This is a genomic window from Pseudomonas sp. MS01C9 (assembly GCF_058202755.1).
The window spans coordinates 2,935,112-3,165,797 of sequence record NZ_CM177073.1 but is presented as its reverse complement, the minus strand read 5'-3'; the positions used below and the strand labels follow the sequence as shown (position 1 = coordinate 3,165,797).

Sequence of the window (230,686 nt, the reverse complement as noted above, 5' to 3'; positions counted from 1 at the left end):
CTGAGGGGCCCCGCATGCCCGATGTCCGGATAGGTCAGCAGTTTTCCATGGCGGCCTTCGTGAATCAGCAGGTTGGTTTGCTTCTTCGTCCCAAGCACTTCGAAGGACTCGGGAATCGCGGTCCGTGGAACCCGTATCAGGCGTTTGCTCTGGGTGACGAACCATTTCAGGTTATCGGGATCCTCCACCGACAACAGCGGGCCATGGAAAGGATACTCCAGCAATCGCTTGAGTCCTTCATGCTCGCGCCCCCCCTGAGCGATGCTCCACTCCAGCGTGACACCGGTGATGAACGCCGGCTCCGGCTCTCGCAACGAGACCACCACGCCTTCGAATGTCACGCCACGCAAGCCAGCCCCTTCGACCGTCAGTTCGGCGAACTGCCAGGGCGCCCATACACGTTGCGGGACGGGCAGGGCGTCAGCCTGCAACAATTGCGAGCCTTCGCCAAAGGCCGGCTCCAGGCGTTGCGGATCGATGAACGCCTGGCGATAGACTTCACCATTTGAAACATTGAACAGCCAGGCCGCCTCGCCGTCCGGAGTCGTCCTGAGCAGTCGCAACTCCTTGCCATGCCCCGGGTCGATCAACAGCAATCTGTTGTCGATGTACCAGGCCCCCAGCTTCGCATCCCCCTTGAAGTTGGCCAGGCCGATCAAGGCGAGGGGCCTGCCCGGATAGCGCCGGGCCAACGGGTCCAGTGCCGACCACCAGTACGCGCGGTCCTTGAACCAATGTTCGGTCACACCGCCCAGTTCCTGGCGTCCCTGGTCCGTCAGGTTGTAGAACAGGCCATCGGACATCAGTGCCAGATAGCCGTCCTCGACGGCGATGATATTGTCCAGTTTCTCAGAGCGTAGCCATCGGTTGGACCACTGCCCTTTTCCCTCCACCAGGGTGCGCTGCCTGCGGCACAGCTCCTGCCTGGTCCTGTCGTAGATGACGAACACATCGCTCCCCTGCGCCGGTGTGAGCAGCGTCAGATCGGTGAGGTTCTTGATCGAGTCCGGCCACCCACGGTAATGATTGCGTCTCGGCGAGGGGCGGATGATCAACTGATCGCTGCGGCGAACCCAGGCCATGTCTCGCAACGTCTCGTCGATCTTCCAGCAGACCGAAACAAAGGGGGCCGGCTGCCAGTTGACGGTGGCATAGGTACGGTCAGCGACGTACGGTGTAAAGGGGTAGCCAGCACCCAGTACCTGCGACCAGTCGGCCAGCGTTTCGCTGGCGCTGAACACCGATTCAAGCGTCGGATCGAGATCCCGGGTCACGGAACTCAGCAGCAGTTGCCCATCGTGGACGACATAGACCAGCACCTCGGTGGTCTGGTCCTCGCGGGTGATTTCCTGCGCCACATGCACCACCCCCTGGGCATCCGCCTCGACACTTTTGATGATCGTCTGCCTGTCTTTCGCAGGCCATAGCCAATAACGGTGGCTCAGCAGCCCGGTGACCGCATCGACTTGCCAGACGATCAGGTTCGCCGGTTCGAAAAAGTAGGCGTAGCGGCCCGCCACGGTCCCCAGGATCGCATCCTCGGCACCCGGTACGTCGTCGCGGATATACAGGAAACGATCTTCCCGGGCGTCATACCAGGCCGTGAGATAACGGGGCTCGTCCGGCTTTTCGAACGGAACCAGATAGTGGTGCACAGGCGTGTAGGGCATCACCAGGCGATGCTCGCGGGCCAGGGCCTTGAGGTGCGCCTGCAACACCTGCCGATCCATGCCTGGCGGCACGTCCTGCTCGATGAGGGCCAGCTTGAGCTGCGTCATCTCGACCTGGAACACCTGATTCCCGCTGATGCGCAGCAATATGGCGTGGCGGCGCGTCCCCGTGAAGTTCACCTGGACATCGCCAACGAACATCCTGGTGTAGCGCTCGAGCCGGATATCGTCCTCGCTGGCCCAAGGAGCGTCCAGCACCCAACTGGCCTCCTGCAGGCTCAACGACTCCAGGGTGAGGCTCACGCCAGGATTGAGCGTTACCGCACAGCGTTTGCCGGCGCTGCGGATCTGATAGGCGATCTTCCCGCGCCAGTCCGTGGGGATGGCAGGCACCACCAGTGAACGCTCGTGGTCGTCGAGCAGCACATCGATGACCGTTGGCCGGTAATCCGGGACCAGGCGGTACAGGATGTAGTCGCTGGGAAACGAATAGAACGAAAACAGGAACAGCCAGCCGCCATCGGCTTTCCTCTTCTCCAGGCGCCGTGCCGTGTCGAACCCGGCATCATGGCGCAGGCTGGCGAATGGCAGCGCCTTGTACTCATAGCGATAGCAGGCTTGCGGCGTGCCGGGCAGCATGATGGCCTGTCCGGCGGGCGGTGTGAACATGACCCGACCGGGCAGGCGCAATTCGCTGCGGATGTCGATCGAACGGTCATAGTCGAGATCGAACGTCGGCACACCGAAATGATCCCGCAACGGGTACAACCTGGGACTGTCCAGCTGAAGTTGGCCGCGCGCCAGGTCCAGTGTCCGGACAATCAACGAGGCGTTCGGGAGCCACGCGTTGCCATGGGCGTCAAACCGATAGGGCTGCAGATGCGCCTTTGTCATCTCGTCGAAGAACAGCCCGACCTGCTTGGCTTCTTCGGCAATGGTCGCGAACCCCTGGGCCAACGCCGCCACCCCCACCGCCAACCCGCCCAGGATCACCCCCGCCCCGCCTAGAAAAGCCCCTGCGGTGGCGGAGCCCGCAGCGAGTGCTCCGGCCGACAACACCAGGCCGGCCGAGTCGAACGCCAATTGAGTACCGAACTGGGCACGTGCGACTTCGTTGGTCGCGGTGGCCAACTGATAGATGTCGAACCCGACATTCGCCAGTTGCAGCAGGCCGCCGGTCGCTTCGCTCAAGCCAGACCCCACGGCCGCCTTGACCACGGGAGCGACGGTGCGGGCGATCAGTTTCTCTTCTGCCAGCGCCTGGCGGACCAGCCCGACCAGGCCCGCCACATCGGACACGACGCCATGCACCAATTGCGCGTAATTGACATAGGCGTGCAGCCGGACTGCCAGGGACAGCGGTCGATCAGGCCCTTCATGCGCGGTCAGCGCCATCATCAGCGCCTGGATGGCGAAGCCGGCATTGAGGGTGTGGACACTGCCCACCTCGGCAGGATCGCTGGGCAGGGAAGGCTTGTTGGCCAAGGCCAGGAAGCGTTCCGACAGGTAGCTCTTGATCCGCAGGAGCCGGTGGTCATCCGACGTGACCCGCACCAGGTGCTCGGGCTCTTCAGGATCGATCAGGCTCACCCGGTACGTGCCATCCGACATGATCTCCAGGGTCTCGAACAAAGGCACGAGCCGGGGGGCCAACTGATCCTGCTGACGCAGGCCGGTCGTCACTTGCGCGATCTGTTGTCCCCACCAATGACCATCCAGCGCCAGCAGGCAACTGCCGAGTCGGGGATTGCTCATCAGCGACTGCCCACGGGCAGAGGCCAGCCGCTGTTGGACAGGATGTTGCGCCTGTCCTGGCAAGGCACCGGGATGCAGCAGGTCCGAGACCTTGATCGCACCCGGTAACGCAATTTTCGACACGCGCGTACCGTCCAGTTCAAGCAGATCGAAGGTGGGACGCGTCGCGTCGCCGTAGGCGGCGTAATAGCCGGCCATTCCCTGATCGAGGAAAAACCGCTCCAGCGCTTGCCTGAACCGCGTGGCGTGCTCGAACTCGAAGACACCGAAATTCGGATCGTAGAAATGATAGGTACTGCGCTCGCCTTCGACAGTCCTGGCCACCAGCATGGCGTGGTTGTCGGAGCTGAGCATCAACGTGCTGGTGGTGGTCCTGGCCTGCAACGCCTCCACGACCTGCTTCAGGTCCGAGCGCGCCAGCGCGCTGCCGACGTCACCGACCTGCACCTCACGCAATGCTTCCACCCCTTGCAGGAAGGTCACGCAATCGCTTGCCTCGGGCTCGATGGCTCCCAGGTAGAAGCGCTCGCGCAAGGTGTTGACCGCCGCTTTTCCCGTCGACAAGGCCGCCGCCATGGCCAGGGTCAATGGATAGCAACGTCCGCCCACCCTGTCCCCTTCGCCCTGCAGCAGCAGATCCTGGGGCACAGGCTTGGTCACGTCGGCCTCGAAACCATCCAGTACGACTCCGACACGCTCGGTGACCCGGATACGGAACTCGAGCTGCGCCAGTCGCTGGATCCGGGCCACTTGGCGCCCCCACTGGCGCAATGTCAGCGGCCGCTCCAAGGCGTCTTTCTTCAGGCCCAGGGCAGTGTCCGAATGCAGGAGCGAATATTCGACCGGGTCAGCCAGTCCGGCCAGGAATGCCGGCGCCTGCTGTCGGTACAACGCCTGCTCGATCATGGCGTAGCTGCCCACGGTCCCCCGCTCGCCAAGGTTGTTGGCCAGGTTGTCCAGGTGCGGGCGAAGTGCATCGAAGTTGCGGTTGTCCAGGGACTTCGCGCCGATCAAGGTACCCAACAGCAGGCGTTGCAAGGGGCTCAACTGGACCACGTCGAGATCGCCATCGGCGAGCTGGCCCAGCACTTCGGCAACAGAAAGCCGCTGCGTCTGCGGATCGCCCAACGAGGCAGGCGCCAACAGGCTGGAACCTTGGGCGCGAATTGCCTGGCGCGCATCGAAACTCAGCGGTATGGGCTGGTCGAAGGCCACCACGCCGGTATGGCTGCGCCCCATCATCGCCATGAAAGGCTCGCCCAACTGATCGGCCAGATGCTGCAGCAAGTCGGTGGACAGCACGTGACGCCCTTCAACCACCGGCCAGCCTTCATCGAACTGAAGCGTGCGGTATTTGAGCAGTTCCGCCAGCTCACCGGCGTAACGCGCCTGGAAGAGGCCCTGTTGCCAGCGTTTTTTCTCATTGCCCAGCCATTGCACGACGTCGCTTTCGTTTTCTTTCCAGGAATGGTCCAGTTCTTCCTCGGTGGCCCGGTTCACCGTTGCGACAGCAGGTATGGCGAGCTCGCTACTCCATCCTTCGGCACTTCGAGGGGTGAAATTTGCCTTCTGATAATCCAGCATGGCGGCGCGCATGGCTCCGGGCCCGGTCAGGTAGATGGTCACTTCGCTCTGGGGGCGGATGCCGTCGCTGTAGTAAGTGGCGGCGGCCTGAGCCAGGAAAGAAATCGCCATCTCCTCTTCCGGAGGTAGCTCGTGCAAGTTGCCGAAGATCGCTGTCGCGGCCTGGGAAGCAAGCTGTTCCATGGTGCGGATATCGGTGAAGGCAACGTTTTGCTCATCGGCCAGGTGCGCGGTGGCATCGACGAGTTCATAGTTGAGCCTGAAGCGGTCGATGACGGTCTTGAGCATCGCCGCCCCTGGATGAGCCATCAGGAACGCGTTGCTCATCGAATGCTGCTCGGCTACAGCGCGCAGTTCGTAAGGCCGGGCGAGACGCTGCGCCGGTATGCGAAATACCTGCTTGAGCCCGGGCTTGCTGTCGGCGAAACGCTCGAGGGCCTCACGACTTTGCAATGGGACCTGGTCCTGATAGTCCTTGTATCGGCTGCGTAATGCCTGGCGACCCGGCATCCACTCAGGGTTGCGATCGAGCAACAGTTGCAGCACGCCCAGGCGGGCGTCCGTCTGGAAGGCGCTGATATCCACAGCGCCCAGTTTATCCAGCAAAGGCGGCAGGTTATCGACGTCAGCGTAGAACCCGCCTTCGCCGAAAAGCGCTTCTACACGCACGACATCCGAGCCGGAAGCCAGGTTGCAACGCAGGTTGATCTCCCGCTCGTAGATATCCTGCAACTGCAAGGGGGCCTCGCCCCGGGCAAGATCGCGCAATGCCAGGCTCCCTTCGGCCACTGCCGAAAGGCTGAGCAGGTTGGCCGCCTTCAAGGCCGTCAGCCGAGCCTTGTCCTGGCCATAGGCTCGGACCAGCAGATCGATCCTCGCGTCATCGGCGCTACCGCCGCTTTCCACCACATCCTTGATATGCGCAAACATCTGCTGCTTCAGGACAATCACCCGCTCTTCGTAGCGGTCGCCCAATTCAAATGCATCGGTAATGTCCAATGCACCATTGAGCATGGCATCGGCCTTGGCGGCTTCGACAATGATCCGATTGGTTTCATAAGCCAACAACGCATCGCTGTCATACCAGAGATTAAGTTGATAACCATCGTCGACCATCACCTTTTGCCAGATATTTATATAGTTGCGCTGAATAGCGCCAATGCCGCCTCCCAGCCAGACGAAATGCAACTTTTTCGGAACTTCGAGCGCCGCTGCCCTCAACTGTTCGACGCTGTTTTGCAGACGCGCCTCAAAACTTTCGACGGCAGTGCAGATGTGCGCCAGGTCCATCGACTCGGCAGCGCCGGACGGCGCCGGTTCCGCCGTGCGCCGATGACGTCCGACGCCCTGGAATGCCTTCAACGCCTGCTTGAGCAACCCGAGCGGCTCCAACATCGATGGCGAATCCAGCGAGGCGATACAGCCAAAGTAATAACGCAGCACCGCCTCGTATCGATCAGTGCCTTTATGCGGCATCAATGCCTGTTCAAGATCCTTGAGTTTCAATAAACCCATGAAATCGACGTAACCCTGCGTCGATTTTATTCCGCTCTCACTCATCACCAATAATTCCATTTATTGCATACGAACATGCCGAAGCCGGTTTTCGGCAACAGCAAACTGCACGTGCATCCAGGCACGTGGACATAAACTTTCAGAACGCAGTACGCCCGATAAGGTGGCGCAAAACTAACTCACCACTCTTCGTCGTTCAAACCGAATGAATTACCAAATAAAAACCGAACAGCATGTAACCAGCCAAACTTATCGACAACTTGCTGTTTTACCGACCGCATGCAACCAAGCAGACCTCGGGGTGATGGCAGCCCGAGCGGGCTGCCGAGTTGCATCAAAGAGGCTTTTCGCCGTACCAGCGTGGGGTATATACCCAGTCGCCACCTTCGGCGCGAGGAAAGACACAGGTGGTGGAAGAGCCCACCAGCACCATGGTGCGCATATCCACCTGGTCCGGCGTCAATTGGCCCAGTGTGGTGACCCGCAGCGTCTGGCCCGGGCGCGCGATGTCGCGCCCCAGGACCACCGGCGTCTCAGGGCTGCGATGGTGCGCGACGATTTCCAGCGCTCGTCCCAGTTGCCAGGGCCGCGACCGGGAAATCGGGTTATAGAACGCCAGGGCCAGGTCTGCCTGTGCGGCCAGGTCCAGACGCTTCTCGATGACCGACCAGGGCTTGAGGTTGTCCGACAGCGACATCACGCAGAAATCGTGCCCCAGGGGCGCACCGGCCTGGGCGGCCGTAGCCAGGGAGGCCGAGACGCCCGGCAGGATCTGCAGATCGACGTTGTGCCAGTGGACATCCGGCGACTCATGGAGCGCTTCCAGCACCGCTGCCGCCATGGCGAACACGCCTGGATCGCCGGACGATACCACCACCACGCGTCGGCCCTGGGCGGCCAGCTCGAAGGCATGCCGGGCACGCTGCATTTCTTCACGGTTGTCGGTGCAATGCTGCACCTGATCGGCCCGGAACGGCCCCGCCATCCGCACATAGGTTTCATAGCCCAGCACATCGGTGGCCAGGTCGAGTTCGGCGCGTACCGCCGGCACCATCAACTGCGCCGCTCCAGGCCCCAGGCCGATCACCGCCAGACGCCCCCGGGGACGGCCGATCCGTTGCGGGTCGACGGGGTGCTTGGCCACAGCGATGGCCAGGTCATCGGTGACCCGTAGCGATGCCGGTTGGCCGAGGGACTCGCTCATCCACCGGGCAATATCGTTACCGGCCGGGGCGAAGCGCAGCGGCACCTCCAGTGCCGAGGCCGCCTGATGCAACCCGGGACGCGCCATGTCGGTGTCAGGGGCCAGCAGGCACGCCAGCGATTGCACCGCCAGGCCCTCCTGGCGCAAGGCATCTGCGACGACAGTGGCAACCTCTGACCTGCCTGTCCTTATCGCCACCACCACCTGGCGCGGGTAGATGCGCAACTCGTCAGGCGACGGCGGGGCCGCACTGCAATCGATACGGATCGCCAGGCGCGCCTGAGCGTCCTGGGGCAACTGCGCCTGGTCCAGCCAGGATGCGGCGCCTTCGATGCGCACCGTCTCGCCGGCCAGCAGGTCGGAGACAAAGCGCTTGCCCTGTTCAAGGTCGCCAAGGCGATAGCCGCCCGGCGGATTCAACAGGCAAGTGCCGAAACGCAATTCGCCGCTGGTGGTGATCGCCGCAGCGACCTGCAGGGTATCGGCAATCTCCCGGGCCAGGACATTGACGCCGCCCAGGCCGCCCAGCAGCGGCACCACGGCACTGCCGTCTTCCGCCACTGCCAGCACCGGCGGCTCCGCGCCTTTTTCCAGCAACAGCGGCGCCAGGGTACGGATGACGATGCCGGCCGCGCACAGGGCGATGATCGGCGTGTCTTGTTGATAAAGCTCGCGCAGCGTCGCGCCAAACTCGGTGTAGGAGCGATCCACACCCTCGACCCGCCCGGCCAGACCGTGAATCAACGCGTCGGGATAGCGCTGCTGGATCCGCCGGGCCGTTGCGAGGCTGCCCGGGCCGAGGATGACGATTGCCGCAGTCCTGGACGTCATCCTTGCCACCGCTCGCCCGGCACGATGATCAGCGAGAAGTACGGCGAGGACATCGGCTCGACTTCATCCAGCGGCACGATCTTCTGATTGGCCATGGTAGCCCGCTCGACGTAGAGCGCCCGCCCGTCCAGGCCCAGCTCACCGAGCACCTGGCGGACCTTGGGGAAGTTGCGCCCCAGCTTCATGATCACCGCCGCATCGGCATCGGCCAGGCGGCGCTTGAGTTCCTCATGGGGCAGCACACCGGACAGCACCGACAGGCTCTGGTTGCGATACACCAGCGGCGCTCCCAGTACCGAGGCCCCGCCCAGCATCGAACAGACGCCGGGAATGACTTCGGCCACATAGCGCTCGGCCAGGCGATCGTGCAGGTACATGTAGGAGCCATAGAAGAACGGATCGCCTTCGCAGATCACCGCCACGTCGCGACCGGCATCCAGATGCACCGCCAATTGCTGGGCGGCGGTATCGTAGAAATCGGCGATCACCTGTTCATAGGACAACGGCGCCGGCAGCGCCTCGGTAGTGACCGGGTAGACCAGTGGCAGCAACGTCTGCTCGGCTTGCAGATGGCTTTCGATGATGCCGAAGGCATTGCCTTTCTTGCCCTTGGCAACGAAGTACGCCACCACCGGCGACTCCCGCAGCAGGCGCAGCGCCTTGAGCGTGATCAGTTCAGGATCACCGGGGCCCACGCCGAGGCCGATCAGACGTCCAGGCTGCTGCATCATTCAATCTCCGTGGCGAGGGCGTTGACAGCGGCGGCGGCCATGGCGCTGCCGCCAAGCCGGCCTTGCATGATCACGAACGGCACGCCACGACTGTCGGCCGCCAGCATCGCCTTGGACTCGGCGGCACCGACGAAGCCCACCGGGAATCCCAGGATCAACGCTGGTTTCGGCGCGCCGGCATCGAGCATCTCCAACAGGTAGAACAGCGCGGTCGGCGCGTTGCCGATCACCACGACACTGCCTTCCAGGTGCGGGCGCCACAGCTCCAGGGCCGCTGCCGAACGGGTATTGCCCAGCTCATGGGCCAGTTGCGGCACGCGCTCGTCACGCAATGTGCAGATCACCGGATTGTTGGCAGGCAGCCGGGCCCGGGTCACCCCCTCGGACACCATGCGCGCATCGCAAAGGATCGGCGCACCGGCGGCCAGCGCCTGGCGCCCGGCGGTACCCGCGCCCTCGGAAAACTGCAGGCCATCCACGGCCTCGACCATGCCGCAGGCGTGTATGACCCGCACGGCGAGTTTTTCCAGGTCGGCCGGGATACGCGCCAGGTTCGCCTCGGCGCGAATGATCGCGAAGGAGTTGCGATAGATCTCCTGACCGTCGCGGATGTAATCAAGCATCAAGGGGACTCCGGGGGTGAGCGTCGAGCCAGTGGCCGACCGACTCGATTGTCAGGTTGTGCGCCTGCAACGCGCCGAAACCCGGCAGCGCGGCATCGCGAAGATAGAGGTCGTAACGACCGGGGGCGACCGCCAGCAGGGTGACGGGCGCGATATGGGCCGCCGCGCAGGAACGCGGGCAGCCGGACAAATGGACTTTCAAGGCGCGGCCCTGGCCATGCAGCCGTTCAGCCAATTGCCAGGCATCGGCCTTGGTGTCGGCCAGGGCCTTGCCGCAACCACTGGAGCCGGTGCAGGCGATAAGGTGCGCCAGGGGGCGGGCGAGCGAGCCCACCAGGCCCAGCTCTTCGAGCCGCGCCAGCACTTCGTCCGCGTCCTGGCGGTCGATGTTGGGCAACAACAGGCTTTGCCAGGGGGTCAGGCGCAGGCTGCCATCGCCCTTGTCCCGAGCCAGTTGCGCCGCGCCGCGCAGCATGGCGGCGTCGAGCCGCCCCAAGGGGGGCGCGGCGCCGACGTAGAATCGCTCGTCGTGCTGAGAATGGATGCCGATGTGCAATCCATCCTCGGACGGGAGACGTCGCCAGTCACCGCATGGTTGCAGGGGGACGCGTTGAGCCAATCGAGCGATGAACGCATCCACCGTGATTTGCGCCAGCAGGTGGCGCATGCGCGTCTGGTCCGGGCGGGCCAGGTCGAGAAACAGTTCCAGCACCGCCACCACCAGGGCGTGCCCCTGTCCCAGCGGCACCCTCCCGGCCGGCTTATCCAGTGGCGAGCCGGCCAACCCGAAAGCCAGCCAAGGCTCACCGTCCTGGACCAGGGCTGACAGCCACAGGTCGTGAGGGTGTTCGAGCATCGCCATGGCCTCTGCGCCGTCCAGTTGCACGGCGAACTTGGCCGACAGCTCATGAAAACGTTCATGGGTCTGCAGGGTGAGCAGGATCCGCGCGGCCAGCGGCCGGGTGTCGATCAGCATCTGCCGGTCGATCCCGGCCGACGGGCTGAGCATCAGGTTGCGGACATCGTCACCGGCCGGTTTATGAGGGCCGAGGCCGACGGCCAGCAGTTGGGCGATCAGGGCCTCCTGCTCGAGGCCGATCCCGCGGATCTGCAGGTTGGCACGATTGGTCGCCTCGATGACGCCACCGGCAAACCGCTCGGCCGCCGACGCCACGGCTTCAGCCTGGACTGCCTGGATGGACCCGCCGTCGAGCTTGATCCGACAGATCCCGCCGTCCAGCGCCTGGACGACACGCAGCAACCCCGGACAACCCGAGGGGCGGATGACGCAGGAGGATGGACGTTCGTTCAAGGGAAACCGGTCAATGAGGCACGCCACGGCGGCGAAGGACGGCCATTATGCCTGCTTTGCCGGGGGTCATGAAAAGCTTGCCGGTCGGATTGCGCAACCCCCTTGCCAATCGCGTCCCTCACGGCCTGGCCGACGACCTCGCCAGCGAGTTTCTGCCGAAGGCAGACAAGCCCCCGGAGCGTGGGATCCCGTCGCCTGCCTCGTAGTACTTTTTACCTTTAAAAACAGTGACATGAATTGAAACCAGGACTGGTTTGAACAAGTCGGAAAACACCGCTTTATTCAAAGGGCAGGCGATTACTTCAACCAATCCTCGATAAGGAAATCAGGGATGTCACACGCTCCGAACCACACCTACACCTACACATCGGCGCAGGTCACCGCCGCGTACGAGGAAATCATTGCCACGCTGCTGAGTGGCATCACGGCCGAGGCGGTTCCCAGGATGCTGGTCACTGCCGGAGCGCAAGGCTCGGGCAAAACCTATCTGCTGGAAAAGAACCTCCTGCCCTCCCGGCGCTACGACAACTACGTACGCCTGTACCTGCCCGAGTACCGGGAAAAACATCCGCAGTACCCACAGATGATCAAGCACGGCGCATCGCACGCCTATGAGCATACGGAGGCGTTTGTCCGGGAAGTCAGCACGAAAATCTTCGAGAAGGCCTTCCAGTGCAGGTACAACATCATCATGGAATGCGCCTTCGACAGCATCGACTTCGTTACCTTCCCCCCCATGGCGACAGCCGCCGGGTACCAGTTCGAAACCCACATCGTTGCCTGCAAGAAAGAATTCGCGCACCTGTCGAGCATTCACCGGGCACTCAGGAGCCTGGAAAAAAACGAGATGGAAAGGTTCGTCCCGCTGTCGGCGCTCAATGCCAGCCTGGCTAACGCCCAGGCGACGATCCTCGCTCTCGAGACCGCTGCCAAAGCAGTCGACGGCTCTCGGATGTTCCTCTACGAGCGCGGGCTCGGCCAGCTCCGGGAGCGCTTGCTGCGCGTCCAGAATACCTATACCCGGGGCTCGAACGGGGCCCTGGTCATAGACGGGCCCAAGGTGGCCTACGCAAGTGTCTTTGAAGCCATTGTCAACAATCGACTCCAGCTCATTGGCGATCGCGAGGAAATGGTCAGGCAATGCCACCTGGCGCTCCACGAGGCACGAGTACACGCCGAACACGTGCCCGACGCCGTTTTCAACGACCTATACGCCTATATCCTCAGGTACGTCTGTCGATAAGGCTGGCATCGACTTGTCGCGCGGATCCTGCTTCCACGGGTTTCGGCGCGTTATGATGGCGGCCCGGTTCGCGAACGCAACGGTTCGCCAATCAAACAACCCCATTCGAGGAACAAAGATGACCCCCTGGTTGACCATCGTGGGCATCGGCGAAGACGGCTTCAAAGGCCTGGGCCGCACGGCTCGCCACGCCCTGCTGCAGGCCCCGCGTATCGTCGGCAGTGCCCGTCAGTTGGCGTTGCTGCCGGCTTGCATCCGCAGCGAGCGGGAGCCATGGCCCAGTCCGTTTTCCCTCGAACCGCTGCTGGCACGCCGCGGCGAGCCGGTGTGCGTACTGGCCAGCGGCGATCCGATGTTCTACGGCGTGGGGGCCAGCCTGGCCAAGCAGGTGGCTGCGGAGCAGATGCGGGTCATCCCGGCACCCTCGTCCTGTTCGCTGGCGGCGGCACGCATGGGCTGGCCGTTGCAGGAAGTGCTCACCCTGTCGCTGGTGGCGCGCCCCCTGGCGGCGCTCAACGCCTGTCTGTCCACGGGCGTCAGGCTGGTGCTGCTGAGCAATGACCGTCATAGCCCGGCGGCAGTGGCGGCGCTGCTGCGCGAGCGCGGCTTCGGCCCCAGCCCCATGACCGTGCTGGAGCATCTCGGCGGCCCGGCGGAACGGCGAATCCAGGGCAGCGCGGCCCAGTGGGCCGATCCGGCCGTCGCCGACCTGAACCTGATCGCCATCGAGTGCCGGGCCGACCCCACGGCGTTGCGCCTGTCACGCCTGGCCGGCTTGCCCGATCACGCATTCGAACATGACGGCCAGTTGACCAAGCGCGATGTCCGAGCCATCACCCTGGCCCGCCTCGCCCCGACGCCCGGCGAACTGCTCTGGGACGTTGGCGCCGGCAGCGGATCCATCGGTATCGAATGGATGCGCGCCCATCGAAGCTGCCGCGCCCTGGCCATCGAAGCGGACGAGCAACGCCAGGACCTGATCGAGCGCAATCGCGACGCCCTCGGTGTGCCCGGCCTGCAATTGATCCGTGGGCGAGCCCCAGAGGCGCTGGAGGGGCTGGACGCTCCGGATGCCGTATTCATCGGTGGCGGAGTCACCCGTGAAGGCGTGTTCGAGACCTGCTGGAGCCGGCTCAAGCCCGGCGGACGCCTGGTGGCCAACGCCGTGACCCTGCAAAGCGAGGTGGCGCTCATGGCCTGGCGCGAACGTCATGGCGGCGAGCTGACCCGCATTCATGTCGCCCAGGCCCAGCCACTGGGCGGATTCGACACCTGGCGCCAGGCGCTGCCGATCACGTTGCTGGAATTGGTAAAACCCCTCGATGCGTGACGAAACCGCCGAGCAACCCGCCCCCCTGCGCAGCGGCCTGACCACCGGCAGCTGCGCCACCGCCACCAGCCTCGCGGCGGCGCGCCTGTTGCTGTGCGGCATCAGTGCCGACGCCGTGGAGATCGTCCTGCCCAAGGGCAAGCACGTGCAGATGCGCCTGGAGTTCTGTCGACTGACCGAACTGGGGGCCGAGGCCGGGACGCTCAAGGACGCCGGCGACGATCCGGATGTCACCCACGGGGCGCTGCTGTTTTCCCAGGTCCGACTGATGCCCGAGCCCGGGGTCCGCTTCCTGGCAGGGCGCGGCGTGGGCACCGTGACGCGGCCGGGACTGGTCCTGGAGGTCGGCGAGCCGGCGATCAATCCGGTACCACGAAAGATGATCGGCGATCACCTCGGCCGCCTGGCCGGGGAGACCGGCTACACCGGGGGCTTCGAGGTCACCGTCAACGTCGAGGGCGGCGAGGCCCTGGCGCTGAAGACCATGAACCCACGGCTCGGCATTCTCGGCGGCCTGTCGATCCTGGGCACCAGCGGCATCGTCCGGCCCTTTTCCTGCGCGGCCTATATCGCGTCGATCCACCAGGGCATCGACGTGGCGAAGACCAACGGCTACCTGCACATCGCCGCCTGCACCGGCAACGCCAGTGAGGACACCATGCGCCGGGTCTACGACCTGCCGGAAATCGCCCTGATCGAAATGGGCGACTTCGTTGGCGCCGTACTCAAGCATGTCCGCAAGGTTGCGGTGGAAAAGCTCAGCCTCTGCGGCGGCTTCGGCAAAATCAGCAAGCTCGCCGCCGGGCACATGGACCTGCACAGCCGTCATTCGAGCATCGACCTGCCACAACTGGCGGCATGGGCGGCCGCTGTCGGTGCCGATGAAGCTCTGCAAGATGACATCCGCCATGCCAACACCAGCCAGCAAGCCCTGGCAATGGCCAGCGCCGCCGGCATCGCCCTGGGCGACGCGGTGTGCGGGCACGCCCTGGCCTTCGCCCGGAGCATCGTACCGGCCCAGGTTCAGGTCGAAGTCTTCGCCATCGACCGCCAGGGCGGGATCGTCGGTCATGCCGGAGCCCTGCAATGAATCGAATCCTGTTGTTGGGCGGCGTCACCGAAGCCCTGGCCATCGCCCGTACGCTGGGGCCTGACCATATCTACAGCCTGGCGGGCATCGGCCGTGTTCCCACGGACCTGGCGTGCCAGGTTCGCGTGGGCGGTTACGGCGGCGCGCAAGGGCTGGCGCAATTCATCCGCGAGCACCACGTCGACCTGTTGCTGGATGCCACTCATCCCTACGCCGCCCGGATCAGCCATAACGCCGCCCAGGCGGCCCGCGCCTGTGGCCTCCCCTGCTGGGCCCTGCGCCGTCCGGCATGGCACCCCCTGGCCGGTGACGACTGGCGCGAGGTGGCCGACTGGGACGCGCTGATCCAGGCCCTGCAGCCGTTCCGCCGCCCCTTGTTCACCTTGGGCCGCGAACCGTTGCAGCACCTGCACGAAATTCCCCCCGAACAGTTCTGGACCCTGCGTGCCCTGGACGTTTACCCCGGCAATGAACGCTGCGAAGTCATCGGCGCCCGCGGGCCGTTCAATATCGACGACGAACGCGAACTGTTCGAGCGACGGCGGATCGATGTGCTTATCAGCAAGAACAGCGGTAGTACGGCCACCGAGCCGAAGCTGGAAGTGGCTCGCGAACGCGGGATACCGGTGCTGGTATTGAAGCGCCCCCCATTGCCGGAAGTGGACCGGGAATTCGGGACGCTCGACGAGCTATTGGCAGCGCTGTCCACGTCGCGGGGATCCTGAGATCAAGCGCCATGGATTTTGTCGCCACCACGACAGAACGCTCCCTTGCGAATCTGTTGCTACTGTTAATACGAGCCCTGCGACCCTACACCGCACATGGCTTTTTTACTTCTGCCCCTCGATCAGGCTAAATACCGCCACCTGATCGCCCAACCGAGCGGATTGCCCCATGTCCCGACAACGGCTTGCATTTGCCTGGATCGCCTGCTTCGCAGTGCTGTTCAACATGCTCGCCATGCCGCTTTCCGGGAACGCTTCAGCGACTGCAAACGCGCCGGCCGAGCAACTGCTCTGGGGCAGTTTCTGTTCGTCCAGCGGCACGAAGATGGTGGCGATTTCCCTGGGCAAGTTCGAACAGAATACGCCGCAGAACGACGATCACTCGACGATGCAGCATTGCTGGTGCTGTTCCGGTTCCGCGCCGCTGGTGGCGCTGGCCGGGCAACCTGCGCAATTGTACGTGGATGCGCGACTGGCCCACGCCGGCGCCGTCCCTCCGACGCTCGACAGCCTCACTGCGCGCCAGCAATGGCCAAGTCTCAACCCCCGCGCCTCGCCTCTGGTCTGATTCCTTTCGCACATACCTGCGCCCTGAATCACTTCGGAGAACTGCCATGTTGAACAGACTCATCCTGCTGGCCGCCCTGTTGCTTCCCGTCGGCTTCGCCCTCGCACATCAGTACAAAGCGGGGGAACTGGAGATCGGCCACCCGTGGTCCCAGGAACTGCCACCCAACGCGCCCACCGTGGCTGCGTACTTCGTGCTTCACAACACCGGCAAGAGTGCCGACAGACTGCTCAGCGTCGAATCGCCGATTGCCGCCAAGACCGAGCTCCACGAGCACGTGAAGCAAGACGACCTGATGAAGATGCAGCCGGTGCCCGTGGTGGATATCGCCCCCGGCGCTACCGTCACCTTCGCGCCGATGGCTTATCACGTGATGTTGCTGGAGCTCAAGGACCGCAGCCTTTTGAGCGACGGCAAGCGTTTCCCCATGACACTGCATTTCGAAAAAGCCGGGGATATCACCGTCGACGTCGCGGTGCAGAAAAAAGCCCCCGACGGCAGCAAGCCGTCGATGCACGCACACTGATCGAGCTTGTCCATGGGTAACCCCCGCAGCAGCCCGGCCCGTCCCCGTCGCCAGCCCATGAGCCTGGCACGCGGCAGCTGGATCAGCCTGTTCGCGATGCTGATGATCTTCATCGGTCCACTGATTTCTCAGTCGATGCCGATGGATCGGCCTATGCCTGCGTCCATGAATATGGACATGAGCATGGGCATGATGGGCATGGACACGATGGACATGTCGACGAGTGCCCAAGCCGAGCACGACGCGACAGCCGCCGAGCACTGTGCCCCCCAGAGCCAGCACCATGCGCTGTGGGAAAAGTGCGGCTACTGCAGCCTGTTGTTCAATTGCCCTGCCCTGCCGGGCGGACAATCCTTCGCCGTTTTCGACACGCCAACGGCCAACACCCACACCAGCCCGTCCCCACGCCTGGGCCATGTCCGGCCCTCCTTCTTCCCGGGTGCCCGCACCCGCGCACCGCCCTTCGCCGCGTAAGCCCGACACTTACTTCACCCGGTCGCACAAGACAGCCCCAGGCTGCCCGACCGTGTCGTTTACGTCTGTTCGATGGAATCCTCATGTCCAGGTTTTCTGCCGGCATCGCTTTGGTTCGATGCCTCCCGAACGAGCCACGGGTTCGTTTACGCCCTATGGTCGCCGCGCTGTGCGGCCTGTTGCTGGCCCAACACACGCTGGCCGATGAGCACGATCATCACGAAGGCCAGCTCGAAGAGCTGAGCCCGACGGTCATCACCGCCATCGCCCCCAGTTCACCCCTGACCGTCGTCACCGATCCCAAGGATCCGCGCCAGCCGGTGCCGGCCAGTGACGGCGGCGATTACCTCAAGACCATTCCCGGCTTTGCCCTGGTACGCAACGGCGGCACCAATGGCGATCCGGTGCTGCGGGGCATGTTCGGCTCGCGACTGAATATCCTCACCAACGGCAGCATGCTGCTGGGCGCCTGCCCGGGCCGCATGGATGCGCCGACCTCCTACATTTCGCCGGAAACCTACGACAAGCTCACCGTCATCAAGGGCCCGCAAACGGTGCTCTGGGGCCCTGGCGCATCGGCCGGGACCGTCCTGTTCGAACGCGAGCCGGAGCAGTTCGGCGAACTGGGCACCCGGGTCAACGCCAGTGTGCTGGCCGGCTCCAACGGTCGCTTCGACAAGGTGCTGGATGCCGCCGCCGGCGGCCCACTGGGTTATGTACGGGTGATCGGCAACACGGCCCACTCGGACGATTATCGTGACGGCAACAACGACACCGTGCCATCGCGCTACGACAAGTGGAACGGCGACGTCACCCTTGGCTGGACGCCGGACGCCGACACCCTGCTAGAACTGACCGCGGGCAAGGGCGACGGTGAAGCGCGCTACGCAGGGCGAGGCATGGACGGTTCGCAATTCAAGCGCGAAAGCCTCGGGCTGCGTTTCGAGCGATCGAACATCGGTGACGTGCTGGACAAGGTCGAGGCCCAGGTCTACTACAACTATGCCGACCACGTCATGGACAACTACACCCTGCGCACGCCATCCGGCACCGGGATGATGGCCGGGCCCATGGCTTCCAATGTCGACCGCCGCACCCTGGGCGCACGTATCAAGGCCACCTGGCGCTGGGCCGACGTGCAGTTGATCAGCGGACTGGACGCCCAGACCAACGAGCATCGCCAGCGCAGCGGCATGGGCATCGATACCTACAAGGATCTGCCGTACACCAAGGACGCCGACTTCCACAACTATGGCGTTTTCGGCGAAATGACCTGGTACGTCGCCGACCGCGACCGGCTGGTGAGCGGCGCCCGGCTCGACCGCGCCTCGGCCAAGGACTATCGCCAGAGCATCGGTTCCGGCATGTCGGCCCGCCCCAACCCCACCGCCGACGAGACCCGGGCCGACACCCTGCCCAGCGGTTTTGTCCGCTATGAACATGACTTGGCCGACAGCCCGACCACTCTTTACGCGGGCCTGGGCCACGCCCAACGCTTCCCGGATTACTGGGAGCTATTCTCGCCGAACGCGGGCCCCAGCGGTTCGCTGAATGCCTTCGACTCGATCAAGCCGGAAAAGACCACCCAGCTCGACTTCGGCCTGCAATACAAGAGCGAAACCCTCGAAGCCTGGGCCTCGGGTTATGTCGGGCAGATTCGCGACTACATCCTGTTCGACTACACGCCCGGCATGATGGGGACCACCTCCCGTGCCGAGAACATCGATGCGCGAATCATGGGTGGCGAACTGGGCGCGGCCTACCCGTTGACCGACCACTGGAAGACCGATGCGACCCTGGCCTACGCCTGGGGCAAGAACAGCAGCGATGGCAGCGCCCTGGCGCAGATGCCACCGCTCGATGCCCGCCTCGGGCTGACCTACAGCGAAGACCGCTGGAGCGCCGGCGCCTTGTGGCGTGTGGTGGCGGTGCAGCATCGGGTCGACGAGAACAGGGGCAACGTGGTGGGCAAGGACTATGGCAAGAGCTCGGGCTTCGGCGTGTTCTCGCTCAACGGTGCCTACCGCATCAACAAACACTGGAAGGTCAGCAGCGGCGTCGACAACCTGTTCGGCAAAGCCTATGCCGAACACCTGAACCTGGCCGGCAATGCCGGGTTCGGCTACCCGGCAAGCGACCCGCAGGCCATCAACGAACCGGGGCGCACGCTCTGGACCAAGGTGGACATGAGTTTCTAACCGGCACCGGAGATCCGTCAGCAAGGACACAAACCGTGGGAGCGAGCTTGCTCGCGATGGCGAAGGCACATTCAACATCGATGCAGGCTGAACCATTGCTATCGCGAGCAAGCTCGCTCCCACAGGGTTCGATCCCACCTTGACTGACGGCACAACATAACGACCTATTTGCCCTGCGGAGCGCTTTGCAATGAGCCAACCGAAACCGAATTTCTACAACCTGGCCTGGCGCTGGCATTTTTATGCCGGGCTGTTCGTGGCGCCGTTCATGGTGATGCTGGCCCTGACCGGTATCATCTACCTGTTCAAGCCACAGCTCGACCCATTGATGTACGGCAGCCTGCTGAACGTACCCGCCGGGCATCACACCCTGGCGGCGGACGACCTGCTCAAGCGGGTTCGCCAGGCCTACCCCGAAGGCCAGGTCACCCAATACCTGCCGCCGCCCGACGCCGGGCGCAGCGCGCAATTCGTGGTGATCGAAAAGGGCCGGGAATTGAATGTGTACATCGATCCGTACCATGGCGACGTGCTCGGCGAACAGGATGCGAAGAACAACCTCCAGGCCATGGCCCGGGCCATCCACGGCGAGTTGCTGATCGGCACCATCGGTGACCGGCTGGTGGAAATGGCCGCCGGCTGGGGCGTGGTGCTGGTGGTGTCGGGGCTGTACCTGTGGTGGCCGCGCGGGCAATCGACGGCCGGTGTACTCTGGCCCCGATGGCACGTTCGCGGCCGGCTGTTCTGGCGCGACTTGCATGTCGTCATGGGTTTCTGGGGCGCGGCTTTGCTGCTGGTGATGCTGCTCAGTGGCATGACCTGGACCGGCTTCTGGGGCAAGCAGTACGCCGACCTCTGGAATCGCTTTCCGGCGGCGATGTGGAACGACGTACCCAAGTCCGACGTGGAGGCCCGCAGCCTCAACAACGCTCATCGCCAGACCGTGCCCTGGGCCGTGGAAAACACTCCGATGCCGATGTCCGGCGACCATGCCGAACACATGGGCCATGGCCGCCAGCATGAAGGCCCCGCCGCCCCGACGGTCAGCCTGCAGGCTGTGCAGGACATCGCCAGCGAACGCAACGTGACGCCCGGCTACAGCATCACCCTGCCGAAGACCGCCAGCGGCGTATTCACCATTGCCGTCTTCGCCGACGACCCGCGCAACGACGCCACCCTGCATATCGATCAATACACCGGCAAGGTCCTGGCGGACGTGCGCTGGGAGCAGTACAGCATCGTCGCCCGCGCCACCGAAACCGGCGTAATGCTGCATGAAGGCAAGATGTTCGGCCCGCTGAACCAGATCATCGTGCTGCTGATCTGCCTGATGATTCTGCTCAGTGCCGTCAGCGGTCTGGTGATCTGGTGGAAACGCCGGCCCCAGGGCAAGTTCGGCGTGCCGCCGTTGCGTCACGACTTGCCGACCTGGAAGACCGGGGTGTTCATCATGCTGGCCCTGGCGGTGGTGTTTCCGTTGGTGGGCGCGTCGCTGGTGGTGATCTGGATCGTCGACCGCGTGTTGGTTTCGCGCTGGGCGCCAGGCACCAACAGCGATGCCGTACGCTGAAAAAACGATCAGGGTCGAAACAGGTCCCCACAGGACTCCCGTTGAAGGATGCCGTTGCAGATGTGAAGACTTTTCACCTCGATGACGCTGACCCCTTCGACCTCGTTGGGCGTGCCTCCACCGTAGGCGTTTCTGCACGTCACGGTGATCCGGCATTGCCCGTTGCCCTGAGGCTCGATCATCGCGCGAGGTGGGCGCCCCTCCACGGCGCTCACCGTCGCCTTGCAGCTGGAGCTGATGGGGTTGGCTCCCCATGCCTGCTCGCAGGAAAGCTCGGAAGTAGCAGCAGGGCGGATGAACAGACACCAGAAGGTCAGCACGCCGACAAACACCCGAAACCTGGACATTGTCATGGCTTTCAACCTCGCTTGAGGAGAAGCAGGCCGACCCGCATCCAACAGGCCTTGCGGTCATTCTCGATACCAATGCCGCTTCAGACCACTTCGGTCGCAAGCGACAGCACTCGGGGCAAAACGGCAAGCGCGGAGTCGACGCTGATTCCGCGCTGCCCGACCTCGACGCCTTTCAAAGTCATGGAGCGACCTTGAGCACTCCGTTGATATTTTGCAGCTTGGACAGCGTATCGGGCGTGCCACGGAAGGAGTTTGGCATGCCATTGTGGGTTGGGCCTACCGTGCACCAGGTATGAAGCAAGCACTGCCCGTTGCCTTCATCCTTGATATCGGCCCAGCCGCCCCCTATTCCTTGGCCTTGCGCCCCGCAACTCTGGGCGGCCGAGCTTTTGCGCCACCCCTCGGTGCAGTCATCCGCCAGCGCGATTTGATGAATACCTGCCAGCAATGCTGCCAGGGTAAGTCCATTTATCAATCGGTTCATCGATTCATCCTCATGATGAGTAGTGGAGACTCCAGAGTAAAAGCCAACCGCAACCAGATAAACTGTAATAAATGACAGTGCATTTAACTGATTAGGAATTACCTCGCTCTTTTTTAGACGGCAAAGCTACAACGCAATCACTGCCCCGGTTGCGGGATGAGCTGTCAACCGGAGCCAATCTAATCCTGCGGTTGAAGACGGCGCGTTAACGGAAAGCGGCGTGAACCATTACAATCGCGCCCGCTATTGGAAAAACGCGAACACAACCCTGTGGGATGCGCGCGCCACCATGACTTGAGTAGATGCATGACCTCCCTGTCCCTCACCCATCTCGCCTGGACGCCCCTGGGCCACGGTCACTGCCACCATCAGTTCCAGCTGCGGGACGTCACGCTGCAGGTGGCGGCCGGTGAATTCGTCGGGTTGATCGGGCCCAACGGCAGTGGCAAGACCAGCCTGTTGCGCTGCGCCTATCGTTTCAGCCGACCGGAACATGGCGAGGTGAAGCTGGCCCATTACAACGTCTGGCAACAATCCTCGCGCTGGTGCGCTCAACGCATCGCCGTGGTGCTGCAGGAGTTTCCCGACGCCTTCGGCCTGACGGTGGAGGAAGTAGTCGCCATGGGCCGCACTCCTCATAAAGGCCTGTTCGATGGCGACGATCACGAGGATCGGCGGCTTGTGCGCCAGGCACTGGCATCGGCCGGTCTGGAAGGCTTTGGCGACCATGCATTCGCGACCCTCTCGGGCGGTGAAAAACAACGGGTTATCCTTGCCCGCGCACTGGCCCAGCAGCCACAACTGCTGATCCTCGACGAGCCGACCAACCACCTCGATCCCCGCTATCAGCTGCAACTGCTGCAACTGATCAAGGGCCTCGGCATCGGTACCCTCGCCAGCCTCCATGACCTGAACCTCGCCGCTGCCTTCTGCGACCGGCTGTACGTGATCGACCACGGCCAGATCGTCGCCAGCGGCACGCCGGCAGAAGTCCTGACCGCCGCGCTGCTGCGCGAAGTGTTCGGTATCGAAGCCCTGGTGGACGAACATCCCCTGGCCGGCTACCCACGAATCACCTGGATAACCCAACAATGACCCTGCGTTCCCTGCTGCTTCTGCCCATGCTGCTGTGCAGTGCCCACGCCCTGGCCGAAGCCACCCGCTACCCGCTGACGATCGAAAGCTGCAACCGCCAGGTCGTGTTCGACCAGCCCCCCCGGCACGCCGTCAGCCATGACATCAACATGACCCAGATGATGCTCGCCCTCGGGCTCAAGCCACGCATGGTGGGCTACAGCGGCATCAGTGGCTGGAAGTCGGTGACTCCCGAGATGGCGAAGATCCTCGAAGGCCTGCCGGAGCTGGCGGCCAAGTACCCCTCCGTGGAAACCCTGCTCGATGCCAACGTGGACTTCTTCTTCGCCGGCTGGGACTACGGCATGCGCGTGGGCGGCGACCTGACACCGCAGACCCTGCAACCCCTGGGGGTCAATGTGTATGAGCTGACCGAGTCCTGCGCGTTCGTGATGAAACGTCCGGCGGCGTCCCTGGAAGATACCTATAACGACCTGCGCAACCTCGGCAAGATCTTCGACGTCCAGGATCGCGCCAATGAACTCATCGCCACGATGCAGGCGCAAGTGGCCGAAGTCCGCGAACAGTTGCCCGCCGATCGACCGCGGGTGTTCCTGTATGACAGCGGCGAAGACCGGGCCATGACCTCCGGGCGCCTGGGCATGCCCCAGGCGCTGATCGAGGCGGCGGGCGGACGCAACATTCTCGACGACGTGGAGACCAGCTGGACCCGGGTGAACTGGGAGAACGTGGTGGAGCGCAACCCCCAGGTCATCGTGATCGTCGACTACGGTGAAGTCAGCGCCGAGCAGAAAAAGCAGTTCCTGTTGAGCAATCCGGCCCTGCAGTCGGTGGAGGCGATCAGGCAGCGGCGCTTCATCGTGATCCCTTATGTCCAGGCCACGCCGGGCATCGATAACGTACTGGCGGTGCAAACCCTGGCGAAGGGATTCCACGCCCGATGACCACACGTCGCTATGGCGCGCTGCTGGTGCTGCTCGGCGCGTTGCTGCTGGTGTCATGCGTGGTGTCCCTGGGCTTCGGGCCGGCGCGGGTGCCGGTGGGGGTGGTCTGGGACATCCTGCTGAACAAGGCTTTCGGGGCAGGCCAAGTCCACTGGACACCCGGCCAGGAACACATCGTGTGGCTGATCCGCGTCCCGCGCCTGCTCCTCGGCGCCCTGGTTGGAGCGGGACTGGCGCTGATCGGTGCGGTGCTGCAAGCGGTGACTCGTAACCCACTGGCGGATCCACATCTGTTGGGCGTCACTTCCGGCGCGACCCTGGGCGCGGTGATCGTGGTGCTGCATGTCGGCGAAATCGTCGGCCTGCTGACCCTGCCCCTGGCGGCGTTCATCGGCGCCTTGCTGAGCATGCTGCTGGTGTTGGCGATTGCCAGCCGCCAGGGCCGCCTGGAAAGCGATCGTCTGCTGCTGTGCGGCGTGGCGGTATCCTTCGTGATGATGGCGGTGGCCAATCTGCTGCTGTTTGTCGGTGACCATCGCGCCAGCTCCGCGGTGATGTTCTGGATGCTGGGCGGTCTGGGCCTGGCGCGCTGGGAATTGCTGGCGGTGCCGGCTGCCAGTGTGCTGCTGGGGCTGGTGTTGCTGCTGGGTATGGCTCGCCCGTTGAATGCATTGATGGCCGGCGAGCAGACCGCCGTGACCCTGGGCCTGAATGCGCCGAAAGTGCGAGTATGGATCTTCCTGATCGCCTCGCTGATGACCGGCGTGCTGGTGTCCATCAGTGGCTCGATCGGGTTCGTCGGGCTGATGGTGCCGCACATCGCCCGGCGCCTGGTGGGTGCCGAACATCGACGACTGCTGCCGGCCTGCGTACTGCTGGGCAGCCTGTTCCTGGTGTGGGTGGACGTGGCCGCCCGGACCTTGATCGCACCGGAGGACTTGCCGATCGGTGTGGCCACCGCTGCCATTGGCGGGTTGTTTTTCATCGGCCTGATGCGCCGCCGCTGACTTGTCACCGACTCGCCCTGTGGCGAGGGGATTGAGCGAAACGTCGCACCGCCCCGTCGGGCTGCGCAGAAGTCCCAGGAACCTGCCGTCGCCATCTATCTGGTTGGGCTGCTTTGCAGCCCAGCGGGGATGAATCCCCTCGCCATAGCTGGCTTGTTCCCGGAGGGCACTTGCCCCACTGCGCGCCAATGTGGCGCATCCCTTCGCACCAATACCCATGACGCGTTCGCTGATGGTGCAGAAGTTCTGCTCCCGTCATTGCCAACTCCCTGTTTACGGGTGTTTTTCCGACCGGGCACACCCCTTGCAAAAGCGCCTTCAGCGTCTGCATCTGCCTTCGAAAAAAATTCATAAGTCCACGGAGATCGCACCATGAAGCGTCGTAGCTTGATCAAGGCTTTTACACTCTCGGCCAGCATTGCCGCGATGGGCATGGCCTGGACCGTCCAGGCCGCCGAGACCATCAAGGTCGGCATCCTGCATTCGCTGTCCGGCACCATGGCGATCTCCGAGACGTCCCTCAAGGACATGGCGCTGATGACCATTGACGAGATCAACGCCAAGGGCGGAGTCAACGGTAAGAAGCTTGAAGCGGTGGTCGTGGACCCAGCGTCGAACTGGCCGCTGTTCGCGGAAAAAGGTCGTCAGCTGCTGACCCAGGACAAAGTCGCAGTGGTGTTCGGCTGCTGGACCTCGGTGTCGCGTAAATCCGTACTGCCGGTCTTCGAAGAACTCAACGGCCTGCTGTTCTACCCGGTGCAGTACGAAGGCGAAGAAATGTCGCCGAACGTGTTCTACACCGGCGCGGCGCCGAACCAGCAGGCGATCCCGGCGGTGGAATACCTGATGAGCGAAGAAGGCGGCAGCGCCAAGCGCTACTTCCTGCTGGGCACCGACTATGTCTACCCACGCACCACCAACAAGATCCTGCGCGCATTCCTGCATTCCAAAGGCGTGGCGGACAAGGACATCGAAGAGGTCTACACCCCGTTCGGCCACAGCGACTACCAGACCATCGTCGCCAACATCAAGAAATTCTCGGCCGGTGGCAAGACTGCCGTGATCTCCACGGTCAACGGCGACTCCAACGTGCCGTTCTACAAGGAACTGGCGAACCAGGGCCTCAAGGCCACCGACGTGCCGGTGGTGGCGTTCTCGGTGGGCGAAGAGGAACTGCGCGGCATCGACACCAAACCGTTGATCGGCAACCTCGCCGCTTGGAACTACTTCGAATCCGTGGATAACCCGACGAACAAGAAATTCGTCGAAGCCTGGAAAGCCTACGCCAAGGCCAAGAACCTGCCGGGCGCCGACAAGGCCGTGACCAACGACCCGATGGAGGCCACCTACGTGGGTATCCACATGTGGGCGCAAGCGGTGGAAAAAGCCAAGTCCACCGACGTCGACAAGGTTCGCGAAGCCCTGGCCGGCCAGACCTTCGCGGCACCGTCGGGCTACACGTTGACCATGGACAAGACCAACCACCACCTGCACAAGCCGGTGATGATCGGCGAGATCCAGGCCGACGGCCAGTTCAACGTGGTCTGGCAGACCGAAGGCCCGATCCGTGCCCAACCGTGGAGCCCGTTCATCGCCGGCAACGACAAGAAGCCTGACTATGCGGTGAAGAGCAACTGAGTCCATGGGTGTCGGCCCGGATCCCCGGGCCGATACACAACCCTGTGGGAGCGAGCTTGCTCGCGATAGCGGTGGATCAGCCAGAAGAACAGTGACTGAGACTGCGCTATCGCGAGCAAGCTCGCTCCCACAAAAAGCACTGCGCAAGGCCTAGCATATGCCCACTGCCCTTTACCGCCTCATTCTCGCCCTGGTGCTACTGCTGCCACTGGAGGCCCACGCCGGTGACGCCGAAGACTTCGTCGCCGCCAACCCGACCCAGCAGGCCAGGTTGCTTGAAACCTGGGCCGCGCAACCTGAGCCCGAGCGTGTCGAACTGATCGACGCCTTGCAGCAGGGCCAACTGACCATCGATGGCCAGCCGAAGACCCTGCGCCTGAACAACCGCTTGCGAGGGCTGGTGGAAACCGCCCTGGCCAGCCATCAACTGCTCGCCGCGGATGCCCGCGTACGCCTGGGCGCCGCGCAGCAATTGCAAAAAAGCGCCCGCCCGGCGCAACTGGCATTCCTCGACCGGCAACTGGCCGGCGAACAGGACGAAGATGTGCACGCCGCCCTGAGCCTGGCCCTGGCGAACCTGCAACTGGTGGACAGCAACCCGAGCGTGCGCCTGAACGCCGTCCGGCTGCTGGGTGAAACCGGCGACCCACTGGCTCGCACACGCCTGGAAGGCCTGCTCGAACCCGGCGTCGAAACCGATGCCGGCGTGCGCACCGCCGCCGAAACCAGCCTCGGCCAGGTCAAGCGCAAGCTCCTGGTGGGCGAACTGCTGGGCCAGGCCTTCAGCGGCATGTCCCTGGGTTCGATCCTGCTGCTGGCGGCGCTGGGCCTGGCGATCACCTTCGGCCTGCTGGGTGTGATCAACATGGCCCACGGCGAGATGCTCATGCTGGGGGCCTACTCCACGTATGTCGTGCAGATGCTGTTCCAGCGCTTCGCGCCGGGTGCCATCGAGTTCTATCCGCTGATCGCCCTGCCAGTGGCGTTCTTCATCACCGCCGCCATCGGCATGGCCCTGGAGCGCACGGTGATCCGTCACCTCTACGGGCGCCCGCTGGAAACCCTGCTCGCCACCTGGGGCATCAGCCTGATGCTGATCCAGCTGGTGCGCCTGGTGTTCGGCGCGCAGAACGTCGAGGTCGCCAACCCGGCCTGGCTGTCGGGTGGGATCCAGGTATTGCCGAACCTGGTGCTGCCGTACAACCGTATCGTGATCATCGCCTTCGCGCTGTTCGTGGTGGTGTTGACCTGGCTGTTGCTGAACAAGACCCGCCTGGGCCTGAACGTGCGCGCCGTCACCCAGAACCGCAACATGGCCGCCTGCTGCGGCGTGCCCACCGGTCGCGTGGACATGCTCGCCTTCGGCCTCGGCTCGGGCATTGCCGGGCTCGGTGGCGTGGCCCTGAGCCAGATCGGCAACGTCGGCCCGGACCTGGGCCAGAGCTACATCATCGACTCGTTCCTGGTGGTGGTCCTGGGCGGCGTCGGCCAGTTGGCCGGCAGCGTGTCCGCCGCGTTCGGCCTGGGCATCGCCAACAAGATTCTCGAGCCGCAGATCGGCGCGGTGCTCGGCAAGATCCTGATCCTCGCGCTGATCATTCTGTTCATCCAGAAGCGTCCGCAAGGCCTCTTCGCCCTCAAAGGACGGGTAATCGACTGATGAACCAGCCCCTGATGCTCACGGCCGCGCAAAAGGCCGGTCCCAAAACCACCTTCATCGTTGGCGCGGTGATCCTGGCACTGTTGCTGAGCCTGCCGCTGCTGTCGCTGCTGCCACCGGACAACACACTGCACGTGTCGGCCTATACCCTGACACTGGTGGGCAAGATCCTCTGCTATGCCATCGTCGCCCTGGCGCTGGACCTGGTCTGGGGCTACGCCGGGTTGTTGTCCCTGGGCCACGGCCTGTTCTTCGCCCTGGGCGGCTACGCCATGGGCATGTACCTGATGCGCCAGGCCGCCGGGGATGGCTTGCCGGCCTTCATGACCTTCCTGTCGTGGAGCGAACTGCCCTGGTACTGGACCGGCACCGACAGCTTCCTCTGGGCCCTGTGCCTGGTGGTGCTGGCGCCGGGGCTGCTGGCGCTGGTTTTCGGGTTCTTCGCCTTTCGCTCGCGGATCAAGGGCGTGTATTTCTCGATCATGACCCAGGCCCTGACATTCGCCGGGATGCTGCTGTTCTTTCGCAACGAAACCGGTTTCGGTGGCAACAACGGCTTCACCAATTTCCGCTCGATCCTGGGCTTCGGCATCACCGAACCCGGCACCCGCGCCGTACTGTTCCTGCTCACCGTGCTGTTGCTGGTGGCCAGCCTGTTCATCGGCTGGCGACTGGCCCGCAGCAAGTTCGGCCGGGTACTGACCGCCCTGCGGGACGCGGAAAACCGCCTGATGTTCTGCGGCTACGATCCACGGGGCTTCAAGCTCTTCGTCTGGGTATTGAGCGCCATCCTGTGCGGCCTGGCCGGCGCGCTGTATGTGCCCCAGGTAGGCATCATCAACCCCAGCGAAATGTCGCCGACCAATTCCATCGAGGCCGCCGTGTGGGTGGCACTCGGCGGGCGCGGCACGTTGATCGGCCCCCTGCTGGGCGCCGGCGTGGTCAACGGCATGAAGAGCTGGTTCACCGTGGCCTTCCCGGAATACTGGCTGTTTTTCCTCGGTGCGCTGTTCATCGTCGTGACCCTGTACCTGCCCAGGGGCGTGATCGGCCTGCTGAAGAAAAGGGCTGAACAATGAGAATCACAGCGAGTGTCGAATTCATGCTCGAACCTGCTTTCTTCCCCACGGAGCCCAACAAGGACGCCGGTAGCAGCCGCGACGCCATCGGCCTCGGCCAGGCGGCGGGCGTCGGCCTGAACACCCGCCATGGCACCATCCTGACCCTGGAAGACATCAGCGTCAGCTTCGACGGCTTCAAGGCCCTGAACGACCTGAACCTGTACATCGGCGTCGGCGAGCTGCGCTGCATCATCGGCCCCAACGGCGCGGGCAAGACCACCTTGATGGACGTGATCACCGGCAAGACCCGCCCCAGCCATGGCAAGGCCTGGTTCGGCGAGACCCTGGACCTGACCAGCATGAGCGAGGTGCAGATTGCCCAGGCCGGTATCGGTCGCAAGTTCCAGAAGCCCACGGTATTCGAGGCCCTGAGCGTGTTCGAAAACCTGGAGCTGGCATTGAAGGCCGACAAATCGGTCTGGGCCAGCCTGCGGGCCAGACTGACCGGCGAGCAGCGCGACCGCATCGACGAAGTGCTGGAGACCATCCGCCTCACGCCGTCGGTCAACCGCGCGGCAGGGTTGTTGTCCCACGGGCAGAAGCAGTTCCTGGAGATCGGCATGCTGCTGGTACAGGACCCGCAATTGCTGCTGCTCGACGAGCCGGTGGCGGGCATGACCGACGCCGAAACCGACTTCACCGCCGAACTGTTCAAGACCCTGGCGGGCAAGCATTCGCTGATGGTGGTGGAACACGACATGGGCTTCGTCGGCACCATCGCCGACCACGTCACCGTGCTGCACCAGGGCAGCGTACTGGCCGAAGGGTCACTGGCGCAGGTACAGGACAACGAACGGGTGATCGAGGTGTATCTCGGTCGCTGAGCGGCAAATGCTGCTCCCACAGGGAACTTCAGGAGAATCTGGAACATGCTGCAAGTCGACAAGCTGCACCAGTACTACGGCGGTAGCCACATCCTGCGAGGCCTGTCGTTCGACGCCAAGGTGGGCGAGGTGACCTGCCTGCTGGGGCGCAACGGCGTGGGCAAGACCACGCTGCTCAAATGTCTGATGGGCCTGTTGCCAGCCAGGGAAGGCGCGGTGAATTGGGAAGGCAAGGCCATCACAGCGTTCAAGCCGCACCAGCGGGTCCACGCGGGCATCGCCTATGTGCCCCAGGGCCGGGAAATCTTCGGACGGTTGACCGTGGAAGAAAACCTGCTGATGGGCCTGTCGCGCTTTCCGGGGTCCGAAGCCCGGGAGGTACCGGCGTTCATCTATGAACTGTTCCCGGTGTTGCTGCAGATGAAACAGCGCCGCGGAGGCGACCTCTCCGGTGGGCAGCAACAACAGCTTGCCATCGGCCGGGCCCTGGCCAGTCGCCCGCGGCTGCTGATCCTCGACGAACCCACCGAAGGCATCCAGCCGTCGGTGATCAAGGAAATCGGGGCGGTGATCAAGAAACTGGCGGCCCGGGGTGACATGGCGATTCTGTTGGTGGAGCAGTTCTACGACTTCGCCGCCGAACTGGCCGATCAATACCTGGTGATGTCCCGGGGCGAGATCGTGCAGCAGGGGCGCGGAGAAAATATGGAAGCCGAGGGTGTGCGCGGGCTGGTTACGATCTAGTCTGTAGCGTCCTGACGATAATCAGAAATCATGAATCTACCTGTCTGTTCATTGGCGCCTCCGGCCCTGTTCACTCCCAGCTGGCACGCCGAGCTGGAATTGGGCTACGCCCGATTCGGTGAGTGCACACGCCCGGTACAGCGCCGTCACAAAGGCCCGCTGCGGGTGCAGAAGCACTTGTACGCCGAAGGTCCCGAGGTGTGCCAGCACATCATCGTCCACCCGCCCGGCGGGATTGCCGGCGGTGACCGGCTGGACATCTCGGCCCTCGTCGGCCCTGGCGCCTGGACGCAACTGACCAGCCCGGGCGCGGCCAAGTGGTACCGCGCAGCGGGGCCCGCCTATCAGCAACTGAACCTGAGCGTGGCGGCCGGCGCGACACTGGAATGGTTGCCCCAGGAAACCATCGTCTTCAGCGCGGCCCAGGCCGAACTCAGCACGCGTATCGATCTGCAGGGCGACGCACGCCTGTTCTACTGGGACATGGTCGCCCTCGGCCGACCGGCCAGCGGCGAGCGGTTCGACCTGGGACACTTTCAATCGCGACTGGACATTCGCCGCAACGGCCAGTTGCTGTGGCATGAGCGCCAGCGCATCACGGGCGGTGACGGGCTGCTGGATTCGCCCATCGGGCTGGGTGGCGACCCGGTGTTTGCCACGATGCTGGTGACCGGCGAGATCGACAGCCAGCTGCTGGAGCGATGCCGATCCCTGGGCCAAGCGGTGCGCGGCGACCTGACCCAGCTGCCGGGCCTGGTCGTGGCCCGCTGCCTGGCGAGCGAGGCGCTGCTGGCGCGGGGATGGTTGATTGAATTATGGCGCTTGCTCAGGCCCGCATTGCTCGGAAGAGAGGCCGTACCACCGAGAATCTGGAGCACTTGATCTGCTTTCTGTGGGAGCGAGCTTGCTCGCTCCCACAGGGGGCGTGTTTACAGCGCAAACTATTTATCTGCCCTTATGGATTGCACATGGACCTGACCCCACGCGAAAAAGACAAGCTGCTGATCTTCACCGCCGGCCTCGTCGCCGAACGACGGTTGGCCCGTGGTCTGAAGCTCAACTATCCGGAGGCCATGGCCTACATTTCCGCGGCCCTGCTCGAAGGCGCCCGGGACGGCCAGACGGTGGCTGAACTGATGCACTACGGCACCACCCTGCTGAGCCGCGAGCAAGTGATGGAAGGCATCCCGGAAATGATCCCTGAAATCCAGGTCGAGGCGACGTTTCCCGACGGCACCAAGCTGGTCACCGTCCACCAGCCCATCGCCTGAGGCCACCTCATGACCTACCAGATTCGCGACGCTCGCCCCGCAGACCTGCCGGCCTTGCGCGACATCTACAACGACGCGGTGCTCAACACCACGGCCATCTGGAACGAACAGGCCGTGGACCTGGACAACCGCCAGGCCTGGCTCGACGGCCGGCAGGCCCAGGGATATCCGGTCCTGGTGATCGAAGGCCAAGGGCATGTGCTCGGCTACGCTTCGTTCGGTGACTGGCGTCCCTTCGACGGCTTCCGGCACACCGTGGAGCATTCGGTGTACGTGCGCAGCGACCAACGCGGCCATGGCCTCGGCCCACGGCTGATGGCGGCGCTGATCGAACGTGCCAGGGCCTGCGGCAAGCATGTCATGGTCGCGGCTATCGAAAGCGGCAACGCGGCCTCGATCCGCCTGCATGAGCGGGCCGGGTTCGTCGTCACCGGACAGATGCCCCAGGTGGGCGTCAAGTTCGGTCGCTGGCTCGACCTGACCTTCATGCAGTTGATCCTCAACCCCGGTGCGCCAGCGCCAGCCTTGCACAAGGAGTGAAAAGCCGATGAATCCCGCCCAGTTGCGTCGAGTCCACGCTGAAAGCTTTGCGCATTACCGCCAGGGCCTGATCGACCTGTTGCTCGACGCCGTCGAAAACGGCGCCAGCGTGGGGTTCATGGCCGACCTCGATGCGACCCAGGCCCGCGCCTATTTCGACGAGGTCCAGGCCAGCCTCAACCAGGGCCACCTGCTGCTGTGGGTGGTGGTCAAGGATGAACAGGTCCAGGCCAGTGTCCAGCTTGCCCTGTGCCAGAAGCCCAACGGCCTCAACCGTGCCGAAGTGCAGAAGTTGCTGGTGCGCGGCGATGCCCGGCGCCGGGGCCTGGGCCAGCAATTGATGAGCGCCCTGGAACTCGGCGCTCGCCAGCACAAGCGCGGCCTGTTGTACCTCGACACCGAGGCCGGCTCCGAGGCCGAAGCGTTCTACCGCGCCATGGGCTACACCCGCGTCGGCGAACTGCCCGACTACTGCCAGAGCCCGGACGGCAACTACAGCCCGACCGCCATCTACTACAAGACTTTGGGGCAACCGCAATGATTCCAGGCCAATACCAGGTCCAGCCCGGCGACATCGAACTCAACGCCGGTCGCCGCACCTTGACGCTCACCGTCGCCAACCAGGGCGACCGGCCGATCCAGGTCGGCTCGCACTTTCACTTTTTCGAGACCAACGATGCCTTGAGCTTCGACCGCGCCGCCAGTCGCGGCATGCGCCTGAACATCCCCGCCGGCACCGCCGTGCGCTTCGAGCCGGGTCAGAGCCGGGAAGTGGAGTTGGTGGACCTGGCCGGGCATCGCCGGGTGTTCGGGTTTGCCGGGCGGGTCATGGGCGACCTGTAAGTCATGGGTGCCTGCACCCGCCTCATCGCGAGCAGGCTCGCTCCCACAGGGGAACGCGATCAAATGTGGCAGCGAGCTTGCTCGCGATGAGTGAGCGCAGCGAACGGTTTCAACATCCAATCGAATTCCAAGGCAAGCACATGAAGATTTCGAGACAAGCCTATGCCGACATGTTCGGCCCCACTGTCGGCGACAAGGTCCGCCTGGCCGACACCGAGTTGTGGATCGAAGTGGAGAAAGACTTCACCACCTATGGCGAAGAAGTGAAATTCGGCGGCGGCAAGGTGATCCGCGACGGCATGGGCCAGGGTCAACTGCTGGCCGCCGAAGTGGTCGACACGCTGATCACCAACGCACTGATCATCGACCACTGGGGGATCGTCAAGGCCGATGTGGGCCTCAAGGACGGCCGCATCGCCGCCATCGGCAAGGCCGGCAACCCGGACATCCAGCCCGACGTGACCATCGCCATCGGCGCCAGCACCGAAGTGATCGCCGGCGAGGGCATGATCCTCACGGCCGGCGGCATCGACACCCATATTCACTTCATCTGCCCGCAGCAGATCGAAGAAGCCCTGATGAGCGGCGTCACCACCATGATCGGCGGCGGCACGGGCCCGGCCACCGGAACCAACGCCACCACCTGCACCTCCGGCCCGTGGCATCTGGCGCGCATGCTCCAGGCAGCGGATGCATTCGCGATGAACATCGGCCTGACCGGCAAGGGCAACGCCAGCCTGCCGGAGCCGTTGATCGAGCAGGTCAAGGCCGGGGCCATCGGCCTGAAGCTGCACGAAGACTGGGGCACCACGCCCGCGGCCATCGACAACTGCCTGAGCGTGGCCGACCAATACGATGTGCAGGTGGCGATCCACACCGACACCCTCAACGAGTCGGGCTTCGTGGAAACCACCCTCGCCGCGTTCAAGGGCCGCACCATCCACACCTACCACACCGAAGGTGCCGGTGGCGGGCATGCGCCGGACATCATCAGGGCCTGCGGTTTCCCCAACGTATTACCCAGTTCCACCAACCCGACCCGGCCGTTCACCCGCAATACCATCGACGAACACCTGGACATGTTGATGGTCTGTCATCACCTGGACCCGAGCATCGCCGAGGACGTGGCCTTCGCCGAGAGCCGCATCCGCCGCGAGACCATCGCCGCCGAGGACATTCTCCATGACCTGGGCGCGTTCTCGATGATCAGCTCCGACAGCCAGGCCATGGGCCGCGTCGGCGAAGTCATCACGCGTACCTGGCAGACCGCCGACAAGATGAAGAAGCAACGCGGCGCCCTGCCTGGGGATGGAGAGGGCAACGACAACTTCCGCATCAAGCGCTACATCGCCAAGTACACCATCAATCCGGCGATCACCCATGGCATCAGCCATGAGGTGGGCTCCATCGAAGTGGGCAAGTGGGCCGACCTGGTGCTGTGGCGCCCGGCGTTCTTCGGCGTCAAGCCGACGCTGATCCTCAAGGGCGGCGCGATTGCCGCCAGCCTGATGGGCGACGCCAACGCCTCGATTCCGACGCCACAACCGGTGCACTACCGACCGATGTTCGCAAGCTTTGGCGGCTCGCGTCACGCCACCAGCCTGACCTTCATCAGCCAGGCCGCTGCCGAGGCCGGGTTGCCGGAACAACTGGGGCTGAAGAAAAGAATCGCCGTGGTCAAAGGTTGCCGCGACGTGCAGAAGACCGACCTGATCCACAACGACTACCTGCCGAGCATCGACGTCGATCCACAGACTTACCAGGTCAAGGCCGACGGGGTGTTGCTGTGGTGCGAACCGGCTGAGGTGCTGCCGATGGCGCAGCGCTATTTTCTGTTTTGATGGTCGACTGACACTGGCCGACTACATATTTCGGTAGGGAGCAATTGGGCGATCCGGGGGTGAAGGAATCCAACCTGTGGTGAGGCGGTAGAGTCTGTGGCGAGGGGATTTAGCGAAACGTCGCCCCGCTGGGCTGCGCAGCAGCCCAAGACTCAGCACCTCGGTGTGTCAGGCCGATTGCGTCCAACCCTTCTCTGGGGCTGATGCGCAGCCCAGCGGGGCGGTGCGACGTTTCCCCTCGCCACAGGACCTGCATTTAGCTCAAGGGCTGCGTCACTCCACCAGCCGCCCCAACCGCTGCTTGAGCATGCGGTTTTCGCTGCGCAGTTGCTGCACTTCCTCCAGCAGGTCCAGCGCCAGGGCGACGCCGTCCCATTCCAGTTCCAATTCACGCCGCAACTTGGCGGCGCGGCGCGCCAGGACCAGTTCGTAGTCGGTGAAACGCCAGTCGGATGGGGCCTTGCCGTGGGGTTCGAGAATGCCATGGGCGACGATTTCTATCACATGGACATCCGCCAGCGCGGCGGCCTCGCAGAATTCCTTCAGGTTCAGTTCAATGATCGGGTTGTTCATGGTCTGCTTCTCCCAATGCTCTAACCGTGCAGCAGCGGTGTGATGACCTGGGCCGTCAGAAATTCGCCCGTGGATCGAACGCAGCTTTCTTCGCCAGCTCCGCCCACAATGCCTTGACCGACTCGTCGTTGGCCTTGGGCATCACGGCCTTGAGTTGCACGAACAGGTAACCCCGTTCGCCCGCCTTGTTGCGCAAGCCGTGCCCCTTGGCGCGCATGCGCTGGCCGTTCTGGCTGCCGGCCGGCACTTTGAGGTTGATCTTGCCGGTGAGGGTCGGGACAGCCACTTCGGTGCCCAGGGCCAATTCCCAGGGCGCCAGGGGCAAGGTGATGATCAGGTCCTGGCCTTCGACATCAAACTTGGGGTGCGGGGCGAAGCGAATGGTCAGGTACAGGTCGCCATTGGCGCCGCCACCGATGCCTGGCGCGCCCTGGCCCTTGAGGCGGATGCGCTCGCCGTCGGTCACCCCCAGAGGGATCTTCACGTTTAGGCTCTTGGTGGTGTTGCTCACGTGCTGGCCTGCGGCGTTGTGCTGCGGCACCTGGTAACTGATCTTCTTCGATTCGTTGGACAGGGTCTCTTCTAGGAAGATCGGTAATTCCAGTTCCACGTCCTGCCCCCGACGGCCGGCGCTGCGACCCGATTGCCCGCCACCGAAACCTGATCCGCGATTTCCGAAGATCGAACTGAAGAAGTCCGAGAAGTCCCCGGTGTCCTGGCCGCCAAAACCGCCACGGCTCTGCCAGCCCGGCGGCCCCTGGAACGGTTGACCGTGCTGACCGTAGCGCCGCAGATCATCGTACTCGGCGCGCTTGTCGGCGCTTTTCAGCGCTTCATAGGCCTCGGAGACGTCCTTGAACTTGGTCTCGGCGTCTTTTTCCTTGCTGACATCCGGGTGGTATTTGCGCGCCAGCTTGCGGTAGGCAGCCTTGATCGTGCTGTCGTCAGCCGTCGGCTCGACACCCAGAATCTTGTAGTAGTCTTTGAAGTCCATCGAAGCATCACCATCCGTTATCGACGTCGCACCGCCACGCACAGCATGCCCGGATGAGCGGACAGCGGGTTGACCAACCTCAAGGTTGTGACCGGGCGGCGTATCAGAAGTTTATCGGCAGTCGGTGGCGATTCTTGCGCTCGCCCTGTGACCACCCGTTGATGCATACAAGATTGGGGATAAAACCGGCCCTTTCAAGGCTGGACTGGCGCACAGGCCGTTTTTTCAGCGCACTATGTACATCCTGCGATTCTTTTCATGCCTGCCGGATAGCCGGCCTTCGAATCCGCTGCGTACTGGCATACACTGCGCGGCCGTTTTTTCAACCGGAACCTGGAAGACATGAAAAACGCATCCTCGGCCCGTGCCTGCGGCATCGACTTCGGCACGTCCAACTCCACCGTCGGCTGGCTGCGCCCCGGCATGGAAACGCTGATCGCGCTGGAGGACGACAAGATCACCCTGCCTTCGGTGGTTTTTTTCAATCAGGAGGAGCGCCGCCCGGTCTACGGCCGCCTGGCCCTGTACGAATACCTGGAAGGCTACGAAGGCCGCCTGATGCGCTCGCTCAAGAGCCTGCTGGGTTCCAAGCTGATCAAGCACGATACCAGCGTGCTGGGCACGGCAATGCCATTCAAGGACCTGCTGGGGCTGTACATCGGCCAGTTGAAGAAACGCGCCGAAGCCACTGCCGGCCGCGAGTTCGAAGAAGTCGTGCTGGGACGTCCGGTGTTTTTCGTCGATGACGACGAACTGGCCGACCAGGAAGCGCAAAACACCCTGGCAGACGTGGCCCGAGCCATCGGTTTCAAGGAGGTCTCGTTCCAGTACGAGCCCATTGCGGCGGCGTTCGATTATGAATCGACCATCGAGAGAGAAGAGCTGGTGCTAATCGTCGACATTGGCGGCGGTACCTCGGACTTCTCTCTCGTGCGACTGTCACCGGAGCGCCGCACCCACGACAACCGTCATGCCGACATCCTCGCCACCGGCGGCGTGCACATCGGCGGGACCGACTTCGACAAGCAGCTCTCCCTGGCCGGCCTGATGCCACTGTTCGGCTATGGCAGCCGGATGAAAAGCGGCGCCTACATGCCCACCAGTCACCACATGAACCTGGCGACCTGGCACACCATCAACGCGGTGTATTCGCAGAAGTCCACCCTGGCCCTGGGCAGCATGCGCTACGACATCGAGGACACCGGTGGCATCGACCGGCTGTTCAAGCTGATCGAACAGCGCGCCGGGCATTGGCTGGCAATGGAAGTGGAAGAAACCAAGATCCAGCTGACCCAGGCCGACCATCGGCATGTGGCGCTGGATCGGATCGAGCCGGGCCTGAGCGTGGACCTGAGCCGGGCGCTGTTCGAATCGGCGATCGACGGCCTGCTGGAGCGAGTGCGTGCCAGCGTCACGCAATTGCTCGGTGATGCCAATGTAGACGTGGGGCAGGTGGACACGGTGTTCTTTACCGGTGGCTCCAGCGGCATTCCGGCACTGCGCAACAGCGTCGCCGCGATGCTGCCCCGGGCACGGCATGTGGAGGGCAATATCTTTGGCAGCATCGGCAGCGGGCTGGCGATCGAAGCGATGAAGCGGTACGGAACGCAGGTCTGATCCCAGACCGAGGCGCCTGCATCGCGAGCTTGCTCGCGATGGCGCCAGGCCAGGCACCATCGCTACCGGATCAGACCATCCCCACCTGCTTCAACTCGCTCTTGAGGTAGGCGTAGTAGATCGGTCCCGCCACCACCCCCGGCAGGCCAAAAGCCGCCTCGAATACCAGCATCGCCATGAGCAGTTCCCAGGACTTGGCACTGATCTGCCCGCCAACGATGCGGGCATTGAGGAAGTACTCCAGCTTGTGGATCACGATCAGGTAACCCAGCGCCGCCATCGCCACCCAGATCGACAGGGACAGGCCGACGATGGTGATCAGGGTGTTGGAGATGAGATTGCCGATGACCGGCAACAACCCCAGCAGGAACGTCATCACGATCAGAGTCTTGGTCAGCGGCAGCTTGATCCCGAACAGCGGCAGTACCACCGCCAGGAAGATCCCGGTGAAGAAAGTGTTGAGCAGGGAGATCTTGATCTGGGCGAAGACGATGTTGCGAAACGCCTTGACCAGCAGGTTCAGGCGGTCGAACAGCGCGGCGGCCAGGGGCTTGCGCTTGGTCAGGTCGGGGATGCGCTGCAGGGCGACGATGGCCCCCAGCACCATGCCGATCAGCAGCGTCACGAACATGTGGGCCGCATCCTTGCCCACCAGTTGCAGGTCGCTCAGGTGTTTGCTCATCCAATCGCCGATCGCTACCCGGAACTCGGCGGCGCTGGCCGGCAGGTAGGCATCGATGAACGGTGGCAGTTGCCCGCGGGCGCGGTCGACCACTGCCATGAACTTGTCCAGGGACGCACCGGGATTCTCCGCTTCATGCAGGAGAAAGCTGAAGGCGCCGGCGAAGATCAGAGTCAGTACGCTGACCACCAGCGTGCCCAGCAACGCCACTGCCAGCCAGCGTGCGCGCCGGCCTTCGATCAACCGCTGCAACTGCGGGGTCAACATGTTGACCAGCTCGAACACCAGCAACCCGGCCAGCAGGCTGGGCAACAGGCGCAACGGCAACACCAGCAACAACCCACCAAAAATGATCACCCAACTGATCACCAACAACACATGACGCTGAGAAAACGTTGGCATACAGCCTCAGAACGAAACGGCGTGAAAGGATTGGCAGTCTGCCAGCGATCCACGGGCAGCACTAGGCTCTGTATGAAAAGCCCAGGGATTGTATCGGCCGACCCCAGTCGCAGGTGCAGGTATTTTTTTCCAGGCGCCAGTGGGGCCTGCTCGCGATGAGGCCCCACTGGCCCGGGTTATTTTTTCTTCAGGCAATCGCTCATGAATGCCTTGCGGGCATCGCCCTTTAATGCCTGGGCCGTGGCCGTGGCATTGCAGCTCGTCATACGTTCCTGAGGCGTGACCGGCCCTTCAGGTGGCTTGGTCTTGAGGCAGGCCCCCATGAATTCCCGTCGTGCATCGCCCTTCAGGCCCTGGGCCGTGGCGTCGGCATTGCAGGTGACCATCAGGGTCTGTTGAGAGTTGGCGGCAAAACCTTCGGTACACAGCAGTAAACCGACCACCAGCAAAGGCACACGCAACCGGTTCATGATGCTTCTCCTTGTAGCCGCGCAAGAGGCGGCGGTACAGAGCAGTGTAGACATCCCCGTTACATCCACGGCCTCTCATACCCCGGCCGCCTTCAAGCGCTGGGCATGCTCGACAAACAAGCGGACCGGCTCGGCTCCCCGCCCCACCAACCCCAACGACTGGTTGACGATGTCGAAATGGTCCAATGGATAGTCGTCGCCGATCACCGTACCCAGGTGTGAACTGAATCGCCCGACCATGCCATCGCACTGCCCCGCCTCGCGGACGAAGGTGCGGGCGAACAGCCGGCAGCTGCGGTTCGTGCCATCGAACAGATTGCGCCCCCTGTCGGTCCTGCCTGGCTGCAGGATCCCGGACCAGGAGTAATAACGTACGCCGTCGACCTCTTCCGGCCCCTGCCCGCCCCAGGTGTCAGGCAGGCCCTGTGGATAACGCTCGTTGAACAGCGCCACACCGGCGGTGGTCAGGGATTCATGGGACGCCTGGATATCCACCGGCAGCTTCGGCCCGCGATAGCCGGTCTCCAGCAGGTTCATCAGGGCATCGATCAGCCACAGCAGGGCTTTGAGCAGGCGGCCCTTGGCACGGTCGGATGGGTAATGGATGCGCAGGTAGTCGGCCAGCTCCGAGCCGTGGTTGGGCCCGGCCACCGAGGTGACCGAGGCCACCAGGTCCGGGCGCCTGGCCGCTACGTAACGGGCCGTCAGGGCGCCCTGGCTATGGCCGATCAGGTTGACCTTGCCGGCCCCGGTCTGGCGCAGGATGTCCTGGATCTGCACCAATAGTTGCTCGCCACGCACCTCGGATGAATGCAGCGGCGACACTTTCACCGCCACCACTACCGCCCCTCTTCGACGCAGCGCCGAGACGATCCCATACCAGTACGGATACAGCACCAGGCGAATGAACCCGAGCATTCCCGGAACCAGCACCAACGGATAGCGGGTGGCACATTGTTGCGACATGGGTGGACGTCCTTGTGATCGGAGGGGGGTGCCAGCATCGGCATCGATGATGACCAGTCTATGACACCCCCGTCACTTCAGCCCGCTCACCCCCGCCACGATCAGCCCCACCGAGACCAGCTTGACCAGCGTCAGGCTTTCCCCCAGCAGCACGAATCCCAGCAATACGGTGCCCAGCGAGCCGATAGCCGTCCAGATCGGATACGCCACGCTCACCGGCAGTTCGCGCATTGACAGTGTCAGGAACCAGATTCCGCCGACCGCGGCCACCACCGTGATCAGCGAGGGCCATGGACGGGTGAAGCCTTCGGCGTATTTCATGCCCATGGCGAACGTGACCTCGAAGCCGGCTGCCACCAGCAGATAGACCCAGGCCATCAGAAGGTCCGCGCCAACGCCAGCAGGCGCTGCTCGGCCTCAGCGCAGGACTGGGCAAAGCTGCGCTCGGCCGATTCTTCGCCTTCGGCGGCAACCACGGTCACATCGGTGATGCCGATAAACCCCAGAACCGTGCGCAACAGGGTGTCGGCATGGTTCATCGCCTCCAGCTGTCCGCCGGGACCGAAGCCGAAGTCGCCACGGCTGGTCACGATCAGGGCTTTCTTGCCCAGCACCAGCGGCTCGTAATGCGAGACACCGTTGTCCAGGCTGTGGTTGAAGGTCAGGCCGATCCGCACGATTTGATCGATCCACGCCTTCACCCCGCCCGGCACGCTGAAGTTGTGCATGGGCGCGGAAATCACCAGCCGGTCGTGGGCCCGCAGCTCCGCGACCAGGGTGTCGCTCAATGCCAGGTCCGCCTGCATGGTCAGCGGCCGTGCCTGGGGCTCGGGATAGAAGGCGGCGGCAATGAAGGCTTCGTTGACCGGTGGTATCAAGGTGCGCCCCACTTCACGACGAGTCGTCAGGGCGTCGGGATGGACGGCCTGCCAGGCCGACAGAAAGGTTTCGGCCAGACGCCGGGAATGGGAACGTTCACCACGCGGACTGCCATGCACCACAAGAACACTGCTCATCTGAAGCTCCTTTGATTCATCTACAATGAAAACTGCCTGGAGCCTCAAAATGCGGTCTTTCAAAGCCCCCATGCAAATGAGCGCTTATCAACCTGGATGAATAAATCTCATCCATCCAGCCAATCTGGAGCCTCGATGTTCGCCAACCTGCCCCTCAACGCCCTGCGCGCCTTCGAATCCGCCGCGCGGTTGCTCAGCTTCAAGGCCGCTGCCGAGGAGCTGGCCGTGACGCCCACGGCGATTTCCCATCAGGTCCGCGCCCTGGAAACCTGGCTCGGCGTGCAATTGTTCGAACGCTTGCCACGCCAGGTGCGACTGACCGACGGCGGCCAACGCCTGTTCCACAGCCTGCACGGCGCCCTGCTGGACGTGGCGCAAAGTGTCGATACCTTGCGCCCGCAACGCAGCGGCACCCACCTGACACTCTCCACCACCGCCGCGTTCGCCGCACTCTGGCTGGTGCCGCGACTGGGGCGCTTCTATGCGCGGCATCCGGACATCAAGGTGCGCCTGGACACCCATTGCGAAGTGATCGACCTGCATCAGGACGCCAGCGTCGACCTGGTGGTGCGCTACAGCCTCGATGACTACCCGAACCTGTACGGCTTGTGTCTGTTCGACGAGCGCTTCGGCGTGTATGGCTCGCCCGGGCAAGTAGCCCTCGCGGCCGAGCAGACGCCAACGTTGATCAGCGTGCGCTGGCACAACTCCAAGCTGTACGCCCATGGCTGGGATGCCTGGTGCGCCCAGGCCGGGGAAAACTGGCTCACCCGGCAGCCCTGCATACGCGAATACGACGAGGAGCACTACGCCTTGCAAGCGGCGATCGCCGGGCAAGGCCTGGTGCTGGCAAGCAACATCCTGGTGTCCGAAAGCGTCGCCAGCGGCCTGCTGGTGGGCTACCGCCCGCAGGTCCAGGTCGATGGCGCCGGTTACAGCGCCCTGTGCGTACCGGGTCGCGAACGCCATCCACCGGTGCGTGCGTTCTTCAAATGGCTGGAGGAGGAGGTACGCCTGTCCGGCTCGCAGCACTTGCCGGTCGCTCGGACAGTTTCATAAAACTTTTCCTTTCGCTCATGACTCCCACCATAGGCGTTGTACGAAAAGTCGCCGAGCGGCGACAGGCATCGTTCGTACAACGCCCAGGAATGATCACGCCGACAGAGCGCGACATACAACCGGATCAGCCTCCAGGAGAACGAGATGAGCGACATGCACTTGACCGATGTAACCACCCTGCGCGAGCGGGCGCGCCAAAACGTGCAGAACGGCGCAGTGACCGAGGGCTACAACGCCGATCGACAGGAAGTCGTGCGCCTGCTCAACGAAGCGCTGGCCACCGAGCTGGTGTGCGTGCTGCGCTACAAGCGCCACTACTTCATGGCCACCGGCCTCAAGGCCAGCGTGGCCGCCAGCGAGTTCCTCGAGCACGCGAACCAGGAAGCCGAACACGCCGACAAACTGGCCGAACGCATCGTCCAGCTGGGTGGCGAGCCGGAGTTCAACCCTGACCTGCTGACCCGCAATTCCCACGCCCAGTACGTCGCGGGCAATACGCTCAAGGAAATGGTCTATGAAGACCTGGTGGCCGAGCGCATCGCCATCGACAGCTACCGGGAAATCATCCAGTACATCGGTGAGAAAGACCCAACCACCCGGCGTATTTTCGAGGACATCCTGGCCCAGGAAGAAGAACACGCCGATGACATGGCCGATATTCTGGCCGATCTGTAATCCCGCTGACGTGGACAGGCTCGCTCCCCCGGGCACCGGCCAGATGAAGGGGCGAGCCTGCTCGCGATCCGGGCCCTGAGCCGGCCCATGAGCCCGGCGTTCAACGGGTAGGCTTGACCGTGACCGGTGCCTTGCCGGCCTTCATCTGCTCCAGCAACGGTGCGCACTGGTTAGGTTCGCCGCCGCTGGGCGCCACCAGCGCCAGCAACCCGGCCGCTGGCGCGGCGATCACTCCCAGCGCCACCATGCCGGCTCCGCGCAGCATCAGCGGCACGGCCTTGACGCCCGCCGACGGCTTGGCGAACGGGCCCCGGACATAGAGTGGCGAGCGCAGGGAAATCAGCCGCCAGCCCTTGGACTCCGGCGTGACGGTCAGGTCCAGTTGTTCGGTGGCCATGTTCGCCGTGCCATCGACGTAGATGATCGCGTTTTCGGTGTCGAAGACAAACAGGCGGGTGGTCGCCAGGCCGCTCTTGATGTCGAAATCCGCCGCCGCGCAGTTGATCTTCACCTCCTTGTCGCCAAAGATTTTCCCCACCACGTAGTTGCCGACGTTCAATCCCGCCAACTCCATCAATTCGCGACTGATGGCACCGTCGTTGATGAGCATCTTCAACGTGCCATTGGACGTGCCCAGCAAGGCAGCCACCGAGTTTCCTCGCCCGGCGATATCGGCATCGCCGTTCAGCTCGCCGAAACTGGTTTTCATCGGCTCGAACCCTGGAAACAGTTGCTTGAGCTTGAAACCGCGAGCCGTGAGCCGAGCCCTTCCCTCCAAAGGCTGGGTATGGCCGTTGAGGCGGATCTGCGCGTCGAGCCGACCACCCGCTACCCCGAACCGCAGGGGCTCGAGGCTCAACTGGCCATCGGTGAGCACCAGGTGGGTATAAAGATCGTTGAAGGGCAACTGCTCACTGTGGACGATGCGTTTACCGGTGAACTCCACGTCGGCATCCATTGCGCTCCAACGCTCGGTACGGAACTCCTCCACGGGCAAGACCTTGTCCGAAGGTTGTTTGCTGGCCGCGCCGCGGGCCTTCTGTTCGGTGTTGGAGTCTGCGCCGATCAGGGGGGCCAGGTCGCTGAACAGCAGCTGATCGGACACTAGCGCGCCACTGAGCTTGGGGCGCGGCTCACCGGCAGCATAGGCCAGGTCGCCATGGATATCGCTGTCGCCGATCCTGCCGTTGAACGCCTCATAGCGAAACAACGCACCACCCGGCTCATGGAGCTTGGCAACCAGGTGACCGTCGGTGGCATAAGGCGGCGAATCCGGCAGCGTCACCCCCGTCAGCGGGTAAAGATGGGCCAGGTTGCTGCCGGCCAGTTTCAGGCGCAGGTCCAGGGCACCCAGGTTCTTCGGGTCGGTGAGGGTCCCGGCCAGCTCGATGCGGGTCTCGGCGATCTTCGCCTGGGCCTGCAATGGGAAGGGCTGTGTCGCATCCTGCAGAGCCAGCAGGCCGCCCACCTTGCCGGAACCGCTGAGGCCCTGGCCGTGATATTGCCCATCGACCTTGAAGGCGAATGCGTAGTCCTGGGGCAGTGCCCCCTGGTCACGGGCTTTGCTGGCGGTCTTTTCACCGACGATATCGCTGAACGGGACAGGCTTGCCCAGCAACTCGATCACCAGGTCGAGACGGGTTTTCAATGTCTGGTCGTCCAGGGTGACATGCCCCTTGTCGAAGCCGATGGCCCCAATGTCCACCGTCCAGCTCGACGGCTCGGCGTCCGGGTCTTTCGGATCGAACTGGAACGTCCAGTTCGCACGGCCGTCCGCCAGGCGTTGCAGATTGGTGTTGGGACCGGTCAGGTCGATACGGGGGATCGCCACGCGCCGGGCCAGCAAGGCCAAGGGCGAGATGCGCAGCTCCACGCGCTCGAGCGTGGCCATCTGCGGGCTTTTCGACCAGTCGGGATTGCCCAGGGTCAGGTCCTCGGCCACCACATGAGGCCACGGCACCCACCCTCGCCAGCCACCCTCCTGTTGCTCGCGTTGCCAGAGCACGGCCAGGTTGCCGTTGATGGCGAACGGGCGATGCAACTCTTCGGAAACCTTGGCATTGAGTGCCGGCTTGATCCGGTTCCAGTCGAAAAAGGCGATGACCAGCACCAGCGCCGCCAGCAGCACAACGAGGCTGGCAAAGCTCCAGGCAAGGATTTTTGAAGTGCGCGTCATGCACAAGGCTCCTGATGAAAGACCGGCGCCCGGACCGCGACGCCTGAAAGTCGAACCTGTCGTCGGTTCGTTGATAGTGAGACTGGCGAAACACCCAACAGGTTTAACGCCCAAGGGCGAAAACCTGACCGATCCGCCAGGCATCTGTTACCGCCCCCGCACATTTGCGTGGCACCAGTGAGTACAAAATACCCACCACGGTGCAAAAGCGCACCTCGGAAACCCGCGATCTAGAGCCTCCCGCCCGAACAATCAATTCCGTTGATTATTACCATTGCGTTTATGAACTTTTATATCGACTTATCGAGAGTAGCATTGCCTCCGTACCCACTTTATCGCCCTCCCAAGGAGCAACGATCATGAAACGCCAATTACTGATGAGCCTTTCCCTTTCACTGCTGGCTTCCACTGCTTTTGCACTGCCAGCCTCCGAGCAAGCCACCCCACAGGTCAAGGACAGTCATTCTGTCTACAGCCAGACGGTAGCTGAAGGTGGATCCGACCGCACCCCACTGGGCGAGTCCCTGGCCGAAGGTGGTTCCGACCGTACCCCGCTGGGCGAATCCCTGGCCGAAGGCGGTTCCGACCGTACCCCATTGGGTGAAGCCCTGGCCGAAGGCGGTTCCGACCGTACCCCATTGGGTGAAGCCCTGGCCGAAGGCGGTCGTGACCGGCTGGAAGAGAAAGGCCTGGTCGAAGGTGGCTCTGATCGCACCCCACAAGGCCAGCTTTTCGCAGCAGACGGTGGCGACCGCGTCATCGATCGTCGTGACCAAGTGAGCTGAGCCCATGGTGGCCCGGAAAAAAGCCCGATTCCTTCAATCGGGCTTTTGACTTTCAAGACCCCGTGTTTCCCGCCCCTTTCCTTCTACCGTTCGACGCCGGCAAAGCCGATTTGCTAGAGTGCATCGCTCCCCAGAATCAGAAGCCAGCCCTGCGATGCTGCCCCGTGCCGAACAGAAACAACAGACTCGAAATGCCCTGATGGACGCAGCCCGTCATCTGATGGAGTGTGGCCGTGGGTTCGGCAGCCTGAGCCTGAGGGAAGTCGCCAGGACAGCGGGCATCGTGCCCACCGGCTTCTACCGGCACTTCGATGACATGGACCAACTGGGCCTGGCGCTGGTCAGCGAGGTTGGCCAGACCTTTCGCGAAACCATCCGTCTGGTGCGCCATAACGAGTTCGTCATGGGCGGCATCATCGATGCCTCGGTGCGGATTTTTCTCGATGTCGTGCAAGCCAACCGTTCACAGTTCCTGTTCCTTGCCCGCGAGCAGTACGGCGGCTCCCTGCCCGTACGCCAGGCCATCGCACAACTGCGCGAAGGTATCAGCTCGGACCTGGCCGCCGACCTCGCGCTCATGCCCAAGCTCCAGCATCTGGACCTTGCCGGGCTGAGCGTGATGGCCGATCTCATCGTCAAGAGCGTGTTCGCCACCCTCCCCGATATCATCGACCCTCCCGCCGAAGCCCTGCCTGACCATCTCACCCCCCAGGTGAAGATCACCCAGCAATTGCGCTTCATTTTCATCGGCCTCAAGCACTGGCGCGGACTGGGCAGCACGGAGTGACTGCCGACGGACGCTCTTGAGCGTTCCCTTTGCGGGCACACCCCACTTCACAAAATGGTGCACCCACCAGCATCGCGCACCAAATCAATGCGCCTACCTTCATTCACTTAAGCGCCATCCGCCCATTCCCATTGCTTTTTCCTACACCGGCATCCCTTGGCAAGCCCCTTGCTCTAAACACCGCACCGTTCATTGCTGGAAGCACTCCGATGCTGGTGATTCATCGCAGAATCGACATTCAATCCTGCTGGGATGCAGAGCTGCACCTGACTTTCGACGCCCGCAGCAAAAGCCGCCTGCGCTGTTTCAGTGCCGAGGGTGAAGATGTGGGGTTGTTTTTGGAGCGGGGCCAGCCACCGCTGTACGACGGCGAATGCCTGCAGGCCGAGGACGGTCGTGTCGTGCGGGTGTGCGCTCGTCCCGAACAGTTGCTGCATGTCACCTGCGCCAACGCCTTCGAATTGACCCGGGCGGCTTATCACCTGGGCAACCGTCATGTCGCCCTGCAAGTGGGGGATGGCTGGCTGCGCCTGCTGGACGACTACGTGCTCAAGGCGATGCTCGAACAACTGGGTGCCCGCGCCGAATCCATCGAAGCGCCGTTCCAGCCCGAACATGGCGCCTACGGCGGTGGCCATCATCATTCGCGACACGGCGACGAGGATTTCAATTACGCGCCGCGCCTGCATCAGTTCGGCGTGCGTCCATGAATCCGGCCTGGGCGCTGCTGCGTCTGGCCAGCCCGCAATTGCCGATCGGCGGCTACAGCTATTCCCAGGGCCTGGAAATGGCAGTGGACAACGGCTGGATCAAGCATCCCGATGATGCGCGTCGCTGGATCGGCGATCAATTGCTGCTGAACCTGGCACGCTTCGAGGCCCCCTTGCTACTGGCACACTGCACAGCCGCCGCGGCCGACGATTGGGATGCCCTGCGGCAACACTGTGAAACCCATCGCGCCAGCCGGGAAACCCGCGAGCTGTACCAGGAAAGCCGGCAGATGGGGTATTCGCTGCAACAACTGCTGGGCGGCCTGCCGGAACTCGACGTCGCGGCCCAGGGTTTCTTCGAACAATGCACCGAGCCACACCTGGCACTGGCCTGGGCCCTGGCGGCCCGCGCCTGGCACATCACCCCCCAGGATGCCCTCGCCGCCTGGCTATGGAGCTGGCTGGAAAACCAGCTGGCGGTGCTGATGAAAACCCTGCCCCTGGGCCAGCAAGCGGCCCAGCGCCTGACCAGCGAACTGCTGCCGCTGTTGCAACAGGCCCAGCACAACGCATCGAACATCGACCCCGAGCACTACGGCAGCGCCGCGTTTGGCCTGTCCCTGGCGTGCATGGCCCATGAGCGCCAGTACAGCCGTCTGTTCCGTTCCTAGGAGACCCACATGAATACACAACCTTTGCGCGTCGGTATCGGCGGCCCGGTCGGTTCCGGCAAAACCGCGCTGACCCTGGCCCTGTGCCTGGCCCTGCGCGAACGCTACAACCTGGCAGTGGTCACCAACGACATCTACACCCGCGAAGATGCCGATTTCCTGGTGCGCAACCAGGCCCTGGCGCCGGAGCGAATCATTGGCGTGGAGACCGGCGGTTGCCCCCATACCGCCATCCGCGAGGATGCGTCGATCAACCTGGAAGCGGTGGACCAGCTGAACCGACGCTTCCCCGGGCTGGACCTGATCCTGGTGGAATCCGGCGGCGACAACCTCTCGGCCACCTTCAGCCCGGAGCTGTCGGACCTGACCCTCTATGTGATCGACGTATCGGCTGGCGACAAACTGCCGCGCAAGGGCGGGCCGGGCATCTGCAAATCCGATTTGCTGGTGATCAACAAGATCGACCTGGCACCGCTGGTGGGGGCGTCCCTGGAAATGATGGACAGCGACACCCGGCGGATGCGCAACGGCAAGCCCTTCGTCTTCAGCAACCAGAAAACCGGCCAGGGCCTGGACGAAATCATCGCCTTCATCGAGCGCCAGGGCCTGCTGACAGCCGCCTGACAGCCGGAACCCCCGCCTTTTCCACCATCAACAAGGAAGCTTATCCATGACACTCAAACGCCTCTTCGGCGCCCTGGCCCTGCTGCTGACTCCGGCCCTGGCATTCGCCCACCCCGGCCACGGCGACAATGGCCTGATCGCCGGCCTCGGCCATCCCATCGGCGGGCTCGACCATTTGCTGGCGATGCTGGCGGTCGGTTTGTGGGCTGCGCAACAACAAGGCGCCGCGCGCTGGGCATTGCCATGCACCTTCGCCAGTACGATGCTGCTTGGCGGCCTGCTGGGCTTTGAAGGCCTGGACCTGCCGGCGCTGGAAAGCGGCATCGCCGCCTCGGTGCTCGCCCTGGGCCTGGCCGTGGCACTGGCGGTGCGTCCGCCGCTGGGCCTGGCGGTCGGTGCAACCGCCCTGTTTGCGCTGTTCCATGGCGTCGCCCATGGCTTGGAATTGCCGGACATGTCGACCCCGTGGGCTTATGCGACAGGCTTTGTCGCAGCCACGGCGGCGCTGCATGGTGCAGGTTTCGCGCTGGTGCGGGTGTTGCCTCGGGCAGCGGCGCCGTTGATTCGATTGGCCGGGGCAGCTTCGGCGGCGACTGGGGTTTGGTTGCTGGCGGGCTGATTCTTTAGCGCCTGCCAGGCCGTCATCGCGCGCTTGCTCGCGATGACGGACTTGCAGGCGCCATCTCTCTGGAGTCGGTCACTCTGCTACCATGTCGCGCAATCGCCCCCAGCCGTGACGACCTCCACCGATGCCTGATGCTTCCCGCCCCGCTCCCCAGCCTGAATTGATCGCCCTGTTCGCAACAGTGCGTCAGCATTTTCACGACGTGATCGTGCCGATGTGGCAAGGCCCGGGTTGGAACGCCGAACTGGCACTGCCCTATGAAGCCCTGGATGCCGGACATGCGCCGCTGCCACCCCAGCGCTACCGCGCCATGGCCTGTGCGCGACAGTTGTATGTGTTCTCCAGTCTGATGGGCGAGGTGCCAGGCGCCGCAGAACGTGCCTCTGCACTGTTTCGCTCGTTGCAGCGGCACTTCCACGATGCCGAACACGGCGGCTGGTTCTACAGCATCGACCCGCAAGGCGCGCCGCTGGATTCAACCAAGGACCTCTACACCCACGCCTTCATCCTTTTCGCCTGTGCCCATTACTGGGCCAAGGTTGGCGAGCCGCTGGTGGAGTCGGTACTCAACGCCGCCCTGCAAGTCATCGCCCAGCGCTTCGCCAGCCACGACGGGCTCTATGAGGCCAGCCTCGGGCGCGACTGGTCCGAGCTCGGAACAGGCCCCTTGCAGAACCCCCTGATGCACCTGGCCGAAGCGTTCCTCGCCGTGCTTTCTGTGCGTGACGACGCCACTGTCCGACAGGCATTGCTGGCGTTGTGTGATGGGATGTCCGAGCGTTTCATTGACCCGCAGCAGCGCGTCATGATGGAGAAGCCCCTCGGGGCTGTGGATAACTGGTACGAGCCGGGCCACCAGTTCGAATGGTATTACCTGCTGGCCTCGTCGCCCTTGTTGCGTGGCGGCACGTTGCACACGGCCCTGGAGCACAGCTTCGATCAGAGCGAACGACAGGGCGTGGACATGAAATCCGGGGCGGTGTGCGCCATGCTCGACCCGCAACCGCAAGCGACGCCACGGGACGCGACCCAACGCATCTGGGCCCAGGCCGAATACCTGCGGGCACTCACGTTACGCCCGGGGAACCAGGGGGCTTTGCTGCGTCAGTTGCAAGCGTTGCAGCAACATTTCCTGCATAACAGAGGCTGGAACGAATGCCTGGACGCCGACGGCGTCGTCAGCCGTCGGGACATGCCCTCCACCACGCCGTATCACCTGCTGACCTGCTATCGTGGACTTGCCGAGTACCTGGCATAGCGCCTCTGTGGCGAGGGATCTAGCGAAACGTCGCACCGCTCGCAGGGCTGCGCAGCAGCCCTGAAAAAGATAGATCGCAGGCTCAGGTCTTAGGCTCTGCACGAAATTGCTTTAAACGCAGGTTGGGCAAGGCAAAAACCGGCGAGGAAGCGGAGTTGACTGGCTGTCAATGAGCATTCCGAGCCGGTTTTTAACGCCGCATAACCAAGTTCCAAACAATTTCGTACATAGCCTAGGGGAACTACGCTCAGCTACGGGGATACCCCCTCGCCACAGAATCTCCCGCTACGCCTTGTTTCGCTCGATGGCGAATCCGGCCCAGGTCTGGCTCACCGGCATCAGCTCCAGGCTGTTGATGTTGATGTGCGCCGGGACATTGAGCACCCAGAAGATGGTTTGCGCGATGTCCTGTGGCTGGATCGGCTCGGCGCCGGCGTAAGTCGCGTTGTAACGCTCCTGATCGCCACCGAAGCGCACCAGGGAAAACTCGCTTTCACACAGGCCTGGCTCGATATTACTCACTCGCACACCGGTGCCTTGCAGATCGCAGCGCAGGTTCAGCGAGAACTGTTTGACGAACGCCTTGCTCGCGCCATACACGTGACTGCCCGGGTATGGATAGTTACCGGCGATGGAGCCCAGGTTGATGATCCCCGCGCCACGACCGTGGGCGATCAGGCGCGGCAACAGCAGGCGAGTGCTGTAGATCAGGCCCTTCACATTGGTATCGACCATCGTGTCCCAATCATCGAGGTCGCACTTGGGCGCCGGGTCGACGCCCAGGGCCAGGCCGGCGTTGTTGATCAGCCCTCGCAGGGTGGCGAAGGACGGGGGAAGATTGGCGATGGCTTCCTCCATGGCCTTGCGGTCACGCACATCCAGCACCAGGCCATGCACTTCGGTCTGCTTCGACAATTCGGCACACAGGGCATTGAGGCGCTCTTCACGACGACCGGTCAGCACCAGTTTCCAGCCGGCCTCGGCGAAACGACGGGCACAGGCTTCACCAAAACCGGACGTGGCGCCGGTGATAAACAGGGTGTTGGACATCGTGTTCTCCTTGCTAAGGCCAATGGATGAAATGGGTCCATAGGATGCCCGGCCTGATGAGGAGCGGCAACTGAACGCCGCTCATGTTCTTCCCCGGCGCACTGCTCAAAAAACAACCAATCGGCTACAAGCCTTGCAGGACAAGCGATGCAGCAGATTGCCCGCACCTTATCCACAGGCACGTCCACAGTAATCGGGGGCAAGTACAAACGCTGCAGGCCGCTGTGCATAAGGCTTTGCGGGACATCTGGAAAATTTTTTCCCTTGACCCTGCGACGCAGGTTGTGCACATCAGGTTATCTGCTATAAGCAGGCACAAGGATAGGCGATGGCTCGAAGCCAGCAACGACGGCCCTCAGCGCAGTCTTTCCAGTGTTTAATCACAGAGTTATCCACAGGCTTGCCCACCGATTTTCCGAACGCTTTGCGAGGCTACAAAAGTGTTGACAATAGCCAATGACTCTAAGCAAAAAATCCCTGATCAAAAAACAATCACACGTCTGCAAGCCACGTAAACAAAGGCTTTCAGACAGCTACTCCCACGTTACCCACAGCCAGTTCCACAGCAAACGGGGACAAGTCAAAACCGTGACAAAACAACTGTTTGCGGCGACTTTATGTCGCGGTTTGGCAAGCCTTCAGGATTGTTGTCCACAATTCCCGCCATGGCCCAAAACCCCGTGGGAGCGAGCTTGCTCGCGATAGCGGTCTACCTGTCATTTCTGTATTGAATGTGCCGCCGTCATCGCGAGCAAGGATGGGTGCATTGTGAAGGGATAAAAAAACCGGCGATCACTCGCCGGTTCCTGTTACAGCAACAGCAGCCTCAATGCCCGCCCAGGTAGGCGTTGCGCACTTCCTCGTTGGCGAGCAATTCCTTGCCGGTGCCGGTCATGCGGATTTCGCCGTTGACCATGACATAGGCCCGATCCGACAGCCTCAGCGCGTGGTTGGCGTTCTGCTCCACCAGGAATATGGTCATGCCGGTGGACGCCAGTTCACGCAGGGTGGCGAAGATCTGCTTCACCACGATCGGCGCCAACCCCAGGCTCGGCTCATCGAGCAGCAGCAACTTCGGCCGGCTCATCAACGCCCGGGCAATGGCGAGCATTTGCTGCTCGCCACCGGACATGGTCATGGCCCGCTGGTTGCGCCGCTCCTTGAGCCGGGGAAACAGCTCGAACATGCGCTGCATGTCTTCGCTGGCGAACTTGTCACCGATGGGAATGGTGCCCATCAGCAGGTTTTCCTCGACGGTCATGTCGGGGAATACCCGCCGCCCTTCCGGCGACTGGGCGATGCCGTTGGAGGCGATGTAGTGGGACGACTTGTGCGTGATGTCCACGCCCCGGTAAACGATCTGCCCACTCGCCGCCCGCGGCTGGCCGAAGATCGACATCAGCAGTGTGGACTTGCCGGCGCCGTTGGAGCCGATCAGGCTCACGGTCTCGCCTTCGCCAATGTGCAGCGAGACTTTCTTCAGGGCCTGGATCGGTCCGTAGAAAACGTCCAGCTCCTTGAGCTCGAGGATAGGTCCACTCATACCAGCTCCTCTTCATCGGCACCCAGGTAGGCCGCGATCACTTTCGGATCGTTGCGGATCGCCTCGGGGCTGCCCTCGGCGATGACGTTGCCGTGGTCCAGCACCACGATGTGGTCGGAAATGCTCATTACCATGCCCATGTCGTGTTCGATCAGCACCACGGTCAGATCGTGCTCGTCGCGCAGCAGCCGGATCATCGCGCTCAGCGCTTCGGTTTCCTGAGGGTTGAGGCCGGCGGCCGGTTCGTCCAGGCAGATGATCTTCGGACGGGTACACATGGCCCGGGCGATTTCCAGACGCCGTTGCTGGCCGTAGGAAAGCTCGCCGGCCAGGCGGTTGGCGCAATCCACCAGGTCCACCACTTCCAGCCAGTAGAACGCGTGATCCAGGGCATCGCTTTCCGCCTTGCGGTAGCCCTTGGTATTGAGGACACCAGCCACCAGGCTGCGGTTGACCCACATGTGCTGGGCCACCAACAGGTTTTCCAGCACCGACATTTCCTTGAACAGGCGAATGTTCTGGAAAGTACGGGCCAGGCCGGCACGGTTCACCAGGTGGGTGCCGCCGAACATCTTGTAATACAGCCGGCTGGCGAAGGCTTTCGGCGACACGAAATCGGTAGGACGGAACGGTTCGCCCAGCAGCTTGATGACGTTGGTATGTTCGCCGCGCACATTGAGTTCGATCTTGCCGCCAGAAGCCTTGTAGAAACCGGTCAGGCAGTTGAACACCGTGGTCTTGCCCGCACCGTTGGGGCCGATCAGGGCGAAGATCGAGTTACGCTTGACTTGCAGGCTGACGTCGCTGAGGGCCTTGATCCCACCGAACTGCATCATCAGGTTTTCAACCTGGAGTACGACTTCACTCATGGCGCTACTCCTTTACGCGGCGTCACACCGGTACGACTGATGCGAATCAGGCCACGAGGCCGCCAGATCATCATCAACACCATCAGCACTCCGAACAGCAGCACGCGGTATTCGGAGAAGCTGCGCAGCAGCTCCGGTGCCACAGTGAGCACGAACGCGGCGATCACCACGCCGACGGTCGAGCCCATGCCCCCCAGGACCACGATCGCCAGGATCAGCGCCGACTCGAAGAAGGTGAACGAAGATGGGTTGACGAAGCCCTGGTAGCTGGCGAAGAACACCCCGGCCAGGCCGGCCGTGGAAGCGCCAATGGTGAACGCCGAGAGCTTGACCAGCACGTGGTTCAACCCCATGGAACGACAGGCGATCTCGTCCTCGCGCAGCGCTTCCCAGGCCCGGCCGACCGGCATGCGGGTCAGGCGATGCTTGATGTAGAGCACCAGCAGCACGGTGATGAACAGCACGATGTAGATGAACAGGAATTTCAGGTTGGGGTTGTAGTCGATGCCGAAGAACTCATGGAAGGGCACCCCTCCCTCCTTCGCCCTGCGGCCGAACTCCAGGCCGAGGAAGGTCGGCGACGGGACCGGCATGCCGTTCGGGCCGCCGGTGAAGGACAGCCAGTTGTTCAGCACCAGACGGATGATCTCGCCGAAGCCCAGGGTCACGATGGCCAGGTAGTCACCGTGCATTCGCAACACCGGGAACCCCAATATGCATCCGGCCAACGCCGCCGCGATGGCCGCCAGCGGCAGCACCGTCCAGAAACCCAGCCCCAGGTACTGATAGCCCAGCGCCAGGCCATAGGCGCCGATGGCGTAGAACGCCACGTAGCCCAGGTCGAGCAAGCCGGCCAGGCCGACCACGATGTTCAGTCCCAGTCCCAGCAAGACGTAGATCAACCCGAGGATGACCACGGTAAGCACGTATTTGTTGGCGAAGAACGGGAACACGATGGCGATCACGATCAGCGCGGGGATGATCCAGCGCAGGCGTGACTTGTAGTCCGGCGGCAGCACATGCACGCCGGAACCCGTGGTCTCGAAACCCTGGAGGATCTTCAGCCCCCGGGGGGTCTGCAGGAACAGGCTCAGGGCGAAACGCCCGGCCATCACCACGGCCACCAGCCAGCCGACGCGGGCCGGCTGCAAGTTGAAGCTGTAGCCATCGAGCACCACGCCGACAATCGGCCCGAACACGATCAGCGAGATCAGGCCGGCCAGGATCGCGTCGATGACGCTCTGTTTGATATCAAGCGGTTTATTGGCAGCAGACATACTTATACCTTCGCCACGAGTGGGCGACCCAACAGGCCTTGGGGACGGAAAATCAGAATCAGCACCAGCAGCGAGAAACTGAACACGTCTTTGTAGTCGGAGTTGATCAGACCGGAGAACAGCGACTCGGAGATCCCGAGGATGATGCCGCCGAGCATGGCCCCAGGCAGGGAGCCGATGCCGCCGAGTACCGCCGCAGTGAACGCCTTGATGCCGATGATGAAGCCGGCATAGAAGTCGAACGTGCCGTAGTTCATGGTGATCAGCACGCCGGCCAGGGCCGCCATGGCTGCACCGATGATGAACACGTAGGAAATCACCCGGTCGGTATTGATCCCCAGGATGGAGGCCATCTTGCGGTCTTGCTGGGTGGCGCGGCACATGCGGCCGAGCTTGGTGTACTTGATGATGTAGGTCAGCAAGGCCATCCCGGCGAAAGCCGCCACCAGGATGAAGATCTTGGTGTAGGTGAGCTGGACGAAGCCGGTGCCGATATCCACGCGCATGGCGCCTTCGAGCAGTGTTGGCACGCCCTGTTGGCGGGCGCCCTGGCTGATCTGTGCATAGTTCTGCAGGATCAGCGAAATACCGATGGCACTGATCAACGGTGCCAGCCGGGTGGAGTTGCGCAGGGGTTTGTAGGCGACGCGTTCGATGACCCAGCCGTATACCCCGGTGACCACGATCGTGAACACGAGAGTGCCAAGGATCATTAGCGGGAAGGATTCGATACCGAAGTAAGCCAGCAGAGCCAGACTGATTGCCGCGAGGTAAGCGGAAATCATGTAAACCTCGCCGTGGGCGAAGTTGATCATGCCGATGATGCCATAGACCATTGTGTAGCCGATGGCGATCAGACCATAGACCGACCCGAGGGTCAGGCCGTTGATCAGTTGCTGCAGGAAAATACCATCCATAACGCAATCTCACGCAGTGAGAACCTGCACACCCTTGGGGCGTGCGGTTCTTCTAAGGAAAATACAGATTTACGTCGGAGCGATGTCAGGCGCGACCGGCGAGCGCCTTGGGAACCGGGACGAACCCGTTCCCAAGGAAGCCTGGACGGCCGCTTGAGTCCTTACTTCTGTTTTTCCAACTGGTGATACTTGCCGTTCTTGTCCCACTGGTAGACCACGTAGTCGGAGACTTTCAGGTCGCCCTTGCTGTCCCACTCCTTCTTGCCCATCACGGTCTGGACCGGATTGGCCTTGAGCCACTTGGACGCATCTTCGCCCTTGTTGGACTTGGCACCGTTGAAGCCGGCAGCCAGGGTCTGGACCGAAGCATAGGCGTACAGGGTGTAGCCCTCAGGTTCCGTGCCCTTGGCACGGAACGCATCCACCACGGCCTTGCTGTCCGGCAGCAGGCGCGGGTCGGCACCGAAGGTCATGTAGACGCCGTCGACGTATTGCGCGCCGCCAGCGGTGGTGACCAGTTCGTCGGTCACGATGCCGTCGTCGGACATGAATTTCACGTCCTTGAGGCCTTGTTCGCGCAGTTGGCGAACCAGTGGACCGGCTTCCGGGTGCAGGCCGCCGAAGTAGACTACGTCGGCACCGGCCGAGCGGATCTTGGTAACCACGGCGCTGAAGTCTTTTTCGCCGCGGGTCAGGCCTTCGTACAGCACCGGGGTCACGCCACGCTTGGCCAGCTGGGCCTTGGTGGCATCCGCCAGGCCTTGGCCATAGGTGTCCTTGTCGTGCAGGACAACGACTTTCTTGCCCTTGAGCACGTCGACGATGTAGTCACCGGCCACGATACCCTGCTGGTCGTCACGACCGCACATGCGGAACATCGCGCTCAGGCCCCGCTCGGTGACCTGCGGGTTGGTGGAACCCGGGGTGATGGCGATGACGCCGGCTTCATCGTAGACCTCGGAGGCCGGGATGGTGGACGAAGAGCAGAAGTGACCGACCACGCCGGCGACTTTCTCCTGGTCTACCAGGCGGTTGGCCACGGCCACGGCCTGCTTCGGTTCGCACGCATCGTCACCGGCCACCAGCACGATCTTCTCGCCGTTCACGCCGCCCTTGGCGTTGATCTCGTCCGCCGCTGCCTGAGCCCCTTTCATGTATTGCTCGCCAAATGCGGCGTTGGCGCCAGTCATGGGACCCGCTACGCCGATCTTGATGTCGGCCTGAGCAAACGCAGAAACACCCATCGCAGTAGCGACTGCGAGGGCCAGAAAGCCTTTCTTGTAAAACGTCTGGGACATGAGGTGGTGCTCCAAGGTTTTTTTAGTTGGCACTGCGACTTCACATAGAAGCTCTGAGCAAGGGCCGTGCCATCGGTTTTTTATTCTTCAAAAAGTCGCTGCTTTATTGTTATTTCGACTGTTTCGGGCCCTTTTTCACAGGGCGTGCAACCGTCTAAACCGCACAAGGTGCAACCTTCGATTCAAATGAGTACAACCATCCCTGAGCCATCATTGCAACCAGTGCGCGAAACGACGTGCAACCTGCCTGTAACAACCTGCGTCACCGAACTGCACACTACCGGTGCGCGTTTGCTACAACCCGCACCATAACAGGCTAGACCCTGCGCCGGAAAACGCCGGTCTGTGCAACACTTTTCAACACTCAAATGACGATCCGCAGGCACTGGCCCGCGTGATACAGGGAGAATCCCGCCTCGTACAGGCAACTGCGCAAGCCTGCGCCAGTCACCGGCTGCATGGGTGCGAACGGAATCGGCAGTGCCTTCGCATCGCCGTGGCACAGGTAGTCGGCGAAGGCTTTGCCCACCACCGTACCGGTGGTCACGCCCCGACCGTTGTAACCGGTGACAGCCACGAGGCCGGGCGCCGGCTCGAACAGACGCATCAGGTGGTCAGGCGTGAAGGCTATGCAGCCGGTCCAGGTGCACTCCCACTCCACCGACTTGAGGTAAGGGAAATAATATTGCTGGACCCGGTCGGCCCAGGCCTTGAGAAACCAGGCAGGCTTGCGATTGCCATTACCCAGGCTGCCCAGCAGCAGGCGACCGTCCTTGTCCCGGCGAATACTGCTCAACACCTGGCGGGTATCCCAAGACCCCTGGCCGCCCGGCAATATGCGAGCAGCCGCCTCGTCAGCCAGTGGAACAGAAGCGACCTGGTAGTAATAACCGGGGAAGAAATTGCGCCGCAGCGCAGTCCAGTCGCCCTCGGTGTAGGCGTTGGAGGCGATCACCACCTGCTCGGCCAGGACGCAGCCCTGGGCGGTCTGCACCGACCAGCGCTGGCCCTGGCGTTCCAGGCGTGTCACCGGCGAATGGTCGAACAGCCGGCCGCCCAGGTCCGTGGCGGCCTTGGCCAATCCGCTGGTGTAGGCCATCGGATTGAGTGTGCCGGCGCGGCGGTCGAGCAGTGCCGCGGCGATCCTGGAAGTACCGGTGGCTTGCACACAGGCCTCGCCGGTAAGCAATTGCACCGGGGCGCCACGACGCTTCCATTGCGCCTCGCGACTACGCAGGTCAGCCTCGCCCCGGGCGTTATGGGCCATGTGCAAGGTGCCTTCACGGCGCAATTGGCAATCGATGCCATATTTGTCGACAAGACTGAACACCAGGGCCGGCGCCGCCCCCAGCATGCGGTTGAGCTGGCTGCCCACCGCTTCGCCGAACCCGGCTTCGATATCGTCCGGCGGGATCCACAGGCCGGCATTCACCAGCCCGACGTTGCGCCCCGAACCGCCCTGCCCGGCCCGGTGGGCTTCCAGCACCGCGACGCGCTTGCCCTGCTCCAGCAAATGCACCGCCGCCGACAACCCCGTGAAACCTGCACCGATGACACAGACGTCGGCGTTGATTTCGCCAGTGAGCGAGGGGTGCTCAGGTCTTTGCGGCGTCAGTTTTTCCCATAGACATTCTTCGCGTAACGGCATTGCCAGACTCCGGAAATGAAACCCAACCATCACACTATTCAGTGTGGGAGCGAGCTTGCTCGCGATAGCGATTCCCCAGTCATTCCCCTGTTGAATGTGCCGCCGTCATCGCCAGCAAGCTCGCTCCCACGAGGGACCTTCACGAATCGAAGATCCGGCCCAGGCGACCTCAGTCGAAAGTGATCCCCTGCGCCAGGGGCAACTCCAGCGAGTAGTTCACCGTATTGGTCTGGCGGCGCATATAGGCACGCCAGGCGTCGGAACCGGATTCGCGGCCACCGCCGGTTTCTTTCTCGCCGCCGAAGGCCCCACCGATTTCCGCACCGCTCGGGCCGATGTTGACGTTGGCGATGCCGCAGTCGCTGCCCACGGCCGACATGAACTGCTCGGCTTCACGCACATCGGTGGTGAAAATGCAGGACGACAGGCCCTGGGGCACGGCATTGTTCAGGTGCAGCGCCTCGGCGAAGTCCTTGTAGCCGACCACGTACAGGATCGGCGCGAAGGTCTCGTGGCGAACCACATCGCTCTGTTCCGGCATCTCGACGATGGCCGGGGACACGTAGTAGGCATCCGGGAACTGGTCTTCGAGCTGGCGCTCGCCGCCAAACACCCGGCCTCCCTCGCTCAACGCCTGTTCCAGTGCATCCTGCATGTTGTCGAAGCTTTGCTTGTCGATCAGCGGCCCCACGAGGTTGCCTTCCAGCGGATGGCCGATGCGGACCTTCGAATAGGCGGCCTTGAGGCGGGTGACGATTTCCTCTTTCACCGATTCGTGGGCGATCAGCCGGCGCAGAGTCGTGCACCGCTGGCCGGCGGTGCCGACAGCGCTGAACAGGATCGCACGTACCGCCATGTCCAGGTCGGCGCTCGGGGCGAGGATCATGGCGTTGTTACCGCCCAGTTCCAGGATGCTGCGGGCGAAACGCGCCGCGACTTTTGGCGCCACTTCCCGGCCCATGCGAGTGCTGCCGGTGGCGCTGATCAGCGCCACGCGAGGATCGTCCACCAGTGCTTCACCGGCATCGCGGCCGCCGATGATCACCTGGCTCAGGTAGGGTGGCGCATCGCTGAAGTTCTTCAGCACGCGCTCGAACAGCGCCTGGCAAGCCAGGGCGGTGAGCGGGGTCTTTTCCGAAGGCTTCCAGATCACCGGGTTGCCGCAGACCAGCGCCAGCGTGGTGTTCCAGGCCCAGACGGCCACAGGAAAGTTGAAGGCGCTGATGACGCCGACCACGCCCAGTGGATGCCAGGTCTCGCGCATGTGGTGGCCCGGACGCTCGGAAGCGATGGTCAGGCCATACAACTGCCGGGACAGGCCGACGGCGAAGTCGCAGATGTCGATCATCTCCTGCACTTCGCCCAGGCCTTCCTGGGTGATCTTGCCGGCTTCCCAGGACACCAGTTCGCCGAGATCGGCCTTGTACTCACGCAACAGGTCGCCGAACTGACGCACCAGTTCGCCGCGACGCGGGGCGGGCACCTGGCGCCACAGGTCGAAGGCATGCTGGGCGCGGCTGACCTGCTGCTCGACTTCGGCGGCGCCTTCCCAATTCACGGCGCCGATGCGACTGCCGTCGATGGGCGAATGCACCGCCTGCGTGCCGTTCTGGTACAGGGCCGGGGCGACGCCCAGACGATCGAGCAATGCAGCAACCATGATTAATTCCTCAAGCGAAAGACAAAGGATTGGCAGCCGGATTTCCGACTGAACAGACCTGTAGTTGTAGCTGGCCCGAGACTTGCCAACAAACGACCTTTAAGCGAGATATCATTCCGTTTATTCATGCTGCCCGTCACGGGACATACCGAGCGACAGGAAACAAGGCCTCATCATGCTCAACAAACGCTATTTGCCGTCGATCACGGCGCTGCAGTGCTTCGAAGCAGTGACTCGCCACCTGAGTTTCACCCGGGCCGCCGAAGAACTCCACCTGACCCAGAGCGCCGTCAGCAAACAGGTCGCGCAACTCGAGGAGTTGCTGCAGCACCTGCTGTTTCGCCGCGTGCGCCGCCGCCTGCAACTGACGCCGGCGGGCGACCTGTACCTGGGGGAGGTACGCAAGATCCTTTCCCAGGTGGAGATGTCCACCCATTACCTGCGCTCCTATGGCGGCGATACCGAGGTGCTCAGGGTCTCGGCCCCTCCGACCTTCGGCGCCCGCTGGCTGGTCCCACGGCTCAAGGGCTGGCGCCTGCGGCATCCGAAGATTCATCTGGACGTCTGCAGCGAACAGGAGGCCGATGACCTGCTGCAGGGACGCAGCGACCTGGCATTCTATTTCGGCCAGGGCTCGCGGCCCGGTACCGAATCCCTGCGGCTGTTCGACGAGGAGCTGGTGCCGGTCTGCGCACCGTCCAGCCTTCCGGAGAAACCCTTCACCGACCCGACACAACTGGCGGACCTGGTCTTGCTGCAGAATGCCTCGCGACCCCAGGCCTGGCATGACTGGTTCGACAGCCAGGGCTACCACACCGAACACAGCTACCACGGCCCGCGCTTCGAAACCTTCTATATGTGCATCCGCGCGGCCCAGGTTGGTTGCGGCGTAGCCCTGCTGCCGCGTTTCCTGGTGGAAGAAGAACTGGCCGACGGCAAGCTGGTCATCCCCTGGGAACATGCCATGCCCAGCACCAGCGCCTACTACCTGGCCTACCCCGAACACTCGGCGGAAGTGCCCAAGGTGAAGTATTTCGTGGAATGGATGCTGGAGCAGCTCGGCAATCCGGGTACGCCGCAATAGCCATTGGCTTGCCCCCGTGGCGAGGGGACTTATTCCCGCCGGACTGCGCAGCAGGCCCAATAATTGATGGGGCGCCAGGCGCCCAGCGGGGATAAATTCCCCCGCCACAGTAGAGAGGCCTTTGCCACAGAAAAATCGGTGACCAAAAATCTCTGGCAATACCCACCCAGGTTATGCGCCACTAACCCACTCATCCCAAACCGCTGCCCGCCGCAGTGACCTGTCTGGAGAACCCTATGAGCGAGAGCGTATTTGCCGATCGCATCGTGCAGAACCTGCTCGACACCGACTTCTACAAACTGACGATGATGCAGGCGGTACTGCACAACTACCCCAACGTTGAAGTCGAATGGGAGTTCCGTTGCCGCAACAGTGAAGACCTGCGCCCGTATCTGGCGGAGATCCGCTTCCAGATCGAACGGCTGGCCGAGTTGAGCCTGAGCGCCGACCAGTTGAGTTTCCTGGAGCGCATCAGCTTCCTCAAGCCGGACTTCCTGCGTTTCCTCGGGCTGTTCCGCTTCAATCTGCGCTACGTGCACACCGGCATCGAAAATGGCGAGCTGTTCATCCGCCTGCGTGGGCCGTGGCTGCACGTGATCCTGTTCGAAGTACCGCTGCTGGCCATCGTCAGCGAAGTGCGCAACCGCTATCGCTACCGCGAAATCATCCTGGAACAGGCCCGGGAGCAGTTGTATCGCAAGTTCGACTGGCTGGCCGCCAACGCCAGCGCGGACGAACTGTGCGAACTGCAAGTGGCCGACTTCGGCACCCGTCGACGGTTTTCCTACCGCACCCAGGAAGAAGTGGTGAACGTGCTCAAGCATGATTTCCCCGGGCGCTTCGTCGGCACCAGCAACGTGCACCTGTCCCGGGAGCTGGACATGAAACCCCTGGGCACCATGGCCCACGAGTGGATCATGGCCCACCAGCAACTCGGCCCGCGACTGATCGACAGCCAGATCGCCGCCCTCGATTGCTGGGTCCGCGAATACCGGGGCCTGCTGGGAATCGCGCTGACGGACTGCATCACCATGGACGCGTTCCTGAACGACTTCGATCTGTTCTTCGCCAAGCTGTTCGATGGCCTGCGCCATGACTCGGGCGACCCGGTACTGTGGGCCGAGAAAGCCATCGCCCATTACCACAAGCTCGGTATCGACCCCATGAGCAAGACGCTGGTGTTCTCCGATAGCCTGACATTGCCCAAGTGCCTGGAGATTTTTCGCGCATTGCGTGGTCGCATCAATGTGAGCTTCGGAATTGGCACCAACCTGACCTGTGACATTCCAGGCGTGGAGCCCATGAGCATCGTGCTTAAAATGATCAGCTGTGACGGGCAACCCGTGGCCAAGATTTCAGACGAGCCCGGCAAGACCCACTGCAAGGATCCGAATTTCGTCGCCTACATGCGACACGTTTTCCAAGTACCTGCCGCCCTTTCTGACACATCAAGCAAGGAGTGAATTCATGCAAGCCGTACAGCGTGAGATTGCTGAACAGCTCAAGGTCCAGCCACCGTTCGCCGATGACGCCGCCCTCAAGGCAGAGATCGCCCGGCGAGTGAGCTTCATCCAGGACTGCCTGGTCAATTCCGGGCTCAAGAGCCTCGTACTGGGCATCAGCGGCGGGGTCGACTCGTTGACCGCCGGCTTGCTGGCCCAGCGTGCCGTGCGCGAACTGCGGGAAAAAACCGGTAACGCGGCCTACAAGTTCATTGCCGTGCGCCTGCCGTACGAAACCCAGTTCGATGAGCATGAAGCGCAGGCCTGCGTCGACTTCATCGAGCCTGACGAGCGCCACACCGTCAACATCGGCCCGGCGGTCAAGGCCCTGGCCAAGGAAATCCTGGCGTTCGAAGGCAAGGGGCCCGGCTCGCGGGACTTCGTGCTGGGCAATACCAAGGCGCGGATGCGCATGGTGGCGCAATACACCATCGCCGGCGCCGAGCAAGGCCTGGTGATCGGTACCGACCATGCGGCCGAAGCGGTCATGGGGTTCTTTACCAAGTTCGGTGACGGTGCCTGCGACCTGGCGCCGCTGAGCGGCCTGGTGAAGAATCAGGTCCGGGCGATTGCCCGTGACTTCGGCGCGCCGGAATCGCTGGTGGAAAAGGTCCCCACGGCCGACCTGGAAGACCTCTCCCCGGGCAAGCCCGACGAAGCGGCCCATGGCGTGACCTATGGCGAGATCGACGACTTCCTGCATGGCAAGACGATACGGGAAGAAGCGGCCAGGATCATCTGCGAGACCTATCGCAAGACCGAGCACAAGCGGGTATTGCCCTACGCCCCGTGACAGCCGGGAGCCTGATCTGGCGTCATCGCGAGCAGGCTCGCTCCCCGATTGCCAGGCATAAAAAAAGCGCCCTGCATGGGCGCTTTTTTGTGCCTGAAGGTATTACTTCAGGGTAACGGTGCCTTTCATCATCGAGATGTGGCCCGGGAACGAGCAGAAGAAGCCGTATTTTTCGTCCGCCTTGAGTTTCGAGACATCGAAGGTGACCGAATCGGTCTCGCCACCGCCAATGAGCTTGGTGTGGGCGATGATGCGAGCGTCGCCATCCTTGAGGTAGTTCTTGTCGACACCCGCGCTCAGGCCGTCAGTGGCAATCGGCTGCATGTCGGTATCTTTGCTCAGCACCCAGTTATGGCCCATGACGTTTTTCGGCAATTTACCGGTGTGCTTCAATTCGACGGTGAACGTCTTGCAGCTCTTGTCGATCTCGATGGCCTTGGTGCTGAAGGACATCTGGTCGGTCGAGTCGACGGTGGTCTTGCACTCCGCTGCCATCAGTTGGCTGCTAGCCAGTGTCAACAGGGATACTGCTACAAGTTTGGCAAACATCGTGAATCTCCAAGGCATGGTTAAGAAAAATTCCCTCGTCGGGGAAGACTGCCTGAATTTCAGACAAGTTCCTATGACCTGAGTCAAAAATTGTATACAACTTAAGGCTATCAGCCTGATGGATACAATCAACCGGCCATACGTACTGCACCGCTCTATGATCGGCCTCATCACCTTCGAGGAGCGACCACCATGAATTTCAACAGCCTGATATGCAGCCTGCTCGCCGCGTACGCCTGTGGCGCCAGTGGTACCTACGAAAAACCCCGGCGCGAGATCTAAGCCTTCGCAATCTTCAGCCCAGGCTTTACTCTGGAGCGGTTATCGATTCTGGAGTAAAGCATGTCCTTAGCTTCTGTCTGTATTTTCTGCGGTGCCAGCACCGGTGCCAACCCGGCCTATCGCGAAGCGGCACAGGCCCTGGGCCGAGCCTTGGCGGAACGAAAGCTGACGCTGGTCTATGGTGGCGGCGCCGTCGGCCTGATGGGCATCGTCGCCGATGCGGCCCTGGCGGCGGGTGGTGAAGTCATCGGGATCATCCCGCAAAGCCTCAAGGACAAGGAAATCGGCCACAGTGGCCTGACCCGCCTGGAAGTGGTCGATGGCATGCATGCGCGCAAGGCCCGCATGGCCGAACTCAGCGATGCCTTCATCGCGCTGCCCGGTGGCCTGGGCACGCTGGAAGAACTGTTCGAAGTGTGGACCTGGGGCCAACTCGGCTACCACGGCAAACCGCTGGGGCTGCTGGAAGTGAATGGTTTCTACAGCAAGCTCACCGGCTTTCTCGATCATATCGTCGAGGAAGGCTTCGTCCGCCCCCCTCATCGCGACATGCTGCAAGTCAGCGAGTCGCCACACAACCTGCTCGATGCACTGGCGCAATGGCGGCCCTCGGTGCAGCCAAAATGGGAACAGCAAAAAGCCAGCTAACGGCTCGGTCCCGATACAGGGCAGAATATGTGCCGCTCAACCTCACCTTCGACCCCAGAGGATTGCCCATGGCCAAACCCAATTATTCCTTCGCCAAACGTCAGAGAGACCTGGCCAAGGAGCAGAAGAAAGAGGAAAAGCTCCAGCGCAAGAAAGCTACAGCCGAAGAAGCGGCACTGACCCCGGATACCGAAGGCGACGTGACGGCACAACAGGATGCCGATACACCGAAAGATCAGGTGCCCGACGCCTGATACCCCCCGGGCCCGATGATCCGATCCGGCCCCTCGATTCCGTGTCCCGGGCTGGCAGCCCCACTGCCGGCCCTCACGACGCCAGGGCCTTGATGATCGACTGGCGATAACCCGTCGGCAGATTCGCCGGCAACCGTTGCGGCTCGAACAGGCCGATTTCCTTGTGCTCATGACTGATCGCCGGCACGAAGCCCCCCTGCAACTGGCAGCGGTAAGTGGCGATGAAGACGTGCTTGCCGGGGATGACCTCGAACAGATACGAATCCAGCGGTTCTCCCACGCTCACCTCGACGGCCAGCTCCTCGGCAATTTCCCGCGCCAGGCATTGAGGCGCCGTCTCACCCAGCTCGATGCGTCCACCCGGCAGCTCCCACTCGTCCCGTTCGTTGAGCATCAGCACGACCAGGCCTTCGGGGGATTGCAGTACGCCTTTGATGGATACCGGGAACATGGGCAAACCTCGTCATCCGATTGAACACAACCTGTGGGAGCAAGCTCGCCCCCACAAGGATTTCATGACTCCAGCGGCATCACTGTCACCCGCACCTCGGGATCATGATTGCCACCTCCCAGGATCACCCCGCGCAGCGGTGACACGTCGGAGAAATCCCGGCCCCAGGCCAGGGTGATGTGCTCCAGGGCAGGCAACACGTTGTTGGTCGGGTCGAAATCCACCCAGCCCAGTACCGGGCAGAACACCGAGACCCAGGCATGGGATGCATCGGCACCGATCAGCCGGGGCTGGCCAGGGGGTGGCTGGGTCAGCAGGTAGCCGCTGACGTACCGTGCCGCCAGTCCACGGGAGCGTACGCAGGCCAGCATCAGGTGGGCGAAGTCCTGGCAAACGCCCCGTCGTCGCTCCAGCACCTCCACCAATGGCGTGGCGACCTGGGTGGCCTCGGCATCGAAGGTGAACTCCTGGAAAATCTTTTCCATCAGCGCCCGGATACAGAGCATCAACGGGCGTCCCGGCGGGAAGCAGCTTTCGGAAAACGCCACGAAGCTGCGCTTGAGATGCACATAGGGCGACTCGAAACGATAGCGGCAGGCATCCAGCAACGGCGAAGCCAGCGGCCGACTGCTGTAGGTCAAGGCGCTACAGGTCGATTCCCAGGCAGGAGACCGCTGGAAGTCCGGCTCGGGGCGGGCCAGCACCTCGACGCTCAGCCGGGCGTTGACCAACAGTTCGTCGTGGGGCCGTTCGAACGCCAGGCGGGTCAGCGGGTTGCCGAAGACATCCTGCTCGTCACGCCGGGTCGTCGGCTCCGGGCTGATGGACAGCTGCCGCTCGGTACACACCTGCCAGTCACAGGAACGCGGCCACAGATGGGCCAGTTGCTGGGCCAGGGATACCGGGCTGTCGTAGTGGTAATGGGTGTCATGGAGAATCTGGTAACGAGCGTTCATCAGACGGACACCGTGCGCTGGCTGATATCATCGACGTGGGCGAAATGACGCAAGGCCAGGCGGTCCGAAACCTGGCCACTGGCGTCCGCCACCTCCTGCAACAGATCGGCCAGCCCATCCAGTGCCGCACGCAGGCTGGCCTCGCCGAACAACGGATCTTCGAGACAGCGCAGGTCAAAACGTGACAGGCGCATCACCAGCCCCGGCAACGCGGTGTCCCTGGGAGCGCCGAAGTCATCGTTAAGGCGCTTGAGGGTGCGGGCCACCAGTTTCAGCTGGAAGAGCACCGCGTGGGGGTTCTGTTCATCCAGCAGCAACAGGTCGAGCACCGGAATCAACTGGGCCACCGCCAGATAACGCGAGCGATATGTGATGCTGCTGTTGCCCAGCTCCAGTAGCCACTCCAGCCCGGCCTGGTCGAATACCGCTTCGCCACGCAGGAACGCAGCCAGGCTGCTGCTGAGGAATTGCAGGCGCTCCAGGCGCCGGCCGATCATCAGGAAGCGCCAGCCCTCGTCGCGGGTCATGTCGTCCAGGGCGAAACCGGACAATGCCGCCAGGGACATCACCAGGCGGTTGAGAAAATCCATCAGCTCACCGAAATCCGGCTCCCCGGTCTCCAGCTCCATGGCTTCTCGCTGCAGTTCCACCAAGGCTTGCCAGTTCTCCCGGGACAGCTTGCCGCGCACCTGCGAGGCGGCCCACTGCAGGCGTTGCAGGTTGGAACGCAGGCTGAACGACCAGTCGTCCCCCAGCAGCGCCGTCAGCAGACGCTCGGGCAACTCGCCCTCCTCGGGCAGCAGCATGAGGCTTTCCCCCAGGGCCACGGCCGATTGCAGCGCCTGTGGATCATCGCCGTCGACATAACGTGCCAGCATGATCCGCAGCAGTCGCGCGCTGTCATCGCAGCGCTCGCAATAGCGACCGAACCAGAACAGGTTTTCCACGACCCGGGACGGCAGGTAGGGATCGCGCCGGACCAGATCGTGTACGCCCACTGTTCGCTGGGCCTTCCACTGCTCGCTACCCGGGGCCTGTTCTCCCAGCACCCAGGTGTCCTTGCTGGCGCCGCCCCGCTGCATCGACACCACTTCGGCGTGGGCATCGGCCGCCACGCGTGTCAGGCCGCCCGGCAACACCCGATAACCGTCTGCGCCGGATACCGCGTACACCCGCATGCCGATGGCCCGCGGCTGCAGTTGACCGTCCTCGGCCTGCCATACCGGCGCCTGGGACAGGTGCGCCAGCTCCTGGGCGACATACGCATAGGGTCGCGCCCGGATACGCGCCGCCAACAGGTCGCGCTGCTCGTCGTCCAGGTCGCGGCCGAACACCGGGCTGAAACTCTGGGAAGGAAAGGCCGGCCTGATCAGCAACTGAGGCAGTTTCTCCAGGGCCTGGGCCAGCACTGGCGGCTCGCCGCACCACCAGGTGGCGATGGACGGCAATATGAGCGTCTCGCCGAACAGGAACTCGCAGATCCTCGGCAGGAATCCCAGCAGCCCCGGAGACTCCAGTACGCCGCTGCCCAGGGCATTGGCCACCAGCACCCGGCCCTGGCGCACCGCCTCCAGCAAGCCCGGCACGCCCAGGGCCGAGTCGGTGCGCAGCTCCAGGGGGTCGCAGAAGTCGTCGTCGAGCCGGCGCATGATGGCGTGGACCCGGCGCAACCCGCTAAGCGTCTTGAGGAAGACCGTGGCGTCCCGCACGGTCAGGTCGCCGCCTTCCACCAGCGGATAGCCCAACTGGCGTGCCAGGTAAAGATGTTCGAAGTAGCTCTCATTGAACCGCCCCGGCGTCAACAGCACCACCAGGGGCGGCTCGCCATCGCTGGGGGCCTGGCGCGCGAGGGTTTCCTGCAAGGTGCGGAAGAAGCCGGACAGATGCTGGACCTTGAGGTCGCGATACAGGTCGGGAAAGGCGCGGGACACGATCATGCGGTTTTCCAACGCATAACCGGCCCCGGAGGGCGCCTGTGTCCGATCCGCCGTGACCCACCAGCGACCGTCGGGCGCGCGGGCCAGGTCCACGGCATACAGATGCAGGAAGTTGCCATCCGGCGGCGTGATGCCCTGGCAGGGCCAGAGAAAGTTGTTGTGTCCGAATACCAGCTCCGCCGGCAACAGCCCTTCACTGATCAGCCGCTGCGGCCCGTACAGGTCGGCCAGCACCGCATTGAGCAATCGCGCACGCTGGGCGATACCCGCCGACAGCTGCTTCCATTCCCCGGCGTCGAGCACGTGGGGCAGCAGGTCCAGCTCCCACGGCCGGTCGGCCCCCTTCGGATCCGCATAGACGTTATAGGTGACGCCGTTCTCCTGGATCTGTCGCGCCAGCAAGGCCTGACGCTGGACCAACTGGGCCGGCGTGCTGCGCTGCAACTGATCGAACAGACGCCGCCAATGCGGGCGTACCGCGCCACTATCGTCCAGCAATTCATGATAGGTGCCCGGCGTCAGCGGGTAACGGTCAAGCAGGTCAGGCATGGAAAGCTCGGCAGGACGGCAATGAAAGGTGAGACCAGGCTCTGTTTGAAAAGCCTCGAGACGAAGGTCAGGCAAGGCGAAAACCGGCGAGGAAGCGGAGTTTACTGGAGTAAATGAGCATTCCGAGCAGGTTTTCAACGCAGCATGAACGAGTCTCAAGGCTTCTCAGACAGAGCCTAGCGCAAGCGCATGATGCCCGGATAGAGACAATCTGTCCGGACTGAAACCAGATATGGCGAGCAAGGCTCCTCCCCTCGCCACAGGTCCAGATTACAGGCTTGTCGCCCCCTGGACACGTCGCAGATCGAGGGTGAAAGGAAACTCGTCATCCACGGTCAGGCTGGGTGTCGCAAGTTTCCCCGGTGTGTGTCCGAGACGGAAGAAACGCGCCATTCGCCGACTCTCGGCCTCGTTGGCGTTCACCGGCAGGCTGTCGTAGTTGCGTCCGCCCGGATGAGCCACATGGTACTGGCAACCGCCCACGGAGCGCTGGCCCCAGGTGTCGAGCAAGTCGAAGACCAGTGGCGCATGGACCGGGATGGTGGGTTGCAGGCAACTGGCCGGCTGCCAGGCCCGGAAACGCACCCCGGCGACGAACTCTCCGACCCGGCCGGTGGGTTGCAGCGGTACCGGTACGCCATTGCAGGTCAACACATAACGTTGCGGCGCCATGCCAGTGAGCTTGACCTGCAGGCGCTCCAGGGACGAATCCACGTAGCGTACGGTCCCACCCGCCGAACCTTCTTCCCCCAGCACATGCCAGGGCTCCAGGGCCTGGCGCAGTTGCAACTCGATGCCACCCACCGCATAGTCGCCCACCTTGGGAAAACGGAACTCCAGATGGGCGGCGAACCACTCGGCCCGCAACGGATAACCGGCGGCGTTCAGCTCGACAATCACGTCGGCGAAATCCTGTTCGATAAAGTGCGGCAGCAGGAAGCGATCGTGCAGCTCGGTGCCCCAGCGCGCCAGTTTCGCCGGCGCATAGGGCTCGCGCCAGAACCGCGCCACCAGCGCCCGCAACAGCAGTTGCTGGGCCAGGCTCATGCGGGCATGAGGCGGCATTTCGAACGCACGCAACTCCAACAGACCGAGCCGGCCGGTGGCACCGTCCGGCGAATAAAGCTTGTCGATGCAGAATTCGGCGCGGTGGGTGTTGCCGGTCACGTCGATCAACAGGTTGCGCAACAGCCGGTCGACCAACCATGGCGGGCACTCCTCGCCAGGCGCGGGCATCTGGGCAAACGCGATTTCCAGTTCATACAATGCGTCGTTACGCGCTTCGTCCACCCGCGGCGCCTGGGACGTCGGACCGATGAACAATCCGGAAAACAGGTAGGACAACGATGGGTGGTTATGCCAGTAGCTGATCAGACTGCGCAGCAGGTCAGGACGCCGCAGAAAAGGTGAGTCAGCCGGAGTCGCGCCGCCCAGGACGAAATGATTACCGCCGCCCGTGCCGGTGTGGCGGCCATCGATCATGAATTTTTCGGTCGTCAGCCGCGTCAGCCGTGCCTGCTCGTAGAGAAACTCGGTGCGCTCCACCAACTCATCCCAGCTCGCCGAAGGCTGTACGTTCACCTCGATCACACCTGGGTCGGGCGTGATGCGCAAATGGCTCAGGCGCGGATCACTCGGCGGTTCGTAACCCTCCAACAGCAGCGGGCAATGCAGCTCCTGCGCCGTGGCCTCGATGGCGGCCACCAGTTCCAGGTAATTCTCGACCCGCTCCAATGGCGGCATGAACACATACAACCGCCCTTCCCGCGCCTCGGCACACAGCGCCGTGCGGGTCAGCCAGTCGGCGGACTCGTCGATGGCTGGCGCGTGGTCCTGGTCGATGGCCGGCTCGCCATGCTGGGCCAATCGCTCGGCATCCGGCAGCCCGGGCAGGTCCTGGTTCGGATCGGTGGGATGGATGAACGGATACTCCGCCGCCGTGACCCACGGCTGGGACGCCAGCGGCAGGCGATAGCCCAAGGGCGAGTCCCCCGGCACCAGTCGACAATGTTCGTCGCGCAGGTACCACCGGCCGCTTTGCCATTGATCGCCCTTGGCGGTACGCGCCAATGGCAGGACCTGGCCGATCACCTTGTCCAGGCCCTGGTTGAAGACCTTGCGCAGCCTGGCCCGCTCCAGGGCATCTTCCAGCCGCGCATCCTGGGCCGTGACGTTCGAGGGCAGCGCGCCCTCGCGCCAGAGGTAGTAGAGATTGTCTTCGTAGGCTGGGAACACGAAGCGCGCAGGAATCTTCAGACGTTCGGCAACGCTCTTCAGGAAGCGCCCGGCCAGCTCGCCATCGGCGCCGTAGTCCTGTTGCTCATCCGCGAACAGGGCGGCGTTGCGCCAGATCGGCACCCCGTCACGCCGCCAATAGCAATTGAGCGACCAGCGCGGCAGCGGTTCACCGGGGTACCACTTGCCCTGGCCGAAGTGCACCAGCCCCTGGGGCGCGTAGTGCTTGCGCATGCGCTCGAACAGCTCGGCCGAGAGCCGACGCTTGTCCGGACCGAGCGCTGCGGTATTCCATTCGGCGCCATCCGGATCATCGATGGACACGAATGTCGGCTCGCCGCCCATGGTCAGCCGTACATCGCCCTCCAGCAGGTCGGTATCGATCTGTCGCCCCAGCGCCTGGATCGCCAACCATTGCTCGTCGGTGTAAGGCTTGGTCACCCGCGGCGCTTCCCAGATCCGTTCCACGACCATTTCGTGGCTGAATTCGCATTCACAAGGCTCCACCAGCCCGGTGATGGGCGCCGCCGAGGACGGATCGGGACTGCAAGCCAAGGGGATATGGCCTTCCCCAGCGAACAAACCTGAAGTGGCATCCAGGCCGATCCAGCCGGCGCCGGGCAGGTAAACCTCGCACCAGGCATGCAAATCGGTGAAATCCACCTCCGTGCCGGAGGGTCCGTCGAGGCTTTTCACATCGGCGGTCAACTGGATCAGATAGCCCGAGACGAAACGCGCGGCCAGGCCCAGGTGACGCAACAGCTGCACCAGCAGCCAGGCGGAATCGCGACAGGAACCGGATGCCTGCTCCAGAGTGTGCTCCGGCGTCTGGACACCCGGCTCCATGCGGATCAGGTAATTGATGTCTTCGCTCAGGCGCTGGTTGAGCGCCACCAGGAAATCCACCGTGGGCAACGGCGTGCGTTCGATACTGTCCAGGTAGGCCTGGAACCTGGGGGTCAGCGGCAGCTTTTCCAGGTAAGGCATCAACTCGTGTTTTTCATCGGGCGCGTAGGCAAAAGGAATCTGCTCGGCATAAGGCTCGAGAAAGAAGTCGAACGGATTGAACACCGCCATTTCCGCCAACAGATCGACTTCGATCCGCAGCTCTTGGGTTTTCTGCGCAAACACCAGCCGCGCCAGGTAATTGCCCTGGGGGTCCTGCTGCCAGTTGATGAAGTGCTGGTCGGGCGAGACTTTCAAGGCATACGACAGGATGCGCGTACGGCTATGGGGCGCCGGACGCAGGCGGACAATCTGCGGACCGAGCTCCACGGCGCGGTCGTAGCGGTAGTGCGTGACGTGATGCAAAGCAACATGGATCGACACGGCGGTCTCCTGCGGGCCTGGGCATTATCGAAAGCGGCGCAAGACTTATGCCATGCAGGCAAGCCGGGCACTTCCTTCGTCCACACAGGGCAGTAGAGCACTAAAACCGCGCGGTGCCCGCATTTGTGTGCAAAGGCACGCACATAAACAAGGCGAACAGGCCGCTCGCCTCAGCGTCGCTTGTGAGAAGCCCTGGCTGCCTGGACGATCAGTTCGCGCTGCCGACGGATGTCCACCAGCTTGCCGCGCATCTCACGATGGCGCTTGCTGTTGAGCAGCAACAGTCCCAGCAATGGGAACAGCACGGCGAACAGATAGACTCCCTGATGGGGCCGATAGGCGATCATCGGCAAGACGACGGCCAGACACGCCAGGAAATAACCTGCCACGCCCCAGACGGCCCAGGCCCGCCCGCGCGCGATCATGAGATTGGCCAGCACCAGCACGACCACCAGCGCCAATGCCCCGAGCCCCACATAGTCGCTCCTGACCGAAGGCTCCAAGGCACGCCAGTAAGTGGCTCCGGCCAAGGCAAGCAGGCTGGATCCGGAAAAGCAGCCCAGCAGGATGGTACCCATGAACACCGGGAAATACCGGGCCAGAAAGTCCTTCAGCGAGCCGCCCCCGATCATTCGGTGAACTCCTCGTACAGGCCGACGGCGACGGTTTTCACATGACCGCCGCCGGTGTAACTGCCGATCACGCCCAGGGCGCCACCCAGGGAGTCCTGGATCTGGGTCAGGGTAGCGTGCCGGATTTGGGCCGAAGAATAACGCTTGGGCAAGGCCCCGGCGCGCTGCTGCAACTTGAGCAGCTTGGCGGTCAGGCTCGGGTCCTTGAGCGTCAACAGCTCCCGCGTCAACTTGGACCGCTCCTGGCGGCTCAGCCCCTTGAGCAGCTGGTACCAGCTTTTTCCGGTGTTGGCCGCCTTGTTGGCCTTGAGCAGGCGAACCGTCGTGAGAGCCGACCCGCCGACGCCCACCAGGGAAACCGCATCCAGGATCGGGGATACGATGTTGTACCAATCGGCGTCGTTCATCTCATCGTTGCCAGTAGGATTGGTCAGTTCGTTGGCCACCCGCGCGCCTCCGATGACACACTGGGCAGTACTCGCGGTCGCGGCAGCGGCGCCCAGGGCCACCAGCCAGGCGCTGGCGCCAGCGGTGAAAGGCACGGCAACGCTGCCACTGAACACCACCACCCAACCGATCACGGCGGCGACGCAAGACAAGCCGGCATTGGTCGCTTCAAGGCCAAGCTTCGACTCCCGCGGGCTGCTTTTCACCTGGTCGACGAACTGCTGTGGCGCGATGTATCGCTTTGCCTCACGCAAGATCACGCGCTTGGGCGCGATGCTGCAGATCGGCTTGAATTCCCGCAGGGTCACCACGTTGTAGTCGGCATCGACATACACCACCCCCGCCCCGGCAATATTCGGATCGGCATCGATGGCAGCGAACAGGCGCGGCAGGTTGATCTGGCTTTCGATGCGTTGGCGGGCCATGTACTGGGAGAACGTGAAGTCCATGCCGATGGCCGTTGTAGCGCTGCTCATATGAATCGTCCTTGAGAATCGAAGATGAATCTTTTATCCACACGCAACCCTGTGGCGAGGGATGCCTGCTGGCTGGCATTGGCGGCCGCCACGATAACAAACGGCCACCACCCCCGCTAGAAAGCAAAACGCCAGCACTCAGGCTGGCGTTTGCGATACGACTCCAGGGTCAGCGCGGTACCACGGGCTTGCGGGCCGGTTTCGGTCCCTTGCCCTTGGCGGCGTCCTTGCGCTCCTTGGCGGCCTTCTGGTTGCGGGCGAATGCCTCGGCCTTGGCCTTCTCACGCTTGTCCCACGGATTGCCGCCGTCGCTGGCACGCGGCGGCAGGCCCGTGTGCTGGGTCAGGATCCGGGTGGTTTCCTTGCCCACCTTGTGGCTGCCGGCCGGTGTCGAGTTCTTGCGACGGGCGCTCTGGTAGCTGTCGGTGGCCGGCTGGTGCAACGGGATCAACTGATGCTTGCCCGGCCCGATCAGGTCGGCGCGGCCCATGCGGGTCAACGCCTCGCGCAGCATCGGCCAGCCCTTGGGATCGTGATAACGCAGGAAGGCCTTGTGCAGGCGGCGCTGCTCCTCGCTCTTGACGATGGTCACCGCATCGCTCTTGTAGGTGACCTTGCGCAGCGGGTTCTTGCCCGAGTGGTACATGGCGGTGGCCGTGGCCATCGGCGACGGATAGAAGGCCTGGACCTGGTCGGCGCGGAAGCCGTTGCTCTTGAGCCACAGCGCCAGGTTCATCATGTCTTCGTCGGTGGTGCCCGGATGCGCAGCGATGAAGTACGGGATCAGGTACTGCTCCTTGCCCGCCTCCCGGGTGTATTTCTCGAACATCCGCTTGAATCGGTCATAGGTGCCGATGCCCGGCTTCATCATCTGGTTGAGCGGACCTTCCTCGGTGTGCTCCGGCGCGATCTTCAGGTAACCGCCGACGTGGTGGGTCACCAGCTCCTTGACGTATTCCGGGGATTCGACCGCCAGGTCGTAGCGCAGGCCGGACGCGATCAGGATCTTCTTCACCCCTGGCAATGCCCGGGCGCTGCGATACAGCTGGATCAGCGAAGAATGGTCGGTGTTCAGGTTCGGGCAGATGCCCGGGAACACGCAGGACGGCTTGCGGCACGCGGACTCGATTTCCGGGCTCTTGCAGGCGATGCGATACATGTTCGCGGTGGGTCCGCCGAGGTCGGAAATGACCCCGGTGAAGCCTGGGACCTTGTCGCGGATCTCTTCGATCTCGCGAATGATCGACTCTTCGGAACGGTTCTGGATGATCCGGCCTTCGTGCTCGGTGATCGAGCAGAAGGTGCAGCCGCCGAAGCAGCCACGCATGATGTTCACCGAGAAGCGGATCATTTCGTAGGCAGGGATCTTTTCCTTGCCGTACGCCGGGTGTGGGACACGTGCGTAAGGCATACCAAACACGTAGTCCATTTCCTCGGTGGTCATCGGAATGGGTGGCGGGTTGAACCAGACATCCACATCGCCATGCTTCTGCACCAGCGCGCGGGCGTTGCCCGGGTTGGTTTCCAGATGCAGCACGCGGTTGGCGTGGGCATAGAGCACCGGGTCGTTGCGGACCTTTTCCACCGACGGCAGGCGGATCACGGTTTTGTCGCGGGTCATTTTCGGGCTCGCCAGGATCTGCACGACCTTGGCTTCGCTCGGGTCCTCCACCGGCCCTTTCTCCTGCTCGATGGCGCAGGCGGCGGTGTCCTGGGTGTTCACGTACGGATTGATGATCTTGTCGATCTTGCCCGGACGGTCGATACGCGTGGAATCGACTTCGTACCAGCCTTCGGGTGTGTCGCGGCGAATGAACGCGGTGCCGCGCACATCGGTGATGTCCTCGATCCTGTGGCCATAGGACAGACGCTGGGCGACTTCGACAATGGCTCGCTCTGCGTTGCCGTAGAGCAGGATATCGGCACTGGCGTCGATCAGGATCGAGTTGCGCACCCGGTCCTGCCAGTAATCGTAATGGGCGATGCGGCGCAGGGAGGCCTCGATGCCACCGAGCACGATCGGCACATGCTTGTAGGCTTCCTTGCAGCGCTGGCTGTAGACCAGGCTCGCACGGTCCGGCCGCTTGCCCGCCAGGCCACCGGGGGTATAGGCGTCATCGGAACGGATTTTCTTGTCAGCGGTGTAGCGGTTGATCATCGAGTCCATGTTGCCGGCCGCGACACCGAAAAACAGGTTGGGCTCGCCAAGCTTCATGAAGTCGTCCTTGGACTGCCAGTTCGGCTGGGCAATGATCCCCACGCGAAAGCCTTGGGCTTCCAGCAAACGGCCAATGATCGCCATGCCGAACGAAGGATGGTCGACGTAGGCATCACCGGTCACGATGATAATGTCGCACGAATCCCAGCCGAGCTGATCCATCTCCTCCCTGCTCATGGGCAGGAACGGCGCGGGGCCGAAACATTCGGCCCAGTACTTGGGATAGTCAAATAACGGCTTGGCTGCTTGCATGTCGATGACCGGTATAGAAGATGAAAAATCGCGGGCGCGGAATATAGCACAAAAAATAACCAATTCCGACGGCTATGGTCGGAAATCGGCGGCGCACCTATCGCGAGCAAACTCGCTCCCACAGAGAGGATGCATTCCAGGGTGGGAGCGAGCTTGCTGCGGGCAGCGATCCGACGATGAGGCCGGATCAGACGACGAAGAACTTACTCGTCGTCATCGAAATTGTAGCTGCCCGGCGCGAGGTTCTCGAAACGCGTGTACTTGCCGATGAATGCCAGGCGGACAAAACCGATCGGACCGTTCCGCTGCTTGCCGATGATGATTTCCGCGATGCCCTTGTGTTCCGTCTCGGGGTGATAGACCTCGTCGCGGTATACGAACATGATCACGTCGGCGTCCTGCTCGATCGCTCCGGATTCCCGCAGGTCGGAGTTCACCGGGCGCTTGTTCGGACGCTGTTCCAGGGAGCGGTTCAACTGGGAAAGCGCCACCACCGGACAGTTGAATTCCTTGGCCAGGGCCTTGAGGGAACGGGAGATCTCGGAAATCTCGTTGGTCCGGTTATCGCCACTGGAGCCCGGAATCTGCATCAGCTGCAGGTAGTCGATCATGATCAGGCCGATATCGCCATGCTCGCGCACCAGGCGGCGGGTTCGGGCGCGCATTTCCGAAGGGCTGATACCGGCGGTGTCGTCGATGAACAGCTTGCGGTCGTTGAGCAGGTTGACCGCCGAGGTCAGGCGAGGCCAGTCGTCGTCTTCCAGTTGGCCGGAACGGACCTTGGTCTGGTCGATCCGCCCCAGGGAAGAAAGCATACGCATGATCAGCGACTCACCTGGCATCTCCAGGGAGTAGACCAGGACGACCTTGTCGCTGCGCAGCACGGCGTTTTCCACCAGGTTCATCGCAAAGGTGGTCTTGCCCATGGAAGGACGGCCGGCAACGATGATCAGGTCGGCCGGTTGCAGTCCACTGGTCTTCTCGTCGAGATCGGTATAGCCGGTGGACAGGCCGGTGATCGCGTCGGATGTATTGAACAGGGTATCGATACGATCGATGGCCTTGGTCAGCAGGTCGTTGACACTGACCGGCCCGCCGGTCTTCGGCCGGGCCTCGGCGATCTGGAAGATCTGCCGCTCGGCCTCATCGAGGATTTCCTCAGCCGTACGGCCTTCAGGGTTGAAGGCGCTGTCGGCAATTTCGTTACTGATGCCGATCAACTGGCGCAAGGTCGCCCGCTGGCGGACGATCTGCGCATAAGCCTTGATGTTGGCGACGGACGGCGTGTTTTTCGCCAGCTCGCCCAGGTAACCGAGGCCACCGACCTGGGACGTCTGGCCTTCCTTGTCCAGTTGCTCGGCCAGGGTCACGACGTCGATCGGCATGTTCTGGTCGGCCAGCCTGGCGATCGCGCGGAAAATCAAGCGGTGGTCATGCCGGTAGAAATCGCCATCGGAGACTTGATCGAGCACACGCTCCCAGGCGTTGTTGTCCAGCATCAGGCCACCGAGTACAGCCTGTTCGGCCTCGATGGAATGCGGCGGCACCTTCAGGGCAGCGGTTTGCAGATCATATTGCTCTGGAGCGGTAATTTCGTTCATGGCCACAAGGATTCTGGTGATAGAAGCAGGAGTTGCAGAAAGACAAAGGGCACGACCTGTAAACAGGATCGTGCCCGATGTTACCGGCTCGCACCCGAGGGTGCCAGCCGACAGGTGCTGCTTAGGCTGCTACCACGACAACGCGTACGGTGGCTTCGACTTCGGCGTGCAGGTGCACGGCTACGTCGAATTCGCCTACGTTGCGGATGGTGCCGTTCGGCAGACGAACTTCGCTCTTGGCCACTTCAACGCCGGAGGCGGTCAGTGCGTCAGCGATGTCGTGAGTACCGATCGAACCGAACAGCTTGCCTTCGTCGCCAGCGGTGGCAGTGATGGTCACTTCCAGCTCGGCCAGTTGGGCAGCGCGGCTTTCGGCCGAGGCCTTGCGGTCTGCGGCGGCTTTTTCCAGCTCAGCGCGACGCTCTTCGAACGCGGCCAGGTTGGCAGCGGTCGCAGCGGTGGCTTTGCCAAAAGGCAGCAGGTAGTTACGACCGTAACCGGACTTAACTTTTACTTTGTCGCCCAGGTTGCCCAGGTTGGCGATTTTTTCCAGCAGGATCAGTTCCATTTGGGTATTAACCTCTTAACTTTTAACCTTCACCGTTCGCGTTGTCGGCGTCTTTCGGCGCCATACGACCGCGAAAATCAATCAGGCTGTCGACGATGGCCAGGACCACCAGCAACGGATAGATCAGCTGCATGAACAGCAACAACGTGACGTACAGCCCCACCAGCCAGAACCTGGCCAGTCGCTTCTGCGCCACCAGCCCGTGAATCAGGGCCAGGGCCGCGAACACCAGCGGTACGCTGCACAACGGCGTGAGCATGGCCATCTGCGGACCGAAGTTCGGTCCCAGAAGCATGCCCGCCAGCAGCAACATCGCCAGTCCAAGCGGGAAACGGATGGCGCGAAATTCGCGACCAAAACCACCCGGGTTGTACAACAACGCCTGCCAGTAGCGCCCGATAATCAGGCTCAGCACACTGACGATCTGCAACAAGGCCGCAATCAGGCCGGTCAGGACCGGTGCGATCAGTGACGCGAAACGCGCTTGCTCCTCAGCCGACATCTGCCGGTAGAGATCACCGAGGGCTTCGGGCAGGATTTTTATCAAAGCCTGCGACAGCATCTCGATCTGGGGCGCGAAAGCCACCCCGAGCACCACTGAAAACACCACGCCCAGCGCTATGCTGACCAGCAGCACGCGGTTCCAGGATTCGCTTGCGCGCAACACCAACGCCAGCGCCGAAGACCCCAGCAGCACCATCAGTGCCCGCGGGTCAGCGGTACTCAACCACCAGAGCAAGGCCGGCAGCAGTCCCAGAGCAAGAACGCCAACGGCGTCCCTCAATCCGCGCCGCAGGAGTACGAGACTTCCCGCGGCAGCGCCCAACCAATACAACAACGGCAATGCCGCACATCCAGCCACTACCAGAGTGGCCTGCATACGACCTCGCATGATGAACTCAGCTATGGCGCGCATGCATTCAATCCTTTGCTACGTGTCGACTGCCCGGTCTCAGCGGCCGTGGCTGTCGGTGTAGGCCAGCAGGGCCAGGAAGCGGGCGCGCTTGATAGCGGTGGCCAGCTGACGCTGATAACGAGCTTTGGTACCGGTGATACGGCTTGGAACGATTTTGCCGGTCTCGGATACGTAGGCTTTCAGAGTGTTGAGATCTTTGTAATCGATCTCTTTCACGTCTTCAGCGGTGAAGCGGCAGAATTTACGACGACGGAAGAAACGTGCCATGTGATTGGCTCCTTAGGAAGTCCGTGGATTACTCGTCAGCGTTGTCGCTGTTGTCGCTGTCGCTATCGCTGTCATCGCCTTCGGCGCTGTCAGCATGCTCAGGACGGTCGCGACGCTCACGGCGCTCACTGCGGTTTTCTTCAGCCTTGAGCATCTCGGATTGGCCAGTGATGGCTTCTTCGCGACGGATGACCAGGTTACGGATCACTGCATCGTTGTAGCGGAAGTTGTCTTCCAGCTCGGCCAGGGCCTTGCCGGTGCACTCAACGTTCAGCATCACGTAGTGAGCCTTGTGAACATTGTTGATTGCGTAGGCCAGTTGACGACGGCCCCAGTCTTCCAGACGGTGGATCTTGCCGCCGTCTTCTTCGATCAGCTTGGTGTAACGCTCAACCATGCCGCCGACTTGCTCGCTTTGATCCGGGTGGACCAAAAAGATGATTTCGTAATGACGCATGAATGCTCCTTACGGGTTGTAGCCTGCCGCTTAAAAACGGTCAGACAAGGAGTGAATGACACTTATGGACTTGTGGACGCTAGACACATAAGTGCCTGCCATCACAGCAAGGGGCGCAATTGTAGAGAAGGGTCGAGGGAGGCGCAAGGTAATTGGTGATTATTTGAACAACCGCCAGATTTGCCCAAATACAAAACGCTGTGGGAGCGAGCCTGCTCGATAGCGGCGTGCCCGTCGACTTTTGCGTCCCTGCGACACCGTCATCGCGAGCAAGCTCGCTCCCACATTTGATACGCGTCTGGATCAGGGCTTTTTGGCGACAGCCTTGACGCTCCGCTGGCGCTGGGCCTCGAACAGGCAGACACCGGTGGCGACCGAGACGTTGAGGCTGCTGACGCTACCGGCCATCGGCAGCTTGACCAGGTAATCGCAATGCTCGCGGGTCAAGCGGCGCATGCCCTTGCCCTCGGCGCCCATGATCAGGATCGTCGGACCGGTGAGGTCCTGATCATAGAGGCTGACCTCGGCCTCGCCCGCCGTGCCCACCACCCACAAGCCACGCTGCTGGAGTTTCTCCAGGGTGCGCGCCAGGTTGGTCACGGCCACCAGGGGCATGACCTCCGCCGCACCGCAAGCGACCTTGCGCACCACAGGCGTCAGGGTCGCCGACTTGTCCTTGGGAACAATCACCGCCAGCGCGCCGGCTGCATCCGCCGAGCGCAGGCAGGCGCCGAGGTTGTGAGGGTCGGTCACGCCGTCCAGGACCAGCAGCAGGGGCGAGCCCTCGGTGCGATCGAGCAACTCGTCGAGCATCGCCTCGCCCCAGACCTGGCTCGGGCTCACCTCGGCCACCACGCCCTGGTGCACACCCTCGACCCAGGCATCCATCTCACGACGTTCGGCCTGGCCCACCGCCACACGGTTTTCGCTGGCCAGTTCGATCAAGGTCTGGACCCGCGGGTCGCTACGCCCCTCGGCCAGCCAGATCTGCTTGACCCGCTTGGGATGATGGCGCAGCAGCGCCTCCACGGCATGCAGGCCGTAGATTTTTTCCAACTGACTCATGACTTGGCCTTGGGTTTACGCGCCCCGCCACTCTTGGCCGGGGCCGAGCCCGCTTTTGGCGGACCCTTGCGATGTTTGCTCGGTTTGCTGGCAGCCTTCTCCGGAGCCGACCGTCCAGCCTTGCCGCCTGCCTTGGCCTCTGCCAGCAACGCTTTTTTCATCTCACGGCTTTTGCGCACTTCAGCGTTCTTCGCCGCCGCATCGCTCGGACGATAGGCCTCGACGGCTTTTTCCTTGGCCGCACCGCGCCGACCGGACTTGCTCGGCGCCGGCTCGGCTGGGGCCTTGGTCACAGGCGCAGCGGTTTCGGCACCGCGCTTCTTGCGACCGATCGGCGCGCTGATGGTTTTTTCCGCCATCTCGAAATCGATCTTGCGCTCGTCCAGGTCGACACGCATCACCCGTACTTCAACGGTATCGCCCAGGCGGAAGCTACGACCGGTGCGCTCACCCGCCAGGCGGTGATGGACAGGGTCGAAGTGGTAGTAATCCCCCGGCAGCGCGGTGACATGCACCAGGCCCTCGACGTAGATGTCGGTCAGCTCGACGAACAGGCCGAAACCGGTCACGGCGGTGATCACACCCGGGAACGATTCGCCCACGCGGTCTTTCATGTACTCGCACTTGAGCCAGTTCACCACGTCGCGGGTGGCTTCGTCGGCGCGTCGCTCGCTCATCGAACATTGTTCGCCGAGCTGCTCCAGGGCCGCCTCGTCGTACGGATAAATGCGCGCCTTGGGAATGGTCATCGCGCCGGCCCGCTTGACGTGCGGGGTGTTCATCTTGGAGTGGATCACGCTGCGGATCGCCCGGTGCGTGAGCAGGTCGGGATAACGGCGGATCGGCGAAGTGAAGTGGGTATAGGCTTCGTAATTGAGGCCAAAGTGCCCCTGGTTGTCGGCGCTGTACACCGCCTGGCTCAGCGAGCGCAGCATGACGGTCTGGATGAGATGGAAATCCGGACGATCCTTGATACTGGCCAGCAATGCCTGGTAGTCCTTGGGCGTAGGACCTTCCTTGCCCTTGTGCAGGGACAGGCCCAGCTCGCCGAGGAAGGCGCGCAGTTTTTCCAGGCGCTCCGGCGGAGGACCGTCATGGACCCGATACAGTGCAGGGATTTCGTGCTTCTTCAGGAACTCGGCGGTGGCCACGTTGGCCGCCAGCATGCATTCCTCGATCAGCTTGTGCGCGTCGTTGCGCACGGTCGGACGGATTTCGGCGATCTTGCGCTCGGAGCCGAAGATGATCCGGGTTTCCTGGGTTTCGAAATCAATGGCGCCGCGCACGTGACGGGCCGCCAGCAGCACTTTGTACAATGCATAGAGCTGCTTGAGGTGCGGCAGTACGTCGTTATATTCACCCCGCAGCTTGCGCGCCTCGGCCAGCTTCGGCGTCTCCAGCATCGCGCTGACCTTGTTGTAGGTCAGGCGGGCGTGGGAATGGATCACCGCTTCGTAGAAGCAGTAGTCGGTCATTTCGCCGGTCTTGGAGATGGTCATCTCGCAGACCATGGCCAGGCGATCGACATGAGGGTTGAGCGAGCACAGCCCGTTGGACAACTGCTCGGGCAGCATCGGCACGACACGCTCGGGGAAGTAAACCGAGTTGCCACGCACCTGGGCTTCGGCATCCAGCGCCGAACCGAGCTTCACATAGCTGGAAACGTCGGCGATGGCGACGTAAAGCTTCCAGCCACCGGAGAACAGCCGCAGCTTGCCCGGCCGGGCTTCGCAGTAGACCGCATCGTCGAAGTCCCGTGCGTCCTCGCCATCGATGGTCACGAACGGCAGGTGGCGCAGGTCGATGCGTTTCTCTTTGTCCTTTTCTTCGACTTCCGGCTTGAGCTTGGCCGCTTCCTTCAGCACAGCCTCAGGCCAGACATGAGGAATGTCATAGGTGCGCAGGGCGACATCGATTTCCATGCCCGGCGCCATGTAGTTGCCGACCACTTCCACCACATCCCCCTGCGGCTGGAAGCGAGGGGTTGGCCAGTGGGTGATCTTCACTTCGACGAACTGGCCGATCTTGGCATTGGCGTTGCGGCCCGGGGTGACCAGCACTTCCTGCTGGATCTTGGGATTGTCCGCGACGACGAAGCCGATGCCGCCTTCCTCGAAATAACGGCCGACGATGCTTTCGTGGGCGCGCGATACCACCTCCACAATCACACCCTCACGGCGACCGCGACGGTCCAGGCCGGACACACGAGCCAGGGCCCGGTCGCCGTCGAACACCAGGCGCATCTGGGCCGGGCTCATGAACAGGTCGTCGCTGCCGTCATCGGGAATCAGGAAACCGAAGCCATCGCGATGGCCGGCGATACGTCCCAGGATGAGGTCGAGCTTGTCCACCGGCGCATAGGTGCCACGGCGGGTATAGATCAGTTGGGCGTCGCGCTCCATGGCACGCAGACGGCGGCGCAGGGCTTCGAGCTGGTCTTCGGTGGTCAGACCGAACTCTTCGACCAACTGTTCACGGCTGGCGGGCGAGCCCCTGTCGGCGAGATGCGCCAGGATCAGTTCGCGGCTGGGAATAGGGTTTTCGTATTTTTCCGCTTCACGAGCGGCCTCGGGATCGAGGGATTGCCAATCGGCCATTAGAGAGTTTTCACCTTGTCTATATGCGGTTAGTTTGGCATAGGCGTAATGAAACGGGAAATTTCAAGCATAAGGAGCCCTTTCTGGAATCTTTTGACCCGCCTTTGAAGCCTCGGATCGCACCACTCGTGAAAATTACCGTTTTTTTTCTCGCAGGGGGTTTACAGTTAAAAACACGCTCCGTATAGTGCGCGCCATCGACGACGCACACACGTTGCCGAGACTGCCCAGATGGTGAAATTGGTAGACACGCCAGCTTCAGGTGCTGGTGACCGCAAGGTCGTGGAAGTTCGAGTCTTCTTCTGGGCACCAATTTCAAGCGACAGATCAATGGTCTGCCAGCTTCACAAGAACCCGCGAAAGCGGGTTTTTGCATTTCTCCTCCCCTGAAAAGCCAGTCAGCAATTACTAAAACAAAAACAGGGGTTTACAGATCAAAACGCGCTCCGTATAGTGCGCCACATCAACAGCGGCAACGCTGAAGATGCTGCCCAGATGGTGAAATTGGTAGACACGCCAGCTTCAGGTGCTGGTGACCGCAAGGTCGTGGAAGTTCGAGTCTTCTTCTGGGCACCAATTCAAGCTTCAAGGTTTTGCCTTGAACCTCACAGAAACCCGCGAAAGCGGGTTTTTGCGTTTCTGCCCCCCTTTACTTTCCCGACCACAGCAATCGCAGGCTCGCCCTCATCCGGACAAAGCCGAAAGATCCCCGGACGCAACCCAAGCTCGTGGTCGCGTCCGGACGAATGCCCGGTCAGCCGGATCAGGCCCGGAACTGTCCCAGGCTCGCCTTCAATTGCGCCGCCAGGCTGTCCAGCACCTTACCGCTGGCGGTGGTCTCGACCACAGCCTGGGCCGCCTTCTCGGCCTGGGCATGAATGGTTTCTACCCGCCCGCGAACCGCCTGGGCACCCTGGGCCTGATGAGCTGCCGCCTGGGTCGCCAGGCCGATGGCCGCGTGCACCTGCTCCACAGAGGCCTGCACCGACTGCTGCAGACGAGCACTGTCACGCAATACCAGCAATCCTTCGCTGGCCTGGCGCCCGGCCTGGCCGATTGCAGCCACCGCTTCCCGGGCCCCTTGCTGCAACGCCACGATATGGGCCTGGATATCGCCCGTGGAACTCTGGGTCTTGCTTGCCAGAGCCCGTACCTCATCCGCCACCACCGCAAAGCCGCGCCCGGTCTCCCCGGCCCGCGCAGCCTCGATAGCCGCGTTCAAGGCCAACAGGTTGGTCTGCTCGGCAATACCGTGGATAACCGTCAGCACCACTTCGATCTGCTCGCTCTGCTGGGCCAGCCGCTCGATGACTTTCGCCCCGGTATCCACCTGCCCGGCCAACGCCTCGATCAGGCTGCCTACCTTGGCCGATGTGCGAGTGTTCTCATCGGTGGCCTGGCGAATCTCCACCACCTGCTGCAAGGCCGCCTGCATCGCCTGGCTTTCCGATTGCGCCTCATCAGCCATCTGCGACAAGGCCCGCAGGCTCTCGGCCACTTCATCGCGCTGCATCCCGGCTGCCGCATCGGCACCGGAATTTCGCAAGGTCATCGCACCGATCTCCAGGCCCGTACGCTGGGCCACGTCACCCGCTTCCCGCACGATGGGCTGCAACTTATCCACAAAGCGATTGACAGCCGATGCCATGTCGCCAATTTCATCCTTGCTGTTGATTTGCACGCGCTTGGTCAGGTCCCCCTCACCCGCCGCCAGATCATTCATCGCCGCGATCAGCAGCCTCAGGCGATTGACGACCCGGCGCCCCAGCACCACCGCCAACAACACCAGCACGCCGAGGCCCACCAGCGCCAGGCCCAGGCCAATGCGCCAGCGCAAGGTACTCGCGGCCTCTTGCACGGTGCTGGCAGTATTGGTCTGCATTTGGGTAGCAGTGGCCTGGGCCGACTGCAGCCGGCCACGCATGGCAGTGGCGCTGTCAGCCGCAGCCCCCTTGAGACTGTCCCCCACCAGCTGGTCGCTGCTGGCGATCAACGCCGAGAATCTCTGGTCCAGCGCCTTCAGGTCGCTTTCCACGGATGCGGTGGAGACCCCCATGAGCACTTTGCCGATTTCCACCCCGTTGGGGCTGATGGAAGCCTCGAGGTAATAGACGGAAGGATCGTTTTTCGCCGCATCCAGGACCTTGTCCAGCGCCCGCTCACCCTTGCCCTTCTCCAGCAGCGCTTTGTTGACCGGATTTTCCCGGTTCAAATAACGGGTCAGGTGTTCGCCATTGGCATCGTCATAAATGACGAAGAGCACATTGGGATTGCGCTGGGCCCGGCGAGCGAATTCGGAAAGTGTCGGAATGTCGCTGTCCCACATGGCACGAGGGGCAACGGAGGCCAGGAGTTGCGCCATATCATTGGCCGACTCCCTCAAGTCTTTTTCCAGAGCGCCCCGCAGCTGTGCCTGCTCTTCCTTCAGGCGCGCGGACAAGCCGGCATTCAGGCGCTGGCGCGTACTGGCAGACAGGCTATCCAGGCTGGAGGTCACCTCGCGCCCGGCCTGCTCCAACTCACCGGAAAGTTTCTGGCTATCAGCCCCCAGGCCCGCACTCAGGTCGGCCTCCAGCGCCGTGACTGTGCTCCGGGTCAGCGCCACAGCCACCAGCACCTGCACCAAAAGGGCGATACCAAGCGTAACGAACACAGGCCGCAGCAAACGGCTTTGTAACAGTGAGAGAACGGCCGACACGTGAAATCCCTCTACCAACGCCATTAATTTGATGGCACCGCTGAACGGGCGCCGATAATGGAGATTCATAGCAAGTGTCGTGCCGCACGGCGACCAGGAACGACAAAGGACCCTAATGAGGGTCCTTTGTTTTGTGCATCAATGACTTATCAGCCAAACGGATGACGCAGAACGATGGTTTCGTTGCGGTCCGGCCCCGTCGAAATAATGTCGATCGGCGCGCCGACCAGCTCTTCGAGACGCTTGATGTAGTTGCGGGCCGCCACAGGCAGCTCTTCCAGGGTCTTGGCACCCACGGTGGACTCGGTCCAGCCCGGCATCTGCTCGTACACCGGCTCCAGGCCGATGTAGCTGTCGGCGTCGGTCGGAGCGTCGATGACAGCGCCGTTCTGGTTCTTGTAGCCCACGCAGATGTTGATGGTCTCCAGACCATCCAGCACGTCCAGCTTGGTCAGGCACAAGCCAGAAATGCTGTTGACGTCGATGGCGCGACGCAGGATCACCGCATCGAACCAGCCGCAACGACGGGCACGCCCGGTAGTGGCACCGAACTCATGGCCGCGCTTGGCCAGGAACGCACCGACGTCATCGAACAGTTCGGTCGGGAACGGACCCGAGCCCACGCGCGTGGTGTAGGCCTTGGTGATGCCCAGGATGTAGTCCACGTACATCGGACCGAAACCCGACCCGGTGGCGATGCCGCCGGCGGTGGTGTTGGAGCTGGTCACGTACGGGTAGGTGCCATGGTCGATGTCCAGCAACGAACCCTGGGCGCCTTCGAACATGATGTCCTTGCCGGCACGACGCAACTCATGCAGCTCAGCGGTGACGTCGAGCATCATCGGCTTGAGCAGCTCGGCGTATTCCATGCACTCGTCCAGCGTCTTCTGGAAATCGATGGCAGGTTCTTTGTAGTAGTTGACCAGGACAAAGTTGTGGTAGTCCAGCAACTCACCCAGTTTGGCGGCGAAACGCTCGCGGTGGAACAGATCGCCGATGCGCAGGCCGCGGCGCGCCACCTTGTCTTCGTAGGCAGGGCCGATACCACGACCGGTGGTACCGATCTTCATCTCGCCACGAGCCTTTTCACGGGCCTGGTCCAGCGCAACGTGATAGGACAGGATCAACGGGCAGGACGGGCTGATACGCAGGCGCTCGCGCACCGGTACGCCTTTCTCTTCCAGCTTGACGATTTCCCGCAGCAACGCGTCGGGAGCCACCACGACACCGTTGCCGATCAGGCACTGCACGCCTTCACGCAGCACGCCCGACGGAATCAGGTGCAGGACGGTCTTCTCACCGTCGATCACCAAGGTGTGACCTGCGTTGTGGCCACCCTGATAGCGCACTACGGCGGCAGCATGTTCGGTCAGCAGATCGACGATCTTGCCTTTGCCCTCATCACCCCACTGGGTGCCCAGGACTACGACATTCTTACCCATAACACTTGTCCTCATTCGCGCAAACTTGGTGCCGGCCGCAGCCGGCAGGAAAACTCAAGAAGCCAGCGGCAATACCTGCCAAAGCCCGTTGTGCTGAATCAATTGCCGGTCGCAGTCCGCTTCGCGGGCGGCGGCCAAAGGCTGCCCGGGCAATGCCTGGACGACTCGCTGACCCTCACTGCGCAACTGGCAGACTGCTTGCCAGAGTGCCGCATCCGTACTGTCAGGCATCCAGATACCGCCAGACGGTAACTCGACCTCAGCACGCCCCAGGGTCACCAGGGTTTTCAAATCGGTAGAAAAGCCGGTCGCCGGACGAGCACGACCGAAATCGGCGCCGATGTCATCGTAACGACCGCCCTGGGCGATGGACTGGCCCACGCCCGGTACGAACACCGCGAACACCACGCCGGTGTGGTAGTGATAACCGCGCAACTCACCCAGGTCGAAATACAACGGCAGCTCCGGGAAACGCACCGACAACCGCTCGGCTATTGCCAGCAGGTCGTCCAGGGCCGCCAGCACGGGGGCCGGCGCATTCGCCAGGCGATCCCGGGCCGCAACCAGCACCTCACGACCGCCACACAGGCCCACCAGCGCCCGCAGCATGTCGGACAGATCGCTCGGCAAGCCTTCGGTCAGGCTGACGACCTCGTCGATGGCCTTGCGCTGCAAGGCATCGAACAACTGCTGCTCCACTTCGCCGGACAGGCCGGCGGCGCGGGCCAGGCCGCGATAGATGCCGACATGACCCAGGTCCATGTGGACATCCGGTACGTCAGCCAGTTGCAGCATCGCCAACATCAAGCTGATGACTTCCACGTCGCTGCTGGGGCTGGCGTCGCCATACAACTCGGCACCCAGCTGGATGGGGCTGCGAGAAGAAGACAAGGCACGAGGCTGGGCGTGCAGCACGCTGCCGGCATAGCACAGGCGATTGGGACCTTCCCGGCGCAACGTGTGGGCGTCGATTCGCGCCACTTGCGGCGTGATGTCGGCGCGGAAGCCCATCTGCCGGCCCGACTGCGGGTCGACGACCTTGAAAGTACGCAGGTCCAGGTCCTGGCCCGCGCCGGTCAGCAGGGATTCCAGGTACTCGATATGAGGGGTGACGACAAATTCGTAACCCCAGCTCTGGAACAGATCCAACACCTGCCGACGCGCCACTTCGATACGCGCAGCTTCCGGTGGCAGTACTTCTTCGATGCCATCTGGCAGCAGCCAGCGGTCTACCGTTGCCATTACGCCATTCCCCTATGGTCCGGGCGGCCAGCCTTCGGGCAAGCCTTGAGTGAAGCAGAAAACACCTGTGCCTTTGCACAAACAACGCGCAAGGGCGACGTGACGAAGGGCCAGGAATCGGCCTCGTCCAGCGCTTTCCTCGAAAAACCTGTCGAGTCGTTCAACCCGACGTCTGCAAGCAAAACCACAATCGAACGTGCAGACGCAAAAAAGCCGGGAATTTCCCGGCTGCCGCATCATACACTCGTTTTCCCAAAGGATCACCCCGCCCGACGCTTTAGCCGCCAGGCGGAGTGTTTCAGGTCAACGCTGCATCAAGGCTTGGCCTGTTCCAGGTAGCGGAAAAAGTCGCTGCTCGGATCCAGCACCAGCACATCGGATTTACGCCCGAAGCTTTCACGGTAGGCATGCAGGCTGCGGTAGAACGCGTAGAACTCCTGGTCCTGGCCGTAGGCCTTGGCGTAGATCGCAGCGGCCTGGGCATCGCCATCACCGCGAACCTCTTCCGACTCACGATAAGCCTCGGCCAGCAACACGCGGCGCTGACGATCGGCATCGGCACGGATACCTTCCGCCAGCTCGTTACCCTTGGCGCGATGCTCCCGGGCTTCACGCTCACGCTCGGTGCTCATCCGCTCGAAGACGCTGCGATTGACTTCCTTGGGCAGGTCGATGGCCTTGACCCGGACATCGACCACTTCGATACCCAGCTCTTTTTCCGCCATGGTGTTCAAGGAGCGGGTGATATCGGCCATGAGCGCGTCACGCTCACCGGACACCACCTCATGCAGGGTACGCTTACCGAACTGGTCACGCAGGCCCGACTCCAGGCGGCGGGACAGACGTTCGTCGGCGATCTGCTTGAGACCCGAGGTCGCGGTATAGAAACGCTCGGCGTCCTTCACACGCCACTTGGCATAGGCATCCACCATCACGGCTTTCTTTTCCAGCGTCAGGAAGCGTTGCGTCGGCGCATCGAGCGTCATCAGGCGAGCGTCGAACTTGCGCACCTTGTTGACGTACGGCACCTTCACATGCAGCCCTGGCTGGACATCCGCCTCGACCACGCGACCGAATTGCAGCAATACCGCACGTTCGGTCTGGGACACGATGTAGAAGCAGTTCCAGGCAGCGATCGCCACGACGACGCCGACAATAAGGGCGATCAGCGATTTATTGCTCATCAGCGACTCTCCCTGGTACGTGCTTGCTGTTGCTGCTCCACCGCCGCGCGAGTATTCGCTTCAGTGCTGGCGGGTGCCATGCTGGTCGGCGGCGCACTGGTGGCACGACCGCTCTCGATCATCTTGTCCAGCGGCAGGTACAGCAGATTGCTCTGGCCGTTCTTGTTACCGGTCACGAGGACCTTGCTGGTATTGCTGAAGACTTCCTGCATGGTATCCAGGTAAAGACGCTGACGGGTCACTTCGGGCGCCTTGCGATACTCGGCCACCAGCTTGGTGAAGCGGTCGGCCTCACCCTTGGCGCGGGAGACCACTTCGTCGCGATAACCGTTGGCGTCCTCGATGATGCGCTGGGCCTGGCCACGGGCTTCCGGCACGACGCCGTTGGCGTAGGTTTCGGCCTGGTTTCGCGAGCGCTGCTCGTCTTCACGGGCACGGATCACATCGTCGAAGGCTTCCTGGACTTCACGCGGCGCCGCGGCGCTCTGGACGTTGACCTGAGTGACGGTGATGCCGGTGCGATAGGTATCGAGGAACCGCTGCAGGCGCTCCTTGATCTCGCTGGCCATCAGCTCACGCCCTTCGGTCAGCACCTGATCCATGGCGGTGGAACCCACCACGTGACGCAGGGCACTTTCGGTCGCGTGCTGCAGGCTCACTTCCGGCTGGTCGACGTTCAGCACGAAGTCCTGCAGGTTGGTGATCTTGTACTGCACGGTCAGCGGCACTTCGACGATGTTCTCGTCTTCCGTGAGCATCTGCCCCTGCTTGGTGTAGGCACGCTCACGCGTGACGTTTTCCATGTATTTCTGATCGATCGGCGGGAAATAGATGTTCAGGCCCGGGCCGACAGTCTCGTAGTACTTGCCGAAGCGCAGCACCACGGCCTGCTCCTGCTCGTCCACGACATAGACCGCGCTGTACAGCCAGACGGCGGCGAGCACGACCAGACCGATGCCGAGCAGGCCGAAACCACCGCCCTTGCCCGGACGACCGCCGTCGTCACCGCGTTTCTTACCACCACCGAACAAACCGTTCAGGCTTTCCTGCAGCTTGCGGAAGGCCTCGTCGAGATCCGGCGGTCCCTTGCGGTCGCCGTTGTTACGACGCTTGCCACCCCAGGGATCCTGATTATTCGAGTTGCCACCCGGCTCATTCCAAGCCATAGCGCTCTCCATCTGATAAAGCAAAGACGCACCCACGGCGCGCCGACCAATGCTACAGAATGCCTGACACAGCGTTCTCAGGCTTTTATTGCAAAGTGTGTTGCTCGATGAACTCCATCGGTCGCAGCCCTTCGCGACTGACCAATCGATTCAACTCAGCACGAGGCAGACGCACCGCCAGCAGGCAGGTGCCTTCTTCGTCGTGTTCTTCTTTCTGCACCGCCCCCAGCTCAAAGAACTGGGCACGGAGCCGGGCGAACCGTTGCGGCAGCTTCAGGGTGCCGACGAACAGATCGTTGCCCAGCAACTCCGCCACGGCCTGCTTGAGCAGGTCGAGGCCGGTACCGTCCTGGGCCGACAACCAGACCCGCTGCGGCTTGCCGTCGGCATCGCGCTGGATCTGCGGCTCCACCCCTTCGAGCAAATCGAGTTTGTTGTATACCTCGAGGATCGGCAAGTCCTGGGCCCCGATCTCGCCCAGCACCACCATGACCTGCTCGATCTGCAGCATCCGGTCGGGCTCGGCGGCATCGATCACATGCAGCAGCAGGTCGGAGTTGCTCGACTCTTCGAGCGTAGCCCGGAAAGCCTCGACCAGCTTATGCGGCAAGTGTCGAATGAAACCCACGGTATCGGCCAGCACGATCGGCCCCAGGTCGTCCAGGTCGAGCCGGCGCAGGGTCGGGTCGAGGGTGGCGAACAGCTGGTCGGCGGCGTAGACGTCCGATTGGGTCACGTTATTGAACAGTGTCGACTTGCCGGCGTTGGTATAGCCCACCAGCGAAACCGTCGGGATATCCGCGCGCTTGCGTCCGCGGCGCGACTGCTCGCGCTGGCTGCGGACCTTCTCCAGGCGCCCCTTGATCTGGCGCAGGCGGACCCGCAACAGGCGCCGGTCGGTTTCCAGCTGGGTTTCACCCGGGCCGCGCAGGCCGATACCCCCCTTCTGCCGCTCAAGGTGAGTCCAGCCACGAACCAAACGCGTACTCATGTGCTCGAGCTGGGCCAGTTCGACCTGGAGCTTGCCTTCATGGGTGCGGGCGCGTTGGGCGAAGATATCGAGAATCAGCCCGGTACGGTCGATCACGCGACACTCGAAGACACGTTCGAGGTTACGTTCCTGACTGGGCGTGAGGATGTGATTGAAAATCACCAGATCGACCTGCTCGGCCTTGACCAGGTCGCGCAACTCCTCGACCTTGCCACTGCCGATCAGGAACTTGGCGGTTGGCCGATGACGCGGCACGTTGAAGAACGCGACGGTCTCGGCGCCGGCCGAAAGAGCCAATTCCTGAAACTCCTGCGGATCTTCGCGCGCCTCAGGGTCCTGTCCATCCAAGTGAACGAGAATAGTCCGCTCACCACCACCGTGGCGCTCAAAGAACAAAGGAGACTCCTATCAGGCGTTACCCGGCTCAGCGTCACCGCCATCGGATTCGGTTGCGCTTGGCAGACGAATTGGACGGACCGGCACGACTGTAGAGATAGCGTGTTTGTAGACCATCTGGCTGACGGTGTTTTTCAGAAGGATGACGAACTGGTCGAAAGACTCGATCGTGCCTTGCAGTTTGATCCCGTTGACCAGATAGATGGACACCCCAACTTTCTCTTTACGTAAAGTGTTCAAGTAAGGGTCTTGTAGCGAATGCCCTTTTGACATGTGCCGCACTCCTTTAAGGATCAATAATAAAAATCGGAATCAGATGGCTTGGGCCGTCACACCCCCAAGGATAGACGGCAATTGCAAGGACTCAGTTCAATATGGAGACGGTCCCAAGGTATTTCAAGGCGCGTGGCAGATTGTCGCAATCGAGGCTGTCAAGCCAATGCAGGTCAGTCCAGCTGCGCAACCAGGTGAACTGGCGTTTCGCCAGTTGGCGCGTGGCAATAATCCCACGCTCGCGCATCTCGGCTGACGTCAGCTTGCCGTCCAGGTAGTCCCAGACCTGTCGATAACCCACCGCACGTATAGACGGCAACCCGGCATGCAGGTCACTTCGCTCACGCAGGGCTACGACCTCGTCTATGAATCCCTGTTCCAACATCAATGTGAATCTTTGTTCAATTCGCCGATGCAGCACTTGCCGGTTCGCCGGAGCGATGGCCAGATTCGCGACAGTATAGGGCAATTGTTGCAGTCCCGAAGCGGCTGCTTCAGTACTTTGCGCAGATTGTTGTCGGCGCAGGGCCGTCATGCTCTGGCCACTGACCCGATAAACCTCCAGCGCCCGGCTGAGCCGCTGCGGGTCATTGGGATGGATGCGCGCCGCCGACTCAGGGTCAATGACCGCCAATTGCTCGTGCAGGGCATGCCAGCCAAGGCGCGCGGCTTCTTCTTCGATCTGCGCGCGCACCTCGGGATCGGCCGCCGGCATGTCCGCCAACCCATCGACCAGGGCCTTGTAATACAGCATCGTGCCGCCCACCAGCAGCGGGATGTTGCCCCGCGCAGTGATTTCGGCCATGGCCTGGAGCGCATCACGCCGGAAATCGGCCGCCGAATAAGCCTCGACCGGGTCCAGGATGTCGATCAGGCGGTGGGGAAATTCGGCCAGCAGTTCTTTTGACGGCTTGGCGGTGCCGATGTCCATGCCCCGATAGACCAGGGCCGAATCGACACTGATCAACTCGCAGGGCAGGACCTTGGTCAATTCGATGGCCAGGTCGGTCTTGCCAGCGGCCGTCGGCCCCATCAGGAAAATCGCAGGTGGCAACTGGCTCATCAACGACCGCGCAAAAACAGTTTGTCCAGGTCGTCCAGGCCCAGTTGGGTCCAGGTCGGCCGGCCATGGTTGCATTGGCCGCTGCGCTCGGTGTTCTCCATGTCCCGCAGCAAGCCGTTCATTTCCGGCAAGGCCAGGCGCCGGTTGGCGCGGACCGCGCCATGGCAGGCCATGGTGCCCAGCAGCTCGTTCAGATGCGCCTGGATCCGGTCGCTGGTGCCGTACTCCATCAGATCCGCCAGCACGTCGCTGACCAACCGATTGGCCTCGGCCTGCTTCAGCAGCGCCGGGATCTGCCGGATCGCCAGGGTTTCCGGGCCCAGTCGCTGCAGCTCGAAGCCCAGGCGCTGGAACCAGCCCACATGTTCTTCTGCGCAATCGGCTTCGCGCTGGCTGACAGCCAGTGACTCAGGCACCAGCAGCGGCTGGCCGCTGAGCCCTTCGCTGGCCATGGCGATTTTCAGCCGCTCGTACATGATTCGCTCATGAGCGGCATGCATATCCACCAGGACCAGGCCCTGGGCATTTTCCGCCAGGATATAGATGCCCTTGAGCTGCGCCAGGGCGTAGCCCAGCGGCGGGATATCGCCCTGGCCGTCGGGCAACGCCACTGCGCCGGTTTCAGGCAACGGCTTGAAGAACTCCCGATAGGCCGCCTGGGCCTCGGCCGCCGGCACGCTCGATTGCGGCCGCGGGGTGTATTGATACTGATAGCCGCCTGCGCCGGAACTCGCCGAGGTGTAGCTCGGTTGCGCCTGGGGCTGCTCCAGCAGGGTATTGGCCGCCAGGCGCATTTCGCCCTGGGGTCCGAATTCGCCGGCTTCCAGTCCGGTTGGACGAACCATCCCGGCCACGGTGGCCGGTGCTGCCAACTGGTCTTCCGGACGCACGTCGCCCAAGGCGCGGTGCAAGGTGCCATAGAGGAAATCGTGCACCATGCGCCCGTCGCGGAAGCGCACCTCATGCTTGGTGGGGTGCACGTTGACGTCCACCACTGAAGGGTCGACCTCGAAAAACAGCACGAAGGTCGGATGCCGACCGTTGAACAACACATCGCGATAGGCCTGGCGCACCGCGTGGGCGACCAGCTTGTCCCGTACCGCCCGGCCGTTCACATAGAAATATTGCAGATCCGCCTGGCTGCGGGAGAAGGTTGGCAACCCGACCCAGCCCCACAGGTGCAGGCCATTGCGCTCGACCTCGATGGGCAAGGCCTGTTCCAGGAAACCCGAGCCGCACACCGCCGCCACGCGCCGGGCACGGGCCGCGTCGTCACGGGCCTCGTGCAGACTGAGAATGGTCTTGCCGTTATGGCGCAAGTGGAACGCCACGTCGAACCGCGCCAGGGCCAGGCGCTTGATGACTTCCTGCAGATGATCGAACTCGGTCTTCTCGGCCTTGAGAAACTTGCGCCGTGCCGGCGTATTGAAAAACAGGTCACGCACTTCCACCGACGTGCCCACCGGATGGGCCGCAGGCTGCACACGGGAGGCCATGTCCCGCCCCTCGGTCTCGACCTGCCAGGCCTGTTCGGCGTCGCGGGTGCGGGAGGTCAGCGTCAGGCGCGACACCGAGCTGATGGAGGCCAGCGCTTCGCCACGAAACCCCAGGCTCATGACCCGTTCGAGATCTTCCAGATCGCGGATCTTGCTGGTGGCATGGCGCGCCAGTGCCAGCGGCAGGTCGTCGGCGGGAATACCACCACCGTCGTCACGCACCCGCAGCAGCTTGACGCCACCCTGCTCGACGTCCACATCGATGCGCCGGGCACCGGAGTCCAGGCTGTTCTCCAGCAGTTCCTTGATGACCGACGCCGGGCGCTCGACCACCTCGCCGGCGGCGATCTGGTTCGCCAGCCGAGGACTGAGCAGCTCGATACGGGCGTTGCTGCCGATCACTTCATCGCTCATTGCTTGGACGCCACTTCATTGCCCGGAATGGTCAGGGTCTGGCCGATCTTGAGCTCGTCGCTCTTGAGATTGTTGGCGCTGCGCAAGGTGGCGGGCGACACCTGGTAGCGCACGGCAATCATTGCCAGGGTTTCACCGGGACTGACCCTATGGTCCCGCGGGCCTTGGGCGATCTTGCCGGAGTCACGCAGCCAGGCGATGTAGGTGCCCGGCGGCGGGTTCTGCTGGAAGAACTGGCGTACACCGCTGCTGATGGACCGGGCCAGGGCCTGCTGGTGGCTGGAAGACGTCAGCTTGGAGGCTTCGTTGGCGTTGGAGATGAATCCGGTTTCCACCAGGATCGACGGGATGTCCGGCGACTTGAGCACCATGAAGCCGGCCTGTTCGACACGCTGCTTGTGCAGGGGCGTGACGCGGCCGATATTGCTCAGGACCTTCTGGCCGACATTCAAGCTGGAGGTCAGCGAGGCGGTCATCGACAAATCGAGCAACACACCGGCCAGCATGCGGTCCTTGTCGTCGAGGCTGACGTTGCCGGCACCGCCGATCAGGTCGGAACGGTTTTCGCTGTCGGCCAGCCAGCGGGCAGTCTCGGAGGTGGCGCCCCGGTCGGACAGGGCGAACACCGAGGCCCCGAAGGCCGCGGTCGAAGGTGCCGCGTCGGCATGGATCGAGACGAACAGGTCGGCGCCTTTCTTGCGGGCGATTTCGGTACGACCGCGCAACGGGATGAAATAGTCGCCGGTACGGGTCAGTTCGGCGCGGAAGCCCTTCATGCCGTTGACCTGGCGCTGCAGCTCCCGGGCGATGGACAACACCACGTCTTTTTCGCGCTGCCCACGCGAGCCCGAGGCCCCTGGGTCTTCCCCGCCATGACCGGCATCGATGACCACAATGATGTCGCGCTTGCCGGCCGGAGCCGGTGGCAGCTTGATCGCCGGCTCGGTCGGCGTGACCGGCACCGCCGGCACCGTGGCGACATTGGCAGGAGGCGGCGGCGGTGGCGCGGCGTCGGCCGGGTTGTCGAACAGGTCCACCACCAGGCGGTTGCCGTACTGGGCATTGGGCGCCAGGGTGAAGCTTTTCGGGGTGACGGTTTTTTTCAGGTCGATGACCACCCGCAGGTCGGTCGGCGTACGCTGGGCCGAACGCATGGCGGTAATCGGCGTATTGGCGGTGGGCACGTTCAGCGGCGCGCCCAGGGAGGCGCCGTTGATGTCGATCACCAGGCGGTCCGGGGCCGTGAGGGTGAACACGCTGTGCTGCACCGGCCCCGTCAGGTCGAACACCAGTCGCGTGTTGTCCGGCGCCCGCCACAGGCGAACGCTGTTGACCTTTGTCTCAGCCACAGCATCGACGGCCAGTGCCGTAAGCAACAGTCCTACGACAGCAGCCACCGCGCGAAAGCGCATACCAAACCCCATCATCAAATAGTTTCCAGTGCCAATGCGGCACACCACGACTCGCCGCGCGAGCCTTGCGGCGTCAGTTTCAGCGAACGCCCGCCATTCTGCGCGCCAATGGTAATGGTCAGGTCAGGCTTTGGCAAAAAGCCTGCACCCTTGCAGGGCCATTCGATCAGGCACAAGGCATCGTCTTCGAAATAATCACGGATACCGAGAAACTCCAGCTCTTCCGGATCCACCAGTCGATACAAATCGAAATGAAACGCTCGGATATCACCGATCTCGTAGGGCTCCACCAAGGTGAACGTAGGGCTTTTCACCGCGCCGACATGCCCCAGGCCGCGAATGATGCCGCGGGACAAGGTGGTCTTGCCCGCGCCGAGATCGCCTTCCAGGAAGATCAGGCCGTGGCCTGCGGTGACCTGCGCAATGCGAGCACCGAATTGCGTCATGGCCTGCTCGTCGGCCACGTACAGGGTTACTTCAGACAAGGTGACTGCTCCTCCAGCAACTGACGAATGGCCGGAATCAGGTCGGTCGCCGCCAGCCCCCGGCCCGAGCGCCCGACCTGTGCGCCGGCATTGGCGTGCAACCAGACAGCCAGGCAGGCGGCCTCGAAGCCATCCATGCCCTGGGCGAGCAAGGCGCCGATCACCCCGGCCAATACATCTCCGAGGCCGGCCGTGGCCATGGCCGGATGGCCCTGGCCGCAAACCGCCAGGCGACCGTCCGGGCCGGCAACCAGGCTGCCAGCGCCCTTGAGGATTACCGTGGCGGCGTATTTCCTGCTCAGTGCCCGGGCCGCCGCCGGACGATCGGCCTGCACCTGTGCCGTGGAAATATCCAGGAGCCGGGCCGCTTCACCCGGATGCGGAGTGATCACACAGCCCTCGGGCAAACCGACCGCGCCCGCGCTCAGCAGGTTCAGGGCGTCGGCGTCCCATACCTGCGGCACGGAAACGTTGGCCGCCGCCGACAGCAAACTGCGCCCCCAGGCGGCCTGGCCCAACCCGGGGCCCACCACCAGCACGTCCGCCCGCTCCAGCAGGCCCATCAGCTGGTTCGCCGAATGAGTGCCTTGCACCATGACCTCAGGTAAACGCGTCAGCGCAGCCGATACGTGTTCGCTGCGGGTCGCCATGGAAACCATTCCGGCACCGCAACGCAGGGCGCTTTCGGCACTCATCTGGATCGCACCGCCAAATCCCCGGTCGCCGCCGATCAACAGGACGTGCCCGAACGAGCCTTTGTGGGAAGTGGGCGCGCGAGGCGTCAGACGCGGCAGATTTTTTGGTAAGAGCAATCGTGCAGTGGACGGCGCCGATTCAACGATATCCGCATCGGCGTGCAGGTCATCGAAGACCAGCTCACCGACGCGGTCCGCCGCGTCGCCCGTGAACAGGCCCAGTTTCAGACCAATGAAGGTCACCGTCAGGTCGGCCGCGACCGCCGTGCCCAGGACCCGTCCGGTGTCGCTGCACAGGCCGGAAGGAATATCCACCGCGGCGACCGGCAGCCCGCTGACATTGATCGTGTCGATCGCCCGGATATAGGGTTCGCGCACATCACCGCTCAAGCCCGTGCCAAGCAAGGCATCCAGCAGCACCCCTCGCAATTCGGATTCGTCGTTCCACGTCTCCAGCGGCACCCCCACTGCCACGGCCTCGGCATGGGCAATGGCGGCGTCCCCCTGCAGGCGACGAGGCTCACCCACGGTCAGTACCCGCACCGACCAGCCGGCACGGCGGGCCAGGGTCGCCACCAGGAAACCGTCGCCGGCATTATTGCCATGACCGGTCATCACGGTCAGCTCGCCGGCCTGTGGCCAGCGCCGGACGATCGCCCGCCAGGTGGCACGGGCTGCGCGCTGCATCAATTCGAAGCCGGTGGTCCCCGCCGCGATCAGTTGTGCGTCGAGGGCCCGGACCTGCGCGGCACTGTACAGCGCGTCGGGAAAATCATCTTTAGTGTGCGGCATGCGTCTTCAGGCTCCGATGTCTGGCAGAATTATACGCATCTCAGCTCCGGTTTCTCTTGCCACATGCCTGTCATTCCCACCGACCTCCCCGCCCTCGCCCAATCCATCAAGGACTGGGGCCGCGAGCTGGGCTTCCAGCAAGTCGGCATCAGCGGCCTGGACCTCGCCGAACATGAGCAGCATTTGCAACGCTGGCTCGACGCCGGCTACCACGGCGAAATGGACTATATGGGCGCCCATGGCAGCAAACGTTCCCACCCCGAGGAGCTGGTGCCGGGAACATTGCGCGTGGTGTCCCTGCGCATGGATTACCTGCCGGGCGACACCGAGATGGCCCACAGGCTCGCCCAACCGGAAAAAGCCTACGTCTCGCGCTATGCGTTGGGCCGCGATTACCACAAATTGATCCGTAAACGCGTGCAACAATTAGCCGAAAAAATCCAGGCGGTCATCGGCCCCTTCGGTTATCGCGCTTTTGTCGACAGCGCCCCGGTACTGGAAAAAGCCATTGCCGAACAGGCCGGGCTCGGCTGGATCGGCAAGAACACCCTGGTACTGAACCGCAAGGCCGGCAGTTATTTCTTCCTGAGCGAGCTGTTTGTCGACCTGCCGCTGCCCGTGGACCCGCCCCACGCCACGGAGCACTGCGGCAAATGCACGGCCTGCCTGGATATCTGTCCTACGAAGGCATTCGCAGGGCCCTACCTGCTGGACGCCCGCCGTTGCATTTCCTACCTCACCATTGAACTGAAGAACGCCATCCCCGAAGAACTGCGTCCCTTGATCGGCAATCGAGTGTTCGGCTGCGACGATTGCCAGATCGTCTGCCCTTGGAACCGCTTCGCCCGGCCTACTGGGGAAAGCGATTTCAAACCCCGGCATAACCTGGACAACGCCGGCCTGGCCGAATTGTTCCTGTGGGACGAGGACACCTTCCTCAGGAGCACCGAAGGCTCGCCACTGCGCCGAGCCGGCTACGAACGCTGGCTGCGCAACCTGGCGGTGGGCCTTGGCAATGCCCCTTCGACCATTCCCGTACTGCAGGCCTTGCACGCGCGACGCGACTATCCGTCGGAACTGGTGCGCGAGCATGTGGAATGGGCGCTGCGCCAGCACGCCGAGCGTCAAACCTCGTCGTTATAGACGAACTTGGGCATTTCCCAGTGAAAGCGGATCGCCAGGAGGCGTAGCAGGAAACCACCGAACAACGTGATGAGGATTGCCTGTTCGCTTGGCAGCTGCAGATAGACACAGAGCAGATAACACCACGCCGCGGCAAACGACACGCTGGCATAGAGCTCACGGCGGAAGATCAGGGGAATATCGTTGCAGAATATATCCCGCAGGATGCCGCCGAACACCCCGGTGATCACGCCACTGACCGACGCCACCAGCATGCCATGGCCCATCTCAAGGGCGGTCATGCAACCGATCAGGGTAAACGCCACCAGGCCCACGGCGTCGAGTACCAGGAACATCGAACGCAGGTGACGCATCCAGCGCGCCAGGAACACCGTCAGCATCGCCGCCGCAGTGGTCAGCACCAGGTATTCCGGATGCTTGACCCAGGTGAGGGGATAATGACCGAGCAGCACATCGCGCACCGAGCCGCCCCCCAGCGCGGTGACACAGGCGATCAGCACCACGCCGAACCAGTCCATGCCACGCCGTCCGGCGGACAAGGCGCCGGTCATCGCTTCGGCGGTGATGGCGATCAGATAAAGCATCAGCAACATGTTGGCGGTCCTTGCGGGAAGGCGCGCAGTCTAGCCATTTCAGGCAAGCACCAAAAGAGGGCGGTTGCGCATGTCCAGCGCAGAACCCGTGGCGAGGGGATTTATCCCCTCGTCACAAGAGCGCCGCGCGCTTCAATCAGAACTTGATGAAATGCTTGCGGTAGTGCTGCAGCTCGGCGATGGATTCGCGGATATCGTCCAGCGCCAGGTGGCTGCCGCCCTTCTGGAAGCTGTCGCGAACCTGCGGCGCCCAGCGGGCGGCCAGTTCCTTGAGGGTGGAGACATCCAGGTTGCGGTAATGGAAATAGCTTTCCAGGGATTTCATGTGGGTATAGAGAAAGCGTCGATCCTGGCAAATGCTGTTGCCGCAGATGGGCGACTTGCCCCGGGGCACCCATTGCTCCAGGAAGGCGATGGTCTGGGCTTCGGCCTCGGCCATGCTGATCTTGCTGTCGCGTACCCGTTGAGTCAGGCCCGAGCCACCATGCTGGCGAGTGTTCCACTCGTCCATGCCGGCGAGGACTTCATCGCTGTGGTGGATCGCGATCACCGGGCCTTCGGCCAGGGTGTTGAGGTCACTGTCGGTGACAATGGTGGCCATTTCGATAATGACGTCGGTGTCGGGGTTCAGACCGGTCATTTCCAGGTCGATCCAGATCAGGTTCTGCGGATTTTGCATGGGGGGCTCCTCGGCGTAGCTGCGCAGTTTAGCCTAGGCCGGCTCCTGGGCGTGCTAAACTCGCCGCCGTTTTATCTAATCGCTGCATTCTTCATACGGAACACCCATGGCCAAACGCCAACTCAATCGCCGCCAGAACTGGCGTATCGAAAAGATCCAGGGCGAGCGCGCCGCCCGCGCCGCCAAACGCGAATCCAGTGCGGTGCAAGCCCTGGAGGGTGGTGACCTGGGTCCCGAACAGACCGGCCTGGTGATCGCCCACTTCGGCGTGCAGGTCGAGGTCGAAGCCTGTGAAGGCGAGCTGGCTGGCCAGGTCTTCCGCTGCCATCTGCGGGCCAACCTGCCGGCGCTGGTCACTGGCGACCGAGTGGTGTGGCGCGCCGGCAACCAGGGTATCGGCGTGATTGTCGCGCAATTGCCACGTCACACCGAGCTGTGCCGTCCGGACAGCCGGGGCCAGCTCAAGCCGGTGGCGGCGAACGTCGACATGATCGTCATTGTGTTCGCCCCGCTGCCAGAACCTCACGCCAACCTCATCGACCGTTACCTGGTCGCGGCCGAACATGCGGGTATCCGCCCGCTGTTGCTGCTCAACAAATTCGACCTGATCGACGAGCATAACGCCCCGGCGCTGAACGCCTTGCTGTCGGTCTATCGGCAATTGGGTTATCCGGTACTGGAAGTCTCCGCCCATCACGGCAACGGCATGGAGCAATTGCAACAGCAACTGGACGGGCGCATCAGCGTGTTCGTCGGACAGTCGGGTGTCGGCAAGTCGTCATTGGTCAACAGCCTGCTGCCGGAGGTCGACACCCGTGTCGGGCCTTTGTCCGAGCTGTCCGGCCAGGGCACCCACACCACCACCACCGCCCGGCTGTTCCATTTCCCTGGCGGCGGTGAGCTGATCGACTCCCCGGGCATTCGCGAGTTCGGCCTGGGTCATGTCAGCCGGGCCGATGTGGAAGCCGGGTTCATCGAGTTCAACGACCTGATCGGCACGTGCCGCTTCCGCGACTGCAAGCATGACCGCGAACCCGGTTGCGCCCTGCTCAAGGCACTGGAAGAAGGCCGTGTGCACCAGCAACGGATGAACAGCTACCGCTCGATCATCGCCAGCCTGCCGGAAAACAGCTACTGACTCGAAAGGAAGGGAAGCCGCACGCAGTTGTGGCGAGGGGTTTGATCCACGCCGGGGCACGAAACGCCCCCTCCCCTTCGTACTTTTGGATAAAAGCCAGGTACAGGGGCGGCTGCGCAGCCCGGCGGGGATAAATCCCCTCGCCACGGGTCCATCGACAAATCTTCAGGTCACTGCCCAGGCGTTTCGGCAGGCTTGGGCGCGACCTCGTCGAACAGGTTCAAGCGCTCGCGCAACTCATGGGCGGGCACCGGCTGCTGATCCGGTGGCAAGGCATTCGGGTCAGCCGCGGCGCCCGACGGCGTCGCCGGTGTCTCTGCGGGCGTGCCCTGATCCTGAGCTGGATCTGGCGCAGGGTCATCGGTCTGCGAACCCTCGATGGCTTTCTGCGCCTTCTTGGTCAACACGACGATGTCGATGCGTCGGTTGACCGGGTTGAACGGGTCCTTGCGGTCGAACAGCGCCGACGAGGCGTAACCGACCACCCGCGCCACCTGCTCGTCCGGGTAGCTGCCGGCCACCAGGGCACGCCGTGCCGCGTTGGCGCGGTTGGCGGAGAGCTCCCAGTTACCGAAGTCACCCTTGCCGATGTAGGGCTTGGCATCGGTATGACCGCTGATGCTGATCTTGTTCGGCACCGCCTTGATGGTGTCGGCCATGGCCAGCAGGATGTCTTCGAAATAGGGCTTGAGCCGCGCGCTGCCGGAGTCGAACATCGGCCGGTTCTCGGCATCCATGATCTGGATGCGCAAGCCGTTCGGGGTGATTTCGAACAGGATCTGGTCCTTGAACTTCTGCAGCTCCGGGTTCTCTTCGACCTTGTTCTGCAATTCCTGCAGGAGCAACTCCAGGCGTTCGCGCTCGACCTGCTCGGCCATGCCTTCGGCCTCATTGGCATCGACCGTTGCCTTGTCGGGCTGAGGCTGGGATTTGACCTCGGGGTTGAGGGTATTTTCCGGCGCAAGGACCGGAGAACCGCCCAGGTCGATGATGTAGGGCGTGCCGCTTTCGGAAAAACCGACCGGATCCTTGAAGTAACCGGCGATGGCGATCTTCTGCTCCGGGGTCGCGGTGGACAGCAGCCACAGCACCAGGAAGAACGCCATCATCGCCGTCGCGAAGTCGGCAAAGGCGATTTTCCAAGCACCGCCATGGTGCCCGCCGGCAATGCGCTTGACGCGCTTTACGATAATCGGCTGATTATTTTCCATGACCTAAGTGCTCTGCTTCACAAATACTGTTCCGTTCTGACGGTGCCTGTTGCTGCCATACTGCGTTGCCGCTCCTCGCCATAGCGGGCTATGACTCGTCGCGGCGCCTTGTCTGGCAGCAACAGTCACTGGCCAAAAAAGGAACGTATTTGCAAAGCAAAGCACTAGCGACCGCGAACCGCTTGTTCCAGCTCGGCGAAGCTTGGACGGTGCGCCGGGTAGAGAACCTTGCGACCGAACTCGACCGCCAGCGATGGCGGCATACCCGAGGCCGAGGCCACCAGGGACGCCTTGATGGCTTCATAGACGTTGAGCTCTTCCTTGGCATCATGGGCCAGGGAATGGGCCAGCGGGCCGAAGAAACCGTACGCGGCCAAAATACCGAAGAAGGTACCCACCAGGGCCGCCCCCACGTGCAGGCCGATGGACTTCTGGTCGCCATCGCCCAGGGAAGCCATGGTCACCACGATACCCAACACCGCGGCGACGATACCGAAGCCGGGCATACCGTCGGCGATACCGTTGACGGCGTGGGACGGGTGCTCCAGGTCTTCCTTGAGGCTGTACAGTTCCATGTCGAACAAGCCTTCCAGCTCATGGGGAGCCATGTTGCCGGACGACATGATGCGCAGGTAGTCACAGATGAACGCCGTCATCCGGGCGTCCTTGAGCACGGCGGGATACTTGGCGAAGATCGGGCTGGCGGCGGCGTCTTCGATGTCGCCTTCGATCGCCATCATGCCTTCACGCCGGCTCTTGTTGAGGATCTCGTAGATCAGCCCCAGCACTTCCAGGTAGAACGTGTGGCTGAAGCGCGAACCGAACATGCTCAGGGATTTCTTGAGCACGTGCATGGTCATGTAGCCAGGGTTGGCCTGCAGGAAAGCGCCAAGGGCCGCACCACCGATGATCAGCACCTCGAAGGGCTGGACCAGGGCGGCGATCTTGCCATGGGAGAGCACGTATCCGCCGAGCACGCTCGCGAACACGACTATGATGCCGATAATTTTAGCCATAGATAGAAAGTACTTATTTAAGTCGGGTTCAAGGTCATATTCGGAAGCTGGAAAATCTCTTCTTCTCCTTATCGGCAAAACTGCGCCAGACTATAGCCAGTTCTGGCGAAAAGCCAATTTGCCACGTTGCAGCATGCGATGATCACCCCCAGCCATGGCTAACGAAACGAAGGTTCCAACTCCACGACCGACCACCCTCGAAGGCTGGGTAAAGCTGCTCGAGGGCGTCCATCTGCCGGTGCCGCAGGCCAGTCACGACCTGGTCTGCAAGGCCATCGCCGACAGCAATCGCTCGTTGCGCGATATCGCCGAGCTGATGCAGGACAGCCCCGCCCTGGCCCTGAGCGTCATCCGGGAAGCCAATCATCACACCCGGGGCAACCTCGCCGAGCCCGCGGAAAATCTCGAAGTGGCCATCAACCGTCTCGGCCTCAAGCGCACCGAGGAACTGCTGGCACGCCTGCCCTCGCTGCCGGAGCAACAGATACCCGTTGCCCTGCGCCAGCTGCAATTGATCAGCCAGCATGCCACGCAACAGGCCAATGGTTTTTTCGCCAGCCGCCTGGCGCGGCTGTGGCAGGACATTCACTGGGGCAGCCTGCTGTTTCTCTCGCCGCTCTGGCCCATGGCGCTGACGCATCCGCGCCTGCTGGGGGAATGGGAGCTGCGGGTCCTCCATCAAGGCCAGCAGGCCAGCAAGGTGGAGCACGAATTGTTCGGCGTCGGCCTGCTGAGCATCTGCCTGGCCCTGGTGGAGACCTGGCGCCTGCCGGTCTGGGTGGCGCAGGGTTACCGACTGTTGCTCAATGAACGTCGCGAACTGGCGAAAGTCCTGCGCATCGCCCGAGACAGCGAACATCCGCTGCGCCAACAGAACCGCCTGGACGATGACCCGACCCTGCGGCGCTGGCTGAACCAACCGGCCAACACCGTGCTGCTGGCCAACGGCCTGGCGGTTTCAGCGCACCATGCCTGGGACGCTCCCCACAGCGCACGCTGGCAGTACCTCACGAGCCTGTACCTGCAGATGCCCGTGGAAGAGATCCAGCAGCAACTTCACCAACAAGCCGCCAACAGCGCTCGCCAGAACAGCATGCCGGACCTCTGGCACCCGGCCGTGGCCCTGGTCTGGCCCCCGGGCAGTCGCCGCATCCCCTCCGGGCGAGCATCCGCAACGCCACCCAGCACCGTCGACCTGACCCAGTGGCGCAAGCAGTGCGCCGCCTTGCTGGTGGAGCCAAGCCCCTTCAGCAACGCCATGCACCTGACCACCGCCGCCCGGGACGCCCTGGCGGCGTGCGGCATGCGCCGGGTGATGATCCTGATGGCCGACCGCAGCCAGGCCAACGTGCGCGTGCACCAGACCGCCGGCCTGCCCAGCGAGGCGGCGGCCATGAGCTTCCCGATCAACCAGAGCAAGGTCTTGCAACGGTTGCTGGCACAACAGGCCCAGGTTCGCCTGAACCCCGACAACAACGCTCAGTTTTCGGCACTGCTGCCGCCGGTCCTGCGCAGCCTGTTCAAGGGCGAGCACCTGCTGCTGCGTTCACTGACCTGCAATGGCAAGGTGATCATGCTGGTGGTCGTGGACCAGGGCGGAGGCCCGTTCTCGGACGTGACGGTCCAGGCTTTCGGCAAGACCGCGCAATGTATCGAGCGGGCCCTGCACACCTTTACCAACCGCGGCCGTTGAACTTGATACAATCCTTTCCCTTTGCGCCCCTGGAGACCTCACATGCCTGACTTCTCTGGCTTGCCGCTGGTGATCGAGCCAAGCGACCTGCTTGCGCGCCTCGACGCACGCGAACTGATTCTGGTGGACCTGACCAGCGCCGCCCGCTACAGCACCGGGCACGTTCCCGGCGCGCGCTTCGTCGACCCCAAGCGTACGCAACTGGGCCAGCCGCCAGCGCCAGGCCTGTTGCCGGCCAAGGCTGACCTCGAGGCATTGTTCGGCGAGCTCGGGCACAACCCGGACGCGGTCTACGTGGTCTACGACGACGAAGGCGGCGGCTGGGCCGGGCGCTTCATCTGGTTGCTGGATGTGATCGGCCACCCGAACTACCACTACCTCGACGGCGGCCTGCTGTCATGGCTGGACGAAGGCCTACCCGTGTCCACCGAAGTACCGCCCAGCGCCGGTGGCCCGGTGCCGCTGACGCTGCGCGACGAGCCCACCGCCACTCGCGAATACCTGCAAAGCCGCCTCGGTGCCGCCGACCTGGCGATCTGGGACGCGCGCGGCCCGCTGGAATACTCCGGGGAAAAAGTCGTTGCAGCCAGGGGCGGACACATCCCCGGCGCGGTCAATTTCGAATGGACCGCCGGCATGGACCCAGCCCGCAACCTGCGTATCCGCCGGGACATGCCGCAGATTCTCGAACAGCTGGGCATCACCCCCGACAAAGAAATCATCACCCACTGCCAGACTCACCACCGCTCCGGCTTCACCTACCTGGTGGCCAAGGCGCTCGGTTACCCACGGGTCAAAGGCTATGCCGGTTCCTGGGGCGAATGGGGCAACCACCCCGATACCCCTATCGAGCTTTGAAGGTTCCAAAAAGGACAGTTAATGAAAAACCGCTTGTTCATCCTCACCCAGTACCTGTTGCCCCACCACCTGCTGTCACGGCTGGCCGGCTGCATTGCCGAATGCCGCGTACGCTGGTTCAAGAATGCATTCACCGCGTGGTTCGCCAAGCGCTACCAGGTGGACATGTCCCAGGCCCTGGTGGAAGACCTGACCGCCTATGAGCACTTCAACGCCTTCTTCACCCGCGCCTTGAAGGAAGGCGCGCGCCCACTGGACGAAACCCCAGGCGCGATCCTCAGCCCCGCCGACGGCGCCGTCAGCCAGCTCGGCCCGATCGAGCACGGCCGGGTGTTCCAGGCCAAGGGTCACAGTTTCAGTGTGCTGGAACTGCTTGGCGGCGACTCGGCCAACGCAGCGCCGTTCATGGGCGGCGATTTCGCCACCATCTACCTGTCGCCCAAGGATTACCACCGCGTGCATATGCCGCTGGCCGGTACGCTGCGGGAGATGGTCTACATTCCGGGACGGATCTTCTCGGTCAACCAGACCACCGCCGAAAACGTTCCCGAGCTGTTCGCCCGCAACGAACGCGTGGCGTGCATCTTCGACACCGAACGCGGCCCCATGGCCGTGGTACTGGTGGGCGCGATGATCGTGGCGTCCATCGAAACCGTCTGGGCCGGGCTGGTCACGCCACCCAAGCGCGAGCTCAAGACCTTCCGCTACGACGAAGCCGCCCGTGCGCCGATCCATCTGGAAAAAGGTGCCGAACTGGGCCGCTTCAAGCTGGGTTCCACCGCCATCGTCCTGTTCGGCCCGGGCCAGGTGAAGTGGGCCGAGGAACTGGTCGCCGGCTCGCCGGTACGGATGGGCCAGGGGCTGGCCTTGCCGAGGACCTGAACCATCGGTCGCCCCGTGGGAGCCGATACACTCGCTCCCACGGGCGACCTAGAATTCGATCGGAACTTCTTTCGACCACAGCTGCTATTGTTGGAGACATCCTTTTCGTTTTCAGCCGGAGTCGTCCACGGCATGAATGAGACCAGCCCTCTCCAGTTACTGCGCGTCTCGACCCCGACGCAGCCACGCCTGTCGTTCTGCGATGCCACGCCACGCGACCTCAAGCGCTGGATCGCCAACCTGCCCAAGGCCAACATCGGCGAAACCGCTCGACTGCTGTACCAGGCCATCGGCGAACTCAACCTGCTGCTCACCACCAGCGACAATCGCCTGCAGCTGCTCGAATTGCTGCGGCCCGAGGTGTACTACGTCTGCAAGCATCTGGAGCGGCATTTCCTGCACCAGGCCATTGTGCTGGACGACCGCTCACGCAAGATCGTCAACCTGTGCCAGGCCCTGCAAAGCCAGCTGGCGATGGGCTACAAACAGATCGTGGCGCGCATTTCACCGAAATTCACCAAGGACCGCGCCCGCCTGCTGAGCACCGCGCTGCAACGGGCGATGCATGCCCTCGACGGCCCGCTGATGCGCGCCACCGAGCTGTACAGCCCAGTGCCTGAAGGGTTATGGCTCGATTTGCACCAGCTGTACCGCATCGCCTGCCAGCATCGGTTGCAACATCAGAGCATCAATGACGAGCTGGCCAGCCAGGTCCAGCAACTGAGTCCGGAGCAAAGCTATGTGGTCGCCCTGCTGCTGGGCGCCTCGCGCAGCAACCAGCTGCGCCAGGGCCAGATAGCCCGGCTGGCCGAAGCGCTGGAAATCTGGAGCCAATGGATCAAGCTGGACCCGGCCACTTCCGCCACGAGCCTGTTCGCCGTCGCCCCGGGCCTGGATGTGGGGCCGCGCTATCGCTCCAAGTTCAGAGCCGAGCAACAGCCCAGCCTGCTGGGTTTCGATCCTCAGCCGCTGGTGCGCGCCATCGCCGTGCATCTGCAGCAGCCGACCGACCACACCCTGCCGGTGCCCGGTGGCATGAGCACCGACACCCTGCAGCACCTGCAGGCGGCCTGGGGCGAGGCCGTCGAACGCAGCTTCCAGCGCACCGAGGGCAACGGCACGCTGACCTTGTGCGTGGGCATGAGCGCGCTGCATTACTACCTTGGCGGCAAACGCTCCTTCAGCGAAATCCTGAAGACGCCGAATGCCCGCAAGGCGCGCTTCGAAGTTTCACAGAGCAAGCCCCACGACACCTGGAACCAGGCCTTCGACGCAGCGCCCACTGGCGACAGTGACCTGCTGCCCTACGAGGAAATCGAATACCCGGCCAACCCGACCGACGATGAAGGCAGCGGATCGGACCACCAGCAGCATTTTCCAACCTACGACCTGCCGATCATCAATCACAGCCCTGGCGGTTATTGCCTGGGCTGGCCTAAGGAAGTACCGGAACAACTCCAGGCCGGGGAAGTGGTCGGCATCCGCGACACCACCGATCAGGTCTGGAGCATTGCCGTGGTGCGCTGGATTCGCCAGGTGCGCAACGGCGCCATGCAAATGGGCATCGAACTGGTCGCCCCTTATGCTCAGCCTTGCGGCCTGCAACTGGTGCGTGAACAGGACCAGCAAGGTCACTACCTGCGTGGCCTGCTACTGCCGGAGATCAGCGCCATCGACTTGCCGCCCACCATGATCGCCCCGCGCCTGCCCTTCCAGGAAGGCCAGCGCGTATTGATCAACACCAACGGTCAGGAACGCCGTGCCGGCCTGGACCGTCGGGTCACCAGCACCCACAGTTTCAACCAGTTCGCCTATCACCAGGAGGACGCAGGCCCCACCGAGAAGGGCGACGCCCCCGAAGCAGACTTCGATTCATTGTGGAAGTCGCTTTGAACAGCCCACACACAACCCTTTGTGGCAAGGGAATCTATCCCCTCGCCACAGGTGAACGCTTCCAAAGAATGCACCAGACTCGAATCAGAGCTGCCCGTCGCGATCCCTGAAGCCCAGCAGGTACAAGACGCCGTCCAGCCCCAGGGTCGAGATCGCCTGCCTGGCCGACTGCTTGACCAGCGGCTTGGCCCGGAACGCCACGCCCAGCCCGGCGATGGCCAGCATCGGCAGGTCGTTGGCGCCGTCGCCCACGGCGATGGTCTGCTCCAGGCGCAGGCCTTCCTTCTCAGCCAGCTCACGCAGCAGGTCGGCCTTGCGCTGGGCGTCGACGATCGGCTCGACGGCCACCCCGGTCACCTTGCCGTCCACCACGGCCAGTTCGTTGGCAAACACATAGTCGATGCCGAGCTTGGCCTGCAACTGCCTGGCGAAGTAGGTAAAGCCGCCAGACAGGATCGCAGTCTTGTAGCCCAGGCGCTTGAGTTCGGCGAACAGGGTCTCGGCGCCCTCGGTCAGGCGCAGGGAAGCGCCTATGGAATCCAGTACGCTGACATCCAGGCCTTGCAGCAACGCCAGGCGCTCCTTGAAGCTGGCGCGAAAATCCAGTTCACCGGCCATGGCCCGCTCGGTGATGGCCGATACCTTGTCGCCCACGCCAGCGGCCTTGGCCAGTTCGTCGATGACTTCGGCTTCGATCAGCGTCGAATCCATGTCGAACACGGCCAGGCGCCGGTTACGACGGAACAGCGAGTCCTCCTGGAACGCGATGTCGACGTTCAGCTCCTGGGCCACGCTGAGGAACTCGGCGCGCAGTGCCTGGGGATCGGCCGGTTCGCCCCGTACGGAAAACTCGATGCACCCCTTGCCCTTGTCGGCCGGGGTATCGAGCGGCATGCGCCCGGACAGCCGGTCGATATGGTCGATATTCAACCCGTATTTTGCGGTAATCGAGCTGACGCGCTGCAATTGCTCGGCGGTGACCTTGCGGGTCAGCAGGGTAACGATGTGACGCTTCTTGCCCTGGCCTGCCACCCAATGCTGGTAATCGGCTTCCGATACCGGCGTGAAACGTACCTGCTGGTCAAGTTCATAGGCGGTGAAGAGGATATCCTTGAGTACCGACTTGCCTTGTTCGCTATCCGGGATTTCAACCAGGATGCCAAAGGACAGCGTGTCGTGAATCACCGCCTGACCGATGTCGAGAATGTTCACACCACCCTGGGCCAGGACGCCGGTAATGGCCGCAGTCAGACCCGGACGGTCGCTGCCAGTGATGTTTATCAGGACGATTTCGCGCAAGGCGCACCCCCGCAGGTGGAAAAAAACCGCATTCTACCCACTTTCGGTGACCATCGGGCACCGCCAGTGCTTTGCCGGTCATGGGGCTGTCGCTATACTGCGCGTCAATTTCACGGACAAAGAGCCGAGCTCAGTGAACCGGCCCACGCCAGTCAAAACCGACAATTTCTTTCTGCTGATCTTCCGTGCACTGCGCCATCGTCGCGTGCCGATTGCATTGCGCATTGCCAGCCATAACGTGATCCTGGTCGCCCTGGCGCTGGTCATCTATGCCTGTGTGATGGGCTTGCAGTTCAAGCAGGCGATGCACGAACAGGCCGACGCCCTGGGCGAGAGCCTGACCACCCAGACCGCCACGTCCGCCACCGAGCTGCTGGTGTCCAACGACATCCTCAGCCTCAATGTGCTGCTCAACAACCTGACCAAGAACAAGCTGGTGGCCCACGCCGCCATCTACAGCGTGGACAACCGCATCCTCGCCGAGGCCGGACAGCGGCCCAAGCCTGGCCTGCTGGGCGAATCCGGGGGCATGTACCAGAGCAAGATCACCTTCCAGGACGTGACCGCCGGGCAACTGCGCATCAGCCTGGACATGGACCAGTTCCAGCAGCCGATGACCATCAGCCTGCAAAGCATGGGTATCCTGAGCGCGATATTGCTGGCCCTGGCCTTGGCCTTGAGCCTGCGCCTGGGGCGGCACCTCTCCACGCCGCTGCTGCAATTGCGCGTCTGGTTGCGGGATATCGACGAACATACCCCGGCCATCCAGCGCCAGGACGAGATCGGCGACCTGGCCCGGCAGCTGCACGCCAGCTTCGCGCCGGAGCCTGAACCTGAGCCAGAACCCGAGGAAATCGACTACGCGGATGATGATGCCGAGCCCGGTTTCGAAGTCCGCAACCTGCGTGATCCCGGTTTCGACGAAACCCCGCCCATGCCTGCCGCCCGGCCCGCGCCCCGTCACGTAGTGCGCACGGTTGAAGACGACGAGGACGACGATGCCTTCGCCGACCTGCGGGACGAAACGGTGACCGGGCAAACGCAGCCGGTCGCCAGGGCTGCCGTCTCGAACCAGCCGCAGCACAGTGCCGTGCTTGCCGTGCAGCTCGGCGCCCAGGATCAATTGCGACGCCTGCCCCAGGCCCGCCTGAAGGAACTGCTGGAACGCTATCGCGATTGCCTCGACCAGGCCGCCTCGCTGTACCAGGGTGAATTGCATACCCTGAACGATGGCAGCACGCTGATGCTGTTCCACACCGAAGACAGCGGTGACGATTACCTGACCAATGCCATCTGCTGCGGCGAACTGCTGCGGGCCCTGGGCCATCAGTTGCAGATCGAAGTGGCCGACAGCGGCATTACCCTGCAATTACAACTGGGCCTGACCCTGGGCGACGGACTGTTCGGCCTGAGTCAGATTGACCTGCTGCTGACCGAAACTGCCCAGGACGCCCTGGCCTTGTCCCAACACAGCCGCAACCTGTTGCTGGTGGAGCGCAAGATCAACGACGACGCCCTGATTCGCCAGCGTGCCCGCATCCGCCCTATCGCCAGCCCTGAAGGTGCCTGCTGCGTGGAGCGACTGATGGAGCCCTATCCGTCCTTGCTGGAGCGGCAACTGGCGCGAATGCACGAGCGCCAGGCCTGATATCCAGTCGTTGAAGCGAACGCAAGCCTGCAGATGAGTGATTATCTGCAGGCTTTTTTGTTGCCATCGCCGATCGGTTGCGAGCAGGCTCGCTCCCCCACAAGATCTTCATGGGCGGCCGAATCCGTGTTTACTCAAGGTTGAATGTGGCTTGCTCGCGAAGGAGCCAGGACAGGCGCCGACAATCCAATCGACAGAAACGACAAAGCCCGCATCAGTGCGGGCTTTGTCTTGTTTGCAGTCCAGCTATCAGAACCGGAACACTTCCATATCCGTCCGAATCGGCAAGGCCATCGGGATCTTTGGCGACTTCTCCGGTTCAGCAGGCTTGGCCTGGGCCGGAGCGGACTTGCGCACCGGCGCTTCGACGATGGAAGGTTGGTTGGCCAACGGCTTGAGCGCCGTCGATAGCTGCTCGGCCAGGCGCTGCACCAGGATACCTTGGGCCTGGACCTGGGCCGCAGTGCTGCCCGCATGTTGCTCCTGCAGATGAACGATACGGTTTTCGCGGACCTTGCCGCGACGGTCGATCAGCCGCCATTGGGCGTCGAGCACCGCCGGCTGCGATTCGCCAGAGTCCAGGCGGGTAATGGAAAGCAGCACCTGGACATCGGGGGTGAAACCCTGGGTCGCTGGCGCAAGGACCACGCGCTGGCTGTCCAGGTGACCGGCCACCTGGCGCAGCAGCAACTGGTCGATGTCCGAAGAAAGGCTACCGGCCCAACGACCGTCGGTGGCGGCCTGCAAGCTACCGTCGGGTTGGCGTTGCAGCAGGGTTTCGCGTTGCAGGTAGTCAGCGATCAATACAGGGCCGAGCAACACAGCCATGCCCGTGCTTTGTGCAGGCTGGGCCGGGTTTCCACTGTCGAGTTGATACAGCGACACCGGCTGGTGAATGCTGCAGCCCGCCAGGCCAAGCAGGCCGGCGAGCCACAGAATAGGAAGGCGCAGAGCAGTCATCGTTCCGTCCAGGTGGCGGCCACAAGGCTTACCACAGTGAAAAAATACTCGGTCATTATGAAGAACGCTCGGCCACGCCGGCGCTTGAAAGGGCCTATCATCCGTGAATATCCGTTCCGACTCCAGCGCGAAAGCATCGATCTGCGGCTTTTAATCGCAGACCGAGGCCTCTGGCACGCTTAATTCAGGTTTTCGACGAGCAGTGCATCCACTCGCTGGAAACCCCTCGGAAGCTTGTTGCCCCGGCGACCGCGTTCACCCTTGTAATGCTCAAGATCGTCCGCTTTCAACGAAAGCGTACGCTTTCCAGCCTGCAGCACAAGCGTGGCACCCTCCGGTAATACTGCAATATCCGTGACAAATTCCTCACGGCTTGCAACCCGTTCGCCGGAAATGCCGATTATTTTGTTGCCTTTGCCTTTGCCCAGCTGTGGCAGATCGCTGATCTTGAAGACCAGCAAACGGCCCTCGGTCGTCACCGAGGCCAGCCAGTTGTTATCGCGATCGAAGACCGGACGCGGCGCAATGACCTTGGCGTTGTTCGGCAGGCTCAACAGCGCCTTGCCCGCCTTGTTCTTGGCTTGCAGGTCCTCACCCTTGACGACGAACCCGTAGCCGGCATCCGACGCGATAACGTACAGCCCGTTATCATCAGGCATCAGCACGCATTCAAAAGTTGCACCCGGTGGCGGCGTCAGACGACCGGTCAGCGGTTCGCCCTGGCCGCGAGCCGATGGCAGGGTATGGGCCAGCACCGAATAGCTGCGTCCCGTGGAGTCGATGAACACCGCATACTGGTTGGAACGCCCGGGCGCCAGGGCCTTGAAACCGTCGCCGGCCTTGTAGGAAAGCCCGGCGGCGTCAATATCATGACCCTTGGCGGAGCGTACCCAGCCCTTTTCCGACAGTACGACGGTCACTTTCTCATTGGGCAACAGGTCGTGTTCGCTCAACGCTTTGGCTTCGGCCCGCTCCACGATCGGGGAGCGTCGGTCGTCGCCGTAGGTTTCGGCGTCCTTGAGCAACTCGGTGCGCACCAGCTTCTTGAGCTTGGCTTCGCTGCCCAGCAAGGCGAGCAGCTTGGCCTGCTCCTTGAGCAACTCGTCCTGCTCGGCCCGCAGCTTCATCTCTTCCAGCCGCGCCAATTGCCGCAGGCGGGTATCGAGGATGTAGTCGGCCTGGATTTCGCTCAGGGCGAAGCGTTCGATCAGCTTGGCCTTGGGATGCTCCTCGGTGCGGATGATGTGGATCACCTCATCCAGGTTGAGGTAGGCGATCAGCAAGCCATCCAACAGGTGGAGGCGACGCTCGACCTTGTCCAGGCGGAACTGCAGGCGCCGGCGTACCGTCTTGACGCGGAATTCGAGCCACTCCACCAGTAGCGCCCGCAGGTTCTTCAACTGCGGCTTGCCATCCAGGCCGATGATATTGATGTTGACCCGATAACTGGATTCCAGATCGGTGCTGGCGAACAGGTGCTGCATCAGCGCCTCATGATCGACCCGGCTGTTGACCGGAATGATCACGATGCGGCAAGGGTTCTCGTGGTCCGACTCGTCGCGCAGGTCCGCCACTTGCGGCGCTTTCGAAGGTTTTGCCTGCATCATGGCCGCAATCTGCTCCAGGACCTTGGCCCCGGACACCTGGTGCGGCAGTGCGGTGATGATGATGTCGCCATCTTCCACGTGGTACACGGCGCGCATACGCACCGAACCACGACCGGTCTCGTAGATTTTCAGCAGGTCGGCCCGCGGCGTGATGATTTCCGCCTCGGTCGGGTAATCCGGCCCCTGGATGTGTTCGCACAGCTGCTCCACCGTGGCTTTCGGCTCGTCCAGCAGGCGCACGCACGCCGTGGCTACTTCCCGCAGGTTGTGAGGCGGTACGTCGGTGGCCATGCCCACGGCGATGCCAGTGGTGCCATTGAGCAGGATATTCGGCAAACGTGCCGGCAGCACCAACGGCTCCTCCAGGGTTCCGTCGAAGTTCGGCCCCCAGTCCGCGGTGCCCTGGCCCAGTTCGCTAAGCAGCACTTCAGAGTAACGCGACAGCCGCGCCTCGGTGTAACGCATGGCGGCGAAGGACTTGGGATCGTCCGGCGCACCCCAGTTGCCCTGGCCGTCCACCAGGGTGTAGCGATAGCTGAACGGCTGGGCCATCAACACCATGGCCTCGTAGCATGCCGAGTCGCCATGCGGGTGGAACTTGCCGAGCACGTCACCGACGGTACGCGCCGATTTCTTGTGCTTGGAATCGGCATCCAGCCCCAGTTCACTCATGGCATAGACGATGCGCCGCTGAACCGGCTTGAGGCCGTCGCCAATATGCGGCAAGGCGCGGTCCATGATCACGTACATGGAGTAATTGAGGTAGGCACTTTCGGTGAAGTCAGCCAGCGATCGGCGCTCCACGCCGTCCAAGCTGTCTGCAAGAATGTCGCTCATGCGGGCCTCATCAGTTCGTTGTCTGGCACGACGACAGGCGTGTCGCCGCGCTGGGTAGATTCAATCGGGTCCAGGGCGCATCGGCCCCGTGGTTGCCCATTCATGGCGAAGCGCTCCAACCGCCATCGGGCGCAGCGAAACGCCAGATGACCGGCCGTCTTTCGCCATCGGCGCGTGGCCCATCGTTGTTGTCCAGGCCGATCCAGGCGCCTGCGGCATCCACCACCATTGCTTCGGCCAGCCCATAGGGTTGGGCGTAGCGGCGTTTATCCAGAAGTCCCTCGGCCGCGAATGACCAGCAGCGCTCCACCTTGGCGGTCTGCGGATCGCGCCGGCAGATCTGATAGGCGTTGCGTTCCAGGGTAAACAGTTTGCCGTCGAACAGTGACAGATCGGCGAAGTCCCGCGAGACCGCCTTGGCATCGGCAAACTGGGCCGGTTGCATTTCCTGCCCCGCTTCGCTCAGCAGCGCGCACTGGCCGTCGCAATCCCATACCGTCTGCTGGCGCTTGATCAGCAACAGGCCGCGGCGCTCGCGCTCGGCCGCCAGCCACAGTTGGTCACCGGCCGGGTTGACCGCAATGCCTTCGAACAGCGCATTGAAATGCAACAACATGCCGCTGGCCCGGGCCTGGCGGATCATGGTCGGGGCGATCTTCAACCAGGATGCATCGCCCGACGGCGACACCTGCAACACGGCGGCATGGGACTCGCTGACCACATAGCGGTTGCCTGCGCTGTCGCAGGTAATGCCTTCGAAATCCAGCTCGCCACCACGCAGGAACGAAGCGGCCCAGGTCCGCGAACGCAAACCCCAGGGCAAGTCGCTTTCAGGCACCGGCGGTACCTCGATGGTCGAGACAAGGGCTTGCCAGACCGCCGCATCGGAGGTGTCCAGGCGATAGAGGCGATCATCATCGCGATCGGACACCGCCCACATTTCGCGGCCACACAGGGCCAGCCCGGACAGATTGCCGCCCCGCATGCCATCGACGACGTGCTCCGACAGCATTTTCAGTTCCGTTGCCGGCCCGGCGACGACGCTTCCCACCCATAGCAACAGCGCCAGGGCGAACCCGTTGCGCATCAGGCCAGCACCTCGGCCAGGTCGCCCTTGGACTCCAGCCAGGTCTTGCGGTCGCCGGCACGTTTTTTCGCCAGCAGCATGTCCATGATCTCCGTCGTCGCCTCGAAGTCATCCAGGGTCAACTGCACCAGGCGGCGCGTATTCGGGTCCATGGTGGTTTCGCGCAGTTGCGGCGGGTTCATCTCACCCAGCCCCTTGAATCGCGTGACCTGCGGCTTGCCGCGCTTCTTCTCGGCCACCAGGCGATCGAGAATGCCATCGCGTTCGGCTTCGTCCAGGGCGTAGTAGATATCCTTGCCCAGGTCGATACGGTACAGCGGCGGCATCGCCACATAGACGTGACCGGCATCCACCAGCGGGCGGAAATGCTGGACAAACAGCGCGCACAGCAGCGTGGCGATGTGCAGCCCGTCGGAGTCGGCGTCGGCGAGGATGCAGATCTTGCCGTAGCGCAGTTGGCTCATGTCCTCGGCGCCCGGATCGACGCCAATGGCCACCGCGATATTGTGCACTTCCTGGCTGGCCAGCACTTCGCTGCCGTCCACTTCCCAGGTGTTGAGGATCTTGCCCCGCAACGGCAGGATGGCCTGGAATTCCTTGTCCCGGGCCTGCTTGGCCGAGCCGCCGGCGGAATCACCTTCCACCAGGAACAGCTCGGAACGCATGGGATCCTGTCCGGCGCAATCGGCCAGCTTGCCCGGCAATGCCGGCCCCTGGGTGATGCGCTTGCGTTCGACCTTCTTGCTGGCCTTGAGACGACGACCGGCGTTGTTGATCGCCAGCTCGGCCAGCAACAGGCCGGTTTCCGGGTTGGCATTGAGCCACAGGCTGAAGGCGTCCTTCACCACACCGGACACGAACGCGGCCGCCTCGCGGGAGGACAGGCGTTCCTTGGTCTGGCCGGAGAACTGCGGCTCCTGCATCTTCATCGACAGGACGAAGGCAATGCGCTCCCAGACGTCTTCCGGCGCCAGCTTCACGCCACGGGGCAGCAGGTTGCGGAACTCGCAGAACTCGCGCATGGCATCCAGCAGGCCCTGGCGCAAGCCATTGACGTGGGTACCGCCCTGGGCGGTGGGGATCAGGTTGACGTAGCTTTCCTGGACGCTTTCGCCGCCCTCGGGCAACCACAGCAATGCCCAGTCCACGGCTTCCTTGTTGCCGGCCAGGCTGCCGCAGAACGGCTCATCGGGCAGGCGCTCGAAACCACTGACCGCGTCCACCAGATAGGAACGCAGGCCATCCTCGTAATGCCACTCGACCTTTTCACCCGTGGCCTTGTCCTCGAAGCTGACCAGCAGCCCCGGACACAACACGGCCTTGGCCTTGAGCACATGCTTGAGGCGGGTGACGGAGAACTTGGGCGAATCGAAATACTTGGGATCCGGCGCGAAATACACGCTGGTCCCGGTGTTGCGCTTGCCGACGGTGCCGACCACTTCCAGCTCGGTGGCCTTGTAGCCATCGGCAAAGGTCATCTGGTATTCGTTGCCGTCACGCTTGACCCGTACCCGGACCTGGGTCGACAAGGCGTTGACCACGGAAATACCCACCCCGTGCAAACCGCCGGAGAACTGGTAGTTCTTGTTGGAGAACTTGCCGCCTGCGTGGAGCTTGGTGAGGATCAGCTCGACGCCCGACACGCCTTCTTCCGGGTGGATATCCACCGGCATGCCACGACCGTCGTCGCTGACTTCCAGCGAATGGTCGGCATGCAGGATGACCTGCACCGACTTCGCATGCCCCGCCAGGGCTTCGTCGACACTGTTGTCGATGACTTCCTGGGCGAGGTGGTTCGGCCGACTGGTGTCGGTGTACATGCCGGGGCGCTTGCGCACCGGGTCGAGGCCCGAGAGGACTTCGATGGCGTCTGCGTTATAGGAGCTAGCGCTGGGAGTGGCCATGGGGTCTCGTCGTCAGTGTTCAAATAAAAAGGGGCGATGGCTCACAGCGACGTGAAGTCGATCGCCTGGTACAGATCGGCGCCAATTCCGGCAAAACTCAACAACGCCGGCAATCGTTGGGCAAATCCCTGGAAACTGTGATCGCCACCGGCCTGGATGCGCAGGGCACAGGCGCGGTAGTACTGCTGGGCGTGGCGATAATCCAGCGTTTCGTCACCGGTTTGCAACCATATCTGAAACCGCTGCGGATCCCGGGGCGCCGGCACTTCCAGCTCGGCCAGGGCCGTGACGTGGTCGTGGGTCAACTCCCAGGTTTCGTCGGTGTACAGATTCCTCTGCGTGCCCAGGTAGCCATCGAACATCCGATGGGGGCTGACGGCAGGGTTGATCAACAGCGCCTTGAGGCCGTGGCGTTCGGCCAAGTGAGTCGCATAGTAGCCGCCGAGCGAGCTGCCGACCAGCAGCGGACGGCCCAGTTGTGCGATCGCCTGTTCCAGCTGGGCCATGGCTTCGCGGGGGTGGTGATGCAGTGCCGGCACTTGCAGTCGGTCGGCCAGGCCCAGGCGGGTCATCACATCGATGAGCTGGCGGGCCTTGGTCGAGGCTGGCGCGCTGTTGAAGCCGTGGATGTAGAGGATCGAGGCCGACATGCCAATTTCCTGTGTGTGGGGGCAAAGGCCGGAGTTTACAGGGAGATTGGAGTGGTTTGGGGGGATTTGGCCTTATCGCCGGCCCATCTCTGCTGGCTGTGCTGCGATTCTGTTGTGGGGGCTAGCTTGCTCGCGATGGCTTTGTGTCGGTCTGTGTGGATTTTTTGACCGGGTACATATCCATTGCTGCGGTAACGGCCGCTTAGGGTTCCGCCCTTACGGCGGGTCACTTTTGAAAAGGCGCCAAAAGTAACCAAAAGCGCCTCGCCCCACCACTGGGCACCTCGCCAAGGCGAGGTGTTCCCGAATGCAGGCATTGCTCCGTGGGCCCGCCGCGAAGGGCCATCCATGGCCCAGCGCGGCTATCCCGGCATCCATGCCGGGATACCCACTACGCAACGCCTGCGTTCGGCCCTTGTGGTTTAACGGGGCGCTCAAGATCAAAAGCCAAAGCAAGAGCAAGAGGTTGCCTGGCCTATCGGGGATCAACGACGTCCAGCGCTCGGTTTGCCAGCAGCTCAGAGAGTTCGACCATCTGCTGGACGCCGAAGGCTATATGCCGGTTGGAGCCTTCCAGGTTGAAGGCCAGGTCGCTGAGCATCGCATTGGCCGAGGCCAGGGTTTCGCTGAGGTTGGCCAGGAGGGTTTCGCTGTCCAGGTTTTCGACGACGGCGAATAGCTGACCGGGTAATGGTTTCTTTTTAGCCTGGGGTTCTGGGGCGAGGTAGAAGTTGAGGGCGCGTTCGGCGGCTTCGTCGAGTTTTTTGGCATCGAGGCCGGCGTGAGCCGAGGTGGGATCGGTTTCGGGGGGATTGGGGGTTACTTTGAACATGATGAGGCTCCCTTATGTAGTGGAGCCGCCATTTCCCGTTTCCAGGCGAGAGGGTGGCAGCTATGCGCGGGCTGGAAAACCGGAGTGCGGAGCAAACCCGGCAGACTCGAAAGTCTCCCGCGCACAGCCGCCATGAAGCAGAACTGCACACGCAAAAAAGCGATGCAGTATCTCATGTGGCGCGCCGTTGCATCCTCACTTATCGGGTTTCCAGGCCCGGTCGCTGAATTGCAGCGACCGAAAAAGGTTAGCGAGTCCCCTTCCCACCCGGCAACCGCCAGAGATCGTCGGAAAAATCTGCCTGAATGTCCGACCTTTCCCACAGATTTAGATCGACTGTAAAGCCGCCATCGCGAGCAAGCTCGCTCCCACAGTTGGAATGGGTATGGCCAGAGAAACTGGTCGGCCGTCAGGCCGACTCGCTTTGGCTTTGGCTTTGGCTTTTGATCTTAGACGCCCCATTAACCACAAGGGCCGAGCGCAGGCGTTGCGTAGTGGGCATCCCGGCATGGATGCCGGGATAGCCGCGCTGGGCCATGGATGGCCCTTCGCGGCGGGCCCACGGAGCAATGCCTGCGTTCGGGAACACCTCGCCTTGGCGAGGTGCCCAGTGGTGGGGCACAGACCTTTTGGTTACTTTTGGGGCGTTTGCCAAAAGTAACCCGCCGTAAGGGCGGAACCGTAAGTGGCCGTTACCGCAACAATGGATATGTACCCAGTCAACAGTTCAATACCCCTGAGCCCCATAATCAACCACAAACTCAAACCCAACCACCCGCTCAACCCCCGTCTCCAACCGCCCATCCGGCCAAAGCCGCAACCACCGATACCCGGGCGCCTGCTCACCGACGGCAAAATCCTCACTCCCCGGCTCGAACTGAATGCAAGTCGAAGGCGAAGCCAACAACCGCACCCCATTGCGCTCCCGGTCGATCTCCTGGTGCACATGCCCCCAAAGCACTGCCCGCACCTGAGGAAACCGATCCAGCACCGCAAACAGCGCCTCGGGATTGCGCAACCCGATAGGCTCCATCCACGGGCAGCCAATCGACACCGGATGATGATGCAGGCACACCAGGTGATGGCGCTCCGGCGCTTCGCTCAAGGCATTGGCCAGCAGGATCAATTGTTCTTCTGCCAGGAAGCCAGGCACCGAGCCCGGCACCGCGGAGTCCAGCATCGTGATTCGCCAGTTGCCGATATCCACCACCGGATCGAGCAAAGTGCTCTGCACCGCCGCCTGGAGCATGACCTGCGGTTCGTCATGGTTACCCGGGATCCAGCGCGCCGGGGCATCGATTCGCCCGCTCAGGCGCCGGAATGCCTCGTAGGATTGCAGTGTCCCGTCCTGGGACAGGTCGCCCGTGGCAAGCATCAGGTCGACGTCCGGCTGCTGCCTGAGTACCAGGTCAATCACCGCTTGCAGGCTGTCACGGGTGTTCATGCCCAACAGCAGGCCGTCAGACTCGGCGAACAGGTGACTGTCGGACAGCTGGACCAGCAACGCCGCATCGGCGGTGGTCAAGGTGGATACGCTCGGCAAATCGCTCGCTCCCAGGCGCGATGACGCCATTGGCTGAAGTCGCAATTATGCTGGGGATGATCGAAAGGGGAAACCCGCGAACCGGAACCGGTTCACACTAGCGAACGACTTCGAACTCGTGCCCCAGCGCCAGGCAATGACTCAGCCACTCTCCCAGGAACAGGTTCAACTGGGCTTTCTCGTCCGGCTGGTGCATCGAGGCATTGGGATAAGGATAGATGCCACGGAAGCGTCTTGCATGTTCGGCGCTGACGACTTCGGCCATGCGGGCATCGTGGTAGACCTGGACTTCCAGCTGCGGCACCGGCAGCCAGGGCAGGCTGTGCTCCTGGCGCACTTGCAGCGTGGTGGTATAGGGGCAGGTCTGCAGCACTTCGAGGGCCAGCACGCCGAGCATCTGGTCGCCATGGGTCACGGCGATGCGGCGCGGCGCCGGATCGTTGCGCATGTCCGGCAACAAGCGCATCAGGCGGGCATAGTTGGCCTCACAGGCCGCCTGCAAGCCCACCAGATCGACGCGATAGCGATCGCGTAGCTTGTTCAGGACCATAGCCCCCTCACTTCATCGCGGTTCAAGGCCAGCCACTGCAAGGCAATGATGCTGGCCGCGTTGCAGATACGTCCGTCGCGCACCGCCTGCAAGGCATCTTCGTAAGCCCAGACCTTCACACGAATGTCTTCGGCCTCTTCCACAAGCCCGTGCAGGCCGCCTGCCCCCGTGCTGTCGCAACGCCCCAGGTAGAGATGCACGAATTCATTGCTGCCGCCCGGCGATGGGAAATACTTGGTCATCGGCCACAGCGCGGCGAATACGAGCCCAGCTTCCTCCTGCGCTTCGCGATGAGCAACTTCTTCCGGTTGTTCGTCCTTGTCGATTAGGCCGGCCACCAGTTCCACCAGCCACGGGTTGACCGTCTTGCCCATGGCGCCCACGCGAAACTGCTCGATGAGCACCACTTCGTCGCGCTGCGGGTCATAGGGCAACACGCACACCGCGTCATGGCGCACGAACAGCTCACGACTGATTTCACGGCTCATGCCCCCAGCGAACAGCTCATGGCGCAGGTGAACGCGATCGAGCTTGTAGAAACCCTGGAAGCAGCTTTCGCGCTTGACGATGTCCACGGCGGTCGGTGTGGCGTTGGCGAAATCAGTCATGACAGTCCTCGTATGGAGCAGATCGATGCGAGGTTCCAACCTCGACTTCGCGCCATCCTAACGCGCCCGTACCGTTTGATGCAGCCCCTTTCCACTGATCGGGATAGACGGCAGGGGATGAAAGAATTCTAATGAGTTTAGTGGCGAACTGATTGCCCCGCAGACAGTCGAAGCGGGGAGCTTTTCGCCTTTCCCTGTTTCATGAAGGACACCCATGTCGCTTTTCAAAACCGTTTCAGTGGCCCTCGTCGCCCTGACCTTGGGCGCTTGCCAAAGCCTGTTCCAGCCCAATTACCGCGCACCGCTGGAAACCACCCGCGATGCCTCGGAACAGTTGCAACCCGGTTGTGCCAGTGCCGACTGCCCCTTGGTGAACATCGACACCCTGCATTTTCCCGCCGAGCCGGCACTGGACGGCATCGTCGAAAAACGCTTGCTGCAAATGACCCGCACCGCACCCGACGCCCCGGTGGCGCCGACATTGGCCGCCTACCGCGACCAGTTCCTGCGCAACGCCGCCCCTGGCAGCAGCAGTTATCTGCAGGCCAAGGTACGGGAGCAACATGACGGCCTGGTGATCATCGAACTGTCCAGCTACCTGGATACCGGCGGTGAACACGGGACACCCGGACGCGGCTTCATCAACTATTCGCGCCAGCAGAACAAGGTGCTGACCCTGTCCGACATGCTGCTGCCGGGCCAGGAGGACGCCTTCTGGAAAGCTGTCCAGGTCGCCCATAACAGTTGGTTGATCAGCACCAAGCTGGATCAGGAGCCGGAATTCATCAAGCAGTGGCCCTTCAAGAAAACCCCGAACGTGGCGCTGACCTACGGCGGGGTGATCCTCAAGTACGAAACGAGCACCATCGCGCCCTACGCCCTGGGCCACATCGAACTGAAGATCCCCTACCCGCGCCTCAACGGCATTCTCAAGCCCGAGCTGTTTCCCGGCCGTAGCTGAACGCCCGGCCCAGCATCAGTTGCAGCGCCCCTGCCACGATCAGCGATGGCAGGGTCGCGCCGACATCCGGGTAGAAGTGGGCGAGCACATGATAGGTGCTCACCCCGCCCAGCCACGCCAACAACGCCGGCCAGCGCAATGCGGCCGACACCACCTGGCTGCTGCGCCTGCGCAGGATGAAATGATCCACCAGCACCACGCCGAACAGCGGCGCGAACACCGAGCCGATCAGCAGCAGGAAGTTCTGGTACTGCGCCAAGGGCGCGAAGCAGGCGATCAATGTGCAGATGACACCGATGGCCAAGGCCAGGTGCTCGACCTTCAACCCCGACAACATGCCACTGGAAACCGCGGCCGAGTGAATATCGGCGAAAGCGTTTTCCGACTCGTCCAGCAGGATCAACAGCAGCGGGATGCCCAATCCGGCGCCTGCCAGGGCCAATAGCAATGCATTGACTTCGCCGCTCGGCGCAAAGGCCAGGGTGTAGGCCACGCCCAGGCTCATCAGCCAGCAGTTACCCATGAAAAACCCCAGGGCGGTGCCGCCGAAGACGTTCCTGGCGCGTTTGCCGAAACGTGAGTAGTCGGCGATCAGCGGCAGCCACGACAACGGCATGGCGATCGCGATGTCGAATCCCACCGCCAGCGGCATCGAGCCGTCGCCCGCCTGGGCCCACAGCGCCGCCAGGTCGGCCTTGGCGAACAGGTTCCAGGTCAGCCACAGGCAAGCCCCCAGCAGCAGCCAGATGCCCCATTTGCGCAGCACCTTGCGCACGAATGTCAGCGGTCCGCTCACCGCAAGCAAGGTCGCCAGGGCGCCGAAGAACAATGTCCACAGCAATGGGCTCGCACCCAGGCTGCCCTCGCTGAAGGCCCGTGCGCCAAGCAGGCTGGCCGCATCGCGCATGACGATGATTTCGAACGAGCCCCAGCCAATCAGTTGCAACAGGTTCAACACCGCCGGCACGCTCGCGCCCCTGCCACCCAGGCTGAGCCTGAGCGCCGCCATGGCCGACAGACCGGTGTCGCTGCCGATCACGCCAACGGCCGCCAATAGCAGGACACCCACCAATGTGCCGAGGAAAATCGCCAGCAACGAACCGCTCAGCCCAAGGCCCGGCGCGAGCAAGGCACCGACCTGCAAGACCATCAGGCCGATGCCGAGGGAGAACCACAGGGAAAACAGGTCGCGGGCGCCGAAGACACGTTTGTCCAGGGGGACTGCGGTATCCGGGGAGTAGGTGCTGGGTTGGATGTTCACGAGTGTTATCTCAGAGGTGTATTTGTTGTTTTGGGGCCGCTATCGCGAGCAAGCTCGCTCCCACAAGGGATCACAGGCGCACACAGACTTTGTGTTCACAGCAGATCCCCTGTGGGAGCGAGCTTGCTCGCGATGAGGGCAGTGAAAACACCGCCCCCTCGGCTCACATCACACTTTCTTGTAAAGCTGACTGCCTTCCTGCTTGAACCGCTCGGCCTGCTCCGCCATTCCCTGGGCGACGTCGACGTCCACCGCTTCGATGCGCTGGTTGGCGGCGTATTCGCGTACTTCCTGGGTGATTTTCATCGAGCAGAATTTCGGCCCGCACATCGAGCAGAAATGCGCCACCTTGGCCGAGTCCTTCGGCAGGGTTTCATCGTGGTACGAACGGGCGGTGTCCGGGTCCAGGCCGAGGTTGAACTGGTCTTCCCAGCGGAACTCGAAACGGGCCTTGCTCAGGGCATTGTCGCGGATCTGCGCACCAGGATGCCCCTTGGCCAGGTCGGCCGCATGGGCGGCGATCTTGTAGGTGATGATCCCGGTCTTCACGTCATCCTTGTTCGGCAGCCCCAGGTGCTCCTTGGGGGTCACATAGCAGAGCATGGCACAGCCGAACCAGCCGATCATCGCCGCACCGATACCGGAGGTGATGTGGTCGTAGCCCGGCGCGATGTCGGTGGTCAGCGGGCCGAGGGTATAGAACGGCGCCTCGTCGCAGCACTCCAGCTGCTTGTCCATGTTCTCCTTGATCAACTGCATCGGCACGTGGCCAGGGCCTTCGATCATGCATTGCACGTCGTGCTTCCAGGCGATCTTGGTCAGCTCGCCCAGGGTTTCCAGCTCACCGAACTGCGCTTCGTCGTTGGCGTCGGCAATCGAGCCCGGACGCAGGCCATCGCCCAGCGAGAAGCTGACGTCGTAGGCCTTCATGATTTCGCAGATGTCTTCGAAGTGGGTGTAGAGGAAGTTTTCCTTGTGGTGCGCCAGGCACCACTTGGCCATGATCGAACCGCCACGGCTGACGATCCCGGTGACGCGCTTGGCAGTCATCGGCACATAGCGCAGCAGCACGCCGGCATGGATGGTGAAATAGTCGACACCCTGTTCGGCCTGTTCGATCAGCGTGTCGCGAAACAGCTCCCAGGTCAGGTCTTCGGCCACTCCACCGACTTTTTCCAGGGCCTGGTAGATCGGTACGGTACCGATCGGGACCGGCGAGTTGCGAATGATCCACTCACGGGTTTCATGGATGTGCTTGCCGGTGGACAGGTCCATGACCGTGTCCGAACCCCAGCGGATGCCCCAGGTCAGCTTGGCCACTTCTTCTTCGATGGACGACCCCAGCGCGCTGTTGCCGATGTTGCCGTTGATCTTCACCAGGAAGTTGCGGCCGATGATCATCGGCTCCAGTTCGGTGTGGTTGATGTTGGCCGGAATGATCGCGCGACCACGGGCGATTTCATCGCGGACGAATTCGGGGGTGATGACCTTGGGGATGCTGGCGCCGAAGCTGTGGCCGGCGTGCTGTTGATCCAGCAGGCCAGCGGCACGAGCCACTTCCAGCTTCATGTTCTCGCGGATGGCGACGTATTCCATCTCGGCGGTGATGATGCCTTTGCGCGCGTAGTGCATCTGGCTGACGTTGGCCCCCGGCTTGGCGCGACGCGGATTGTTCACGTGGGCGAAGCGCAGCTTGGTCAGCTCGGGGTCGGCCAGGCGTTCCTTGCCGAAGCTGGAACTCAGGCCTGCCAGGCGTTCGGTGTCGCCCCGCGCCTCGATCCAGGGCGAACGTACATCGGCCAGGCCTTTGCGTACGTCGATGATCACGTTCGGGTCGGTGTAGGGGCCCGAGGTGTCATAGACCGTCACCGGCGCGTTGATCTCGCCACCGAAGTCGGTGGGGGTCACGTCGAGGCTGATCTCGCGCATGGGCACGCGGATGTCCGGGCGGCTGCCCTGGACATAGATTTTTTGCGAGCGGGTAAAGGGCTGAACCGATTGCTGATCGACCTGGGCCGAATCACTGAGGTTGGTCGCGTTTTTTGATTTTGTCGTCATCACGGGCTCTCCAGACACACATCCAGGCAGTGGATTTTTGTCGGAGCGAACCTGTAGCGAATGGACGCACCCCTGCACGATCGTGCGGATGCTGTGCTTGCTGCTCGAGGATGCTCGAAGATCGAAAGTCGATTGTCGAACAACATCCCGGACGAAGCACAAGAGGACTCGCCGGGTGACGAGAAATCTTGTTCCCTACGCAGGCGTTAACCTGATCAGGTTCAACGGGATCCGAAATTATTCGATCTCAGCCTCAAAGCAAGGCACCCCGACAAGAACCCGGCCAGTCTAGACACAACCACTACAGAACGCCATGGCTACGGTAAAAGGCTTGATGAATGGCGCATATACAGGATTGTTGCCATGCCCCGGCGCAACTACACTCGCTACGCCGCGCCTTCGTGCGCACTCATTCGTCTAGGGATCGTCTCATGCTGCGCAAACTCTCACTGGCCCTTGCCGTGTCTTGTGCGTCCAATGGAATGGCTTGGGCTGCCGAAGCGCCCTTATCGACCAGAACCGACCTGGTGAGCGTGTACCAGGAAGCGGTGGACAACAACGCCGACCTGGCCGCTGCCCGCGCCCAGTACGGCGCCCAGAAGGAAGTGGTGCCCCAGGCCCGCGCCGGATTGCTGCCCAACCTTTCCGGCGGGGCCGAGGTGGCCAACGTGCGCACCGACATCGATGAGCCTGCCGCCATTGCCAACCGCAGTGCGCGTTCATACCAGGCCACATTGTCCCAACCGCTGTTCCGTGCCGACCGCTGGTTTCAATTCCAGGCTGCCAAGTCGGTGAACGAGCAGGCGGCACTGCAACTGTCGGCCACCGAACAGAACCTGATCCTGCAAAGCGCCGAGAGTTACTTCAATGTGCTGCGCAGTCAGGACAACCTGGCGTCGACCAAGGCTGAAGAAGCCGCGTTCAAGCGCCAGCTCGACCAATCCAACGAGCGCTTCGACGTGGGCCTGTCGGACAAGACCGACGTGCTGCAATCCCAGGCCAGCTACGACACCGCGCGGGCCAACCGGATCCTCGCCCAACGCCAGGTCGAGGATGCCTTCGAAGCCCTGATCACCTTGACCAACCGCCAGTACAACTCGATCCAGGGCATCGTCCACACACTACCGATCCTGCCGCCGGCGCCGAACGATGCCAAGGCCTGGGTGGACACCGCCGCCCGGCAGAACCTCAACCTGCTGGCCAGCAACTACGCCGTCACGGCGGCCGAAGACACCCTGCGCCAGCGCAAGGCCGGCCACGCCCCGACCCTCGATGCCGTGGCGAGGTATGAGAAAGGTGACAACGACGCGCTGGGGTTCAGCAACCCGAACGCGATTGGCCGTCCATACGGGGGCGATGTCGAGCAGCGCACCCTGGCCCTGCAGTTGAACATTCCGATCTACAGCGGCGGGTTGACCACCTCCCAGGTCCGCGAGTCCTACTCGCAGTTGACCCAGACCGAGCAGCAGCGCGAAGGCCTGCGCCGGCAGGTGGTGGAAAACACCCGTAACCTGCATCGCGCGGTGAACACCGACGTGGAACAGGTCCAGGCACGGCGCCAGTCGATCATTTCCAACCAGAGCGCGGTGGAGGCCACGGAGATCGGTTACCAGGTGGGCACCCGCAATATCGTCGATGTGCTGGATGCCCAGCGCCAGCTGTACACCTCGGTGCGCAACTACAACAACGCCCGCTACGACTACATTCTCGACAACCTGCGCCTCAAGCAGGCCGCCGGCACCCTGAGCCCGGCCGACCTTCAGGACCTGTCGCGCTACCTCAAGCCTGATTACAACCCGGACAAGGATTTCCTGCCACCGGACCTGGCGCAGGCCGCGGCGGAGCAACTGCGCTCACGGCCGGCGCAGTAGCCCACGGATCTCGCGGCAGCTACCCCTGTGGCGAGGAGATTTATCCCCTCGCCACAGATATTTTCTCTTGCCACACAGCAATCATCACCGTCCCGCGATCAACCGCCCCAATCCGTCCAGCAAACGCTGCAGCGCCCCCTGATTGGTGCGCATCACCTTCAGGCCAGCCTCGGCCATGCGCTGGGCATCCCGGGGCAGTTCGAACAATCGCTGCACCGCCAAGGCCAGGCTCTCGGCATCGTCGACTTCCTGCAATGCCCCGGCGGCTCGCAGCTGGGCGGCGATTTCGAGGAAATTGAACAAGTGCGGTCCACTCAGAACCGGCTTGGCCAGGGCCGCCGGTTCCAGCAGATTGTGCCCACCGTTGGGCACCAGGCTGCCGCCGACAAAGGCGCTGTCGGCCAACGCGTAGAGAAACAACAGTTCGCCCATGGTATCGCCCAGCAGCACCGAAGCCTGGGCGGTCACAGGCTGCCCGCTGGAACGCCGGACCGTGGCGAAGCCTTCGCGCTCACAGAGCCGGTACACCGAGTCGAAACGCTCGGGATGACGCGGCACCAGGATCAGCAGCGCATCGGGATAACTGTCGAGCAACTGGCGGTGGGCGGCCAGCACCACCTCGTCTTCGCCCTCATGGGTGCTCGCGGCGATCCAGACTGCGCGCTCTGTCGCTTGCCATTGATGCCGCAAGACGCTGGCACTTTCCAGCAGTTGCGGATCGATCGTCAGGTCGAACTTGATGGATCCGGTCACCTCGACGGTTTCGGCCCGGGCGCCCAACTGGCGAAAACGCTCGGCCTCGGCTTCGGTCTGGACGGCGAACAGGCTCATCTCGGCCAGCATCGGACGGGTGAGCCGGGGAAACCGTGCGTACCCCCGCGCCGAACGTTCCGACAACCGGGCATTGGCCAAGGCCACGGGAATGCCGCGCCTGGCGCATTGATGGATGTGATTGGGCCACAGCTCGGTTTCCATGATCACCGCCAGCTTCGGACGCACCCGATCGAGAAAGCGCTTCGCGGCGCAGGGCAGGTCGTAGGGCAGGTAGCAATGCTGGATGCGCGGCTCGTTGGCGAACAAGGCCTGGATCCGCTCCGAACCGGTGGGCGTCATGCAGGTGACGGTGATCGGAAGCTGTGGATAACGTTGCAGCAGGGCCCGGATCATCGGCGCGGCGGCAATGCTTTCGCCCACCGACACCGCATGCACCCAGATACCTCCCGGCACCAGGGTCGGCAGGCGCCAGGAAAAACGCTCGCCAATACGCCGGGCATAAGCCGGCGCCTTGCGTGCCCGCAACCACAGCCGAATCGCTACCAGTGGCAGCCCCAGATAAAACAATGCGCTATAGAGAGTTCTGTTCATGGCGGCGGAGTTTATCGGGTTTTCAGCCAATCGCCTGCAGCTGCACGGCAAAACGTTCCGCCAACCAGCGCGCGGCCGGGCCCAGGGGCTCGTCGCGCCGCCAGACCAGTTCCACCACCAGCGCTGGCGGGGTCCATTCGCTGTTGAGCTCGATCATCTGCCCCTGATAGGCCGGGTACTGCACCACATGCCGTGGCAGCCAGGCCCAACCCAGGCCACACCTGAGCCATTCGGCCAGGACATAGAAGCTGTCGGCGCGCCAGACTTGCGGGCTGGCCTGCTCACTGCCGGGGTAGACACTGGACTGGGTCGCCATCAGCAACTGGCGATGACGGGCCATTTCCAGGCAAGTCACGTATTCCTGCGTGGCCATGGGATGTTCGCGTCCGCACACCGTCACCATCTCGACGCTGCCCAGGACCCGGCGCTCCAGTGCCGCAGGGATCTGCTCGTGATAGAACAGCAGTCCGAGGTCGGCGTGGCGCTCCACCAGCTTGCGCGCTACATCTCCCTGGGCAGCGCTGGCCAGTTGCACCTCGAGGGTGGGGAAGCGCTCGGCCAGGGCGGTCAGGCTGTCGATCACCGGCTGATAGGGCATGGCCTCGTCCTGGGCCAGCCGCAGCCGTGCTTCCTGTCCTCGCATCAAGGCCTGGGCCCGCCCATTGAGGCGTTCGCACTGGCGCAGCACCTCCCGCGCCTCTTCCAGCAAGGCTTCGCCGGCTTCAGTGAGCCTGGGCTGACGACCACTGCTGCGCTCGAACAGGTTCACTCCCAGATCGGCTTCCAGCAAGGCAATGGCGCTGCTGATGGCCGACTGAGCCTTGCGTTGGTCCCGGGCCACGGCGGAGAACGAACGCTTTTCGGCAACACCGACAAACAGCCGCAGCTGCTCCAGATTCCACTGCACGTTCATGACCCAACCTATCTCTATATCAGATAGGTAATGACTTTACCGCATCTGAACGCTCACTAGAATGGCGCCATCGAAAGTCGCAACAGCCAAGAGGAATCGCTCATGAACGCTTACTACTACCTGGCCATCGCCATCTGCGCCGAAGTGATTGCCACCGTCTCCATGAAAGCGATCAAAGGCTTGAGCACGCCCTTGCCCTTGCTACTGGTCATCGTCGGTTACGCCACCGCGTTCTGGATGCTGACCCTGGTGGTGCGCACTGTCCCGGTGGGCGTGGCCTATGCGGTCTGGGCCGGACTGGGCATTGTCATGGTCAGCGTGGCGGCCTTGTTCATCTACGGGCAGAAGCTGGACGTGCCGGCGATGCTGGGGATGGCGTTGATTGTGCTTGGGGTGGTGGTGATCCAGCTGTTCTCCAAGACGGCCGGCCACTGAAGCACACCGGTCATTGACTGGAATACCTTGTGGCGAGGGGCTTTATCGATTCGTCGCAGCGCCCCCTTTTCAAGACAACTGACATGCTGCCGTGCTGTCAGGTGGAGGTGGCTACACAGCCCAGCGGAGATAAATTCCCTTGCCGCAATCGGACCGAACTTGAATCGCAGATCAGACGCTTCTCATCGAGTCTGTATACTGCGCCCTCGTCTTGAACACAGAGGTCGCTGCATGCCATCCGTTATTTCCACCGACGTCCTGATTGTCGGCGCCGGAGTCGCCGGCCTCTGGCTGAATGCGCGCCTGCGGCGCCAGGGTTATTCGACCGTGCTGGTGGAAAGCGCCAGCCTGGGTGGCGGGCAGAGCGTCAAATCCCAGGGCATCATCCATGGCGGCGCCAAGTACGCGCTGCATGGCGCACTGACCGGCGCCTCGGAAGCCATCGCCGACATGCCGCGCCGCTGGCGCGAAGCGCTGGCCGGCGACGGCGAGCTGGACCTGTCCGGCGTTCGCCTGCTGTCCGAAGCCCACTACCTGTGGTCGCCCGGCACCCTGGCCGGCAACCTCACCAGCTTTTTCGCCAGCAAGGCCGTGCGCGGTCGCGTCGATCAGGTCAAGGGCGAACAACTGCCCGCAGCCCTGCAGGACAAGCGCTTCAAGGGCAAGGTCTATCGTCTGGCCGAACTGGTGGTGGATGTCCCCAGCCTGATCGCGCGCCTGGCGGAACTGGCTGGCGACGGTCTGCTTGCCGGACAACTCATTGAGCCGCTGCGCGAGAATGACGAACTGCTGGGCCTCAAGGTAGACGGTCGCGAGATCCGCGCCCAACGCATCGTCTTAAGCGCCGGGGCCGGCACCGCCGACCTGCTCGCCGCCCTGGGCCTCGACCAGCCAGCCATGCAGCGCCGGCCGCTGCACATGGTCCTGGTCAAAGGCCCTTCCCTCAAGCCGCTCTACGCCCATTGCCTGGGAGGCGGACCGAAGCCGCGCATCACGGTGACCACTCACCCGGCCGCCGATGGCCAGTGGGTCTGGTACCTGGGTGGCGACATCGCCGAAGCCGATGGCGTTGCCCGCGATCCCGCCGCGCAGATCGCTACCGCCCAGAAGGAACTCGGTCAGTTGCTGCCCTGGATCGATCTGAGCTCCGCGCAATGGGCCACCCTGCGAGTGGATCGCGCCGAACCCTTGCAGTCGGGCCTGACCCGTCCGGATAACGCCTTCCTGGCCGAGCGGGATCGTCTATTGGTGGGTTGGCCGACCAAGCTGGCCCTGGCTCCGGATTTTGCCGACCGGGTGATCACGGCACTGCAACGCGACGGCATCGTGCCAAGCCATCCGGCCCCCCTGCCCGACTTGCCGAAACCGCCCATGGCTGTGCCTGCCTGGGAGCAACTGCTGCCATGAGCCAGCCGACCCTGCACGATTTTCTTCGCCCACTGGGCAATGGCGGCCCGCTGGTTTCCCCCGTGGGCCTGGGTACCGTCAAGCTCGGGCGCGACCAGGGCGTCAAATACCCCAACGGCTTTCGGATCCCGGATGACGACGAAGCGCGGATGCTGCTCAGGCTGGCACGCGACCTGGGCATCAACCTGATCGACACCGCACCGGCCTATGGCCGCAGCGAAGAACGCCTCGGTCCGTTGTTGCGTGGGCAACGCCAGGAGTGGGTGATCGTCAGCAAGGTCGGGGAAGAATTCAGCGACGGCCAGTCACGCCATGACTTCAGCGCCGCCCACACCCGCCTTTCAGTGGAGCGCAGCCTCAAGCGCCTGGAGACCGACTATATCGACCTGGTCCTGGTGCACTCCGACGGCAACGACCTGGCGATCCTCAACGACAGCGAGGTCTATCCAACCCTGGCGGCGCTCAAGGGCGAGGGCAAGATCGGTGGCTTCGGTTTCTCCGGTAAAACCGTCGATGGCGGCTTGAAGGCCCTGGAGCAAGGCGATTGCGCAATGGTCACCTACAATCTGAACGAACGAAGCGAGAAGGCTGTCATTGACTACGCAGCCGAACACGGCAAAGCGATCCTGGTGAAGAAAGCCCTGGCCAGCGGCCATGTCTGCCTGACCCCCGGGGTGGACCCGGTCCGTGCCAGCTTCGAACTGTTGTTTGAACATCCCGGGGTTGCCAGTGCTATTGTCGGCACCATCAATCCGCTGCACCTCGCCCATAACGTCGCGACCGTTGCCAAGGTCCTGCGTAAAGACTGACGCCGCATGCGCGGCATGAAGAAGGAGTCGACATGCCGCGTACGCTCATCAGAAAGAACCCCAGCAACTTCAAGACCCTGCCCCTGTATGTCGAAGCGACTCCCGAAGGCCTGACCTACCAGAGCGTGGGAATGCCGCTGAACTTCGCCCAGACCCTGCAACGCCGTCGGCCGGTGACGGTGGCCGATGCCGAACGCTTTTCCCTGGAGCTGGCCAACCTGGGGGTCTCGGTGCGCCTGACCCTGCATTGGCAGAACCGCGACTACTGGGTGCTGGTGCGCCAGCGGCGGCAGGATCGCGGCGACGTGGTGCTCAAGCTGATTTCCGGCTACGTCCCGGCCCATGAACTGAACCTGCCGCTACTGACCGCCATCCAGGAAATCGCCGAGGAATGCCTGCTGGAAACCCCCGAAGGCTGGCTCGGCGGACGCTTCAACGATACCTGGCTGCCGGCCCCTTACGCCGCTGCCCTGCATTATCGCGAAGCCTTGCCGTTTCGCCTGGCACCGCTGTCCGGCTCGGCCCGCCCGGTGCGCAGTGCCAACCTGCAGCTGATCGAGCGACCAAGAGCCTATGTGCATCTGCCGACGGCATCCTTGCAACTGATCTACGATTTGCGCCTGGATGTGCCCCGGGAAGCCAAGTCCCTGAGCCTGTTTCATGTGGATGAGCGCCTCGAGGGTGACCAATTGGTGGCCACGCTTGATCGCAAACGGCCCGACCTCTACCTGATGCCGCTGCACGACGGCCAACCCTTGCCCGAGCTGTACACCCTGAAAAAGGACCAGCTCTACCCGGCCAGCACCCGTGGGTTGTATCTGGCGGAAAGCTTCGCAAAGCAGGATGGCTGGCTGGTGCGGGAGGAGCGGATTCGCTGGAAGGATTGGTTGCGCCAGCAAGGGCTGACGCCTCCGGGCAAGGAGTCGGGCCTGACCCGGCTCAAGGGCAAGGCCCGGCAGTTGCTCAAGAAAATCGTTCCGCGCAAGGTGGCTCGTTAGGACGAAGAGCGACCAGTCAAGCCGGACCTGTGCCGAGGGGACGTATCGCTAGACTCCCTCGCCACAAAGGCTCTTCGCCTTCATTGAGTCGCAATCGCCGGACTCAGTTATTGCGGATCTTCTCCACAATCGCTGTCGTCGAGCTGTTTTCCACCAGCCCGAGCACCTTCACGGTACCGCCATAGGCGGTGACGATGTCCGCACCCACGACCTGGTCGATCCCGTAGTCGCCGCCCTTTACCAGCACGTCCGGCTTGACTTGGCGCAGCAGGTTTTCCGGGGTGCCTTCGCTGAAGCTGATCACCCAGTCCACCGCGCCCAGGCCGGCCAGGACGGCCATGCGCCGGTCGACGCTGTTGATCGGCCGACCCGGCCCCTTGAGACGGCTCACGGAAGCGTCGTCGTTGACCGCAACGATCAGGCGATCGCCCTGTGCCCTGGCCTGCTCGAGATAGGTCACATGGCCGGCATGCAGGATGTCGAAGCAGCCATTGGTAAACACGATCTTCTCGTTGTGGGCACGGGCATCGTCAACGGCCAGCAGCAACTGCTCCAGCCCCAGCACACCGCGCTCGGAACCTTCTTCACGCTGGATCGCACGACGAAGTTCCGGGGCGCTGATGGCAGCCGTACCGAGCTTGCCAACCACGATGCCTGCCGCCAGATTCGCCAGGGCCACCGCGTGCGGCAATTCCTCCCCAGCGGCAATCGCCGCGGCCAGGGTGGAAATCACCGTATCACCGGCACCGGTCACGTCGAAGACTTCACGGGCGCGGGCTGGCAGGTGCAACGCCGGGTGGTCGGGACGCAGCAGGGTCATGCCGTGCTCGCCGCGGGTCACCAGCAGGGCCCCCAGATCGAGGTCCTGCATCAACCGGGCGCCTTTGCTCACCAGTTCATGCTCGTCGGCACAACCGCCGACGATGGTTTCGAACTCGCTGAGGTTCGGCGTGATCAGGCTCGCGCCACGGTAAATGGAAAAATCCTTGCCCTTGGGATCGGCCAGCACCGGGATGCCACGGGCACGCGCGGCCTGGATCAACACCTGATGATTCTTCAACGCGCCCTTGCCGTAGTCCGACAATACCAGGACCTTGATGCCTTCGAGCATCTGGTCGACCTCGGCTCCAAGGGCCAGGGGATCGGTGGCGAACGGTTCTTCGAAATCGATCCGCAGCAGTTGCTGGTGACGGCTCATGACCCGCAGCTTGACGATGGTCGGCTGGTGCGCGATGCGCTGGAATCGTGCCCGCACGCCAGCGCCCCTGAGGCTGTTGGACAGGCTGTCGGCGGCCTCGTCGTCGCCGGTGACGCCGATCAGGGAGGCCGGCGCGCCGAGGGCGGCAATGTTCAACGCGACGTTGGCCGCGCCACCGGGACGATCCTCGATGTGTTCGACCTTGACCACCGGCACCGGCGCCTCAGGGGAAATCCGTGAGGTACCGCCATGCCAATAGCGGTCGAGCATGACATCGCCGACCACCAGGACAGGGGCTTGATCGAATCGCGGCATCGACAACTTCATGGAGCATCCCACATACAAAATGAACAGGGCGGCGATATTAGCACAGGGTGGACGAAGGCTCGTCCATGGCGGTCGGAAGCCGCGCCATTATTCCTGTTTCAGCAATGCCGCCAGCCGGTCACATGCCTGGGACAACTCGACCTCGCAAGTATTGATTTCGCATTCGGGCGCCAGCGGCGCTTCGTAGGGGCTGTCCAGACCGGTGAAATTCTTGATCCGCCCGGCGCATGCCTCGCGATACAACCCCTTGGGATCACGCTGGGCGCAGATCTCGAAAGGCGTGCTTACATACACTTCCAGAAACGTTTTTTCAGGAAACAACCGCCGGGCCGCATCCCGATCGTTGCGAAACGGAGAGATCGCCGCGACGATGACGATCAGGCCGGCGTCCACCATCAACCGCGCAACCTCGGCAATGCGCCGGACATTCTCGCTGCGGGCCGCGTCATCCATCCCCAGGTCGCGGCACAACCCTTGGCGCAGGTTGTCGCCGTCGAGCAGACAGGTGTGCAACCCCTGCTGGTTGAGCTGCACCTCCAGGGCATTGGCCAGCGTCGACTTGCCGGCTCCCGACAAACCGGTCAGCCAGATACAACGCGGCCGCTGGGACTTGAGCGCGGCCCGGTCACCGGGGGTAAGCGCCGGCGCGTAGGGGCGGATCTGCACCTGTTGCATCGATACCTTTGACGTCTCATTCATAGCCGAGCATCTCGTAGTCGCGCTGGTAAACCCGCCGAACCAGCCGGCGGGTACGCACCGAACAGATTTCCCGGACCGGCATCGAGGTACGCTGCGCGGTGCGGTTCACATGAGGCAGTGTAGCGGCAAGGCCCAGATGCTCGCATATCCGCCGAAAATCTCGATCCATATGTTCCTGATAACCGATGAAGTCCATCGCCAGGTGACCGAGGGAATCGGTGAGAAATTCAGTCTGTGGGGCGAAATGCAACTGACGCGCGACATTCTCCGGATGCAGCCAGCGGGCGACGAAATCGTCGAAGTCACGGTAATGCCTCACCAGCGCTTGCGCCCTTTGGTCTCGCGGCCCCAGCTGATTGCCGCGCAGGAAAGCATAGGCGCAATAGGCACGCTCCAGAGGATCACGGACAAAAGCGAACTTGAAGCTGGCGGCGTATTGCTCCGCAAACTGCTCCTCGTACCAGTACAGCGGTAGATGCCCGGGGCTGAAACCATCGAACATGCCCACGCAGACACTGCTGCCGGCGCATTTGGGAACATGGATGAACAGGCAGGCGCGCTGGGCGAAGGCTTCGGGGAAGCGGCAGTTGGCCGACAATGATTTGTTGACGGCTTGCCGATCGACAATCGACAGGCGGCCCAACAGAAAGGAGCGTTGCGACTTGGGCAACAGTTTCCAGAGATAACGTTGCAGCATTGGAGTACCCGCGCGAAGGGGATCGTCTCATCGATCAGTGAAGGTCGTTCAGGAAAAGTCCTGTAGCCAGGACGTTATCAAACGCGGCGCGCGGATTTATGGCGGGTTGGTTCACACAGGTAACCCATTGGATACAAATGCCCGCGGGAGCTCGGATGCTCCCGCGGGTATCACGCTGTATCAGGCGATGTCCTGGGCTGGCGCATCCAGGCCCATGGCGTGCAGGCGTGCGTAGTAGCCGTTCTGGGCAAGCAGTTCGCCGTGGGTGCCGCGCTCGACGATACGCCCCTGGTCCATGACCAGGATCAGATCGGCTTTCTCGATAGTCGACAGGCGGTGGGCAATGACCAGGGTGGTGCGACCTTTCATCACTTGGTCCAAGGCCGCCTGGATATGCCGCTCGGACTCGGTATCCAGTGCCGAGGTGGCCTCGTCGAGAATCAGCAACGGCGCATTCTTCAACAGTGCCCGGGCAATGGCCAGGCGCTGACGCTGGCCACCGGACAGCAGCACGCCGTTCTCACCCACTTCGGTATCCAGCCCCTTGGGCAACTGCTCGATGAAATCCATGGCGTAGGCATCACGGGCAGCTTTCTCGATATCGGCCCGTGGCGCGCCGGCCAGGTCGCCATAGGCGATATTGTTGGCCACGGTGTCGTTGAACAGCGTGACGTGCTGGGTCACCTGGGCGACATGCCGGCGCAGGTTGCGCAGGCGATAGTCCTCGATTTCCACATCATCGAGCAGGATCTGACCGACTTCATGGTGATAGAAGCGCGGGATGAGGCTCGCCAGGGTCGACTTGCCACTGCCCGAACGCCCCACCAGGGCTATCATCTGCCCAGGCGCTGCCGTGAAGCTGATGTCCTTGAGGACCTCGCGGTCGGCACCGGGGTAGGTGAAACTCAGGTTGCGCACATCGAGACGGCCGCTGACGCGTTCCTGCTCGACCGTACCGTTGTCGATTTCCGGCGCGACATCCAGTTGCTCGAAGATGCTTTCCGCACCGGCCACGCCTCTCTGGATGGTGGAACTGACTTCCGAAAGCTGGCGGATCGGCTTGGGCAGCAGGCCCGCGGCCGTGATGTAGGCCACCAGATCACCGGCCGTGGCATCCCCGCGCAGGAACAGCACCAGGAACATCAGGGCCGCCATGGCGGTGTAGATCACCAGTTGCAACATTGGCGTATAGACAGCGCCCGTACGCGTCATGCGTAGCTGTTTTTCGGTATTGCCCTGGCTGGCCCGGGCAAAACGCTGTTCTTCGTAGGCTTCGCCGCCAAAGCTGCGCACGACGCGATAGCCCTGGATGGTCTCGGACGCCACGTGCGTGACGTCGCCCATGGCCACCTGGATTTTCTTGCTCTGCTTGCGGAATTTCTTGCTGGTATTGCCGACCATGAATGCGATCAGCGGCAGGATCGCCAGCATCACCAAGGTCAGTTTCCAGTTCATCCAGACCAGGTAAACGAAGAGAAATACCACGGTGAGGCCTTCGCGGATCACCACCTTGATGGCATCGGTGGCAGCACCGGTGACCATGGTCACGTTAAAGGTGATGCGGGAAATCAGGTGCCCCGAATTGTGGGTATCGAAATAGCGGTTGGGCAGCACCAGCAGCTTGTTGAACAGCTCGACCCGCAGGTCATGGACCAGCCCCAGGGAAACCCTGGCCAGGTAATAGTTGCCCAGAAACGACCCCAGGCCCTGCCAGGCGGCGATCAGGATGATCAGCAGCGGCACCGCCATCAGCAGCTTCAAGTCCTTGAGGTAGGCCACGTTGGGAAAGAGCACCGCATCGGGGTTGCTCAAGCCATCGACGAAATATTTGAGGATCCCGGCCAGCATGGGCTGGGTGGAAGCAAATATCACGAAACCCACGATACTCAGCAAAAAGATGCCCACGTAGGGTTTGACGTATCCCAGCAGCCGAAAATAGATTTTCAGGCTGGAGTCCTGTTCCGCTTTGGGCGGTGCATCACTCATCGTAGAGCTCACTGGTTAGGAAGAACGCGGAATTTTATCACAGCCACCCGGCTTGACCCGCGCCCAGGTCAAAACACCGGCCAAACCGATCGGCAGCCAGCTGATGAACCACTCGGCGCGCGGCGTTCCGGTCAGGCTCGCGGCATCGAACTGCATCGCCAGGAACGAGAATATCCACATGCCGAGCACACCCCGCCCCAGCAGACTCTCCCGTGCATGCCAGACTTCGCGCAGCACGGCGAACCAGACAATGCACCACAGCGCCAGCCCCGGCAATCCAAGCTGGATCGCAACATGGCTGAACAGGTTGTGTGCGTGGTCAAAGGAAATACCGCCAACCGGGATCCGATAGTCTGCCGCCAGGCCCAGACCACCCCACGGATGCTCGGCAATCATGTGCAGGCTCGACATGAGGATCTCGGGCCGGTAGGAAGCACCACGCGCCAGGACCAGCGGTTCGAGCAGCCAGAAGGTCAGCATCGCCAGCACCAGGGCGATGGCTGCGATCACACGGGTACGCTGGTCGCGGCAATAGATAGGCATGGCCAGGACGCTGAGCAGCAAGGCCAACGCCGCGCCACGGCTCTGGCTCATCACGACGAATACGCCCAACAGTGCCAGGGCCACCGCCCAAACAACCTGCAGGCCGATGGAACGAGGCACCCAGTGCAACAGCCAGATCGCCGCCAGGCCAATCACGTAGCCGCCAAGGATTGGATGGGACAACTCGCCCAGTCCTTCCAGGCGGGCCACCCAGGGATTGTTTTGAACGCCGTAGAAATGAACGATCGCCATCAAGGCCGTCAGGGCAAGCCCCACTCCCCCCCATTGCATGATGCGGATGACTCGCTCGGGCTGGCCGTCGGCCAGGATCGCAAAGTACAAGAGGAACACCAGGATGTAGAGCAACCGCTTGGCCTCACGCGCCGGCTCCGGTGCATCGGCCCAGCACAGGGTGATCAGCGACCAGACTACAAGTGCCAGCAGCGCGGTGTAGATGACACGCTGGGCACGCCACAGCTCTGCCAACCGATGACGCGCCGGCCAGGCAAACAGAATTGCAGGCAACCAGACAAAGATAACAAGGCCCTGTTGATAAATCTTATTGGTTGGTGCCAGGGCGATTGCCAGCAGAAACCAGAACAAGCCAAAGGCCATCCATCGCTGTGCCCAACGTGTTGCTTGCATCTTCGCTCCTAAACGGTTCACCTGCCAAACAGGCATGGTTAAAACAAAAACTTTTGGGCATCATGGCCCGCCAAGGTACCGGCCCTTTCAACAAGGTTTCCCTACGATGCAATTTACACGGCTTCCCCAAGCCGCTTTGAATCAACTGATTGAAGGCGCCAGCATTCTGGAGGCCGACAGCTCCGGCCCAAAAGTCTATCTGTTGCAGGATGGCAACATCCTTAAGTTATTTCGCCGCAAGCGGCTTTTTTCTTCGGCTCTTCTACGGCCATATTCGGTACGGTTCATCCGCAACGCGGCTCGCTTGCGAGAGCTTGGCGTACCGACCCTCGACGTGCTGGCTTCCTATAAATTGCCAAGCCCCGGCATGACCGCCGTACAGTATCGGCCGCTTCCTGGAAAAACCCTGCGTCAAATATCCAATCAGGAAGATTTCAGTTGGCAGCAAATGCTTCCGGAATTGATCGAACTGATCCGCAGGCTGCACGCCAGCGGTATCTACTTCCGCTCGCTACACCTGGGCAACATCGTCGTCACTCCGGAAAACGAACTGGGCCTGATCGATGTGGCCGATATGCGCTTTTTGCGCGCGCCCTTGCCGCGGCATCTGACGCGCCGCAACTTGCAGCATTTCGCCCGTTATATTGCCCGAGAGAACCTGAACGGGAGCTTTCCGATGCAGGCGTTGGAAGAAGCGCTATTGCCTGCCTGAAAACAGTTGCCGTGCGGTCTGGCTGAAGCTAAGCCAAGCCTGGTCAGGCGCCAGCGCTTGATATTGAGCCGCCGCGACCGCTTCTGCCGACTCCTGTGAAGCCTGGAGGAGTGCCTCGCTCCAGGCGTTGATATCGTTCGCCGGAGCGTACCGCCCCGCATCGCCCAGCTGTTCGCGAAACACCGCCAGCTGGCTGCTGAGCACCGGAATACCGGCCATGACCGCTTCTTGCAGGATCAGCCCGAGCCCTTCCTCAAGAGAGGGGATCACCACCCAGTCAAACGCCTTGTAAAGCGTTGCGACATCATCCAGATGCCCCGTCAGCAACACTTTCCCTCGTAGATCCGGTTGGGCGATCCGCGCCTGAAGCGCCTCGCGCCGCGGCCCTTCACCGACAATGACCAGGCGCCAATCAGGCTGGTTTGCCGCTGCAAGGGCAAACGCCTCCAGCAGGCAGGCGAAGCCCTTGTCGTCCACCAGGCGTCCAACGGCTCCAAATACCCGCAGACCGCCAGAAGGCAAGCCCAAGCGAGTGCGGGCTTCCTGGCGCGGGATGAGTGCGTGCTGGAAAGCCGCCGGGTCGAACGCGCTGCGCAGTACCGTCACAGGGAGACCTAGCGCGTCCTGCAACGCGATCGCAAGGGTCTGGGAAACCGCCACCAGCGCCAGGCGTGAAGCAGGGAAGCCACGCAGCAGCTCACGACTTTCAGCTTTTATCCGCGTCGCACCGTGGAAAATCACCACCACCTGTATGTGTGGCATGCCCTCGAGGACAGGCAACAAGGTCCGGGCGACACCCAGACCGTCCAGCAGCACGACGCGAGCATCGCTGTCGAGCAGTGCCTGTCGGAATCGCTTACGCATCAAGGGCTTGAATAACCGCCAGACATGTCGCCCCTTCAGACGGGCCGACGAGAGACGCCACTCCAGCGCCTGCCCCATGTTGACCTGACAGGCCACGCCCGCGCCCTGCAAGAACCATGTCTTGACCGGCATCGCAGGTTCGAGCTGCGAGAGGATCTGGTGATGGACTTTGTGTACCGAAGCGAACGGCGAACCGCCCGCCCACATGACGTTAATAATGCTCATTGAGCAGCAAACCTTTCATCGCGTTCCGGGATTCGTGCTGCCGGGCATTTAAAAATTGATGAGCCAGCCAATGCAGACTCCGAGCAAGAGAACCAGAGCCAGCTTGATCTGCTCGCGACGCCTGCGGCGCGCCTTGCGCTGACGTTCCACAGGTACTTCGACGTGATCCCCGAAACCAGTGTGCAAAACAGCATCTGCTTCCAGCGTGACCGCCGTCAAGTTCAGCTGTGCATAGCGAAGCGACAGGGCTTTTTCGCCTCCGAAGCCGGCAAACGGGGCACACAAGCGATACTCCTTCAGCCGTCGTAGCCCGGGATTGAGCGAAAAGCTCTGCCATTCAGGCTTGTCGGAGATCAACGGGTAACAGGCCACTCCAGCGATGACTTCACGCTCGCCCAGGTGTATGTAAGGGCTATGTACGCACAAATCGTAAACATAGTTGCGCAACCACACCTGGAGAATATCGGGACGCTGCTCGAGAATGGCACGCGAATCTTCCACGAAGGCTGGCCGATAGAATTCCCAGTCGTCCTCGCAGTGAAAGATATATGGGGTCTTGACGTGCCCATAGGCCAGGTCGATCGAGGCCAGTTGTCCCAGCTTCGGCCTGTTGACGAAAACTGTGCAGTGATCTTTCCAATGCGCCGGAATGACCTCATGTACCCCTTCATCGCCGGCATCCTCGGTGATGAAGACTTCCCGGATAGGCGCGGTATTGAAACGGTCGAAGCTCTCCAGAGTCCGCTTGAGCAGATCGAGCCGACCGCAACTGGTAACCACCAGGGTAATGTCACTCTCTTCGGAAAATTGCACCTGAAATACCATTTAGTTAAACGCTACCCCGCATCGGGCAGCCGAACGATTCCTGTCAAACGCCCAGCCTCAGGCGCAGTTTTTCAAGCAGGCTCAAAGGCGCACGAGGCCGCAACGGCGGCTCCAGCGCCTCGACAATCTTCTGGCCTATGCGTGCAAAGCTGAACTGCTCCAGCGCCAGTTTCTGGCCGTTGCGCGCGATACCCTGCGCCATTGCGGGATCGGCACGAAGCTGGGCGAGCTTTTCCTGAAGCTGCGGGATGTCGCGATACAACACGACGTTCTGCATGTCCTGCAGGCCCAATGCCCGGGCCTCATCGGCGCCCTGGTCGAACGCCAGCAGCACGCAGCCACAGGCCATGGCTTCGAAGTTCTTGATCATGAACTCCCCCATGCCCACATCGGCGCTGACGAAAAAGCGGATACGATTGAGCGTCTCGCAATATTCTTCGCCCGACTTGGTGCGGGTCACCACCAGCGGCTCGACGCGCCCCAACTCGTCCAGCAGAGCCTTGCGGCCACTGTAGGCAACGCTGTTGGTGCTGCCGACAAAAGCCAACTCGATATCCCGCTCGCGCCCCTGATCCTGCAACAAGGATTGATCGTAGCCCTTGGGCACGAATACCGCATCGAAACCTTCCCCGCGCAGACGCTCGGCGACCGTGAAGCCGGAACTGATCACCCGTGCCCAAGGCAGGCGGCGGTAATGAGCACTGAATTTTCCAGTGTATTTGCACGCAATATAGTTCTGGTAGGCATCGTGTTCGAGGATCACCAGGTTGGGGACCGTACGGATGAATCCGGTCTGGCGGATCTCCTGCTTGAAGCGCAGGAAAAAGACGATCCGGTCGTAACGCGACACGTCCACATGGCGCCTGAAATAGCCCCGCAGGTTGCGCTGTTCACCACTGTCGAGCCAACGCAGGTCACATTCGCAATGGGAGGCAACACCTTCATAAAGCCGATCAAGAATGGCCCGTTGTTCTTTCTGCACCAGGAATAGAACTTTCATCGTCTTCCTATCGGACCAAGGAAAATATGTTGCTTAATGTTTCAAAACAACTCGGCTGCATCCATTTCAAACGCTGGCTCATAACTTTCCCTGATGGAAACCTGTCGCGTCGATCTCCCAGGAGGATGTCGCCGCCAGTTGTTTGATCGAGGCAGTATCGGGGACAGGCAATACCGACCATTCATTGTGCTTCCAGGAAACAAAATGAAAATAAGGAAAAGCACGCTCCCCATCTCGATCATTGGTGAGGCAGCCGTCGCGCCAGTACCAGCGATGAGGAAAGTCTTGCGAACCGTCGTGCCACTTTATGCAACCGCCCGGCGTACTGAACGCTTCGATGAACTCGCTGCTTCGACGCCATGGATTGAATTTTCCGACCAGGGAAAACAGCGGCTTGGGAAAATTCTTTCGCCACAGGAAAATGCGGCTGAACGCCCCCTCGTCCAAGGCGTGATGTTCGTCGTCGGTAAAACGCTCTTTCCAGTTCTTCATCAGCTTGAACACTTCACGCTTGCGTGCAGTGTTGCGCATCAGGCACAAATGCCCAGCGACACGTCGCTCATGGGTTGAAAACAGGTCATACCGGGCCAGGCGCTCAGCGGTGAAGTATTGCCGGAGGTTGCCATATATCAGGTCAATATCGCCAAAAGCCCAGAAATCATAGCCGTCGAGGCGGTCGACATGGATGTAACCAAGGGCGGGCTTGATATCGCACAATTTATAAGGCTCGGCAGGCCTGAAATCGATATCCAGTTTCCGGGAAACCAACTGGCAATAGGCTGCGAACGTCATGCTTTCTACCGTCACGTTTGGCGGAAGATTTTCCGGCACGCCACAATCGCTGAATAACAGCCAATCGATATCAGCGTTACGCCGACAGCTCTCAAGGAACAATGGCATCCAGTAAGGCCAACGGCCGAAGTAAGGAATGATAAAAAGAATGCGCGGGCAGGGATTGATCAAAACAACTCACCTTCACTAAGGACGAAGACGCCAGGGCCTGTTATGCGTCATTTATGTTTTATTTTCGCTTCAGAAGGTTTCAACAACCAAAAAAGTTCGTGACGCCTGACCGCCTTGCGGAAAAATTCGTTCTCACCATAAACGGGAATAACTCTACCCGCCATAAAGCGCTGTATCAATCGCCTCACTCGGCGCTTCAATGGCGCAGACGGTTGCAAGTCGTGCATCATCCCCAGCGCCATGGCCTTGTCCCGCTGCCCCCTCAATGACAGAGGCAGGCTCAGGGGCTGCATCGACCGATCCGGATCGAAAAACGGCGGCAAGGCGACCCCCTCCCCTGCATTGCCCATTGGCCAGCGGTCATTGTCATGCAGGTGGTTGGCATAACCCAGCAGCGTTGCGGGCTGCCACTCCAAGCCTTCGAGGGCTTGCAGGACGGCCTGATGGGCGCAGAGGTGATCGGGGTGCGGGTCCAGGGTTGGATGCGGCAGCACGATGACGTCGGGGCGAGCCTTGAGGATCAGCTCGCGCAGATCGGCCAGCAGGTTGTTCCAGGTCGGTGCCCCATCCACGTCGCCAGGCAAGGCAAACGGGTTCATCTGACGAAACAGCCGGGTATCACTCAGGTCCGCCTCGCGCGACCCTTGCGGCTGGCCGGGCGTCGCTTGCATCGCCGCCAATTGCAGGCAGAAGTATCCCAGTTGCACACAATGTGTTTCCGGCACCCCGGCCCAGCGCGGCACCGCGATGCTGTCCCAGGCACGCAGGCGTCCCTTGAGCCGAGCCGCCTCGATGCGGTCCAGCCCCATCCGTTGATAGTGTTCGGCTTCTATCTCGCCAGCGGTCAGCGTCACGACCCAGGCTTCGTCAGCCTGGCTGTACAAGCCGTACGCGGCCAATTCCGCATCGTCGGCATGAGGGGCGATGACCATCACCCTTTGATGGCGCATGTCCACGGGTGCGAAGGACCATAAGGTCGCTCCCCCCAGCAAGCGGCAGAAGCGCCCCCGCAAGCGCAGCTCGCCAGCGGTCAGCGCGGCCCCTTGCTCACTGAGGTTGAGGTAGCGCACGCCGTTGACCCCGCGCTCGAAAGTCTGCCGATCCGAATACTCACCGCCCGACAATACGACGACCGGATCGATGAAGCGCCCCAACCAAGTACTCTTGACCCGTAGCGCCAGGATCAACGTCGCCCCTTCATCCAGCATCACCCCCTCGTCCAATCGCAACCGCCCGGCATCGAGATGCACCTTGGGCTGCTGGGTGAACGGCGGGAAGCTGTACAGATAGTCCTCCCGAGGCGAATAGAACAGATGGTCGGCGAACCATGCCTCATGGGCCATCCAGCCCAGGACCGCGAGCAACAATGGCAACCACCAGGCGACCAGCACACCCGACAGGACCAGCACCATGAGGGCGAGCAACAGCACGACGCGCTTGTTGCGACGGTGGCGCTTGAGCAATTGCTGCTTGCGACTCAAGGGCAGGTTCATACGCTGAACACCGGCACGGGGTTGCACCAACGGTCCTTATATTCCCGGTCTGCCCGGCCGAAAGAGAAACGCATCGGCTTGCCGAGGGCACGGGCATGCTCCCAGGCCCCTTGGGTATTGAGGAAGCTCAAGACACTGCCAGGGCTGAACTCACGGGTCTGCGGGTCGACACCGCCGTTGATGTACTCGACGCTGATCCATTCAGGCGCTTCGACGCGATACACCAGTTGAATGGCAATCGGCGCATCGTTGAGCAAAATCACCGAACCGATGAGCAGTTCGCGCAGCAATTCGATCACTTCGCCCATGCGCTCGGCTCCGGTGGCCGCAAAGCCCCAGCGACGCAGGAACAGATCACAGTAGATCGCGGCCAGCTCGTCGCTGGAGAACGCTTCGACCGGCCTAACCACACCACCAGCCTCTTCCAGCAAACGCAACTCGCGGCGCTGGTTATAGCGAAACTTCTTCGACAGTTCTTCCGGCGTGCGGGCCATGGCCAGCTGTTCTTTTTGTGGCTTCAAGCCACTGAAACGTCCTTCGTTGAGGGCCGACAGGTAACGTCCACGATGACGCAACGGTGCCAGGGCATCGGGCGCCGCCGGCAGGATCAGCTCGGCATTGCCCAGGTCGAACAGGCCTTTCTTGCCGTTGCGCTTGAGCACGTCCTTGGACAACGCCAGGTCGCGCCCCCAGGTGGGAATCGCCGCCTTGAGCTCACCCTGCTGCTCATAGGCCAGGTATCGCACGGGGATGCCAGCCAGGGCCGCGAGGCGCTCCACCACCACGGGATGGGTTGCCACGCTGCCACCAAAACGTTGCCAGGCCTGGGCATAGACCGAAGCGTCTACGGCTGTCCAACCGCGTTCGCGCCAGCCTTGAAATCGATTGAACATCAGGCCCCCGGCGCCAGTTCGGTCACTTGTGGCAGACGCCAGAAAGCCTCGCGTACGGCGCGATCCGAGAAGCGTTCACGCAAGCGGTCGAGCATCAGTTCGGCACATTGACGACGCTGCAGATCGTCCATGGCCGCCAGGTGCTGCAGCCACTGGGCCATATGCTCGGCGTCACCCAGCGGGAACAGGATGCCCACGCCCTCGACCACCTCCTTCGCCCCGCCACAGGCCGTGGCCAGCAATGGCACGCCGGCGGCCATGGCTTCGAGCAATACCATGCCGAACGGTTCGTGATCGGAACTCAGGGCAAACACATCGAAGGCGCGAAAATAGCGACGCGCCTCGGGCACCTGACCGAGAAACAGCACACGGTCGGCAATGCCCAGCTCCAGGGACAGCTCTCGAAGGTCTTTCTCCAGGCGCCCCTTGCCGAGAATCGCCAGCTGGCTGTTGCCAGGCAGATGCGCCAGCGCCGCGGCAAAACCTCGCAATAGCGTGGCCTGGTCCTTGTCCGGGTGCAGGCGGCCGACATTGCCTATGATCCAGGCGTTCGAATCCAGCCCGAGGGTCTGCCGCGCCTCATCCCGGGAAAGCAGGCTGGCCTGCGTCGCGTCGAGGTCAATACGGTTGTAGAGGGTCTGGATCCGGCTGGCCGGCCATTTCGGCAGACAACGACGCATGTCGTCGCGCACCGCGTCAGAGACGCCAAGCAAGCTCAGGCGCTTGCGGTAGACATGGGCGAACAGCCGGCGGGTCCGCCGCTGATAGTCCCCAAAGGCATGGTGCACGCCTATCACCGGCAGACGGGTGCCCAGCAGGGCGATATAGATTGGCTTGAAGCGGTGAGCAATGCAGAAACTGAAATTGCGTGAGGCGGCGATCCTGCGCAGATCGGCGATGGCGCCCAGCTTCAGGCCGCGCACGGCACTGGAGCTGTATTCCATGAACAGCACTTCGTCCGAGGCACAGCCGGCGGCGACCTCGGCGTCGGCAGCGCCGGTGAGGAACACCGTGGTCACGCGATAGCCAGTGCCGGCGAACAGACTGGCATATTGACGGGCACAGTCGAGGAACGGCCCGTCATAACCGTGGCAGAACTGCAGCACATGTCGCTCAGCCGAGCGTGTCATAAGCGTCCACGCCGTCTTTGACTACCAGGATGTCTTCCATGATCAGGTACTGCAGGTCGGAACCATAGAACATGTTCAGCGCATCGGTGGGCGAGCAGATCATCGGTTCGCCACGACGGTTGAGCGAAGTGTTCAAGGACACGCCATTGCCCGTCAGTACTTCCAGGGCCTTCATCATGTCGTAGTAGCGCGGGTTGTATTCGCGCTTGAGCACCTGGGCACGGGACGTACCGTCCTCATGGACGACTTCCGGTACGCGGGTCTTCCATTCCTCGGCCACTTCGAAAGTGAAGGTCATGAACGGCGCGGGGTGATCGACCTTGATCATCTGCGGCGCGACGGTGTCGAGCATCGAAGGGCAGAAGGGCCTCCAGCGCTCGCGGAACTTGATCTGCTCATTGATGCGATCGGCCACGCCAGTGGCGCTCGGGCAACCGATGATCGAGCGACCGCCCAGGGCACGCGGACCGAACTCCATGCGCCCCTGGAACCAGGCCACCGGATTGCCGTCGACCATGATCCGGGCGATGCGCTCGGGCGTGTTGTCGATCTTGCGCCACGCCGGTCTGCTTGGATGACGGGCACACGCGGCGATCACGTCTTCGTTGCTGTAGGCTGGGCCGAGGTAGACATGCTCCATCTTCTCCACCGGTACGCCGCGAGCGTGGGACACATAGGCAGCCGCCCCCACTGCGGTGCCGGCGTCGCCGGAGGCCGGTTGCACGAACAGTTCCTTGACGTCGTCGCGGGCGATGATCTTCTGGTTCAGCTTGACGTTCAAGGCGCAGCCGCCGGCGAACGCCAGCTTGCCGGTTTCCTTGAGTATGTCGCCCAGGTAGTGATCGATCATCTGCAGCGCGAGCTTCTCGAACAGCGCCTGCATGCTGGCCGCGTAGTGAATGTACGGCTCGTCGGCGATGTCGCCTTCACGTTTCGGGCCGAGCCATTCGATCAGCTTCGGCGAGAAGTAGAAGCCCTTGCCCTTCTCCTTGTAGCGACGCAGGCCGATCACGTTGGCGTAGTCGGTGTTGATCACCAGCTCGCCATTCTCGAACGAGGCCAGGCGCGAGAAATCGTACTTGCTGGCATCGCCATAGGGCGCCATGCCCATGACCTTGAATTCGCCATCGAGCATCTCGAACCCGAGGAACTCGGTAATGGCGCCGTACAGGCCGCCCAAGGAGTCCGGATCGTAGAATTCCTTGATCTTGTGAATCTTGCCGTTTTCGCCGTAGCCGAAAAAGGTCGTGGCGTACTCACCCTTGCCGTCGATGCCCAGGATCGCGGTCTTTTCCTGGAAGCCTGAGCAGTGATAGGCGCTGGAGGCGTGGGCCAGGTGGTGCTCGACCGGCTCGATCTTGATTTTCTTCGGGTCGAAGCCCAGTTGCTCCAGGCACCAGACGATCTTGCGGCGATAGCGCTTGTAGCGGCGGTTCCCCATCAGAATCGCGTCGAGGGCGCGGTCCGGGGCGTACCAGTAACGCTTGGCGTAATGCCAGCGAGCCTCGCCGAACAGGCTGATCGGGGCGAATGGAATCGCCACCACATCGACGTCGGAAGGCTTGATGCCGGCCTGCTCCAGGCAGAACTTCGCCGACTCGTAGGGCATGCGGTTCTTTGCATGTTTATCGCGTACGAAGCGCTCTTCCTCGGCCGCCGCGATCAGCTTGCCGTCTATGTACAGCGCTGCGGAAGGATCATGGCTAAGGGCGCCGGACAGGCCAAGAATCGTCAATGCCACAGGGGTCTAGCCTCTTATGTCTGCATGTGGGCGCCAAGCGCCGCGAAAAAATGATGTGCCACGTGCCGGGGCGCGGGGCAGCTAAAGGGCGGGATTATAGCTTAAAAGCGATCCTAAGCCTCTAGCGGTGAGTGGCAAGCCTGGGACGCACTGTTCGGAGGGGCCATGGCAAGCCGGCGCCTGGGACTTGTGGGGAGGGGATCCATCCCGGCCTGGCTGCGAAGCAGTCCCAAAATCGGCGGCCTGGTTGCGCTCAACGGGTTTGGGGTCGCTGCGCGACTCAACGGGAACCCCCTCGCCACCAGGACTGCATCCGACTGCCGACGTACGCTGCTCGCTAGGATGAGGCGCTATCGATTGTTCTGGGCAACCGCTGGTCAATCACCCGGTACAAGGCGCTGTCCTCAGGCCAGTTGCGCATGAACCGGGCCCGGTCACGTGCGTAGGCCGGGGCGAAGCTGGCGTGGGTGCGGTGCTGGCACATCGAATCCAGGTCGATCAGCGCCCAGCGGTCGTGCTGCCAGAACAGGTTGTGACCCTTGAGGTCGCCGTGGCTGATACGCTCGCGGATCAGGTCGGCGAACAGACGGTCCAGCGCCAGCAATTCGGGCTCCGGCGCTTCACCGCTTTCCATGTAGGGTGTGAAGTGCTCGATGATGTCGGGCCCAGGCAGGTAATCGGTCACCAGGTACGCACCGCGACGCAGCCACAGGAAACGCTTTTCCAGCAATGCCAGCGGCTTGGGCGTGGCGATGCCGAGGAAGGCCAGGCGATGGCCTTCGCGCCAGGAATGCCAGGCACGGCTGGGGCGCCAGAAGCGCTTGAGCCAGTGGGCGAAATTCTTGATGTTGTAGCGCTTGATCACCAGGGGACGACCGTCCACTTCGACTTTGCCAACACTGGCCGCGCCACCGGTCTTGTACAGGTGTCCCTGGTCAAGCAAGGCATCCGCCTGCGCCAGGACCGGTGCCATGGCTGCCTCCTCGTCACGACGGATCGCCCGCAGGCCGAACGGTCCCCGTTGCACACTGAACAGGCTGCATTCGCGACCGATCTTCTCCAGGAAATCTTTCAGGCGCCAGGCCTGCACCTTGTCGATCTGTTTCTGCAGCGCTTCCATGGGCAGCGCGTGCTCGGCGTTACCGAGCAGGTAATGCACCAGCAGTTCCTCGTTGAACGGCTCGATGGACTTGGGTAGCTGGGCAAAGAACACCCCGAGGTTCTCCAGCACCTTCTGTCGCGACAAGGGTTGCCCAGGGGTTTCGGCGCGGATGCCGGCACCGTCGATCAGATAGAGCTTGCCGCCATGACGCAGCAGGTTGTCCAGATGAAGATCTTCCTGCCACAGGCCTTTGCTGTGCAGCTGGGCAATGGCGCCCAAGGCCTCGGCCAGCACAGCCGTCTGCTCGTCCGCCAGCAAGGGCAGGTGCTCGACCTGCTTCCAGGCATCCGCCAGGCTCTCGGCCTCTTCGAGCAACTCGAACAGCAACCAGCCGCCCTCACCTTCTTTCAGGCCATCGGCAAGCAATAGCGGAGTGGTCAAGCCCTGCTCGGCCAGCAAGCGCACGCCCTGCAATTCTCGCTGGAAGTGCCGGGCGGCCTTGCTGCCCACCAGCAACTTGGCCAACACCGGCCGGCCGCGCCACACACCGGCACCGACATAACGCTGCCCCGGCAACACTCGCAACAGCGTCAGCAGCTGCAGTTGCGCCGGCCCGGCGGCGTCCGCCAATTCCAGGCTCAGCGGCAGGACCGGGCTGCGGCCGGCATCTTTCAGTTCGGACAATTGCATCAATGGGCTTCCTTGTGGCTGCGCCGGGCGGTAAGGCGGCTCATCCAGCTATCGACCAGTGCCCCTTCGATCGGCTGGTCCAGATAGGCAGACAGTAGCTCGCGCACGTCGTTGTCATTCCAGGCGCGAGCGCGACGCAGCAAGGGCTCCAGATCCTTGACCCGGTCGCGCTGGCCGAACAGCAGTGGTCGAGTCTTCTCCAGATCGATCAACCGGGCCTGGTAGCCGTTCGCGATCGCCTGCAGGAAGATGTGCTTGGGATAGAAACAGCCATGGACCTGACGCATGCCGTGCAGGCGCCGCGCCAATTGGCCGCAGGCCTGCAGGATGGCGCAGCGTTGCGCTACCGTCAGCGCCGGCCAGCGATGCAATAACGAATCCAGGTCGTCCCAGCCGTCGAGCGCCCGGGTCAGCAGGATCGCACGCACCTCGCCGTCCACCTTGCGCTGGCCGTAGAACACTGCTTGCAGCGCCGGGATCCCCAGTTCGCGATATCGGCTGATATTGCGAAACTCCCGGGAAAAGCTCGGCTCGCCGAAGGGATGGGACCAGGTTCGAGTCAGGTAATTGCTCTGGCGCTTGAGGTAATAGCCCTGCCCTTCCAGTTCAAGCCGGAACACGCTGCTCCAGCCCCCGCCCGAGGTATTGGGTTCATCCACGGCGTCCAACTGCCGCGCCCACAGAGCCTCGAAGCTGTCCAGGCCGTGACGCGCCAGCAAGGGCCGGTCTTCGGCGGCCAGAAAATCAGTCATTCACGCCCCTCGAAAAATCTCACTACATGGCGGATGCGCTTCTTGTCGCACGCATCGAGCCGGTCACGCTGGCGGTATTGCAGGTAAAAGCGCAGGCGCTGGGTGGCGGACAGGTGATACTTGGCCACTTTATCCAGGCATGCCAGGTCTTTGGTGATGCGGTACTTGAGCCAGAAACCACGCCAGAAATCACCGTTGGGACAGTCGATCAGGAACAGTCGCGACTGGTCGTCCACCAACAGATTGCGCCATTTCAAATCGTTATGGGTGAAACGATGTTCATGCATGATCCGGGTGTACCCCGCCAGTTGCTGGCTCACCTTTTCGACCCAGGCGCGATCGGCCAGGCGCTGGTCGTGATGCTCGGCCAGGGCGGAAAGGTCCTCGGTATGGGGCAGCTCACGGGTGATCATCGCGCCGCGGGCATAGGCCGCGCCATGCCGTTCCAGCCCCCAGGCGACGACTTGTGCCGTGGGAATGCCCCATTTGGCGAAACGCTTGAGGTTCTGCCATTCGGACTTGACCCGGGGCCTGCCCAGGTAGCGCCGCAGGCCCTTGCCGGCCCCGGTGTAACGCTTGACGTAATAGTTCACGCCATTGCGCTGTACCCGGATCACCTCCGACAGCGGGTCGCGTGTGAGGCGCTCGCCCTCCAGGGCGAACACCGCGTCGAGGCTGCCGAAATCCCGCGCCAGTTCAGCGTAGGCAGGTTCCAGATTCCAGCCCGACATCAGAGCGCGTCCCCGTACCGTTGTTTACGTGCATAGAGCTTGTTGGCCTTGCCTTCGAGCCAACGCAGCAGCGTGGCTTCTTCGGCGAGGATCCGGCGCAGCGGCTGCTGGAAATAGCCTTTGAGAAAACGCAGCTTGTCACGCTGTGTCAGGCCGATGTCCAACGCCGAGAAATACAGCGCCGCCAGGTCCTTGTTGCGCCAGCGCCGGGTGATGGCCGGGCGGGTCTGGGCACGGTGCAGGTCGATCACCGACAGTTTGAGATCCGCAGCCGTGACCGGTTTGTCGGTGTGCAGCAGGAAATGGCAGATGTAGCAGTCGCGATGGTTGACCCCGGCACGGTGCATCATGCCGGTCATGCGCGCCACCTCGGCGATCAGGGCCCGCTTGAGTGCCGGTTGCGGCGGCTGCCTGACCCAGTCGATGCTGAAATCTTCGAGGCTGATGGTAGGCGCCAGCTCCTCGGTGACAATGAAAGAGTGCTGGTCTGCCGGGTTGCTGCCTTTTTCGCCATAGGCCACGGCCGTCATGGTGGGTACACCGACTTCCTGCAAGCGCTGGATGGCTTTCCACTCCTGCCCCGCCCCCAGGACCGGCAATTTGGCAGTCAGCAGGTTCTTGAAGATTTCGCCCCAACCGATTCCCCGGTGGATCTTCACGAAAAAGCCGCGACCGTCCACCTCCGTGCGCAAGGTGCGCCGGGCTTCCAGTTCGCGATAGACCTCGCCCTTGAGCGCTTCGACTTCGGCGAACGCATCGCGTCCGGCCCAAAGGCTCTTGAACGGTTCGGCCAACATCACTTTCATTGTGCGTGCTCCGCCAGAATCACGTCGGCCGCGTGCTGCGGCATGCTGTAGAGGTCCGCCGTTTCGGCGAAAGCCAGGCCGTTGCGGCTCCAGGCAGCCCGCGCCTCGGCGTCGCTCAGCATCCGCTGCAGGTACTCGGTGAGCTGGGCCTGTTCGAACGGCTCGTCCAGCACCAGGCCGCAATCGGCCTCGGCAATGTAATGAGCGTACCCGCACACCGCGCTGACCAGCACCGGCAAACCGGCCACCAACGCTTCCAACAGCACGGTGCCAGTGTTTTCGTTGTACGCCGGGTGGATCAACAGGTCGGCCCCTAACAGGAAACGCGGGATGTCACTGCGGCCCTTGAGGAACCGCACGTTGTCGCCCAGACCCAACGCGGCGCTCTGCAGTTGGAATACCTTGGGGTCGTCCTGGCCGATTACAAACAATCGGGTGCGTTTTTTCAGTTCCGCCGGCAACGCGGCCAGGGCCTTGAGGCTGCGATCCACGCCCTTGGTCTTGAACCCGGAGCCGATCTGCACCAGCAACAGCTCGTCGTCAGCCAGTTCGAATTCGGCACGGAACGCGGCGCGTATGTCATCGGCATCGGCGGGCCGTCGGCGGTCCTGGGCGATGCCCGGTGGCAGCAGGTGAAAGCGTTCCAGCGGTGTGCCGTAGTGCTTGATGAACAGCGGCTGCTGGACTTCGGAAATCATCAGCACGTCGGTTTTCGCATCCTTGGCGAACACGGCCCGCTCGTACTCGGCGAAATGCCGGTAGCGGCCCCAGCGCCGGTACAGCGAGTTGCGCAGGTTCTGCGCCTTGTCTTCGAAACAACCGTCGGCGGCGTAGTACACGTCCAGGCCAGGCATTTTGTTGAAGCCGATCAAACGGTCCACCGGGCGCTTGGCCAGGTCGGCCTCCATCCACGCACTGAGCTTCTCGTTGCGGCGGTGATTGAACAGCGCCTTGACCGGCGCCACCAGCACCTCGAAGCCGGGCGGCACGTCTCCTTCCCAAATCAGCGTGTAGACACGGATCTGGTGACCGCGTCGCTGGCACTCCAGGGCAATGCGCATGAAGTCACGCTGCAGGCCACCGAAAGGGAAGTACTTGTACAGGACAAAAGCCAATTGCATCAGCGTGATTCCTCAGCCAATAACGTGCTCAGGTGGCTGGCGACACGCTCGGGGTTCAGACGCGTGAAGCACAGGGGCTGCTCGCGTTTCAGGTCAAACCGCCGGGCATCTTCGGCGGTCGGCGGATAGGTGCATTGTTTCTGCATGCAGGGTGCACAAGGAAAATCACTGGCAAGGTGGACCTGGCCCTTGCCGTAGGCACCGGTGAGTACCGGGTTGGTGGGGCCGAGCAGGGAGATGGTCGGCACGTCCAGCGCCGCGGCCAGGTGGCCCAGCCCGGTGTCCACGGCCACGCAGGCCTGAGCGCCGGCCAGCACCTTGCCCACAGCGCCCAGGTTCAGCTTCGGCAACACCTGGGCGTTGCGCAGCCCTTTGGCGATGCGCTCGGCCCGGGCCTTTTCCAGGGGGCTGCCCCACGGCAACTTCACCACCACGCCGAGCTGCCCCATGCGCTCGGCGAGCTGGCGCCAATAAAGCTCCGGCCAGTGCTTGGACTCCCAGGTCGTGCCATGCAGGAACACCACGTAGGGGTATTGGCGCGGCAATTCCACCAGCTTGTCGACGCTCAGGCCATAGTTGCCCAGGGTCTGGGGCAGGTCATACCCCAGCGCCAGCGCGAACAACTGCCGCACCCGCTCCACCGCATGCTGACCGCGAGCCACCGCCAACCGACGGGAATAGAACCGCGCGGCCAGGGGTTCACGGGCCGATTGCTTGTCCAGGCCGGCCACCGGAGCCTTGACGTAACGGGTCAGCCAGGCGCTCTTGAGCAGGCCCTGGGCATCAATGACCAGGTCGTACTTTTGCGCCCGCAGGCTCTGCTTGAAGCCTCGCCACTCGCCGCTCTTGATGGTTTGCCAGAGGTTCTTGCGCCAGCGCCGAATCGCCACCGGTATGACCTTGCCCACGGCCGGGTGCCAGGTGGGAATCTCGGCGAAACCTTCTTCCACCACCCAGTCGAACCGGATGCCAGGGATCGCTCGCGCGGCGTCGGTCAATGCCGGCAGGGTGTGGACCACATCGCCCAGGGAGGAGGTCTTGATCAGCAATACCCGCAAGTTACTGGACCTCCACGGGGGTGCCCTGCACGCGCGCCAGGGCATCGGTCACCGATGGCGGCATGAGCTGGCGCAGGCAGTTGTAGTGGCCGAAGCGGCAAGTGCGGTCGAAGCATGGGCTGCATTCGATGCCCAGACGCACTACTTCGACCTTGTCGGCCAGCGGCGGGGTAAAGCCCGGCGAGGTGGAGCCATAGACAGCCACCAGCGGACGGTTCAGGGCCGCCGCCACGTGCATCAGGCCTGAATCGTTGGACACCACCGAGTCGGCGCAGGACAGCAGGTCGATGGCTTCGGCCAGGGAGGTATCGCCACTGAGGTTCACCGCCTCTTCCCGCAGGCCGGGAATCAGGCGCGAGCGGATGTCTTCGCCCACCGGGTGATCCTTCTTTGAACCGAACAGCCACACTTGCCAGCCTTCACGGATCTTCGCTTCCGCGACCTGGGCGTAATGCTCGGCCGGCCAGCGCTTGGATTCGCCGAACTCGGCCCCCGGGCACAACGCAAGCACCGGACGGTCAAGGCTCAGGCCGAACCTGGCCAAAGCAGCGTCACGGGTCACCGGGTCGATCTGCAGGCTCGGCCGCGGATAAGGTTTCGGCAGCTCGGCACCCGGCTCATAGGCCAGGGCCATGAACCGCTCGATCATCAGCGGATAGCGGTCCTTGTCCAGCTTGCGCACATCATTGAGCAGGCCGTAGCGCAGCTCGCCGCGCCAACCGGTGCGCTTGGCAATACCGGCGAAGAACGGCACCAGGGCAGATTTCAACGAATTGGGGAGCAGGATCGCCTGGTCATACTGACCGGCCAGGGATCTGCCGATACGCCGGCGGGTCGCCAGCTCCAGCACGCCGTGACCGAGCGGGAAGCTCAAGGCCTTGCGTACTTCGGGCATGCGCTCAAGGATCGGCCGGCTCCACTCAGGGGCCAGGACGTCGATTTCGCACTGCGGATGGCGCTGCTTGAGGTACTGGAACAGTGTCTGCGCCATCACCATATCACCGACCCAACTGGGCCCAACGATCAGAATATTCATGTGCTTTCCAAAAACGATACGGGGAGGCCTACGCCTCCCCGCCTCGAGAATCACTGTGGCTTAGGTCGTTGCCTGCTGCCCTAATCTACAACACACCGCCAATCTACCGAGGGAGCGAGCCTGCTCGCGACAAGGCCAGCTCATTCAACATCAATGTCGCCTGACATTCCGCTATCGCCAGCAAGCTCGCTCTCACATTTAAAGCTTCAGCTCAGCCCCAGCTCACCCCAGATCCGCAATACCTGGCGGCGCTCATCCACGAACTGGTCGCCTGCGATCACCCCGGCATCTTTCTGCAAGGCCTGGCGGTGGGCGGCGGAGCGGTAGGCTTTATAGGCTTCGCGCAACAGCGTGGCATCTTCGGCCGGCATCAGACCGACCTCTTGCAACCCGTCCAGGATGCGGATGTTATCGGTGTAGCGCACCAGCGAGGGATGCTCTTCGGACCACGCCAGAGCCGCGTATTGCACCATAAATTCAATATCGACGATACCTCCGGCGTCCTGCTTGAGGTCGAAGGGCGCCGAGGCGTCGAAGGCGTTTGCCGCCGTCCCGGCGGCGGTGGCCTTGCTACCGAGATTGTCGCGCATCTTGGCGCGCATCTCGCTGACCTCCTGGCGCAGCGTCGACAGGTCACGCTTGCGCCCCAGCACCTGGGCGCGGACTTTCTCGAAGGCCTGGCCCACATCCTGGCTTCCCACCAGCACCCGGGCCCGCACCAGTGCCTGATGCTCCCAGGTCCAGGCTTCGTTTTCCTGGTAGCGGGCGAACGCCCCGAGGGAACTGACCAGCAACCCCGAAGCACCGGAAGGCCGCAGGCGCATGTCCACTTCATACAACTGCCCGGAGTTGGTCTGGGCCGTCAGCAGGTGAATGATCCGTTGGCCCAGCCGGGTAAAGAACTGGGCTCCGTCGATGGGTTTCGGTCCGTCGGTTTCCGCCTGGGGATCGCCGTCATGGATGAACACCAGGTCCAGGTCGGAACCATGCCCTAACTCCAGGCCGCCGACTTTCCCATAACCGACAATTATGAAGCCCGGATCGCACAGACTGCCGTCGGTGCGCAGCGGCACACCGTGCTTGGCCACGGTCTGGCGCCAGGCCAGGGCCAGGACCTGTTCGAGAATCGCCTCGGCCAGCCAGGTCAGGTAATCGCTGACCTTCATCAACGGCAGGCTGCCGGCAATTTCCGAAGCCGCCACCCGCAGGCGATGCGCCAGCTTGAAATGCCGCAGCGCTTCCATCTGCTGTTCGAGATCATCCTCGGGGATCCGCGTCAGGCGCTCGCGCAGCTCGGCGGCCAGCTCCGGCGCCAGGGGCGGCTTGAACAGACGACCTTCATTAAGCAGCTCGTCGAGCAGCAGGGGGAAACGCGTGATCTGTTCGGCAATCCACGGGCTGGCCGCGCATAGCGTCAACAAACGTCGCAGGGCACCGGGGTTTTCCGTCAGCAGCACCAGGTAGGCCGAACGGCGGGCCACCGCTTCCACCAACGGCAGTACCCGCTCCAGCACCAGGTCCGGATCGGCGTGCTCGACGGCCTGGGCCAGCAGGCGCGGAATGAAGGCATCCAGGCGTTCGCGCCCCAGGCGCTGCATGGCGCGCAACTGCGGACTGCCGCGCAGGGCCGCCAGGGCCCTGAGCGCCTTGGGCGCGTCACGGAAGCCGCCCTCCTGCAACTGCCGGCACGCCGCTTCCTCGTCCTGACTGTCTTCCCACAAGGGCAACCATTCGCCGCCCACCACCACTTCGCTTTCGCCGCCCTCTTCTTCATCCGGGTCGGCGATGACCTGGCCGAAGTGCCAGGCCACGCGTGCGCGCCAATGCATCAGTTGTTCGTGGAAAGCCGCCCAGTCGGTAAAACCCAGCATGAACGCTATGCGCGCCTGGTCCTGGGGGGTGTCGGGCAGCATCTGGGTCTGGCGGTCGGCGATGGCCTGGATAGCGTGTTCGGTATAGCGCAGGAACTCGTAGCCCTGGCGCAATTCGTCGATCACCTTGGCCGGCAGGTAACCCTGGCCCTCCAGCGTCCCCAGCACCTTCAACAACGGCCGCTGCTGCAGACTCAAATCGCGGCCGCCGTGGATCAGCTGGAATGCCTGAGCGATGAACTCCACTTCGCGAATGCCACCCGAGCCCAACTTGATGTTATCGGCCATGCCCTTGCGCCGCACCTCCTGCTGGATCAACTGCTTCATGGTGCGCAACGCTTCGATGGCGGAAAAATCCAGGTAGCGGCGATACACGAAGGGCCGCAGCATATCGAGCAGTTGCGCGCCGGCCGCCTGGTCTCCGGCCACTACCCGCGCCTTGATCATGGCGTAGCGTTCCCAGTCGCGGCCCTGGTCCTGGTAGTACTGCTCCAGCGCGTTGAAGCTCAGCACCAGCGCACCGGCCGAGCCGTAGGGACGCAGGCGCATGTCGACGCGAAACACGAAACCATCGACCGTCATCGGGTCCAGGGCCTTGATGAGACGCTGGCCCAGGCGGATGAAAAACTCCTGGTTATCCAGTGGCCGCTTCACCCCGACGGTTTCGCCTCCCTCGGGGTAGGCGAAGATCAGGTCGATGTCCGACGACAGGTTCAACTCCACCGCGCCGAGCTTGCCCATGCCCAGGATGACCATCTGCTGCGCCGTACCGCTGCGCCGGCCGGTGGGCGTGCCGAATTGCTGGCAGAGGCGCTGATACAGCCATTGATAGGCCTGGTCAATGCAAGTGTCGGCCATGTCCGACAGGTCGCGACAGGTCCGGACCAGATCGGCCCGACGGTTCAGGTCACGCCAGATGATCCGTACCTGTTGCCGGGTGCGCTGGCGGCGCAGGACCCGACCCAGCTCGTCCTCGGTCTCGGCGGCCTGGACCGCGGCGCCGATCTGCCGGCACATTTCCCCGGTCGCCAGGTCGCGATCCAGCTCGCCGCTGCGTACCAGCTCCAGTAGCATCACGGGGTCACGAAGACTCTGCTCGATGACGAAATCGCTGGCGGCGGCGACGCGGTTGAATTCGCCCCAGCGTTCCGGCGTCCAGGTGGCCAATCCGTGATCGTCATCCAGTGAGGCGACCGACGCACGGAACGACTGCTCGGCACGGCTGACCAACGGCAGGAGAATTGCCGGTACTTCGGCAAGCGGGGGCAGGCTCATGGTCTATCCTTGATCGGCGCGGGAAAGGCTGGATGTAGTGTTTTTTCGAGAGCCACTACCTGATCGACTGTCGAACAAAGATGATAAATAGCTGAAAATCTGATTTTATTGGCAGCCGACATCAAGTTTTTACCTGTTCGAGTTAGCTAAAGACCAACAGTAACGATTATTCTCACAACGAAACGAGGGGCCAAAAGCCTTTCATGTGTAGTTTTACTACTCGTCTATACATTCGGGAGGCTGAAACGGTCGACGATTTGTAGTAAAACTACACGCCGCCGAAACAACCTTCGGCAATCCAAGAATTTATATCGTCTGCCCACAAGGCCAGTCGCAAACTCAGGCAACCGATTCTGGTAGCCTTTCCGCCCTGGAGCAAGCCATGCAAGACCTCGATCCCGTCGAAACCCAGGAATGGCTGGACGCCCTGGAATCGGTTCTCGACAAAGAAGGCGAAGACCGCGCTCATTATCTGATGACCCGCATGGGCGAACTCGCGACCCGCAGCGGTTCGCAACTGCCCTACGCCATCACCACGCCATACCGCAACACCATCCCCGTTACCCACGAAGCACGCATGCCTGGCGACCTGTTCATGGAACGCCGCATTCGCTCGTTGGTACGTTGGAACGCATTGGCCATGGTGATGCGTACCAACCTGAAGGATTCCGACCTGGGCGGTCACATCTCCAGCTTCGCCTCCAGCGCGACGCTGTACGACATCGGCTTCAACTACTTCTTCCAGGCCCCGACCGACGAACACGGCGGCGACCTGATCTACTTCCAGGGTCACGCATCGCCAGGCGTCTACGCCCGTGCGTTCATGGAAGGCCGCATCTCCGAAGACCAGATGAACAACTTCCGCCAGGAAGTGGACGGCAACGGCCTGTCCTCCTACCCGCACCCTTGGCTGATGCCTGATTTCTGGCAGTTCCCGACCGTTTCCATGGGCCTGGGCCCGATCCAGGCGATCTACCAGGCACGTTTCATGAAGTACCTGGAAGCCCGTGGCTTCATCCAGCCAGGCAAGCAGAAGGTCTGGTGCTTCATGGGCGACGGCGAGTGCGACGAGCCGGAATCCCTCGGCGCGATCTCCCTGGCCGGCCGCGAGAAGCTGGACAACCTGATCTTCGTCATCAACTGCAACCTGCAGCGCCTCGACGGCCCGGTTCGCGGCAACGGCAAGATCATCCAGGAACTCGAAGGCGTGTTCCGTGGCGCCCAGTGGAACGTCAACAAGGTTATCTGGGGCCGTTTCTGGGACCCATTGCTGGCCAAGGACGTCGACGGCATCCTGCAGCGTCGCATGGACGAAGTCATCGACGGCGAATACCAGAACTACAAGGCCAAGGACGGCGCGTTCGTCCGCGAGCACTTCTTCAACACGCCTGAGCTCAAGGCCATGGTCGCCGACCTGTCCGACGACGAAATCTGGAAGCTCAACCGTGGCGGCCACGACCCGTACAAGGTCTACGCGGCGTACCACCAGGCGGTCAATCACAAAGAACAGCCGACCGTCATCCTTGCCAAGACCATCAAGGGTTATGGCACAGGTGCCGGCGAAGCGAAGAACACCGCGCACAACACCAAGAAAGTCGATGTCGACAGCCTGAAGTTGTTCCGCGACCGCTTCGACATTCCGGTCAAGGACAGCGAGCTGGAAAACCTGCCGTTCTTCAAGCCCGAAGAAGGCAGCGCCGAAGCCCGTTACCTGGCCGAGCGCCGTGCCGCGCTGGGCGGTTTCGTACCACAGCGTCGCGCCAAGAGCTTCAGCGTCCCGACGCCGCCACTGGAAACCCTCAAGGCTATCCTGGACGGTTCGGGCGACCGTGAAATCTCCACCACCATGGCCTTCGTGCGAATCCTCGCGCAACTGGTCAAGGACAAGGAAATCGGCCCGCGCATCGTTCCGATCATCCCGGACGAAGCCCGTACCTTCGGCATGGAAGGCATGTTCCGCCAGCTGGGCATCTACTCGTCCGTCGGCCAGCTCTACGAGCCAGTCGATAAAGACCAGGTGATGTTCTACCGCGAAGACAAGAAGGGCCAGATCCTGGAGGAAGGCATCAACGAAGCCGGCGCCATGAGCTCCTTCATTGCCGCCGGTACTTCGTACTCCAGCCACAACCAGCCGATGCTGCCGTTCTACATCTTCTACTCGATGTTCGGCTTCCAGCGCATCGGCGACCTGGCCTGGGCCGCTGGCGACAGCCGCACCCGTGGCTTCCTGATCGGCGGTACCGCCGGCCGCACCACGCTGAACGGCGAAGGCCTGCAGCACGAAGACGGTCACAGCCACATGCTGGCCGGTACCATCCCGAACTGCCGCACCTATGATCCGACCTATGGCTACGAGCTGGCGGTGATCATCCAGGACGGCATGAAGAAGATGACCGAAGAGCAACAGGACGTCTTCTACTACATCACCGTGATGAACGAGTCCTACCAGCAGCCAGCCATGCCGGCCGGTGTCGAGGAAGGCATCGTCAAGGGCATGTACCTGCTCGAGGAAGACACCCGCGAAGCGGCGCACCACGTCCAGTTGATGGGCTCCGGCACCATCCTGCGCGAAGTGCGTGAAGCGGCGAAGATCCTGCGTGAAGAATTCAACGTCGGTGCCGACGTGTGGAGCGTCACCAGCTTCAACGAACTGCGTCGCGACGGCCTGGCCGTAGAGCGCAGCAACCGCCTGCACCCTGGCCAGAAGCCAAAGCTGAGCTACGTCGAAGAATGCCTGAACGGTCGCAAGGGTCCGGTCATCGCCTCTACCGACTACATGAAGCTGTTCGCCGAGCAGATCCGCCAGTGGGTTCCTTCCAAGGAATTCAAGGTGCTGGGCACCGACGGTTTCGGCCGTAGCGACAGCCGCAAGAAGCTGCGTCACTTCTTCGAAGTCGATCGTAAGTTCGTTGTGTTGGCAGCCCTGGAAGCCCTGGCTGACCGTGGCGATATCGAACCCAAGGTGGTGGCCGAGGCCATCGTCAAGTTCGGCATCGATCCGGAAAAACGCAACCCACTGGACTGCTGAGGAGAATTTTCGTGAGCGAACTCATTCGCGTACCTGACATCGGCAGCGGTGAAGGTGAAGTAATCGAACTGTTTGTGAAGGTCGGCGACCGTATCGAAGCCGACCAGAGCATCCTGACGCTTGAATCGGACAAGGCCAGCATGGAAGTGCCTGCGCCGAAGGCCGGTGTGATCAAGAGCCTGAAGGTGAAGCTGGGCGATCGCCTGAAAGAAGGCGACGAACTGCTGGAGCTGGAAGTCGAGGGCGCCGCTGCGGCGCCTGAAGCGGCTGCCCCTGCGCCAGCGCCTGCGGCGGCTGAAAAGCCCGCTGCGGCCCCGGCTGCCGAAGCAGCGCCTGCTCCGGCCGCTGCGCCGGCCGCCGCCACTGTCCAGGACATTCATGTTCCGGACATTGGTTCGTCGGGCAAGGCCAAGATCATCGAAGTGCTGGTCAAGGCCGGCGATACCGTCGAAGCCGACCAGTCGCTGATCACCCTGGAATCCGACAAGGCCAGCATGGAGATCCCATCGCCGGCTGCCGGTGTGGTGGAAAGCGTCGAGATCAAGCTGGAAGACGAAGTCGGCACCGGCGACCTGATCCTGAAGCTGAAAGTAGCGGGTGCCTCGGCACCTGCCGCGCCTGCCTCGGCCGCTGCACCCGCCGCCAAGGCTGAAGCAGCTCCAGCGCCAGCCGCCGCGCCTGCCGCCAAGGCCGAAGCAGCGCCTGCCCCTGTCGCCGCCGCGCCTGCGCCAAGCGGTGCCAAGGTGCACGCCGGCCCGGCGGTGCGTCAGTTGGCCCGTGAATTCGGTGTCGAGCTGTCGGCCGTTGGCCCGAGCGGGCCGCACGGTCGTGTGCTCAAGGAAGACGTGCAAGCCTACGTCAAGGCCATGATGCAGAAGGCCAAGAACGCACCGGCCGAAGGCGCCACCGGTGGCGCGGGCATCCCGCCGATCCCGGCGGTGGATTTCAGCCGTTTCGGCGAAACCGAAGAAGTGGCCATGACTCGCCTGATGCAGATCGGCGCGTCGAGCCTGCATCGCAGCTGGCTGAACATCCCGCACGTGACGCAGTTCGACCAGGCCGACATCACCGAGCTGGAAGCTTTCCGCGTCGCGCAGAAAGCCGTGGCGGAAAAGGCCGGCGTGAAGCTGACCGTGTTGCCGTTGTTGCTCAAGGCGTGCGCACACCTGCTCAAGGAACTGCCGGACTTCAACAGCTCCCTGGCCCCAAGCGGCAAGGCTGTGATCCGCAAGAAGTACGTGCACATCGGCTTTGCCGTCGACACCCCGGAAGGCCTGCTGGTACCGGTCATCCGCAACGTCGACCAGAAGAGCCTGCTGCAACTGGCCGGCGAAGCCGCTGCCCTGGCCGACAAGGCCCGGAACAAGAAGCTCACCGCCGACGACATGCAGGGCGCCTGCTTCACCATCTCCAGCCTCGGCCACATTGGCGGTACCGGCTTCACGCCGATCGTCAACGCGCCGGAAGTGGCGATCCTGGGTGTTTCCAAGGCCACCATCCAGCCGGTCTGGGACGGCAAGGCCTTCCAGCCGAAGCTGATGCTGCCACTGTCGCTGTCCTACGATCACCGTGTGATCAACGGCGCCGCCGCTGCACGCTTCACCAAGCGCCTGAGCGACCTGCTGGGCGACATCCGTACCATCCTGCTGTAATCGGACGGCCCTCCTTCATCGGAGGGCCATCCAGGCCGCTGTTTCCGAGCGCCACGCTCGTACCTCAACCCCGCCCAGTTGGCGGGGCTTTTTTTGCCCGCCATACGTCGTCGACAGCGCTATAGGAAACGCCGCCGTCAACTTTCCTACCGCGCAAACCATCAATGACTACACAACCTGTTGATCATTGCCGACAACTTCTGTCCCCCTCCCGTTGAATAGCCATGCCCCGTCAGGCTTTAGCATGGCCCGTGCAAAAACAACCGAACGTTTGTACTCACACAGTTGATCAAGCATTGCTTTCGAATGGATTCGAATATGTTCAAACCCACCGTGGGCCCCATAATTGGCCACACGACAACCGACCACGCGCGCATATTCCTGCGCGGCAACCATGGCAATCACAACAATCCGGTATTCGCCGGCCTGCGTTACAGGCGCCAGGGTGAGACAACATGGTCTGACGGCCATTTCGTCCAGTTGCATGCCCACCGCGATATGTCCGATGTCATTGTGTTGACAGGACTCCAGGCCGACAGCCGCTACCAATATCAAGCAGGCTGGTTTGTCCATGCAAACCCGAGCCAGCCCCTGGGAACGCTTCAGGAACCGCCACTGCAGTGGCCCCAGGATATCTATTGCCTGCGCACCCTGCCCCGCGCGCGCGATGCTGCGTACGCCTATATCGTGGGTTCATGCCGTTATCTGCGGATCACCGCCGGCATCCCGAGGGCGCCAGAACGGGGGGACCGGACCTTCGCCGGCATCCAGCGTATCGTGGACCAGGCCGACCCACCGATCCGCGGCCTCCTGATGACAGGGGACCAGGTGTATCTCGACGACTTGAACATCGTGGCGCCGGATCGAACCTACAAGGACATCCTGTTCAAATATCGCACTGTCTTTTCCCAGCCTCATATCGGCAAGTTGATGTCCGGCGTGCCGACGTACATGATCCTCGACGATCATGAGATCGAGGATAACTGGCCCGCCAACAAACAACTCAACGATGAAATCCTGTATGCGAACGCCATGAGCGCCTATCAACTGTATCAGGCCAGCCACAGTCCGGCCCATGAACTGTCGAGCGCCGGAACCTTGAGCCGACCGCTGCAGCAGTACTGGTATACATTGGCTCACGGGGATATCGAATGGTTTGTCACGGATAGCCGGACCGAGCGCAATCTGTCGCCGGATGATCGACGCATCCTGGATGCAAGGCAGGAACGGTCGCTGCTCCAATGGCTCGTCAACAGCACCGCCCGGGTCAAATTCATCGTGACCAGCGTCCTGTTCTACCCGGACAGCAAGCGTAACGATGGCGATGCCTGGCAGGCTTTCCCGCAGCAGCGCCTGCGGCTGCTGGAAAGCATCCGCCAGCACAGGATCCAGAACGTGATTTTCGTGTCCGGCGACGTTCACGGCTCCATGACCAGTCGCCTGGGCCATAGCGAGGATGCCGACTTCGAAGTCCACACCATCGTTTCCTCGCCGTTTTTCAACAGCGAACTGCTGCCATACGCCACGGCCTCGGATTTTATTTTCGAAAGCCCCATGGTCCGGAGCGAAAAAGGGGACTACCGCTATGAACTGACCAGCCCCGTGATCGGTCAGGACAACTTCGCCCACTTGCAAGTCACGGCCCAGAGCGTCCGCGTGACGTTTCACGACTGTGACGGCCGCCCGCTGGAAGTAGTCGAAATCCCGTTGCGCTGACAAACGGTCGCCCTGGCCGAGCCCTCTGATCGGCTGGGGACTGGAGAAATCCGCCGATCGGCCGATAAGGTTTATAGCACTTGGCCTTCATCTCTCTTGTCAGCCAGTGTCGCAATGATGCAACCTTGCGGCAATCCTTGAGAACGAGGGCGTCAGCCCGGCGCGATCAGCATTTTCGAAGCGAGTTTTCCCATGAAAAGCCAACCCGATGCCGCCAGCCGTATGGCGGCCGAGGTAGTGACGCAATTACCGGTGCCCTCGCGGCTCGGTATGCTGCGTTTCGAACGGCTGAATGAAGCGAGCTGGGCGCTGTTGTTTCTCGATCCCAATTGCGAACGCTACTTCGGCGTGCCGGCTGTGGAGCTCTGCTCGCTGGTCAGTTCGCCTTATGCCAGCCTGATGGAGCCCGAAGCACGCTATCAGCTGCACGATGCGATCCAGCAGCAACTGGCCCAGGCCCCGCATTACCAGGTTCGCTACACGCTGCACACTGCCAAGGGCCCCATGAACCTGCTGGAAATGGGAGAGTCCTACAAGCAACACAACCGCCACCTGCTGCGCGGCTACCTGATGGCGGTGGACAGCCTGCTGCAAAGCGAGCCGTCTACGCCGTCCCTGGACCTGGAAACCCAGAACTCGCGCCTGCAGATCGCTCTGGAGCTGAACCAGCGCGCCCAGCAGGAACAGCTCCAGCACCTGGACCGGGTGCGTGCACAGCAGGATCTGATCCTGCTGCTGACCCGCCAACGCTACAGCGCCAACAACTCCCTGCTGGAAGCCGCCGAACTCATTACCCGCAGCGCCTGCGACATTTACCAGATCGACTGCGCCAGCATCTGGAACCTGGAAGATGGCAAGCTGGTGCCCATCTCGGCCTATAACCGCGCCACCCAGGAATACTTTCGCCCGGATGTGATCGATGCCAGCGAGTATCCCGATTACATGGAGGCCTTGCAGACCTGTCGCGCCATCGACGCCCATAATGCGACCCGCGACCCGCGGACCCGGGAGATGGCCGAGAACCTGCGCTCACGCAACGTCAACGCCATACTCGACGCCAGCGTGCGCATCGATGGCCAGGTGGTGGGCGTGCTGTGCCTGGAACAGGTGGGCGCTACCCGCGCCTGGCAGTCGGACGAAATCGCCTTTGCCGGTGAACTGGCGGACCAGTTCGCCCAGGTGATCAACAATCACAACCGCCGCATCGCCACCAGCGCCCTGCACTTGTTCCAGCGTGCCGTGGAGCAAAGCGCCAACGCGTTCCTGCTGGTCAACTGCGATGGCGTGGTGGAATACGTCAACCCCAGCTTCACCGCCATCACCCAGTACACCACCGAAGAAGTCCACGGCCAGCGCCTGTCAGAACTGCCGGCCCTGGAGAACCTCAGCGAACTGCTGTTCGATGCGCCCTCGGCCCTGGCACAGAGCAACAGCTGGCAGGGCGAGTTCAAGAGCCGACGCAAGAACCTGGAACCGTACTGGGGCCAGTTGTCGATCTCCAAGGTCTATGGCGATAACCGCGAACTGACCCACTACATCGGCATCTACGAAGACATCACCCAGGCTAAATTGGCCCAGCAGCGCATCGAACGCCTGGCCTACACCGACAACCTGACCAACCTGGGCAACCGCCCGGCGTTCATTCGCAACCTGGATGAACGCTTCGCCCGGGACAGCGATTCGCCCATCAGCCTGCTGCTGGTGGACATCGATAATTTCAAGCGCATCAACGACAGCCTCGGCCATCAGACCGGCGACAAACTGCTGATCAGCCTGGCACGACGCCTGCGCAACAGCCTGAGCCCCAGCGGCAGCCTGGCAAGGTTCGCCAGCAACGAGTTCGCCGTGCTGCTGGACGACACCGACCTGGAGGCCGGCCAGCAAGTCGCCAGCCAATTGCTGATGACCCTCGACAAGCCGATGTTCGTCGACAACCAGTTGATCAGCGTGACCGGCTCCGTGGGCCTGGCCTGCGCGCCGCTGCACGGCCGCGACCCCCAGACCCTCATGCGTAACGCCGGACTTGCCCTGCACAAGGCCAAGGCCAACGGCAAGCACCAGGTCCAGGTGTTCACCGAGGCACTGAATGCAGAGGCCAGCTACAAGCTGTTCGTGGAAAACAACCTGCGCCGCGCCCTGACCCAGAACGAGCTGGATGTGTTCTACCAGCCCAAGCTGTGCCTGCGCAGCGGCAGGTTGCTGGGCATGGAGGCGCTGCTGCGCTGGAATCATCCGGAAAAGGGCATGATCCGTCCGGACCAGTTCATCAGCGTGGCCGAGGAAACCGGCCTGATCATCCCCATCGGCAAGTGGATCGCCCGCCAGGCCTGCCGCATGAGCAAGCAGTTGACCGCCTCCGGGCTGGGCAACCTGCAGGTGGCGATCAACCTGTCGCCCAAGCAGTTCTCCGATCCTGACCTGGTGGCCTCGATCGCCAGCATCCTCAAGGAAGAGCAACTGCCCGCCCACCTCCTGGAGCTGGAACTGACCGAAGGTTTGCTGCTGGAGGCCACCGAAGACACCCACCAGCAGCTCGACCAGCTCAAGCGGCTTGGCCTGACCCTGGCCATGGACGATTTCGGTACCGGTTATTCGTCCCTGAGCTACCTGAAGAAATTCCCCATCGACATCATCAAGATCGATCGCAGCTTCATCCATGAGATCCCCGACAACCAGGACGACATGGAAATCACTTCGGCAGTGATCGCCATGGCCCACAACCTGAAGCTCAAGGTCGTGGCCGAGGGCATCGAGAGCGCCCAGCAACTGGCGTTCCTGCGCCGTCATCGCTGCGATGTGGGCCAAGGCTACCTGTTCGACCGGCCGATCCCAGGTGCGGAACTGGTGGAGAAGCTCAAGCGCTATCCCCGCGGTCCACTCGTCTGACTGCGACAAGCGATAGAGCCCCCTCGCAGCAGTTGCGTCTTTCTTAACCCATCGGCATTGGGCACACTGACGGTCTATTTCGCTCAACTCAATCTGACTGAGAGGACTGATGATGGTCTTGCGCTCGGAAATCCTGGTGAACAAAAACGTGCTTCCTACTCCCGATCAAGCTCTCCCTGGCCGTGAAACCCCAATGGCCGTGCCGGAAAAACACTTCGTCCTCGACGCGCCATTGCTGGGCCCATTCGTAACCAATGTGGATTTCGCGATCTTCGGCCTGGGTTGCTTCTGGGGTGCCGAACGCAGGTTCTGGCAGCGCGAAGGCGTGGTCAGCACGGCGGTGGGCTATGCCGGTGGCTTTACGCCAAACCCGACCTACGAAGAGGTCTGCTCGGGCCTGACCGGTCACAGCGAAGTGGTGCTGGTGGTCTACGAGCCGGAGAAGGTCAGCTACCAACAACTGCTGGCGATGTTCTGGGAACTGCATAACCCGACCCAGGGGATGCGCCAGGGCAACGACATCGGCACCCAGTATCGCTCGGTGATCTACTGCACCACCCCCGAGCAGCTGGAAGCGGCGAAGAAGAGCAAGGAAGTGTTCCAGGCCGAACTGACCAAGGCCGGCCTGGGGGAAATCACCACCGAAATCGACGAAGCGCCGACGTTCTACTTTGCCGAGGCCTATCACCAGCAATATCTGGCGAAGAATCCTGAAGGCTATTGCGGAATCGGCGGTACGGGCGTGACCTGCCCGATCTGACCCCGGAGCCCTGCAAGACAACGCGAGCAGGCTCGCTCCCACAGGGTCTGGTGATGTATGCAACTGCTGCGTACACCTGCGCCCCAGTGTGAGAGGAGCTTGCTCGCGAAGCTATCCTTCAGACGGTATCAATACAGCTGGCCAGCGATCAGCTTTCAGCGATCAACCAATCCATCTGCCAGCCACCCTGGGTCTGCCCAAGCTTCTTCGACAACCAGGGCAACAGCTCACGCAACTCCTCTTCCAGCCCCCAGGGCGGGTTGGCAATCGCCAGGCCGGAACCGTTCAGGCTGTTGGGCGTGGCCAACGGATGCACCAGCAACTCCACCCGCAACAGCTTGGGCGCGCCGGTGCCAGCCAGATCCTGGTAGAAACGGCGCAGCATGCGCTGGTCCTTTACCGGGTACCAGATCGCGGCCACCGTCTGGCGCATCCGGCCGATGGCCTCCTTGAGGGACGCGGCGCAGCGCTGCATCTCGTCAAGCTGCTCGAAGGGCGGATCGATCAGCATCAGGCCACGTTTCTCCGCCACCGGCAGCAGCGCTCGGGGTACATGCCAGCCCTCCCCCAGGTGCACCGCCACGCGACGGTCACCCTTCATGTTGTCCTTGAGCAGCACGCCGTCTTCGGGGTGTTTCTCGTTGAGCAACACCCGATCCTGCGGCCGCGTCAGGCGCCGCGCCAGTTCCGGCGAACCGGGGTAGTAGCGCAACTGCCCGTCCGGATTCATCTCGTGCAGCACCTTCATGTAGTCGGCGGTCAGCGCCGGCAGGTCGTCTTGGTCCCACAACCGCGCGATGCCTTCCAGGTACTCGCCGGTCCGATTGGCCTGGTCGCCCTGCAAGTCGTACAGCCCGATGCCCGCATGGGTATCGAGGTAGGCGAACGGCTGCTCCTTGCGCGACATGAGGGCAATCAGGCGGGTCAAGGTCAGGTGTTTGAACACATCGGCGTGATTGCCGGCGTGGAAGGCGTGGCGATAATTCATGGCGGCTCCTGCGAAGGGCGACGAGTTTACCTTGAAGCGTGCCGGACGTCAGGCGTTCGCAGCCGAGCGGATGTACCTGGGTCAGCGCCCGCCGTCAGCAAAACGGCCCTCTGGAACCACGAACAGGAACGTGGGCCCCAAGAAAATGCGTATGTCCGGACACGTTCTCGTCACACGGCGGAATCGGCCGCGTCTTACAACATGGCGGGCCTCGGGACTGCATCGGAGCGTGATAACGTTTCCAGCGTCGCAAAAAGCAAAGGACGCACCGCATGACAACCCGCTATTCGAAAATTGCAATGACCCTGGCTCTCGCCGCATTCGCCTTCCTGACCGTGTTCAACAATCTCACGGACTACCGCTCCAACTTCAACTTCGTCCAGCACGTACTGAGCATGGACACCACCTTCCCGGACAATGCCGCCCGCTACCGCGCCATTGTCCAGCCTTGGCTATGGCATGGCGCCTACTGGTTGATCATCCTCGGCGAAGCGATCACCGCCGGGCTGCTGGGCTACGGCGCCTTGAAACTGTGGCAGGCGCGCAACGCCGACGGCCCGGTTTTCACCCAGGCCAAGCGATGGGCCATCGGCGGCCTGACGGCAGGGTTCCTCGTCTGGTTCTTTGGCTTCATGGTGGTGGGTGGCGAGTGGTTCCTGATGTGGCAATCGCAAATCTGGAACGGCCAGGACGCCGCCTTCAGGTTCTACATGGCGATATTGGGAGTGCTGATCTTCCTCAACCAGCCCGATGCCGATCCGAGCTGAACAAAAAAACGGCCCGCCTCCACTGGAGACGGGCCGTTTCGGATCGATCAAGCGAGCCAACCAGGCCTCGCCGAGCGCATCACTGGTTCAGGCGGAAATCTTTTTCAGCCGCTTCGAAGCGCTGCACCATACCGGCGGTAGGCGAGCCCATCTTGCTGACGATGTAGATCGCCAGGCTGGCGAAGATAAAGCCCGGGATGATTTCGTACAGGCCCAGCAGCTCGAAGTGCTTCCACGCAATCACGGTGATTGCACCCACTAGGATACCGGCCAAGGCGCCGTTACGAGTCATGCCTTTCCAGATCACCGAAATCAGGACCACGGGACCGAAAGCCGCACCGAAACCGGCCCAAGCGTAGCTCACCAGGCCCAGTACGCGGTTTTCCGGGTTGGCGGCCAGGGCGATGGCCACCAGAGCCACCAGCAGCACCATGGCGCGGCCGACCCAGACCAGTTCCAGCTGGGAAGCGCTCTTGCGCAGGAACGTCTTGTAGAAGTCTTCGGTCAGGGCGCTGGAGCACACCAGCAACTGGCAGCTCAGGGTGCTCATCACGGCCGCCAGGATGGCCGACAGCAGCACGCCGGCAAGCCATGGGTTGAACAGCAGCTTGGCCAGTTCGATGAACACGCGCTCGTGGTTTTCGGTCACTGGACCGGCCACTTCAGGATGCGCCGAGAAGTACGCGATACCAAAGAAGCCGACGGCAACGGTACCGCCCAGGCACAGGATCATCCAGGTCATGGAGATGCGACGGGCACTGGCGATGGACTTGACCGAGTCGGCGGCCATGAAGCGCGCCAGGATATGTGGCTGGCCAAAGTAACCCAGGCCCCAGCCCATCAGCGAAATCACGCCGATGAAGGTGGTGTTCTTCAGCATGTCGAAGGACGAAGGATCCTTCGCTTCGATAGCCAGGAAGGTGGTGTCCACGCCGCCGGTAGCCAGCAGCACGATGATCGGCGTCAGGATCAGCGCGAAAATCATCAGGGTGGCCTGCACCGTATCGGTCCAGCTCACGGCCAGGAAGCCGCCCACGAAAGTGTAGGCGATGGTCGCGGCGGCACCGGCCCACAGCGCAGTCTCGTAGGACATGCCGAAGGTGCTTTCGAACAGACGGGCACCGGCCACGATGCCGGAGGCGCAGTAAATGGTGAAGAACACCAGGATCACCACCGCAGAGATGATGCGCAGCAGACCGCTCTTGTCTTCGAAACGGCTGGAGAAGTAGTCCGGCAGGGTCAGCGCGTCGCCGTTATGCTCGGTCTGGACCCGCAGGCGACCGGCTACGAACAGCCAGTTCAGGTAGGCACCGACGATCAGGCCGATGGCGATCCAGCTTTCCGACAGGCCGGACATGTAGATGGCACCTGGCAGGCCCATCAACAGCCACCCGCTCATGTCGGAGGCACCGGCGGACAATGCGGTCACGACGCTGCCCAGGCTGCGGCCGCCCAGGATGTAATCGGAAAGGTTGTTGGTGGATCGATAAGCCATCAGGCCGATCAGGACCATGGCTGCGATATAGATCACGAAGGTGATCAGGGTGGGATTGCTTACACTCATGAGTTACGCCCTGGCTTTGTTTTTATGTAGCGGTGGCAGTTGAAAGCGCCGACAACGCAGACGTTGTAGCGACGATTTGCAAACCCGCGAATTTATGACCGATGTTTCCCCAGGAAAGCCATCGGCCGATACAACTCGGCGTCAAACCGGTTGCACCTTGGCCGCGAATGCTATTCAACAAGTGAAATAAGGTGCAACCTGTTTCGCTCAAATAAGTTGCACCTGATCGGTTTTTTCACCACTGACAGTGTTTTTTGCTCCCTTTTTGCGCAGTCGCCAGCCTTGCCTAGAAGCCAAAGCACTAAGCCGGTGCAACGGACCGCAGCCCAGGATTCACTTCCTGATGAGCTGCTGGATATTTCGTCAAAAAAAGGGTTGCACCCGGTTGCACCTCGAACAGCCCGAGGCTAATCTTGCCGCCAGCTGATGCCACGCAATACGTGGTAAACATGAGGATAAAAATATGGCTACCACCACCCTTGGGGTCAAACTCGACGACCCGACCCGCGAACGCCTCAAGGCGGCCGCAACCTCGATTGATCGCACGCCGCACTGGCTGATCAAGCAGGCAATTTTCAATTACCTGGAAAAACTCGAGGGTGGTGCAACCCTGACCGAGCTGAACGGTTCGACCCGTATCGACAGTGACGAAGCCGGTGATGTCCAGGTCGACCACGCGCACCAGTGTTTCCTGGAATTCGCCGAAAGCATCCTGCCGCAATCGGTGCTGCGCGCTTCCATTACCGCCGCTTACCGTCGCCCCGAGCCGGAAGTGGTCCCGATGCTGATCGAGCAGGCTCGCCTGCCAGCGGAAATGGCCGAAGCCACCAACAAGCTTGCCGCGTCAATCGCCGAAAAACTGCGTAACCAGAAAAGTGCCGGTGGTCGTGCCGGTATCGTTCAGGGCCTGTTGCAGGAATTCTCCCTGTCGTCCCAGGAAGGCGTGGCGCTGATGTGCCTGGCCGAGGCGCTGCTGCGCATCCCGGACAAGGGCACTCGCGATGCACTGATCCGCGACAAGATCAGCACCGGCAACTGGCAGCCCCACCTGGGCAACAGTCCATCGCTGTTCGTCAACGCCGCCACCTGGGGCCTGCTGCTGACCGGCAAGCTGGTTGCCACCCACAACGAAGCGGGCCTGACCTCCTCCTTGAGCCGCATCATCGGCAAGAGCGGCGAGCCGATGATCCGCAAGGGCGTCGACATGGCGATGCGCCTGATGGGCGAACAGTTCGTCACTGGCGAAACCATCGCCGAAGCCCTGGCCAATGCGAGCAAATTCGAATCCAAGGGCTTCCGTTATTCCTACGACATGCTGGGCGAAGCCGCGCTCACCGAGCATGATGCCCAGAAGTACCTGGCCTCGTACGAACAAGCCATCCATTCGATCGGCAAAGCCTCCCACGGTCGTGGGATCTACGAGGGCCCGGGCATTTCCATCAAGCTCTCGGCCCTGCACCCGCGTTACAGCCGTGCCCAGTACGAACGGGTGATGGACGAGCTGTACCCGCGCCTGCTGTCGCTGACCCTGCTGGCCAAGCAATACGACATCGGCCTGAACATCGACGCCGAAGAAGCCGACCGCCTCGAACTGTCCCTGGATCTGCTGGAACGCCTGTGCTTCGAGCCGCAGCTCACTGGCTGGAACGGCATCGGTTTCGTGATCCAGGCTTATCAGAAGCGCTGCCCGTACGTGATCGACTATGTGATCGACCTGGCCCGTCGCAGCCGTCATCGCCTGATGATCCGCCTGGTGAAAGGCGCGTACTGGGACAGCGAGATCAAGCGCGCCCAGGTCGAAGGTCTGGAAGGCTATCCGGTCTATACCCGCAAGGTGTACACCGACGTGTCCTACATTGCCTGCGCCCGCAAGCTGCTGTCGGTGCCGGAAGCCATCTACCCGCAGTTCGCGACGCACAACGCCCATACGCTGTCGGCCATTTATCACATCGCCGGTCAGAACTACTACCCGGGCCAGTATGAATTCCAGTGCCTGCACGGCATGGGTGAACCGCTGTACGAACAGGTCGTAGGCAAGGTTTCCGAAGGCAAGCTGAACCGTCCGTGCCGCGTGTACGCTCCGGTCGGCACCCACGAAACGCTGCTGGCCTATCTGGTTCGCCGCCTGCTGGAGAACGGTGCCAACACGTCGTTCGTCAACCGCATCGCCGACCAGTCCATTTCGATTCAGGAACTGGTGGCCGACCCGGTGGCCAGCATCGAGCAGATGGCGACCCTGGAAGGCGGTTTCGGCCTGCCGCATCCACGCATCCCATTGCCACGCGACCTGTACGGCAGCGAGCGCGCCAACTCCAGCGGCATCGACATGGCAAACGAGCATCGCCTGGCCTCGTTGTCCTGCGCCCTGCTGGCGACCGCCCATAACGACTGGAAAGCCGCGCCGATGCTCGGCTGCGCCGCCAGCGAAGAAACGCCGGCCCCCGTCTTGAACCCGGCAGACCACCGCGACGTGGTCGGCCACGTCCAGGAAGCCACGGTGGCGGATGTCGACAATGCCATCCAGTGCGCCCTCAACGCCGCACCGATCTGGCAAGCCACGCCACCGGCCGAGCGGGCCGCGATCCTGGAGCGTGCCGCCGACCTGATGGAAGGCGAGATCCAGCCCCTGATGGGCCTGCTGGCCCGCGAAGCCGGCAAGACCTTCGCCAACGCCATTGCCGAAGTCCGTGAAGCCGTGGATTTCCTGCGCTACTACGCGGTGCAGGCTCGCAACGACTTCACCAACGATGCCCATCGCCCGCTGGGCCCGGTGGTCTGCATCAGCCCGTGGAACTTCCCCCTGGCGATTTTCAGCGGCCAGGTTGCCGCCGCCCTGGCCGCCGGCAACCCGGTACTGGCCAAGCCCGCCGAGCAGACGCCGCTGGTGGCCGCCCAGGCCGTGCGCCTGATGCTCGAAGCCGGCATTCCGGAAGGCGTCCTGCAACTGCTGCCGGGCCGCGGCGAAACCGTCGGCGCTCGCCTGGTGGGTGACGATCGTGTCAAGGGTGTGATGTTCACCGGTTCCACCGAAGTCGCACGCCTGCTGCAGCGCAACATCGCCGGTCGCCTGGACAACCAGGGCCGTCCGATCCCGCTGATCGCCGAGACCGGCGGACAGAACGCCATGATCGTCGACTCCTCGGCCCTGACCGAGCAGGTGGTCATCGACGTGGTGTCCTCGGCCTTCGATAGCGCCGGCCAGCGTTGCTCGGCGCTGCGGGTCCTGTGCCTGCAGGAAGATTCCGCCGACCGTGTCATCGAAATGCTCAAGGGTGCCATGGCCGAATCGCGCCTCGGCAACCCCGAGCGCCTGTCCGTGGACATCGGCCCGGTGATCGACGCCGAAGCCAAGGCGGGCATCGAGAAGCACATCCAGGCCATGCGCGACAAAGGTCGCAGCGTGTACCAGATGGCAATCGCCGACAGCGAGGAATGCAAGCGCGGTACCTTCGTCATGCCAACCCTCATTGAGCTGGAAAGCTTCGACGAGCTGCAACGGGAGATCTTCGGTCCGGTGCTGCACGTGGTGCGCTACAAGCGCAAGGAGCTGGATCAGTTGATCGACCAGATCAACGCATCCGGCTATGGCCTGACCCTGGGCGTACACACCCGTATCGACGAAACCATCGCCAAGGTGATCGACAACGTCCATGCCGGCAACGTCTATGTGAACCGCAATATCGTGGGTGCCGTGGTCGGCGTGCAGCCGTTCGGCGGCGAAGGCCTGTCGGGCACCGGGCCCAAGGCCGGTGGCCCGCTGTACCTGTACCGCCTGCTGTCGACACGTCCTGCCGATGCGATCCAGCAGTCCTTCGTTCGTGGCGATGCCGCCAGTGCGCCGGACCTGCGCCTGCGCGATGCCCTGAGCAAACCGCTGAACGCCCTGAAAGCCTGGGCCGACAGCCAGAAGCTCGCCGAACTGAGCGCGTTGTGCGTGCAGTTCGCAGCCCAGTCGCAAAGCGGTATCACCCGTCAACTGACCGGCCCGACCGGCGAGCGCAACAGCTACGCCATCCTGCCGCGCGAACACGTACTGTGCCTGGCCGAGGTGGAAGGTGACCTGTTGACGCAACTGGCGGCGGTACTGGCCGTCGGTGGCTCGGCCGTATGGCCGGAAACCGACACCGCCAAGGCGCTGTTCGCACGTTTGCCGAAGGACATCCAGGCACGTATCCAGCGCGTTGCCGACTGGACCAAGGATGACGTGGTGTTCGACGCCGTCCTGCATCATGGCGACTCGGACCAGCTGCGCAGCGTCTGCCAGCAGGTAGCCAAGCGCCCCGGTGCCATCGTCGGCGTCAATGGCCTGTCCCAGGGCGAAACCGGCATCGCGCTGGAACGCCTGGTGATCGAGCGGGCCCTGAGCGTCAACACCGCCGCGGCGGGGGGTAACGCCAGCCTGATGACTATCGGTTAAGCGCGACATTCGCTGAGCATCGACAATAGATGCTCAGTTCACCGCCCCAGTGGGAGCGAGCTTGCTCGCGATAGCGACCTGACAGCCAACTTCTTTGTTGTGTGTGAAATCGCTATCGCGAGCAAGCTCGCTCCCACATTTTTTACGCGTCAGATCACCCCCTGCGTTCTGCCACTCCATCACCCAAATCAATCTTGCTGTTCACCCTCCTGCCTCACACCTAGACTCGGCCCATCCCAAAACAAGGTAGGCCGCCATGTCCGAGACGTTGCTCAGTTCCCGCAATCTGGCTTTCGAGCTGTACGAAGTCCTTGATGCCGAGGGGCTGACCCAGCGCGAACGGTTTGCCGAACACAACCGCGAAACCTTCGACGCAGCCATCGGCACAGCCCGCAGCATTGCCGAGAAATATTTCGCGCCGCACAACCGCAAGAATGACGAGAACGAACCGCGCTATGAGAACGGCCAGGCAATCCTGATTCCCGAGGTGAAACCGGCGGTGGACGCTTTCCTCGAAGCCGGTTTCCTCAATGCCGCGCGCAGTTTCGAGGCTGGCGGCATGCAGTTGCCGACGCTGCTGTCCCAAGCCTGCTTCGCCCACTTCCAGTCGGCCAACGCCGCATCGACGTCCTATCCGTTCCTGACCATGGGCGCGGCGAACCTGATCGAAAGCTTCGGCGACGAAGCCCAGAAGCGACGCTTCCTGCAGCCGATGATCGATGGTCGCTTCTTCGGCACCATGGCCCTCACCGAACCCCACGCCGGCTCTTCGCTGTCGGATATCCGTACCCGTGCGGAACCGGCACCCGACGGCACCTACCGGCTCAAGGGCAACAAGATCTTCATTTCCGGCGGCGATCACCCGCTGGCGGAAAACATCGTGCACATGGTCCTGGCGAAGCTGCCGGACGCGCCACCCGGGGTCAAGGGGATCTCGTTGTTCATCGTGCCCAAGTTCCTGGTCAACGACGACGGCAGCCTTGGCAAGCGCAACGATGTGCTGCTGGCCGGGCTGTTCCACAAGATGGGTTGGCGCGGCACCACTTCCACGGCACTGAACTTTGGCGACAACGACGAATGCATCGCTTACCTGGTGGGCAAACCGCACCACGGCCTGAGCTATATGTTCCAGATGATGAATGAGGCCCGGATCGGCGTCGGCATGGGCGCGGTGATGCTGGGTTACGCCGGCTACCTGTATTCCCTGGAATATGCCCGCGAACGTCCGCAAGGCCGGGTGCCCGACAGCAAGGACCCGACCACCGCTCCCGTGGCGATCATCCAGCACGCCGACGTGCGTCGCATGCTGCTGACGCAAAAGGCCTACGTCGAAGGTTCGTTCGACCTGGGCCTGTACGCGGCCCGGCTGTTCGATGACACCACCACACTCGACAGCGAAGCCGAACGCCGACGAGCCCATGAATTGCTGGACTTGCTGACCCCGATCGTCAAATCCTGGCCATCGGAGTTCTGCCTGAAGGCCAATGAACTGGCGATCCAGATTCTGGGGGGACACGGCTACACCCGGGAGTATCCGGTGGAGCAGTATTATCGCGACAACCGCCTGAACCCGATCCACGAGGGCACCCATGGCATCCAGTCCCTGGACCTGCTGGGCCGCAAGCTGGCACAGAACGGCGGCGCCGGACTCAAGCAGTTGATCCGCCTGGTGGCCGATACCACCGAGCGCGCCCAGGCGTATGAGTCATTGAATGCGCTTCGTCAACCGCTGGAAGCTCTGGTAGCACGCCTGCAGACAGTCACACTGGGGCTGCTTACGGACATGGCCCAGGGCAAGGTCAACAGCAGCCTCGCCAACTCGGCTCTTTACCTCAAGGTATTCGGTCACATGGTGATCGGCTGGCGCTGGCTGGAACAGGCCATTCGCGCCGAGCAAGGCCTGCTCGCAGGCAACCCGGCGGACGTGGCTTTCTACAAAGGCAAGCTACAAGCGGCGCGCTACTTCCTTACCTGGGAAGTACCAGGATGCCAGCACGAGCTGACACTGCTCGAGGCGCGGGACGATACGTGCCTGACGATGCGGGATGAGTGGTTCTGAGAAGAGATCTGCAGCGCGCTCGGAGACCGATCGCCCAGCAGGCTCACTCCTGCACTTGATCCTCGGTGAACACAGTCACCGTGGAGCGAGCCTGCTGCTTCTCAAGCCAGTCGCAGGTTCAGGCCTGCTGAATCGTCTTGGCGATCACATCGACCGTGGCGCTGACCTGCTCCTGGTAACGGTCGAGCTCGGCGCGATGCTGCTTCTGCATTTCGATCTGCTGCGAACACAGGTTCATGGCCGCCAGCACCAGCAGGCGATCACCGATCAGCGTCGGGTATTTTCGCTTCGTGTCGGCCAGGGCGGCCTTGAGCATCGCCGCGGCGTCCAGCAGCGCCTGTTCCTGTCCGGTCGGGGCCTTGATTGAATAGTCTTCTCCCAGGATCGAGATGACTGTCACCCCATCGGCACCCTGCCTCATGCGCCGACGGGACCTGCGCTGGCGCGCTCGATGAGCGCCTGGATGCGGGCCGCAGTGGCCCCGTGCAGTTCTTCCTGTTCCATCAGGCTCAATTGCAGGCTCTCGTTTTCATCCTTGGCCCTGGCAAGTTCCGCACTCAGGGTTTCGTTCAGGCCGGCGAGGTGGCGGTTCTGTTGCACCAGGTCGTTGACCAGTTGCTCCAGTTGGCTGAGGGATGTTTCCAACATATTGATTTCCAGGCTTTTCCAGGGGGCGCGTACGATAAAGAAAAGTCACCGCCGACGCCACGATTTACGGGCGGCGGTGCTTCGCTCGCGAGTGGTAAAGACTGTGAATGAGCAGTCCGGTTCCTACCCTTCGTCGCCTGGCCAGGGTAGTGCTGCGACAAAAGGGCCCATCCCACTCAAGACTTCAGTCGCATGTCCGATAAGGCAATTAACACCAGCCACAGCCCGCACGGGCGCGCCTTCTCGGTACATTCCATGTCTCTACGTAATATGAACATCGCGCCGCGGGCGTTCCTGGGCTTTGCCCTGATCGGCGCCCTGATGCTGGCCCTCGGGGTATTCGCCCTGACCCAGATGAGCAAGATCCGCGCATCCAGCGAAAACATCGCCCAGAACAGCGTACCCAGCATCCAGGCCTTGAATGAATTCACCCAGCTCACCTTGCGCCTGCGGGTATTGTCCTATCGCCTGCTGACCAACCGCGAACCGGATATCCAGCAGAAAACCTTCGAGCTGTTCGAGCAACGCAACCAGCAGATTCGCGATGCCCGGAGTGCTTACGAAAAACTCATCAGCGCTACCGAAGAACGAGCGGCCTATGACCAGTACGTGCAACTGCTGGGGCAATACCGCCAACTCGAAGAGCGGATGAAAACCCTGTCGCGCAACAATCAGGTCGATGAGTTGCGGGCACTGCTCAACACTGAACTGCAGAACAACTCCGAAGCCATCAACGCAGTACTCGGCCGCCTGCTGGAAATCAACAACCAGCAAGCCGATGATTTCAATCAGGGCGCGGCGCAACAGTACTCGACAGCGTTCAACTGGGTCGTCACCCTGCTGGTGGTTGCCACCGGCCTGACCCTGCTGTTCGCCTGGCTGCTGACCAACAGCATCACCCGGCCGATCGCCAACGCCCTGGATGCCGCCGAAGAAATCGCCAAGGGCAACCTGACCCGGCCGATCGTGGTCGATGGCAGCGACGAAGCCGGTCGCCTGCTGCGGGCGATGTCCACCATGCAGGAAAAACTGCGCGATACCCTGCAGCGGATTTCCGGCTCGGCCACGCAATTGGCCTCCGCCGCCGAAGAACTCAACAGCGTTACCGACGAAAGCGCCCGTGGCCTGACCCAGCAGAACGACGAGATCGAACAGGCCGCCACTGCCGTCAATGAAATGACCAGCGCCGTGGAAGAAGTGGCGCGCAACGCGGTCAGCACTTCCGAAGCCTCGAAAAATGCCACCACCTCCGCCGGCGACGGCCGGGACCTGGTGCAGGAGACTGTCGGCGCCATCGAGCGCATGAGCGCCGACGTGCAGAGCACCGCCACGCTGATCGGCAACCTGGCCGATGAATCCCGCGACATCGGCAAGGTCCTGGACGTGATCCGTGGCCTGGCCGACCAGACCAACCTGCTGGCGCTCAACGCGGCCATCGAGGCGGCCCGTGCCGGCGAGGCCGGTCGCGGTTTCGCGGTGGTGGCGGACGAAGTACGTGCCCTGGCCCATCGCACCCAGCAGTCGACCAGCGAGATCGAACGCATGATCGGCAGCATCCAGAACGGCACCGAACAGGCCGTGGACTCCATGCGCAACAGCACCGAGCGCGCCGAGTCCACACTCAACATCGCGCGTGGCGCCGGCATGTCCCTGGACACCATCAACGCGGCCATCCTGGAGATCAACGAGCGTAACCTGGTGATCGCCAGCGCCGCCGAAGAACAGGCCCAGGTGGCACGTGAAGTGGACCGCAACCTGGTGAACATCCGCGATCTGTCGGTGCAATCGGCCACCGGCGCCAATCAGACCAGCGCCGCCAGCGCCGAGTTGTCTCGCCTGGCCGTGGACCTGAACAGCATGGTGGGGCGCTTCAGCCTCTGACTCTTCGAGCACTCCCGCATCCCGGACGGGAGTGCTCGCCTTGCTCCGCCCCTGCCACCGGCTCGCGGAGCATTGCTGGCACTACCTCGCGACAACACCTGCAAGCATTAACCCTTCTTTTTGTGGACCTTTAGAACCGGATCATTGGACAAGGCGCCTTTTGGCGCCGAAACATGATTAGGCCATCCCCTTCAGTTCCGCTGTCAGCGAGTCGATACCGAGACATGGTCCAGTCATTTCTGGGTTCGTCGAGGGTACGTCATGTTTAACAAAATTCTAAAAAGTGAACTGACGGCTAGGACAGCCGAATTAACGACATACAAAGGACTGGTGGGTGCCTTGGAACGGTCGATGGCCGTGGTCGAGTTCAGTCCCGACGGCAAGGTGCTTCGCGCAAACGAAAACTTCCTCAATACCATGGGTTACCGTGCGGAGCAGTTGGCCAGTCTGTCGCATCGGGACTTCTGCACCCCGGCGCTGGCGGGCAGCGCTGAGTACCGCGAATTCTGGAATCAGTTGCGCGCCGGTCAATTCGTTTCCGGGACCTTCCAGCGCCGTAGCGGGCGTGGCCAGAACGTATGGCTGGAAGCCAGCTACAACCCCGTGGTGGATGAGCACAACCGCGTGGTGAAAGTGGTGAAGTACGCCCTTGATGTCACTGCCAAGGTCGCGAACGAGGCGGAAATCCGCGGCAAGTTGGCGGCACTTGATCGTGCCATGGCGGTGATCGAATTTGACCTCAGCGGCCACATCCTCACCGCGAACGACAACTTCCTGAGGGTCATGAACTACAACTTGACCGAACTCCAGGGCAAACATCACCGGATGTTCTGTGAGCCAAACCTGGTAAGCAGTTCGGAATATAGTGATTTCTGGCGGCGCCTGAACGCCGGGGAATTCTTCAGCGGTCAATACAAGCGTCTCGGCAAGCACGGCAAGGTCGTCTGGCTGGAGGCCAGCTACAACCCGGTCTACGACGCCGAGGGCAAGTTGTGCAAGATCGTGAAGTTCGCAAGCGACATCACCGAACGAGTCGAGAAGTTCGAGGAAGACTCTCGCGGAGCCTCCCGCGCCTACCACATCTCCGCCGAGACCGAACGAGTGGCCGAACAGGGTGCCGAGGTTATCCACCAGACAGCCAAGGAAATGCGTCAGATCGCCGACAACATCGGCGCCTCCGCGCGCCTGGTCGGGCAACTGGGATCGCGCTCCGAGGAAATCACCGCCATCGTCAACACCATCCGCGGCATCGCCGACCAGACCAACCTGTTGGCCCTCAATGCCGCCATCGAGGCCGCGCGAGCGGGAGACCAGGGTCGAGGCTTCGCAGTGGTGGCCGACGAGGTCCGCCAGCTGGCAGGGCGTACAAGCCGCTCGACAGCGGAGATCGCCGAGATGATCGGCATGATCCTCTCCGAAACCCGCGAAGCCGTCGCAAGCATGAACGTCACCCACGAAGGCGCCCTGCGCGGCGTGACCCTGGCGGACCAGGCCGGATCGGTCATCGTACAGATCCGCACCGGGACGACAGACGCACTCGAAGCCGTGAGCATGTTTGCATCCAAGCTCGACGAGTCCGAGGTCATTCCGAAAACGGCAGTTGGCTGGGTTGGCTGAGAGGGTTCAGGGGGAGCTCGTGTCCTTTGTCATAACGCCCAACGGATGGGATCTCCGTTGGGACAACAGACCGCGCTTATGAAGAATGGGGACTGAAGAATCGAAGAATGCAGAAGAATGCAGAAGAATGTGGACACCCATTAGCCGGCCTCAAATCAAGGCTAAAAGCCAACCCATCCCTGCAAAATAAATCTGTCCCGTTTTTTGTGGCTTACATAGCGTCACAGTAAATTTCGCCTTATCTACATAGTTTTTATCTCTGAAATCAGAGCCAAAAACTCAGCTTCAGTCAACTCAAATTCCTCACCCTCTTCCATTGCAATCAGCGTGAGGAGCACTCGATCCATGGGCGCAGTTATTTCTAAGCCATGATTTTGATATATTTCAAATGCGGCTTTCGAAATCCTAAAAATCTCGAAACCATCAACCAATGTTTTTTCTAAATCCGTTGCAAGATCGGCTTGTGAGTACATTATTTCCAGTTCTTCAAAAAAGAAAAAAGGGGGACAGATTTATTTACCAGCACAAAAAATAAATCCGCCCCCTTTTCACACTGCCGATATAAATCCGCAAGCCAAATAAAATAGATTCGGCTATTGCGGCAAAAACGCACATTCCGGCAATCCAACGACAATATCGTAAAAACATTTAATACCCCTTCACAAGTACGAGAAAACAGGGCAGATCGATTAACGAACCAGTAAAAAATTAGTTACCCCCTTACTCCCCCTTCCAACCCTATCGCATCCCACTAAAAGGATCCCCAACCGAAGATCCAAATTCAGCAATGGCGGACTTTACTTCAGCACTTACTTCATCAGACAGACTTTTACTTGCCTGAGAACATATAAATGCGAACAACCCCTCCAGACCTAAATACGCAACCACAGAGACAATTACCTGAGCAGCCTCCAAATTACGCCCATCCCAAAGATTTTTAAGCGAACCTTCTATCCTCCCTCTCAACTTATCACAGAGTAACGAGTACGTATGCCACTGTCGCTCACTGAGCTCTGACAGAGCAGCTAAAAACACATAACCACTGCACTCTGAATTCTCAAAGCAGCCCACAACCTCAACAAACTCCAAATACAGCTCAGCTTCAGTCATACCATCTGGCAGAGCAGAATAATAAGAGATATCTTTCATCTAAAATCCATCGGGATATGTGTAATATTCGACGCCTTTTTATAAAGCACCCCATCCTGACCTAACAACTTCCCACCTATTTTTATTTGCGCAGTCCATCCGGAGCCCGAGTTAGATCCAAAGAAAAAAGGGGACAGATTTATTTACCAGCACAACAAATAAATCTTTCCCCTTTTCACCATATAGCGGCACGAAAAATTAATCCGCCCCTTCCCCATCTTCTTTTTTTGCTACTATCTTATCTCCAAAAAATTCATATCCGTTACTCGAGCCGTTGAATTCTCTAAGAAAACCATGAATTTATCCGACATGTTTTGTAAGCTACTATTAAATTTTGACGGCACCAAATTGAGCACATCCTCCAACTCACAGCAATCCATTATCAGCTCACTAAGCTCCAGAGAAATTCCTTTTTCTCTCAACGCTTTTGAGGTCCTTGGTGAAAACAGAAGCCGTTCAGCTTCGCCCAAAGACATCGCACCATTTCGCACAGAAGTCAACAGACCTATCGCCAAAGTACAGACAAATCTAGCAGACTCTTCAGCCTCAAACACTTCAAACACCAAGGACATACTTTTTCACTTAATTATTGCTCCAACCTGGTTTCGTTTTCACATTAAAAACCTTCCCACTTTCGCTCTGAAAATAATGCACTGACAAAAAAAGGGACAGATTTATTACCAGCACAAAAAATAAATCCGCCCCCTTTTCATCTAAACAAGTCAATAGTTCTTCCGGACTGCAGCGCAGGCGGCAGCTGTTGCGGCGTTGTGAATTTCATATCATATGTTTTATCGGTGACGGAGTTGCATTGGTAGTAAATGGTTATATTCTCTCCATTAGGTAGCCGGCGACTTACTTCCATTTTCCTCCCCCCTCACTCCGCGGAAAGTTTCACTATATAATCAATATTCCAGCGGATCCCACAGCACCCGTATCACGTAGGCCTTGGCGTCCTCTTCGCTTTCAAAATCCAAAACTTCGTATTCATCGTTCACAAGGATATCTCGCCAAGATAAGGTCTCTTCATTAAAAGCCTCCAACAACTCCCGCCTAATCTCGCTTCTTTTACCACTCGACGCCATGCTTCTGACATATATACTTATTGCCACATCTTCTGAAAAACAAAAATCAGAAGAAAAAACCGTTCTAAGCATATGTCTAATATTTTCGTACCTCATCACACCTACCTATCGCAATGGAGCGGGAACAAGGTAATTTTTCACAGATCTTCTTATCTAAAAAAGTAAAAAAGGGGACAGTAAAAAAGGGGACAGATTTATTTACCAGCATGACAAATAAATCTGTCCCCTTTTCGTTCATTGATGCTGAAGAATTTGCCGTCTACGATCCATTGGGGCTGTGTCCTTGGTTCGCTGGTGTGTGTTCGCAACTATCACCGTAGACCAAGACCAGCCCCTCTTAATTTTTCGCTTTCAGTTCAATCGCTTAGCCGCTAAGGAAGTGCCATTCAAATCTGCCCCCTTTTCGTCCACCTTACGTTCCTGGCCTATAATCATCAATCGACTTATTTTTATCTTTCAATAAAGATGCAATGAAATCTGAATTAAAATCTGTCAGAAATTCAATAGCGTCATAGACTTTCCAGCGATGCACCTCGGGCTTATCGATTATAGCAATAAGATGATTTTCAATAAGAGGCACATATTCCGTGTAATTCTCACGCCTCACAAAATCAAAAATCTTGGCTATTTCGAAGATTTACTACTTGCTAAAGCAATGATTTTTGAAAGGATAGAATATATCTGAGCCCTAGCAACTTCGATATCCCCACGATCAGCCACGTTGGAAAAATACCGAGTAACAGCCAAGAGTATCTGGTAATAAGTATCGTCGTACCCATATACCCGATGAGAATAAATCCCCTCGATTTGCTCTGGCTTTTCCATACTTGCTTCCAAAGCAATCAAGCCTTCATGGATGCCCAAACTAGTCAGTAATTTTGCGGCAAAAAATCTCTCCTCATCATTACTAGCATTACGAAGCAGATCTAGCACAGCACTAATTCTTTCCTGCGGGATATCCTCCGGATCCAAGTCCCCTGCGCTCACGGCATAATCTGCATGCCCTGGAACGCTATTCAACAACTCGTACTTTTCAGGCCCCATAAAACACCTTTATTTCTTTACTCTATAATGTAGACCGCCGGCACACAACCCTTGATCAAACATTCACCATCGCGTTTGGCATCCCCCAAATCTCTATGGGCGTTAATCACCGAGTCGCTGTTACTGAAGCAAAAAAATAAAAAAAGGGGACAAAAAATAAGGACAGATTTATTTACCAGCATGACAAATAAATTTGCCTCTTTTTTCGCCACCTTTTCTAACCGCTTCAAACAACCACTACATCACCGGAATCCAAGTAAATTGTATAAGCCTCATAACCACTGTCGTTATCCGGTTCAACAACAATACTGTCGCCTGAGTTAAATAGTATCTGCAGCGCTGCTGCCTCAACCTCTCTAACCGACAGGACATCCTGTAGCAAAAAATCCAATAACGGCGCACTTGTGGATGAATCAGAAAACCGTCTTTGCCCTAACACGCCATTTACTTCATATTTCAAACCACCTTCCACACAAAAAGAGACTCTATATGGAGAGATGCCAGCAGAAATCTGGGGGCGTGAAAATTCCAATTTCGTCATTCGCACACCAAAACATACCATCTCCAGATAACAGCCGGATAGCAGTGAAAAGTCAAAATCAGCCGGTAATGAGTACATACGCCACCTTGATTGATAAATAGCTTCAACGACGAATCGGCGGCAAAGAGTCAGGAAGAAGAGGAACATGTGTATCCCCCTGACCTTTCCCCGGTTTGCCTGTTGCGGGGTTCATTGGTTGCTTGCCGGAGTTCTGCCAGCGCCAATATCCATTCTCATATCCCGGGACAGGTGATGAGCCAGGCGGCATAACTCGGATGTGCTCTCCTTTTGCCGGATCAGTTCCAGGTGGGTAGTAGATTTCCCCACCATTTTTCCCTGGCCGACTGATCCATCCGAATGGAATTACAGGAGCCTGCGGGGGATTTGATATCTGCTCTAGAGTTTGTGGTGTCTTCGCCCCACCTTTCGCACTATTATCCCCAACAACCCCAACCTTAACCCCGGTTGTACCACCCTTCCCCCCAGCCGTCGACGCGAACAATCCCCGATCCGGACTCAATCCATCCGACGCAAGCTCGGCCAGTAATGCAGCGCCATCGCCTTTTTCGGTACGCGTATTCTCGATAATGCCGGTATTGATGGCCCGCTCGTTACTCCGCGTGATTTCCCAAAGTGCTACCGAGCGATTCAGCCCTGAGCTTCTGCCGTCATGCAGCAATTTTTCATTGGCCGAAATCTCATCCGCCAGCTGCTTCGTAATCTGCGCACAGCCCGCCGGATTCTGCAGGCAGTACTGTCCAAACTCCCGGTTTCGGGCTGTGTCGAGGTTGTTGTAAAAATCACGGATGGATTGGCAATCAGCTGGTGATGTGCAGCTGTTGAGCTTTTGTTCTCTCTCCACCAATTCCGCATGGAACAGATAGTTGAACGCGGTCGCTTTCTCGGCAATCTTCGAACCTGTATCGAGATCGCCGTTGACCGCGGCCGCAGCCAGTAGCCCCGTTAGTTGCGAGAGCATCAGTTGCAGATGTTCGTTTTTATCCGCCACCTTGACCATGCTGGGAATCAGCGCTTCGTTCAAACCGGCGGCGACTGCCCCCGTTTTGAAATCACTGCCTGTCAGTTCAGCCAGCAGGCCACCCATGATCGCGTGGGCCACAATTTTCTGAGGGCCGCCATCCGGGAACTTGATGGTATCGCCCACCCAGTTGAAACCGGTCGCCATCGCCACATTGCCGGCCTCTCCCAGCAGGGCAGCATTGAAGTTGCTGCCGAAGCTGCCGCCTCCAATCGCTGTGGAAATGCTACTGGAGATGAGCGCTTTCCCAGTTGTGCGGACTGCCGTGTCAGTCGCGTTACTCCAACGGAAGATATCCTTGGATGAATTACGCGCGCTTGATGCTGAACTTGCCGAACCCGTCGAACCCGCCGACGGCTCGACGCCTTGAGTTGCAGTATTGGCGCTGTCGGCACTGGTAAACCATTCTTTGTCCGCGTATTCGAACGCATAGGCGGTAAAACCGGCAATCGCCGCACTCTTCAAGCTATCGGCGCTCACTGTTTCCTTTAGCGCACGACCCAGGTTGCCTTTGTTCTCAATAGTACTGGTGACTGCGGTGGTACTCAGGCTGGTGGCTACCGCAAGGTTGGTGCCTGACAGTCCGAAGCCGGCCGGGCCCATGATGAACGACATCAAAATCGCGATGGCGATTTTGGCTCCGGCACCCAGACCGGAGTTTTCATACTTGAAGCTGTCGTGGATTTCCTTCACCTGACGCCAGTCGATGTCGCCACGCGCCTCGGCCTGTTTCATCCAGGCCAGGCCCGGTTCAGCCTTCACCATCGCGTCGATGGTCTGGCTGACACTCTGTTTATCGACTTGCTTGACGTCGATACGCAGGCCGTCAACGGCCTTGATGACCAACTGTCCTTGGGCGACAAGCTCGCTCTGGCGCAAGGTTTCATCGGTGCGTCCCTCGCCTTTCATCTTGTACCAGGCCAGGTCACCTTTGCTCTTGGTGTGGCTTTCGTCGTGGTAGTCCTTGACCCCCTCGAAGATGATTCGCCCACCACTGTCTAGGGTCAGGTCATTGCCACTTTGCAGCTTCGCCACCTGGTAGGTCTGATCCCCACCGCTGATCAGTTTCAGGTTGCCCCCGGCCTTGATCTCGCTGCCGATATGAGTGATCTGAGTCACCTCATCCCGCCTTGCGGCGTTACTGCCCCATCCCCCCTTCTTCTTCATGTCATACAGCGAATAATCCCGATTCTGCTCAGCCAGCAGACTTATCTGCTTAACGGCAACCAGGTAAGCCTCGTCACCCGCCGTAATCCTGCTCGCCACCACCGACAGGTTGTTGCGCGCAGCAATCGCTACATCCCCGCCCGCATTGAGGGTGGTCGCCTGCTGCTGGACGTGATCCTCTTCCTTGTTGATCTTCTTGCCACTGCGCTTGTAGCGGTATTCGCTGGCGTCTTCGTTCGCTGCCGAGATCAGGGAAACGTCGGTGCCGGTCAGGTTGATATCGCCTTTGGCTTCGAGGTGGCTGGCGACGACGGTCAGGTTTTTGCCGGCTGTGGCATTCAGGTCGCCGCCGGCCTTGATTTCACTGGCATGCTGGACGGTCTGACTCTGTTCCCAGAAGTGGCGCTTGTCCTTGCGCATCGAGCCGTTTTCTTCCCGGGCGGCGGAAATGACGATGTCTTCCCCCGCGCGCAGGTCAATGTCGTTGCCTGCGGTGATGGCGCCGCCCACGTTCAGCAGGTCGTCCGCCGCCCGCGCGGTGAGGTTGTTGCCGGCCTCGATGCGTGCGGCATTGTCGACCACCGAGGTTTTCGAGCTGAAACCCTGGCCGCTGTTTTCAATGATGCTGACGGTGCGGTCGTTGCGGATATCGCCGGTCAAGGTCGACAGCTCGACATCCTGGCCCTTGAGAATCCCGCCCTGGATGTTGACGAGGTCTTTGCCGGCAACCAGCTTGAGCCGCTCGCCGGCTTCGGCCAGGCGCGTGTTGACCAGGTTGTTCCCAGCCGCCGCCGAGAGGTTTTCGCTGGCGTGCAGCGTTCCGGCGTTCTTGAGGTCGGTGCCGGCAATCAGCGTGATGTCCTTGCCCTGGATCAGCGCGCCATCGGCCATCAACCGGCGGTTGGCCTGGGCCAGGTAGAGCACCGGCACCAGCACATGCTCGCCATTGATCACCTGGTCTTCCATCCAGACGATGTCATGGGTCAGCGCGGCGACCTGCTGCGACGTGAGGGTCACGCCAACGGCCAGGTTCAGTTGTTCCTTGCTGGCGATGGCGTTGTTCATCAGGTACTTGAACACGCCTTCATCGCTGGTCTGTCCGGCGATGAATCGCTGTCCGGTGCGGGCAAGCACCGCCTGCTGGACCAGGCGCTGCTCGTACAGGCCATCGCCCAGGCGCTTCCAGCTGGTGTCGGGGTCGTAACCCAGGTTGCCCAGCAAGTAGTCCGAACTCAGGAACTGCCTGAGGTCGGTCAGCGCAGGGTTGGTTTCGATCAGGTACTTGGGCCCGACAATGACCCGGCTCGCATCCGAGCCCTGGACGGTGGCCCGGCTCTGGTCACGGCTGCCTTGCGCCGCAGCCGCGCTGTCGACGATGCGGAACAGGCCATTCTCCCCCGTTGGCAAGCTGAACCCGGGCATGCCGGTCGGGTTGACCTGTTGTTGCGCAAGGTCGGGCGGTAACTGCGGGTTGAGCACCACCACCGCAGGCTGCGTGGAGGTGGCGACGTCCGTCGCCGCTGTTCTGGCCGTCCCCGCCAATGGCGCCTGGAACTGCACGATGCTGCTGTTTTCCAGTTTCTGGGTGGCCTGGATGTCGATATTGCCCCCCGATTGAACGACCGCCGGCGCCATCGGCGCACCCGGTGTCACGGTGGTGATGTCAGCCATCTGGCGGAAGCTGTTGAGTGCATCGACCGGGACTTCCTTGGGGTTGGCCTGGGCGTTGTAGGGAACGATGAAGCGCGAACGGAAACGCTCGTCGGTTCCGTCGGTCACCCTGCCGGTGTTCCAGGTCCGCGTCCTGACGCTGGAGCCGGCAGCGGCGCCGACATTGGCAAAGTTGTTCGCCTTGATCAGCAGGTCGGCGCCCGAGGCCATGACGCTGTGGTGGTTGGCTACCGCAAGGCCGTCGATGGTCAGCTTGCCGCCGCTCATCAAGGTGGCGCTGGCCGAGTCCTGGAGCACCACGCTCTGGTAGGTTTCATTGGCGATGTAGTCGACGTTGTGGTGGTCGCCGCTGCAGTCGTAGCATTTGACGCTGATGGAACCCGACACCAGTTGATCGGTGGTGGTAAAGACGTCCTTGCGGTTGATCAGGACATTGCTGCGCAGCGACATGTCCTTTGCCGATTCCAGGGTGCCGGAGATGTTCTCGAGCTGTTCGCTGCGGGCCACACCGTCCCGCGCCGCGACATTCAGCGCCCCCAGGCTGTAGACATCGGCGAAATGGTTGGTGAACCGATCGAAACGCAGCCCCATGTCCGCGCCGCTGAAGATCAGGCCATGATCGTTGCGCGCCTCGTCGGCGGTCAGTTCGACCGCCCGGGCGCCGCCCAGCGTGCCCGTGTTGGTCAAGCGGGCGGCGGTCAGGGAGAACGTGTCGCCGCTGGTGATCCGCCCGGCATTGTTCAGTGCGCCGAGGCTGCCGATGGTGGTAGCACCACCTCCAGCCAGGCGCGAGCCGCTCGAAACATCGATGCTTGCCGCACTCAAGTCGAACCGACCGAGGCTGCTGGCCCGACTGCTGCCCGTGCCGACATAGGCACCGGTCAGCCTCAGATCGAGGGCTTCATCGCTGCCAATGACGCCTGCGTTGTTCCAGTTGCCACCCGTGGCGAGCAGGCTTTTGACGGCGAGCAGGCTACCGCGGTCGGATTGATTGAGCTGGCCGACCTTCAGGTCGAGGACATCGGCCTGGATAGCCGAGCTGTTATCCCAGCGGGCCGCGTCGACGGTCAAGGTACCCGATGTCGTCAGGCTGCCGCCGACGTTACTGAACCTGGCGATGTCCACGTCCAGGGTGCCGCTGCCCACATGGCGAACGCTGCCATCAGTGTTCAGGAAACCGGTCATCTGCAAGGACAGGTCGTGGCTGGCCGCCTCGATGAGGCCGTTCTGGTTGTCCAGCAGTTGGCCAACCTCCAGGGTCGCCGCTCCCCGCTGGCCCACCGAACGCAACTTGCCGCGCTGATTGTCGATCGATGCAGCCCGGATCGCCAGGCCATTGCTGCCCTCTACCAGGCCGCCCTGGTTGATGAGTGCTGCCCCAAGTCCGAAATCGATGGTGTCCGCCGCTACGCGTCCGTTGCTGTTATCCAGATCATGGGCACGGACCGCCAGCCCCTGCCTGGCAAGCAAGGCACCGTTGCGATTGTGCAATGCGCCAGTGCCGATTTCAGCCGCCCCGGACAGGGCCGACACCTGTCCGCCGTTGTTGAGCACCGCCTGCGTTGCGCCGAGGTCGATGGACTGGGCCTGGATCAATCCGGCGTCACCGCCGGCGGTGAGCGATTGACTGTTGTCCAGTACCTTGTCGAGAGCGGTTTTCAACCAGCCATTGACCGTTGCCAGCACGCCGCCACGATTGTCGAGGCTGCTCGCCTCGATATCGACGTTACCGGCCTGGGCGATGGCGCTGCCGTCCCGATTGAGAAGGTCCCCCACGATATCAACCTTCAGGTCATCCTGGCTGAGCAGGCTGCCGTTGGTGTTATCGACCTCTCCCCCAGCGATGGTCAGGCCTTGTTCGGTACTGATAATCGCCTTGCCAGTGTTGAGCAGGTGTTGGTGGGCAGTCAGGGCCATGGCCTTGACCGAGGCGATATAGCCGTCGTCGCTGTTATCGATGCGGTTTGCTGTCAGTGTCAGTTTCCCCTGGCTGACCAGCTTGCCGCCCTGCTGCTTGAAACTGTCCAGCGTGGCGACCGTATCCGCCTGGCTGGTGATTTGGCCGCCGCTATTGTCAACGTCACCTGCGCCAACGGTCAGGGCGGCGTCCGAAGCGATCTTGCCGCGGCTGTTATCGAGGGTTTTCGCCTCGATCTTCAGCCAGTCCTTGGCGCTGACAACGCCTTCACTGTTTTTCAACGTCCCGACGACCAGGGCCTGCTCGCCACCGCTGGCGAGGGTGCCCTTGCCGCGGTTGTCCAGCGTCCCGAGGACTGTCGCGTTCAATGTGCCCTGGCTGACCAGCGTGCCGGCGCGGTTGTCGAGGGCCTTGCTGTAGACGGTCAGGGTTTTCGTCGCAGACAAGGTACCGCCGCGATTGTCCAGGGTCTGGGTGGTCGTGGCTTTCAAGTCGCGACTGGCAATCACGGCTTGCCCGCGGTTATCGAGGGCAGCCGCCGCAAGGACGACATCGCCGAGCTGGTTGCGAGTGCTGTCGGCATTGACCCCCGCCTCGATGATGCCAAGGTTGCTGAGTTGGCCGGCGGTCGTCAGCGTGACGCTGTCACGCGCGGCCATGGCGCGTCGGTTGTCAATGCCGCCTCGGGTCGTGGCCTGGAGGCGGCTGCCGGCATAGATCGTTTCCCGAGCGTCCAGGCTCTGCGCCTTGAGGTCGACAGCCCCGGCCGCGCTGGTCTGCGCCAGGCTCAAATGCCCATTGGCATCGAGCTGGATATCCCCCCCACTGGCAATCAGCTTGCCGTCCAGTTTCACCCCGACCCCGGCCTCGGTGCCCACCAGCTTGATCGCCCCGGCATACATACCGCCCAAGGCCGAGGAGTCGATGGCCAGTTGCGGTTTGTCGCTGCCGTCATCGGCCCGTGCAGTGGCGTTGAGGGTGGCGGCATCGACGTCATTGCGCCCGGTGACGATGGTCAGGTTTTTCGCCTGGATCTCGGCGTTGATCCTGGCGCTGCGGGTGATGATTTCGAAGCGGTCGACGTTGTTCGCATTCAGGCCCGCGCCTTCGATGGCGACGCTGCCCTGGTCCACCTGGTAGCGGCTCAACTGGCCATTCTCGACGACCGGCTTGCCGGTGGTCAGGGTCGCCCGTGGGGTATTGATGAAGCCGCAGCCGTTGCAGGTGATGCCATAGGGGTTGGCGACGATGACATGGGCCGATTTCCCCGCCACTTCGGTGTAGCCGCGCAACTGGCTGGGATTGCCGCCGTTGACTTCGTTGAGAATGACCTTGGCCGCCGTGCCGTTGAGGTTCGGGTTGCCGAGGATGATCCCGCCCAGTTGCGTGGACTGGGTGCGGTTGGTGGCGTTGTTGAGGATCACGCCGTTGCTGCCGACGTTGTAGTCCTTGAACTGGTTGTGGGACAGGCCGCTGCCATTGGGCTTGGCGATGTTGACGATGGGCACGCCGTTGCCCGCCTGGCCGAGGCTGGTGCCCGGACGACTGACCACGATGCCATCGGCCTGGGCCCACAGCGGTTGCCAGAACATGACGTTGGCCAACAGGAACGCCAGGCCGCGCTTGGGCATGCCCCAGAACAGGTTGCGGTTTTGCAGGGCAGCAGAAGGCTGGCGGGCCAGGAAGGCGTATTGGCGGTCGTCCATGATCAGGTCTCGTTGCAGCAGAAATTAGAGGAAAACATCCAGGCGCAAGTAGATCGGCGCTTCGCGCTCGGTCAGGGCATCCGGACGCTCCAGGGAATGGGCGAAGGTCACGCTGGCGCTCAGGTGTTCGCCGCGGGCGAACAGCTCCAGCGAGTGGCTGGACATGCGCCCATGCTCGTCGCCGTTGTAGCGGGTCCCGGTGATCACCCCCTGGTCGTAACCCAGGCTGGTGCCGTACTCGGCGAACACCGGGCGCAGCCACTCCAGGGCGACCGGGCGGCTCCAGCGCAGGTCGTTGCGCCAGTAACCGCCGCTGTCGCCGGCCAGCGACTGGTCCTTGTAACCCCGGATCGACGATTGCCCGCCCAGGCTCATGCGCTGCGGGCTGAACAGCACGTCTTCGCTGCGCTGCCCGGTCATCAGGCTGCTGAAGCTGAAGGACTCGCCCCAGAGCTGGAAGGGTTGCAGGTAGCTGAGGGTGGCGGTGTATTTGCGGTAGCGCGCGTCGGGCTGGCCGGGGCGTGGATTATCGTCGCCCTGGGCATCGAAGGCACCGATGCCTTGCTGCAGGCCCAGGTCCAGGTTGACGAAGGCACTGCCGACTCGCCGTCCGTGGTTGATGCCGAACTGCGCTTCACTCAGGCGATGGCTGCTCACGGCGAGCTTGCTGTCTTCGATGAAGTTGCTGGTGCGCAGATAAGCCAGGCCGGTGTTGAGGGACGTCTTGCTCATCGCGTCACGATGGACCACCCGCTCGACCCGCACCTGGTGGTTCTGGCTGTCGCCGGTCTGCTTGAAATTGAACCCGTCGACCGTGCCCCGCGAGCGGTATTCGCTCTGGCTATAGGTGTAGCTGACGTTCCACCAGCCAAATGGCAGGTTGTAATACAGCATGGCATTGCGCGAAGTGCGTTGATGATCGCTGACGGCATCGTGACCGCCGCGCAAGGACAATTGATCGGCCAGCCCCAAGGGGCTGTCCCAATCCAGGGACGTGCCCCATTGCTGTTCGCCCGTGCTCCGCTGGCCGTCGTTGTGCCGCGACAACCCGACGCGCCAGGGTTTTTGCGGGGTGTTCTGCACCAGCACTTCACTGCCGCCGACATGCTGCCCGGGCATCAGCTCCATCTGCGCCTGGTTCGATGGCAGGCGGTTGAGCTGGTCCACCATCTGCTCGATCTCCCGCAGGTTGACCAAGTCGCCGACCTTGCCGGGAAACGCCATCGCCAGTTCACCTTCCGAGAGCCGGCTGTTTTCGGCGCCCTTCAAGCCCTCGAGGCGCCCCTCCACCACCAGCACCTGCAAGTGACCGTCGGACAGATCCTGCTGCGGCAGGTAGGCACGACTGGTGACCAGGCCTTTCTCGATGTAGCGGTCGGTGATGACCTTGAGCAGTTCGTTGAGCTGCGGCACGCCCAGGCATTGGCCGATGTAGGGCGCCAACAGGCGCTCGCGCTCAGCGGAGGAAAGGCTGTCGGCGCCCTTGAGCTCGATGGTGCGGATGGGGAAGCAGCGGGTATCGACCGGCGCCGTCGGCTGGGCCGGCTTCGCCTCCTGGCCGGGCAGGTTCTTCAGATCCTCTAGGCGCCGGCGCTGTTCTTCGAGCAAACGGTTCTGGCGTTCGCGGATCAGGTCGGTGTCACCGGGGGTGGGGGCAGCGTGAGCGGGGGGCAGCGGAGAAAGGCACAGCAAAGCCAAGCACAACCTCGCCCAACGGGCGGGTGAGAGCATGTTCGATCCCTCGAATAAAACGGCGTCCAAAAATAGCGGCGCGATGCTAGGGAGCGTCATTTGCGCCGTCAATTAAATATTTGTCTCCAGCGTTATTCCGAGAACCCGTTATCCAGAATCAGACGCATCGGTCCGTGCCCTCGGCCCGGCCCGCAAAACCTTTTTGACAGCATCGTATTTCAACAGGTTAGAATCGCTGGCACGCAGGCTGCATGGTCAGCCTGTGCCCGTCTTTCAGTTTTCCGGAGTACTGCCTTTGACTGCGACGACCATCAACAGCCTGTTCTTGATCGGCGCGTTGCTGGTAGGTGCAAGCATTCTGGTCAGCTCCCTTTCGTCCCGCCTGGGTATCCCCATCCTGGTGATCATCCTGGCCGTGGGCATGGTTGCCGGGGTCGACGGCGCCGGAATTCTCTTCGATAACTACGCCACGGCCTATCTGGTGGGCAACCTTGCGCTGGCGGTGATCCTGCTGGACGGTGGCTTGCGTACCCGGGTCTCCAGTTTCCGGGTGGCCTTGTGGCCGGCGCTGTCGCTGGCGACGGTCGGCGTGCTGATCACCACGGGCCTGACCGGCCTGGCGGCGGCGTGGCTGTTTGACCTTAACCTGATCCAGGGCCTGCTGATCGGCGCCATCGTCGGCTCCACCGACGCCGCGGCGGTGTTCTCGTTGCTGGGGGGCAAGGGCCTGAACGAACGGGTCAGCGCCACCCTGGAGATCGAATCCGGCAGCAACGACCCCATGGCCGTGTTCCTGACCGTCACCCTGATCGGCATGCTCGCCAGTGGTGAAACCGGCCTGCACTGGAGCCTGCTCGGGCATCTGGTGCGCGAGTTCGGCATCGGCGCGGTGATCGGCCTGGGTGGTGGCTGGCTGATGTTGCAGCTGGTGAACCGCATCAACCTGGCCAACGGCCTCTACCCAATCCTGGTGATCAGCGGTGGCCTGGCCATCTTCGCCCTGACCAACACCCTGCACGGCAGTGGTTTCCTGGCGGTGTACCTGTGCGGCCTGGTGCTGGGCAACCGCCCGGTGCGCAGCCGCCACGGCATCCTGCATATGCTCGACGGCATGGCCTGGCTGGCGCAGATCGGCATGTTCCTGGTACTGGGATTGCTGGTCACACCCCACGACCTGCTGCCGATCGCCTTGCCGGCCCTGGGCCTGGCACTGTGGATGATCCTGTTGGCACGGCCGCTGTCGGTCATGGTGGGCCTGATGCCGTTCCGGGCCTTTCATGGCCGCGAAAAAGCCTTCATTTCCTGGGTCGGCCTGCGCGGCGCGGTCCCGATCATCCTGGCGGTCTTCCCGTTGATGGCCGGCCTGCCTCACGCCCAGCTCTATTTCAACCTGGCGTTCTTTATCGTACTGGTGTCCTTGCTGGTGCAGGGCACCAGCCTGCCCTGGGTCGCCAAACTGCTGCATGTCACCGTCCCGCCGGAGCCGCTGCCGATCTCCCGGGCCGCGCTGGAAGTGCACGTCACCAGCGAATGGGAGCTGTTCATCTATCGCCTGGGCGCGGAGAAATGGTGCATCGGTTCCCCCCTCCGGGACCTGAAAATGCCCGATGGAACACGTATCGCGGCCTTGTTTCGCGGCCAGCAACTGCTCCATCCGTCGGGTAGTACGGTGCTTGAAACCGACGACCTGCTCTGCGTCATCGGCCATGAACATGACCTGCCGGCCCTCGGAAAACTGTTCAGCCAGGCGCCACAACGGGGCCTGGATCTGCGCTTCTTCGGCGACTTCGTTCTGGAGGGAGACGCCCAGCTGGCTGCGGTTGCGGCGCTGTACGGATTGAAGCTCGACGGTATCGATCCGGACATGTCCCTGGGCCGCTTCATTGCCCAGAAGGTCGGTGGTGCTCCAGTGGTCGGCGACCAGGTGGAGTGGAACAACACCTTGTGGACTGTCGCGGCCATGGACGGGAACAAGATCGGCAAAGTGGGCGTCAGATTCCCCGAAGGAAGTCGCCCGGGTCCCGGCTTGTTCCTCTAAACTGCTCCCTTTCTTATTTGCTTGACCGGTCTCTATGCCTACCCTGCGCTCTTTTTTCGCCATTGCCCTGCTGGGCCTGAGTCTTTCCATCTGCACGCTGCAAGCCGCCGAACCGCCCACCAGCGAATCGGTTCAGGCCAGCCTGGACAAGATCGCCGACCGCAAACTGCCGGAAGCCGACCAGAAGGCTTTGCAAGCGGTGCTGCAAGGCACCCTGGCCCAACTCGCCAGCAAGGCCGAGTACGAGCAGAAACTGCAGGCACTCAAGCAGCAGTTGGCCAACGCCCCCAAGCAGAACATTGAAAACCAGCGTGAACTGACGCGACTCAAGAGCACACCTGTGGTGCCCGTGGCACAGCGTTACGCGAACCTGCCGATTCCCCAGCTCGAACAGATGCTGACGGATCGCTCCACCCAGCAGAGCGACTTGCAAAAGGCCCTCGCCGATGCCAACAGCCTGATCATCACCGCACAGACCCGGCCCGAACGGGCCCAGGCCGAAATTGCCAACAGCCAGACTCGCATCCAACAGATCAACGCCATTCTCAAGACGGGAAGAGACGCTGGAAAAACCCTCAGCAGTGAACAGCGCGACCAGCTCAACGCCGAACTGGCGGCCCTCAACGCGCTGATCCCGCTACGGCGCCAGGAGCTGGCCGGCAACAGCCAGCTGCAGGACCTGGGCAACGGCCAGCACGACTTGCTGATGGAAAAGATCGCCCGCATGGAGCAGGAGATCCAGGACCTGCAGAACCTGATCAGCCAGAAGCGCCTGGCCCAGTCCCAGGAAACGGTGACCCAGCAATCCATCGAAGCGCAGAAAGCCGGCGGCAGCAGCCTGCTGGCCACCGAAAGCGCGGCCAACCTCAAGCTTTCGGACTATCTGCTCAAAAGCACCGACCGCCTCAACGAAGTGACCCAGCAGAACCTGCAGACCAAGCAACTGCTGGACAGCGTCACCCAGACCGACGCGGCCCTGGACGAACAGATCAGCGTACTCAAGGGCAGCCTCCTGCTTTCCAAGATCCTCTATAAACAACGCCAGACCCTGCCGCGCCTGCAACTGGACCAGAACCTGGCCGACCAGATCGCCGACATCCGCCTGTATCAGTTCGAAGTCAGCCAGCAACGCGAGCTACTGAACAATCCGAGCGCCTACGTCGACAGCCTGCTGGCATCGCAACCGGCGGAACAGGTTACGCCGCAGTTGCGCAAGACCCTGCTGGACCTGGCACTGACCCGGATCGACCTGCTGGAACGCTTGAGCCGCGAACTGAGCGCCGTGCTCAACGAATCCATTACGTTGCAGCTCAACCAGAAGCAACTGCTCAGCACCGCGCAAAACCTGCGGGCGACCCTCGAAGAACAGATGTTCTGGATCCCCAGCAACAAGCCACTGGATCTTGAATGGTTGCGTGGCGTGCCAAGCCGCCTGGAAAAACAGGTGGACTCGCTGCCCTGGGCCTCGAGTCTCAGTGAGCTGGCCGATGGCCTGACCCAGCGCCCACTGCTGTTCCTGCCCCTGGCGCTGCTGATCGGTGCGCTGCTGTGGCGACGCAAGAATCTTTATGCCCGGCTGAACAAGGTTCACCAGGACGTTGGCCACTTCAAGCGCGACAGCCAGTGGCATACGCCCCAGGCGATCCTGATCAACATCCTGCTGGCGATGCCGGTGGCCCTGGCGCTGGCGCTCTGTGGCTATGCCTTGCAGATCGACGCCCGCGGCCAGAACGCCAACCTCGGTGCCGCGCTGTTGCAGATCGGCCAGGCCTGGCTGGTGTTCTACACCGCCTATCGCATACTGGCCCCCGGTGGCGTGGCCGAGCTGCATTTCCGCTGGGAGAAACCCCAGGTCGAATTTCTCCAGGGCTGGATCCGTCGCCTCGGGCTGGTGGTGCTGGCGCTGGTGGCCGTGGTGGCCGTGGCCGAGCTGCAACCTTCGACCCTGGCCGACGACGTACTGGGCATGCCGGTGGTGCTCACCTGCTACGCCCTGATGGCCTGGTTGCTCAGCCGCCTGCTGCTGAGCAGCCCGACCCATCGCAACACCTCTCTGTTCCGCAAGGCGGTCGGGGTGGTGTTCACCGCTTTGCCCATCGCCCTGTTCGTGGCCGTGTGCTTTGGCTACTACTACACCGCGCTGAAACTCAGCGACCGGCTGATCAACACCCTTTACCTGCTGATGTTCTGGCTGGTGATCGAGGCGACCTTCGTGCGGGGCCTGTCCGTCGCGGCCCGGCGCCTGGCCTACCAGCGAGCCCTGGCCAAGCGTCAGGCAGCCAAGGAAGCCGGCGATGGCGAGGCGGTGGTCGAAGAGCCGACCCTGGACATCGAGAAAGTCAACGAACAGTCCCTGCGCCTGATCCGACTGGCACTGCTGGGTGGCTTCATCGCCGCACTGTACTGGGTCTGGTCGGACCTGATCAGCGTGTTCTCGTACCTGGACAACATCACCCTCTACGAATACACCAGCGGCACGGGCGTCAACATGAGCATGGTGCCCATCAGCATCGGCGACATGCTCGGCGCGCTGATCATCATCGGCATCACTTTCGCGCTGGCGCGCAACCTGCCGGGCCTGCTGGAAGTGTTCGTGCTGTCGAAGCTGAACCTGGCCCAGGGCAGCGCCTATGCCACCACCACGCTGCTGTCCTATGTGATCGCCGGCGTCGGCTTCGTCACCACCCTGTCCACCCTGGGCGTGAGCTGGGACAAATTGCAATGGCTGGTGGCGGCGCTGTCGGTAGGCCTGGGCTTCGGCATGCAGGAAATCTTCGCCAACTTCATATCCGGGATCATGATCCTGTTCGAGCGTCCGGTGCGAATCGGCGACACCATCACCATCGGCAACCTGTCGGGTACGGTGAGCAAGATCCGAATCCGCGCGACCACCATCACCGACTTCGACCGCAAGGACATCATCGTCCCGAACAAGACCTTCATCACCGGGCAACTGATCAACTGGTCGCTGACCGACACCGTTACCCGGGTGACCCTGAAACTGGGCGTGGACTACGGCTCCGACCTGGACCGGGTGCGCGAACTGCTGCTCAAGGCTGCCCGGGAGAACCCGCGGGTGCTGAAGGAGCCGGAACCGATCGTGTACTTCCTGAACTTCGGCGAGAGCACCCTCGATCATGAACTGCGCATGCATGTGCGCGACCTCGGTGACCGCAACCCGGTACTGGACGAGATCAACCGCTTCATCAACCGTGAGTTCAAGAAGGAGCACATCAACATCTCCTTCCGGCAGATGGAAATCTACCTGAAGAACCTTCACGGCCAGGAATACAAGCTGGTACCCGCCGAGCCGGACAAGAAAACCATCCCGCCGGTGCCCTCGGCCGTAGCCAGCATCAAGCCGGTGCAAGAGCCGCCGCAAGAAACACTCGACTGATGTGCGATGCCCAAGGCATCGCGCCGGAGACGGCCATGAAAACGCTGGAAACGTTGACCTTCGATAACCGCTTCGCCCGCCTGGGCGACGGTTTCTCGGCCCATGTACTGCCCGAGCCCATCGACAACCCACGACTGGTGGTGGCCAGCCCGGCGGCCATGGCGCTGCTGGACCTGGATCCGGCCGAAGCCCACACGCCGTTGTTCGCCGAGCTGTTCGGCGGGCACAAGCTATGGGCCGAGACCGAGCCTCGGGCGATGGTCTATTCCGGGCACCAGTTCGGCCACTACAACCCGCAACTGGGGGACGGCCGTGGATTGTTGCTGACAGAGGTGTACAACGAAGCCGGCCAGCACTGGGACTTGCACCTCAAGGGGGCCGGCCAGACGCCGTTTTCACGGATGGGCGATGGACGGGCGGTCCTGCGCTCGTCGATCCGCGAATTCCTCGCCTCGGAAGCGCTGCACGCTTTGGGCATTCCCACCACGCGCGCCTTGTGCGTAATCGGTTCGGACACCCCGGTCTGGCGCGAAAAGCAGGAACGCGCCGCCATGGTATTGCGCATGGCGCCAAGCCACGTGCGCTTCGGCCACTTCGAATACTTCTACTACACCAAGAAACCGGAGCTGCAGGCGACCCTCGCCGAGCATGTGCTCAACCTGCACTTTCCCGAGTGCCGCGAGCAGCCGGAGCCGTACCTGGCGATGTTCCGCGAAATCGTCGAGCGCAACGCCGAACTGATTGCCAAATGGCAGGCCTATGGCTTCTGCCACGGAGTGATGAACACCGACAACATGTCGATCCTGGGCATCACCTTCGACTTCGGGCCGTTCGCCTTCCTCGATGACTTCGATGCCAATTTCATCTGTAACCACTCCGATGACCAGGGCCGCTATTCATTCAGCAACCAGGTGCCCATCGGCCAATGGAACCTCAGCGCCCTGGCCCAGGCCCTGACGCCCTTCATCAGCGTCGAAGCCCTGCGTGAGACCCTGGGCCTGTACCTGCCACTTTTCCAGGCCCATTACCTGGACCTGATGCGTCGCCGCCTCGGCCTGACCCGCGCCGAAGACGACGACCAGAAACTGGTGGAACGCCTCCTTCAGCTGATGCAGAACAGTGGCGTCGACTACAGTCTGTTCTTCCGCCGCCTGGGCGAAGAGTCTGCGGAGCAGGCCGTCGCCAGGCTGCGGGACGACTTCATCGATCTCAAGGGCTTCGATGCCTGGGGCAGGCTCTACGTCGAGCGGGTCAGCCGTGAAGGCCCTGTCGACCAGGGTCAGCGCCGCAGCCGGATGCACGCCGTCAACCCGCTGTATGTACTGCGCAACTACCTGGCACAGAACGCCATTGACGCGGCCGAGTCAGGCGACTACACCGAAGTGCGCCGCCTGCACACCGTGCTGGCCAACCCGTTCGAGGAACAACCGGGCATGGACAGCTACGCGCAACGCCCGCCGGAATGGGGCAAGCACCTGGAAATCAGCTGCTCGTCGTGACGCGGCTCCATGGCTGAGGAGCCGTTCCTTCGCCATGAGAATCCATGCAATCAACATGTTTATCTGGATGCCCTTCAGCGCTCACCCCACCTTGTCGTTGCCCTGCTCGGGGGTTTCGATGCCCGGCTCGGTCTCGGCGCCTTCCTTGTCGGACGGTTCGGTCGATGGCTTTTTCTCGGGATAGCCCGGCATGCCGCAGGCGTCTTCCGGGGTGAGCTCGTCCCGATCGTGGCGACGATCGGTTGCATAGGCGGGAGCGGCGTTCGGGTCTTCGTCGCGACCGGCCGTGCCGAGCACGAAGCCGTCGTCGTTGGGGTTGTCCGGTGCGTGGGCGAAGGCTTGATCTTTCGTAAGGCTCATGGGACCTCCATGGGTTGCGAACAGATACGTTGTGGTGTTTTTGAGGTCCAGGCGCGACATCAGTGCGACGCACCTGATGAATGGCAACCTTGATAAACCGCCCCGGCGGCACCAGATCAGGCTCATGATCGTTTTCTGGAGCCCGCCATGCCTGACCCGATGCTGATTCCTTGCCCCCACTGCAACGGCCTCAATCGCCTACCCGCCGACCGCCTGGCAGACCGGCCCAAATGCGGGCGCTGCAAGGCCCAGGTGCTGCTGGACGAACCGTTCGAACTCAAAGAGGGTGACTATGCCAGCCAGATCAAGGGTGACCTGCCATTGCTGGTGGACGTGTGGGCACACTGGTGCGGGCCATGCAAATCATTCGCGCCGGTGTTCCAGCAGGCTGCCGCGCAACTGACCGGCAAATGCCGACTGGCCAAGCTCGACAGCGAAGCCTACCCGCAACTGTCGGCACAGCTGGGGATTCGCTCGATTCCCAGCCTGATCCTGTTCAAGGATGGCCGGGAAGTCGCACGTCAGAGCGGGGCGCTGCCCTTGCCCCAGTTGATGAGCTGGTTGCGCAGCCAGGGCATCTAAACCCCACGATCATTGTGGGAACCTTGCTCGCGCAAGCGGTTTGGCGAGCAACCCTGCCCACACCGGGACTCGTATGAGCCCGGTCAGTCAGGCGTTTTCAAGCAGTCCGTGCAGTTCTACAAACTGCTGGGTCAACTTGTGCCGCGGGTCCAGGTGGATCAGCGGCAGGCTCGCCTGGTGGGATTCGCGCATGCGTACCGAGCTGCTCAGGTACACCGGCAGCACGGGCAAGCCTTCGGCGATCAGTTCGTCAAGCATCTGCTGCGGCAGGCTGGCACGGGCCTGGAACTGATTGACCACGATGCCTTCGATCTCCAGGCCGTCGTTGTGGTCCTCCTTGAGTTCTTCGATTTCCGCCAGCAGGCCATACAACGCCTGGCGGGAGAAGCTGTCGCAATCGAAGGGGATCAGCACGCGGTCGGCGGCGATCAGTGCCGAAACCGCGTAGAAGTTCAGGGCGGGCGGGGTGTCCAGGTAGATTCGGTCGTAGTCTTCGTCCAGCTCTTCGAGCAGTTTGCGCAGTTTGTTGATCTTGTGTTTCGCCTCCAGCTTGGGCTGCAGGTCCGTCAGCTCGGCGGTGGCGGTGATCACGTGGAGGTTGTCGAAGGGCGTTTCGTAGATGTCGACCTTGTTCTTTTTCGAGAAAGGCCCGGATGACAGGGTCTGCTTGAAGAAGTCGGCAATGCCCATGGGAATGTCATCGCCCGTAAGGCCGGTGAGGTACTGAGTGGAATTGGCCTGGGCATCCAGGTCCACCAACAGCGTGCGATACCCCTCGCTGGCGCTGACCGCCGCCAGATTGCAGGCGATGCTGGACTTGCCTACGCCACCTTTCTGATTGAACACCACGCGCCGCATGTCAAAACCTCCGTGTATCAAAGATTCCCGAGTGTAGTAGGGCAAGACCCCGCTTCGCTACCTTCGGTATGGATGGACTACAGCGTTAGTGGCTTTTTCCGAAAAGGGAACGTCAATTCGCGCAGAATCTTACGGAAGTTACCGACAGACAGGCTCGTGAGAATCGCGACAATGACAGGCCTGTGCCGGGAGGGACCGTCAAATCCCCCCTAGCGCACCAACGTAACCATTATTTGCTACAAGCCAACCGCACCGGGATAATGCGCGCCACTTGGGTCGCAAGATCATGCAGGGTTGGACGCGGGTCAAACCACTGAACCGTGACAATAAAAGCCCGCAGGGGTGGGATGAATTCTGTGATCGATTTCAACATCGCCCAATGGCGCGCCTGGGCCCCAGGGCTCGAAAGCGTGGACGACTGGCAGGCGTGGAGCCGACAGCCGGTCATGCTGCCCCCAGGCGACGGCGCCCCTGACGTCTCGTTCCTGCCGGCCATGCAGCGTCGGCGACTCAGCCGCCTGGCGCGGATGGCCTTCAGTGTCGGCTGGCCCCTGGCGGAAGGCCGGCCGGACCTGCCGTTGGTCTTTATTTCCCGCCACGGTGAAACCCCACGCACTTTTGAGATTCTCAAGGACCTGGCAGCCGACCAACCGCTGTCGCCGACCCAGTTCAGCCTGTCGGTGCACAACGCAGTGATCGGCCTATGGTCGATCATGCGCGGCGAAACCAGCGAAATGACGGCCCTGGCCGCCACCGGCGACGGGCTGGAACATGGCGTACTGGAAGCCGCCGCGCTGTTGAACGAAGGCGCACCGGCGGTATTGCTGGTCATTGCCGAAGAACAACCGCCGCAGGTGTATACGCCCTGGGTGGACGACGTGCCCTTTCCCTATGCGGTAGGGCTTTTGCTAACCCCGGGCGAAGACTGGCAACTGACCCTGTCCACCCCGCAGACCCAACCGCAAGGCAGCGAATGGCCCCATGCCCTGAACCTGGTGCGTACGCTGCTGAACAACGAAACCACTTGCCAACATGCCTGGAAGAATCGCGTATGGACCTGGCAACGCAACCGGTGACCGGTAAACATCGCGACGCCTACTACTGGCGTCTGCTCGCAACCGCGGCCAGCTTTACCCTGTTCGGGTTGGGCGGTCTGTGTCTGCGCTTGCTGGTGTTTCCGTTGCTGGCCTGCTGGCCCGGCGACGCCCAGGCTCATCGGCAACGGGCGCGGCGCACGGTCGGACGGCTGTTCTGGTTCTTCATTCGCTTCATGGCCCGCACCGGCGTGCTCACCTACCGCATCGACGGTGCGGAAAAGCTCGGCCGTCCCGGCCAGATGATCATTGCCAACCACCCTTCGCTGATCGACGTGGTGTTCCTGATCGGGCTGGTGCGCGATGCCAACTGCGTGGTCAAGCAAAGCCTGTGGGACAACCCCTTCACCCGCGGCCCGTTGCGCTCGACCCAATACATCAGCAACGACGGCAGCATGGACATGCTCGATGCCGCCAGCGACGCCCTGAAGGATGGCCAGACCCTGATCGTGTTCCCCGAAGGCACGCGAACCCAGCCAGGCCAGGCGCCGGCCTTTCATCGGGGCGCAGCGGCCATCGCCCTGCGGGGTGCGAAAATCCTTACACCCGTGACGATCAAGGTCAGCCCCACCACCCTGACCAAGGCCGAACCCTGGTATCGCATCCCCCAGCGCCGTGTGCACTTCAGTTTCCATGTGGGGGCCGATATAGATCCACAGGCATTCGCCACGCTCGGTCCTCCACCCCAGGCTTCGCGCAGGCTCAACGATTTCTTGCATCACTATTACATCAAGGAGCTCGCCGAAGATGAGCGATCTGCACCGTGACATCAAACAGCTGATCATCGACGCCCTCGGCCTTGAGGACATCAGTGTCGACGATATCGGCGATCACCAGACCCTGTTCGGTGAAGGCCTGGGCCTGGACTCGGTGGATGCCCTGGAGCTTGGCCTGGCGATCCAGAAAAGGTGGGGCATCAAGATCGATGCCGACGCCAAGGACACCCGCAACCATTTCAGCAACGTGGCAAGCCTTGCTGCCTTCGTCACCGCAAAAAGCGCTTGAGACCGGACCATGCAAACTCGTGATGACATCTTCAATACCCTGCGCGACGCCCTGGTGGAGCTCTTCGAGCTGGACCCGGAGCGGGTGACGCTGGAATCGAACCTGTACCAGGACCTGGAAATCGACAGCATCGACGCGGTCGACCTGATCGATCACATCAAGCGCCAGACCGGCAAGAAAATCGCCGCCGAAGAATTCAAGTCGGTGCGTACCGTCAACGACGTGGTCGAGGCGGTCTATCGACTGGTCCAACCGGCCGCATGAGCCGGTTGATTGGCCTCGGCCTGCTGTTGGCGGGCCTGCTCTACCCCTTTGCGGTGTATTTCGGCATGGAGCACTTCGCACCGTGGCAGTTCGGCCTGCTGCTGGGCAGCCTCTGGCTGGCCCGCGCGCTGCTCGGAAAAGGCGGCCCCGGCACGCTCTGGATGGCGGTCACGGCGATCGTGTTCTGCGCCTTGCTCGCCTTGTTCGACAGCCCGCTCCTGCTGCGCTGGTACCCGGTGCTGATCAGCGCCTTCATGCTCGGGCTGTTCGTCCTGAGCCTGAAGTACGGCCCGCCGATGATCGAACGCCTGGCCCGCCTGCGCGAGCCGCAACTGCCGCCCAAAGCGGTGGTGTATACCCGCCAGGTCACGGTGGCCTGGAGTGTGTTTTTCCTGTGTAACGGTTTGCTCGCCGCCGCCCTGACGCTCTGGGCGCCGCTGAGTTGGTGGATGTTGTACACCGGCCTGATTTCCTACGGACTGATGGGGCTGCTGTTTGCCATTGAATGGCTCATACGACAACGGGTAAGAGGCCGCCCATGAATTGGATAAAACTTGAGCAGATGCTGCTCGAGGCTCGACCGGAGCGCACCGTGGCAGTGGATCCGGTCATGGACCACTCGCAACTGCGCGATGAAGCCCTGCGCCTCGCCGCAGGACTGCAAGCCAAGGGGGTGCAGCGTCTGGCGGTGCACCTTGAAGACGCGGCGGACCTGGCTGTGGCCCTGCTCGGCGCCTGGCAGGCGGGCGTGCGGGTCCTGCTCCCCGCCGACCTGCAGGCGCAGACCCGCCAGCGCTGGGCGGCCGAAGTCGACTTGTGGCTGACCGACCAGCCCGGCGACACGCATCCCGGCGAGCTACGCTCTACGCCCCTGGCGCCTGTGGCACTGGACCTCGACCGATGCTGGCTGAGCCTGTGCACGTCCGGCTCCAGCGGCGAGCCCAAGCGCATCGAGAAAACCCTTCGGCAGTTGAGCCATGAAGTCATGGCCCTGGAGCAGTTGTGGGGCGCCGGCCTGGGGCCGGCCTGCATGATCGGCAGTGTCGCCGCCCAGCACATCTACGGCCTGCTGTTCCGGGTGTTGTGGCCGCTGTGCGCCGGGCGTCCGTTCGTACGCCGCCAGGTGGCCTTTCCGGAAGACCTGCAACGCGCCAGCCGCCAGCACCCGGCCTTCGCCTGGGTCGCCAGCCCGGCGCTGCTCAAGCGTATGGGCGATAACCTCGACTGGCCGGCCTTGAGCCATGTTCGCCGGGTGTTTTCCTCCGGCGGCGCCTTACCGGCCGATGCCGCCCATAGCCTGCAGCAACGCCTCGGGCAATGGCCCACAGAGATTTTCGGCAGCTCGGAAACCGGCGGTATCGCCTGGCGCCAGGGCGGCGGATTGTGGCAGCCCTTCACCGGCGTCGAGCTGACCCAGGCCGCCGATGGCGCCTTGCTGGTGTCCTCGCCTTATTTACCCCCCGGCCATGTGGAACATACCGCCGACGCGGCACGGATCGCCGACGATGGTCGCTTCGAACTCCTTGGGCGGCTGGACCGCATCGTCAAGCTGGAAGAAAAACGCATCTCCCTGCCCATGCTTGAACAAGCCCTGCTGACCCATGACTGGGTCAGCGAAGCGCGACTGGGGGTGGTACAGGAAAACCGCGCCTCCCTCGGCGCCCTGCTGGTGCTGAGTGAAACCGGCCTGCACGCCCTGCGCAACCTGGGCCGGCGTGCGCTCACCGACGCCCTGCGCCGGCACCTGGGCGAGCACTGCGAAACCCTCGCCCTGCCACGGCGCTGGCGCTGGCTGCGGCAGTTGCCACTCAACGCCCAGGGCAAACTGCCCCAGGCCGACGTCGAGGCACTGCTGGCGGCACCGCGCCCGAAAAACCCGGAGGTGCTGGAACAGATCCAAAGCGATGGCGAGTGGAGCCTGCAACTGGCGGTTCCGCCAGACCTGGCCTACTTCAGCGGCCACTTCCCCACCGCGCCGGTATTGCCTGGCGTGGTACAGGTCGATTGGGCGCTGGGCCTGGGCCGGCGCCTGCTGGACATGCCGCCGCGCTTCGTCGGCATGGAAGTGCTGAAATTCCAGCAATTGATACGCCCTGGCGATGAAGTCCAACTGCACCTGCGCTTCGACCGTGAACGCGGCAAGCTGTATTTCGCCTACCGCAATGACACAGCCACCTGTTCCAGTGGGCGGATCGTGCTGGGGGTGGCCGATGACTGACCACACCGCTGCACTCCTGTGGCGAGGCAGTTCACCCCCGCAGGGTTGCGCAGCAACCCCGAAGCCTGTGCAACGGCACAGACTGATGGCGAGCGCTTCCCACTCGAGCGGGGCGGTGCGACGTTTCGCCAGATCCCCTGGCCACGATAAACGGGCGGCAGATGAAAGATATGCATAACCCTTGCGCCGTCATCCCGGTCTACAACCACGAGACCGCCGTCTCGGCGGTGGTGCAGGCCTTGCTCGCCAATGACCTGCCCTGCGTCTTGGTGGACGACGCCAGCAGCCCGGCCTGCGCGGCCGTGCTGGAGCGGCTGGCCGAACACGAGCGTGTCCATCTGATCAGGCTCGCAGTCAACCAGGGCAAGGGCGGCGCGGTGATGACCGGCCTGCGGGAAGCCTCGCGCCTGGGGTTCAGCCATGCCTTGCAGGTCGACGCCGACGGCCAGCATGACCTGGGTGACGTGAAGACCTTCATCGATCAATCCCGTACCCACCCGGACGCCCTGATCTGCGGTTATCCGCAATACGATGCCAGCGTACCGAAAGGTCGTCTGTACGCCCGCTACCTCACTCATGTGATGGTCTGGATCAATAGCCTGTCCCTGCAGATCCGCGATTCGATGTGCGGCTTCAGGGTCTATCCCCTGGCTGCGACCCTGGCGCTGATCGGCTCGGCGAACATCGGCAAGCGCATGGACTTCGATTCGGACATCCTGGTGCGCCTGGCATGGCGCAATCAGCCGATGCGCTGGCTGCGCACCCGTGTCCACTACCCCCAGGACGGGGTCTCGCACTTTCGCCTGTTCCACGACAACGTGCTGATTACCCGCATGCACACCCGACTGTTCTTCGGCATGCTGGTGCGCCTGCCCGTGATTCTCTGGCGACGGTGGCGGACATGAGCGCCGACCAACAGCACTGGGCCGACCGCCAGGAGCGCGGCAGTTACTGGCTGATGAAGTTCACCGCGTTCGCTGCCCGGGTGCTGGGGCGCCGGCTGCTGAGCCCGCTGCTGTACGGCATCGTCCTGTACTTCTTCATCTTCGGCCGCAGCGCCCGCCATGCGGCGTGGCAGTACCAGCGGCGCCTGGCCGACTGGAGCGGCCGTGCCGAACTACGTCCGACCCATCGACGAGTCTTCGGGCAGTTCATGGCGTTTGCCGACTCCTTGCTGGACAAGCTCGACGTCTGGAACGGCAAATTGAGCATCGAGCAGATCGAAATCGTCGATACGGCGCTGCTGCGCAATCACCTGCGGGGCGAGCGCGGACAGATGCTGGTGGGGGCGCACCTGGGCAATCTGGAAATGTGCCGGGCCCTGGCCGAACTGGGCGAGAAAGTGACCATGAACGTGCTGGTGCACACCAAGCACGCCGAGCAGTTCAATCGCCTGCTGGGCGAGGCCGGCGCCACGCACCTGCGGCTGATCCAGGTCAGCGAGCTGGAGCCGTTGATCATGCTGCAACTGAGCGAACGCCTGGAGCGCGGCGAGTGGCTGGCGATTGCCGGCGACCGCATACCCTTGCACGGCGGGCGCAGCGTGACCGTGGATTTCATGGGCCATCCCGCCGCATTCCCCCAGGGCCCATGGCTGCTGGCCGGCCTGCTCAAATGTCCGGTCAACCTGCTGATGTGCCTCAAGCACGAGGGGCGCTATCGGGTCACCCTCGAACCCTTCGCCGAGGCCGTGGAATGGAAACGCAGCGACCGAGAACAAGTGATCGCCCATTGGGCCGGCCGCTATGCCGCACGCCTGGCGCAGTATTGCCTCCAGGCCCCGCAACAGTGGTTCAATTTCTACCCTTTCTGGAAGACCGATGACGATGCCCACTCTTGAACCGGTAACCTTTGGCGAACGCCCCTTGCGCATCGAGGACGTGCTGGCCCTGGCCAACCGTCAGGCGCCGACGCAACTTCAGGATGACCCGGCGTTCCGCCAGCGCATCGCCAAGGGCGCGCAGTTCCTCGACTCCTTGCTGGACAAGGAAGGCGTGATCTACGGCGTGACCACCGGCTACGGTGATTCTTGCGTGGTGGCCGTGCCGCTGCACCATGTCGAGGCCTTGCCGCGTCATCTGTACACCTTCCACGGCTGTGGCCTGGGCAAGCTGCTGGACGCCCAGGCCACCCGCGCAGTGCTGGCGGCACGCTTGCAGTCGCTGTGCCACGGCATGTCCGGGGTGCGGGTGGAGCTGCTGGAACGGCTCCAGGCCTTTCTCGAGCACGACATCCTGCCACTCATCCCGGAAGAAGGTTCGGTGGGCGCCAGCGGCGACCTGACGCCCCTGTCTTACGTCGCGGCCACGCTGTCGGGGGAACGGGACGTGCTGTTTCGCGGCGAGCGCCGCCTGGCGGCCGATGTGCATCGCGAACTGGGCTGGCCCCCGCTGGTGCTGCGGCCCAAGGAAGCCCTGGCGCTGATGAACGGCACCGCCGTGATGACCGGCCTGGCCTGCCTGGCCTTCGCCCGGGCCGACTACCTGCTGCAATTGGCGACCCGCATCACTGCGCTGAACGTCGTCGCCCTGCAAGGCAACCCCGAACATTTCGATGAGCGCCTGTTCGCTGCCAAGCCTCATCCGGGGCAAATGCAAGTGGCCGCGTGGCTGCGCAAGGACCTGGCGATCGACGCCCCCACCGCACCGTTGCACCGCCTTCAGGATCGTTACTCCCTGCGCTGCGCCCCTCATGTGCTCGGCGTACTGGCCGACAGCCTGGGCTGGCTGCGCTCGTTCATCGAAACCGAGCTCAACAGCGCCAACGACAATCCGATCATCGATGCCGAGGCCGAACGGGTCCTGCACGGTGGGCATTTCTACGGCGGACATATCGCCTTCGCCATGGACAGCCTGAAGAACCTGGTGGCCAACGTTGCCGACCTGCTGGACCGCCAGCTCGCCCTGTTAGTGGACGAGCGCTACAACCATGGCCTGCCGAGCAACCTGTCCGGCGCCAGCGCCGAGCGGGCGATGCTCAACCACGGCTTCAAGGCCGTGCAGATCGGTGCCAGCGCCTGGACTGCCGAAGCCTTGAAGAACACCCTGCCGGCCAGCGTGTTCTCACGCTCCACCGAATGCCACAACCAGGACAAGGTGAGCATGGGCACCATCGCCGCCCGGGACGCGATCCGCGTGCTGGAGCTGACCGAGCAGGTAGCCGCCGCGACGCTGCTGGCGGCCAACCAGGGCGTATGGCTGCGCAGCCGCAACGAAGACGCGCGGCCACTGCCGCCGGCTCTGGCCGCCATGCACGCCGAACTGGCCGGGGATTTCGCGCCGGTCATCGAAGACCGGGCCCTGGAAAGCGAACTGCGCCTGTGCCTGCAACGCATCGCCGAACGGCACTGGAGGCTGCATGCGTAGCCAGGGAGTGCTGCACGTCGACACCCAGGTGGTGGTGCCGTTTTTCGATGTCGATTCGATGAACGTGGTCTGGCATGGCCATTACGTCAAGTACCTGGAAGTGGCCCGCTGCGCCCTGCTCGACCTGATCGGCCACAACTACAACGACATGCTCGCCTCCGGCTATGCATGGCCGGTGATCGACCTGCAACTGCGCTATGTGCGCAGCGCCGTGTTCGGCCAGGCCCTGAGCGTGCGCGCCAGCCTGGTGGAATGGGAGAACCGCCTGAAGATCAATTACCTGATCAGCGACGTGGAAACCGGCGAGCGCCTGACCCGCGCCAGTTCTGTGCAAGTGGCCGTGGACATCGCGACCCGTGAAATGCTGCTGGCCTCGCCCCGGGTCTTCGTCGAAGCCGTCGAAAGGAAATTGCCATGAAACGCCTGTACCTGGGACTGTTGCTCTGGGGCCTGGCGTCCCTGGCCCAGGCCTTCGACCTGCAGCGACTGAGCGAACAACTGGCCCGCCCGGAAGTCATCCACGGCCAGTTCATCCAGGAGAAGCATCTGCGCGCCTTGCCCCAGCCCCTCATCAGCAAGGGGCATTTCGTGCTGGCGCAGAAGCACGGCCTGCTGTGGCTACTGCGAACCCCGCTGCAACAGGACTACCGGATCACCGCCCGAGGCATCGCCCGACGAGACGGCGACACCTGGCAAATGCTGCCGAACAAGAGCGAAGGCGCCGAACAGAATCGCTTGTTCATGGCCGTGCTGCAGGGAGACAGCAGCGGCCTGCAACGGGATTTCGAATTGAGCCTGACGGGCACCGCGCAACAGTGGACACTCAAGTTGGTTCCGCGCTCGGTACTGCTCAAGCAGATCTTCACCCGGATCGACATCGAGGGCGGCGAGCTGGTGCGGCGCATCGAGCTGCTGGAAACCCAGGGCGACAGCACCGTGCTGCGGATGCAAGACAGCACCAGTGCACAGCCCCTGAGCGAAGCGGAGCAACATGACTTTGCCGAGTGAACGCAAGCTGCCCTGGCTGTTCCTGGCCTTGCTCCTGGCGGTGCTGGCGCTGGCCGGCTGGCAGTGGCGCAACGGCGCGCCGTTGTCGGCCAATCTCATGGAACTGGTGCCGGGCACCACGCCCGATGCCCTGGAGCTCATCGCCGAGCGACGCATGCAGGAACCGTTGAACCGCGAGGTACTGGTGCTGGTGGGCCATCACGACCGCCAGCAGGCCATCGCGCTGGCGCAAACCCTCGGTCAGCAATGGCAGGCCAGTGGACTGTTCGACAAGGTCCAATGGACGCTGCAAGCCGATCTGTCGGCATTGCGCACGCAGTTGCTCAACGGACGGCTGGCGATGCTGTCGGCCACGGACCGCCAGCAGTTGATCGACCATCCCCAGGCATTCATCCAGCAACGGGTACAAGCCTTGTTCGATCCGTTCAGCGGCTTCAGCCTGGTACCCAGCCAGGACGACTGGCTGGGACTGACCGGACGCATCCAGAACAGCCAGCCGCAACACGGCGCAGTAACGCTGGATGTGATCAGCGGTGCACTGATCGCCGAAGCCGACGGCAAGCACTGGGTGCTGCTGCGGGCCCGAACCCATGGCGACGCCTTCGACATGAACCTGCCGCTGCAAGTGGCGCAGCTGTTGCAGCGCAGCCGCGACCAGGCGAGCCAGGCCCAGGGGCAGTTGCTGGCTGCCAGTGGCCTGCTCTATGCGGCCAACGGGCAGCAGCAAGCCTCGCGTGAAATCACCTGGGTCGGCGGTGGCGCGACGGTGGGCATCCTGTTGCTGCTGTTGCTGGCTTTCCGAAACCTGCGGGTGTGGCTGGCGTTCGTGCCCGTGCTGGTGGGCATGCTGTTCGGCGCGGTGGCCTGCGTGGCCCTGTTCGGACGCATACACGTCATGACTTTGGTGCTGGGCTCCAGCCTGATCGGCGTAGCGGTGGACTACCCGTTGCACTACCTGTCCAAGAGCTGGAGTCTCAAGCCGTGGCACAGCTGGCCCGCCCTGCGCCTGACCCTGCCCGGGCTGAGCCTGAGCCTGGCGACCACCTGCATCGGCTACCTCGCCTTGGCCTGGACACCTTTCCCGGCGCTGACCCAGATCGCGATCTTCTCCGCCGCCGGGCTGGCCGGAGCCTATCTCGCGGCGGTCTGCCTGCTGCCGGCACTGCTCAACGGCGCCGAACTGCGTCCGGCCCAGTGGCCGCTGCGGCTCTGCGAACACCTGCTCCAGGCCCGCGCAGCGCTGCTGGCGCGGGTCTGTACGCCCATCCTGCTGGTGCTGCTGTTGATCTTCTGCGCCGGCGGCCTCTGGCACCTGAGCACCAAGAACGACATCCGCCAGTGGATCGGCACGCCCCAACACCTGACGGACGAAGCCCAGGTGATCGCCCGGATCACCGGTTTCCAGCCGACCAGCCAGTTCTTCCTGATCCGCGCCGACGACCAGGCCCAATTGCTGGAACGCCAGACCGCGCTCAACGAGCGCCTGGACCAGTTGATTGGTCTGAACAAACTCCAGGGCTACCTGTCGCTGAACCAGTTGGTCAGCCCTCCCGCCGAACAGCAGAAGGTGCGCGAAGCCCTGGCCCGATTGCCGGCGTTCTGGCAGCCGTTGCTGGACCTGGGCGTACCGGTCAGCGCGTTGCAGGCGGAACTCGCGCAATTGCAGGCCCTGCCCGTTACCGACATAGACGCTGCACTCACCGGGCCGCTGGCCGAACCGTATCGCACGCTCTGGCTCGGGCCGACAGCGCAAGGCGTGGCCGCGGTGGTCAGCCTGCAGGGCTTGAACGATGCGGCGCTGCTGCGGGTGCAAGCGGTGGACCTGCCCGGCGTGCACCTGGTAGACCGCCTGGGCGATCTGAACCGGGTCTTCGCCGCCACGCAAATCAGTGCCGCCGAGTTGAAGCTGGCGTCCTGTGTGCTGATCGTCCTGCTGCTGATCTGGCCGTTCGGCGTCGGCGCGGCCCTGCGCATCGTCGCCCTGCCGCTGCTGGCCGCGATGTGCAGCCTGGCGAGCCTGGGCTGGCTCGGCCAGCCGTTGACCCTGTTCAGCCTGTTCGGCCTGCTACTGGTGACCGCCATCGGCGTCGACTACGCGATCCTGATGCGCGAACGGATCGGCGGGGCCGCAGTGAGCCTGCTGGGTACCCTGCTGGCGGCAGTCACCACCTGGCTGTCGTTCGGCCTGCTGGCGCTTTCCAGCACACCGGCGGTGAGCAACTTCGGCCTGGCGGTAAGCCTGGGGCTGGCGTTCAGTTTCCTGCTGGCGCCCTGGGCCGGACACCATGAGCCCCCCGAGGCGGAGCCTGCCCCATGACCCATTCCCTGAACCTCATCGCCCCGGCAAGGAGTGCACATGCCTACGATTGAAATGGAACGGCGCCAGGTCGTCGTCATCGGCGCCGGCCCCTCCGGCGCCATCGCCGCCGCGTTGCTCAAGCGCAAGGGGCACGACGTGCTGGTCATCGAGCGCCAGCACTTCCCGCGGTTCTCCATCGGCGAGAGCCTGTTGTCCCACTGCCTGGATTTCGTCGAAGAGGCGGGCATGCTCGAAGCGGTGAACGCTGCCGGGTTCCAGCGCAAGAACGGTGCCGCCTTCGCCTGGGGCGAGCGCTACAGCGCCTTCGATTTCGGCGATACCTTCAGCGCCGGCAAGCCCACCACATTCCAGGTCCAGCGCGCCGATTTCGATAAGCTGCTGGCCGACCAGGCCGCGTTGCAAGGCGTAGAGATCCGTTATGGCGAAACCATCGCCAGCGCTGACTTCAGCCTGCCCAGCCCACAGTTGGGCGTGCAGCGCGAGGACGGCAGCCAATACCGGGTCGAGGCGCAGTTCGTGCTCGATGCCAGTGGCTATGGCCGGGTCCTGCCGCGCCTGTTGGACCTGGAGGCACCGTCGAACTTCCCGCTGCGCCAGGCCGTGTTCACCCATATCGAGGATCGCATCGACAACCCGGCCTTCGACCGGGAGAAGATCCTGATCACCACGCACCCGAGCAAACGCGACGTGTGGTTCTGGACCATCCCGTTCAGCGACGGTCGCTGCTCGGTGGGCGTGGTCGCGGCGGCGGAGCACTTCGCCGGTGGCACCGACGACCTCGACGCCTGCCTGCGTGGTTTCATCGACGACACCCCAAGCCTGGCCGGCGTCCTGCAGGATGCCGTGTGGGACACTCCGGCGCGGACCATCGGCGGGTACTCGGCCAACGTCAAGACGCTGCACGGGCCTGGCTTTGCCCTGCTGGGCAATGCCGCGGAATTCCTCGACCCGGTGTTTTCCTCCGGCGTGACCATCGCCATGCGTTCGGCGAGCATGGCCGCCGGCGTGCTCCATCGCCAGTTGCAGGGCGAAAGCGTGGACTGGCAGGGCGAATTCGCCGAACCGCTCAAGCGTGGCGTCGATACCTTCCGTTGCTACGTGGAAGGCTGGTACGCCGGCACCTTCCAGGACGTGATCTTCTACACCGACGGCTCGGCCGACATCCGCCGCATGATCAGCTCGATCCTGGCCGGCTACGCCTGGGACCAGAGCAACCCCTTCGTCAGCGAACCCAAGCGACGCCTGCGCATGCTTTCGGAAATCTGCGCGAGCACGGCACCATGAGCCAGCGGCCATGAGCTACCTGAGCGACAGCTACGTCCAGGAGACCCATTTCGGCTTCTGGTTCCTGCGCAGCCACACCTGGCAGCACCATGTGCTGCGAGTGGCGATCAACGACCTGCGCAGCCTGTTCGACACAGCGGTTCCGGCCAGTCCGGTGCTGCTGGATGCCGGCTGCGGCCAGGGCAAATCGTTCCAGTACCTGCGCCAGGTGTTCGCGCCGCAACGCTTGATCGGCGTGGATGCCGATCCCCACAGCCTGGCATTGAGCGCCGAAGAGGCTGAACGCCAGGGCATGACCGTGGAACTGATCGGCAGCGACTGCGCGGTGCTGGCCGTGCCGGATGCCAGTGTCGACCTGTTGTTCTGCCACCAGACCTTTCATCACCTGGTGGAGCAGGAAAAAGCCCTCGCCGAGTTCTACCGCGTGCTCAAGCCGGGTGGCTACCTGATGTTCGCCGAATCCACCAAGGCCTATATCGATACCTGGGTGATCCGCTGGTTGTTCCGCCACCCCATGCACGTTCAGAAAAGTGCCGCCCAGTATCTGGAAATGATCCGTCTCCAGGGTTTCCGGTTCGAGGCGCGCAACGTGTCCTATCCTTACCTGTGGTGGAGTCGCGCCAGGGATTTCGGCCTGCTGGAACGGTTTGGCCTGCGCCGTCCCCGGCCGTTCGGCCAGCGAGAGGAAACCCTGGTCAACGTGGTGGCCCGCAAGCCATTCGAAGAGGTTGCCGGATGATGCGTTCGCCACTGCTCAACAGCCTGCTCCTTGGCTGTCTCTTGCTGCTCGGCGCCTGCGCCAGCCGCACGCCACTGCCCGAGCACGCGCCGACCCTGGTGCTGCCGCTGCAATTGCACATCGAACGCCAACTGGCCGGGCAGCGCCAGGACTGGCTGCTGGTGATCCAGCGCGAAGGCGCCGGCATCCGCTGGTCGATGATGGACCCGCTGGGCATTCCCCTGGCCCGGCAGCGCCTGGTGGATGGCCAGTGGCAGGCCGACGGCCTGTTGCCGCCCAATGCCGAAGCCCGGGAGCTGTTCGCCGCGCTGCTGTTCGCCCTGACGCCGGACGCCGAGCTGCCGGATAACTACCCCACCGCCAGACAGCAGGCACAACCGCAACGGCAGCGAGCCCTGGATTCCCGCTGGCAGGTGCGCTACAAGCAGGCGCTGGATTTCGAACTGAGCCTGTCCCAAGGCCTGCGCTACCGCATTAAACCGTTGAGCGAGACCACCCCATGACCGCCTATTTGAATGCCCTCGGGGTGATCTGCGCCCTGGGCCGCGATAAACGCAGCGTCGCGCGCAACCTGTTTGCCGGCGACTGCTCGGGCCTGCGCATCGAGCACGGCTGGGTGGCCGAACGCGCTTTGCCCGTGGCGGCGGTGGCCGGTGAACTGACCCCCATCCCGGAAACGCTGGCCGCCCACGGCAGTCGCAACAACCAGCTGCTGCTGGAGGCGGCGCTGCAGATTCGTCCCGAAATCGACCGGGCGATCCAGGCCCATGGTCGCGCCCGCATCGGCATTGTCCTGGGCACCAGCACCTCGGGTATCGATGAAGCCAGCCGAGGCATCGCCCATTACCTGCGCGAGCAGCATTTTCCCGACGGTTACGATTACCAGCAGCAGGAGCTCAGCGCGCCGGCCAATTTCCTGTCCGACTGGCTCGGCCTGTGCGGCCCGTCCTACGCGATTTCCACCGCCTGCACCTCCAGTGCCCGCGCCCTGATGAGTGCCCGACGCCTGCTCGACCTGGGCCTGTGCGACGCGGTGCTTTGCGGCGGCGTGGACAGCCTGTGCAAACTGACACTCAACGGCTTTTCGGCGCTGGAAGCGGTGTCCAGCGAACGCTGCAACCCCTTTTCGGTGAACCGCAACGGCATCAACATCGGCGAAGCGGCGGTGCTGTTCCTGATGAGCAGGGCACCTGGCGACGGACCGCCGATCGCCTTGCTCGGCGACGGGGCCAGCTCCGACGCCCATCATATTTCCGCCCCCGAGCCCAGCGGTCGCGGCGCCCGCCAGGCCATGGAGAAGGCCCTGCACTGCGCCGGCCTTGTCGCCAGCCAGATCGACTACCTGAACCTGCACGGTACCGCCACGCAACACAACGACGCCATGGAAAGCCTGGCCGTCGCCGGGCTGTTTCCAGCGGGTGTCCCCTGCTCGTCCACCAAACCCATGACCGGCCATACCCTCGGCGCGGCCGGAGCGCTGGAAGCGGCATTCTGCTGGCTGAGCCTGAGCGCCGAAAATCCCAACCTGACCCTGCCGCCACACATCTGGGACGGCCAGGCCGATCCTGAATTGCCGACACTGAACTGGACCGGCATCGACAGCCACCTGAAGGCGACTTCGCCCCGTCGCCTGATGAGCAACTCGTTCGCCTTCGGTGGCAACAACGTCAGCCTGATTATCGGAGACGCCCCATGATCGATTGGCCGCCCGCCGAACTGCTGCCCCACGCAGGCGACATGATTCTCATCGACCGCATCGTGGCGTTCGACGATGAACAGATCCATACCCATGCCACCGTCAAGGCCGGCGGGCCGTTCAGCCGCGACGACGGTGGACTGCCGGCCTGGGTCGGCATCGAGCTGATGGCCCAGAGCGTCGCGGCGTTCGCCGGCTGCCATGCGCGCCAGCGTGGCGATGCCGTGGAGCTGGGCTTTCTGCTCGGCACCCGCAAGTTCGAATGCAACGTCGAATATTTTCCAGTCGGCACCGAACTGGCCATCCATGGCCTGCGCTCCCTGGAAGACGACAACGGCATGGGCGTATTCGAGTGCCACATCGACGCACCCGGCATCCATGCCACGGCCCGGCTGAATGTGTTCCGCCCGCCCCAATCCGCCCACTATCTCCATGAACCGTCCGCAACAGGAAACCAGCCATGACTGAATCCGTACTGGTCACCGGCTCCAGCCGTGGCATCGGCCGCGCCATCGCCCTGCGCCTGGCCCAGGCAGGCCATGACATCGTGCTGCACTGCCGCAGCGGTCGCGCCGAGGCCGACGCCGTCCAGAACGAAATCCAGGCCCTGGGCCGTAATGCCCGGGTGCTGCAATTCGACGTATCCGACCGTGCCGCCTGCAAAGCCATCCTTGAGGCCGATGTCGAGGCCCACGGCGCCTATTACGGGGTGGTGCTCAACGCCGGCCTGACCCGCGACGGCGCGTTCCCGGCCCTGAGCGAAGAAGACTGGGACAGCGTGATGCGCACCAACCTCGACGGTTTCTACAACGTGCTGCACCCGGTGATGATGCCGATGATCCGTCGCCGCGCCGCCGGACGGATCGTCTGCATCACCTCGGTCTCGGGCTTGATCGGCAACCGCGGCCAAGTCAACTACAGCGCCTCGAAGGCCGGACTGATCGGGGCGGCCAAGGCGTTGGCAATCGAGTTGGGCAAGCGCAGGATCACCGTCAACTGCGTCGCCCCTGGCCTGATCGATACCGCCATGCTCGATGAAAACGTGCCCGTGGAAGAACTGATGAAAATGATCCCCGCCCAGCGCATGGGCACCCCGGAAGAAGTGGCCGGCGCGGTGAACTTCCTGATGTCCGCCGAGGCCGGCTACATCACCCGGCAGGTCCTGTCCGTCAACGGAGGCCTGTGCTGATGAAGCGCGTCGTCGTCACCGGCATGGCCGGCATCACCTCCCTGGGCAGCGACTGGGATACCATCGCCGCCAACTTCGCCGCCAACCGCAGCGGCATCCGGTACATGGACGAGTGGAACCGCTTCACTGAACTGAACACCCGCCTGGCCGGGCCCGTCGATGACTTCCAGGTCCCGGCCCACTGGACCCGCAAGCAACTGCGCAGCATGGGCCGGGTGTCACGCCTGGCGGTGGGCGCATCGGAACAGGCCCTGGCCGACGCCGGACTGCTGCACGATACCTCGATCCGGGACGGGCGCATGGGCGTGGCCTGCGGCTCGTCCACCGGCAGTACCGACGAGATCAAGGCGTTCGGCAACATGCTGCTCAATTCCGTGGCCGAGGGGCTGAACGCCAACTCCTACGTACGGATGATGCCCCACACCACAGCGGCCAATATCAGCATCTTCTTCGGCCTCACCGGGCGGCTGATCCCTACGTCCAGCGCCTGCACCAGCGGCAGCCAGGGCATCGGCTACGCCTATGAGTCGATCAAGTTCGGGCGCTTGCCGATGATGCTGGCCGGCGGCGCGGAAGAACTGTGCCCGACCGAAGCGATGGTCTTCGACGCCCTCTACGCCACCAGCCTGAAGAACGATGCGCCCCAAAGCAGCCCACGCCCCTACGACAAGGGCCGCGACGGCCTGGTCATCGGCGAAGGTGCCGGCATGCTGGTTCTCGAGGAACTGGAACATGCCCTGGCCCGTGGCGCGCGGATCCATGCCGAAGTCGTAGGCTTTGGCAGCAACGCCGACGGCCAGCACACCACCCGCCCCGAGCAGACCACCATGCGCCGAGCCATGGAACTGGCCCTGGAAGACGCCGGCCTCGCACCGGCCGCCATCGGCTACGTCAACGGTCACGGCACTGCCACCGAACAGGGCGACATCGCCGAAACCCTGGCCACCAGCAGCCTGTTCGGCGAACACATGCCCATCAGCTCGCAGAAAAGCTTCCTCGGCCATACCCTGGGTGCGTGCGGAGCGCTGGAGTCCTGGTTCAGCATCGAAATGATGAACCGCGACCGCTACGTGCACACCTTCAACCTCGACGAAGTCGACCCTCAATGCGGCAAGCTCGATTACCTGCGCAATGAGTTCCGCTCGATGAGCAACGAGTACGTGATGAACAACAACTTTGCCTTTGGCGGGGTCAACACCTCACTGATCTTCCGTCGCTGGCGTTGACGCGGTTTCTTCTCACGCAGACCTTTCACCCTGGGGCGAGCCTGCTCGCGCCCAGGGGGCTCGCAAGCTTGATGGGCTGCATCACGCCCATCCTTTCGTACACCGCCCACGGCCATCAGGTGCGGTATCTATGTACCGCCCTCTCCCGGTGCTGCTCCACTAGGTTGTCCTTCCGAAAACTGCTCAGGAAGAGACCATGCCGGACAACCACCCGCCCACACCGTCTTTCAACCCGCCCCAGGCCAATGGCACCGCACTGACCACCCAGCTCGAGGCGTCGCAACAGCGGATGATCCGCCTGAACGATGCCATTCCAAGGGCATCGCAGATCGCGACGCGGCACCTGGACGACTGGTTCAAACGCACCTTTCCCGCCATCGCGGACACGGTCGATGTAAAAGAGCTGGCCCTGTACACATGGCGAGACGAGGCCATCCCCCCCGCACAACGCAACAGCGACGGACCGGCGACGCGCAGGGTGACGGACACGGTGGCCCTCGACACGCTGCTCTGGCGGGCAATCGCCGGCAGGGTCGATACACAGGCGTTTTTCGTCGAACTGGACAACGTCGACGTCATCGCGAACCAGGGCGAAACCACCCAGATGCCCGTGGCACTGAACACCCGCATCGCAAAGGAAGAAATCAAGCGCTTGAGCGACACCCTGGCGGAATCGTTCGCAGAGCTTCTGGCGCAGGCACTGGACGACTTCTGGGATGGATCCACCGAGTTCACCCAGGAACGCCACGTCAGCGACTGGCTGGCAATGGAGTTCGGTGTGCAGCTAAAGGCCCAGGCCGATCTTCATCATCTGGACGGAACGTTGAGCCCGCAGATGCACAAGGCAGTGGCCGACCTGGGGGTATCGGCCCCGGACGCGGCCTCTCGCGCCAGCATCACGGAGCGGCTGCGACCTGGCGTCCACGCCTTGGCGTTGACCCCCGAAGGCTGGGGATTCAGCGTACCGCTGACCTCCGCCATTGCGCTGACCCAGCACGACAGCCAAGACCATCCCGGACATGCACTGCTGTACAGCCCGGGCGAACCGCTGGAGATCTACCGGGACCTGGCCGCCCTGAAAGCCGGCCTGGCGCAGCACGATAACGCCGGGGACAGGGTGCACATTGCGCCCATGACGCAGAACTTCCTCGCTCATCTGGTCGCCGACCTGCGCACAACGCAAAAGGCGGCAGTGCATGACACCTTGCTGGACGGCCCGGCCGAAGACGAAAGACTCAGCGCGTGGGTGGCCAGGATCGATGCCGCGGCGAACATCGGGGACAGGCTGGACCTGGCCGCAGCCATGGACGAGCGCGAACTGCGGCTGAACCAGAAAAAACTGGACGACTGGTTGCACGGCAACCCGAACGCCACGGGCTCCGACCGCGTGGCCTGGTGGCGGGCGGTGCAGGACCTGCAGAAAACCCTGGACGACGTGTCGCCCCCTCCGGACCCGGTGACCCTGGCGACCCAGGACGCGCTCCAGGCGCGGATCCGCGAGCTGCTTGTCCGATTCGTCAAGGAAAAACACCCATCAGCCGACCCTGACCGGATCGTCCTGGGGATCCGCAAACAGATCCTCGATCCACACGCCCCGACGGGTGAATCGCCGTTTGGTTCTGGTATCTCACGCGACCCGGTGAAAGCCATCGTGGATGACCGGCGCTCCATGACGCAGTGGGCCATGTCCAACCTGACCCCGCAGGAACGCAATGCCACCCACGTTAGCGTGGAGGGGCCGCTGAGCTTCGCGCAGATCGTGGAGGTCATCGAGCGGGCGAACGTGGGCGCCCGTCTACCGGCCGAACTGCAACTGGCCGCACGTACTCGCCAGCCGCAATGGATGGCCGTCAAGGCGAAACAGATGCGGGCCCAGGCTTGGGCCGCCCATATCTCCGGCGACCTGAGGCACGACCGGGACAAGACCGGACTCAACCTGGTGCTGGCGGCACTGGACAGTCCGGCGCCGGAAGGGCGCAGAAAGGTCAATGGCCACGAGGTGGTGGTCCGGCAGGTCCAGTGGGGCGACAGCGTGCTGAAGGAAATCCTCGCGTTCGGCGTCAGGACACTGGCGAGTCGCCCCTCGCTGACGCTGTATACGCCCGGGGCACCAGACGGCAAGACGTTCAGGGACGTCGATGCCAACAGCGACCGAGAGCTGGAAGCCGCGCTGGTGCGGACACTCACGGCCACGCTGGACATGACCCGCTGGCTGATCTCGCAATTGCCCTTGCTCGAGCAAGCCGACCAGCTTGCCAGCCTGGTGCCGGCCTCGGAGAACCTGACGCTCAACGAGAAGATAAGGAAGATCACGCAACCGAGCTTCTCGTGGATAAGACACAGGGTCCTGGATGACTTTGCGTCGAATGTCTATTCGCCCGTGGTCAAGGCAGACCTGTTCAAGGCGCTGCACGAGACCCAGATAACCCATGCAATCAAGACCGCCGACTCGCTGACCGTAAGCAATGCCGAGCGCGACAGCACCGCGGCACAGGAAGGACGCAGAAAGGGTGTCGCGTTATTGACCGGCGCCATGGCCATGTTCTATGCCGGCCGCCTGGGCGGAGTACTGGGGCGCGCGATCCTGCCGACCATGGCCGGCGGCGCCGCGGTATCGGCGATCAAGGACGAGGGCGGCAGCTTCAGCCAGTGGGCAGGGGACTTTATCCACGGGCTGGGCGAGGTGTTGGCAGAGGCCGGACAGGACCTGATCATGGCCCGCGCGGCACACCGTCGCAGCAAGGAGCGCCCGAGGCTGTCGTCGCTTGCTCGAATGCCAGACCCGGAACTGGAGCCTTTTGTCCTGAAGGGTTTCAACGGCAAGGGGTTGGCGTCCGAAGGTCGTGACCGGTATCGGGATGCCGGCGGGCAGGGCTACCTGAAGCTGGGCAAGGACTATTGCAAGACCGCGATACAGGAAGGCGAGCAGATCATCTACGCGTCCAACAATCGGTCGAACCAGCGAAGGGTGGCCTGG

The 230,686-nt window shown here is 62.4% G+C and carries 189 protein-coding genes, 2 tRNA genes, 4 pseudogenes and 1 riboswitch (2 of these 196 cut by a window edge); of the genes and pseudogenes, 90 read left to right on the top strand and 105 right to left on the bottom strand.

Annotated features, from left to right (window positions below):
- The 5 genes from AC1M7R_RS14385 to cobG all read right to left on the bottom strand — a co-directional run.
- Positions 1-6,569, bottom strand: partial view of a TcdA/TcdB pore-forming domain-containing protein gene (locus AC1M7R_RS14385; protein WP_490609699.1) — the 5' portion only. 502 nt of this gene lie to the left of the window's left edge; only the first 6,569 of its 7,071 coding nucleotides appear in the window; its start codon is at positions 6,567-6,569; its stop codon lies off the left edge, out of view.
- A gap of 289 nt (positions 6,570-6,858) precedes the next feature.
- Positions 6,859-8,559, bottom strand: a complete 1,701-nt coding sequence (gene cobJ, locus AC1M7R_RS14380) for a precorrin-3B C(17)-methyltransferase (RefSeq protein ID WP_165887915.1) — start codon at positions 8,557-8,559, stop codon at positions 6,859-6,861.
- The gene (locus AC1M7R_RS14375) at positions 8,556-9,287 is read right to left on the bottom strand and encodes a precorrin-2 C(20)-methyltransferase (RefSeq protein WP_072397839.1); all 732 of its coding nucleotides are present in this window, start codon (positions 9,285-9,287) and stop codon (positions 8,556-8,558) included. Before AC1M7R_RS14375 ends, cobJ begins: the two co-directional genes overlap by 4 nt.
- On the bottom strand, positions 9,287-9,913 hold the full coding sequence (locus AC1M7R_RS14370; RefSeq protein WP_072397840.1) for a precorrin-8X methylmutase: 627 nt from the start codon (positions 9,911-9,913) through the stop codon (positions 9,287-9,289). Before AC1M7R_RS14370 ends, AC1M7R_RS14375 begins: the two co-directional genes overlap by 1 nt.
- Positions 9,906-11,225 (bottom strand): precorrin-3B synthase, encoded by a 1,320-nt coding sequence (gene cobG, locus AC1M7R_RS14365; RefSeq protein WP_072397841.1) that lies wholly within the window; start codon positions 11,223-11,225, stop codon positions 9,906-9,908. Before cobG ends, AC1M7R_RS14370 begins: the two co-directional genes overlap by 8 nt.
- 331 nt (positions 11,226-11,556) lie before the next feature.
- On the opposite strand from cobG, the gene AC1M7R_RS14360 reads away from it, so the two are divergent.
- From AC1M7R_RS14360 to AC1M7R_RS14320, 9 genes are all read left to right on the top strand, one after another.
- Entirely contained in the window at positions 11,557-12,468 is a 912-nt protein-coding gene (locus AC1M7R_RS14360; protein ID WP_072397842.1) for a zeta toxin family protein, read from the top strand.
- 118 nt (positions 12,469-12,586) lie between these two features.
- On the top strand, positions 12,587-13,798 hold the full coding sequence (cbiE, locus tag AC1M7R_RS14355) for a precorrin-6y C5,15-methyltransferase (decarboxylating) subunit CbiE (protein WP_072397843.1): 1,212 nt from the start codon (positions 12,587-12,589) through the stop codon (positions 13,796-13,798).
- Positions 13,791-14,888 carry a cobalt-precorrin-5B (C(1))-methyltransferase gene (locus AC1M7R_RS14350; RefSeq protein WP_072397844.1) on the top strand — a complete coding sequence of 366 codons (1,098 nt, stop codon included), beginning with the start codon at positions 13,791-13,793 and terminating at the stop codon, positions 14,886-14,888. The genes cbiE and AC1M7R_RS14350 overlap by 8 nt, the downstream gene beginning before the upstream one ends.
- Complete coding sequence (locus AC1M7R_RS14345) at positions 14,885-15,613, top strand: cobalt-precorrin-6A reductase (RefSeq protein WP_072458618.1); 729 nt, start codon at positions 14,885-14,887, stop codon at positions 15,611-15,613. Before AC1M7R_RS14350 ends, AC1M7R_RS14345 begins: the two co-directional genes overlap by 4 nt.
- 169 nt (positions 15,614-15,782) lie before the next feature.
- Positions 15,783-16,181: a DUF2946 domain-containing protein gene (locus AC1M7R_RS14340; RefSeq protein ID WP_072397846.1), complete on the top strand. Its 399-nt coding sequence runs from the start codon at positions 15,783-15,785 to the stop codon at positions 16,179-16,181.
- A 46-nt stretch (positions 16,182-16,227) separates the two neighbouring features.
- Positions 16,228-16,707 (top strand): copper chaperone PCu(A)C, encoded by a 480-nt coding sequence (locus tag AC1M7R_RS14335; RefSeq protein ID WP_490609698.1) that lies wholly within the window; start codon positions 16,228-16,230, stop codon positions 16,705-16,707.
- 57 nt (positions 16,708-16,764) lie between these two features.
- Complete coding sequence (locus AC1M7R_RS14330) at positions 16,765-17,181, top strand: DUF2946 domain-containing protein (RefSeq protein WP_072397907.1); 417 nt, start codon at positions 16,765-16,767, stop codon at positions 17,179-17,181.
- A gap of 83 nt (positions 17,182-17,264) precedes the next feature.
- Entirely contained in the window at positions 17,265-19,379 is a 2,115-nt protein-coding gene (locus AC1M7R_RS14325) for a TonB-dependent copper receptor (protein ID WP_123595695.1), read from the top strand.
- 190 nt (positions 19,380-19,569) lie between these two features.
- Positions 19,570-20,949, top strand: a complete 1,380-nt coding sequence (locus AC1M7R_RS14320; RefSeq protein ID WP_092180651.1) for a PepSY-associated TM helix domain-containing protein — start codon at positions 19,570-19,572, stop codon at positions 20,947-20,949.
- 8 nt (positions 20,950-20,957) lie between these two features.
- Here AC1M7R_RS14320 and AC1M7R_RS14315 read toward each other — a convergent pair whose 3' ends face one another.
- On the bottom strand, positions 20,958-21,302 hold the full coding sequence (locus AC1M7R_RS14315) for a hypothetical protein (protein ID WP_072431718.1): 345 nt from the start codon (positions 21,300-21,302) through the stop codon (positions 20,958-20,960).
- 178 nt (positions 21,303-21,480) lie between these two features.
- Positions 21,481-21,786, bottom strand: coding sequence for a hypothetical protein (locus AC1M7R_RS14310; protein WP_072397851.1), 306 nt, complete (start codon positions 21,784-21,786; stop codon positions 21,481-21,483).
- 306 nt (positions 21,787-22,092) lie between these two features.
- Between AC1M7R_RS14310 and AC1M7R_RS14305 the strand changes: the two genes are divergently transcribed.
- The 14 genes from AC1M7R_RS14305 to ureC all read left to right on the top strand — a co-directional run bounded on the left by AC1M7R_RS14305 (position 22,093) and on the right by ureC (position 35,314).
- A complete protein-coding gene (locus AC1M7R_RS14305; protein WP_072458621.1) occupies positions 22,093-22,881 on the top strand; it encodes an ABC transporter ATP-binding protein in 789 nt (262 codons plus the stop codon).
- Entirely contained in the window at positions 22,878-23,825 is a 948-nt protein-coding gene (locus AC1M7R_RS14300) for an ABC transporter substrate-binding protein (protein WP_490609697.1), read from the top strand. The genes AC1M7R_RS14305 and AC1M7R_RS14300 overlap by 4 nt, the downstream gene beginning before the upstream one ends.
- Entirely contained in the window at positions 23,822-24,832 is a 1,011-nt protein-coding gene (locus AC1M7R_RS14295) for a FecCD family ABC transporter permease (protein WP_072397854.1), read from the top strand. Before AC1M7R_RS14300 ends, AC1M7R_RS14295 begins: the two co-directional genes overlap by 4 nt.
- Positions 24,833-25,204: 372 nt before the next feature.
- Positions 25,205-26,470 (top strand): urea ABC transporter substrate-binding protein, encoded by a 1,266-nt coding sequence (urtA, locus tag AC1M7R_RS14290; RefSeq protein WP_072397855.1) that lies wholly within the window; start codon positions 25,205-25,207, stop codon positions 26,468-26,470.
- 157 nt (positions 26,471-26,627) lie between these two features.
- A complete protein-coding gene (gene urtB, locus AC1M7R_RS14285; protein ID WP_072397856.1) occupies positions 26,628-28,130 on the top strand; it encodes an urea ABC transporter permease subunit UrtB in 1,503 nt (500 codons plus the stop codon).
- Complete coding sequence (gene urtC, locus AC1M7R_RS14280) at positions 28,130-29,209, top strand: urea ABC transporter permease subunit UrtC (protein ID WP_072397857.1); 1,080 nt, start codon at positions 28,130-28,132, stop codon at positions 29,207-29,209. The genes urtB and urtC overlap by 1 nt, the downstream gene beginning before the upstream one ends.
- Positions 29,206-30,075, top strand: coding sequence for an urea ABC transporter ATP-binding protein UrtD (gene urtD, locus AC1M7R_RS14275; protein WP_072431716.1), 870 nt, complete (start codon positions 29,206-29,208; stop codon positions 30,073-30,075). The genes urtC and urtD overlap by 4 nt, the downstream gene beginning before the upstream one ends.
- A gap of 45 nt (positions 30,076-30,120) precedes the next feature.
- Positions 30,121-30,819 carry an urea ABC transporter ATP-binding subunit UrtE gene (gene urtE / locus AC1M7R_RS14270; protein ID WP_072397859.1) on the top strand — a complete coding sequence of 233 codons (699 nt, stop codon included), beginning with the start codon at positions 30,121-30,123 and terminating at the stop codon, positions 30,817-30,819.
- A 30-nt stretch (positions 30,820-30,849) separates the two neighbouring features.
- Positions 30,850-31,701, top strand: a complete 852-nt coding sequence (locus tag AC1M7R_RS14265; protein ID WP_072397860.1) for an urease accessory protein UreD — start codon at positions 30,850-30,852, stop codon at positions 31,699-31,701.
- Between the two features lie 86 nt (positions 31,702-31,787).
- Positions 31,788-32,090: an urease subunit gamma gene (gene ureA, locus AC1M7R_RS14260; RefSeq protein ID WP_003197350.1), complete on the top strand. Its 303-nt coding sequence runs from the start codon at positions 31,788-31,790 to the stop codon at positions 32,088-32,090.
- 9 nt (positions 32,091-32,099) lie between these two features.
- The gene (locus tag AC1M7R_RS14255; RefSeq protein ID WP_072397861.1) at positions 32,100-32,630 is read left to right on the top strand and encodes a GNAT family N-acetyltransferase; all 531 of its coding nucleotides are present in this window, start codon (positions 32,100-32,102) and stop codon (positions 32,628-32,630) included.
- 7 nt (positions 32,631-32,637) lie between these two features.
- Complete coding sequence (locus AC1M7R_RS14250; protein ID WP_072397862.1) at positions 32,638-33,171, top strand: GNAT family N-acetyltransferase; 534 nt, start codon at positions 32,638-32,640, stop codon at positions 33,169-33,171.
- Positions 33,168-33,473: an urease subunit beta gene (locus tag AC1M7R_RS14245; RefSeq protein WP_072397863.1), complete on the top strand. Its 306-nt coding sequence runs from the start codon at positions 33,168-33,170 to the stop codon at positions 33,471-33,473. Before AC1M7R_RS14250 ends, AC1M7R_RS14245 begins: the two co-directional genes overlap by 4 nt.
- A gap of 140 nt (positions 33,474-33,613) precedes the next feature.
- A complete protein-coding gene (gene ureC / locus AC1M7R_RS14240; protein ID WP_072397908.1) occupies positions 33,614-35,314 on the top strand; it encodes an urease subunit alpha in 1,701 nt (566 codons plus the stop codon).
- A gap of 273 nt (positions 35,315-35,587) precedes the next feature.
- On the opposite strand, the gene AC1M7R_RS14235 is transcribed toward ureC, so the two are convergent.
- Together AC1M7R_RS14235 and AC1M7R_RS14230 are read right to left on the bottom strand one after the other, a co-directional pair.
- Positions 35,588-35,887, bottom strand: a complete 300-nt coding sequence (locus tag AC1M7R_RS14235) for a chaperone modulator CbpM (RefSeq protein ID WP_072397864.1) — start codon at positions 35,885-35,887, stop codon at positions 35,588-35,590.
- Between the two features lie 55 nt (positions 35,888-35,942).
- Positions 35,943-36,881, bottom strand: coding sequence for a DnaJ C-terminal domain-containing protein (locus tag AC1M7R_RS14230; protein ID WP_072397865.1), 939 nt, complete (start codon positions 36,879-36,881; stop codon positions 35,943-35,945).
- Between the two features lie 342 nt (positions 36,882-37,223).
- Between AC1M7R_RS14230 and AC1M7R_RS14225 the strand changes: the two genes are divergently transcribed.
- Positions 37,224-38,498: an Hsp70 family protein gene (locus AC1M7R_RS14225; RefSeq protein ID WP_072397866.1), complete on the top strand. Its 1,275-nt coding sequence runs from the start codon at positions 37,224-37,226 to the stop codon at positions 38,496-38,498.
- A gap of 70 nt (positions 38,499-38,568) precedes the next feature.
- Here AC1M7R_RS14225 and AC1M7R_RS14220 read toward each other — a convergent pair whose 3' ends face one another.
- From AC1M7R_RS14220 to AC1M7R_RS14200, 5 genes are all read right to left on the bottom strand, one after another.
- Positions 38,569-39,582 (bottom strand): AI-2E family transporter, encoded by a 1,014-nt coding sequence (locus AC1M7R_RS14220; RefSeq protein ID WP_072397867.1) that lies wholly within the window; start codon positions 39,580-39,582, stop codon positions 38,569-38,571.
- A gap of 176 nt (positions 39,583-39,758) precedes the next feature.
- A complete protein-coding gene (locus AC1M7R_RS14215) occupies positions 39,759-40,052 on the bottom strand; it encodes a PsiF family protein (protein ID WP_072397868.1) in 294 nt (97 codons plus the stop codon).
- Positions 40,053-40,127: 75 nt separating this feature from the next.
- Positions 40,128-41,018 (bottom strand): esterase/lipase family protein, encoded by an 891-nt coding sequence (locus tag AC1M7R_RS14210; protein ID WP_072397869.1) that lies wholly within the window; start codon positions 41,016-41,018, stop codon positions 40,128-40,130.
- A gap of 72 nt (positions 41,019-41,090) precedes the next feature.
- Positions 41,091-41,396, bottom strand: coding sequence for a DMT family transporter (locus AC1M7R_RS14205; protein ID WP_072397870.1), 306 nt, complete (start codon positions 41,394-41,396; stop codon positions 41,091-41,093).
- A complete protein-coding gene (locus AC1M7R_RS14200; RefSeq protein ID WP_072397871.1) occupies positions 41,396-42,034 on the bottom strand; it encodes an FMN-dependent NADH-azoreductase in 639 nt (212 codons plus the stop codon). The genes AC1M7R_RS14205 and AC1M7R_RS14200 overlap by 1 nt, the downstream gene beginning before the upstream one ends.
- A 135-nt stretch (positions 42,035-42,169) precedes the next feature.
- Between AC1M7R_RS14200 and AC1M7R_RS14195 the strand changes: the two genes are divergently transcribed.
- Together AC1M7R_RS14195 and AC1M7R_RS14190 are read left to right on the top strand one after the other, a co-directional pair.
- Positions 42,170-43,093 carry a LysR substrate-binding domain-containing protein gene (locus AC1M7R_RS14195; protein WP_072397872.1) on the top strand — a complete coding sequence of 308 codons (924 nt, stop codon included), beginning with the start codon at positions 42,170-42,172 and terminating at the stop codon, positions 43,091-43,093.
- A 144-nt stretch (positions 43,094-43,237) separates the two neighbouring features.
- Positions 43,238-43,768: a ferritin-like domain-containing protein gene (locus AC1M7R_RS14190; protein WP_072397873.1), complete on the top strand. Its 531-nt coding sequence runs from the start codon at positions 43,238-43,240 to the stop codon at positions 43,766-43,768.
- Positions 43,769-43,868: 100 nt separating this feature from the next.
- Here the strand turns inward: AC1M7R_RS14190 and AC1M7R_RS14185 are convergent, their stop codons facing one another.
- Positions 43,869-45,944 (bottom strand): AsmA family protein, encoded by a 2,076-nt coding sequence (locus AC1M7R_RS14185; RefSeq protein WP_490609696.1) that lies wholly within the window; start codon positions 45,942-45,944, stop codon positions 43,869-43,871.
- Positions 45,945-46,303: 359 nt separating this feature from the next.
- On the opposite strand from AC1M7R_RS14185, the gene AC1M7R_RS14180 reads away from it, so the two are divergent.
- From AC1M7R_RS14180 to AC1M7R_RS14150, 7 genes are all read left to right on the top strand, one after another.
- Entirely contained in the window at positions 46,304-46,729 is a 426-nt protein-coding gene (locus tag AC1M7R_RS14180) for a hypothetical protein (RefSeq protein ID WP_490609695.1), read from the top strand.
- Between the two features lie 154 nt (positions 46,730-46,883).
- The gene (locus AC1M7R_RS14175) at positions 46,884-47,516 is read left to right on the top strand and encodes a TetR family transcriptional regulator (RefSeq protein ID WP_072397875.1); all 633 of its coding nucleotides are present in this window, start codon (positions 46,884-46,886) and stop codon (positions 47,514-47,516) included.
- A 209-nt stretch (positions 47,517-47,725) separates the two neighbouring features.
- Complete coding sequence (gene ureE / locus AC1M7R_RS14170; RefSeq protein WP_490609694.1) at positions 47,726-48,226, top strand: urease accessory protein UreE; 501 nt, start codon at positions 47,726-47,728, stop codon at positions 48,224-48,226.
- Positions 48,223-48,897: an urease accessory protein UreF gene (locus AC1M7R_RS14165; RefSeq protein ID WP_490609693.1), complete on the top strand. Its 675-nt coding sequence runs from the start codon at positions 48,223-48,225 to the stop codon at positions 48,895-48,897. Before ureE ends, AC1M7R_RS14165 begins: the two co-directional genes overlap by 4 nt.
- Positions 48,898-48,906: 9 nt before the next feature.
- The gene (gene ureG / locus AC1M7R_RS14160) at positions 48,907-49,521 is read left to right on the top strand and encodes an urease accessory protein UreG (RefSeq protein ID WP_072397878.1); all 615 of its coding nucleotides are present in this window, start codon (positions 48,907-48,909) and stop codon (positions 49,519-49,521) included.
- Between the two features lie 46 nt (positions 49,522-49,567).
- Positions 49,568-50,140 (top strand): HupE/UreJ family protein, encoded by a 573-nt coding sequence (locus AC1M7R_RS14155; protein ID WP_490609692.1) that lies wholly within the window; start codon positions 49,568-49,570, stop codon positions 50,138-50,140.
- A gap of 130 nt (positions 50,141-50,270) precedes the next feature.
- Positions 50,271-51,404, top strand: a complete 1,134-nt coding sequence (locus AC1M7R_RS14150; RefSeq protein ID WP_072458627.1) for an AGE family epimerase/isomerase — start codon at positions 50,271-50,273, stop codon at positions 51,402-51,404.
- Between the two features lie 285 nt (positions 51,405-51,689).
- Here the strand turns inward: AC1M7R_RS14150 and AC1M7R_RS14145 are convergent, their stop codons facing one another.
- The 8 genes from AC1M7R_RS14145 to amaB form a co-directional block, all read right to left on the bottom strand.
- The gene (locus tag AC1M7R_RS14145) at positions 51,690-52,454 is read right to left on the bottom strand and encodes an SDR family oxidoreductase (protein ID WP_072397881.1); all 765 of its coding nucleotides are present in this window, start codon (positions 52,452-52,454) and stop codon (positions 51,690-51,692) included.
- Positions 52,455-53,280: 826 nt separating this feature from the next.
- Positions 53,281-53,997: an ABC transporter ATP-binding protein gene (locus AC1M7R_RS14140; RefSeq protein WP_072397882.1), complete on the bottom strand. Its 717-nt coding sequence runs from the start codon at positions 53,995-53,997 to the stop codon at positions 53,281-53,283.
- Positions 53,994-54,866 carry an ABC transporter ATP-binding protein gene (locus AC1M7R_RS14135; RefSeq protein ID WP_072397883.1) on the bottom strand — a complete coding sequence of 291 codons (873 nt, stop codon included), beginning with the start codon at positions 54,864-54,866 and terminating at the stop codon, positions 53,994-53,996. The genes AC1M7R_RS14140 and AC1M7R_RS14135 overlap by 4 nt, the downstream gene beginning before the upstream one ends.
- Complete coding sequence (gene livM / locus AC1M7R_RS14130; RefSeq protein ID WP_072397884.1) at positions 54,863-56,143, bottom strand: high-affinity branched-chain amino acid ABC transporter permease LivM; 1,281 nt, start codon at positions 56,141-56,143, stop codon at positions 54,863-54,865. The genes AC1M7R_RS14135 and livM overlap by 4 nt, the downstream gene beginning before the upstream one ends.
- Before the next feature lie 2 nt (positions 56,144-56,145).
- Positions 56,146-57,060 carry an ABC transporter permease subunit gene (locus AC1M7R_RS14125; protein ID WP_072397885.1) on the bottom strand — a complete coding sequence of 305 codons (915 nt, stop codon included), beginning with the start codon at positions 57,058-57,060 and terminating at the stop codon, positions 56,146-56,148.
- 161 nt (positions 57,061-57,221) lie between these two features.
- Positions 57,222-58,358, bottom strand: a complete 1,137-nt coding sequence (locus AC1M7R_RS14120; protein ID WP_072397886.1) for an ABC transporter substrate-binding protein — start codon at positions 58,356-58,358, stop codon at positions 57,222-57,224.
- Between the two features lie 364 nt (positions 58,359-58,722).
- On the bottom strand, positions 58,723-60,006 hold the full coding sequence (amaA, locus tag AC1M7R_RS14115) for an L-pipecolate oxidase (RefSeq protein WP_165887923.1): 1,284 nt from the start codon (positions 60,004-60,006) through the stop codon (positions 58,723-58,725).
- A gap of 169 nt (positions 60,007-60,175) precedes the next feature.
- A complete protein-coding gene (gene amaB, locus AC1M7R_RS14110) occupies positions 60,176-61,666 on the bottom strand; it encodes an L-piperidine-6-carboxylate dehydrogenase (RefSeq protein ID WP_072397888.1) in 1,491 nt (496 codons plus the stop codon).
- Between the two features lie 175 nt (positions 61,667-61,841).
- Here amaB and AC1M7R_RS14105 point away from each other — a divergent pair, with 175 nt between their 5' ends.
- The 3 genes from AC1M7R_RS14105 (at position 61,842) to nadE (ending at position 65,045) form a co-directional block, all read left to right on the top strand.
- Positions 61,842-62,750 (top strand): LysR family transcriptional regulator, encoded by a 909-nt coding sequence (locus tag AC1M7R_RS14105; protein ID WP_072397889.1) that lies wholly within the window; start codon positions 61,842-61,844, stop codon positions 62,748-62,750.
- A gap of 236 nt (positions 62,751-62,986) precedes the next feature.
- Positions 62,987-64,213 (top strand): nicotinate phosphoribosyltransferase, encoded by a 1,227-nt coding sequence (gene pncB / locus AC1M7R_RS14100; protein ID WP_072431700.1) that lies wholly within the window; start codon positions 62,987-62,989, stop codon positions 64,211-64,213.
- Positions 64,214-64,217: 4 nt separating this feature from the next.
- Positions 64,218-65,045 (top strand): NAD(+) synthase, encoded by an 828-nt coding sequence (gene nadE, locus AC1M7R_RS14095; RefSeq protein WP_072397891.1) that lies wholly within the window; start codon positions 64,218-64,220, stop codon positions 65,043-65,045.
- A 102-nt stretch (positions 65,046-65,147) separates the two neighbouring features.
- Here the strand turns inward: nadE and azu are convergent, their stop codons facing one another.
- A complete protein-coding gene (gene azu / locus AC1M7R_RS14090) occupies positions 65,148-65,594 on the bottom strand; it encodes an azurin (RefSeq protein ID WP_072397892.1) in 447 nt (148 codons plus the stop codon).
- A 342-nt stretch (positions 65,595-65,936) separates the two neighbouring features.
- On the opposite strand from azu, the gene AC1M7R_RS14085 reads away from it, so the two are divergent.
- Complete coding sequence (locus tag AC1M7R_RS14085; RefSeq protein ID WP_072397893.1) at positions 65,937-66,524, top strand: cytokinin riboside 5'-monophosphate phosphoribohydrolase; 588 nt, start codon at positions 65,937-65,939, stop codon at positions 66,522-66,524.
- A 68-nt stretch (positions 66,525-66,592) separates the two neighbouring features.
- Positions 66,593-66,778 carry a hypothetical protein gene (locus tag AC1M7R_RS14080; RefSeq protein ID WP_072397894.1) on the top strand — a complete coding sequence of 62 codons (186 nt, stop codon included), beginning with the start codon at positions 66,593-66,595 and terminating at the stop codon, positions 66,776-66,778.
- Positions 66,779-66,851: 73 nt separating this feature from the next.
- On the opposite strand, the gene AC1M7R_RS14075 is transcribed toward AC1M7R_RS14080, so the two are convergent.
- From AC1M7R_RS14075 to rnr, 14 genes are all read right to left on the bottom strand, one after another.
- On the bottom strand, positions 66,852-67,229 hold the full coding sequence (locus AC1M7R_RS14075) for an NUDIX hydrolase (RefSeq protein ID WP_072397895.1): 378 nt from the start codon (positions 67,227-67,229) through the stop codon (positions 66,852-66,854).
- Positions 67,230-67,291: 62 nt separating this feature from the next.
- On the bottom strand, positions 67,292-68,185 hold the full coding sequence (locus AC1M7R_RS14070) for a transglutaminase family protein (RefSeq protein ID WP_072397896.1): 894 nt from the start codon (positions 68,183-68,185) through the stop codon (positions 67,292-67,294).
- Positions 68,185-70,671 carry a circularly permuted type 2 ATP-grasp protein gene (locus AC1M7R_RS14065; protein ID WP_072458630.1) on the bottom strand — a complete coding sequence of 829 codons (2,487 nt, stop codon included), beginning with the start codon at positions 70,669-70,671 and terminating at the stop codon, positions 68,185-68,187. The genes AC1M7R_RS14070 and AC1M7R_RS14065 overlap by 1 nt, the downstream gene beginning before the upstream one ends.
- 270 nt (positions 70,672-70,941) lie before the next feature.
- Positions 70,942-74,235: a transglutaminase family protein gene (locus AC1M7R_RS14060; protein WP_490609691.1), complete on the bottom strand. Its 3,294-nt coding sequence runs from the start codon at positions 74,233-74,235 to the stop codon at positions 70,942-70,944.
- Positions 74,236-74,405: 170 nt separating this feature from the next.
- Positions 74,406-74,867 carry a hypothetical protein gene (locus AC1M7R_RS14055; RefSeq protein WP_072397899.1) on the bottom strand — a complete coding sequence of 154 codons (462 nt, stop codon included), beginning with the start codon at positions 74,865-74,867 and terminating at the stop codon, positions 74,406-74,408.
- The gene (gene ssp4 / locus AC1M7R_RS14050; protein WP_072397900.1) at positions 74,864-75,790 is read right to left on the bottom strand and encodes an Ssp4 family T6SS effector; all 927 of its coding nucleotides are present in this window, start codon (positions 75,788-75,790) and stop codon (positions 74,864-74,866) included. The genes AC1M7R_RS14055 and ssp4 overlap by 4 nt, the downstream gene beginning before the upstream one ends.
- Positions 75,791-75,959: 169 nt before the next feature.
- The gene (locus AC1M7R_RS14045) at positions 75,960-78,260 is read right to left on the bottom strand and encodes a YgiQ family radical SAM protein (protein WP_072397901.1); all 2,301 of its coding nucleotides are present in this window, start codon (positions 78,258-78,260) and stop codon (positions 75,960-75,962) included.
- Between the two features lie 203 nt (positions 78,261-78,463).
- Entirely contained in the window at positions 78,464-79,861 is a 1,398-nt protein-coding gene (dnaB, locus tag AC1M7R_RS14040; protein WP_072397902.1) for a replicative DNA helicase, read from the bottom strand.
- Between the two features lie 121 nt (positions 79,862-79,982).
- Positions 79,983-80,429, bottom strand: a complete 447-nt coding sequence (gene rplI / locus AC1M7R_RS14035) for a 50S ribosomal protein L9 (protein ID WP_072397903.1) — start codon at positions 80,427-80,429, stop codon at positions 79,983-79,985.
- A gap of 22 nt (positions 80,430-80,451) precedes the next feature.
- Positions 80,452-81,345, bottom strand: a complete 894-nt coding sequence (locus tag AC1M7R_RS14030; protein ID WP_072397904.1) for a YybS family protein — start codon at positions 81,343-81,345, stop codon at positions 80,452-80,454.
- 36 nt (positions 81,346-81,381) lie between these two features.
- Positions 81,382-81,612 (bottom strand): 30S ribosomal protein S18, encoded by a 231-nt coding sequence (rpsR, locus tag AC1M7R_RS14025; protein WP_002551829.1) that lies wholly within the window; start codon positions 81,610-81,612, stop codon positions 81,382-81,384.
- Positions 81,613-81,640: 28 nt separating this feature from the next.
- A complete protein-coding gene (gene rpsF, locus AC1M7R_RS14020) occupies positions 81,641-82,069 on the bottom strand; it encodes a 30S ribosomal protein S6 (RefSeq protein WP_053155628.1) in 429 nt (142 codons plus the stop codon).
- Between the two features lie 303 nt (positions 82,070-82,372).
- Positions 82,373-83,134: a 23S rRNA (guanosine(2251)-2'-O)-methyltransferase RlmB gene (gene rlmB, locus AC1M7R_RS14015; RefSeq protein WP_072431696.1), complete on the bottom strand. Its 762-nt coding sequence runs from the start codon at positions 83,132-83,134 to the stop codon at positions 82,373-82,375.
- On the bottom strand, positions 83,131-85,731 hold the full coding sequence (rnr, locus tag AC1M7R_RS14010) for a ribonuclease R (protein WP_072397906.1): 2,601 nt from the start codon (positions 85,729-85,731) through the stop codon (positions 83,131-83,133). The genes rlmB and rnr overlap by 4 nt, the downstream gene beginning before the upstream one ends.
- Before the next feature lie 225 nt (positions 85,732-85,956).
- Here rnr and AC1M7R_RS14005 point away from each other — a divergent pair.
- Together AC1M7R_RS14005 and AC1M7R_RS14000 are read left to right on the top strand one after the other, a co-directional pair.
- Positions 85,957-86,043: transfer RNA gene (locus AC1M7R_RS14005), tRNA-Leu, on the top strand.
- Positions 86,044-86,220: 177 nt separating this feature from the next.
- A tRNA-Leu gene (locus AC1M7R_RS14000) sits at positions 86,221-86,307 on the top strand.
- A gap of 187 nt (positions 86,308-86,494) precedes the next feature.
- Here AC1M7R_RS14000 and AC1M7R_RS13995 read toward each other — a convergent pair.
- The 13 genes and pseudogenes from AC1M7R_RS13995 to AC1M7R_RS13935 all read right to left on the bottom strand — a co-directional run bounded on the left by AC1M7R_RS13995 (position 86,495) and on the right by AC1M7R_RS13935 (position 101,480).
- Positions 86,495-87,199, bottom strand: a complete 705-nt coding sequence (locus AC1M7R_RS13995) for a methyl-accepting chemotaxis protein (RefSeq protein ID WP_371128602.1) — start codon at positions 87,197-87,199, stop codon at positions 86,495-86,497.
- A gap of 201 nt (positions 87,200-87,400) precedes the next feature.
- Positions 87,401-87,454: pseudogene (locus AC1M7R_RS13990) on the bottom strand (hypothetical protein); the annotation flags it as partial.
- A 1,124-nt stretch (positions 87,455-88,578) separates the two neighbouring features.
- A complete protein-coding gene (locus AC1M7R_RS13985) occupies positions 88,579-89,871 on the bottom strand; it encodes an adenylosuccinate synthase (RefSeq protein WP_072398497.1) in 1,293 nt (430 codons plus the stop codon).
- 54 nt (positions 89,872-89,925) lie between these two features.
- Positions 89,926-91,113 (bottom strand): ATP phosphoribosyltransferase regulatory subunit, encoded by a 1,188-nt coding sequence (locus tag AC1M7R_RS13980; RefSeq protein ID WP_072398498.1) that lies wholly within the window; start codon positions 91,111-91,113, stop codon positions 89,926-89,928.
- Between the two features lie 314 nt (positions 91,114-91,427).
- Positions 91,428-92,297, bottom strand: coding sequence for a protease modulator HflC (gene hflC, locus AC1M7R_RS13975; RefSeq protein WP_072398499.1), 870 nt, complete (start codon positions 92,295-92,297; stop codon positions 91,428-91,430).
- On the bottom strand, positions 92,297-93,463 hold the full coding sequence (gene hflK / locus AC1M7R_RS13970) for an FtsH protease activity modulator HflK (RefSeq protein ID WP_072398500.1): 1,167 nt from the start codon (positions 93,461-93,463) through the stop codon (positions 92,297-92,299). The genes hflC and hflK overlap by 1 nt, the downstream gene beginning before the upstream one ends.
- 85 nt (positions 93,464-93,548) lie before the next feature.
- A complete protein-coding gene (gene hflX, locus AC1M7R_RS13965) occupies positions 93,549-94,850 on the bottom strand; it encodes a ribosome rescue GTPase HflX (RefSeq protein WP_072398501.1) in 1,302 nt (433 codons plus the stop codon).
- A 12-nt stretch (positions 94,851-94,862) separates the two neighbouring features.
- Positions 94,863-95,123 (bottom strand): RNA chaperone Hfq, encoded by a 261-nt coding sequence (gene hfq / locus AC1M7R_RS13960; RefSeq protein ID WP_072398502.1) that lies wholly within the window; start codon positions 95,121-95,123, stop codon positions 94,863-94,865.
- A 91-nt stretch (positions 95,124-95,214) separates the two neighbouring features.
- On the bottom strand, positions 95,215-96,186 hold the full coding sequence (gene miaA, locus AC1M7R_RS13955) for a tRNA (adenosine(37)-N6)-dimethylallyltransferase MiaA (protein WP_490609690.1): 972 nt from the start codon (positions 96,184-96,186) through the stop codon (positions 95,215-95,217).
- Complete coding sequence (gene mutL, locus AC1M7R_RS13950; RefSeq protein ID WP_072458633.1) at positions 96,186-98,096, bottom strand: DNA mismatch repair endonuclease MutL; 1,911 nt, start codon at positions 98,094-98,096, stop codon at positions 96,186-96,188. The genes miaA and mutL overlap by 1 nt, the downstream gene beginning before the upstream one ends.
- Positions 98,093-99,523 carry an N-acetylmuramoyl-L-alanine amidase gene (locus tag AC1M7R_RS13945; protein ID WP_072398505.1) on the bottom strand — a complete coding sequence of 477 codons (1,431 nt, stop codon included), beginning with the start codon at positions 99,521-99,523 and terminating at the stop codon, positions 98,093-98,095. Before AC1M7R_RS13945 ends, mutL begins: the two co-directional genes overlap by 4 nt.
- A complete protein-coding gene (gene tsaE / locus AC1M7R_RS13940; RefSeq protein WP_072398506.1) occupies positions 99,523-99,993 on the bottom strand; it encodes a tRNA (adenosine(37)-N6)-threonylcarbamoyltransferase complex ATPase subunit type 1 TsaE in 471 nt (156 codons plus the stop codon). The genes AC1M7R_RS13945 and tsaE overlap by 1 nt, the downstream gene beginning before the upstream one ends.
- The gene (locus AC1M7R_RS13935) at positions 99,981-101,480 is read right to left on the bottom strand and encodes a bifunctional ADP-dependent NAD(P)H-hydrate dehydratase/NAD(P)H-hydrate epimerase (protein ID WP_072398507.1); all 1,500 of its coding nucleotides are present in this window, start codon (positions 101,478-101,480) and stop codon (positions 99,981-99,983) included. Before AC1M7R_RS13935 ends, tsaE begins: the two co-directional genes overlap by 13 nt.
- A gap of 63 nt (positions 101,481-101,543) precedes the next feature.
- Between AC1M7R_RS13935 and queG the strand changes: the two genes are divergently transcribed.
- Positions 101,544-102,623 carry a tRNA epoxyqueuosine(34) reductase QueG gene (gene queG, locus AC1M7R_RS13930; protein ID WP_072398508.1) on the top strand — a complete coding sequence of 360 codons (1,080 nt, stop codon included), beginning with the start codon at positions 101,544-101,546 and terminating at the stop codon, positions 102,621-102,623.
- Here the strand turns inward: queG and AC1M7R_RS13925 are convergent.
- Complete coding sequence (locus AC1M7R_RS13925) at positions 102,605-103,216, bottom strand: trimeric intracellular cation channel family protein (RefSeq protein ID WP_072398509.1); 612 nt, start codon at positions 103,214-103,216, stop codon at positions 102,605-102,607. The two genes, queG and AC1M7R_RS13925, sit on opposite strands and share 19 nt — an antisense overlap.
- Positions 103,217-103,352: 136 nt before the next feature.
- Positions 103,353-103,895: an oligoribonuclease gene (gene orn / locus AC1M7R_RS13920; RefSeq protein WP_072398510.1), complete on the bottom strand. Its 543-nt coding sequence runs from the start codon at positions 103,893-103,895 to the stop codon at positions 103,353-103,355.
- Positions 103,896-104,001: 106 nt separating this feature from the next.
- Between orn and rsgA the strand changes: the two genes are divergently transcribed.
- Positions 104,002-105,033, top strand: a complete 1,032-nt coding sequence (gene rsgA, locus AC1M7R_RS13915) for a small ribosomal subunit biogenesis GTPase RsgA (RefSeq protein WP_072398511.1) — start codon at positions 104,002-104,004, stop codon at positions 105,031-105,033.
- Between the two features lie 170 nt (positions 105,034-105,203).
- Here the strand turns inward: rsgA and motB are convergent, their stop codons facing one another.
- Together motB and motA are read right to left on the bottom strand one after the other, a co-directional pair.
- Positions 105,204-106,244: a flagellar motor protein MotB gene (gene motB, locus AC1M7R_RS13910; RefSeq protein ID WP_072398512.1), complete on the bottom strand. Its 1,041-nt coding sequence runs from the start codon at positions 106,242-106,244 to the stop codon at positions 105,204-105,206.
- A gap of 164 nt (positions 106,245-106,408) precedes the next feature.
- Entirely contained in the window at positions 106,409-107,260 is an 852-nt protein-coding gene (gene motA / locus AC1M7R_RS13905; RefSeq protein ID WP_072398513.1) for a flagellar motor stator protein MotA, read from the bottom strand.
- A gap of 154 nt (positions 107,261-107,414) precedes the next feature.
- Here motA and AC1M7R_RS13900 point away from each other — a divergent pair, with 154 nt between their 5' ends.
- The 4 genes from AC1M7R_RS13900 to AC1M7R_RS13885 all read left to right on the top strand — a co-directional run bounded on the left by AC1M7R_RS13900 (position 107,415) and on the right by AC1M7R_RS13885 (position 112,586).
- Positions 107,415-108,953 (top strand): HDOD domain-containing protein, encoded by a 1,539-nt coding sequence (locus AC1M7R_RS13900; protein ID WP_072398514.1) that lies wholly within the window; start codon positions 107,415-107,417, stop codon positions 108,951-108,953.
- 42 nt (positions 108,954-108,995) lie between these two features.
- On the top strand, positions 108,996-109,811 hold the full coding sequence (locus tag AC1M7R_RS13895; protein WP_072398515.1) for a rhodanese-like domain-containing protein: 816 nt from the start codon (positions 108,996-108,998) through the stop codon (positions 109,809-109,811).
- 21 nt (positions 109,812-109,832) lie between these two features.
- Positions 109,833-110,693, top strand: a complete 861-nt coding sequence (asd, locus tag AC1M7R_RS13890; protein WP_072398516.1) for an archaetidylserine decarboxylase — start codon at positions 109,833-109,835, stop codon at positions 110,691-110,693.
- 132 nt (positions 110,694-110,825) lie between these two features.
- Positions 110,826-112,586: a cyclic-di-GMP receptor FimW-related protein gene (locus AC1M7R_RS13885; protein WP_490610472.1), complete on the top strand. Its 1,761-nt coding sequence runs from the start codon at positions 110,826-110,828 to the stop codon at positions 112,584-112,586.
- Positions 112,587-112,670: 84 nt separating this feature from the next.
- Here AC1M7R_RS13885 and serB read toward each other — a convergent pair whose 3' ends face one another.
- Complete coding sequence (serB, locus tag AC1M7R_RS13880) at positions 112,671-113,885, bottom strand: phosphoserine phosphatase SerB (RefSeq protein WP_072398518.1); 1,215 nt, start codon at positions 113,883-113,885, stop codon at positions 112,671-112,673.
- A gap of 133 nt (positions 113,886-114,018) precedes the next feature.
- Between serB and AC1M7R_RS13875 the strand changes: the two genes are divergently transcribed.
- Complete coding sequence (locus tag AC1M7R_RS13875) at positions 114,019-115,533, top strand: AhpA/YtjB family protein (RefSeq protein WP_076405676.1); 1,515 nt, start codon at positions 114,019-114,021, stop codon at positions 115,531-115,533.
- Between the two features lie 249 nt (positions 115,534-115,782).
- On the opposite strand, the gene AC1M7R_RS13870 is transcribed toward AC1M7R_RS13875, so the two are convergent.
- The 9 genes from AC1M7R_RS13870 to AC1M7R_RS13830 form a co-directional block, all read right to left on the bottom strand.
- Complete coding sequence (locus AC1M7R_RS13870) at positions 115,783-116,493, bottom strand: PqiC family protein (protein ID WP_490610471.1); 711 nt, start codon at positions 116,491-116,493, stop codon at positions 115,783-115,785.
- Between the two features lie 179 nt (positions 116,494-116,672).
- On the bottom strand, positions 116,673-118,937 hold the full coding sequence (parC, locus tag AC1M7R_RS13865; RefSeq protein ID WP_490610470.1) for a DNA topoisomerase IV subunit A: 2,265 nt from the start codon (positions 118,935-118,937) through the stop codon (positions 116,673-116,675).
- A gap of 100 nt (positions 118,938-119,037) precedes the next feature.
- Positions 119,038-120,024, bottom strand: coding sequence for an esterase-like activity of phytase family protein (locus AC1M7R_RS13860; protein ID WP_103894378.1), 987 nt, complete (start codon positions 120,022-120,024; stop codon positions 119,038-119,040).
- Positions 120,024-121,928 carry a DNA topoisomerase IV subunit B gene (parE, locus tag AC1M7R_RS13855; protein WP_072398523.1) on the bottom strand — a complete coding sequence of 635 codons (1,905 nt, stop codon included), beginning with the start codon at positions 121,926-121,928 and terminating at the stop codon, positions 120,024-120,026. Before parE ends, AC1M7R_RS13860 begins: the two co-directional genes overlap by 1 nt.
- Before the next feature lie 41 nt (positions 121,929-121,969).
- Complete coding sequence (locus tag AC1M7R_RS13850) at positions 121,970-122,578, bottom strand: YqiA/YcfP family alpha/beta fold hydrolase (RefSeq protein ID WP_072398524.1); 609 nt, start codon at positions 122,576-122,578, stop codon at positions 121,970-121,972.
- 475 nt (positions 122,579-123,053) lie between these two features.
- The gene (locus tag AC1M7R_RS13845) at positions 123,054-123,410 is read right to left on the bottom strand and encodes a DUF6124 family protein (RefSeq protein WP_490610469.1); all 357 of its coding nucleotides are present in this window, start codon (positions 123,408-123,410) and stop codon (positions 123,054-123,056) included.
- A gap of 727 nt (positions 123,411-124,137) precedes the next feature.
- Complete coding sequence (gene cpdA, locus AC1M7R_RS13840) at positions 124,138-124,953, bottom strand: 3',5'-cyclic-AMP phosphodiesterase (RefSeq protein ID WP_072398575.1); 816 nt, start codon at positions 124,951-124,953, stop codon at positions 124,138-124,140.
- A 97-nt stretch (positions 124,954-125,050) separates the two neighbouring features.
- Positions 125,051-125,503, bottom strand: a complete 453-nt coding sequence (locus AC1M7R_RS13835) for a DUF1249 domain-containing protein (protein ID WP_003186471.1) — start codon at positions 125,501-125,503, stop codon at positions 125,051-125,053.
- Positions 125,494-126,111, bottom strand: coding sequence for an NUDIX domain-containing protein (locus tag AC1M7R_RS13830; protein ID WP_072398526.1), 618 nt, complete (start codon positions 126,109-126,111; stop codon positions 125,494-125,496). Before AC1M7R_RS13830 ends, AC1M7R_RS13835 begins: the two co-directional genes overlap by 10 nt.
- A 214-nt stretch (positions 126,112-126,325) precedes the next feature.
- Between AC1M7R_RS13830 and AC1M7R_RS13825 the strand changes: the two genes are divergently transcribed.
- Entirely contained in the window at positions 126,326-127,072 is a 747-nt protein-coding gene (locus AC1M7R_RS13825) for an RsiV family protein (protein WP_165887928.1), read from the top strand.
- Here the strand turns inward: AC1M7R_RS13825 and cytX are convergent.
- Positions 127,041-128,333: a putative hydroxymethylpyrimidine transporter CytX gene (gene cytX / locus AC1M7R_RS13820; RefSeq protein ID WP_072398528.1), complete on the bottom strand. Its 1,293-nt coding sequence runs from the start codon at positions 128,331-128,333 to the stop codon at positions 127,041-127,043. The genes AC1M7R_RS13825 and cytX overlap by 32 nt on opposite strands.
- 168 nt (positions 128,334-128,501) lie before the next feature.
- Positions 128,502-130,391, bottom strand: coding sequence for a phosphomethylpyrimidine synthase ThiC (gene thiC / locus AC1M7R_RS13815; protein ID WP_072398529.1), 1,890 nt, complete (start codon positions 130,389-130,391; stop codon positions 128,502-128,504).
- 175 nt (positions 130,392-130,566) lie between these two features.
- Positions 130,567-130,672, bottom strand: a riboswitch (TPP riboswitch).
- Between the two features lie 150 nt (positions 130,673-130,822).
- On the opposite strand from thiC, the gene AC1M7R_RS13810 reads away from it, so the two are divergent.
- The gene (locus tag AC1M7R_RS13810; RefSeq protein WP_072398530.1) at positions 130,823-132,262 is read left to right on the top strand and encodes a TolC family outer membrane protein; all 1,440 of its coding nucleotides are present in this window, start codon (positions 130,823-130,825) and stop codon (positions 132,260-132,262) included.
- A gap of 84 nt (positions 132,263-132,346) precedes the next feature.
- Here the strand turns inward: AC1M7R_RS13810 and waaA are convergent, their stop codons facing one another.
- Positions 132,347-133,627: a lipid IV(A) 3-deoxy-D-manno-octulosonic acid transferase gene (waaA, locus tag AC1M7R_RS13805; protein WP_076405684.1), complete on the bottom strand. Its 1,281-nt coding sequence runs from the start codon at positions 133,625-133,627 to the stop codon at positions 132,347-132,349.
- Positions 133,628-133,649: 22 nt separating this feature from the next.
- The gene (locus tag AC1M7R_RS13800; RefSeq protein WP_072398532.1) at positions 133,650-134,540 is read right to left on the bottom strand and encodes a LysR family transcriptional regulator; all 891 of its coding nucleotides are present in this window, start codon (positions 134,538-134,540) and stop codon (positions 133,650-133,652) included.
- 102 nt (positions 134,541-134,642) lie between these two features.
- Between AC1M7R_RS13800 and AC1M7R_RS13795 the strand changes: the two genes are divergently transcribed.
- From AC1M7R_RS13795 to AC1M7R_RS13780, 4 genes are all read left to right on the top strand, one after another.
- Entirely contained in the window at positions 134,643-134,975 is a 333-nt protein-coding gene (locus AC1M7R_RS13795) for a DMT family transporter (RefSeq protein WP_046065574.1), read from the top strand.
- Between the two features lie 231 nt (positions 134,976-135,206).
- Positions 135,207-136,382, top strand: coding sequence for an NAD(P)/FAD-dependent oxidoreductase (locus tag AC1M7R_RS13790; RefSeq protein WP_076405685.1), 1,176 nt, complete (start codon positions 135,207-135,209; stop codon positions 136,380-136,382).
- A complete protein-coding gene (locus AC1M7R_RS13785; RefSeq protein WP_072398534.1) occupies positions 136,379-137,191 on the top strand; it encodes an aldo/keto reductase in 813 nt (270 codons plus the stop codon). Before AC1M7R_RS13790 ends, AC1M7R_RS13785 begins: the two co-directional genes overlap by 4 nt.
- A gap of 32 nt (positions 137,192-137,223) precedes the next feature.
- Positions 137,224-138,189 carry a metal ABC transporter ATPase gene (locus AC1M7R_RS13780; protein ID WP_072398535.1) on the top strand — a complete coding sequence of 322 codons (966 nt, stop codon included), beginning with the start codon at positions 137,224-137,226 and terminating at the stop codon, positions 138,187-138,189.
- 103 nt (positions 138,190-138,292) lie between these two features.
- On the opposite strand, the gene hldE is transcribed toward AC1M7R_RS13780, so the two are convergent.
- From hldE to AC1M7R_RS13755, 5 genes are all read right to left on the bottom strand, one after another.
- A complete protein-coding gene (gene hldE / locus AC1M7R_RS13775) occupies positions 138,293-139,714 on the bottom strand; it encodes a bifunctional D-glycero-beta-D-manno-heptose-7-phosphate kinase/D-glycero-beta-D-manno-heptose 1-phosphate adenylyltransferase HldE (protein WP_072398536.1) in 1,422 nt (473 codons plus the stop codon).
- An 87-nt stretch (positions 139,715-139,801) separates the two neighbouring features.
- Positions 139,802-140,413, bottom strand: coding sequence for an adenylyl-sulfate kinase (gene cysC / locus AC1M7R_RS13770; RefSeq protein WP_072432161.1), 612 nt, complete (start codon positions 140,411-140,413; stop codon positions 139,802-139,804).
- On the bottom strand, positions 140,406-141,110 hold the full coding sequence (locus AC1M7R_RS13765; protein WP_490610468.1) for a sulfotransferase family 2 domain-containing protein: 705 nt from the start codon (positions 141,108-141,110) through the stop codon (positions 140,406-140,408). Before AC1M7R_RS13765 ends, cysC begins: the two co-directional genes overlap by 8 nt.
- Positions 141,111-141,290: 180 nt before the next feature.
- On the bottom strand, positions 141,291-143,096 hold the full coding sequence (gene msbA, locus AC1M7R_RS13760) for a lipid A export permease/ATP-binding protein MsbA (RefSeq protein ID WP_072398539.1): 1,806 nt from the start codon (positions 143,094-143,096) through the stop codon (positions 141,291-141,293).
- 15 nt (positions 143,097-143,111) lie between these two features.
- The gene (locus AC1M7R_RS13755) at positions 143,112-144,284 is read right to left on the bottom strand and encodes an O-antigen ligase family protein (RefSeq protein WP_490610467.1); all 1,173 of its coding nucleotides are present in this window, start codon (positions 144,282-144,284) and stop codon (positions 143,112-143,114) included.
- 106 nt (positions 144,285-144,390) lie between these two features.
- Here AC1M7R_RS13755 and AC1M7R_RS13750 point away from each other — a divergent pair, with 106 nt between their 5' ends.
- A complete protein-coding gene (locus tag AC1M7R_RS13750) occupies positions 144,391-144,996 on the top strand; it encodes a BUD32 family EKC/KEOPS complex subunit (protein WP_072432163.1) in 606 nt (201 codons plus the stop codon).
- Here AC1M7R_RS13750 and AC1M7R_RS13745 read toward each other — a convergent pair.
- From AC1M7R_RS13745 to glnE, 16 genes are all read right to left on the bottom strand, one after another.
- A complete protein-coding gene (locus AC1M7R_RS13745; RefSeq protein WP_490610466.1) occupies positions 144,982-146,085 on the bottom strand; it encodes a glycosyltransferase in 1,104 nt (367 codons plus the stop codon). The genes AC1M7R_RS13750 and AC1M7R_RS13745 overlap by 15 nt on opposite strands.
- Positions 146,086-146,133: 48 nt before the next feature.
- Entirely contained in the window at positions 146,134-146,898 is a 765-nt protein-coding gene (locus AC1M7R_RS13740) for a glycosyltransferase family protein (RefSeq protein WP_337349669.1), read from the bottom strand.
- 55 nt (positions 146,899-146,953) lie between these two features.
- Positions 146,954-147,910, bottom strand: a complete 957-nt coding sequence (locus AC1M7R_RS13735; protein WP_490610465.1) for a glycosyltransferase family protein — start codon at positions 147,908-147,910, stop codon at positions 146,954-146,956.
- Between the two features lie 78 nt (positions 147,911-147,988).
- Positions 147,989-148,873 carry a DUF6625 family protein gene (locus AC1M7R_RS13730; RefSeq protein ID WP_072398544.1) on the bottom strand — a complete coding sequence of 295 codons (885 nt, stop codon included), beginning with the start codon at positions 148,871-148,873 and terminating at the stop codon, positions 147,989-147,991.
- 47 nt (positions 148,874-148,920) lie between these two features.
- Positions 148,921-150,354, bottom strand: a complete 1,434-nt coding sequence (locus tag AC1M7R_RS13725; RefSeq protein WP_072432185.1) for a PIG-L deacetylase family protein — start codon at positions 150,352-150,354, stop codon at positions 148,921-148,923.
- Positions 150,355-150,362: 8 nt separating this feature from the next.
- A complete protein-coding gene (locus AC1M7R_RS13720) occupies positions 150,363-151,259 on the bottom strand; it encodes an antimicrobial resistance protein Mig-14 (protein ID WP_072432166.1) in 897 nt (298 codons plus the stop codon).
- On the bottom strand, positions 151,259-152,389 hold the full coding sequence (locus tag AC1M7R_RS13715; protein WP_490610464.1) for a glycosyltransferase: 1,131 nt from the start codon (positions 152,387-152,389) through the stop codon (positions 151,259-151,261). The genes AC1M7R_RS13720 and AC1M7R_RS13715 overlap by 1 nt, the downstream gene beginning before the upstream one ends.
- Positions 152,373-154,130 carry a carbamoyltransferase family protein gene (locus tag AC1M7R_RS13710; protein WP_072432168.1) on the bottom strand — a complete coding sequence of 586 codons (1,758 nt, stop codon included), beginning with the start codon at positions 154,128-154,130 and terminating at the stop codon, positions 152,373-152,375. The genes AC1M7R_RS13715 and AC1M7R_RS13710 overlap by 17 nt, the downstream gene beginning before the upstream one ends.
- Positions 154,131-154,467: 337 nt before the next feature.
- Entirely contained in the window at positions 154,468-155,922 is a 1,455-nt protein-coding gene (locus AC1M7R_RS13705; RefSeq protein WP_490610463.1) for a lipopolysaccharide kinase InaA family protein, read from the bottom strand.
- Positions 155,922-156,674 carry a lipopolysaccharide kinase InaA family protein gene (locus tag AC1M7R_RS13700; RefSeq protein ID WP_072458646.1) on the bottom strand — a complete coding sequence of 251 codons (753 nt, stop codon included), beginning with the start codon at positions 156,672-156,674 and terminating at the stop codon, positions 155,922-155,924. Before AC1M7R_RS13700 ends, AC1M7R_RS13705 begins: the two co-directional genes overlap by 1 nt.
- Positions 156,671-157,405 (bottom strand): lipopolysaccharide kinase InaA family protein, encoded by a 735-nt coding sequence (locus AC1M7R_RS13695; RefSeq protein ID WP_072398550.1) that lies wholly within the window; start codon positions 157,403-157,405, stop codon positions 156,671-156,673. The genes AC1M7R_RS13700 and AC1M7R_RS13695 overlap by 4 nt, the downstream gene beginning before the upstream one ends.
- Positions 157,405-158,211: a lipopolysaccharide core heptose(I) kinase RfaP gene (rfaP, locus tag AC1M7R_RS13690; protein ID WP_072458647.1), complete on the bottom strand. Its 807-nt coding sequence runs from the start codon at positions 158,209-158,211 to the stop codon at positions 157,405-157,407. The genes AC1M7R_RS13695 and rfaP overlap by 1 nt, the downstream gene beginning before the upstream one ends.
- Positions 158,208-159,332 (bottom strand): glycosyltransferase family 4 protein, encoded by a 1,125-nt coding sequence (locus tag AC1M7R_RS13685; RefSeq protein WP_072398552.1) that lies wholly within the window; start codon positions 159,330-159,332, stop codon positions 158,208-158,210. Before AC1M7R_RS13685 ends, rfaP begins: the two co-directional genes overlap by 4 nt.
- On the bottom strand, positions 159,332-160,390 hold the full coding sequence (gene waaC / locus AC1M7R_RS13680) for a lipopolysaccharide heptosyltransferase I (RefSeq protein WP_072432171.1): 1,059 nt from the start codon (positions 160,388-160,390) through the stop codon (positions 159,332-159,334). Before waaC ends, AC1M7R_RS13685 begins: the two co-directional genes overlap by 1 nt.
- A 1-nt stretch (position 160,391) precedes the next feature.
- On the bottom strand, positions 160,392-161,426 hold the full coding sequence (waaF, locus tag AC1M7R_RS13675; protein ID WP_072398554.1) for a lipopolysaccharide heptosyltransferase II: 1,035 nt from the start codon (positions 161,424-161,426) through the stop codon (positions 160,392-160,394).
- A gap of 206 nt (positions 161,427-161,632) precedes the next feature.
- Entirely contained in the window at positions 161,633-164,572 is a 2,940-nt protein-coding gene (gene glnE, locus AC1M7R_RS13670; RefSeq protein WP_490610462.1) for a bifunctional [glutamate--ammonia ligase]-adenylyl-L-tyrosine phosphorylase/[glutamate--ammonia-ligase] adenylyltransferase, read from the bottom strand.
- A gap of 382 nt (positions 164,573-164,954) precedes the next feature.
- Here glnE and aceE point away from each other — a divergent pair, with 382 nt between their 5' ends.
- Both aceE and aceF read left to right on the top strand, forming a co-directional pair.
- A complete protein-coding gene (gene aceE, locus AC1M7R_RS13665; RefSeq protein ID WP_072398556.1) occupies positions 164,955-167,600 on the top strand; it encodes a pyruvate dehydrogenase (acetyl-transferring), homodimeric type in 2,646 nt (881 codons plus the stop codon).
- An 11-nt stretch (positions 167,601-167,611) separates the two neighbouring features.
- Entirely contained in the window at positions 167,612-169,252 is a 1,641-nt protein-coding gene (gene aceF, locus AC1M7R_RS13660; protein ID WP_072432174.1) for a dihydrolipoyllysine-residue acetyltransferase, read from the top strand.
- Positions 169,253-169,420: 168 nt separating this feature from the next.
- Here aceF and AC1M7R_RS13655 read toward each other — a convergent pair whose 3' ends face one another.
- Positions 169,421-169,738, bottom strand: a complete 318-nt coding sequence (locus AC1M7R_RS13655) for a hypothetical protein (RefSeq protein ID WP_256327857.1) — start codon at positions 169,736-169,738, stop codon at positions 169,421-169,423.
- A 12-nt stretch (positions 169,739-169,750) separates the two neighbouring features.
- Between AC1M7R_RS13655 and AC1M7R_RS13650 the strand changes: the two genes are divergently transcribed.
- The 3 genes from AC1M7R_RS13650 to msrA all read left to right on the top strand — a co-directional run bounded on the left by AC1M7R_RS13650 (position 169,751) and on the right by msrA (position 174,614).
- Positions 169,751-170,968: an alkaline phosphatase D family protein gene (locus AC1M7R_RS13650; protein ID WP_243750485.1), complete on the top strand. Its 1,218-nt coding sequence runs from the start codon at positions 169,751-169,753 to the stop codon at positions 170,966-170,968.
- A 192-nt stretch (positions 170,969-171,160) separates the two neighbouring features.
- Positions 171,161-173,854: a putative bifunctional diguanylate cyclase/phosphodiesterase gene (locus tag AC1M7R_RS13645; RefSeq protein WP_072398559.1), complete on the top strand. Its 2,694-nt coding sequence runs from the start codon at positions 171,161-171,163 to the stop codon at positions 173,852-173,854.
- A gap of 112 nt (positions 173,855-173,966) precedes the next feature.
- Positions 173,967-174,614: a peptide-methionine (S)-S-oxide reductase MsrA gene (gene msrA, locus AC1M7R_RS13640; RefSeq protein ID WP_072398578.1), complete on the top strand. Its 648-nt coding sequence runs from the start codon at positions 173,967-173,969 to the stop codon at positions 174,612-174,614.
- Positions 174,615-174,762: 148 nt separating this feature from the next.
- Here msrA and AC1M7R_RS13635 read toward each other — a convergent pair whose 3' ends face one another.
- A complete protein-coding gene (locus tag AC1M7R_RS13635; protein ID WP_072432175.1) occupies positions 174,763-175,602 on the bottom strand; it encodes a 23S rRNA (adenine(2030)-N(6))-methyltransferase RlmJ in 840 nt (279 codons plus the stop codon).
- 272 nt (positions 175,603-175,874) lie between these two features.
- Here AC1M7R_RS13635 and AC1M7R_RS13630 point away from each other — a divergent pair, with 272 nt between their 5' ends.
- Entirely contained in the window at positions 175,875-176,369 is a 495-nt protein-coding gene (locus tag AC1M7R_RS13630; RefSeq protein ID WP_072398561.1) for a DUF2165 family protein, read from the top strand.
- 79 nt (positions 176,370-176,448) lie between these two features.
- Here AC1M7R_RS13630 and putP read toward each other — a convergent pair whose 3' ends face one another.
- Positions 176,449-177,933 (bottom strand): sodium/proline symporter PutP, encoded by a 1,485-nt coding sequence (gene putP, locus AC1M7R_RS13625; RefSeq protein WP_490610461.1) that lies wholly within the window; start codon positions 177,931-177,933, stop codon positions 176,449-176,451.
- Between the two features lie 463 nt (positions 177,934-178,396).
- On the opposite strand from putP, the gene putA reads away from it, so the two are divergent.
- Together putA and AC1M7R_RS13615 are read left to right on the top strand one after the other, a co-directional pair.
- Positions 178,397-182,350 carry a trifunctional transcriptional regulator/proline dehydrogenase/L-glutamate gamma-semialdehyde dehydrogenase gene (putA, locus tag AC1M7R_RS13620; RefSeq protein WP_072398563.1) on the top strand — a complete coding sequence of 1,318 codons (3,954 nt, stop codon included), beginning with the start codon at positions 178,397-178,399 and terminating at the stop codon, positions 182,348-182,350.
- 256 nt (positions 182,351-182,606) lie between these two features.
- Positions 182,607-184,409 carry an acyl-CoA dehydrogenase gene (locus AC1M7R_RS13615; protein WP_490610460.1) on the top strand — a complete coding sequence of 601 codons (1,803 nt, stop codon included), beginning with the start codon at positions 182,607-182,609 and terminating at the stop codon, positions 184,407-184,409.
- Positions 184,410-184,527: 118 nt separating this feature from the next.
- Here AC1M7R_RS13615 and AC1M7R_RS13610 read toward each other — a convergent pair whose 3' ends face one another.
- Positions 184,528-184,830, bottom strand: coding sequence for a cell division protein ZapA (locus AC1M7R_RS13610; RefSeq protein WP_072398565.1), 303 nt, complete (start codon positions 184,828-184,830; stop codon positions 184,528-184,530).
- Positions 184,827-185,057, bottom strand: a complete 231-nt coding sequence (locus AC1M7R_RS13605; RefSeq protein ID WP_072398566.1) for a hypothetical protein — start codon at positions 185,055-185,057, stop codon at positions 184,827-184,829. The genes AC1M7R_RS13610 and AC1M7R_RS13605 overlap by 4 nt, the downstream gene beginning before the upstream one ends.
- 192 nt (positions 185,058-185,249) lie before the next feature.
- On the opposite strand from AC1M7R_RS13605, the pseudogene AC1M7R_RS13600 reads away from it, so the two are divergent.
- The 4 genes and pseudogenes from AC1M7R_RS13600 to AC1M7R_RS13585 all read left to right on the top strand — a co-directional run.
- Positions 185,250-186,035: pseudogene (locus tag AC1M7R_RS13600) on the top strand (MCP four helix bundle domain-containing protein); the annotation flags it as partial.
- Between the two features lie 30 nt (positions 186,036-186,065).
- Positions 186,066-186,938 (top strand): methyl-accepting chemotaxis protein, encoded by an 873-nt coding sequence (locus AC1M7R_RS13595; RefSeq protein WP_371128601.1) that lies wholly within the window; start codon positions 186,066-186,068, stop codon positions 186,936-186,938.
- 261 nt (positions 186,939-187,199) lie between these two features.
- Positions 187,200-187,919, top strand: a pseudogene (locus tag AC1M7R_RS13590) (PAS domain-containing protein); the annotation flags it as partial.
- Positions 187,920-187,940: 21 nt separating this feature from the next.
- Positions 187,941-188,555, top strand: coding sequence for a methyl-accepting chemotaxis protein (locus AC1M7R_RS13585; protein WP_371128600.1), 615 nt, complete (start codon positions 187,941-187,943; stop codon positions 188,553-188,555).
- Between the two features lie 242 nt (positions 188,556-188,797).
- On the opposite strand, the gene AC1M7R_RS13580 is transcribed toward AC1M7R_RS13585, so the two are convergent.
- The 8 genes and pseudogenes from AC1M7R_RS13580 to AC1M7R_RS13545 form a co-directional block, all read right to left on the bottom strand.
- Positions 188,798-189,028: a hypothetical protein gene (locus AC1M7R_RS13580; protein WP_123595731.1), complete on the bottom strand. Its 231-nt coding sequence runs from the start codon at positions 189,026-189,028 to the stop codon at positions 188,798-188,800.
- A gap of 265 nt (positions 189,029-189,293) precedes the next feature.
- On the bottom strand, positions 189,294-189,704 hold the full coding sequence (locus AC1M7R_RS13575; protein WP_072398569.1) for a hypothetical protein: 411 nt from the start codon (positions 189,702-189,704) through the stop codon (positions 189,294-189,296).
- Positions 189,705-189,937: 233 nt separating this feature from the next.
- Positions 189,938-190,276: a DUF3969 family protein gene (locus AC1M7R_RS13570; RefSeq protein WP_072398570.1), complete on the bottom strand. Its 339-nt coding sequence runs from the start codon at positions 190,274-190,276 to the stop codon at positions 189,938-189,940.
- Between the two features lie 333 nt (positions 190,277-190,609).
- Complete coding sequence (locus AC1M7R_RS13565; protein WP_072398572.1) at positions 190,610-190,885, bottom strand: hypothetical protein; 276 nt, start codon at positions 190,883-190,885, stop codon at positions 190,610-190,612.
- Positions 190,886-191,201: 316 nt separating this feature from the next.
- A pseudogene (locus tag AC1M7R_RS13560) lies at positions 191,202-191,833 on the bottom strand (hypothetical protein).
- A gap of 226 nt (positions 191,834-192,059) precedes the next feature.
- Positions 192,060-192,521 carry a hypothetical protein gene (locus AC1M7R_RS13555; RefSeq protein ID WP_143007951.1) on the bottom strand — a complete coding sequence of 154 codons (462 nt, stop codon included), beginning with the start codon at positions 192,519-192,521 and terminating at the stop codon, positions 192,060-192,062.
- Complete coding sequence (locus tag AC1M7R_RS13550) at positions 192,478-199,875, bottom strand: two-partner secretion domain-containing protein (protein ID WP_490610459.1); 7,398 nt, start codon at positions 199,873-199,875, stop codon at positions 192,478-192,480. The genes AC1M7R_RS13555 and AC1M7R_RS13550 overlap by 44 nt, the downstream gene beginning before the upstream one ends.
- 24 nt (positions 199,876-199,899) lie before the next feature.
- Positions 199,900-201,606: a ShlB/FhaC/HecB family hemolysin secretion/activation protein gene (locus tag AC1M7R_RS13545; RefSeq protein WP_490610458.1), complete on the bottom strand. Its 1,707-nt coding sequence runs from the start codon at positions 201,604-201,606 to the stop codon at positions 199,900-199,902.
- A 256-nt stretch (positions 201,607-201,862) separates the two neighbouring features.
- On the opposite strand from AC1M7R_RS13545, the gene AC1M7R_RS13540 reads away from it, so the two are divergent.
- The 3 genes from AC1M7R_RS13540 to selO are packed head-to-tail and all read left to right on the top strand — an operon-like array spanning position 201,863 to position 208,501.
- On the top strand, positions 201,863-203,605 hold the full coding sequence (locus AC1M7R_RS13540; RefSeq protein ID WP_072398015.1) for a potassium/proton antiporter: 1,743 nt from the start codon (positions 201,863-201,865) through the stop codon (positions 203,603-203,605).
- A gap of 34 nt (positions 203,606-203,639) precedes the next feature.
- Positions 203,640-207,002, top strand: a complete 3,363-nt coding sequence (gene mscK / locus AC1M7R_RS13535) for a mechanosensitive channel MscK (protein ID WP_072431650.1) — start codon at positions 203,640-203,642, stop codon at positions 207,000-207,002.
- A gap of 35 nt (positions 207,003-207,037) precedes the next feature.
- Positions 207,038-208,501 (top strand): protein adenylyltransferase SelO, encoded by a 1,464-nt coding sequence (selO, locus tag AC1M7R_RS13530; protein WP_490610457.1) that lies wholly within the window; start codon positions 207,038-207,040, stop codon positions 208,499-208,501.
- A gap of 81 nt (positions 208,502-208,582) precedes the next feature.
- On the opposite strand, the gene AC1M7R_RS13525 is transcribed toward selO, so the two are convergent.
- The gene (locus AC1M7R_RS13525; RefSeq protein ID WP_092181599.1) at positions 208,583-208,861 is read right to left on the bottom strand and encodes a hypothetical protein; all 279 of its coding nucleotides are present in this window, start codon (positions 208,859-208,861) and stop codon (positions 208,583-208,585) included.
- A 147-nt stretch (positions 208,862-209,008) separates the two neighbouring features.
- Between AC1M7R_RS13525 and trxC the strand changes: the two genes are divergently transcribed.
- The gene (trxC, locus tag AC1M7R_RS13520; protein ID WP_072398012.1) at positions 209,009-209,443 is read left to right on the top strand and encodes a thioredoxin TrxC; all 435 of its coding nucleotides are present in this window, start codon (positions 209,009-209,011) and stop codon (positions 209,441-209,443) included.
- An 87-nt stretch (positions 209,444-209,530) separates the two neighbouring features.
- On the opposite strand, the gene AC1M7R_RS13515 is transcribed toward trxC, so the two are convergent.
- A complete protein-coding gene (locus tag AC1M7R_RS13515) occupies positions 209,531-210,301 on the bottom strand; it encodes a ParA family protein (protein WP_072398011.1) in 771 nt (256 codons plus the stop codon).
- 347 nt (positions 210,302-210,648) lie between these two features.
- On the opposite strand from AC1M7R_RS13515, the gene AC1M7R_RS13510 reads away from it, so the two are divergent.
- From AC1M7R_RS13510 to AC1M7R_RS13415, 20 genes are all read left to right on the top strand, one after another.
- Positions 210,649-211,377, top strand: coding sequence for a beta-ketoacyl synthase chain length factor (locus AC1M7R_RS13510; RefSeq protein ID WP_072459081.1), 729 nt, complete (start codon positions 210,649-210,651; stop codon positions 211,375-211,377).
- Positions 211,353-212,162: a lysophospholipid acyltransferase family protein gene (locus AC1M7R_RS13505; protein WP_072398009.1), complete on the top strand. Its 810-nt coding sequence runs from the start codon at positions 211,353-211,355 to the stop codon at positions 212,160-212,162. Before AC1M7R_RS13510 ends, AC1M7R_RS13505 begins: the two co-directional genes overlap by 25 nt.
- Complete coding sequence (locus AC1M7R_RS13500) at positions 212,143-212,400, top strand: phosphopantetheine-binding protein (protein WP_072398008.1); 258 nt, start codon at positions 212,143-212,145, stop codon at positions 212,398-212,400. The genes AC1M7R_RS13505 and AC1M7R_RS13500 overlap by 20 nt, the downstream gene beginning before the upstream one ends.
- Positions 212,401-212,409: 9 nt before the next feature.
- Complete coding sequence (locus AC1M7R_RS13495) at positions 212,410-212,664, top strand: acyl carrier protein (protein ID WP_030140951.1); 255 nt, start codon at positions 212,410-212,412, stop codon at positions 212,662-212,664.
- Positions 212,661-213,206: a COG4648 family protein gene (locus AC1M7R_RS13490; protein WP_072398007.1), complete on the top strand. Its 546-nt coding sequence runs from the start codon at positions 212,661-212,663 to the stop codon at positions 213,204-213,206. Before AC1M7R_RS13495 ends, AC1M7R_RS13490 begins: the two co-directional genes overlap by 4 nt.
- Entirely contained in the window at positions 213,203-214,882 is a 1,680-nt protein-coding gene (locus AC1M7R_RS13485) for an acyl-CoA synthetase family protein (protein WP_072398006.1), read from the top strand. The genes AC1M7R_RS13490 and AC1M7R_RS13485 overlap by 4 nt, the downstream gene beginning before the upstream one ends.
- A gap of 170 nt (positions 214,883-215,052) precedes the next feature.
- Positions 215,053-215,787: a glycosyltransferase family 2 protein gene (locus AC1M7R_RS13480; RefSeq protein ID WP_072398005.1), complete on the top strand. Its 735-nt coding sequence runs from the start codon at positions 215,053-215,055 to the stop codon at positions 215,785-215,787.
- Entirely contained in the window at positions 215,784-216,722 is a 939-nt protein-coding gene (locus AC1M7R_RS13475; RefSeq protein ID WP_072398004.1) for a lysophospholipid acyltransferase family protein, read from the top strand. Before AC1M7R_RS13480 ends, AC1M7R_RS13475 begins: the two co-directional genes overlap by 4 nt.
- Positions 216,703-218,247, top strand: a complete 1,545-nt coding sequence (locus AC1M7R_RS13470) for an HAL/PAL/TAL family ammonia-lyase (RefSeq protein WP_072459085.1) — start codon at positions 216,703-216,705, stop codon at positions 218,245-218,247. The genes AC1M7R_RS13475 and AC1M7R_RS13470 overlap by 20 nt, the downstream gene beginning before the upstream one ends.
- Positions 218,240-218,665 (top strand): acyl-CoA thioesterase, encoded by a 426-nt coding sequence (locus tag AC1M7R_RS13465; RefSeq protein WP_072431655.1) that lies wholly within the window; start codon positions 218,240-218,242, stop codon positions 218,663-218,665. The genes AC1M7R_RS13470 and AC1M7R_RS13465 overlap by 8 nt, the downstream gene beginning before the upstream one ends.
- Positions 218,662-219,255 carry an outer membrane lipoprotein carrier protein LolA gene (locus AC1M7R_RS13460; RefSeq protein WP_072398001.1) on the top strand — a complete coding sequence of 198 codons (594 nt, stop codon included), beginning with the start codon at positions 218,662-218,664 and terminating at the stop codon, positions 219,253-219,255. Before AC1M7R_RS13465 ends, AC1M7R_RS13460 begins: the two co-directional genes overlap by 4 nt.
- On the top strand, positions 219,239-221,572 hold the full coding sequence (locus AC1M7R_RS13455; RefSeq protein ID WP_490610456.1) for an MMPL family transporter: 2,334 nt from the start codon (positions 219,239-219,241) through the stop codon (positions 221,570-221,572). Before AC1M7R_RS13460 ends, AC1M7R_RS13455 begins: the two co-directional genes overlap by 17 nt.
- Positions 221,573-221,611: 39 nt before the next feature.
- Positions 221,612-222,859: an NAD(P)/FAD-dependent oxidoreductase gene (locus AC1M7R_RS13450; protein ID WP_072397999.1), complete on the top strand. Its 1,248-nt coding sequence runs from the start codon at positions 221,612-221,614 to the stop codon at positions 222,857-222,859.
- A 10-nt stretch (positions 222,860-222,869) separates the two neighbouring features.
- Positions 222,870-223,598 (top strand): class I SAM-dependent methyltransferase, encoded by a 729-nt coding sequence (locus AC1M7R_RS13445; protein ID WP_103894352.1) that lies wholly within the window; start codon positions 222,870-222,872, stop codon positions 223,596-223,598.
- Positions 223,598-224,101 (top strand): DUF3261 domain-containing protein, encoded by a 504-nt coding sequence (locus AC1M7R_RS13440; protein ID WP_371128616.1) that lies wholly within the window; start codon positions 223,598-223,600, stop codon positions 224,099-224,101. The genes AC1M7R_RS13445 and AC1M7R_RS13440 overlap by 1 nt, the downstream gene beginning before the upstream one ends.
- Positions 224,098-225,294, top strand: coding sequence for a beta-ketoacyl-[acyl-carrier-protein] synthase family protein (locus AC1M7R_RS13435; protein ID WP_072397997.1), 1,197 nt, complete (start codon positions 224,098-224,100; stop codon positions 225,292-225,294). Before AC1M7R_RS13440 ends, AC1M7R_RS13435 begins: the two co-directional genes overlap by 4 nt.
- Positions 225,291-225,758, top strand: a complete 468-nt coding sequence (locus AC1M7R_RS13430) for a hotdog family protein (protein ID WP_072397996.1) — start codon at positions 225,291-225,293, stop codon at positions 225,756-225,758. Before AC1M7R_RS13435 ends, AC1M7R_RS13430 begins: the two co-directional genes overlap by 4 nt.
- Positions 225,755-226,483 carry a 3-oxoacyl-ACP reductase FabG gene (fabG, locus tag AC1M7R_RS13425; RefSeq protein WP_072397995.1) on the top strand — a complete coding sequence of 243 codons (729 nt, stop codon included), beginning with the start codon at positions 225,755-225,757 and terminating at the stop codon, positions 226,481-226,483. The genes AC1M7R_RS13430 and fabG overlap by 4 nt, the downstream gene beginning before the upstream one ends.
- Complete coding sequence (locus tag AC1M7R_RS13420) at positions 226,483-227,709, top strand: beta-ketoacyl-ACP synthase (RefSeq protein WP_123596327.1); 1,227 nt, start codon at positions 226,483-226,485, stop codon at positions 227,707-227,709. Before fabG ends, AC1M7R_RS13420 begins: the two co-directional genes overlap by 1 nt.
- A gap of 196 nt (positions 227,710-227,905) precedes the next feature.
- Positions 227,906-230,686, top strand: partial view of a dermonecrotic toxin domain-containing protein gene (locus AC1M7R_RS13415; protein ID WP_123596328.1) — the 5' portion only. Its footprint extends 1,305 nt past the window's final position; 2,781 of the gene's 4,086 nt are visible here — the first part of the coding sequence; it begins with the start codon at positions 227,906-227,908; its stop codon lies beyond the right edge, outside the window.

Bases quoted from the DNA above. Each gene is read 5' to 3' on its own strand.
- aceE (WP_072398556.1), top strand. From the start codon at position 164,955: ATGCAAGACCTCGATCCCGTCGAAACCCAGGAATGGCTGGACGCCCTG.
- AC1M7R_RS13565 (WP_072398572.1), bottom strand. From the start codon at position 190,885: ATGAGGTACGAAAATATTAGACATATGCTTAGAACGGTTTTTTCTTCT.
- putP (WP_490610461.1), bottom strand. From the start codon at position 177,933: ATGAGTGTAAGCAATCCCACCCTGATCACCTTCGTGATCTATATCGCA.
- AC1M7R_RS13720 (WP_072432166.1), bottom strand. From the start codon at position 151,259: ATGTTCAATCGATTTCAAGGCTGGCGCGAACGCGGTTGGACAGCCGTA.
- AC1M7R_RS14175 (WP_072397875.1), top strand. From the start codon at position 46,884: ATGCTGCCCCGTGCCGAACAGAAACAACAGACTCGAAATGCCCTGATG.
- urtD (WP_072431716.1), top strand. From the start codon at position 29,206: ATGAGAATCACAGCGAGTGTCGAATTCATGCTCGAACCTGCTTTCTTC.
- AC1M7R_RS14155 (WP_490609692.1), top strand. From the start codon at position 49,568: ATGACACTCAAACGCCTCTTCGGCGCCCTGGCCCTGCTGCTGACTCCG.
- AC1M7R_RS13495 (WP_030140951.1), top strand. From the start codon at position 212,410: ATGCAAACTCGTGATGACATCTTCAATACCCTGCGCGACGCCCTGGTG.
- AC1M7R_RS14265 (WP_072397860.1), top strand. From the start codon at position 30,850: ATGAATCTACCTGTCTGTTCATTGGCGCCTCCGGCCCTGTTCACTCCC.
- msrA (WP_072398578.1), top strand. From the start codon at position 173,967: ATGGTCTTGCGCTCGGAAATCCTGGTGAACAAAAACGTGCTTCCTACT.
- AC1M7R_RS14230 (WP_072397865.1), bottom strand. From the start codon at position 36,881: ATGGACTTCAAAGACTACTACAAGATTCTGGGTGTCGAGCCGACGGCT.
- AC1M7R_RS14215 (WP_072397868.1), bottom strand. From the start codon at position 40,052: ATGAACCGGTTGCGTGTGCCTTTGCTGGTGGTCGGTTTACTGCTGTGT.
- AC1M7R_RS14075 (WP_072397895.1), bottom strand. From the start codon at position 67,229: ATGTTCCCGGTATCCATCAAAGGCGTACTGCAATCCCCCGAAGGCCTG.
- AC1M7R_RS13550 (WP_490610459.1), bottom strand. From the start codon at position 199,875: ATGGACGACCGCCAATACGCCTTCCTGGCCCGCCAGCCTTCTGCTGCC.
- parE (WP_072398523.1), bottom strand. From the start codon at position 121,928: ATGGCCACTCCCAGCGCTAGCTCCTATAACGCAGACGCCATCGAAGTC.
- AC1M7R_RS13435 (WP_072397997.1), top strand. From the start codon at position 224,098: ATGACCGCCTATTTGAATGCCCTCGGGGTGATCTGCGCCCTGGGCCGC.
- AC1M7R_RS13470 (WP_072459085.1), top strand. From the start codon at position 216,703: ATGACGATGCCCACTCTTGAACCGGTAACCTTTGGCGAACGCCCCTTG.
- AC1M7R_RS13630 (WP_072398561.1), top strand. From the start codon at position 175,875: ATGACAACCCGCTATTCGAAAATTGCAATGACCCTGGCTCTCGCCGCA.
- livM (WP_072397884.1), bottom strand. From the start codon at position 56,143: ATGTCTGCTGCCAATAAACCGCTTGATATCAAACAGAGCGTCATCGAC.
- AC1M7R_RS13555 (WP_143007951.1), bottom strand. From the start codon at position 192,521: ATGTTCCTCTTCTTCCTGACTCTTTGCCGCCGATTCGTCGTTGAAGCT.
- hflK (WP_072398500.1), bottom strand. From the start codon at position 93,463: ATGGCTTGGAATGAGCCGGGTGGCAACTCGAATAATCAGGATCCCTGG.
- AC1M7R_RS14180 (WP_490609695.1), top strand. From the start codon at position 46,304: ATGAAACGCCAATTACTGATGAGCCTTTCCCTTTCACTGCTGGCTTCC.
- AC1M7R_RS14030 (WP_072397904.1), bottom strand. From the start codon at position 81,345: ATGCGCGCCATAGCTGAGTTCATCATGCGAGGTCGTATGCAGGCCACT.
- AC1M7R_RS13440 (WP_371128616.1), top strand. From the start codon at position 223,598: ATGCGTTCGCCACTGCTCAACAGCCTGCTCCTTGGCTGTCTCTTGCTG.
- AC1M7R_RS13430 (WP_072397996.1), top strand. From the start codon at position 225,291: ATGATCGATTGGCCGCCCGCCGAACTGCTGCCCCACGCAGGCGACATG.
- AC1M7R_RS14300 (WP_490609697.1), top strand. From the start codon at position 22,878: ATGACCCTGCGTTCCCTGCTGCTTCTGCCCATGCTGCTGTGCAGTGCC.
- AC1M7R_RS13790 (WP_076405685.1), top strand. From the start codon at position 135,207: ATGCCATCCGTTATTTCCACCGACGTCCTGATTGTCGGCGCCGGAGTC.
- AC1M7R_RS14350 (WP_072397844.1), top strand. From the start codon at position 13,791: ATGCGTGACGAAACCGCCGAGCAACCCGCCCCCCTGCGCAGCGGCCTG.
- AC1M7R_RS14045 (WP_072397901.1), bottom strand. From the start codon at position 78,260: ATGCAAGCAGCCAAGCCGTTATTTGACTATCCCAAGTACTGGGCCGAA.
- AC1M7R_RS13870 (WP_490610471.1), bottom strand. From the start codon at position 116,493: ATGACTGCTCTGCGCCTTCCTATTCTGTGGCTCGCCGGCCTGCTTGGC.
- AC1M7R_RS13505 (WP_072398009.1), top strand. From the start codon at position 211,353: ATGGACCTGGCAACGCAACCGGTGACCGGTAAACATCGCGACGCCTAC.
- orn (WP_072398510.1), bottom strand. From the start codon at position 103,895: ATGCAAAATCCGCAGAACCTGATCTGGATCGACCTGGAAATGACCGGT.
- AC1M7R_RS14310 (WP_072397851.1), bottom strand. From the start codon at position 21,786: ATGAACCGATTGATAAATGGACTTACCCTGGCAGCATTGCTGGCAGGT.
- AC1M7R_RS14235 (WP_072397864.1), bottom strand. From the start codon at position 35,887: ATGAACAACCCGATCATTGAACTGAACCTGAAGGAATTCTGCGAGGCC.
- fabG (WP_072397995.1), top strand. From the start codon at position 225,755: ATGACTGAATCCGTACTGGTCACCGGCTCCAGCCGTGGCATCGGCCGC.
- AC1M7R_RS13785 (WP_072398534.1), top strand. From the start codon at position 136,379: ATGAGCCAGCCGACCCTGCACGATTTTCTTCGCCCACTGGGCAATGGC.
- AC1M7R_RS13455 (WP_490610456.1), top strand. From the start codon at position 219,239: ATGACTTTGCCGAGTGAACGCAAGCTGCCCTGGCTGTTCCTGGCCTTG.
- rplI (WP_072397903.1), bottom strand. From the start codon at position 80,429: ATGGAACTGATCCTGCTGGAAAAAATCGCCAACCTGGGCAACCTGGGC.
- AC1M7R_RS14320 (WP_092180651.1), top strand. From the start codon at position 19,570: ATGAGCCAACCGAAACCGAATTTCTACAACCTGGCCTGGCGCTGGCAT.
- hfq (WP_072398502.1), bottom strand. From the start codon at position 95,123: ATGTCAAAAGGGCATTCGCTACAAGACCCTTACTTGAACACTTTACGT.
- AC1M7R_RS13695 (WP_072398550.1), bottom strand. From the start codon at position 157,405: ATGTCGGGCTGGAATCTGGAACCTGCCTACGCTGAACTGGCGCGGGAT.
- AC1M7R_RS14190 (WP_072397873.1), top strand. From the start codon at position 43,238: ATGAGCGACATGCACTTGACCGATGTAACCACCCTGCGCGAGCGGGCG.
- AC1M7R_RS13485 (WP_072398006.1), top strand. From the start codon at position 213,203: ATGAATTGGATAAAACTTGAGCAGATGCTGCTCGAGGCTCGACCGGAG.
- miaA (WP_490609690.1), bottom strand. From the start codon at position 96,186: ATGAGCCAGTTGCCACCTGCGATTTTCCTGATGGGGCCGACGGCCGCT.
- AC1M7R_RS13825 (WP_165887928.1), top strand. From the start codon at position 126,326: ATGTCGCTTTTCAAAACCGTTTCAGTGGCCCTCGTCGCCCTGACCTTG.
- AC1M7R_RS13995 (WP_371128602.1), bottom strand. From the start codon at position 87,199: ATGGCTGATGAGGCGCAATCGGAAAGCCAGGCGATGCAGGCGGCCTTG.
- AC1M7R_RS13480 (WP_072398005.1), top strand. From the start codon at position 215,053: ATGCATAACCCTTGCGCCGTCATCCCGGTCTACAACCACGAGACCGCC.
- AC1M7R_RS14150 (WP_072458627.1), top strand. From the start codon at position 50,271: ATGCCTGATGCTTCCCGCCCCGCTCCCCAGCCTGAATTGATCGCCCTG.
- AC1M7R_RS14340 (WP_072397846.1), top strand. From the start codon at position 15,783: ATGTCCCGACAACGGCTTGCATTTGCCTGGATCGCCTGCTTCGCAGTG.
- ureA (WP_003197350.1), top strand. From the start codon at position 31,788: ATGGACCTGACCCCACGCGAAAAAGACAAGCTGCTGATCTTCACCGCC.
- AC1M7R_RS14140 (WP_072397882.1), bottom strand. From the start codon at position 53,997: ATGAGTGGACCTATCCTCGAGCTCAAGGAGCTGGACGTTTTCTACGGA.
- AC1M7R_RS14250 (WP_072397862.1), top strand. From the start codon at position 32,638: ATGAATCCCGCCCAGTTGCGTCGAGTCCACGCTGAAAGCTTTGCGCAT.
- AC1M7R_RS13835 (WP_003186471.1), bottom strand. From the start codon at position 125,503: ATGGTCCTGAACAAGCTACGCGATCGCTATCGCGTCGATCTGGTGGGC.
- AC1M7R_RS14105 (WP_072397889.1), top strand. From the start codon at position 61,842: ATGCTCAACAAACGCTATTTGCCGTCGATCACGGCGCTGCAGTGCTTC.
- AC1M7R_RS13750 (WP_072432163.1), top strand. From the start codon at position 144,391: ATGCAATTTACACGGCTTCCCCAAGCCGCTTTGAATCAACTGATTGAA.
- AC1M7R_RS14120 (WP_072397886.1), bottom strand. From the start codon at position 58,358: ATGTCCCAGACGTTTTACAAGAAAGGCTTTCTGGCCCTCGCAGTCGCT.
- AC1M7R_RS13610 (WP_072398565.1), bottom strand. From the start codon at position 184,830: ATGAGGCAGGGTGCCGATGGGGTGACAGTCATCTCGATCCTGGGAGAA.
- mutL (WP_072458633.1), bottom strand. From the start codon at position 98,096: ATGAGCGATGAAGTGATCGGCAGCAACGCCCGTATCGAGCTGCTCAGT.
- AC1M7R_RS13515 (WP_072398011.1), bottom strand. From the start codon at position 210,301: ATGCGGCGCGTGGTGTTCAATCAGAAAGGTGGCGTAGGCAAGTCCAGC.
- cobJ (WP_165887915.1), bottom strand. From the start codon at position 8,559: ATGACGTCCAGGACTGCGGCAATCGTCATCCTCGGCCCGGGCAGCCTC.
- AC1M7R_RS13845 (WP_490610469.1), bottom strand. From the start codon at position 123,410: ATGTTCAAAGTAACCCCCAATCCCCCCGAAACCGATCCCACCTCGGCT.
- AC1M7R_RS13420 (WP_123596327.1), top strand. From the start codon at position 226,483: ATGAAGCGCGTCGTCGTCACCGGCATGGCCGGCATCACCTCCCTGGGC.
- AC1M7R_RS14330 (WP_072397907.1), top strand. From the start codon at position 16,765: ATGAGCCTGGCACGCGGCAGCTGGATCAGCCTGTTCGCGATGCTGATG.
- AC1M7R_RS14070 (WP_072397896.1), bottom strand. From the start codon at position 68,185: ATGAACGCTCGTTACCAGATTCTCCATGACACCCATTACCACTACGAC.
- parC (WP_490610470.1), bottom strand. From the start codon at position 118,937: ATGAGCGACATTCTTGCAGACAGCTTGGACGGCGTGGAGCGCCGATCG.
- AC1M7R_RS13580 (WP_123595731.1), bottom strand. From the start codon at position 189,028: ATGTACTCACAAGCCGATCTTGCAACGGATTTAGAAAAAACATTGGTT.
- AC1M7R_RS13945 (WP_072398505.1), bottom strand. From the start codon at position 99,523: ATGATGGGGTTTGGTATGCGCTTTCGCGCGGTGGCTGCTGTCGTAGGA.
- AC1M7R_RS13635 (WP_072432175.1), bottom strand. From the start codon at position 175,602: ATGAATTATCGCCACGCCTTCCACGCCGGCAATCACGCCGATGTGTTC.
- AC1M7R_RS14125 (WP_072397885.1), bottom strand. From the start codon at position 57,060: ATGGATGGTATTTTCCTGCAGCAACTGATCAACGGCCTGACCCTCGGG.
- AC1M7R_RS14220 (WP_072397867.1), bottom strand. From the start codon at position 39,582: ATGCCAACGTTTTCTCAGCGTCATGTGTTGTTGGTGATCAGTTGGGTG.
- AC1M7R_RS14135 (WP_072397883.1), bottom strand. From the start codon at position 54,866: ATGAGTGAAGTCGTACTCCAGGTTGAAAACCTGATGATGCAGTTCGGT.
- thiC (WP_072398529.1), bottom strand. From the start codon at position 130,391: ATGACGACAAAATCAAAAAACGCGACCAACCTCAGTGATTCGGCCCAG.
- AC1M7R_RS13980 (WP_072398498.1), bottom strand. From the start codon at position 91,113: ATGGCAACGGTAGACCGCTGGCTGCTGCCAGATGGCATCGAAGAAGTA.
- AC1M7R_RS14085 (WP_072397893.1), top strand. From the start codon at position 65,937: ATGTCCTTAGCTTCTGTCTGTATTTTCTGCGGTGCCAGCACCGGTGCC.
- AC1M7R_RS14080 (WP_072397894.1), top strand. From the start codon at position 66,593: ATGGCCAAACCCAATTATTCCTTCGCCAAACGTCAGAGAGACCTGGCC.
- AC1M7R_RS13645 (WP_072398559.1), top strand. From the start codon at position 171,161: ATGAAAAGCCAACCCGATGCCGCCAGCCGTATGGCGGCCGAGGTAGTG.
- AC1M7R_RS13885 (WP_490610472.1), top strand. From the start codon at position 110,826: ATGAATGAGACCAGCCCTCTCCAGTTACTGCGCGTCTCGACCCCGACG.
- AC1M7R_RS13650 (WP_243750485.1), top strand. From the start codon at position 169,751: ATGTCCGATGTCATTGTGTTGACAGGACTCCAGGCCGACAGCCGCTAC.
- ureC (WP_072397908.1), top strand. From the start codon at position 33,614: ATGAAGATTTCGAGACAAGCCTATGCCGACATGTTCGGCCCCACTGTC.
- AC1M7R_RS14065 (WP_072458630.1), bottom strand. From the start codon at position 70,671: ATGCCTGACCTGCTTGACCGTTACCCGCTGACGCCGGGCACCTATCAT.
- AC1M7R_RS14210 (WP_072397869.1), bottom strand. From the start codon at position 41,018: ATGTCGCAACAATGTGCCACCCGCTATCCGTTGGTGCTGGTTCCGGGA.
- AC1M7R_RS13575 (WP_072398569.1), bottom strand. From the start codon at position 189,704: ATGAAAGATATCTCTTATTATTCTGCTCTGCCAGATGGTATGACTGAA.
- AC1M7R_RS14295 (WP_072397854.1), top strand. From the start codon at position 23,822: ATGACCACACGTCGCTATGGCGCGCTGCTGGTGCTGCTCGGCGCGTTG.
- rpsF (WP_053155628.1), bottom strand. From the start codon at position 82,069: ATGCGTCATTACGAAATCATCTTTTTGGTCCACCCGGATCAAAGCGAG.
- AC1M7R_RS13745 (WP_490610466.1), bottom strand. From the start codon at position 146,085: ATGAGCATTATTAACGTCATGTGGGCGGGCGGTTCGCCGTTCGCTTCG.
- ureE (WP_490609694.1), top strand. From the start codon at position 47,726: ATGCTGGTGATTCATCGCAGAATCGACATTCAATCCTGCTGGGATGCA.
- hflC (WP_072398499.1), bottom strand. From the start codon at position 92,297: ATGAGCAATAAATCGCTGATCGCCCTTATTGTCGGCGTCGTCGTGGCG.
- hldE (WP_072398536.1), bottom strand. From the start codon at position 139,714: ATGAAGTTGTCGATGCCGCGATTCGATCAAGCCCCTGTCCTGGTGGTC.
- AC1M7R_RS13465 (WP_072431655.1), top strand. From the start codon at position 218,240: ATGCGTAGCCAGGGAGTGCTGCACGTCGACACCCAGGTGGTGGTGCCG.
- AC1M7R_RS13570 (WP_072398570.1), bottom strand. From the start codon at position 190,276: ATGTCCTTGGTGTTTGAAGTGTTTGAGGCTGAAGAGTCTGCTAGATTT.
- AC1M7R_RS13935 (WP_072398507.1), bottom strand. From the start codon at position 101,480: ATGCCGCACACTAAAGATGATTTTCCCGACGCGCTGTACAGTGCCGCG.
- AC1M7R_RS13545 (WP_490610458.1), bottom strand. From the start codon at position 201,606: ATGCTCTCACCCGCCCGTTGGGCGAGGTTGTGCTTGGCTTTGCTGTGC.
- AC1M7R_RS14325 (WP_123595695.1), top strand. From the start codon at position 17,265: ATGTCCAGGTTTTCTGCCGGCATCGCTTTGGTTCGATGCCTCCCGAAC.
- AC1M7R_RS13735 (WP_490610465.1), bottom strand. From the start codon at position 147,910: ATGAAAGTTCTATTCCTGGTGCAGAAAGAACAACGGGCCATTCTTGAT.
- AC1M7R_RS13830 (WP_072398526.1), bottom strand. From the start codon at position 126,111: ATGACTGATTTCGCCAACGCCACACCGACCGCCGTGGACATCGTCAAG.
- AC1M7R_RS13925 (WP_072398509.1), bottom strand. From the start codon at position 103,216: ATGTTGCTGATGCTTTATCTGATCGCCATCACCGCCGAAGCGATGACC.
- AC1M7R_RS13900 (WP_072398514.1), top strand. From the start codon at position 107,415: ATGGCTAACGAAACGAAGGTTCCAACTCCACGACCGACCACCCTCGAA.
- AC1M7R_RS13780 (WP_072398535.1), top strand. From the start codon at position 137,224: ATGCCGCGTACGCTCATCAGAAAGAACCCCAGCAACTTCAAGACCCTG.
- azu (WP_072397892.1), bottom strand. From the start codon at position 65,594: ATGTTTGCCAAACTTGTAGCAGTATCCCTGTTGACACTGGCTAGCAGC.
- urtA (WP_072397855.1), top strand. From the start codon at position 25,205: ATGAAGCGTCGTAGCTTGATCAAGGCTTTTACACTCTCGGCCAGCATT.
- AC1M7R_RS13700 (WP_072458646.1), bottom strand. From the start codon at position 156,674: ATGACTGATTTTCTGGCCGCCGAAGACCGGCCCTTGCTGGCGCGTCAC.
- AC1M7R_RS13985 (WP_072398497.1), bottom strand. From the start codon at position 89,871: ATGGGTAAGAATGTCGTAGTCCTGGGCACCCAGTGGGGTGATGAGGGC.
- AC1M7R_RS14205 (WP_072397870.1), bottom strand. From the start codon at position 41,396: ATGGCCTGGGTCTATCTGCTGGTGGCAGCCGGCTTCGAGGTCACGTTC.
- AC1M7R_RS13450 (WP_072397999.1), top strand. From the start codon at position 221,612: ATGCCTACGATTGAAATGGAACGGCGCCAGGTCGTCGTCATCGGCGCC.
- AC1M7R_RS13655 (WP_256327857.1), bottom strand. From the start codon at position 169,738: ATGCAACTGGACGAAATGGCCGTCAGACCATGTTGTCTCACCCTGGCG.
- selO (WP_490610457.1), top strand. From the start codon at position 207,038: ATGAAAACGCTGGAAACGTTGACCTTCGATAACCGCTTCGCCCGCCTG.
- waaA (WP_076405684.1), bottom strand. From the start codon at position 133,627: ATGAACAGAACTCTCTATAGCGCATTGTTTTATCTGGGGCTGCCACTG.
- AC1M7R_RS13500 (WP_072398008.1), top strand. From the start codon at position 212,143: ATGAGCGATCTGCACCGTGACATCAAACAGCTGATCATCGACGCCCTC.
- AC1M7R_RS13685 (WP_072398552.1), bottom strand. From the start codon at position 159,332: ATGCAATTGGCTTTTGTCCTGTACAAGTACTTCCCTTTCGGTGGCCTG.
- motB (WP_072398512.1), bottom strand. From the start codon at position 106,244: ATGGAAAATAATCAGCCGATTATCGTAAAGCGCGTCAAGCGCATTGCC.
- AC1M7R_RS13755 (WP_490610467.1), bottom strand. From the start codon at position 144,284: ATGCAAGCAACACGTTGGGCACAGCGATGGATGGCCTTTGGCTTGTTC.
- glnE (WP_490610462.1), bottom strand. From the start codon at position 164,572: ATGAGCCTGCCCCCGCTTGCCGAAGTACCGGCAATTCTCCTGCCGTTG.
- AC1M7R_RS13490 (WP_072398007.1), top strand. From the start codon at position 212,661: ATGAGCCGGTTGATTGGCCTCGGCCTGCTGTTGGCGGGCCTGCTCTAC.
- AC1M7R_RS14305 (WP_072458621.1), top strand. From the start codon at position 22,093: ATGACCTCCCTGTCCCTCACCCATCTCGCCTGGACGCCCCTGGGCCAC.
- pncB (WP_072431700.1), top strand. From the start codon at position 62,987: ATGAGCGAGAGCGTATTTGCCGATCGCATCGTGCAGAACCTGCTCGAC.
- AC1M7R_RS14055 (WP_072397899.1), bottom strand. From the start codon at position 74,867: ATGATCGGGGGCGGCTCGCTGAAGGACTTTCTGGCCCGGTATTTCCCG.
- AC1M7R_RS14360 (WP_072397842.1), top strand. From the start codon at position 11,557: ATGTCACACGCTCCGAACCACACCTACACCTACACATCGGCGCAGGTC.
- AC1M7R_RS13615 (WP_490610460.1), top strand. From the start codon at position 182,607: ATGTCCGAGACGTTGCTCAGTTCCCGCAATCTGGCTTTCGAGCTGTAC.
- AC1M7R_RS13810 (WP_072398530.1), top strand. From the start codon at position 130,823: ATGCTGCGCAAACTCTCACTGGCCCTTGCCGTGTCTTGTGCGTCCAAT.
- AC1M7R_RS14165 (WP_490609693.1), top strand. From the start codon at position 48,223: ATGAATCCGGCCTGGGCGCTGCTGCGTCTGGCCAGCCCGCAATTGCCG.
- cbiE (WP_072397843.1), top strand. From the start codon at position 12,587: ATGACCCCCTGGTTGACCATCGTGGGCATCGGCGAAGACGGCTTCAAA.
- AC1M7R_RS13525 (WP_092181599.1), bottom strand. From the start codon at position 208,861: ATGAGCCTTACGAAAGATCAAGCCTTCGCCCACGCACCGGACAACCCC.
- amaB (WP_072397888.1), bottom strand. From the start codon at position 61,666: ATGGTTGCTGCATTGCTCGATCGTCTGGGCGTCGCCCCGGCCCTGTAC.
- mscK (WP_072431650.1), top strand. From the start codon at position 203,640: ATGCCTACCCTGCGCTCTTTTTTCGCCATTGCCCTGCTGGGCCTGAGT.
- motA (WP_072398513.1), bottom strand. From the start codon at position 107,260: ATGGCTAAAATTATCGGCATCATAGTCGTGTTCGCGAGCGTGCTCGGC.
- AC1M7R_RS13800 (WP_072398532.1), bottom strand. From the start codon at position 134,540: ATGAACGTGCAGTGGAATCTGGAGCAGCTGCGGCTGTTTGTCGGTGTT.
- putA (WP_072398563.1), top strand. From the start codon at position 178,397: ATGGCTACCACCACCCTTGGGGTCAAACTCGACGACCCGACCCGCGAA.
- ureG (WP_072397878.1), top strand. From the start codon at position 48,907: ATGAATACACAACCTTTGCGCGTCGGTATCGGCGGCCCGGTCGGTTCC.
- nadE (WP_072397891.1), top strand. From the start codon at position 64,218: ATGCAAGCCGTACAGCGTGAGATTGCTGAACAGCTCAAGGTCCAGCCA.
- AC1M7R_RS14335 (WP_490609698.1), top strand. From the start codon at position 16,228: ATGTTGAACAGACTCATCCTGCTGGCCGCCCTGTTGCTTCCCGTCGGC.
- AC1M7R_RS14185 (WP_490609696.1), bottom strand. From the start codon at position 45,944: ATGACGCGCACTTCAAAAATCCTTGCCTGGAGCTTTGCCAGCCTCGTT.
- AC1M7R_RS13460 (WP_072398001.1), top strand. From the start codon at position 218,662: ATGAAACGCCTGTACCTGGGACTGTTGCTCTGGGGCCTGGCGTCCCTG.
- msbA (WP_072398539.1), bottom strand. From the start codon at position 143,096: ATGAGTGATGCACCGCCCAAAGCGGAACAGGACTCCAGCCTGAAAATC.
- amaA (WP_165887923.1), bottom strand. From the start codon at position 60,006: ATGCCGTTACGCGAAGAATGTCTATGGGAAAAACTGACGCCGCAAAGA.
- rnr (WP_072397906.1), bottom strand. From the start codon at position 85,731: ATGGCCGATTGGCAATCCCTCGATCCCGAGGCCGCTCGTGAAGCGGAA.
- urtB (WP_072397856.1), top strand. From the start codon at position 26,628: ATGCCCACTGCCCTTTACCGCCTCATTCTCGCCCTGGTGCTACTGCTG.
- AC1M7R_RS14145 (WP_072397881.1), bottom strand. From the start codon at position 52,454: ATGTCCAACACCCTGTTTATCACCGGCGCCACGTCCGGTTTTGGTGAA.
- AC1M7R_RS14255 (WP_072397861.1), top strand. From the start codon at position 32,100: ATGACCTACCAGATTCGCGACGCTCGCCCCGCAGACCTGCCGGCCTTG.
- asd (WP_072398516.1), top strand. From the start codon at position 109,833: ATGAAAAACCGCTTGTTCATCCTCACCCAGTACCTGTTGCCCCACCAC.
- queG (WP_072398508.1), top strand. From the start codon at position 101,544: ATGCCTGTCATTCCCACCGACCTCCCCGCCCTCGCCCAATCCATCAAG.
- cysC (WP_072432161.1), bottom strand. From the start codon at position 140,413: ATGAATGAGACGTCAAAGGTATCGATGCAACAGGTGCAGATCCGCCCC.
- AC1M7R_RS13605 (WP_072398566.1), bottom strand. From the start codon at position 185,057: ATGTTGGAAACATCCCTCAGCCAACTGGAGCAACTGGTCAACGACCTG.
- dnaB (WP_072397902.1), bottom strand. From the start codon at position 79,861: ATGAACGAAATTACCGCTCCAGAGCAATATGATCTGCAAACCGCTGCC.
- AC1M7R_RS14345 (WP_072458618.1), top strand. From the start codon at position 14,885: ATGAATCGAATCCTGTTGTTGGGCGGCGTCACCGAAGCCCTGGCCATC.
- AC1M7R_RS14370 (WP_072397840.1), bottom strand. From the start codon at position 9,913: ATGCTTGATTACATCCGCGACGGTCAGGAGATCTATCGCAACTCCTTC.
- AC1M7R_RS13445 (WP_103894352.1), top strand. From the start codon at position 222,870: ATGAGCTACCTGAGCGACAGCTACGTCCAGGAGACCCATTTCGGCTTC.
- AC1M7R_RS14375 (WP_072397839.1), bottom strand. From the start codon at position 9,287: ATGCAGCAGCCTGGACGTCTGATCGGCCTCGGCGTGGGCCCCGGTGAT.
- trxC (WP_072398012.1), top strand. From the start codon at position 209,009: ATGCCTGACCCGATGCTGATTCCTTGCCCCCACTGCAACGGCCTCAAT.
- AC1M7R_RS13895 (WP_072398515.1), top strand. From the start codon at position 108,996: ATGCCTGACTTCTCTGGCTTGCCGCTGGTGATCGAGCCAAGCGACCTG.
- AC1M7R_RS14195 (WP_072397872.1), top strand. From the start codon at position 42,170: ATGTTCGCCAACCTGCCCCTCAACGCCCTGCGCGCCTTCGAATCCGCC.
- AC1M7R_RS13475 (WP_072398004.1), top strand. From the start codon at position 215,784: ATGAGCGCCGACCAACAGCACTGGGCCGACCGCCAGGAGCGCGGCAGT.
- rfaP (WP_072458647.1), bottom strand. From the start codon at position 158,211: ATGAAAGTGATGTTGGCCGAACCGTTCAAGAGCCTTTGGGCCGGACGC.
- AC1M7R_RS13850 (WP_072398524.1), bottom strand. From the start codon at position 122,578: ATGTCGGCCTCGATCCTCTACATCCACGGCTTCAACAGCGCGCCAGCC.
- AC1M7R_RS13860 (WP_103894378.1), bottom strand. From the start codon at position 120,024: ATGCGCAACGGGTTCGCCCTGGCGCTGTTGCTATGGGTGGGAAGCGTC.
- AC1M7R_RS14245 (WP_072397863.1), top strand. From the start codon at position 33,168: ATGATTCCAGGCCAATACCAGGTCCAGCCCGGCGACATCGAACTCAAC.
- rpsR (WP_002551829.1), bottom strand. From the start codon at position 81,612: ATGGCACGTTTCTTCCGTCGTCGTAAATTCTGCCGCTTCACCGCTGAA.
- rlmB (WP_072431696.1), bottom strand. From the start codon at position 83,134: ATGAGTCAGTTGGAAAAAATCTACGGCCTGCATGCCGTGGAGGCGCTG.
- AC1M7R_RS13795 (WP_046065574.1), top strand. From the start codon at position 134,643: ATGAACGCTTACTACTACCTGGCCATCGCCATCTGCGCCGAAGTGATT.
- AC1M7R_RS14225 (WP_072397866.1), top strand. From the start codon at position 37,224: ATGAAAAACGCATCCTCGGCCCGTGCCTGCGGCATCGACTTCGGCACG.
- AC1M7R_RS13510 (WP_072459081.1), top strand. From the start codon at position 210,649: ATGAATTCTGTGATCGATTTCAACATCGCCCAATGGCGCGCCTGGGCC.
- urtE (WP_072397859.1), top strand. From the start codon at position 30,121: ATGCTGCAAGTCGACAAGCTGCACCAGTACTACGGCGGTAGCCACATC.
- AC1M7R_RS13595 (WP_371128601.1), top strand. From the start codon at position 186,066: ATGTCCACCATGCAGGAAAAACTGCGCGATACCCTGCAGCGGATTTCC.
- urtC (WP_072397857.1), top strand. From the start codon at position 28,130: ATGAACCAGCCCCTGATGCTCACGGCCGCGCAAAAGGCCGGTCCCAAA.
- AC1M7R_RS13705 (WP_490610463.1), bottom strand. From the start codon at position 155,922: ATGCAATTGTCCGAACTGAAAGATGCCGGCCGCAGCCCGGTCCTGCCG.
- AC1M7R_RS13715 (WP_490610464.1), bottom strand. From the start codon at position 152,389: ATGACACGCTCGGCTGAGCGACATGTGCTGCAGTTCTGCCACGGTTAT.
- waaF (WP_072398554.1), bottom strand. From the start codon at position 161,426: ATGAATATTCTGATCGTTGGGCCCAGTTGGGTCGGTGATATGGTGATG.
- rsgA (WP_072398511.1), top strand. From the start codon at position 104,002: ATGGCCAAACGCCAACTCAATCGCCGCCAGAACTGGCGTATCGAAAAG.
- AC1M7R_RS14200 (WP_072397871.1), bottom strand. From the start codon at position 42,034: ATGAGCAGTGTTCTTGTGGTGCATGGCAGTCCGCGTGGTGAACGTTCC.
- ssp4 (WP_072397900.1), bottom strand. From the start codon at position 75,790: ATGAGCAGCGCTACAACGGCCATCGGCATGGACTTCACGTTCTCCCAG.
- AC1M7R_RS14315 (WP_072431718.1), bottom strand. From the start codon at position 21,302: ATGACAATGTCCAGGTTTCGGGTGTTTGTCGGCGTGCTGACCTTCTGG.
- AC1M7R_RS13765 (WP_490610468.1), bottom strand. From the start codon at position 141,110: ATGCTGCAACGTTATCTCTGGAAACTGTTGCCCAAGTCGCAACGCTCC.